This window comes from Hydrogenophaga sp. (assembly GCF_030373225.1).
In the GTDB taxonomy this organism is placed as follows: domain Bacteria; phylum Pseudomonadota; class Gammaproteobacteria; order Burkholderiales; family Burkholderiaceae_C; genus Hydrogenophaga.
Genome location: NZ_JAUCZG010000001.1, coordinates 1 through 223,161 on the forward strand (window position 1 = coordinate 1; position 223,161 = coordinate 223,161).

Genomic DNA, 223,161 nt, shown 5'->3' on the forward strand with positions numbered 1-223,161 from the left:
TTCGGTCGTCACGTCGATGTTGGAGATGCCGGTCGAGTCGGCGGCTGAAGCGGCGGTGTCAACCGCATCGCCAGTGGCTTCCAGCAGACCGGTGTCGGCCACGGCGAAGCCTGCCGAGAATTCGACGGTGGCCGGTGCGGTACCCGCAGCGTTGAGCTGGGATGACAGCAGTTCCACGTCGAAGGTACCGTCTTCGTTGTCCACCAGGAAGGCGGACACGCCGGTGTCGGCGGTCTTGCGGTTGATGGCTTCGATGACCTGGCCCAGACGCGCCGTCTCGGATGAGGCGCCTTCAATGGCACCCAGATCGACCGCGGTACCGCCGCCCACAGTGATGGTCAGAACACCGGCAGCGATGTCTTCGTCGAAGTCCGTGATGTTGGCGGCCGTCACCGTGGCGGTTGCTTCACCATAGATCACGGTGCTGAGGTTGTCGGCGGTGGTGTCGGCCAGCGAGCCGATGGTGATGTTGTCGCCGGCGTTGGCGCCGACCTGGAAGCTCGCGGCGGTGAAGGAGCCGTCGAGCACTTTCTTGCCGTTGAACGAGGTCTGCTTGGAGACGCGGTCGACTTCATCGGACAGCTGCTTCACCTCGGCCTGCAGGGCGTCGCGGTCGTCGCTGCTGTTGGTGGCGTTGGCCGACTGCACGGACAGCTCACGCATGCGCTGCAGCATGTCGCCGACCTTGCCGAGTGCGCCTTCAGCGGTCTGTGCCAGCGAGATGCCGTCGTTGGCGTTGCGCGCTGCCACGCTCAGGCCCTTGACCTGGGCGTTCATGCGCTCGGCAATGGCCAGGCCGGCGGCGTCGTCCTTGGCGCTGTTGACACGCAGGCCCGAAGACAGGCGCTGCATGGAAGTGGCCAGCGAACCCTGCGAGGACATCAGGTTGCGCTGGGCGTTCATCGACATCACGTTTGTGTTGATGGTGGTCATGACTAACTCCTAAAAATGGATGAAAAGCAATCCGGCATTGCTGCCAATCTCGACACCAGCCAGAGGGCTGGCTGCCTGACCGGTGCTGGGCTGAATGCTTCGCTGGCCGGACGACGAACCTTTTTAGAAGTCCGTTGCAATCAATTTCGGAGGACCAGGCGGATTCTTTAGGGCTGCTTGGAATTCGTTTCCAGGGCCAGTTGCTCCCGTCGGCGGCTGTGTCTGCCGGGGGGAGCAGCCTCACGTGCCGGTGGTGAATCCCGTTTGGCACCCGCACAGGCAGGACCGTTTTGAGTACCAAAGACGTAGGCCGTTGGATGACACGCGGGTGGTGCACACATGACACGCGGTACAGCCGTTTGCCGATTCAAGAAATTGTTGCCCTCGACACAATTACACACATCGGGTCAGGAGTTGTAAGCAGGTCGCCAACAACCCAGACCCCACACCGAAGGAACACATCATGGACAGCGAACAACTCCTGGCAGAAATCCGCGAAGCCAACCTCACCTACCTGATGCTGGCTCAAAACCTGATCCGCAAGGACCGCGCCGAAGCGCTGTTCCGCCTCGGCCTGACCGAAGAAGCCGCTGATTTGCTGGGCATGCTGTCCACCGCGCAGCTGCTCAAGATCGCATCGAGCAACATGCTGCTGTGCCGCTTCCGGGTGGACGACGACCTGGTGTGGAACCTGCTGACCAGCCACAACGTGAAGAAGGTGGACAACGCCACCACCACGCAGCTGCATGCCAGCATCCTGATGGCCGGGAAATTTGCTGAATCGATGGCTGCGCACTGATCGATTCAGCGGAACACCCCCGCGCCGCCTTCGGCGTCACCCCCTCAAGGGGGCGGTGCCTGCGGTCTGGCAAAGCCAGTCCCGCGGCACCCCTGGCAAAGACCAGCTTTTCTCACATACCCGGAGTTCACCATGGCCGTCGGCAAAAGCATCCTCAACGAATCCCGCGACATCGAGCGGGCGGTGGCCTTGATCCAGCTGGGTGCGCGCCTGCAGGTGCTGGAGTATGAAACCAGCCTGTCTTACGAGCGCCTGTTGCGCCTGTACAAGGAAGTGGCGGGCAAGAGCCCGTCCAAAGGCCAGTTGCCTTTCTCCACCGACTGGTTTCTGACCTGGCAGCCCAACATCCACGCCTCGCTGTTCCTCAACATCCACGAGTACCTGAGCAAGACCAGCGAGCTCGAAGAGATCGACACGGTGATCAAGGCCTTCCGTCTGTACAACGACCAGATGTCGGCCAGCGCGATCGAGCCCATTCTGTCGGTCACCCGCGCCTGGCGCCTGGTGAAGTTCGTCGACAACGGCATGCTGACCCTGACCAAGTGCACCTGCTGTGGCGGCAACTTCGTGACCGAGCCCTATGAAAACCGCCACTTCGTGTGCGGCCTGTGCCAGCCACCAGCGCGTGCCGGAAAAGGCGCGGCCTCGGGTGGACTCCGCCTGCACTGATCACCGCCGTTTCCAAAACCTGAAATGGACCCCGATGCGGGTCCATTTCGCGTTTATGGACTCCTTCAATCGCACCTAGAGTTGGTCGATAGAAAAGGCATCCCCCCAAAGTCACGCGTCACCCCGGTGCCGCGTCCTCTTTCAGGCCCACACACATGTTCGTCATCATCGGTCTTGTCGTTTCGATGCTTTGCATCTTCGGCGTCTACATCTTCCACGGCGGCAACATCGCGGTGGTGCTCAAGGCGCTGCCGTTCGAGATGACGACCATCCTTGGCGCAGCGCTGGGCGCCTTCATCATCAACAACCAGATGAAGGTGGTGAAGGCGGCCCTCAAGGGGCTGGCGGGCTGCTTCAAGGGCAGCCGTTACACCAAGGCCCGCTACCTCGAACTCATGGCGCTGCAGTACGACATTCTGCAAAAGGCCCGCAAGGAAGGCCTGATGGCGATCGAGCAGGATGTGGAGAACCCGCACGAGTCGGCGGTGTTCAAGAAGTACCCCACCATCGCCGCCGACCACCACGTGGTCGAGTTCATCACCGACTACCTGCGCATGATGGTCTCGGGCAACCTCAACGCGCACGAGATCGAGTCGCTCATGGACAGCGAGATCGAAACCCACCACCAGGAAGCCCATGCCCCGGTGGCCGCGATCGGCCGCCTCGCCGGTGGCCTGCCGGCCTTCGGCATCGTGGCCGCCGTGCTGGGTGTGATCAACACCATGGGTTCGGTGGGCCAGCCGCCCGCCATCCTCGGCGGCATGATCGCCTCGGCCCTGGTGGGCACCTTCCTCGGCATCCTGCTGGCCTACGGCGTGTTCGAGCCACTGGGCGGACTGATGGACCAGAAGGTGGAGGAAAGCAGCAAGGAATTCCAGTGCATCAAGACCACGCTGCTGGCCAGCATGCAGGGCTACGCCCCCGCCACAGCCATCGAGTTCGGCCGCAAGGTTCTGCTGTCTGATGTTCGGCCCACGTTCAACGAACTCGAAGCCCACGTCAAGGGCAAGAAGTGATGCACCCCCCGCGCGCCTTCGGCGCTCCCCCCTGGGAGGGGGGCGGCGGCTTGGGCCGGCGGAGCCGGACCCTCGACGCCCTTGGTCTGGGGCACTTCATGCGCTGCGCTTTAAAAGGAGGCTGACATGGCCGGAGCTGGAAAGAAGCTTCAACCGATCATCATCAAGCGCATCAAGAAGAGTGGCCACTCGGCTCATGGTGGCGCCTGGAAGATCGCCTACGCCGACTTCGTGACGGCCATGATGGCGTTCTTCCTGCTCATGTGGTTGCTCGGATCCACCGCCAAGGGCGAACTCGACGGCATTGCCAGCTATTTCCAGTCACCGGTGAAGGTCTCGCTCATGGGCGGTCCGGGCACCGGCAACAGCAGCAGCATCCTGCCCGGTGGCGGGCGCGACCTGAGCAAGGCGTTCGGTCAGATGGACAGCGGCGACAAGGAGCGTGCCGCCAAGGTGATGGGTGCGCAGATGGCCCAGGAGGCCAAGGCCCGCCAGGAGGCCGCGCGGCTCGATGCGCTGGAAGAGAAGATCGCCGCGATCATCCAGAGCAACCCCAGGCTGGCCGAGTACGGCTCGCAGATCCAGCTGGAAAAAACCACCGATGGCCTGCACATCCAGATCGTCGACCAGCAGAACCGCCCGATGTTCGACACCGGCAGTTCGCTGGTGAAGCCCTACATGAGCGAGATCCTGCGTGAAATCGGCGCCGCACTGAGAGACGTGGACAACCGCATCGCCCTGGCCGGCCACACCGATGCCACGCCCTATGGCAGCGGCGAGCGCGGCTACAGCAACTGGGAACTCTCGGCCGACCGCGCCAATGCCTCGCGGCGTGAACTGATCTCGGGGGGCTTGCCCGACGACAAGCTGCGTCGCGTGGAAGGTCTGGCCTCCAGCCGCTTGTTGCGCCCGGAAACGCCCACCGATCCGATCAACCGGCGCATCAGCATCGTGGTGATGACGCAGGCGGCCGAAGACCGCATGGCGCCCGGCGCGGTTTCTGCAGTCGTGGCCCCGCCGGCCAGCGCACCGCCTGACGAGACCTCCACCGCGCCATCGCTTCAGATTCCCGCTGATGTGACGAAAACAACCCCAGGGAGCGGTGGCTGAGCAGCCGCCGTCTCCACCCCACCTTCCCACCCGCCCTCGGAGGCCTGCATGTCCACCCCGATGAAATTCCTGATCGTTGACGACTTCTCCACCATGCGCCGCATCGTGCGCAACCTGCTGAAAGAAATCGGCCATGCCGATGCCGACGAGGCCGAGGACGGCGCCATCGCCTTGAACAAGCTGCGCAATGGCGCGTTCAACTTCGTGGTGTCCGACATCAACATGCCCAACATGAACGGCTTCGAACTGCTCGCTGAAATCAAGAAGGACGAGAAGCTCAAGCACCTGCCGGTGCTGATGGTCACGGCCGAAGCCCGCAAGGAAGACATCGTGCTGGCTGCCCAGAGCGGCGCGGCTGGCTACATCGTCAAGCCCTTCACCAAGGCGACGCTGGAAGACAAGCTGGCCAACATCTTCAAGAAGCTCGGCATTTGAAAGGACGCTGCCATGACACACGATGAAGCAGCGACACCCGGCCACCCCCAGATGTTCCAGAAACTGGGCTCGATCACGCGCCAGTTGCACGACGCGCTGAAGGAGCTGGGCTACACCGACAAGCTCAAGGGAACGGTCGACCAGCTCCCCGACGCGCAAAGCCGCCTCTCCTACATCGCCCGCCTCACCGGTGAAGCGGCCGAGAAGGTGCTCAACCATGTGGAGCTGGGCAAGACCGAGCAGGGCCTGATCGCCGAGCGCGGCCGCCAGCTGGCCGACACCATCTCGCGCGTGCCGGCGCTGGCCAAGGCCATGCCCGAACTGATGGAATGGACGAACGACATCGTCAAGACCAGCGAGCAGACCGATGCGCGCCTGACCGACATCATGATGGCGCAGGATTTCCACGACCTCACCGGCCAGGTGATCGCCCGCGTGGTGCAGCTCGCAGGAACGATAGAAGAACAACTGCTCAGCCTGTTGCTGCAGTCGGCTCCCTCGGGCCAGCCCGGCCAGGACCAGGCCTACGAACTGGCCGGCCCGGTGGTCGACGCCGAAGGCCGCACCGATGTGGTCAACGACCAGAAGCAGGTGGACGACCTGCTCGCCTCGCTGGGCTTCTAATCCCCAAGCCCGGACCCCGTAGCCACGCAAGCCCACCAAGCCCGCAAGCTTGGGGCGGCTGGGTGCGCTGCGCAGCGAAGTCAAGGGGGAGGCGGCTCCAGCCGCCGGAGGACATTCGCGGAGCAGCGCGCCCAGGCGCCACGAGCCCGAAGAGGCGCATCCGAGAAAAGCACCCGTTCACCGAGCCTTATCGCGCTTTAGTTTTCCCCAGCGGATTCCAGAATCGGATTCACCGATCACGTGAGCCCGCTCCATGGATACCTCCAGTCAAGACAAGAACCTGCCCGCCACCGCGCAACGCCTGAAAAAGGCGCGCACGGACGGCCAGGTGCCGCGTTCCAAGGACCTGTCCAACCTCACGGTGCTGGGCGGCGGCTCGCTGCTCTTGCTCGCGCTCGCCCCCATGGGTTTCGAGAAGCTGCGCACCACGCTGCAAAGCCAGCTGCGTTTCGACAACGTGTCCGTGCGGCAACCCGACCAGATGCTGCAGCGCCTGGTGGACGGCTTCTCGCAGGGCCTCATGCTCTACCTGCCGCTGGGCGTGCTGGTGCTCGCGGTGGCCATCGCCGCCACGGTGGCCGCCGGCAGCTATGCCTTGAGCAGCAAGCCGCTCATGCCCGACCTCGGCCGCCTGAATCCGCTCAAGGGCATCGGCCGCCTGTTCTCCAAACAGCAACTGGCCGACACCGCCAAGCTGTTCGGCATCACGGTCGTGGTGGGCCTGGTGGCCTGGCAGTTCATCGGTGCCCACGCCGAGCTGTTTGCCACGCTGGTGATGCAGCCCCTGGAGTCCGGCATCGGCCAGCTCGCCAGCTGGCTCATGACAGGTGTGGGCCTGCTGCTCGCGGTGGTGACCTTCTTCGCCGTCCTCGACGTGCCCTTGCAGAAATACCTGCATGCCCAGCAACTCAAGATGTCGCTGCAGGAAGTGAAGCAGGAGCACAAGGAAGCCGAGGGCGATCCGCACGTGAAGTCGCAACGCCGCGCGCGCCAGCGCGAAATGGCCCAGCGCAACAGCGTGGGCGCGGTGCCCAGGGCCGACCTGGTGGTGATGAACCCGACCCACTACGCGGTGGCGATCCGCTACGACGATGCCTCCATGAACGCGCCGCGCGTGGTGGCCAAGGGCGCCGACCTGATCGCGCTGAAGATCCGCGACGTGGCCAAGGCACACAACGTGCCGGTGCTGCAGTCGCCCATGCTGGCGCGTGCGCTCTACGCCCACGCCGAGCTCGACGGCGAGGTGCCCTCTGCCCTGTACACCGCCGTGGCCCAGGTGCTGGCCTACGTGTACCAGCTCAAGGCCGCCATGAAAGGCCAGGGCGCCATGCCCGGCGACATGCCCACGCCGCAGGTGCCGCCCGAGCTCGACCCGCACTTCAAGAAATCCGCCACGAAGGACTCCGAATGAACCTGCTCGCGCCCCTGCAGCAATGGCTCAACCGCAACGCGGCCTGGGCCGGCGGTCTGGCCGCTCCGATGCTGGTGATCGCGGTGCTGTCGATGATGGTGTTGCCGCTGCCGCCCTGGCTGCTCGACACCTTCTTCACGCTCAACATCGCGCTCGCCCTGGTGGTGATGATGGTGGCGGCCTACATGAAGCGGCCGCTGGACTTCTCGGTGTTTCCCACCGTGCTGCTGCTCACCACGCTGCTGCGCCTGTCCCTGAACGTGGCCTCCACCCGTGTCGTGCTGCTCGAAGGCCACACCGGGCCGGGTGCGGCCGGTGCGGTGATCGAGGCCTTCGGCCACTTCCTGATCGGCGGCAACTTCGCGGTCGGGTTCGTGGTGTTCGTGATCCTGGTGGTGATCAACTTCATCGTGATCACCAAGGGCTCCGAGCGCATTGCCGAGGTGTCGGCCCGCTTCACGCTGGACGCGATGCCCGGCAAGCAGATGGCGATCGATGCCGACCTCAACGCCGGCCTGATCGACGAGAAACAGGCCAAGAAGCGGCGCCAGGAAGTCGGCGACGAGGCCGAGTTCTTCGGCTCCATGGACGGCGCCTCCAAGTTCGTGCGGGGCGACGCGATCGCCGGCATCCTGATCCTGATCATCAACATCATCGGCGGCTTCGCGGTGGGTCTGATGCAGCACGGCCTGTCGGCCAGCGAAGCGGCCAGCACCTACATCCTGCTGGCGGTGGGCGACGCGCTGGTGGCACAGATTCCCTCGCTGCTGATCTCGGTGGCCGCGGCCATGGTGGTCTCGCGCGTGGGCAAGGACGAAGACCTGGGCGCACAGGTGATGCAGCAGATGTTCATCTCCTCCAAGGTGCTCGGCATCGTGGCGGCGGTCATGTTGCTGCTGGGCGTGATTCCCGGCATGCCGCACACCGTGTTCCTGAGCTTTGCGGCCATCTTCGGCGCCCTGGCCTGGTGGCGCACCCGGGTCGACGCCCGGCCCGTGGCCGAGCCCGAAGCACCCGCCGTGCAGAGCGACGGCGAAGCCACCTGGGACGACCTGCAACCGGTGGACCTGCTCGGCCTGGAGCTGGGCTACCGACTGATCGCCATGGTGGACAAGACGCGCCAGGGCGATCTGCTGACCCGCATCAAGGGCGTGCGCAAGAAGTTCGCGCAGGAGGTCGGCTTTCTGCCGCCGGCGGTGCACGTGCGCGACAACCTGGAACTGCGTCCGAGCGCCTACCGCATCACCCTGCGCGGCGTGGTGGTGGGCGAGGGCGAGGTGTTTCCCGGCATGTTCCTGGCCATCGACCCGGGCGGCCTGGGCACCCCGCTCATCGGCACCCCGACCACCGACCCGGCGTTCGGCCTGCCCGCGCACTGGATCGATGACAAGCAGCGTGAAAACGCGCAGATGGCCGGTTTTACCGTGGTTGATTCCGAGACCGTGCTGGCGACGCATCTTTCACACTTGATGCAAGTCCAGGCAGCCAGGTTGCTCAGCCGGACGGAGACCCAGGACCTGGTTGAACACGTCACCAAGCTGGCCCCCAAACTGATCGAAGAAGTCGTGCCCAAGATGATCTCTGTCGCTTCCTTCCAGAAAGTGCTGCAGCTGCTGCTGGAAGAGTCGGTGCATGTGCGCGACATCCGGACCATCATCGAAGCGATCGCCGAACACGCTGTTGCCACCACCGACCCGCAGGAACTGGCCCGCCGCGTGCGCATGGCGCTGGCACCGGCCATCGTGCAGCAGATCTACGGCCCGGTGAAGGAGCTCGAGGTGATCGCCATCGAGCCCGGTCTGGAGCGCCTGCTGATGCAGGCCCTGAGCGGCGCTGCCAACGGCGCGCTCGACCCCGGCGTGGCCGACATGCTCAGCAAGTCCGCCTCCGACATCGCCAACAAGCAGGAAGAGAAGGGCGTGCCCGCCTGCCTGCTGGTGCCCGACGCCATCCGCACCGCCATGGCCCGCCTGCTGCGCCGCGCCGCACCGCGCCTGCAGGTGCTGGCACACAGCGAAATTCCTGAAACCCACCTGATCCGCATCGGCCCGATTCTTGGAGAACTTGCATCATGAACATCCAGCGCTTTCTTGCTCCCACCTCCCGCGAAGCCATGGCCAAGGCCCGCATGGCCTTTGGCGACAGCGCGGTGATTCTCTCGACCCGCTCCAGCGCCGAGGGCTTCGAGGTGATGGCCGCGGCCGAGGAGAGCCTGGCTTCGCTGGCCGACAACGCCACGCCGGCACCGGTCGCGACGCGGCCGGCACCGGCCCGTGCCAGGCCCGCCGCCACGCACACGCAGGCACAGCCCGAGTCGGTCGAGGGCGACACCGAAGCGCTGGCCATGAGCACGCTGTCGTTCCAGGAATACGTGCGTGAACGCATGCTGCGCAAGCGCCGCGAAATGATGCAGGCGCCCGAGCCCGCCGAGACCACCCCGCCAGCAGCGGCGCAGCCCCGCGCCCCGCTGGCCGCACCGGTGCAGGCCGCTGCGGTTCGCCCCGTGCCCCGCGTGCAGCCCGCGGCCGAGCCGATCGAGGTGCCGGTGCAGCGTTTCAACCAGCCGGCGCACGCCGTGTTCGGCAGCCGCCTGGGCCAGCAGCCCATCCGCACCCGCGACGAGGCCGAGCCGGCCTGGGAAGACTCGCAGCCTTCGGTGCGCTTCGCCAGCAAGGACGACAGCCGCATGGCGGTCGAGCTCTCCGCGCTCAAGGACATGATCGAAGAGCGCTTCAACACGCTGGCCTGGCTCGGTTCGTCCAAGCAGAACCCGATCCAGTCGAACCTGATGCTCAAGATGATCCGCGCCGGCTACTCGCCCGCGATGGCCCGTGCCGTGCTCGACCGTGTCCCGACAGACGCCGGCGCGCCCGAGGCCTTTCGCTGGCTCATGGACGTGATCACGCGCAACCTCAAGGTGAGCGCGCCCTCTGCCGGGCTGTGCGACGAAGGCGGCGTGGTCTCGCTGATCGGCGCCACCGGCGTGGGCAAGACCACCACCGCGGCCAAGCTCGCTGCCCAGTGCGTCAAGCAATACGGTGCTGCGAGCGTGGGCATGATCACGCTCGACACCTACCGCGTCTCGGGCTACGAACAGCTGCGCGCCTACGGCCGCATGCTCGGTGTGGTGGCCCACCTGGCGCACGACCGCGCTGCGCTGAAGGACCTGCTCAACCTGCTCTCGGGCAAGCGCCTGGTGATCATCGACACCGCCGGCCTGGGCCAGCGCGACCAGCGCATCCAGGACATGCTCGATGTGCTGGACATGCCCAAGGTCAAGAAGACGCTGGTGCTCAACGCCGGCTCGCAAGGCGACACGCTCGACGAGACGCTGACCTCGTTCAAGGCCAGCTCGCTGCACGGTGTGGTGCTCTCCAAGGTGGACGAAGCCGTGAAGCTCGGCCCGGCGCTGGACGCACTGATCCGCCACCAGGTGAGCTTGCACGGCGTGGCCAACGGCCAGCGCGTGCCCGAAGACTGGCAGAACCCCGATGCCCAGGCGCTGGTGCGCATGTCCATGGGCACGGCCGGCAAGTCGGCCTTCGACCCGGTCGCCACCGACATGGGCGTCTACTTCGCCCCCACCAGCACCCATGGCGTGAACCTGGGGGCCTCTCATGTTTGAACACGGCTTCGATCAGGCCGCCGGACTGCGCGGCGAGAGCCGCAGCGGTGGTGCCGCCTTGCTGCCCCTGGCCAGCCCGGCGCAACCGTCGCGCGGCCACGAGTGGCTGTACATGCTGGCCGGCTGCCTCGCCAACCAGGGGCGCTGCGTCGTCATCGTGGACGGCACCGCCAACGAGTCCACCGGTTTCCAGCGCGACAGCGGCAACCACCTCGGCCTGCTGCGCGCCTTGCAAGACCCCTCCATCGGGCACCTTGAACACCCCAACGACCTCGCCGACTGGCTGGTGATGCCCGGCGCGCGCGGCCTGCAGGCCCTCCAGGAAACCACCCACGCCGCTGGCGCGCCGGTGGCGCTGGCCCGCCTGCTGGCGCCGTTCGCACCCGGCGTGATCGTGCTGCTGTATGCGCCGGCCTTCGCGCTGGCCGGCCTGCTGCCGGGCTTGAACGCCCGCGCGATGGTGCCGCTGATCGACCAGCCGCAGGCCAGCATCGATGCCTACGGCGCCGTCAAGTTGCTGCACAGCGCGGGCCTGGCGCCCGTGCTGGCACCCCTGGCCGCCGGTGGTGCGCAGGCGCTGCAGCCGCTGGTGACCTCGGTCACCGACTGTGCGTCACGCCACCTCGGCCTGAAGCTGGAGAGCTGGCCTGCGCACACCTGGGGCCACCGTGCCCAGGCCAGCGCCATCACCTCACCGGCCGACGCCGGCCCGCACGGGTACCACGGCCTGGTTCGCGGCACCCCGACGACACCCCTCTGGAGCTGAAGATGTACACCGCCAAAGGCACGCTCAACCGCGACGACCAGCTGCGCAAATACAGCCCGCTGGTGCGGCGGCTCGCCCACCACATGATCGCCAAGCTGCCTCCCAGCGTGGAACTCGACGACCTGATCCAGGTCGGCATGATCGGCCTGACCGAAGCCATCGCGCGCTTCGAGCCCACGCAGGGCGTGCAGTTCGAGACCTTTGCCAGCCAGCGCATCCGTGGCGCCATGATCGACGAGCTGCGCGAGGGCGACTGGATGTCGCGCGGTTCGCGCAAGAGCCAGAAAGACATCGAGCAGGCCGTGAGTCGGCTGCAGCAGAAACTGCAGCGCGTGCCCAAGGAATCCGAGATCGCCGCCGAGCTCGGCATGCCCCTGGCCGACTACCAGCACCTGCTGGCCAAGGTGCGTGGCACGCAGCTGGTGTACCTCGAGGACATCAGCGGCAACGGTGACGATGAAGACGGTTTTCTCGACCGCCACATGGGCGACAGCGAAGCCGATCCTTCGGCCAGGTTGCAGGACCACCGCATGCGCACCGCGCTGGTGGCCGCCATCAACGTGTTGCCCGAGCGCGAGCAGCAGATCATGAGCATGTATTACGAGCACGACATGAACCTGAAGGAAATCGCCGCCGTGCTCGGCGTGACCGAATCGCGCATCTGCCAGCTGCACAGCCAGTCGATTGCGCGGCTGCGCGCAAAACTGCGCGAGCACTGAAGCGGCCGCACGCAGCGGCGCGGCGCTCGGCTGAACCGTGCGCAATACCGCGGGCGCAGTAGCCGTTGGCGCAGGGCAACGGGCACTGGTGAGAGAGCAGGGGTGTGGCTAGCATCGGCGGCGGCTCCGGACAGCGGCTGACACACGGGCACCGCCGTCGGGGACCTCGCTCAGCAACCCTCGACGCCGCCGCACCATGACCGACCACAAACACGCCACGCCCAGCAGCCCCAGCCACGACAGCCTCGATGACGTGATCGAAGGCGCCACCGATGAAGCCACCGAAGACATGCTGGTCGAGGTGGTGAACGCCATCTGGCGTGGATTTGATTCTCCCGCCGACATCGACGCGTTGATCGAACGGCGCGCCACCGACGGTTTCCTGTTCGACATCGACAAGGTCAGTGCCGTGGCCGCAGAAACCTTTTCGGAGAAACGCACCTCCGAAGCCGGCTGGCCGCTGACCACCGACTGCGACCGGCTCGACCGTGTTTTTGCCCGGCTGCATGTGTTGGGCATCTGCGCCCTGCAATGCACCGGCGACAGCCTGCGCGATGGTGTCCGCTGCGTGGGTGAGGCGCTCGATGCCTCGGGGGTGGAGCAAGACCGCTACAAGGGCTTCTGCTTCTTCCACACGCAGGACATCGACCGCGCGCTCGACGACGAAGGCCTGTTCCTGGCCTTTGGCCCCATCGACAGCGACAGCGTCGAAGACGAAGACGAGATCGCCATCGGCCAGACGATCTGCGAGGCGCTGCGCGAGGCCGGGCTTGAGCCCGACTGGAACGGCAGCGGGGCGGTGCGCATCGGCCTGCCCCGGTTCTGCTGGCAGCGGCGCACGCCGGCCTGACAGGCACCCGGCCCCCAACGACAAGGCCCGCCGGGCGTCACTGGACGCCCGGCGGGCCTTGTCTTTGCGCTGGCTGCGCGGGTTCAGGGTGGGGCTGCAGGCCTCACCAGCTGCCGCTGTTGGCCATGTCCACCCAGGGCGGGCTCGGCGGCAGGGGGTCGCCCTTTTGCAGCAGCTCGATCGAGATGTTGTCGGGCGAACGCACGAAGGCCATGTGGCCGTCACGCGGTGGGCGCAGGATGCTCACGCCGTGCGCCTGCAGGCGCTCGCAGGTGGCGTAGATGTCGTCCACGAGGTAGGCGAGGTGGCCGAAGTTGCGGCCGCCGGTGTAGCTCTCCGGGTCCCAGTTGTGGGTGAGTTCGACCTGTGCGCTGTGGTCGCCGGGTGCGGCCAGAAAGGCCAGCGTGAAGCGGCCTTGCGGCACCTCCCGGATGCGCACCACCTCCAGGCCGAGGGCGTCGCGGTAGAACTTCAGGGAGGCTTCGAGATCGGTCACGCGGACCATGGTGTGCAGGTATTTCATGCGTTCATTGGACCCGGGTTGCAATACCTTGTCACGGCCCGGCCTTTCGGTGGCGCAGCAGGTCGTCCACCGTGGGAACCAGAGCCAGCACCGCCAGCAGCAGGGCCAGCGGCACGGTGAATCCGTAGCCCACCTGCTTGAAGCCGTAGGCGCCGGCGACGCCACCGACCGTGAAGGCCGCCAGCAGCCCGCCCAGCACCGCCATGCGCTGCCGGTCGGCGCGCACCTTCAAGGGGTGGTCGCCCTTGCCGTTCCAGTAGACGAGCTTGCCCAGTTCGATGCCCAGGTCGGTCACGATGCCGGTCATGTGGGTGGTGCGGATCACCGCGCTGGAGAGCTTGGTGGCAATGGCGTTCTGCAGTCCCATGATGAAACACAGCAGCACCACGGTGAAGGGAATCAGCAGCCCCTCGAAGGTGGACAGCCGGGCACCCATCAGCCCGAAACACAGGATGAGTGCCGCTTCCAGCAGCAGCGGCAGGGCGTATTCGCTTGAGAGCTGGCGGCGCCTTGCAAAGTTGACCATGATGGCGCAGCACATGGCGCCGAGCAGGAAGGACAGCACGCCCACGGCAGCGTCCACCACCAGGCCGAGCTGGCCCAGCGCCAGGTTGTCTGCCAGCGAGGACACCATGCCGGTGACGTGCGAGGTGTATTGCTTCACCGCCAGGAAGCCGCCGGCGTTGATGGCACCGGCGACGAAGGCCAGCACGAAGCCGAGCTCCCGGTTGGATTCGGCGGTGCGCTGGGTGCCGATCAGGTAGCGGGCGTAGTTGGCGGGCATGGGGCGACGTTACACCCGAGTCGGGTATTGGCTCAGCGAAGCAGCAGGGTGGGCACCCTGGCCGAGCGCAGCAGTTCACTCGTGCGGCTGCCCATGAACAGGCTGCGCAGCGGCGAGTGCGTGTACGCGCCCATCACCAGCATGTCGATGCGCTGCTCGTCGATGTAGCGCGCCACGGCGGTTTCCGGGTCGCCCATCACCTGGGCCGCGGACGTGTCGATGCCGGAGGCCATCAGTGCAGCCTGCGCCACCTGCAGTTGTTTTGAAGCCTCGCCACGGCCCTCCTTGCCGACCATCAGCAGGTGGCAGGGGATGCCTTTGAAGAGCGGGCTGGCGGCCACCATCTCCACACCGTGGCGGGAGGCCGAGCCGCCGTCAAAGGCGATCAGCACCCGGGCTGGCGGTGTGAAGTTGTCGGTCACGGTGAGGATGGGGCGCTCCATGGCGCGCACCACGCGCTCCACGTTGCGGCCGAGGTCGCGCAGCGTGGTGGTGGACGATTCACCACGCCGGCCCATGACCACCAGGCGCACGTCGACCTGCTGCTCGGTGAGCGTTTCCACCAGCGATCCGTGGCGCTGGCGCATGTCGGGCGCGGCCACGCCGCTGGCCTGGGCGCGCAGGCGCAAGCGGTTGAGGAACAAGCGGCCCTGCTCGCGTTCGCGAACCGCCACGCTGGCTTCGTCTTCGGTCAGCTGGTTGAGCAGGTTCTCCTGCGCGTTCACGCCGATGGCACCGCTGTGGTCGGTGACCGGCGCGATGCCTTGCTGGCGGTCGATCACATGCAGCAGCTCCAGCGGTGCGCCCAGGCGCAGCGCGGCCCAGGCGGCGGCGTCGGTCACGTGGTCGGCGTAGGGGGACCGGTCCACGCAGGCAAGCACCTTGTTGTCCAGGCTCATGTTCATGCTGTCCATGTCAGTGACCCGTGAGCATGTCGTCAGCGCCGTCCTTGTCGTGCACACCGAACTTGTCCACCAGCGTCGCGCTGGCCTGGTTCAGGCCCACCACCTCCACCTCGGTGCCTTCGCGGCGGAACTTCAACACCACCTTGTCGAGAGAACTCACGGCCGTGATGTCCCAGAAATGCGCGCGGCTCACGTCGATGCGCACCTTGTCCACCACTTCCTTGTAGTCAAACGAGTTGGTGAAACGGTCGGCCGACGCAAAGAACACCTGACCCAGGATCTGGTAGGTGCGGGTGCGGCCGTCGTCTTCAGCGCGCGACTGCACGCGCAGGATCTGGCCCACCTTGTGTGCAAAGAAGAAGCCCGAGAGCAGCACGCCCACCAGCACACCCTTGGCCAGGTCGTGCGTGGCCACGGTCACGGCGACGGTGGCCAGCATGACGACGCTGGAGCTGCGCGGGTGGTCGCGCAGGCCCTTGAGCGAGGCCCAGTTGAAGGTACCGATGGAGACCATGATCATGACGGCCACCAGCGCGGCCATGGGGATCCGGCCGACCCAGTCGCCGAGGAACACCACCATGAGCAGCAGAAAGATGCCCGCCGACAAGGTGGACAGGCGCCCGCGTCCGCCCGACTTGATGTTGATGATGGACTGACCGATCATGGCGCAGCCCGCCATGCCACCGATGAAGCCACTGGTGATGTTGGCCACGCCCTGGCCCACGCATTCGCGGTTCTTGTCGCTTTTGGTGTCGGTCAGGTCGTCCACGATGGTGGCCGTCATGAGCGATTCGAGCAGGCCCACCACCATGAGCGTGAGCGAGTACGGGAAGATGATCAGCAGCGTTTCCAGGGTGAACGGGATCTGCGGGATCAGGAAGAACGGCAGGCTGTCGGGCAGCTCGCCCATGTCGGACACGGTGCGGACGTCCAGGTTCAGGTAGAGCGCCACGCCGGTCAGCACCACGATGGTCACCAGCGGTGACGGAATGGCTTTGGTGATGTACGGAAAGCCGTAGATGATGACCAGACCCGCAGCGGTCATGGCGTAGACGTGCCAGGTCACGTTGGTGAGCTCGGGCAGTTGCGCCATGAAGATCAGGATCGCCAGTGCATTGACGAAGCCGGTGACCACCGAGCGCGAGACAAAACGCATCAGCACGCCCAGGCGCACCCAGCCCGCGATGATCTGCAGCACGCCGGTGAGCACGGTGGCGGCCAGCAGGTATTGCAGGCCGTGGTCCTTCACCAGCGTGACCATCACCAGCGCCATGGCACCGGTGGCGGCCGAGATCATGCCCGGGCGCCCGCCGGTGAAGGCGATCACCACCGCAATGCAGAACGAGGCGTAGAGCCCCACCTTGGGGTCTACCCCGGCAATGATGGAGAAGGCAATGGCCTCCGGGATGAGGGCCAGTGCGACGACGAGACCGGCGAGCAAGTCGCCGCGGACGTTGGACAACCAGTCCTGCTGGAAAGATTTCATGGGTTCGGTGCTTGTCCTGGAGCCGAGCGGCCCGGGGGCAGCCGGCGCGGCAGAGACGGCGGGGCGATTGGCGGAGGTCGCCGGGAATCGGCCGTCTCGATGACGGGCCGGGAGACGCTGAATTGTAGGCAGTCAGTGTCCGAGCAGGTTGTGCCGCACATGCAGCAGGTGCTCCAGCGTGCCGGCCTTGGCGCGGACGGCGTCGCGGTCGCGCAGGGCGTCCACCAGCTGGCGGTGTTCGCGCTGGTAGGCCAGGCGGCGCTCGGGCGTGACGCTTTTCTTCTTCAGCTGCCCCCAGTCGCCCTGGGCGCGCACCTGTTTCATGAGCTTGAACACGCTGGACACAAAGCTGTTGTGCGCGGCGTCGGCAATGGCTTCGTGCAGTTCAGCGTCCCAGTGCTCGAACGCTTCCAGGCTGGTGGCCTGCTCGGCGCTGGTGCAGCACGACAGCATGCGGGTGAAGTCGGCGGTGGTGGCATTGCGCACCACCAGATCGATGATGGCCGGCTCCAGCGCCAGACGCGCCTCCATCAGCTCGGCCGGGCTGGTGTGCTGAGCAGAGTCCTGCTGCCATGGGCTGGTGGCCTGTTGCGCGACAAAGGTGCCGCTGCCCACGGTCTGCTCGATCAGGCCCTGCTGCTTCAGGTCCGCCAGCGCGCGGCGCACGGTGGTGCGGCTCACGCCGTAACCTTCGGCCAGCTCCCGCTCGGTGGGCAGGCGGTCACCGGCCTTCCAGTGCCCGGCCTGCAGCTGGGTCAGGATGGTTTCGCGCAGGGAGGTCGAGATGCTCATGGTGGCCACCAATATACCAAAGCAGACCAATGAGTGCCGGCCCGGCAGCGGCCCCGGGCATCGGTGAAAACCCGCTGTGGATCGCTCGCTGGCTGGTCTAACATCGGTTCTTTCTGGTACCTATTGGTATTTAATGGTATTTATTCCAAGGAGTGTCTGTGCGCATTGCCACGTTTGTTCATGAAGGTCAGCGCCGGGTCGGGCAGATCGCAGCCGATGGCCAGGGCGTCACGGTCTTTGCGCTGGACCCCGCGCAGGCGGCCCGCGGTGCCTTGCCGCTGATCGAAGCCGCGGCCCGGGGCGATGCCCTGCCGGCGCTGGTGGGTGAGGCGCTGCCCCTGAAGGCGGTGCGGCTGGAGGCACCCTTGCCGATGCCCCGGCGCAACCTGTGGTGCGTGGGGCGCAACTACCACGAGCACGCCAAGGAACTGCAGACCTCGGTGTTCAAGGACAACAACGCCAACCCCGCCACCTGGCCGATCGTGTTCACCAAGGTACCCGAGTGCGTGATCGCCGACGGCGCCGATGTGGTGTTGCCGGGCGCGGCGGTGTCGGAGCAGATCGACTACGAGGCCGAACTGGCCGTGATCATCGGCGTGGGTGGCAAGAACATCGCGCGCGGCGACGCGATGAAGCATGTGTACGGCTACACCATCGTCAACGACGTGACCGCGCGCGACGTGCAGATGCGCCACCAGCAATGGGACATGGGCAAGAGCTTCGACACCTTCTGCCCGATGGGGCCATGGATCGTGACCGCCGACGAGCTCGACGGGCAGCACACGCGGGTGCGTTGCTGGGTCAACGACACGCTGCGCCAGGACGGCCGCACCGAAGACCTGATCTTCGACATTCCCACGCTGATCGAGACCATCTCGCGCGGCATCACGCTCTACCCTGGCGACGTGATCGCCACGGGCACGCCGGCCGGCGTGGGCATGGGCCTCAAGCCCCCCGTGTTCCTGCGCAAGGGCGACGTGGTGCGCATCGAGATCGACGGCATCGGCAGCCTGCAGAACGCCTTCGTCTGAACTTTCACAACAGGAGATCACCCGCATGAACCGACATTTCAAACGCCTCTGCCTGGCCGTCGCGGCCGCCACCGTGGCCAGCACCGCCGCCGTGTCTGCACTGGCGCAAGACGCCTACCCGAGCAAGCCGATCAGCATGGTGGTGCCGTTCCCGCCCGGCGGTGTGGCCGACACCGTGGGTCGCCCGGTGGCCGAGGCCATGGGCAAGCACCTCAACCAGACGGTGGTGGTGGTCAACCGCGCCGGCGCCGGCGGAGGCATCGGCATGGCGCAGGTGGCCAAGGCCGCGCCCGATGGCTACACGATGTTGATGGCCCTGTCCTCGGTGGTGGTGCTGCCCGAGGCCGACAAGATCCTCAACCGCCCTCCGATGTTCGAGTTGAACCAGTTGCTGCCGATCGCCCGCATCACGGCCGACCCGACCGTGCTGGTGGTGCGTGCCGACAGCCCCTGGAAGACCTACGCCGACTTCATCGCCCATGCCAAGGCCAATCCGAGCCGCATTTCTTTCGGTTCGTCGGGCAACTACGGCACCATGCACGTGCCGATGGAGCAGCTGAAGTCGGCCACATCCACCTTCATGCTGCACGTGCCCTACACCGGCGCCGGCCCGGCCCTGCTGGGCCTGCTCAGCGGCCAGATCGATGCCGTGGCCAGCGGTCCGGCCAGCGTGGCGGGCCAGATCAAGGCCGGCAAGATGCGGGCGCTCGCGCACTGGGGCGAAGGCCGCCTGGCCCTGCTGCCCGATGTGCCGAGTTTCAAGGAACTCGGCGTGCCGATCAGCTACTCGCAGTGGTCGGGCATCTTCGTGCCGGCCGGCACCCCGCCCGATGTGGTGAGCAAGCTGCGCGAGGCGGCGCGTGCCGCCACCCGCGACGAACGCACCATCCAGGTCATGACCACCGCCGGCACCTCGTTCCAGTTCCAGGACGCGCCGGAGTTCGACCGCTTCGTCAAGGAAGACGCCGGCACCATGCTCAAGGTGGTTCGACAGATCGGGCGTGTCAACTGATGAAGGCGGTGCGTCGACAGCGCAGCCGTGCTGTTGCCGGTTGTGTTGTCATGCGTGCGACTCGACGGGAGTGAATTCCCTAGGTCGCGAAATTCGTTAGTTCGCTAACAATCGCGCGGAGCAGACAGCCTTCGGTCGCTCGTTTCCGAAGGCCGCCATCAAGAGACACAGGAGACCGGATTTCCAGCTCGCCCGCCGGCCCTTGGCCTGCGGCTCCTTGCGGGAGATCGACATTCATGAGCACCGACTACATTCTCGAAACGCGTGAACTCACCCGGGAGTTCAAGGGTTTTGTCGCGGTTGACAAGGTCAACCTGAAGGTCCGGCGGGGCTCGATCCACGCGTTGATCGGGCCCAACGGTGCCGGCAAGACCACGATGTTCAACCTGTTGACCAAGTTCCTGCCCGTGACCTCGGGCAAGATCTTCTACAAGGGCGAAGACATCACCAGCCACAAGGCGGCCGAGGTGGCGCGCACGGGCATGGTGCGGTCGTTCCAGATCTCGGCGGTGTTTCCGCACCTCACCGTGCTGGAGAACGTGCGCATCGGCCTGCAGCGCAAGCTGGGCACCAGCTTTCATTTCTGGAAGCCCGAGTCCAGCCTGTATGCGCTCAACGACGAAGCCATGGCGCTGCTGGAGCAGGTCGACCTGGGCAGCTTCGCGCAGACGCAGACGGTGGAGCTGCCCTACGGCCGCAAGCGCGCGCTGGAGATCGCCACCACGCTGGCGCTGGACCCCGAACTGATGCTGCTGGACGAACCCACGCAGGGCATGGGCCACGAAGACGTGGGCCGGGTGGTCGAACTGATCCGCAAGGTGGCCGCCAACCGCACCGTGCTCATGGTGGAGCACAACATGAACGTGATCGCCAACCTCTCCGACACCATCACGGTGCTGGCGCGCGGTTCGGTGCTCGCCGAGGGCCCGTACGAAACCGTGTCGAAAGACCCGCGGGTGCTCGAAGCCTATGTCGGCACGGTGGAGGAAACACAATGAGCGCAGCGCCGGGCCGCCCCAAGCCAGCGCGCACCGCCGTGCGCAGCGCGGAGGTTTCTCGATGAGCAAAGTCCTGCTGAAGGTCACCGACCTCCACACCTGGTACGGCGAATCGCACGTGTTGCACGGCATCAACTTCGAGATTCGCGAAGGTGAGCTGGTCACGCTGCTGGGTCGCAACGGTGCGGGCCGCACCACCACCGTCAAGTCCATTCTTGGCCTGGTGGGCAAGCGCACCGGATCGATCCAGATCGACGGCGTGGAAACCATCCAGATGCCGACCAACAAAATCGCGCGCCTGGGCCTGGGCTATTGCCCCGAGGAGCGCGGCATCTTCTCGTCGCTGAGCTGCGAGGAAAACCTGATGCTGCCGCCCAAGGTGGGCGAGGGCGGCATGAGCGTGGATGCGATCTACGAGATGTTTCCCAACCTCAAGGAGCGCCGCCACAGCCAGGGCACGCGGCTCTCGGGCGGTGAACAGCAGATGCTGGCGATGGCGCGCATCCTGCGCTCGGGCGCACGCATCCTGCTGCTCGACGAAATCACCGAGGGCCTCGCGCCGGTGATCGTGCAGACCCTGGGGCGCGTGATCCGTGCGCTCAAGGCCAAGGGGCTGACCATCGTCATGGTCGAACAGAACTTCCGGTTTGCCGCGCCGCTGGCCGACCGCCACTACGTGATCGAGCACGGCCAGATCGTGGCCACGGTCAACAAGAACGAGCTCGAGAGCAAGTCCGACATGCTCAATGAGTATCTGGGCGTCTGACGCCCTTCCACCAAGAGGAGACTTCACCATGAAACGCAAACTGATTTCGACCGCCGTGACCGCCGCCATGGCCACCGTGCTGGCCGGCGGGGCATCGCTCGCCGTTGCCCAGCAGGGCAAGCTCACCGGAGATGCGGTGAAGATCGGTGTGCTCACCGACATGTCGGGCCTGTACGCCGACTACGGCGGCCCCGGTGCCGTGGCCGCTGCCCGCATGGCGGTGGCCGACTTCGGCGGCACCATGTTCGGCAAGCCGATCGAGGTGATCAGCGCCGACCACCAGAACAAGCCCGACATCGCCAAGAACGTGGCCCAGGGCTGGTTCGACCGCGACGGCGTGGACATCTCGGTGGAAAACCTGAACTCCGCCGTGGCGCTGGCCGTGCAGGCGCTCGGCAAGGAAAAGAACAAGATCACCATCACCACCGGCGCCGCTTCGGCCCGCCTGACCAACGCCGACTGCGCGCCCGCCACCGGCATTCACTACCTGATGGACACCATCGCCCTGTCCAACGTGGTGGGCAAGGCCATCGTGAAGGACGGTGGTGACAGCTGGTACTTCCTGACCGCCGACTACGCTTTCGGTCACTCGCTGGAAAAGGACACCAGCGACGTGGTGAAGGCCGCCGGCGGCAAGGTGATGGGCGCCGTGCGCCACCCGCTGTCCACCGGTGACTTCTCGTCCTTCCTGCTGCAGGCGCAAACCTCCGGTGCGAAGGTTGTGGGCCTGGCCAACGCCGGCGGCGACACGGTCAGCAGCATCAAGGCCGCGGCCGAGTTCGGCCTGACCAAGAAGCAGAGCCTGGCCGCGCTGCTGATGCTGATCACCGACGTGCACGCCATCGGCCTGCCCACGGCGCAAGGCCTGTACCTCACCGAAGCCTGGTACTGGGACCTGAGCCCCGAGACCCGCGCCTGGGCCGACAAGTACAGCAAGGTCATGAACGGCCGCAAGCCGAACTCCAACCACGCTTCGGTCTATTCCTCGACCATGCATTACCTCAATGCCGTGAAGGCCGCCGGCACCGACGACACCGCCACCGTGATGGCCAAAATGAAGGCCACGCCGATCAACGACATGTTTGCCAAGGGCGGCGTGATCCGCGAAGACGGCCGCATGGTGCACGACATGTACCTGTTCCAGGTCAAGAAGCCGTCGGAGTCCAAGGGCACATGGGACTACTACAACCTCAAGGGCACCATCAAAGGCACGGACGCCTTCTTGCCGATCGCGCAGAGCCAGTGCCCCGGCGTGAAGAAGTGAACCTGGACTGAGCTGAACTGAGCCGACCGGGCGGGCCGTGATTCACGGCCCGCCCCTTTTCACCGGACTGCAATGACTGAAATATTTGGTGTGCCGACCGCGGCCTTCATGGGGCAACTCATGCTGGGCCTGGTCAACGGCTCGTTTTACGCGATTCTCTCGCTGGGCCTGGCCGTGATCTTCGGCATGCTCAACATCGTCAACTTCGCGCACGGTGCCCTCTACATGGTGGGCGCCTTCTTTGCGTGGATGCTGCTCAATTACGCGGGTGTGAACTACTGGTTCGCCCTGCTGCTCGCCCCCATCGGGGTGGGCGCCATCGGCGCCCTGATCGAGATGACCATGCTGCGCCGCCTGCAGCAGCTCGACCACCTCTACGGCCTGCTGCTCACCTTCGGCCTGGCGCTGGTGTTCGAGGGTGCATTCCGCGAGTTCTACGGTTCGTCCGGCCAACCCTACGAGTTGCCCGAGATCTTCCGCGGCGTGTTCGACCTGGGCTTCATGTACCTGCCCAAGTACCGCGCCTGGGTGGTGTTCGTCTCCATCTTCCTGTGCCTGTTCACCTGGTACGTGATCGAGAAAACCAGGCTGGGCGCCTATCTGCGCGCCGGCACCGAGAACCCCAACATGGTGCGCGCCTTCGGCATCAACGTGCCGCTGATGGTGACACTCACCTATGCCTTCGGCGTGGGCCTGGCGGGTCTGGCCGGGGTGATGGCCGCGCCGATCTACCAGGTGAGTCCGCTGATGGGCTCCAACATCATCATCGTGGTGTTCGCCGTGGTCGTGATCGGCGGCATGGGCTCCATCCTGGGCTCCATCCTCACCGGTCTGGCGCTCGGTCTCATCGAAGGCCTCACCAAGGTGTTCTACGCAGAAATCTCCTCGACCGTGGTCTTCATCATCATGGTCATCGTGCTGATGATCCGTCCGGCAGGTCTGTTCGGCCGGGAGAAATAATGTCCAAAGCCACCCGCAACGTTTATCTGGTGCTGTTCCTGGCACTGCTCGTCGCCCCCTTCGTGGGCTACCCCATCTTCCTCATGAAGGTGCTGTGTTTTGCGCTGTTCGCCTCTGCGTTCAACCTGCTGATCGGTTTCACCGGCCTGCTCTCGTTCGGTCACGCCATGTTCTTCGGCTTCGCGGCCTACGTCGCCGGCCACGCGGCCAAGGTGTGGGGCCTCACGCCCGAGCTGGCGATTCTGGCGGGCACGCTGAGCGCGGCCTTTATCGGCCTGGTCACCGGCTGGCTGGCGGTGCGCCGCCAGGGCATCTACTTCGCCATGGTCACGCTCGCGCTGGCGCAGATGATCTATTTCATCTGTGTGCAGGCGCCGTTCACCTACGCCGAGGACGGCATCCAGAGCATTCCGCGCGGCAGGCTGTTCGGCCTGATCGATCTGGGCAACGACACGGTGATGTACTACTTCGTGGCAGCGATCTTTGTCGCCGCCTTCGCGCTCATCTACCGCATCATCCATTCGCCGTTCGGCCAGGTGCTGAAGTCGGTGCGCGAGAACGAACCCCGGGCGCTCTCGCTGGGCTACAACGTCGACCGCTACAAGCTGGTGGCCTTTGTGCTCTCGGGGACCATCGCCGGTCTTGCCGGTGCCACCAAGTCGATCGCCTTCGGCATCGCCACACTCACCGACGTGGGATGGCAGATGTCGGGCGAGGTGGTGCTGATGACGCTGCTCGGCGGCATGGGCACCATCCTGGGCCCCTCGGTCGGTGCGGCCGTGATCGTCACCATGCAGAACTACCTCTCGGGCCTGGGCTCCATGGTCTCGATCATCATGGGCGTGACCTTCGTGGTCTGCGTGCTGATGTTCCGTCGCGGCATCGTTGGCGAGATCGAGCACCGCTTCGGCGCAAAGAAGGGCTGAGGCCCGCGACGGACGAGAAAAAACCGGCCTTGGCCGGTTTTTTTGCGGGCGAAGGTGGCGCTGCTCAGGCCGAGAGGTAACCCCGACCGGCACCACCCTGCGCGCCGAGCGGGCGGCCATAGGTGGGTTGCTGCGCGTGCTGGGGCAGCAGGCTGGTCACGGCGCGCTGGCTGTGCGCATTGGCGCGCAGCACAGCCTGGCGCAGGCGGGAGAAGCGTTCGGCCGCCGACAACAGGGCCTGTTGCTGTTCGCTGCCCGGCTCACCCAGCGCGATGACGGGCGGGGCTTGCAGCAGCACTTGCTGCATGGCCGCACTGGCCAGCTCCACCGCGGGCGCGTCGCCCCGCAGCAGGGCGGCTTCCAGCGCATCGAGCTCCACCTGCAGCGAGCCGATCCAGGGGTGGCAGTTGGTCGAGGTGGTGCTCATGTGAGGCCCTGTGGGTGGATCGTGGATCAGTTGCGTGTGCCGCCGAGCATCTCGGCCGCGTTGGACAGCATCTTGTCGGCGATCGCTTCGGCGTTGACCTGGAAGGTGCCGCTGGCGATCGCCTGCTTCATGGCTTCGACCTTGCCGGCGTTGAACACCTCGCTGCCCCCCGAGACCGCGCGGGCTTCGGTGGTGGAAGACGACAGCGTCACGGTCACGCCCGCTGCCGGCTTGGCCGTGGCACTGGCGGCCGAGGCCGCTGCGCCCGCTTCGGCCGCCGCCGGCGCGGTGGCCTTCTGGGGGCCACCAGCCACAGAACCAATGTAGGAATCCGGTGATGAATCGACTTTCATGTCACGCTCCAAACCCCGAAGTCGGGGCCTTGTCCTGACTGTATCGGCCCTCGTCTGGAGAACTTTAGCGATTCAGATGTGGCGTTCGTCACGAAAATCCGGCCGTCTGTGCCCCCGGCCCGGTTTCAGAGCGCCAGGTCGACCGTCTGCGCATCGCGCACCACGCCGGTGACCACGCGCCCGCCCGGCAGCTTGACGCGGGCGGTTTCACCCACCATGCCGGCGGTGAGCGCCTGCCCGGTGGCCGAAACGCTGAAGCCGCCGCCGCGCCCGCTGACCCGCACCTGGCTGCCCGGGGCAAAGGCCTGCGGCGCACGCACCATGCTCTCGCGCAGGGCCAGGCCCGGCGTGAGCGCAAAGGCCGCGAGTTGACCCACCCAGCGCTCGGGCAGGGCCAGCACACTGGATCGCTGCTCGGCCCAATCGATTTCGGCCAGATCGGCATCTTCTTGAGTCAGGGTGTCGCCCGCGGCCACGGCGCGCTTGAGCACCCAGGCCGGTCCCCAGGCCTTGACGGTGACCGGCACATAGACGTTCCAGCGTGTGGGACCGTCCACACAGCGCAAACCGATGCGGCTGCGGCCCCACAGCCGGGAGCCCCTGGGCAGGTGGGGCTCGACCCGGTTGCAGGGAGCGAGCCGCAGGCGCGCATCGAGCGAGCCCATCACCACCTCGGCACGCAGCGGCGAGCTGCCGTCCTGCGGCATCGCCTGCGCCACGGCCGGCGTCACGAAGTCGTGAGCCATCTTCTCCAGCGCGGCGCTCTCCCCGGCGTGGGCGTTGCAGACACCCAGCAGCACGGCGAGCAACGCCAGCCGGCGCCGCAGGCGCGCTGTCAGGCAGGAAACAAAGGGGGTGTTCAGCGTTGGCATGGCCTGCACTGTAGGTCGCTGCGCGGCCTGGGAAAGCCGGGAAAAGGCGGCCCAAGGGGGCTTTGTTCCGGCCATTGAAGAAGCTCAAGATTTCCATAATTCGTCCAACGCCCCGGTGTCCGTGCCCTCCGAGGATGGCCCGACCACCGCCCCACAACCCTTGCCCAGAGGTGAACATGCTCGAACAGATGACCGCCCGGCTGGACTTCCATGCCAACGCCCTGCTGCTGCGCTCACAGCGCCAGCAGGTCATTGCGAGCAACATCGCCAACGCCGACACCCCCGGCTACATCGCACGCGACTTCGACTTCGCGGCTGCGCTCAAGAACGTCGCAGGCGGAGCGGCCCGTGCCGATGTCAGCCTGACCAGCGCCGGCCACATGCATCTGGGCACCCAGAGCGCACACAACCCGAAGCTGGCCTACACGGTGCAGACCCAGCCCAGCCAGGACGGCAACTCGGTCGACCTCGACCGGGAGCGCGCCAGCTTCGTGGACAACAGCGTGCGCTACGAGTCGACGCTGCGGTTCATCAATTCCAACGTGAAAACGATGCTCAGCGCCATCACCGGCCAATGACTTGAAGGGAATTTTCCATGTCGATGTTTTCCATCTTCGGTGTCTCGGGCAGTGCGGTCAGTGCGCAGTCGCAGCGTCTCAACGTGGTGGCCAGCAACCTGGCCAATGCAGACGCCGTGGCCGGGCCGGACGGTCAGGCCTACAAGGCGCGCCACATCCAGTTCCAGACCATGCCCATGGGTGGCGCGGGCAACGCCGGTGTGAAGGTGCAGACCATCACCGAGAGCCAGGAGCCCGGTCGGCGGGTGCACAACCCCTCGCACCCCAGCGCCGACGCCGAAGGCTATGTGAACCATTCCAACGTGAACCCGGTGGAGGAGATGGTCAACATGATCTCGGCCTCGCGTTCATACCAGAACAACGTCGAGGTCATGAACACGGCCAAGTCGCTGCTGCTCAAGACGCTGCAGATGGGCCAGTAAAGAAAGCACACACCATGTTCGCCACTCCCATCGACACCTCCGGCCTCGGCACCGCCGTGGGCAGCACCACCGGCACCGCCGCCCGAAACAACATGGACCCGGAGGCGTCGCAAGACCGGTTCCTCAAGCTCCTGGTGGCGCAGCTCAACAACCAGGATCCGATGAATCCGATGGACAACGCGCAGATGACGACCCAGATGGCGCAGATCAACACGGTCAGCGGCATCCAGGAACTCAACGCCACGCTCAAGGGCATGGCCGCGCAGTTCGGCTCCATTCAGTCGCTGCAGGGCACCTCGCTGATCGGGCGCGAAGCGCTGGTCGAAGGCAACACGCTCGGCTTTGACGGCAGCGTGGGCAAGGGCGCGATGCGCCTGGGCGCCAATGCCGGCAGCGTGACGGTCGATGTGATCGGCAGGAACGGGCAGGTGCTCGACACGCTCGACTTCGGCGCCCTGACTGCCGGCCAGCACTCGTTCAACTGGGATGGCACCGGCATCGACCCCACCCAGGTGGCGAGCTTCCGGGTCAATGCCGCCGACGGCGGCCAGCCCGTCACCGCCACCACTTACAGCCGCCAGACCGTGACCTCCGTGGGCTTTTCCAACGGCGCCATGAACCTGCAACTGCAGGACGGCAGCACCCTGGGCTACGACCAGGTCGCCACCTTCCTGTAACCGACCCCCACACCTCCAAGGACAAGACCATGGCATTCCAGCAAGGACTCTCCGGCCTCAACGCCGCCAGCCGCAACCTCGACGTGATCGGCCACAACATCGCCAACTCCAACACCGTGGGCATGAAGAGTTCCCGCGCCGAGTTCGCCGAGATCTACGCCAGTTCGGTCAATGCCTCGGGTGGCACCGCCACCGGCATCGGTGTGGCGGTGGCCGCGGTGGCGCAGAGCTTCACGCAGGGCAACATCAGCGTCACCGGCAACGAGCTCGACGTGGCGATCAACGGCAACGGCTTCTTCGAACTCACCCAGCCCAACGGCTCGGCCGCCTACACGCGTGCCGGCATGTTCAAGCTCGACCGCGAAGGCAATGTCGTCACCAACGACGGCAGCAACCTCATGGGCTACCCGACCGATGCCGACGGCAACCGCCTGAGCTTCGACACCGAGCCGCTCTCCTTGCCCACCGGCGGCCCGATCCCGGCCCAGCAGACCACCGCCATCACCGCCGAGTTCAACCTCGACACCCGCGCCGACGTCTGGAACGCCGTCACGCCGAACACCCCGCTGGCCACCTACGGCACCTCGCTGGTGGCGTTCGACGCGCAGGGCGTGGAAGTGCCGGTGGCCATGGCCTTTCGCAAGACCGCGGCCAACACCTGGACCGTCTACACCAGCGGCGACGGCACCGCGCCCACCACCGCCAGCCCGTCGTTTGCGCTCAACTTCAACGCCGACGGCACGCTCAACCCGGCCTCGATCACACCGGCGCCCACGGTGGCACTCACCTCGGCCAACGGCACGTTCAACGCCACGCTGGACCTGACCGACGTCACGCAGTTCGGCACCTCGTTCGCCGTGACCAACCTCGACCAGGACGGTTACCGCCCGGGCGAGCTCACCAGCCTGAAGATCGACGAGAACGGTGTCGTCACCGGCCGCTACTCCAACGGTGAGTCGCGCGCCGCCGGCCAGATCGCGCTGGTGAACTTCCGCAACGCGCAGGGCCTGGCGCCCGGCAGCAACGGCATCTGGCAGTCCACCTTCGCCTCGGGCGATCCGCTGCGCGGCGAGCCCGGCGCGGGCAACTTCGGCGTGCTGCGCTCCGGTGCGCTGGAAGACTCCAACGTCGACCTCACGGCCGAGCTGGTGAACATGATGACCGCGCAGCGCGCCTACCAGGCCAACGCCCAGACGATCAAGACGCAAGACCAGGTCTTGAGCACGCTGCTGAACATGCGGTGAGGACATGAAACACCCCCGCCGCGCTTCGCGCGACCCCCTCAAGGGGGCGGCACCAGCGGCCCGGCAAAGCCGGTTCCGCGGTGCCCCTGGACGAAGGCCTTTCAGGCGCGGCGATGCCTCTTGTCGAAGCCACCTCGCACGCACCGGCGTCCGCCATTCAAGGAGCTCTTCATGGACCGTCTGATCTACACCGCGATGACCGGCGCCAACGCCGCCCAGCATCGGCAGCAGGTGCTGGCCAACAACCTGGCCAACGTGTCCACGCCGGGTTTTCGCGCCGAGCTCTCGACCTTTCGCGCCGTGCCCATCCGTGGCGACGGTGCCAGCACCCGCGTGTTCGCCCTGGAAGCCACCGCCGGCCATTCCGACACCCCGGGTGCCATCACCTCCACCGGCCGCAACCTCGACGTGGCCGCGCGCGGCAACGCTTACTTTGCGGTGCAGGGGCTCGATGGCACCGAGGCCTACACCCGCGCCGGCGCGCTCGAGGTCAACCCCGACGGCTCGCTGGTCAACAGCCAGGGCCTGCCCATGCTGGGCGATGGTGGTCCGATCGTGGTGCCCGAAGGCGCCCGGGTGGACATTGCCGCCGACGGCACGGTGAGCACCCGCGTGGGCAACCAGCCTTCGCAGCAGGTCGGCAAGCTCAAGATGGTGCTGCCCGACGAAGACAACCGCCTGCAGCGCGGTGAAGACGGCCTGTTCCGCGGCCCGCAGGGCGACCCGCTGCCCGCCAGCGATGTGGCCCGCCTGCAGGACGGCGCGCTCGAGGGTTCCAACGTGAACCCGATGGAAGCCATGGTCGGAATGATCGCCGTGGCCCGCCAGTTCGAGGTGCAGATGCGCATGCTGCAGAACGGCGAAACCAACGACAAGACGGCAGCCCAACTCCTCAGTCTCAATGGCTGATCACTTTCCTTTGCGGAGCACACCATGATCAATTCACTGATGATTTCCAAGACCGGCATGCAGGCGCAACAGACGCAGCTGGACGTGATTTCGAACAACCTGGCCAACGTGTCCACCAACGGCTTCAAACGCGCCACCGCCGTGTTCGAGGACCTGATGTACCAGAACCTGCGCCAGGTGGGTGCCAACACGGCCGAGCAGGCCGAGCTGCCCACCGGGCTGCAGGTGGGCCTGGGGGTGCGCACCGTGGCCACCTCGCGCAACTTCACGCAGGGCAGCCTGCAGCAGTCGGGCAACGCGCTCGACCTGGCCGTCAACGGCGGAGGGTTCTTCCAGGTGCAGATGCCCGATGGCACCACCGGCTACACCCGCGACGGCAGCTTCCAGCTCGATGCACAGGGCCGCATGGTCACCTCCAGCGGCTACCCGCTCACCGCCGGCATCACACTGCCGGCCGAGTCGCAAAGCATCACGGTCTCCAGCGACGGTGTGGTCACCGCCAAGCTGCCGGGCAACCCCGTGCCGCAACAGGTGGGCAACATCGAACTGGCCAACTTCATCAACTCGGCCGGCCTGGAGCCGCTGGGCCAGAACCTGTTTGCCGAAAGCCTGGCCTCGGGCAACCCGATCACCGGAGCGCCGGGCTCGGCCGGTCTGGGCACGGTGATGCAGGGCATGGTGGAAACCTCCAACGTCAACGTGGTGCAGGAGCTGGTGACCATGATCCAGACCCAGCGCGCCTACGAGATGAATTCGAAGGCGATTCAAACCTCCGACCAGATGCTGCAGCGCCTGAGCCAGATGTAAGGCACCCCCGCGTCTCTTCTGGACCAGGCCACTCACGCCACCCCTTCATCCACCAAGGCCCATCATGCGCACTCGCCCTGTTTTCCTGTCTGCATGGCTTTTGCTGGCCGTGCTCGCCAGCGGTTGCGAAACCATGAGTTCCAAGGTGGACCTGGAGCCGGTGCAGCCGGTGCGTTACGCGCAGGCGGTGCCACCCGCCGCGGTCAATGCCGTGCCCAGTGGCAGCCTGTTCCAGGCGGCCAGCTATCGGCCTGCATTCGAAGACCCGCGTGCCCGCCGGCCCGGCGACACGCTCACGGTGCAGATCACCGAGCGGCTGAACGCGAGTCAGACCTCGTCGGCCTCGATCGACCGCAGCGGCGATATCTCGGGCAGCGTCTCGGGCTTTCCCTTCCTCAAGGCGCCGCTGCTCGACAAGCTCACGCTGGGCGCGCAGTCTGAAAACAGCTTCGCCGGCGACGGCAGGAACCTCAACAACAACAACTTCTCGGGCTCGATCACCACGACCGTGCAGGAAGTGCTGCCCAACGGCCACCTGGTGGTGGTGGGCGAGAAGCAGATCGGCGTGAACCAGAACGTGGACGTGCTGCGCTTCTCGGGCACGGTCGACCCCAAGCTGATCCAGCCCGGCAACACCGTGGCCTCGACCCAGATGGCCAACGTGCGCGTGGAGTCGCGCGGGCGCGGTGCGCAGGGTGAAGCGATGGCAATTGGCTGGTTGGCGCGGTTCTTTTTGAGCGTTATCCCCTTTTGACCTCTGCGAACATGAAGCACCCCCGCCGCACTGCGTGCGACCCCCTCAAGGGGGCGGCGCTGGTGGCCCGTCCTGAGCTTGTCGAAGGGCGGTTCCGCGGCGCCCCTGGATGGCTACCTTTTGCTCCGGATCAGTTGGAATCATGAAATGAAAATCGACCGCTTCTTTCGCTGCCTGGTGGTTTTGTGCGGAGTGCTGACACTCTGGCCGGCCGCCGCGCAGTCGATCCGCATCAAGGAGATCGCGGCGGTGCAGGGTGTGCGCAGCAACCAGCTCACCGGCTACGGCCTGGTGGTGGGGCTGGACGGCACGGGCGACCAGACCACGCAGATGCCCTACACCGCGCAGAGCATGAACAACTACCTGCAGCAGCTCGGCCTGTCGCTGCCGCCGGGTGCGAACATGCAGCTGAAGAACGTGGCGGCGGTGCTGGTCACGGCGCAGCTGCCGGCCTTCGCCCAGCCCGGCCAGACCATCGACGTGACGGTGTCTTCCATCGGCAATTCCAAATCGCTGCGCGGCGGCACGCTCATCACCACGCCTCTCAAGGGAGCCGACGGTGAAATCTACGCGCTGGCCCAGGGCAACCTGCTGGTGGGTGGTGCAGGTGCGTCGGCCGGTGGCAGCAAGGTGCAGATCAACCACCTGAGCGCGGGCCGTGTGCCCGGTGGCGCGCAGGTGGAACGTGCGGTGGCCACCCCGTTCGCCCTGGGCGAGACCATCGACCTCGGTTTGAACTCGAGCGACTTCCAGACCGCCAGCCGCGTGACCGACGCGATCAACCGCACCATGGGCGCCGGCGTGGCCAGCGCGATCGACGGCCGCGTGGTGCGCCTGCAGGCGCCCGCCGACCCCGGCGCGCGCGTGAGTTTCCTCGCCCGCGTCGAAGAGATCCGCCTGGACGCTGCCGTGCCGACGGCCCGCGTGATCATCAATTCGCGCACCGGCTCCATCGTGATGAACCAGGCGGTGAGCCTGGGCGCCTGCGCGGTCTCGCACGGCAACCTCTCGGTGAGCATCAGCTCCACCCCGGTGATCAGCCAGCCCAACGCCTTGTCCACCGGCGGCCAGACCGTGGTGACCGAGCAGGCCAACATCCAGATCAGCCAGGACAAGGGCTCGCTGATCACGCTCGACACCGCGCCGCAGCTCGCCGACGTGGTGCGCGCCCTCAATTCACTGGGCGCAACGCCCCAGGACCTGCTGGCCATCCTGCAAGCCATCAAGGCGTCTGGCGCGATGAACGCCGAACTGGAGGTCATATGAACCCCCCCGTCGCTTGCTCACTGCGTGTAGCCGCATCCCCCCTCCAGGGGGCAATACCTGCGCCCCGGCGGAGCCGGTTGCGCGGTATTTCTGAACGCGCGTTTTCGCCCTCCGGGCTGAGCTCCCCTCCGTTCGGGCTGAGCCTGTCGAAGCCCTTGCAAGGTCCAGTCCGGCCATGAACCCGACCCGGTCCCTCTCCAACGCCGGCCTCGCGGCCGACCCGACGGCGCTCAAAGCGCTGCGGTACGGCGCGGGCAAGGATGGCAACGACAAGGCCGCGCTCAAGGAAGCGGCCAAACAGTTCGAATCGCTGTTCATGCGCGAACTCATCAAGAGCATGCGCGAGGCCACGCAGAAGTCGGGGCTGATGGAAGGCGAGGGCGCCGACCTGGGAACCGACCTGCTCGACCAGCAGTTCGCGGTCCAGCTCTCGGGCCTGCCCGGTGGCCTGTCCGAGGCCATCGAGCGCCAGCTCGCCCGCCAGATGCAGACCAGTGCCCCGGACGCGGCCGGTGCGCAGAGCGCACTGCCTTCGGCCGGCGAGATCAGCACCGTGGGCCGCGCCAGCGCCGGCGGGCGCCAGGCGGGGTTTGTCGACCAGCACAGCCAGGCCGCCGCCGTGGTGGCGCGCGAGTCGGGCATTCCGGCCAGTTTCATGATCGGCCAGGCCGGGCACGAGACCGGCTGGGGCAAGAGCGAGATCCGCCACGCCGACGGAACGCCGTCGCACAACCTCTTCGGCATCAAGGCCACTGGCGGCTGGAAGGGCAAGGTCGCCGAAATCACCACCACCGAATACATCAACGGCGAGCCGCGCAAGGTCACCGCGAAGTTCCGCGCCTACGACTCGTACGCCGACTCGTTCCGCGACTACGCCAGCCTGATCGGCAACAGCCCGCGCTACGACAAGGTGATGGACCAGCTCGGCTCGGTGCAGGGCTTTGCCACCGGCCTGCAAAAGGCCGGCTACGCCACCGACCCCCAATACGCCGCCAAGCTCAGCCGCGCGATCAACACCACGCTGAGCCTGCAACGCGCTCAGGGCTGAGGACCTCACCACCATGTCATCGCTCAACATCGGCGCCCGCGCCCTCACCACGAATCTCGCGGCCCTGCAGGTCATCGGCCACAACATCGCCAACGTCAACACGGCGGGCTACTCGCGTCAGAGCGTGCAGCTCACCACCGCCGGTGCGCAGGCTTTCGGGAATGGCTACATCGGCAAGGGTGTGGACATGGCCACGGTGGAGCGTTCGCACAACGCCTATCTCACGCGCGAGGCGCAGCTCACGGCGTCGGTGGCGGCCGCCGACTCGGTTCGCTACTCGCGCCTGCAGGCGCTGGAAAGCGCGTTTCCGCTCGGTGCATCCGGTCTGGGCGCTGCGCTCAACGACACGCTCAATGCCTGGAACGATGTGGCGTCCGCACCCAACAACCTCACCGCACGCGTGGTGGTGATCGCCAAGGGCGAAGAGTTCGCCAGCCGCCTGCGCAACACCGCCGGCCAGCTCGACGCGCTCTCGCGCAGCACACAGCAGCAGGTGCAGGGCACGGTGGATGTGATCAACGGCCTGGCGCAGGACCTGGCCAAGATCAACCAGCGGATCGTCGAGTCTGCCGGTGGCGAGCACACACCCAACGACCTGTTCGACCAGCGCGACCAGATGCTCGGCGAGCTCAGCCAGCACATCCAGACCAGCACGATCTTCGACAAGGACGGCGCGGTGAGCGTGTTCGTGGCCGGCAGCCAGCCGCTGCTGCTGGGCCAGCGTGCCAGCCAGCTCGCCGTCACGCGCGATGCCACCGACAACTCGCGCATCGGTGTGTCGTTCGTGCAGGGCAGTGTGAGCACACCCCTGCCCGACAGCACGCTGGGCGGCGGTGGGCTCTCGGGCCTGATGAATTTTCTCAACACCGATCTGGTGGGTGTGCAGAACCTGCTGGGTCGCATGGCACTGGCCTCGGCCACCTCGGTGAACGACCAGCATCGGCTGGGTATCGACCTGCAGGGCAACCCGGGTCAGGACTTTTTCATTCCGCCCGCCGCCGCGACCGGTCTGCCCGCCCCCACCAACACCGGCAACGCGGTGGTGAGTGCCAGCGTCAGCGACCCGACCGCGCTCATGGCTTCGGACTACGAGCTGCGTTTTTCGGCCGCAGGGGTGAGCGTGGTGCGCCTGTCCGACGGTGACGCGAGCGTCCCGGCACCCGGGACCAGCTTCGTCAAGGATGGCCTGACCTTCAACATCGATGCCGGCGCCGGCGCCGCCGGCGACCGCATCCTGGTCCGGCCGTTCGAGGCTGCCGCACGCAACCTGCAGCTGGCCATCGGTTCGCCCGACCGCCTGGCTGCGGCCAGCCCGGTGCTGGTGACGCCGGCACTGGCCAACTCGGGCGGTCTGAGTGTGGAAAGCCTGTACGCCTCGTCCGGTTCGGCCAGCCTCACCAACCCGGTGAGCCTGACCTTCCAGGCCAACGGCACGTTCGAAGTGTCCGGCGTGATGGACCCCGCCAACCCGCCACCCGACAACCCCGGCCCACCCGCCACCTGGAACTTCGCACCGGGTCAGCCGATCGTGCTCAACGGCTGGAGCCTGACGCTGCGTGGCAGTCCCAGCCCCGGCGACCGCTTCGACATCGCCGCCGCGCCGCCCGGCTCCACCGCGCAGAACGCCGGCAACGCCAGCGCCGTGCTGGCGCTGCACGACCGCCCCACGTTCGAAGGCGTGCCCCTGGCCGATGGGTATGTGAGCCTGTTCTCCGACGTCGGCACGCGTGTGCAGGGCGCGAAGTTCGCCGCCGATTTCTCCGGCCAGATCGCTACCACCGCCGAGACGGCCCGCACCAACGTGTCGGGCGTGAACCTCGACGAAGAAGCCGCGCGCCTGCTGCAGTACCAGCAGGCCTACCAGGCCTCGGCGAAGTTCCTGCAGGTGGCGCAGAGCACGTTCGACAGCCTGCTGGCCACTGTGGGTCGCTGATATGAAACACCCCCTGCGCCGCTGCGCGGCTTCCCCCTCTCTGGCGCCTTCGGCCTGGAAGGGGACGGCATCTTGGGCCGGCGGAGTCGGACCCTCGTTGCCCCTGGACGAAGCCCGGCTCGCGCGCCGTTCGCTGGCAAGCCGAAGCCTGATCGTTTGAGGAAACCCCATGCGAGTCTCCACCGCCAACAGCTACGACAACACCGTGAGCCTGCTCGCGCGCCGACAGGCCGAACTCGCCCAGATGCAGGAAAACCTGGCCACCGGCAAACGCGTGCTCAAACCCAGCGACGACCCGGTCGCCGCCACCTTGTCGGAGACCGCGCAGAACCGCCTCTCGCGCACGCAGTCCGACCTGCGCTCGCTGGAGACCGCGCGCACCAGCCTGCAGCAGGCCGAAAGCGGCCTGGCCGAATCGGGCGAGCTGATCCAGAAGGTGCGCGAGTTGCTGGTGAGCGCGGGCAACGCGACCTTCGGTCCGAGCGAGCGCGAAGACATCGCGCGCCAGCTCGAGGGCTTGCGCGAACAACTCATCGGCGTGGCCAACCTGAAGGACAACGCCGGGCGCACGCTGTTCGGCGGACTCGGTGGCGCGGCCACCCCGTTTGTCGATCTGTACAGCGCCAGCGGCAACGGCGTGCAGTTCGAAGGCCAGCGCGGCCAGGCCGCCGCCGGCAACACCTCGCTGCCGCAGACGCTGGACGGCAACGCGATCTGGATGCGGGTGCCCGAAGGCAACGGCAGCTTCACGCTCAGCCTCGATCCGTCCAACACCGGCGGCGTGAGCACCAGTGTGGGCGAAGTGACCAACCCGGGTGCGCTCACCGGGGCCGACTACCGCATCGACTTCGCCGATGTGGCGGGTGTCATGCAGTACACCGTGACAAACCTCATCACGGCGGCCAGCAACCCGATGCCCGGCCAGACCGGTGTGCCTTACACCTCGGGCATGACGATCGCGTTCGATGGCCAGTCGCTGCAGATGAGCGGTCCACCCGCCGCCGGCGACCGGATCAACCTGGTGCCCGCCGGCAGGACCGACATTTTCAGCGTGGTGCAGGACGCGGTGAGTGCGCTGCGCTACACCGGCGCCAACGACAGCGCCCACCGCACCCAGGAACTGGCCCGCACCATGACCGAGCTCGACGCCGGGCACGACCGCGTGTTGCTCGCCCGTGGCCGGGCCGGTGAGTGGCTCAACCGCGCGGACTCGCTCGACACCTTGCTCGAAGACCGCTCGGTCGACCTCAAGACCGAACAATCGCGGCTGGAAGACCTGGACCTGGTCAAGGGCATTTCGGACTTCCAGACCCAGCAGCTCGGCCTGGAGGCCGCGCTCAAGTCCTACGCCCAGGTGCAGCGCCTGTCGCTGTTCCAGATGATCAATTGACAGGCTGTCCCACATGTTGAGTCACACGGTCCTGGACAGCCTCGCGCTCGGCTACGAGCCGGTGTGGAACCGCGAACGCCAGCTCGCGGCGGTGCGCCTGTGTGTGCACCCCATCCACGCGGCCGCGGTGGACGCCGCCCACCTCATGCAGGCCCTGGGCGACGACTGGCCCGACAGTGCGCCGGTCCTCGTCATCTCCATCGCCTCGCCCCACCTGTTGCAACAGGCGCTGGCCTGCCCGCCGGTGCACAACACCTGGCTGGAAGTGCCCGCTGCGCTGTTCGAAGCGCCCGAGACCCTGGCCGCCCTGTCGGTGGCCAGCCGGCGCGGGCACCGCCTGATCCGCCGCACCGACCTGGCCACCTTGCGTGAGCGCCCGGCGCCCGGCTTCGATGTGCGCAACCTGTTGCAGCTCAGCCCGGCGCAGGCCAGCGAGATCCTGCAGGCCCAGTCCACACCCGGTCTGCACGGGCGCAGCGAGGGCCTGCTGCCCGGGCAGCTGTACCAGGGCGTGCAGACCCGGACCCTGGCGCGCCACCTGCTCGACGACGCCGGTGCCTGGGGCCTGCTCGGCTGGCCCGACGCCGATGTGCTGCTGGCGCACCGCCACCACCCCGTTTCATGCGATCCGCGTGTGATCCGCCAGATCCTGCAGGCCATCAACGACGACTGCTCGCTCGAACGCCTGGAGCGTTTGGTGCGCCAGGACCCGGTGCTGGTCTACCGCATCCTGCTGCTGGTGAACTCGGCCGCGTACGGCGGCCGCCATGAAATCGGCTCGCTGCGCCATGCGCTCATGATGCTGGGCTTTCGCGAACTGGGCCGCTGGCTGTTCGAGCAGGCGCCCGGCAGCGAACCCGACAACGACCTGCAGCCGGTGCGCGCGGCCATGGTCATGCGCTCGCGCCTGGCGCAGCACCTGCTGGCCACGGGCTCCGAGGACAACCTGCGGCTGGAGGTCTACACCACGGCGCTGTTTGCCCAGCTCGACAAACTGCTGCAAGCGCCGCTGGCCGAGCTGCTGCACAAGCTGCCGCTGTCGGGCCGCCTGTTTGATGCGGTGCTGCGCCACGACGGGCCTTACCACCCGCTGCTCGACGTGGCCCGCGCCCAGGGCGAGCCGGGCCAGCTGCACCGCCTGGCCACCGTGTGCGAACGCAACGGCGTGAGCCTCGAAGAAGCCAACCGCGCGCTGATCCGCATGCTGGCCACGAGCCGTGATCACGCGGGCGTGCGTTCGGAACGCATGGTCTGAGGGAGAGGCTTTGGCTCCCTCTCCCGGTGGGAGAGGTCCGGGGTGAGGGCGGCGCGCTACGATCTCGCCCCATGACCACCGCATCCGCTGCCACCTCCCACAACACCCCCCACCACACCAGCGCCCTGGTGCTGTTCTCGGGCGGGCAGGATTCCACCACCTGCCTGGCGCAGGCGCTCGAGCGCTTCCCGCGCGTGGAGACCCTGGGCTTCGACTACGGCCAGCGCCACCATGTGGAACTTCAGGCCCGCCAGGTGGTGCTGCGCGAACTGCGCGAGCGCTTTCCCCACTGGGCCGAACGCCTGGGCGAAGACCACATGCTCGACCTCGCGGTGCTCGGCAAGGTCAGCGACACCTCGCTCACGCGCGACATGGCCTTTCGCATGGAAGCCAGCGGCCTGCCCAACACCTTCGTGCCTGGCCGCAACCTGCTGTTCCTCACGCTCGCTGCGGCGCTGGCCTACCGCCGCGGCATCCAGGTCATCGTCACCGGCGTGTGCGAAACCGATTTTTCAGGCTACCCCGACTGCCGCGACGACACCATGAAGGCGTTGCAGGTCGCGCTGTCGCTCGGCATGGACCACCGCTTCCTGATCGACACACCGCTCATGTGGATCGACAAGGCCGCCACCTGGCGCCTGGCCGAAACCCTGGGCGGCCAGACGCTGGTGGACCTGATCGTGGAACACAGCCACACCTGCTACCTGGGTGACCGCGAGCACCGGCATGCCTGGGGCTACGGGTGTGGCAGCTGCCCGGCTTGCGAGTTGCGCGCGCGGGGCTGGAGGGGATTCCATCCCATGGAGGTGACACCGTGATGCAGATCCGCCTGGACGACCTGCGCGGCCCCGAGGTGCTGGCCCTGCTCGAGGAACACCTGGCGCACATGCGCGCCAGCTCGCCGCCCGGCAGCGTGCACGCGCTCGATCTGGACGCGCTGCGCCAGCCGCACATCCGCTTCTGGGGCGCCTGGCGGGGCAACGAACTGCTCGGTTGCGGCGCGCTCATGGCGCTGGGTGCGGGCGAAGGCGAGATCAAGTCGATGCGCACCGCCGCGCGCCACCAGCGCCAGGGTGTGGCGCGCACCCTGCTCACCCACCTGGTGGACCAGGCCCGGGCCAGCGGCTGGCACACCCTCTGGCTAGAGACCGGTTCGAACGAGCCCTTCGCGCCGGCACGCAAGCTCTACGCGTCGTTCGGTTTCGAGGTGTGCGAGCCGTTCGCCGGCTACACCGAAGACCCGCACAGCACCTTCATGCGCCGGCGGCTCTGAAGGCCGCGCCGGGCGCGTGGCTCAGCTGGCCGCCAGACGCCAGCGCGATCCGCCGGCCTGGCCGTCCACCAGCGTCCACTGCGTCTGGTGAAACGCCGCCACCCCGGGCCGGTGCGCGATGGACACCAGCGCGCCGTTGCTCTCTTTCACCAGCGCCTGCAGCCGCGCATACAGCGTGGCTTCGGCCGCTTCGTCGAGCGCGCTGGTGGCTTCGTCCACGAACAGCCAGCGCGGTTTCTTGAGCAGGGCGCGGGCAATGGCCAGGCGCTGTTGTTCACCGCCCGAGAGCTTCTGGCCCCAGGTGTCGAGTTCATCGAGCCGCTCGGCCAGCGCGGGCAGCAAGGCTTCCCGCAAGGCCTGTTGCAGGTCGGCATCGCTGTAGCGGTCGGCCGGTTCGGGATAGGCCAGGGCGTCGCGCAGCGAGCCCTGCGGGAAGTAGGGGCGCTGCGGCAGGAACATCACCTGCCCGGCAAAACCCGCCGGTGTGCGCAGGCTGCGCTCGGCCCAGGGCCAGATGCCCGCCAGGCCCCGGAACAGGGTCGACTTGCCGCTGCCCGACGGGCCCTTGACCAGCACCGTGTCGCCCGGCGAGACCTGCAGGCCGTGCACCGCCAGCAGCGCCACGCCGCCGGGCAGCGAGAGCCGCAGGTCGTCGATGGCCAGGGCGTCCTGGGTGTTGGTCTGGGCGGCGGTGGCTTCCTGGGGCGCCTGAAGCGCCTGGAAGCTTTCTTCGAAGCTGGTGATGCGGTCGGTGGTGGCGCGCCAGGCGGCCAGGCTGCTGTAGTTGTCGACGAACCATGACAGTGAATCCTGCACGCGGCCGAAGGCGGACGAGATCTGGATCAGTTCACCGAGCTGGATGGCGCCGCTGAAAAACCGCGGCGCTGCCACGACAAAGGGGAACACCACGGCGGCCTGGCCGAAGCCCACGGTGAACCAGGTCAGGCGCTTCTGCGCATTGATGAGCTTGAAGTAGTTGGAGAGCACGTCGGCAAAGCGCAGGCCGAGCTGCTGGCGCTCCACCGGTTCGCCCTTGTCGAGCGCGATCGACTCGCTGTACTCGCGCACCCGCACCAGGTGGTGGCGAAAGTCGGCTTCGTAGCGCTGCTGCTTGAAGTTGAGCGCGATCTGCGGGCGGCCGATGTAGTGGGTGGCAATGCTGCCCAGCAGGCAGTAGAGCACCGCCATCCACACCATGAAGCCGGGAATGGTGTAGTCGCTGCCGTTGACTGAGAAGGCGAAGCTGCCGGAGAGCACCCACAGGATGCCGACAAAACTCACCAGCGTGACCACCGCGTTGAGCAGACCCATGGTCAGGCTCACCGTGTAGCTGGTGAACATGTTCATGTCCTCGGCGATGCGCTGGTCGGGGTTGTCGGGCGGCGCGTCTTCGCCTTGGGCAAAGCGCGTGAGCTCCAGCTGGTAGAAGGCCTTGTTGGCGAGCCAGCGGTCGAGGTAGTGCCCGGTCATCCAGGCGCGCCAGCGCATCTCGAGCAGTTGCGTGAGGTAGAAGCGGTAGACCGCGATGATGATGAACCCGAACGCAAGGTAGGTGAAGCGGCCGAGCTCGCGCCAGAACACGGCGGCGTCCTTGTTCTGCAGCGCGTCGTAGAACACGCGGTTCCACTCGTTGAGCAGCACCAGCATGTAGACCGAGCCGAGGTTGAGCGCCACGATGGCTGCCAGCAACAGGCGGGCCTTCCATTTTTCTTCCGACTGGAAGTAGGGCACGGTCAGGCGGCCCACCTTGCGTGCGAACACGCGAAAGCTCTGGAACTTGTCGCTCAGAGTCATGGTGACCTCGAGGTTGGGAGTCAGGGATTGGAGATGCCGCTGGCGACATGGCCGGCGGGGACATGCAGCGATGCGGACTCGATGTGGCCCGTCTGGTCATCGAAGAAAAAGTCGGGCTCGAATTCGCGCAGGAACTCGCCCTTGGGCAGGCCGCCGAGGAACATGGCTTCGTCGACCTCGATGTTCCAGTTCATCAGCGTGCGGATCGCCCGCTCATGGGCGGGGGCGCTGCGCGCGGTGACCAGCGCGGTGCGCACCCGCATGAGTGGCGTGCCTTCGCTCTGCAGGCGGTGCAGGGCTTCGAGCAGGGGCTTGAACGGGCCGCCCGCCAGCGGTGTGCCGGCCTTGGTCGCCTCGTGTTCCTGAAATGCCGACAGGCCGTGCGACTGGTAGACGCGCTCGGCCTCGTCGGAGAACAGCACGGCGTCACCGTCGAAGGCGATGCGCACCTCGTGCGGGTGCGCATCGCTGGCGTGCACCGAGTGCGGATACACCTGTGCGGCCGGCACGCCGGCATCGAGCGCGGCGCGCACGTCGGCCAGGTGGGTGGAGAGGAAGAGGTTGGCGCGCAGCGGGCGCAGGTAGCGCCATGGCGGCTGGCCGCGCGTGAAGCTGCCGCGCTGGATCGGCAGGCCGTAGTGCTTGGCCGAGCGGAACACACGCATGCCCGAGACCGGGTCGTTGCGCGAGAGGATCACCACCTCCACCCGCTGCGCGTGCGCGTCGTTGAAGGCGAGCAGCTTGTGCACCAGCGAAAACGCCACGCCAGGCAGGGCGGGTGTGTCCAGCCGCTCCAGCTGCAGCTTCATGTAAGCCCGGTCGTCACCGGTTTCAAACAGCCGGTTCTCTTCCTCGAAATCGAACAGGGCACGGGAAGAAATGGCAACGACGAGTTTGCCTTCGAGGGTGACACCCATGTTCAGCTGACCAGTTGATTCAACTGAATGATCGGCATCAGCACCGCCAGCACGATCAGCATCACCACCAGACCCATGCCCACGATCAGCAGCGGCTCCAGGATGGTGGCCATGTGCATGGCGCGGCGCTGCACCTCGGCACCCAGTTGCTCGGCGGCGCGGTCCAGCATGGCGGGCAACTGGCCGGTCTGCTCGCCCAGGCGGGCAAACATCGAGACCAGCGGTGGAAAGCGCTTCTTGCTGGCCAGGGCGGACGCCAGTGGCGCGCCCTCGCGCACCAGCACCAGCGCATCGAGTGCGTCGGCCCGCATGGCCTGGTTGTTGAGCGTTTCGGCGGCGGTCTGCAGCGCCCGCAGGATCGGCACGCCGGCGGCGGCCAGCATGGCCAGCGTGGCGGCAAACCGGGCGGCGTTGAAACCGCGCGCGAGCCGCCCCACCAGCGGCAGACGCAGCCAGGCCGCGTCCATGCGCAGTCGCAGCGCTTCGTTGCGCCGCGCCATCACCAGCGCGCCGCTGCCCAGCACCAGTGCACCCAGCATCAACCAGCCATGGCTGCGCACGACATCGCTCAGGCCGAGCATGATCACCGTGAGCAAGGGCAGGGCGCGTTTGCTGCCGGCGAACACGCTGGCCACTTGCGGCACCACGTAGGACACCAGAAACACCACGATCACGATGGCCACGAGGGTGACGATGGCGGGGTAGAGCGATGCGGCGACCAGCTTGTTCTTCAGGGCTTCGCGCGCTTCCAGGTCGTCCGCCAGCCGCTCCAGCACCGTGCCCAGCAAGCCGCTTTGTTCGCCGGCGGCGATCACCGAGGTGTAGATGGATGAAAACTCGCGCGGGTGCTGCGCCAGCGCCTGGGCGAACGGAGCGCCCGCGTTGACTTCCGAGCGCAGCGAGGCCATGAGGTTGCGCTGCTTGTCGTCTTCAGCCTCCTCGGTCAGCGCCGAGAGCGCGCGCTCCAGCGGCAGCCCGGCGGCCACCAGCCCGGCGATCTGCCGCGTCCAGACCGCCAGCGAGGTGGCGCTGAACACGCGTCCGCCCCAGAGCGTCACATTGAGCCCGCTGCCCTTGACGTTGGTGCCGCCGCCAGTGGCGGGCTCCACCAGCAAGGGCACCAGCGCACGGGCGCGCAACATGCTGCGCGCCGAGCGGGCGGTGTCCGCGTCGATCAGGCCTTTCTGGGTGGCGCCCTGGGCGTCCAGCGCTTCGAAGGTGTAGGCGGGCATGTCAGGTCAAGGTTCTGTCGCCGGGCCGCCCCAAGGCGGAACAGCCCCCGGACCCGGCATTGACCGGGGCCCTTGCCCTTCCTGGGGCAGCGACCCGCGAAGCGGTGAGCGTGGGGGCCTCATCTTCTAGTCGCGAGTGACCGACATGACTTCTTCTGGCGACGTGATCCCCGCTTCGATCAGCCGCTGCCCGTCGGAGCGCATCGACTGCAGGCCTGCCGCCTCCGCGGCCACGAAGATCTTGCTTTCGGCGGCGCGGTTGTGGATCAGTGCACGGATCTTGTCGTCGGCCACCAGCAGCTCATAGATGCCGGTGCGGCCCTTGTAGCCGCTGTGGTTGCAGTGCTCACAGCCCACCGGGTGCCACAGCCCCTTGTCGTCCTGGCGGCGGCAGTGCAGGCAGAGCTTGCGCACCAGGCGCTGCGCCAGCACACCGAGCAGCGAGGAACTCAGCAGGAATGGCTCAACGCCCATGTCGGTCAGGCGGGTCACGGCGCTGGGCGCGTCGTTGGTGTGCAGCGTGGCCAGCACCAGGTGACCGGTGAGCGAGGCCTGGATGGCGATCTGCGCGGTCTCGAAGTCGCGGATCTCGCCGATCATGATCACGTCGGGGTCTTGCCTCAGGATGGCGCGCAAGGCTTTGGCAAACGTGAGGTCGATGCGCGCGTTCACCTGCGTCTGTCCCACGCCCGGCAGCTCGTATTCGATCGGGTCTTCGACCGTCATGATGTTCTGCGTGCTGGCGTCCAGGCGCTGCAGGCCGGCGTACAGCGTGGTGGTCTTGCCCGATCCGGTGGGCCCGGTCACCAGGATGATGCCGTGCGGCTGGCCGATGAGCTTGCGAAAACGCGCCAGCACGTCGCCCTGCATGCCGACCGATTCCAGGCTGAGCTTGCTCTCGCTCTTGTCGAGCAGGCGCAGCACCGCGCGCTCGCCGTGCGCGCTGGGCAGGGTGGAGACGCGCACGTCCACCGCCCGTGTGCCGATGCGCAACGAGATGCGGCCGTCCTGCGGCAGGCGTTTCTCGGAAATGTCGAGCTCGGCCATGATCTTCAGCCGCGAAATGAGGGCGGCGTGCAGCGCTCGGTTGGGCTGCACCACCTCGCGCAGCGTGCCGTCCACGCGAAAGCGCACGCTGGAGGTGCGCTCGAACGGTTCGATGTGGATGTCGCTGGCGCCATCGCGCGCGGCCTGCGTGAGCAGGGCGTTGAGCATGCGGATGATGGGCGCGTCGTCGGCCGTTTCCAGCAGGTCTTCGATGGCTGGCAGCTCCTGCATCATTCGGCTCAGGTCGGCATCGCCCTGCACCTCGCTCACCACGGCGGCCGCGCTCGATTCGCCTTGCGAATAGGCCACGCTGATGCGCTGCTTGAGACTGTCTCCGTCTTCCCAGTGCAGGCCCTGCACCGCATGGCAGCGAAGGATCTCCGACAGGGCCGAGAGGCGGCGGGTCTGGCCGGCGGCGTCGGGGGCGGGCGTGCTGCTGCCGATCAAGGTCTGGGTGGCGCCGTCGTCCTCGATCAGCCAGAGGTGTTCGCGCGCGAAGGCGTAGGGCAGCGGGTACTTCACGGCCCGGGCCTCACTGCGCGGGAGTGGTGGGAGGCAGCGGCACCGCGGGCGGGATCAATGGCGGTGACGACTGGGGATTGGCCAGCGAAGGCGCCTGTGGCGTGAGCGACATCGAACCCGGCGACTGCGGCGCCGGCATGATCGGCGACTCGTTGATGCCGAGCACGCTGCTGGGCCTGGGCTGGGCGTCCTGCTGGACCGAACGCATGAGTTCGTAACGGTCGAGTGCCAGGCTGGTGGTGGCACGGGAATCGCGCACGACCACCGGCCGCAGGAACACCATGAGGTTGGTCTTGCGGCGCGAACGGGTTTCGCTCTTGAAGAGGTTGCCGAACAGGGGCACGTCCCCGAGGCCGGGCACCTTTTCCTGGTTGCCGGAGTATTCGTCCTGCAGCAGGCCGCCGAGCACCACGATGGCGCCGTCGTCGACCAGCACGGTGGACTCGATCGTTCGTTTGTTGGTGATCAGTCCGGAAGTGGAATTGACGGAGGACGCCTGCACACTGCTGACCTCCTGGTAGATGGTCATCTTGATGGTGCCGTTCTCGCTGATCTGCGGCTTCACGCGCAGCGTCAGACCCACGTCCTTGCGTTCGATGGTCTGGAACGGGTTGACCGAGCCCTCGTTGCTGCCGGTGTTGGTGAACTGGCCGGTGACGAAGGGCACGTTCTGGCCGATCACGATCTTGGCTTCTTCGTTGTCCAGCGTCAGCAGGTTGGGCGTGGACAGGATGTTGCCTTCGCCACTTTCCTGCAGGAAGCGCGCGAGGAAACCCAGTACGTAGACGCCATTGGTCTGGCGGGCCAGGCCGAAGTTCAGGCCGGAGGCCGGCGCGCTGTTGCCTTGGGCGAGGTCCACGATGTTGCGCCCGCCGGTGCCGAAATTGGTGCCGAGCAGGCCGATGAGCCGGTCGCCCGAGTTGCCCAGGGCGCCCTGCCACTGGATGCCGAACTCGCTGGCCTTGTCGGCGTTGACCTCGGCGATCAGGCTTTCCACATACACCTGCGCACGGCGCGAGTCGAGCTGGTCGATCACGGCACGAAGTTGGCGGTATTGCGGCTCGGGCGCGGTGATGATGAGCGAGTTGGTGGCCGGGTCGGCCTGGATCTGGCCACCGGTGGACGGCTGTGCACTGGCCGACACCGGGGCGCTGGACGGGTTGCCACCGGCTGCGCCGGCCGGGCGGACCGCTCTGACGGTGCCACCGTTGCTGCCGGAGGCGGCCGATTCACCCGCCATCGCTGCCCGCAGGGTGGCGGCCAGGGAGACGGCGTCCGCGTTTTTCAGATACACGACATGGATGTTGCCGCTGACGTTGGCCGACGAGGGCTGGTCGAGCCGGGCCACGAGGTTGCGCACCAGCGCCAGACGCGCCGGGTTCGCTGCGCGCAACACGAGGCTGTTGCTGCGCGGTTCGGCGATCAGGGTGGTCCTGTAGGAGGCATCGGTCGCGCCGGGGCCGCCCGCCGTCACCGCCGGATCGATCAGGCGCGACACCAGGCCGGCGAGATCGGCCGCCACCGCGTGTTGCAGCGGAATCACTTCCACGTCGGTGGCACCCGCCACGTCCAGCGCGGTGATGATGCGGCCGATGCGTTGCAGGTTGTCGGCGTAGTCGGTGATCACCAGCGAGTTGTTGCCGGGATTCACGTTGATCGTGTTGTTGGGCCCGATCAGGGGGCGCAACACCGGCACGAGGTTGTTGGCCGACTCGTGGTTGAGCCGGAAGATCTGCGTGACGACCTGGTTGGAGGTGGGCAGCGCGTTCACCGAACCCGCGTTGACCACATTGCCCTGCAGCTTGGCGTCGGCCTCGGGCACGATCTTGTAGAGCCCCCCGGTGTCGACGATGGAGAAACCCTGCAGGCGCAGCACGGCGGCAAACTGGTTGAGTGCGGCGGTGGGCGACACCGGGCGTTCGGTGGCCAGGTTCACGGTGCCCTTGACGCGCGGGTCGACCACGACGTTGCGGCCGGTGATGGTGGCCATGGTGCGTGCCACCGACTCGATGTCGGCCGCCACGAAGTTCAGGGTGACGGGCTCGGTTTTCTGGTTCTGTGCATGCACGGGTGCGCCGGCCCACAGGCCGAGCAGCAGCAGCGAGGCCAGTGCAAGTGCGGTCAGTGCCTTGCCGTGGCCTGGCTGCCCGGGGCGCAGGGGCCGGGCGGGGGCGGCGCGGTTGAGGTTCGGGTTCATGGCGCGATCGTAAAGGTAAGTGGGGGGCTGGAACACATCGAGATGTCAACCGATGTTCAGCAGCGAGCGCGGGCCTTGCCGGCGTCCGATGATGTTGAGCAGGTTGTTGAGCGCTGCCTCGCTGTCGGGCGCAGCCTCGGCCACGCCCTGAAAGCGCAGGCGCCCGCCGACCCACTGACCCTGGCCCTGCAGCTGCAGGCGTCCGCGCAGCGTCTGCAGCACCAGGGTGGTGGTGTTGCCGTCGGCCTCGGCCCGCACGTCCATGCGGTAACTGCCCAGTGGGCGCAGCGTCGACAGGCGCGAGGCGAGATCCTGCGCCTCCACCGCCAGCGCGCCCTGCAGGCTGCCGCGCCCGCTGTCCCAGCGCAGGGTCAGGCCGTCGGTCTGCAGGCTGAGCTGGCCTTCCATGCGCAGCGTGTTCCACGGCGTTCCCAGTCCCGTCAGCAGTTCGGCCGGCCATTGGCTGCTGAAGGCCGCCAGCCGAACTTCGCCGCCGCCCAGACTTGGGCGGGCGGTCAGCGCGATCGGCTGCAAGGTGCAGCAGGGTGCATTCAGTTCAAGCGCCAGGGAGGGCACGCCCGAGACCAGCGTGGGCCAGAGCCGCCACCGGACGCCCTGGGGCAGGGTGGTGCGGGTCTGGCTGCCCTGGCCACCGGTGAACATGAGGTCGGCCTGGCCCCGCCAGACCGTGCCGCGCGCGTTGACGAGCTGGAGCTGGTCGGCGGTGGCCGAGGTGATGCCCTGCGCCAGCCAGCGCGCCGGAGCAAACACGAGCAGTGCGCCCAGGAGACCGAGCAGGGCGCCGGCCCAGGCCAGGCGAGAGGGCCAGCGAGCGTTCATGAATCAGCCGCCGGCCAGGCCCGGGCCGGACAGCACCACGGTGCCGTTCCAGCCGCTGCTGGCGGGGTCGCGTGTGAGTTGGGTTTCCAGCGGCAGCAGCCGGGCATTGATGCGCACTTGGGCCAGCCACTGGGCCAGCGCAGCGGGTGGCGTGCCGCGCAGGGTGACGGTGGCCCTGTCGCCCAGCACCGACAGTTGTGCGGTGGTGCCCAGCGATGTGGTGGCCGCTTCGAGTGCGCGCAGGATCTCGTCGCGCCCGGGCGGCTGGGCCGCAGTCTCCGAGCGCAGGGCATTGGCCGTGGCCGCCATGCGCTGCATCTGCCCGAGCTGGGCGTCCAGCCGCGCATGGCGCGCGGGCGCTTCGCGCAACGTGGTCAGGGCAGGCGCAATCGCCACCCACCAGAGCAGGCCCAGGCCGATGGTCCAGAGCGCGATCAACACCGCCTTGCGCTCGCGGGGTGAGAGCCGGTCGAGTGCCGTCGTCAGCGGAGTCGTGAGGCGGGACAGGGATGAGGCCGCCTGGGCGGAGCGTTGAAGGGTGGCCATGGTGCTCAGGGGGCGGGTGGCCCGATGGCCAGTTCGTTGCCGTCGAAACGCGCGCGCCAGCCCGCTCTCTCGAGGGTTTGCTGCAGCGCGCGCAACTGGTCTTCGGTGGCGCGCCAGCCGGCGAAACGGCCGTCACCCGGCGTGTGGTTGACCGAGCCGGGCATGTAGCTCTCCCCACCTGAGGCCTGCGCGATCGCCCCCAGCAGGGTTTCGAGATCGCCCACCGACAAGGCGCCGGCGGCCTGCTGCAGGCGACTGAGCTCGCGCTCCATCTGCACCGGGGCGTCCAGCACCAGGGTGACCTGGGGAAAGGTCTGCTGCAAGGTCTGGCGCACGGCAGCCTGTTTGGCTTGCAGGGCGCTGTTCTCGCTCCACGCGGCGGCGTTGAGGCCGACCAGCTGCACGCCCACCAGGGCTGCCAGGCCCCAACGGGCCGGTCGCCAGGCCGGCGCGCTGCGCCATTGGCGAAAGCTGCGACGCAAGCGCTGGCCGCGGCGGGCGTTGGCAGAGAGGCTGAGGTCGAACTGCGCCAGGTTCCACTCGGATTGCGAGCAGCGCAGCAGCCATTGCGGCTGGGCGACCAGTTCGAAGCGCCGGCCCAGCACCCGCTCGGCCAGGGCGGACACGCCCGGGTCGGCCAGCCAGATGTCGTATTCGGCCTCCATCGGCGCTTCGGGCGAAGGGGGCATGAGGGCGGTGATGGCGGCCACGCTGGCACTGCCGCCGGCGCCGCTGGCGGCCTCCAGCAGCGGCGTGCAGCTCACGCCCAGCACGCTGGAACTGCCCAGCCAGGCCTCACCGGTCTCGCCGTGTGCCCAGTGGATGGTGGAGGGAATGTCGAGCTCGAAACTGCGCGAGGCGCCCGCCGAGGCCACCTGGGCTTCGGACTGCACCAGCGGCCACATCGAGGGCACGATGCGCGTGACCGGTCGGCCGGCACCTTCAAGGATCTGCAGCCAGCTGCGCAACCAGGTCTTGTGGCAGACCGCAACCCACACCGCCTGGCCGGACTTGCCGCCGGGCTCGAGGGCGAAATGCAGCTCGCCCACGTCGGCCAGCAGGCGGTCTTCAAGCAGGCCTTCGAGCGCGGCCCGCAGGCGCGTCGAGGCGACCTTGGGCAGGGCGACGCGGTGCCAGGACACGGTTCGCGGGGGCAGCACCAGCACCACCTCCTCGTCTCGCGGCAGCAAGGACGCGGCGCTCTGGCCGACGTCGTTGATCTGCTGGCCATTGCCCGAAGAAGCCCAGTCGAACAGGGCCGAGGCGGGTGTGGGGGTCGAGACGGAAAAGTCCGCTGGGGTGAGGATCAGCACGTCAGGGTGTGGGGCAGGGCGCGGGGCCCGGGTCGCACCATTCTAGAGAGCCTGTGTGACGGGCAGTCAAAAAGTTGCGGCTCCAGCACGGGCCGTTGTTGGGGCCGCACGTCAACATCGGTCTCATGGCCGGGCAAAGCGCTCGCGCCAGCTCACCCGCACATCGAGGTTGTTGCGCACGACCAGCGAGCGTTCTTCGATGACGGCGTTCTCCAGCCGAAGACGTCCGCGCACCTCGAAATAGCGGCTGCGCGTGCCGTGGGCATCGTCGTTGAGCTTGCCCGCGGTGGCCGGCACCGCCTGGCTCACATCGCCGAGGTTCTTGAACGGATTGCGTTCCCGCGCCGCCACCACCTGGCGCGCCTGCGCCATGTCCAGGCCCGGCAGGCTGGCGTGGATGGCCTGCGGACTGGCGGTGTTGAGGTTCAGGCTGGAGCGTTCGGGCAGCACGGTGACATGGGGCTCCAGCGCGGCCAGGCTCGCGCGGCTGATGCCCAGCCAGCCGAGGTGCGACAGCTTGCGGGGCAGCAGCGCGGTGCGTGAGGGCAGGGGATCGGTCAGACCTTGCTGTGTGGTGTTTCTCAGCTCGTCCACCGCATTGGTGAGTTCCACCACCGGCAGGCCAAGCTGCTCGAAGAGGCGGGTGAAGGCGTTGAGGTCGGCTTCGGAGGTTTCTGCCCTGGCCGTGGCGCCGCCGCCAATGGTTCGCACGAGGTTGGTGAAATTCAGGCGCGACTGCAAGTCGATCATCTCGCCCGAGAGAAAGGCCTCCAGGGTGTCGTCGGTGTTGTTGTTCTTGTCGGCGGCCAGAAAGCTGGACAGCCGCGCTTCCTCCAGCGGCAAAGCCCAGGGTTCACCCAGGTGGTCGGAGTTGCCGCTGGTCTGGTTGCTTCGGGCGTCCTCGCGCAGGATCAGCCGGGCCCAGTCGAGCGCCCCTGTGAGGATCCAGCCCGCCTGCACCCGCTGGCGCTCGGCCTGCTCGACCTCGGTGGAGCGCCATTGTTGCCACAAGGCGGCCGACGCGAGCGTGGCCACCAGGGTCACGGTGAGCATCGCCAGCAGCAGTGCCGCGCCGCGCTGGCTCTTTCCGCGCGCTGCGAGCCGCGCAGCGGTGGAGCGTGGGGGCCCTGTCTCGCCGCCGGGCCGCCCCCAGGCGAGACCGCCCCCTTGGGGGGCAGCGAGCCGCGCAGCGGCGCAGCGTGGGGGCCATTCCTTCATCTCCCGGCCTCCAGGTTGGGGCGCACCCAGTCGCGCAGCAGGGTGCCGCTCAGGCCCTGTCCGCCGGAGACGGTGAGTTGCAGGCGCACGCCGTTGGGCATGCCGCTGGTGGCGGCCCCGCCCGGGTCGGCGACTTCGGTGCCCAGCGAGGACAGGGGGTTGCCCCAGGTTTCTCCCCGGTGATAGAAGATTTGCCACTGGTCGATCGCGATGATGGCCAGTGCGCTGTCCGCGCCCTGGTTGACGGTGTTCACTGGCGCCGGTCCGGCGCCGCGGCCCCAGTCGGCAGCGCGTTGCCAGGCCCGGGCGAGTTCGTCGCGTTGTCGCAGCGGCCCCGACTGCCAGCGCGTCCACTGGCCGCCAGCCGGCGAGGGCTTCATGGCCCAGGCCACCACCCGCACGCCACGGCTGTCCAGGCCCGATTCGCTGCTGTCGCGCCGCGTGAGGCGCATCGTCTGTCCGTTGAAGTCCACCGGCGAGACTTCGCCGGTGTCGAGCACCGCATCCAGATCGGCGATCCATTGGCCCACCGCGGATTGCAGGCGCAGCAGCCCGTCGGAGCGTTCCTGCGTGATGGACTGTGTTCGCGTCATGCCGTCGATGGAGCGCCAGCTCAGCAGGGCCAGCATGGCCATGACGGAAATGGCGACGAGCAGTTCGATCAGCGTGAAGCCGCGGGCCACTCGTGTCGTCCAGCGGCGGCCGCGCGGCGAAGGGTGTGGGCGCATGGGCATGTCAGTAGCGGCCGATCACGGTGGAAAGCGTCAGCAAACGCACCGAATTGCCGTCCACATCGCCTTCCACCACCGCATCGATGCGGCGGAAGTTGGGATTGGGCGTGGGCAGCACCGCCAGGCGCACGCGCAGCTGCCGGCCGGCCTGTTCACAGGCCATGTCGCTGTCGCCCGTGGCGGGCAGCTGCCGCTGCAGGCGCAGACGGGTGAGTTCGTTTTCGGCGCACAGCTGCGCCAGCCATTGGTCGCTCTGGCGCACGGCCGCCCGCGTGAGCGCGCCGGTGGCCTGCAGTCCGGCGGCCAGGGTGATCGCGATCACCGCCAGCGCCACCAGCACCTCGATCAGCGTGAAGCCGCGTGGCGCTTTCACGGTGCGTCGGGCACGACGGCAAAGGCCGAGATGCCGTCGGTGGCCAGGGTCAGGCGCCGGTCGCCTTGCTGCAGCACCACACGCTGCGCGGCAATGAGCGGCTCGGGCCCCAGCACCAGGGTCAAGGCGCCCGGGGGCTGGATCACCTGGGCCAGGGTGTCGGGGCTGATCCAGCTGCGGGGCCCGATCAGGCTGTCGCGCGAGGGCGCACCACTGCGCAGCGGCGGCAGCCCGACAAATTCAAAGCCCTGCGGCAGGCTGCGCCAGATCACCGGCAGGCCGCTGGTGCGCGATTGCGCGCGCGCCGACTCGATCAATGCCGACAGGCGCAAGGCTTCTCGCTCCAGCCGTGTGGAACCATCGTCGCGCAAGGACAAGGTCACCCCGGCCGTGGCCAGCGCCACCAAGGCCACCACCACCATGAGTTCGATCAGGGTGAAGCCCAAGTTGCGTCGCATGGGGTCTGCTCACAGAAGCCGGAGAGCGCAACAGCCCCCTCGGGGGGCAGCGACCCGCACAGCGGTGGAGCGTGGGGGCACTCCCCTCATTGCCAGCTGCCCACGTCGGCGTCTCGGTTTTCGCCGCCGGGCTGTCCGTCGGCACCGAGCGACAGCACATCGACCTCGCCCTTGAGTCCGGGGTTGAGGTACTGGTAGGGGCGGCTCCAGGGGTCGGCCGGCAGCTTGTCGAGATAGGGGCGCCAGTTGGGCGGGATCGGGCCGGTGGTGGGCTTGGCCACCAGGGCGTTGAGCCCTTGTTCGCCGGTGGGGTAGCGCTGGTTGTCGAGGCGGTAGAGCTTGAGCGCCTGCATGAGGTTGTTCACATCGGTCTTGGCCGCGGTCACCCTGGCATCGTCGGCGCGGTCCAGCACGTTGGGCACGATCAGCGCGGCCAGCACGCCGATGATGACCAGCACCACCATCAGTTCGATCAGTGTGAAACCCCGCTGCAGGAGACGCCAGGGCTGGCGGATGCGAGACAGGCTCGCGCGCGGCTGGATGCTGAGGAATGACATTTCGAACTCCCGAACGCTGATGTGATGGCCAGACCTGACAAGCGGATGCACAGGCCGGTTGCCCCACCTTGTGCGCAGGGCGTGGTCGATCATAATCCGGGGCATGAAAAAGGCACCTGCGTTCGGTCACTCCGGTTTCCTGATGGAAAGCCCGGCAGCGCTGCAAAACACCAGCCGGCGCGGGCCGGCATTGGTCGCCGGTGTTTTGTGGCTGGCTGCGGGCCTGAGTGCCGGTTACTGGGTGTTGCAGGCGCTGGGCCGTTCACCCGTCACGCCCCTGCCGGTGGCAACGCCTTCCTTGATCCAGGTCGACTCGCTCGCCGTGGCCCGCGTGCTGGGCGCGCAGCCGCTGGCGGCGTCGTCACCCACGGCGCCGGCAGCCACGGGTACCCAGTACAACCTGCTCGGCGTGGTCGACGCGAGTGCTGCCGGGGGCGCTGCGCTGATTGGTGTCAATGGTCAGCCACCACGTCCCTACCGGGTGGGCGCTTCGCTCGAAGGCGGTCTTGTGCTGCAGGCGGTGTCCAGGCGCTCGGCGCGCCTGGGCGCATCCATGGACGGGCCGGCCACGGTCGAGCTGACCTTGCCCGAGAGCGCGCCCGCGCCGTCCTGACCCCGATCGGCCCGCGCCCATGGCCGTCCGGCTTGTTGCAACCTCTGCGGCAGAGCTCTGCAGCGAGCTGCGGCGTCATCCACCGTTTTCCGACATGTCACCCGCCCACGTGCAGGCCTTCGTGGCGGCGTCGCGCGAGCGGAGTTTCGTCGCGGGCGAGGTGGTGGTGCGGCCGGAAGACGGACCTGTGGCTGAGCTCTATTTCATCCGCAGCGGCGCGATCACCGGCCGCCGGGGCCTGTCCGACCTGGCCGGTGGCGCCTTCCAGTACGAAGCCGGTGAGCTTTTTCCCGTGAGCGCCGTGCTCGCGCGGCGCGCGGTGACGACCCGCTACAGCGCCACCGAAGACAGCACCGTGCTGGCGCTGCCGGCCGACGCCATGCAGAAACTGGCCGAGGCCAGTGCCGTGTTCGGCGACTTTCTCAACCGGCGCATCCTGCGCTTTCTCGAACTCTCGCGCTCGGCCCTGCAGGTGGCCTATGCCTCCCGGACACTGGCCGAACAGTCGCTGGAGACTCCTCTGGCCCAGCTGTGCCGCCAGGCACCCGAAACCTGCCTGGCAGACACCTCTTTGGAGGACGCGCTGACCCGCATGCAGGCGCTGCGCATCGGCTCCATGCTGGTGGTCGATGCAGCGGACGTGCCGGTCGGCATCCTCACCCGCTCCGACATCCTGGCGCGAATCACCTTGCCCCGGTTGCCGCTGTCCACCCCGATCGGCGAGGTGATGGCACACCCGGTGCTGACCCTCACGCACCTGCACACCGCTCAGGACGCCGCGCTGCTCATGTCCAGTCATGGCATTCGCCACGTGCCGGTGACGCGCGACAAGCGCGCGGTGGGCCTGGTGTCGGAGCGCGACCTGTTTGCCCTGCAGCGGCTGAGCCTGAAACAGGTGAGCAGCGGCCTGCGCAACGCGCCCGATGTGCAGGGCTTGCAGGCCGGGTCGCAGGAGATCCGCCGCCTGGCGCGCGCACTGCTCGGTCAGGGCGTGCAGGCCCAGCAACTCACCGCACTGATCAGCCACCTGAACGACGTGTTGACCTCACGGCTGGTCGAGATCACGGCGGAGAAACACGGCCTTGATCTGAATGCCTGCAGCTGGATCGCGCTGGGCTCGGAAGGCCGCAGCGAACAGACCATTGCCACCGACCAGGACAACGCGCTGATCCTGGCGGAGCCTCCCGGCGCCCCGGTGCCCGACAAACAGCGCTGGCTGGCGTTCGCGCGTGAAGTGAACGAGGCGCTCGATGTCTGCGGCTATCCGCTGTGCAAGGGCAACATCATGGCCAGCAACCCGGATTGCTGCCTCACCCTGGGCGAATGGGAACGGCGTTTTGCCGACTGGATCGACCGGGGCACGCCCAAAGACCTGCTCAACGCCAGCATCTATTTCGACTTTCGAAGCCTGGTGGGTCAGGCCACGCTGGCCGATCGGCTGCGTGCGTCCGTCACCCGGCACGCTCAGGGCAACCCGCGGTTCCTGCGGCAGATGGCGCTCAACGGGTTGTCGCAGAGCGCTCCGCTGAACTGGCTCGGCCAGATCGACACCACCGCCATGGATGGACTCGACACGCTCGATCTCAAGCTGCAGGGCACGGCCATCTTCGTGGACGTGGCTCGCCTGTACGCGCTGTCCAAAGGGGTGGTTGCCACCGGCACGCGCGAGCGGTTCGAGGCCGTGGGCCCGCTGCTCGGCGTGCCCGAACCGGAGCACCAGGCCTGGGTGGGGGGCTTCGAATTCCTGCAAATGTTGAGGCTGCGTGCCCAGCTCGACGGCACCGCGGTGGGTGGCAACGCCAACCGGATCGCGGTCAACCACCTCAACGACATCGACCGGCGCATCCTCAAGGAAACCCTGCGGGTGCTGCGCACGCTGCAACAGCGCGTGAAGCTGGACTACGAACGCTGAGGCCCTAGCGCTCCAGCAGGCTTTGCGCGGCCAGCAGCATCGGCCAGGCCAGCAAGGCGCCTGTTCCCTGACCAATGCGCAGACCCATGTCGAGCAGCGGCTGGGACTGCATGTGGATCAACAGCAGGCGGTGGCCGGCGTCTGCGGCGCGGTGGGTGAACACCAGGTAATCGACCACATTCGGGCACAGTCCGCGCGCCACCAGGGCGGCCGCACCCGACACGAAACCATCCACCAGCACCACGCGCGCTCGCTGGCAGCCTGCAGCATGGCGCCGGCCATCATGGCGATTTCATAACCGCCAAGCGCGGCCAGCGCCTCGAAGGGCCCGACCGCGCTGCGGTGTCTGGCCGCTGCCGTCGAGAGTTTCTCGACCCGCTTCACATGCTGCGTGTCGTCCAGACGTGCGCCATCGGCGTCGTCGTGACCGAACGCGTCCACCAGCGGCACGCCGCACAGGCGAGACAGCAGCAGGGCTGCACTCACCGCGTTGGCAACACCGACATCACCGATCGCAATCACGTTGCCCGGCAGATGGCGGACCACGTCCATGCCGGCATGGACCGCCGACACCGCCTGTGCCGTGGACATCGCCGGTACGAGCAGCAGGTTGCGTGTGCCGTAGCCGATCTTGCGCACCAGCAGCGTTCCATGCGGTCTGAGCTCACGGGGCGGCACGATCGGCTTGGCCATGCCGGCATCCACCACGGTGAGTTCGAAACCGTGCAGCGCAGCCAGCGCATTGACGGGTGCCTGACCGCGAAGCAGTTGCATCACCATCTGCTCGGTCATCGTCGGCGCCATCGGCGACATGCCTTCGTCGGCGATGCCGTGATCGGCCGCGAACACCACCAGTTGCGGAGAGTCGAAGGCCAGCAGGTCGAACTCGATCGACATGCCGTTTTGTACGCGGGCGAGTTGCAACACCAGGGTTTCCATCCGGCCCAGGGCGTGCTCGGGCGCACTGCCGGGCGAGAGTCGCTGGCGCAGTGCGAACTCCAGCAGGGTGTCTGTGGTGGCTGTGATGGTGGGCAGCCTGAGCGTCGCCGGCAGCGCGGCCGACCGCCTGGACAGTGGTGAGAAAACGGGGTCTCTGGTCATGGCACTGCGGATCGGGTTCAACTCTGCAGGAACAGACGGTAAACCGGGTTGCTGGTCTCCTCCACGCAGGGGTATCCGAGGGTGGCCAGAAACTTGTCGAAGGCCTTGTGATCCTTGGCCGGCACCTGCAGTCCCACCAGAATGCGACCGTAGTCGGCGCCCTGGTTGCGGTAGTGGAACAGGCTGATGTTCCAGCCGGGACGCATCAGGCTCAGGAACTTGAGCAGCGCGCCCGGCCGCTCCGGAAAAACGAAGCGCAACACGCGCTCGTCCTGTGCCAGGGGTGAATGCCCCCCCACCATGTGGCGGATGTGCTCCTTGGCCAGGTCGTCGTGGGTGAGGTCCAGTGTCTGGAAGCCGTGTTTGATCAGGTTTTTGACAATCTTGGTGGACTCGCCCTTGCCCTGGGTGGTCAGACCCACGAACACGTGGGCCTTGCTGCCGTCGTGAATCCGGTAGTTGAACTCGGTCACGTTGCGCGGGCCACCCGGCAGGTCGCCGATCAGTTCGCAGAAGCGGCGAAAGCTGCCACGTTCCTCGGGAATCGTCACCGCCAGCAGCGCCTCCCGTTCCTCGCCCACTTCGGCACGTTCGGCCACAAAACGCAGGCGGTCAAAGTTCATGTTGGCGCCGCACAGGATGGCCGCATAGGTCTGCCCCCGCGTCTTGTGGGTGGCCACGTACTGTTTGATGGCTGCCACCGACAGCGCGCCGGCTGGCTCGACGATGCTGCGCGTGTCAACGAACACGTCCTTGATGGCCGCACACACCGCGTCCGTGTCCACGCTGATGAACTCGTCCACCAGTTCGCGCGCGATGCGAAAGGTCTCTTCGCCCACCAGCTTGACGGCGGTGCCGTCGGAAAAAAGACCCACGTCGGCCAGCGTGGTGCGTTCGCCTTCGCGCACCGACCGGATCATCGCGTCCGAGTCGTTCATCTGCACGCCGATCACCTTGATCTCGGGCCGCACCGCCTTGATGTAGTTGGCCACGCCCGAGATCAGACCGCCTCCGCCAATGGCCACGAACACGGCATCGAGGTGGTCGGACCCCAGGCTTTGCAACTGGCGCAGGATTTCCATGGCAATGGTTCCCTGACCAGCAATCACGTCCGGATCGTCAAAAGGATGAACGAAAGTGAGCCCCTGCTTTTTCTGCAGTTTCACCGCATGGGTGTAGGCGTCCGAGTAGCTCTCGCCGTGCAACACCACCTCGCCGCCAAAGCCGCGCACCGCGTCGATCTTGACCTGGGGCGTGGTCGTCGGCATGACGATCACCGCCCGGGTGCCCAGCTTGCGCCCGCTCAGCGCCACGCCCTGTGCATGGTTGCCGGCCGAGGCGCAAATCACCCCGTTTTTGAGCTGCTCGGGCGTGAGGTGGGCCATCTTGTTGTAGGCACCACGCAGCTTGAAGCTGAACACCGGTTGCTGGTCTTCGCGCTTGAGCAGCACCGTGTTGTGCAGCCGTTCGCTGAGGTTGCGCGCCGGCTCCAGAGCCGATTCCACAGCCACGTCGTACACACGGGCAGTCAGTATTTTCTTGAGGTAGTCGGCCGGCCCCAGGGTGGTGACGGGTGAAACGGAAGGCTGTGTTTTGGTCGAGGCGGCGCGAGCAGTCATTCAGATGTTCTCCAACCTCATCATATCGGGGCGAAAAAAAGCCCGGACTGGCAGAACCGGTCCGGGCTTGAATCCACCCAGGGAGGGTAGAGGAGACAACCTTGCATACAATGCCGCCAGTATATCCAAGCCATGTTGCGACGCAACATGCGCCGTGGTTTTTTCGTGCTCTTTAGTGCGCCCTCCCCAAGTCACCCATCCTTGTCAACACAGGACGTCCTCCATGGAATGCACCGTCACCTGGACCGGCGCGACCGGCACCCGCTCCCACATGGGTTTTGTGGCCGAAACCGGCAGCGGTCATGTGATCAGCATGGACGGCGCACCCGACCCTGCCAAACCTGAAAACGGCGGTGCCAACATGGCCGCACGCCCGATGGAAACCGTGCTGGCCGGCACCGGTGGTTGCACCGCCTATGACGTGGTGCTCATCCTCAAGCGTGGCCGTCACGATGTGCGCGGTTGCAGTGTGAAGCTCGAAACGGAGCGCGCCGAGTCCGATCCGAAGGTCTTCACCAAAATCCACATGCACTTCACGGTCAGCGGCAAGGCGATCGCGCCGGCTGCGGTGGAGCGGGCCATTGCCATGAGTCACGAGAAATACTGTTCGGCCAGCATCATGCTGGGCAAGACGGCGGCCATCACCACCAGCTTCGAAGTGCTCGAGGCCTGAGCCACGCCAGGTGCTCAGATGCGGTGCGCCACCGTCGTCATGAGCTTGGCTGCGATTCTCATCAGGCCCTTCACGGGTGCAGGCAGCTCAACCGCGCCTGCCGCTTGCGCCTCGCGCGCGTGTCGGGCCTCGTCCTGTTTCATCTGGGCCACGATGGCGCGTGACGCCTGGTCACCCGCCGGCAGGCGCTCCATGTGCTCGGCCAGGTGCGCTTCGACCTGCCTTTCGGTTTCCACCACGAAGCCCAGACTCACTGCAGGTCCCAGGCGCCCTGCGATCAGCCCCAGGCCAAAGGCCCCGGCGTACCACAGCGGATTCAGCAGCGAAGCCCTCGCCCCGAGCTCGTCGAGTCTCGTCTGCGTCCAGGCCAGGTGATCGGTCTCTTCCTTGCAGGCGGCTTCCAGCTGAGTGGCCAGAGGCAGATTCGGCCGGGAAGAGCCACGCGGCCAGCGTGCGCTGAGTGCCTGCGCGGTGTACAACGCCTGCGCACAGACCTCACCCACATGGTTCACGCGCATCAGGGCACCAGACAGGTGCCTGTCCGCGTCACTGAGTTCCTGGTCGTTCGCCCGCTCGGGCAGCGTGGCGCACTCCCGAGAGGCTCGCGGTGGTACGAACAAGGTCCTCAAAGCCGAGTCCGCGGCATTGATCAAGGCGTCGGTGGCGGTGGTCATGATGGAGTCGCTATCAAAAAACAAGGTGTCAATGCTGCCACGTTCGCCGGCGCATCTGTTTGAGATGGCTCAGACAGCAAGACCACGGGTGAGGACATCGCCGCTTGGCTGAGCCCGACAACAGGGGCTGTTCTTCTAAGGGTTAGCACTGAGTGCGTCGCGGTGGTGCAACACAAGCACCACCGCAGGGCAGAAATGCGGCTCTGAACGTGGCGCCCCTCCCGGCTTTCTGATGCAATCCACTCAGCCCCCAAATGGAGGTCGGCTCGGCGGCACAGACCACCAGTCCTTATTCAACCCTTGGAGAACCTTTCCATGAAAAAGACCCTGATCGCATTGGCCGCCGTGGCAGCCACCAGCGCAGCTTTCGCTCAATCGTCGGTGACCCTGTTCGGCAACATCGACATGGGTGTTCGCCAGACCAAGACCGACGGCGTGTCGCTCACCGAACTGACGAACAACCTGATTTCTTCCAGCGCCCTGGGCTTCCGCGGCGTTGAAGATCTCGGCGGTGGCCTGAAGGCCGGTTTTCACCTCGAAGGTGACATCGCTGGCGACGTCGGCACCTCTGCTGGCCTCCAATTCCAGCGCCGCAGCACGGTCAGCCTGATGGGCGGCTTTGGTGAGTTGCGCCTGGGCCGTGACTACGTTCCGACCTTCTGGAACCACACCGTGTTCGATCCGTTCGGCACCAACGGCCTCGGTACCTCGATCAGCATGTTCGGTACCGCCTACGGCGCCGCAACCGGCCCCGCAGGTGTGACTGCTGTTCGTTCGAACAACACCATTGGTTACTTCCTGCCTGCCATGGGCGGCCTGTATGGCCAGTTCCAGTACGGCCTTAAAGAAGTGGCAGCCGGCAACAGCGCCAGCGACACCGCAGGTCTGCGCATTGGTTACAGCGCTGGTCCCTTGAACGTTGCCGTGGCCACCGGCTACGAAGGCACTGCCGCTGTTGGCAACAATCCAAAGCGCAGCAACATCGGCGTTTCGTACGACATGGGCTTTGTCAAGCCAATGTTCCAGTACACCGTCGCTAGCCGCACCGGTGGCAATGACGTGTCCAACCTGCTGGTTGGTCTGACCGCTCCCGTGGGCCCAGGCCTGCTGCGCGCTTCGTATGTGGTGACCGACGTGGACACCGTGGGTGACGGCAAGCAGTTCGCCATTGGTTACACCTACAACCTGAGCAAGCGCACCTCGATCAACGCCAACTTCGCGCGCATCACTGCCGATGCTGGCGTGGTCGCGTTCACCAAGCGCACCGGCTACGAAATCGGCGTGCGCCACACCTTCTAAATCGTCTGCGGACTCCGTCCGCTTCGGTTCAGTCTCAAGAGAGCCACCGCGAAAGCGGTGGCTCTCTTTTTCGTCTTTTCGTCTCAAAAACGTTTCTCAAGGCCCAGATATTGCGTGCTGGATACGCCGGATGCATGTTGTGGGCTTGCAACGAAATGCCCCGAGGTGAACTTTTTTGTGAGGGATTACCCGTGGTTCTTTCGATGCAATGCCTATCATCCATGTTGTTCATTCGTTTGACACATTCTTCCCGCTTCAACCACTCAAAGGAAATCTCATGAAAAAATCGCTAGTTGCTTTGGCCGTTTTGGGTGCATTTGCATCCGCCGCAAGCGCGCAGTCTTCCGTGACCATCTACGGCATCGCCGATGTGTGGGTTGGTAGCCAGAAAGACACCGGCGGCACGGTCGTTACCCAGACGTCGTCAACCGGTGTTGTCGAATCCGGTGGCCTGTCCTCCAGCCGTCTCGGCTTCAAGGGCACGGAAGATCTCGGTGGTGGCCTGTCCGCAGTGTTCGGCCTGGAAGCCGGTCTGACGGTCGACACGGGTACCGCAGGTGGTCTGAGTTTCAATCGCCAGTCCTTTGTTGGTTTCGCAGGTGGCTTCGGTGAAGTGACTGTGGGAAAAATGTGGACCTCCTACGACGACATTGAAGCGGGTGCACACAGCGTCTTCGGCGCCTCGGACTTCGCTCCCGAATACGCTGTGATGCTCAGCGGCCGCGATTACTCCGCCAACCCGAACAACGGTTTCAAGTACACGTCGCCTGACTTCGGCGGCATCAGTGGTTCGGTGTCGTATGCACTGGACGAGACCGTCAACGGCGACGCCGAAGTGCTCGCCTTCCACGTCAAATATGCTGGTGGCCCGATCTATGCAGGCCTGGCATACCAAGACGAAGGCACCACCGCTGGTGTGGCGAACCCAGAGTACATCCGTGCGAACGCTTCGTATGACCTCGGCATGGTTCAACTGCTCGCGACCTATGGCAACAAGAAAGTTGGTGCTGTCAAAACGAACGAGTACGCCGTGGGCGTGAACGTGCCATTGAGCAGTGCTTTGGTGCTGTCTGCCGGCTATGCCACTTCGAAGGACAACACCGCTGGTGGCAGCAACAAGCGTGACGGTTTCGGCCTCGGCGCGACCTATGCCCTGTCCAAGCGCACGACCGTTTACGGTGCCTTCACGTCGGCAGATTGGAAAGATGGCGCTGGCGTCAAGACCAACGACATCAGCATCTGGGGCGTGGGTGTTCGCCACGCCTTCTGAGCTGATTCCTCCTGAGTCTGCTTGACAAAAAGCCACCCGGCCTGCCGGGTGGCTTTTTTCATGGGCCCAAGCTTTCAGCTCATTTGCTCGCTGCAGCGGGCTTTGTGTCTGCGGGCTTCTTCTGGGCAACCGGCTTGTCCATGGGTTTGAAGGCTTGACCGTTCACGTTGAGACCCTCTGACGACAGTTTGGCCGCGCGCTTGTCACCGATGCCGGGTACTCTCCGGATCAAGTCGGTCCAGTCCTTGAACGGTGCGATCTTGCGTTCCTCCAGGATCTTGGTCGATGTGCTCGGACCGATCCCTTTGATGCTGTCAAGATCGGCCACTGTGGCTTTGTTGATGTCCACGGCAGCCAGGCTGATGGCAGCGAAGAATGCCAGCAGGCTGGCCATGATTTTCTTGAACATGATGTCCTCCGTTTGGATGAGGTGGAGCGCGACAGATGCAGGCAGTTGGTGCAAAAGCCTGGCTCCTGTCGCGGAAACCCGATGGCGGGTCCCGGTTCGAAATGTAGATCAAAAATACTAATAAATTTTCATTCATCGATACCGATGAGTCTTTAATGACTGGTTTGCAACATGCCTCAACGCTCCCCGTTCACTGCTGTTGCGGTTCGTGTGCGCCGGTCGCTGCCTTTGATTTGGCTGCCATGGCTGGTGCTCACGCTGGGGCTGGCGGCTTGTTCGACGGGAAGCGTGGTCGTCGAGCCTGACGACCCCGCGCACGGGCACCTCGCCCCCGAGGCTTGGCAGCCAACGGCACAGCGGTTGTTGACCACGCCGCCGAGTGCCTTGGGGTGGCAATCCTTCGCCCTGCCGGGCAAGCGACATGTTCCGTTCGAAACGGTGGTGGTGTTGGATCGAACCGCCTTGCGGGTGAAGGCAGACAACTCGGTGAGCATCCTGCGTCGCCGTTTCGAGCCGACATTGGGCAAGCCTGGGCGCTTTGCCTTTTCGTGGAAAGTGGATGCGCTGCCGGCGGGCGCCGATCTTTCGGCCGCAGACGCCTCGGATTCGCCGGTGGGCGTCGTCCTGGCGTTCGAGGGAGACCGCACGCGCTGGTCTGCCAGGACGCACCGGCTCTCCGAAATGAGCCGCTTGCTCACAGGCGAAGAATTGCCCTTCGCCACCTTGATCTATGTGTGGGGCAGCCATGAATTGCCGGGCACCGTCGTGGTGAATCCGAGAACCGACCGCATCCGCAAACTGGTGCTCGACAGCGGCACGCGGGACATCGGTGTGTGGCGGGACCACGTGCGCGATGTGCAGGCGGACTTTCGCCAGGTTTTTGGCGAAGAGCCCGGGCCCCTGCGTGTGGTGGCGTTGATGACGGACACCGACAACACGCGCAGTGCGCTCACCGCGTGGTACGGCGCACTGAATCTCGAAGTCGCGGCAGCCGTGCCTTGAGGCGACGCAGCGGTTCCGCCGTGATGCGGGTTACTCCCGGATGGCATGCGGGAACGTTTGTTGCATAGTCCAGCATCGTGTTCACTCCCAGGGTTTCTCCATGAATTCCAGCATCCCTTCCATGCACCTTGCCGCCTTGACGGTGGCGCTCTCGTTGGCCGCAGGTGGCCTGCATGCCAAGACCTTCAAATGGACCAGCGCCAGCGACATCCCGACATGGGACATCCACTCGCAGAACAACGCGCTGGCCAACGGCATTCATGCATCGGTGTACGAGTCGCTCGTGTACTACAACAGCAAGACATTCAAGCCCGAGCCGATCCTGGCCACCGCCTGGAAGCAGGTCACGCCGACCCAGTTGCGTCTCAATCTGCGCACCGGCGTGAAGTTTCACGACGGCTCCACGTTCTCGGCAGACGATGCCGTGTTCTCGATCGAGCGCGCGATGTCCAAGACCTCGAACTTCGGCATCTATGCCCAAGGCATCGACAAGGTGGTCAAGGTGGATGCCAACACCATCGACATCTTCACCAAGGACCCGAACCCGGTGCTGTTGAACCAGCTCACCGAGTTGCGCATGATGAGCAAGGCCTGGGCCGAGAAGAACAACTCGACGGCACCCAAAGACATCAAGACACAGGACGAAAACTTTGCGCACCGCAACGCCAACGGCACAGGGCCGTTCGTGCTGAAAGAGTGGCAGCCTGACCAGAAACTGGTGCTCACGCGCAACCCGAACTGGTGGGGCAAGTCCGAAGGCAACGTGACCGAGGTGGTCTACACGCCGGTGAAGGCGGTCGCCACGCGCATGGCCGCTCTGCTCTCGGGCGAGGTGGACCTGGTGCTCGACCCCAGCCCGCAAGACCTGCCGCGCGTGCGCGCCGAGGGCAACCTGAAGGTTGTCGACGGTATCGAAAACCGCACGATCTTCTTTGGCATGGACCAGTTCCGCAACGAGCTGCCAGGCAGCAACATCAAGGGCAAGAACCCTTTGAAGGACCAGCGCGTGCGCAAGGCGCTGTACCAGGCGATCGACATGAACACCATTGCCCGCGTGACCTTGCGCGGTCTGGGTCAGCCCACCGGTGCGCTGGTGGCCCCTCAGGTCAATGGCTGGACGGAAGCGGTGCACAAGCGTCACCCGTTTGATGTGGCCGCCGCGCAAAAGCTGCTGGCCGATGCCGGCTACAAGGACGGCTTCGAAGTGGACTTCGCCTGCCCGAACAACCGCTACATCAATGACGAGCAAATCTGCCAGGCCGTCACGGCCATGTGGGCGCGCATCGGCGTCAAGGCCAAGCTGCGCACCTTGCCGCTGGTGACCTACTTCCCGATGATCCAGCGCTACGAGGCGAGCATTTACATGCTGGGCTGGGGCGTGCCGACCTTCGATGCGCTCTACAGCCTTCAGTCGCTGGTGCGCTCCGTGGGCGCAGGCGGTGATGGCAACTACAACGTGGGGCGTTACAGCAACCCGCAAATGGACGCCCTGGTGGAGCGCACCAAAAAGGAAACCAACCTGAAGCTGCGCACCGAGTTGCTGACCAAGGCCCTGGCCTTGCAGAACGAAGATGTGGCGCACATCCCGCTGCACAACCAGGTCATTCCATGGGCCATGAAGAAGAACATCGACGTGGTGCACCGCGCCGACAACCGGCTGGACTGGCGCCTGATCAAGGTAAACTGATTTCAGCCGATCGGCAGAGGGTCGCGCACAACCGCGTGCGACCCTCTCTTCTTTTTTACCCACGATGTTTGCATTCATTCTTCGGCGTCTGGCGCAAGCTGTGATCGTCATGGTCAGCGTTGCGCTGATCGCGTTCATGTTGTTCCAGTACGTGGGTGACCCGGTCGTGTTCCTGCTGGGGCAAGACGCCACGGCCGAACAGATTCGTGAACTGCGCGCCGACCTCGGGCTGGATCAGCCGTTCTTTGTCCAGTTCTGGCACTTTCTGGCCAACGCGGTGCAGGGCGAATTCGGTCTGAGCTTGCGCCAGGGGGCCAAGGTCTCGCGGCTGATCGGCGAGCGCCTGCCGGCAACCCTGGAGCTCGCAGGCGTGGCCGCGGTGCTGGCGCTGGCGGTGGGCATTCCCATGGGGGTGTACGCCGCACTCAAGCGTGGCACCTTCGTGAGCCAGCTGTTCATGACCGTGTCCCTGCTCGGCGTGTCGCTGCCCACTTTTCTCATCGGCATCTTGCTGATCCTGGTGTTCGCCGTGAACCTGGGCTGGTTCCCCAGCTTCGGTCGGGGCGAGGTGACGCAGATCGGGTGGTGGACCACCGGACTGCTCACGGTCAAGGGCTGGCAACACATCACCTTGCCAGCGATCACACTGGCGATCTTCCAGCTCACGCTGATCATGCGTCTGGTGCGCGCCGAAATGCTGGAGGTGCTGCGCACCGACTACATCAAGTTCGCCCGCGCCCGGGGACTCACTGATCGCGCCGTTCACTTCGGCCACGCCCTGAAAAACACCCTGGTGCCGGTGATGACCATCACGGGACTCCAGCTCGGTGGCCTGATCGCCTTTGCCATCATCACCGAGACCGTGTTCCAGTGGCCAGGCATGGGCTTGCTGTTCATTCAGGCAGTCACCTTTGCCGATATCCCGGTGATGGCCGCCTACCTGTGCCTGATTGCCCTCATCTTTGTGGTGATCAACCTGATCGTGGACCTGCTGTACTTCGCCGTCGATCCACGTCTGCGCGTTGAAAAATCTGGCGGCCATTGATTGCAACCGACATGCTGACTTCCCGCATCAAGGCCCACGGCCGCGCGTTTGCCCACATCGCGGCTTTTCACCCCGAGCTCACCGCTTTGCGGCGAGACCTGCACGCCCACCCCGAAATCGGTTTCGAGGAGCATTACACCGCCCAGCGCGTGGTGGAGTCGCTCAAGGTCTGCGGAGTGGACGAAATCCACACCGGGATCGGCAAGACCGGCGTGGTCGCGGTCATCCATGGTCAACACCGTGCCAGCGGTCGCATGATCGGATTGCGCGCCGACATGGACGCCCTGCCCATGACCGAACACAACGACTTTGCGTGGCGATCCACCAGGCCGGGGATGATGCACGGCTGCGGTCACGACGGACACACCACAATGCTGGTTGGCGCGGCGCGTTATCTGGCCGAGACGCGCCAGTTCGACGGCACGGCGGTGCTGATATTCCAGCCTGGTGAAGAAGGTTTCGCGGGCGCCAAGGCCATGATCGAGGACGGGCTGTTCGACCGATTCCCGGTGCAGTCGGTCTTCGGCATGCACAACTGGCCACAGATGAAGCCCGGCACGGTGGGGGTGAACCCCGGACCCATGATGGCGTCTGCCGACCGCATCACCATCGAGATCACCGGCAAGGGAGGCCACGGAGCGCATCCCTACCAGACGGTGGACCCGGTGCTGGTTTCGGCCCACATCATCACCGCGGTGCAGAGCATCGTTTCGCGCAACGTGCGGGCCATCGACAGTGCCGTCATCAGCATCTGTGCCATGCAGGCCGGCGACATGGGGGCGTTCAGCGTGATGCCGGGCAAGGCCACGCTGGTGGGCACGGTGCGGACCTTCAACCCCGCCGTGCAGAACATGATCGAACAGCGCCTGCAGGAAGTGTGTTCGGGGGTGGCGCTTGGCCTGGGTGCGGCCGCCCACGTGAAATACGAACGCATCTACCCGGCCACCATCAACAGCGCGGAAGAGGCCCGCTTTGCCGCCGACGTGGCGCAAAAGCTGCTGGGCCACGATCACGTCGACCGCAACATGGACCCCAGCATGGGGGCCGAGGATTTCTCTTTCATGTTGCAGGTCAAGCCTGGTGCCTATCTCCGCCTGGGGCAAGGGCTCGAGAGTGGCATGGGTGGCTGCTACCTGCACAACAGCCGTTACGATTTCAACGACGAGGTGTTGCCTCTGGGTGCAGCCTTGCACGCCGGCCTCATCGAGCACGGCATGCCCCTGGCCGAAACGCACGTCAAGCCAACGGCACCGATGGCCAAGTTTTCCAACCACGCAAGGAGCGACGCATGAAGTACCACAAGACATTCACGACGGGCTTGGTGATGGCCGCTGTGCTCGCCATGGGTTCGACCCAAGCCCAGACCATCCGCATCGGCAATCAGGGCGATGCGCTGTCCATGGATCCGCACTCGCTCAACGAATCGTTGCAGCTCAGCGTGACCAACAACGTGTACGAGCCTCTGGTGGGACGCGACCGGAACCTTCGCCTCGTGCCCGCACTGGCCACGAGCTGGAAGCAGACCTCGCCAAGCGTCTGGCGCTTCGAATTGCGCAAGGGTGTGACATTCCATGACGGCGCGCCGTTCACCGCTGACGATGTGCTGTTCAGCTTTGCCCGGGCCTCGGGTGAGGGTTCGGACATGAAGAGCTACACCAACGACGTGAAGGAGATCCGCAAGGTCAACGACTTCGCGGTCGAGATCGAGACCAAGGGGCCGTTTCCCATCCTGCCCGATGTGCTGTCGCTGCTGTTCATCATGAACAAGAAGTGGTCCGAGGAAAACCAGGCCACGCGTCCGGTGGACCGGCGCAAGGGCATCGAGAACGCTGCATCGTTCCGGGCCAATGGCACCGGACCGTTTCGCCTGCGTGAGCGCCAGCCCAACATCAAGACCAGCTTCGTGCGCAACGGCAACTACTGGGGAAAGATCGAAGGCAATGTGATCAACGTGGAATACACGCCCATCGGCAACGATTCCACCCGCGTGGCGGCCTTGCTGTCGGGCCAGGTCGACGTGATCGAGCCGGTGCCGCTGCAGGACGTGGCGCGCATCAACGCCAGCGGCAAGAGCAAGGTGATGCAGGGCCCCGAGCTGCGCACCATCTTCCTCGGCATGGACCAGAAACGCGACGAGCTGCTGTTTTCCAACGTCAAGGGAAAGAACCCCTTCAAGGACAAGCGCGTGCGTCAGGCCTTCTACCAGGCCATCGACATCAACGGCATCCAGCGCACCGTGATGCGCGGCGCATCCAAGCCCACCGCACTGATGGTGGGCCCTGGCATCAATGGTTTCGACGAGTCGATGAACACGCGCCTGCCGTACGACCCCGACGCAGCAAAAAAGCTGCTGGCTGATGCAGGCTACCCCAATGGATTCGAAGTGGCGATGAACTGCCCGAACGACCGTTATGTGAACGACGGGGCGATCTGCCAGGCGGTGGCGGTGAGCCTCGCCCGAGTTGGTGTGAAGATCAACCTGCAGGCCGAGACCAAGGGAACCTATTTCCCCAAGATCCTCAAGCGGGACACCAGCTTCTACATGCTCGGATGGACACCGGGCACCTACGACTCCCACAACGCACTGAACGCCCTGATGCGCTGCGCCGATGACAAAGGCAGCGGCCAGTTCAACCTGGGCTCCTACTGCAACCCCAAGGTGGATGAGCTGACCGTGCAAATCCAGTCTGAAACCGACAAGACCAAGCGCGATGCCTTGATCCGCGAAGCCTTCAAGCTGCACGCCGATGACATCGGCCATCTGCCCCTGCACCAGCAGGCGCTCGCCTGGGGCGTGGCCAGCAATGTGCAGCTGGTCCAGTTCGCCGACAACTCCATGCCGTTTCGCTACATGTCGGTGAAGTAGAAGCCCCCCCTGCGCCGCCTTCGGCGTCTTCCCCCCGGTGGGGGGACGCACGCTGGGGCCGGCGGAGCCGGACCCTCGCGAGCTCTGGTTGGGCGCTCCCTTTCCTCGTCGCATTTCCAAGGACTTTCCGTTGACCTCACTTCTGCACCGCTGGGTCGACAGCGATGTCGGTCACAGCTTTCGCAACTCACCCACCGCCATCGTGGCGGCGGTGATTGCGTTCATCTGCATCTTTTGCGCGGTGTTCGCGCCGTGGGTGGCGCCGCACAACCCCTTCGATCTCGCCACGCTCGAGCTGTCCAACGCCCGCCTGCCGCCGGCATGGAGTCCCGAGGGTTCGCGCAACTTCCTGCTGGGCACCGACGACCAGGGCCGCGACATCCTGTCGGCGCTGATGTATGGCGCACGCATCTCTCTGGCGGTGGGTTTTGCCTCGGTGGTGCTGTCGGTGATCATCGGCGTGTCCTTTGGCCTGGCCGCCGGCTTCCTGGGCGGGTGGGTCGACAGTGTGCTCATGCGCCTGTGCGACGTGATGTTGTCTTTTCCCGCCATCCTGGTGGCCCTGCTGATCGCCGGTGTGGGACGCGCCCTGTTTCCCAACGCGCACGAAGCGCTGGCCTTCGGCGTCCTGATCATTTCGATCACCCTCACCGGCTGGGTGCAGTACGCGCGCACTGTGCGGGGCTCCACGCTGGTGGAGCGCAACAAGGAATACGTGCAGGCCGCCCGCGTGACCGGGGTTGCACCACTGCGCATCATGCGCAGCCATGTGCTCCCCAACGTCATGGGCCCGGTGCTGGTGTTGGCCACCATCCAGGTGGCCACCGCCATCATCACCGAGGCCACGTTGTCCTTTCTGGGTGTGGGCGCACCGCCCACCTCACCGTCGCTGGGCACGCTGATCCGCGTGGGCAACGACTATTTGTTCTCCGGCGAGTGGTGGATCACCATCTTCCCCGGCGCCATGCTGGTGCTGATCGCACTCAGTGTGAACTTGCTCGGCGACTGGCTGCGCGATGCACTCAATCCTCGCCTGCGTTAATCCAAGATGAGCCTTCTTCAAGTCAAAAATCTGGTTGTCGAATTCCCCGGCCGCCGCGGCACGCTGCGCGCGCTCGACGACATTTCCTTCGACATCGCACCGGGCGAAATTCTCGGCGTGGTGGGCGAATCCGGCGCGGGCAAATCGCTCACGGGGGCATCCATCATCGGCCTGCTCGAGCCACCGGGGCGTGTGGCCTCGGGCGAGATCCTGCTGCACGGCCGGCGCATCGACAACCTGCCGCACGAGGAGCTGCGCAAGGTGCGTGGACGAAAGATCGGCGCGATCTTCCAGGACCCGCTGACCTCGCTCAACCCGCTGTATTCCGTGGGTCGCCAGCTGATCGAAACCATCACCACGCACCTGCCCGTCACCCAGGCCGAGGCGCGCAAGCGTGCCATCGACCTGCTCAAGGACACCGGCATCCCGGCCGCCGAACAGCGCATCGACCACTATCCGCACCAGTTCAGCGGCGGCATGCGCCAGCGGGTGGTGATCGCACTGGCGCTGGCCGCCGAGCCTCAGCTCATCGTGGCAGACGAGCCCACCACCGCGCTGGACGTGTCCATCCAGGCGCAGATCATCACTTTGCTCAAGACGATCTGCAAACAGCGCGGAGCAGCGGTGATGCTGATCACCCACGACATGGGCGTGATCGCCGAGACCTGCGACCGTGTGGCGGTGATGTATGCCGGGCGCATCGCCGAGATTGGCCCGGTGCACGAAGTCATCAACCACCCGGCCCATCCCTACACCGCGGGCCTGATGGCCTGCATTCCCGACATGGGCATGGACCGTGAACGGCTGCACCAGATCGACGGTGCGATGCCGCGCCTCAATGCGATTCCGGCGGGCTGCGCCTACAACCCGCGTTGCGAGAAGGTGTTCGACCGTTGCCACGTGGACCGTCCGGACCTGCTGGTGGCTGGCGCCACGCGAGCTGCCTGCTGGCTGCACGCCCAGTCGGGGGTGGCAGCATGAGCGCCGACATGTTCGAGCGGGCCGTGCAGGCCCAGTCGACCCAGTCGGACACCGCCCGCACGCGCGCTGCCGTTTCTGCCGCCACTGCCGAGGCCGCCACCGCCGCGCCGCTCGTGCGCGCCACCGATCTGGCCAAGACCTTCGACGTTTCCGCTCCGTGGCTCAACCGGGTGATCGAGCGACAGCCGCGCCAGTTGCTGCGCGCGGTCGATGGTGTGTCCTTCGACATCCCCCGCGGGCAGACTCTGGCGCTGGTGGGCGAATCGGGCTGCGGCAAGAGCACCGTGGCGCGGCTGCTGGTGGGCTTGTACGAGCCCACGCGCGGGGGCTTCGAATTCGACGGGCAGGACGCGCACGCCGCCTTCAAGACGCCCGAAGGACGCAAGCTGCGCCGGCGCATCCAGATGATCTTTCAGGATCCGTACGCCAGCCTCAACCCGCGCTGGCGGGTGGAGGACATCATTGCCGAGCCGCTGCGCGAGCACGAAATCGTGACCGATCCGGCCGGATTGCGCGACCGGGTGGACGAATTGCTGAAGTCGGTTGGCCTCTCGCCGCTGGACCGTGTGAAGTACCCGCACCAGTTCAGCGGTGGACAGCGACAGCGCATTTCGATTGCGCGCGCCCTGGCCACCCAGCCCGAATTCCTGGTCTGCGACGAGCCCACCAGCGCGCTGGATGTGAGCGTGCAGGCGCAGGTGCTCAACATCATGAAAGACCTGCAGCGGCAGCAGGGTCTGACCTATCTCTTCATCAGCCACAACCTGGCTGTGGTGCGACACGTGAGCGACCAGGTCGGCGTGATGTACCTCGGCCGACTGGTGGAGCTTGCGCCCAAGCACACCCTGTTCGACAGTCCGCGCCACCCTTACACGCGCATGCTGCTGGACGCCATTCCGAAGATGCACGACACCGGGCGCGCCCGCACGCCGGTGTCCGGTGAAGTGCCCAACCCCCTGAACCCGCCCACCGGCTGTGCCTTCAACCCGCGCTGCCCGCACGCCAACGACCGGTGTCGCAACGAGCGCCCGAGCCTGCTGACCCTGGGTGGCATCCGCATCGCCTGCCACGCGGTTGAAGAAGGCCGACTCTGAGTTGAGCCCATCCCCAAATTGGGGGAGTGCCCCGGCGACGCATTTCTCTTAACCTGCGTGGCGGTTGGCGAGCGGTATGCACGGTCCGTGGTGGGCTGGCGCCGAGCGCAACGACAGGAGAACAGCATGAGCAAGCGTCTTTGTTGGTTGGGATCGTTGTGTTTGTGGGTGTCCGCCAGCGCGTGGGCACAAGCCGACGGCAGCAGCAAGCCGGTGCCGAAGGTGGGGGACGTGGCGGTCTACATGGTCAACCAGCGCGCCGACAAGCGCGTGTTCGAAGAGACGGTGACCGTCGCATCGGTTGATCAGACCCAGATCAAGAGCAAGCATGCCCGTCCCGGTCTCAATCCGCCCGAAATCGAGGGCGTTCTCACGGCAGATTGGGCAGTCGCTGTCTCTGGCACGACTGCAACCCGCTTCGATCCGCCGATCGTCGGCGTCAAGTTTCCATTGACGGTGGGCGAGAGCTGGAAATCCGGCTACCTCGCCGAGGGCGTAACCAGCAAGAGCAAGGGCGACCTGGAAGTCAAGGTGGTGGCCCGTGAAAAAGTGAAGACGCCGGCCGGGGAATTCGATGCCTTCAAGATCGAATCGGCCGGCTGGATCACGGGCGTCTCCTGGTCCGGCTCCTTCCGTGTCGCACAGGTGCAGTGGTTTGCCCCGGCCATCGGGCGCTTCGTCAAGTCGGAATACAAGGATTACCGGGGCGGTCAACTCTGGAACGACACCGTCAGTGAACTCAAGTCGTTCACGCCTGCTCCGTGACGCTGCCCGGGAGAATCAGGCGTAGCGTTTGCTGCGCAGGTTGTTCTTCATTTCCTTGAGCAGCGGCTGCAGCTTGGCGCCGCCGATGCGCAGTGCCAGGCAGGTGGCCACGATGTCGATCACCATCAGGTGCATCAGGCGCGAGGTCATGGGGCTGTAGCGGTCGTAGCCCTCAGGGTGGTCGGCCGAGAGGTGAACGTGGCCGGCCTGCGCCAGCGGCGTGCCGCTGGTGGTGATGGTGATCACCGTGGCGCCGTGTTTGCGCGCGATGTCGGCCGCGTCCATGAGGTCGCGGGTGCGGCCGGAGTTGGAGACGATCACCGCACAGTCGCCGGGCCCGAGCAGCGAGGCGCTCATCACCTGCATGTGACCGTCGCTGTAGGCGATGGCATTGATGCCCAGCCGGAAGAACTTGTGCTGGGCATCCTGGGCCACGATGCCGGAGTTGCCTGCGCCGTAGAACTCGATGCGGCCCTTGTGTTTGTAGGTCGCCACCAGCGCGTCCACCGCCCTCTCGATGGCATGGCTCGACGCGTCGTTGCGGTACTTCAGGAATGCAGCCACGGTGTTGTCGATCACCTTGACCAGCACGTCGCTGGTCTTGTCGTCCATGTCCACACTGCGGTGGATGAAGGGCACGCCTTCGCTCACGGTGCCCGCGAGCTTGAGCTTGAAGTCGGACAAACCGTCGTAACCCATGCTGCGGCAAAAGCGAACCACGGTGGGTTTGCTCACGTGTGCGCGTTCGGCCAGTTCGCTCACAGGCAAACCGGCGAAGGTGCGCGGGTCCAGCAGCACGAGCTTGCCCACGCGCTGCTCGGCAGGCGCCAGTGAAGGCAGTGAGGCTTTGATCCGGTCGAGCATGGCGGGCACCTGGTTACATGACAGGGTGAAATTTTATTACCAAGGGTGTTCGATAATCGCACCCATGAACCAGCTCGATGCCCTCAAACAATTCACCACCGTGGTGGCCGACACCGGCGACTTCAAGCAGATCGCGGCGTTTGCCCCGCAAGATGCCACCACCAATCCCTCGCTGATCCTGAAGGCGGTGCAAAAGCCCGAATACGCGCACATGCTCAAGGATGCGGTGACCCGCTACGGCGCCCAGGGGCCGGACGAGGTGGCAAACCGCTTGCTGGTGCGTTTTGGCTGCGAGATCCTCCAGCTGATCCCCGGCCGTGTGTCGACCGAGGTCGATGCCCGCCTGAGCTTCGACACCGAGGCCACGGTCACCCGCGCGCGCCGCATCATCGATCTCTACCAGGGCGAAGGTGTGCATGTCGACCGCGTGCTCATCAAGATCGCCTCGACCTGGGAAGGCATCCAGGCCGCTGCCCGCCTGGAGCGCGACGGCATCCACACCAATCTGACGCTGTTGTTTTCGTTTGCCCAGGCGGTGGCCTGCGGGCAGGCGCAGGTCCAGCTCATTTCCCCGTTCGTGGGACGCATTTACGACTGGTACAGGAAGTCGGCGGGTGCAGCCTGGGACGAGGCTGCGATGGCTGGCGCCAACGATCCGGGTGTGCGCTCGGTGCGCAGCATCTACGAGTTCTACAAGAAGCACGGCATCCAAACCGAGGTGATGGGCGCGAGCTTTCGCAACGTGGGTCAGATCACGGCGCTGGCCGGTTGCGACCTGCTGACCATCAGCCCCGAACTGCTGGCCCAGCTGGCTGCCAGCGAGGCGCCGCTTGCCCGCGCACTGGATGCGCAAGTCGCGAAGGGCATGGACATTCCGTTCGTGACCCACGACGAAGCCGGTTTCCGCTTCGCCCTCAATGAGGATGCGATGGCAACAGAGAAGCTCTCCGAGGGTATTCGTGCATTCGTGGCCGACACGATCAAGCTTGAAGCCCTGATGCGCTGAGCTTGTTTGCTTTGGCCTGGAGCGCGTGGGTGCCCGGGCAGGCCGGACGGCTCATCAGCCGCTTCGCGTCAGCAAATCGCCGTCCGGCCCACCCGGGCACCCACGCTTTGGGCGGGCGAAAGACCGAAAACTGACGACAGAATGAAAAAACCCCACGAGTTGCCTCGCGGGGTTTTTTCTTGGGTTTCCTGTCAGGCTGCAGTGATGCATTCCGACGCAGCATGAGCCGCCAGGCCAAAGCGCAAGGGCGTGGACAGTGGCAGCGCCACGTCAAGCCCTTGCAACGCCGGCATGGCGTCTCAGGCAAGGAGCAATTACATGCCCATGCCGCCCATGTCGCCCATGCCCATTCCGCCACCACCCATGCCGCCGGCAGGTGCGTCGTCCTTCGGGGACTCGGCAACCATGGCTTCCGTGGTCAGCATCAGGCTGGACACCGAAGCGGCGTTCTGCAGCGCGGTGCGGGTCACTTTCGTTGGGTCCAGAATGCCCATTTCGATCATGTCGCCGTAGGTGTCGTTGGCCGCGTTGAAGCCGTAGTTGCCTTTGCCGGCCAGGATGGCGTTGACCACCACCGATGGCTCGCCACCGGCGTTGGCCACGATTTCGCGCAGGGGCGCTTCGATGGCCTTGAGCACCAGCTTGATGCCGGCGTCCTGGTCGGGGTTGTCACCCTTGATGGTGCCTGCGGCCTGACGGGCGCGCAGCAGGGCCACGCCACCACCGGCGACGATGCCTTCTTCCACCGCAGCGCGCGTGGCGTGCAGGGCGTCTTCCACGCGGGCTTTCTTTTCCTTCATCTCGACTTCGGTGGCAGCGCCGACCTTGATCACGGCAACACCGCCGGCCAGCTTGGCCACGCGCTCTTGCAGCTTTTCACGGTCGTAGTCGGAAGTGGCTTCCTCGATCTGCACGCGCACTTGCTTCACGCGGGCTTCGATGTCGGCCGCAGCGCCAGCGCCGTCGATGATGATGGTGTTTTCCTTGCTGACTTCGATGCGCTTGGCCGAACCCAGGTCGGCCAGCGTCACTTTTTCCAGCGTCATGCCGACTTCTTCAGCGATCACTTTGCCGCCGGTCAGGATGGCGATGTCTTCCAGCATGGCCTTGCGGCGGTCGCCGAAGCCAGGAGCCTTCACAGCCACCACTTTCAGGATGCCGCGGATGGTGTTGACCACCAGGGTCGCCAGGGCTTCGCCTTCGACGTCCTCGGCAATGATCAGCAGCGGACGGCCGGCCTTGGCGACTTGCTCCAGCGTGGGCAGCAGGTCACGGATGTTGGAGACCTTCTTGTCGTACAGGAGCACGAAAGGGTTGTCCAGCAGCGCGGCTTGCTTCTCGGGGTTGTTGATGAAGTAGGGCGACAGGTAGCCGCGGTCGAACTGCATGCCCTCGACCACTTCGAGTTCGGAGTCCAGCGACTTGCCGTCTTCCACGGTGATCACGCCTTCTTTGCCCACTTTGTCCATGGCATCGGCAATGATCTTGCCGATGGTCTCGTCGGAGTTGGCCGAAATCGAACCCACCTGGGCGATTTCCTTGGAGGTGGTGGTGGCCTTGGAGGCCTTCTTCAGCTCGGCGGTCAGGGCCGTCACGGCCTTGTCGATGCCGCGCTTCAGGTCCATCGGATTCATGCCGGCGGCCACGTACTTCATGCCTTCGCGCACGATGGCCTGGGCCAGCACGGTCGCGGTGGTGGTGCCGTCACCGGCGTTGTCGGAGGTCTTGGAAGCGACTTCCTTGACCATTTGCGCGCCCATGTTCTGAAGCTTGTCCTTCAGTTCGATTTCCTTGGCCACGGACACACCGTCCTTGGTCACGGTGGGGGCGCCGAACGAGCGCTCGAGCACCACGTTGCGGCCTTTGGGACCCAGGGTGACCTTGACGGCGTTGGCCAGGATGTTCACACCCTCGACCATGCGTGCGCGGGCTTCGCCGCCGAAAATGACGTCTTTTGCTGCCATGTTGATTTCTCCGGAATTCAGTTAAAAGGAATGAAAAGAGAAGATTTACTTCTCAACGACTGCAAACAGGTCGTCTTCTTTCATCACCAGCAGTTCATTGCCGTCGACCTTGACGGTCTGGCCGCTGTACTTGCCGAACAGAACGCGGTCGCCGACCTTGACGTTCATGGCGGCGAGTTCGCCTTTGTCGTTTTTCTTGCCAGGACCGACCGCGAGGATCTCGCCCTGGTCGGGCTTCTCTGCGGCGGCGTCGGGGATGACGATGCCGGAAGCGGTTTTGGTTTCGCTGTCAATGCGCTTGACGATCACGCGATCGCCGAGAGGACGAAGGTTCATTGCATCTCCTGGATATGGAACAGAAAGGAAAAGGTTGAGGCCGACGGTGCCGGCGCAGGGCCGGGCTGGCGCCGTCGATCACTTGGAGCGAAGCTTGTTAGCACTCAACTCCAGCGAGTGCTAATGATAAGGGCGAGCCGGGGTCAATACAAGGTCGGACGGGCATTTTTTCAATCCAGCACTGCGCCGACGGTGCGGCCGCACGTCAAGGTCCGACGTTTCAGGCCGGCTGGGCCGGTGGCGGAAACAGGGCATTGTGCTGTTCGCTCAGGTGCGACTTGTCCCCTTCCAGCACCATCGCCTGCAAGGCGCGCTGCAGGCTGGTCGCCGCCTGCCTGCGGGCGGCGTCTGCCAGGGCACCGCCGCAACCCTCGGCGATGATCGCGAGCAGCTTTTGCATGCGCAGCTGGACTTCGGGAACCGCGGCACCGTCCCGGGCGATCGGGTCGAAGGCCTGGTGGATCAAATCCGCCGGGTCCAGCGGCACCAGTGTCAGCCGGTCGTAGCTGGCTTCGGGCGCCTCACTCTCACTGTCGCTTCTGGCATCGACGAGCACCCGGGTGATGGTGTTCATGGCGGCGATCGCGGTGCCCGGGTCGTTGACAGCGGGCGACAGCGCACGTTGTGCCACCTCGCACAGGACGATCATGCCGAAGCGCGGGTCCTGGTCGAAACTGCGTCCGTTGCCCAACACGAACGCGTTGCGCAGGGCGTCGAGCTCGAGCGGGGCGTCCAGGCCAGGAGCACCGTCGACGATGGCCAGAACGGTCCCGGGGTGGACGAGCTGCCCCGGGCGCACGCGCAGATGCACCTCCACCCCGGATTCGACCGCCCGTTGCTGAAGCGACTGCATGTCGATGTGGCGCACATAGCCAACCTTGCCGGCGTGCACCGCGAGGCCCTGCGGCGGGGTGGTTTGCGCCAGGCGCGCCCCCATGCCTGGTGACCGGCGGTGGGCGCTCATGGCGCGCATCGCCACCTTCTCGAGCTTGGACAGCGTGTTTTCCATGCGCCCCAGCACCGAGAGCGTCTTGACCCATCGAATCAGCGTCACTATCAAATACAGCAGCACGCCCATGGTGCAGATGAACAGGATGAAGCGACCGGTGCTGCCATACAGCCCCAGACCCAGCGCCGTGTTGGCGATGATCGCGTAGATGAAGGCAGAGATGAACGTGGTGATGGCGTTCTGCGTGTCGGCGTCACCGGCCACCAGTTCGATGGCCCGGGGAGAGGCGCCCACGGCGGCAGAAGAGAACGCGGCCACCATGATCGACAAGGAAAAGGTGGCCACCGCGAGCATGCTCGATGCGATCACGCCCAGCAGGCTGTCGAGCGTGCCACGCTCGATATCGGGCAGCAGGCCGGCGGGAATGAGACGGTTGCCCACCGCCGCCAGCAGGGCGATCACCACGGCGACCACGCTGCCGGCGGCAGGCTTGACCCAGAGGCGGTTTTCGGCGGCCTTGAGCCAGATGAGCGTTCGGTACAGCGACATCGTCCTGAGGATAGGTGATTTGTTCACGCGGGCCCGTGTCGGCCGGGTGGCCGGGGTGGCATCGCGTGCAGGTCGGCGCGCCCGGGCGCGACTGTCAGGCTCAGAAGTGGGCCAGGTAGCCGCCATCGACCACCAGCGTCTGTCCGGTGATGTAGCTGGAGGCAGGTGAGGCCAGGAACACCGCCGCTGCGCCGATCTCGTCGGGCCGGCCCCAGCGGCCGAGCGAGGTGCGCTGTTTCAGCCAGGCCTGCGTTGACTCGTCCTCGACCATTCCCGCGTTGGCCTCGGTGGCGAAGAAGCCCGGGGCGATGGCATTGACGTTGATGCCGTGCGGGCCGAGTTCGGCCGCCAGCGCGCGGGTCAGGGCGGCCAGCGCGCCTTTGCTGGTGGTGTAGGCGGCATCGCCGGCGCGGGCAATCGGCCCGGCGATCGAGGTCACGTTGATGATGCGGCCGTGTCCTTGCGCGCGCATGGGCCGCGCGGCTTCGCGGCAGAGGTGCCATGCCGACACCAGATTGGCCTCGAGCAGATCGCGCAGGGCCTGGGCAGGCAGTTCGTCCAGCGGCTGCCGGCGGCGCTGGCCGACGTTGTTGATGAGGATGTCCAGCCGGCCGCTTTCGCCCAGCATGCGCGACACGGCAGCGGTCGCTGCACCTTCGTCGGTCACATCGAACGGCAATGCCTGAGCGTCGCCGGCGGTGGCCTCGGCGGCAGCGCGGACCTGTCCGACAGCATGTCTGAGGCTGTCGGCATCGCGGCCGTTGAGCCAGACCTGGGCGCCGTGCGCGGCAAGCGCGCAGGCCATCGACAGGCCGAGCCCGCGGCTGGCGCCGGTGACCAGCGCCACGCGACCGTGCAGCGAGAAGAGGGTGGAAGAATTCACCCGCGAATTATCGGCGGCGGCGGCGCACCCGCCCGTGAGCGTGGCTCAGACCGTGAGTTCGGCCATCGACGATTCCGGAAACGCCAAGTCGGGGTCGAGTTGCTCCAGCGGCAGGGTGAAGTAGAAAGTGCAGCCTGCACCGGGCGCGGTTTCTGACCAGATGCGACCACCGTGCCGGTCGATGATGCGTTGCGCCAGGGCCAGGCCGGTGCCGGTGCCCTCGAAGTCCATCGAGTGGTGCTGTCGCTGGAACATCACGAACAGGTTGTGCGCCTTCTCCAGGTCGAAGCCGGCCCCGTTGTCGCTGACAAAGAACGTGCGTCCTCCCATGGGGTTGACCTTCCAGCCGACCTTGATGACGGCGTCGTTGCGCTTGGCGGTGTACTTCACCGCGTTGTCGAGCAGGTTGCCCCAGGCCTGTGCCAGCAGCATGGCATCGCCGCGGACCATCGGCAGTTCCGGATCGATCGTCCATTCGATGGAGCGGTCCGGGTGTTCCTGTTTCAGGTGGGCGACGACGCCCTGCAGCAAGGGAGCCAGTGGCACAGGTTGGGAGTCCAGCGCCACGCGACCCAGCCGCGCGTATTCGAGCAGGCCTTCGATCATCAGGCTCATGCGCTTGGCCGCCTTGGCGATCGAGGTCTGGTATTGGCGGGCAAGGTTGTCGGTGGACTCGCCGGTTTGCTCTTGCAGCAGGCTCACGAAGCTGGCGATATGGCGCAGCGGCGCGCGCAAGTCGTGCGAGACCATGTGCGAGAACACGTCCAGATCCTTGTTCGCCGCCACCAGCTGTTGCGTGCGTTCGGCCACGCGCTTCTCCAGCTCGCGGTTGAGGTCGTTCATCACGTCCTCCAGGCTCTTGGCCGCGGTCATGTCGCGCGTGATGCTTGAGAGGCCCTGCAATTCACCGGCTTCGTTGCGCAGCGCGGTGAGCACGGTGTGCGCCCAGAAGCGCGAGCCGTCCTCACGCAGGCGCCAGCCACGTGATTCCCATTGGCCGTGGTCCTTGGCCAGGCGCAGCACCTGGCCCGGGTCGACCTCGTCTTCGCCCGCGTTGTCGCTGCACATGAGCGTCTCGTACGACTGCCCGACGATCTGCGAGCGCTGGTGGCCGTGCAGGCGCTGGGCGCTTTCAGTCCATTCCGTCACCGCGCCGGTGTCGTCCACGAAATAGATGCAGTAGTCCTGGATGGCGTCGACCATCAGGCGGTAGCGCTGCTCGCTGGCGAACAGTTCTTCGGAGCGTTCCCGCACGCGGTCCTCCAGGTCCTGGTTGGCGTGCAGCACGAACTCTTCGGTGCGCCGTCGCTCCGTGATGTCGTGCAGTTCGATGAACAGCCCTTCGACTTCACCGGCCTGCACGTCGGGAATGTAGTGAATGTCGAAATAGTTCTTTGCGCCGTCCGCTCCCATGCGTTCGGCTTCGAAATTCTGTGCCTTGCCGCTGAGCGTGGCCGCCACCCGCGGCATGATCTCGGGCAAGACCTCGGGGCGCACCACGTCGCTCAGGTGCGAGCCCACCATCTCTTCGGGCGCCTTGCCGTAGCGCTGGGCGTGCGCCTGGTTGGCGAAGCGGCAGACCAGGTTCTTGTCGTAGTAGGCCAGGCGGGCTGGAATGCGGTTGGTGATGCTGCGCAGGATGGCGTCTTGCGGTGCGTCGGTGACGTGGCCGGCCGGCACGTTGCCGAGATCGGCCACCATGGTGCTGGTGTGCAGGAACTGACCTTCCGCATCAAAAACGGCGGTGGACGTGAGCCTGGCCTGCAGCAAGTCGCCGTTGGCGCGACGCAGCATGAGTGTGAGCGGCTCCGTGCGCCCGCTGATCAGCAGTTGTTCCACGTGCATGGACGCCGCACTGCGCGACGCGGGCGCGGTCAGATCGGTGAGCTTTCTGAACATCACCACCTCGTTCCGGTCGGTACCCAGCCAGTCGAGCAGGGTCTGGTTGATGTTGACGCAGCGCAGGTTGGCGTCCAGTGCGAGCAGACCGCAAGGCGCGTTGTCGTACAGGGAGCGGGCGGCGTTCAGGGCGGCCAGCAGTTCATCGGCGATGGGGGCCAGCTGCTGCTCAGTGGTCGGTGCAGAGGTGTCCATGGGAGGGCTCCAGGTCGGTTCGGGTCGTGGCAAAACATTGCTCGTACTTCCTTATCGGACGGCAGCGCCAAAAATTCAGCCGTGTTCGACCACCGGACAGGGTGGCGATGCGGTCCGTTCGACGCGAAAAAAAGCCCCGGGGCTGGAGCGCCGGGGCTTTCCGAACATCACCGTAAGTGAAGGCTTACATTCCGGCAGCCTTCTTCAGGGCGGCGGCACGGTCGGTGCGCTCCCAGGTGAACTCGGGCTCTTCGCGGCCGAAGTGGCCGTAGGCAGCGGTCTTGGTGTAGATCGGGCGCAGCAGGTCGAGCATCTGGATGATGCCTTTGGGACGCAGATCAAAGTGTTCATTGACCAGCGCGGCGATCTGCTCGTCGGGAATCACGCCGGTGCCTTCCGTGTAAACCGTCACGTTCATCGGGCGGGCCACGCCGATGGCGTAGGCCACCTGGATCTGGCACTGCTTGGCCAGCCCGGCGGCCACGATGTTCTTGGCCACGTAACGGGCGGCATAGGCCGCTGAGCGGTCAACCTTGGACGGGTCCTTGCCGGAGAACGCGCCACCGCCGTGCGGGCAGGCGCCACCGTAGGTGTCAACGATGATCTTTCGACCCGTCAGACCACAGTCGCCCTGCGGACCGCCAATGACGAATCGGCCGGTGGGGTTGATCAGGTAGCGGGTGTTCTGCAGCCATTCCTTGGGCAGCACGGGCTTGATGATCTCTTCGATGATGGCTTCATTGAACGAGGCCTTCATCTTGGTGGAGGTTTCGCTCTGGTCGGGGCTGTGCTGCGTCGACAGCACCACGGTGTCGATGCTGTGCGGCTTGCCGTCCACATAGCGCATGGTCACCTGGCTCTTGGCATCGGGGCGCAGGAATGGCAGGCGGCCGTCCTTGCGAAGCTGCGCCTGGCGCTCGACCAGCCGGTGCGCGTAGTAGATGGGCGCGGGCATCAGTTCGGGCGTCTCGTCGCAGGCGTAGCCGAACATCAGACCCTGGTCGCCAGCGCCGGTGTTGAGGTGGTCGTCGCTGGCGTGGTCCACGCCCTGGGCAATGTCGTTGCTCTGTTTGTCGTAGGCCACCAGCACCGCGCAGCCCTTGTAGTCGATGCCGTACTCGGTGTTGTCGTAGCCGATGCGCTTCAAGGTGTCGCGCGCGACCTGGATGTAGTCGACGTGCGCGTTGGTCGTGATCTCGCCGGCCAGCACCACCAGTCCGGTGTTGCACAGTGTCTCGGCCGCCACGCGGCTGCGCGGGTCCTGGGTGAAGATCGCGTCGAGGATCGCGTCGGAAATCTGGTCCGCCACCTTGTCGGGGTGGCCTTCAGAGACGGATTCGGAGGTGAAAAGAAAGTCGTTCGCCATGGTTAAACTCCAAGTTGGTTGATCGGCGTTGCCGGTCTGTCAGAGTTCGGCGAACGCTTTAGCGGAATTTATGAATCGCCCCGCAATTAGTTCAGTAACTCGGCGATGGGCGGATTCTAGATCAAGCCCCATGCCCCGCCTGTCTTCCGAACAACTTGTGCCCGGGGTCATCCCCCGACCTCATTGGCTGCGTTGGTCCACTTCCTCTTTCGTGTGCTGAGCCTGTTCCCGCTGCCGGTGCTGCATGCGCTGGGCTGGCTGCTGGGCTGGGTCAGCTTCCTGTTGTCCTCCCGTTACCGCCGCCGCCTCCTCGCCCACGCCAGACTGGCACATTGCCCCACGCGCGTCATCTGGGCGTCGGTGGGCGAGGCGGGCAAGCTGGTGGCCGAACTGCCGAGGTTGTGGCTGGGCCGGCCGGTGCGCGTGGGCTGGGAGGGTGCAGCCCACATCGAGTCAGCGCAGGCGGACGGCGCCGGTGTGTTGTTCCTCACCCCCCACCTGGGCTGCTTCGAGATCACCGCCCAGGCCTATGCGCAGCGCTTCGGTGCCCGCCACCCCATGACGGTGCTGTTTCGCCCGGCGCGCCAGGCCGCGTTGCGCGAACTGGTGGCGGCTGCCCGTCGGCGCCCGGGCCTGCACGCGGCTCCCACCACCCTGGCGGGCGTCAAGCAACTCATCAAGGCGCTGAAGGTGGGCGACGCGGTGGGCCTGTTGCCCGACCAGGTGCCGCCGCAAGGGCAGGGCGTGTGGGCACCCTTTTTCGGACGCGATGCCTACACCATGACGCTGTCTGCGCGGCTGGCACAAGGCGGCAACACACAGGTGCTGCTCAGCTGGGGCGAGCGACTGAGCTGGGGCCGGGGTTATCTGGTGCATGTGAGGCCGTTCGGCCCCCTGGACAGCGACCCGGCCAAGGCTGCCGGCCAGATCAACCAGGCCATGGAGACGCTGGTGCGAGAATGCCCCGCCCAGTACCTCTGGTCGTACGACCGTTACAAGTCCCCGCCGCCTGCCCGCTGATGCCCCAGCTTCCCGCCTCCGAACACCAGTTGCCGCCCGGTGGCATCACCAACCGCCTGGGGCTCGTCTTCATGCGATTGCTCGCGCGCCTGCCCCTTTCATGGGTGCGGGCCCTGGGCTGGCTGCTGGGCCATGTGCTGCACGCGGTGGCGGGGCGCCGCCGGCGCATCGCGCGCACCAACTGGGGCGTGTGCTTTCCTGAGCAAGGCACGACCGAGCGCAACCGCGCCGTGCGCCGCCACTTCGTTTTCTTCGCCCAGGCATGGCTGGACCGCAGCTGGTTGTGGGAGGCCAGCGATGCCACCATCCGCCGCCGGCTGACCCTCACCGGTGACCTTCAGGCGCTGGCCGGCAACGAACCCACGGTGTTGTTCGCGCCGCACTTCGTGGGCATGGATGCCGGCTGGACCGCACTGACCGCCCACCTCGAGCGGCGCTTTTGCGGCATTTATGCCGAGCAGCTCAACGCCGATGTCGACCGCTGGATGTCGCAGGGTCGGCAACGCTTCGGTGAACCGCACATCGTGGCGATGCGCCAGGGACTCAAGCCGCTGGTGGCGGCCTTGCGCCAGGGCCTGCCGTTGTACCTGCTGCCCGACATGGATTACGGCACACGGGATTCGGTCTTCGTTCCGTTTTTCGGGGTGCAGACCGCCACCATCACATCGCTCTCGCGCTTTGCGCGCATGGCCAGGGCGCGTGTGGTGCCGGTGGTCAGCCGTCTCACACCGAGCGGGTACGAAGTGAAAGTGCATTCGCCATGGGTCGACTATCCGAGCGGTGATGTGGAGGCCGACACGGCCATGATGAACACCTGTCTCGAGGAATTCATCCGGATGGCGCCCGAGCAGTACTACTGGGTGCACAAGCGCTTCAAGACACGGCCCGGCGGCGAGCCTTCCTTCTACGCCGGCCTTTGAGCGCCCCCGCTCAGGGTGTGAGAAAGCCTTCGATCAGGGCGGCCACGTGCTGCGGTTGTTCATGCACGATCCAGTGGGTGGCGCCGGGCACCCGTTCGATGCGCAGCTCGGGCACGAACCCGTCCAGTCCGTCCAGCAAGGTCTCGGGCAGGGCCGTGTCACCCAGGCCCCAGACCACCAGCGTGGGCACGTGCACCATGACACGTTCGCGCGGCAGCTGCACGGCTGCGGCGCCCGGGTCGCCCGGAGTGGGTGGTCGCAAGGGGGACGCTGCGTAATAGGCGCAGGGGCCGTGCAGTCCCTGGCGCCAGACCGACCGGTAGCGGTCGCGCGTGGCGTCATCAAGCCAGGCCATCGGACCACTGTCGGCGGCCATGTTGGTGAAGAAGGGCCACAGGCGCGCGAAATCGTTTTCCGCCAGCAAGGCCGGTGCGTCCGGGCGAGCGAGGAAGTTCATGTAGGCGCTCGATGCCTGCTGCGTCGGCGAGTTCGCCAGTTCGCGCTGGAAAGCGGCGGGATGGGGCGCATTGACGATGACGAGCTGGCGAAGCGCGCCTGGCCACTGCGCCGCAACGCTCCAGGCGAGCGCGCCGCCCCAGTCGTGCGCCACCAGACCGGCGAGCTGACCTGGCGTGGGGCTGTTCGACGTGATGGCGTCGATCAGCGCGGACAGGTCCTGCACCAGCGGCTTGGCTCGGTAGGCGGCCACGTCGGTGGGCGCGCTGGACTGCTCGAAGCCGCGCAGATTGGGTGCCACGCAGCGGTAGCCGCCGTGTTCGGGTCGTGCAAAGTGCTCGAGCAGGTGGTCCCAGACAAAGGCGGCTTCTGGAAAGCCGTGCAGGAACAGCAGCACCGGCCGCCCGGGTGTGCCTGCGGCGCGGCAACTCAGGGTGATGCCATGCGGCAGGGTCTGATGGAAGGTTTCGATCATCGGGGCTCTCTCCATGGCCCGCACACGGTCAATCGAGAGCGGGGGGCTCGTCTTCGGGCTGGTCTGCCGGCAGGTTGGCGGGGGCCCTCACAGGTGCGCTGCCATCGTGCGTCCAGCGCCACAACATCAGGGCGACCTCGTCCAGCCCTTTCTTCTTCAAGGCAGAAAAGAGTCTCGCCTCACCACCGCCCGATTGCAGTCGCGCAATCGACAGCGCCTTTTGTGCCTCCGCGTGGTTGAGCTTGTCGGACTTGGTGAGCAGCACGAGGAATTTGAGGCCCGCCTCGACGCGTGGGCGAATCACCTCCAGCAGGATTTCGTCCAGCTCGGTGAGACCCAGTCGCGGGTCGATCAGCAGCACCACACCCTTGAGGTTCTCGCGCGTGAGCAGGTAATTGCCCATCACGCGCTGCCAGCGCAACTTGGCTTCCCGCGGCACCGCCGCATAGCCGTAGCCGGGCAGGTCGGCCAGCACGGCGTCGGTGATGCCCTGCTTGCCGAGCGAAAAGAGGTTGATGCTTTGCGTGCGCCCGGGTGTCTTGGAGGCAAACGCCAGCCGCTTTTGCTGCGTCAGGGTATTGATGCAGGTGGATTTGCCGGCGTTGGAGCGGCCCACGAACGCCACCTCTGGCACCTCCAGCGCGGGCAGGTGCTCGAGTTGGGGGGCGGTGGTGAGAAACCGGGCGGTGTGCAACCAGCCGTGTGCGATCTTGAGATCGGGGGGCAGCGGATCGGCGGGTTTTCCAGCGTAGGGGGTCCGGGCTTGGGGGCTCTGGGCGTCCGCGGACGGAGAAACGGGGGTGTTGGCTGGAGTGTGGTTCTGGGTCATTGAGGGGGTTTCCCGAGACTGCATTGTAAAATCGATTGGCTGTGAGCAGACATCCCGCGAAATTCTTCAACCCGAACACGTCGCATCCGACGCCCGTCCCGTCATGAAATTGCCCGTTTCCCTTCTTTGCGCCGCCGCTGCCGCGGCTTTGTCGTTCAGTGTTCAGGCGCAGGCGGTCAAACCCGACCTGGCCAGGGGCGCTGCGGTGTTTGGTCAGGCCTGCGTGGCCTGTCACGCGGCCGACGGCAACTCCACCACGCCGGTGAACCCCAAGCTGGCCCAGCAACACCCCGAGTACCTGATCAAGCAGTTGCAGGAGTACAAGTCGGGCAAGCGGGACAATGCCATCATGAAGGGCATGGCATCGACCCTGTCGGACGAAGACATGCGCAACATCGGCTTCTGGCTCGCGTCCCAGAGAGCCACGCCGGGTGCAGCCACCGACAAGGAGCTGGTGACCCTCGGTGAACGCATCTACCGCGGTGGCATTCCCGACCGTCAGATTGCAGCGTGTGCCGCCTGCCACAGTCCCAACGGTGCCGGCATTCCAGCCCAGTACCCCCGCCTCTCGGGTCAGCACGCCGAGTACACCGAGACGCAGCTCAGGCACTTTCGCGACGGCACCCGTGCCAACAATGCACAAATGACCGGTGTTGCAGCCAAGATGAACGACCGCGAAATCAAGGCGGTTGCCGACTACATCGCCGGACTGCGTTGAGAAGATCCGGCAGAGCCTTGCCCTTGGCGCGAGGCTGGGATATAAGCCAACGTTAATATTTGCCGGCACAATGCGATAAAGCCACTTGGCGGTGAACCGCCAGCAAAAAAACACATCAGAACAGGGCGCGTTCCGGGATCACCGGAGCCGCCCTTTTTGTTGAACCGTTCTTCCATTCTTTCCATGACCGTTTCCACCCAAGGCCTGCAGCTTCGAACCGGCTCGCGCATCGTCAGCGAGACGGTGGAATTGCTGTCTTCGATGCGGTTCTCGATTTCGCTGCTCACCGTGATCTGCATCGCTTCGGTGATCGGGACGGTCGTCAAGCAACATGAGCCGGTCAACAACTACGTCAACCAGTTCGGCCCTTTCTGGGCCGACGTGTTCGCCAGTGCCAGCTTGTTTTCGGTGTACAGCGCCTGGTGGTTTCTGCTGATCCTGGCCTTTCTGGTGGTGAGCACGAGCCTGTGCATCGCCCGCAACACGCCCAAGATATTCGCTGACTTCAAGGCCTACAAGGAAAACATCCGCGAGCAAAGCCTCAAGGCTTTCCCGCACCGCGCCGAGAGTTCGCTGGGTGAAACGCCCCAGGCCGCGGCCAACCGCATCGGCCAGACCTTGCTGGGTTCGGGCTGGAAGGTCAAGCTGCAGTCGCGTGAGACGCCTCAGGGCCAGGGCTGGATGGTGGCCGCCAAGACCGGTGCCGCCAACAAGGTCGGCTACCTGGCCGCCCACAGTGCCATCGTGCTGGTCTGCATCGGTGGCCTGCTCGACGGCGACCTGATGGTGCGCGCACAGACATGGTTCAACGGCAAGTCGTCCTTCACCGGGGGAGGGCTGATTGCCGATGTGCCGGCGCAGCACCGGCTGTCGGCCAGCAACCCGACCTTCCGGGCCAACTTGCTCGTGACGGAAGGCACCACCGCGAGTACCGCCATCCTGGCGCAGCCCGACGGGGTGTTGCTGCAAGACCTGCCCTTCTCGGTCGAGCTCAAGAAGTTCATCGTGGAGTACTACGACACCGGCATGCCCAAGCTCTTTGCCAGCGACATCGTGATCACCGATTTCGAGACTGGTGAAAAGAAGGAAGCCCGCGTCGAAGTGAATCACCCGGCCAGCCACCGCGGCATCAACATCTACCAGTCGAGCTTTGACGACGGCGGATCGCGGGTGAAGTTGCAGGCCGTTCCGCTGAACCGCCCGACCCGCCCCTTCGAGATCGAGGGCACGATCGGCAGTTCAACTGCGCTGAGCAACGGCGACGACAAGCTGGTGCTTGAATACACCGGCCTGCGCACGATCAACGTCGAGAACTTTGCCGGCGTGAATCCCGCCGCTGGTGTCGATGTGCGCAAGGTCGATCTGCGCAGCTCGATCGAGAGCCGCCTGGGCAGCGGCCACAAGACGGCCACCGAAAAAACCCTGCGCAACGTGGGCCCCAGCATCACCTACAAGCTGCGTGATGCCGCTGGCCAGGCGGTGGAGTACCACAACTACATGCTGCCGATGGACATCGAAGGTGCGCGTGTGTACTTGCTGGGACTGCGCGAAACGCCGTCGGAGCCGTTCCGTTATTTGCGCATCCCGGTGGACGAGAACGACAACATGGACGGCTTCGTGCGCCTGCGCGCCGCGCTCGACGACCCGGAAATGCGCGAGCTCGCCGTGCGCCGCTACGCGGTGTCGGCGGTCGAGGACGGGCGCCCGGAACTCGCCGAGGCGTTGATGGCTTCGGCCACGCGAGCGCTTGGCTTGTTTGCCGGATCTGAACGTGCAACCCAGGTCACGCCGGTGGCAGACGTGAGTGGCGTCGCAACCACCCAGCCGCTGGTGCAGGGAGGCTTGCAGGCGGTGTCGAATTTCCTCGAGGCCAATGTGCCGCAGGCCGAGCGCGAGCGCGCCAGCGAAGTGCTGGTGCGAATCCTCAACGGCACCTTGTTCGAGTTGCTGCAGGTCAGCCGCGAGCGCGCCAACCTCGCGCCGCTGGCGCGCGACGATTCCACCCAGCAGTTCATGACGCAGGCCGTGATCAGCCTGAGCGACACGTTTTTCTATCCCGCGCCCATGACTTTCCAGCTCAAGGACTTCACCCACGTGCAGGCGAGCGTGTTCCAGGTGGCGCGTGCGCCCGGCCAGAACATCGTCTATCTGGGCTGCCTGTTGCTGATCATCGGCGTTTTTGCCATGCTGTACGTGCGCGAGCGCCGACTCTGGGTCTGGCTTTCACCGTCGGGTGAGCAGGCCTCGCAGGCCAGCATGGCCCTGTCGTCCAACCGCAAGACGATGGAAGCAGACCGCGAATTCGAGCTTTTGAAGACCCAACTGTTGAAGGTGCCTGCATGAATACCGCCACCGCGAACCAGACCATCGAACTGAAAAAGGACCGGGGCGGCCAAGGCCTGCAGCCGGGCTACTTTGCGCGCCGCAATGTGTGGGACTGGCTTTTTGCTGCACTGATCGTGGCGGGCACGGCCATTGCATTTGCGCTGTACGGCCCGGCCATGGACTTCTATGAGAAATCCATTCTTGCGGGGACCGCACCGTCCCTGATCTGGCTGGGTTGGTTCTGGCGACCGCTGCGAATGCTGTCGGTCGCTGTGGCGGCATTCGCCTTGCTCGCGATCTGGCTCTACCAGACACCGGCCGGCACGGCAGACCTCGCTCGCGCCGATCAGGTGTTCATGCTGAAGTACTTCATCTCCAGCCAGTCGGCGATTCTGTGGATGAGCTTGTTGTTCTTCATGAGCACGACGTTCTACTGGGTCGGCATGCTCACCCGCGCGGGTGAGACCTTCGAGGTGCTGGGTTCACGCCTGGCCTGGGTGGCGGTGACGCTGGCGCTCATTGGCACCATGGTGCGCTGGTACGAGAGCCATCAGATCGGTCCCGACATCGGCCACATTCCGGTGAGCAACCTGTACGAGGTCTTCGTGTTGTTCTGCTGGATGACGGCAGCTTTCTATCTGTATTACGAAGACGTGTACAAGACCCGCCGCATGGGCGCGTTTGTGATGCTGGTGGTGAGTGCCGCGGTGGGCTTCCTGCTCTGGTACACGATCGTGCGCGAAGCCCATGAAATCCAGCCGCTGGTGCCTGCGCTGCAGAGCTGGTGGATGAAGGTCCATGTGCCCGCGAACTTCATCGGCTACGGCACCTTTGCCATTGCAGCCATGCTGGCCTTCGCCTACCTCATCAAGCAGAGTGCGAACGAGACGCGCTGGTACAAGCTCGCGCCGCTGTGGATCCTGGGTCTGGTGTTGTGCCTGGAGCCCATCGTGTTCCGCCAGTCGGCCGCCGAGAAGGGTGGCAGCTACTGGTTTGTCTACTTCGGCGTTTCGGTGCTCATCGTGGCCACCATCATGTTCGGTCGCAAGCGCATCGCCGAGCGCCTGCCGAGCTTCGAGGTGCTGGACGACGTGATGTACAAGGCCATCGCCGTGGGCTTCGCCTTCTTCACCATCGCCACCGTGCTCGGCGCCCTGTGGGCAGCCGAGGCATGGGGGGGCTACTGGAGCTGGGATCCGAAAGAAACCTGGGCGCTGATCGTCTGGCTGAACTACGCGGCCTGGCTGCACATGCGCCTCATGAAGGGCCTGCGCGGCACGGTGGCGGCGTGGTGGGCGCTGGTGGGTCTGGCGATCACCACCTTCGCGTTCTTGGGCGTGAACATGTTCCTCTCCGGATTGCACAGCTACGGCGAACTCTGAGCCCCAGCGCGGGGTCAAGCGGACGGGTCGGTGCGGCCCGTGCCGGAACTTGCAAGAATGCCGGCTGTCAGACGACTGACCCCAAGTCCCGCGCGGCATCCTCTGCGCGGGGCGTTGCTTCAGCAGGAACGCCCCATGATCATCCGCACCGGCCAAGACGGCTTCAACCACCCCTTCCCTGGCGACATCACACCCCGTGCGGCGTACCAGAACCGCCGGCAGTGGCTGCAGCGCAGCGCATTCACCGCAGCGGCGCTGGGTGGAGTGGCTTCGGTGACCAGCCGGGATGCCCGGGCACAGCCTGCTGGCCCGACACCCAGGCCAGGCAAGCGGCTGCCGCTGCCGGGCAAGGCGTCCAGCGTGGCCGGCGCGACGACGGTGGAGAAGCTGACCTCGTACGACGATGCCAGCACCTACAACAACTACTACGAGTTCAGCACCGACAAGGCCGACCCGGCCGTTTATGCCAAGTCGCTGAAGACACGTCCCTGGACGGTGGCTGTTGAAGGCCTGGTGAACAAACCCGGCACTTTTGACCTCGACACGCTGCTCAAACTCAGCCCGATGGAAGAACGCATCTACAGACTGCGTTGCGTCGAAGGTTGGTCCATGGTGGTGCCCTGGGTCGGCTATTCGATGGCCGAGTTGATCAAGCAGGTACAGCCGCAAGGCAGTGCCAAGTTCGTCGAGTTCGTGACGCTGGCGGACAACAAACAGATGCCGGGGCTGAACTCGAACGTGCTGGAGTGGCCTTACGTGGAAGGCTTGAGGCTTGACGAGGCCATGCATCCCCTCACCTTGTTGACCTTCGGCATGTATGGCGAACTCCTTCCCAACCAGAACGGGGCCCCGGTGCGCCTGGTCGTGCCGTGGAAGTACGGGTTCAAGAGCGGCAAGTCGATCGTGAAGATCCGCTTCACCGAGAAGGAGCCGCGCACGGCATGGAACCGTGCGGCGCCTCAGGAATACGGCTTCTATTCGAACGTCAACCCGCAGGTCTCGCATCCCCGCTGGAGCCAGGCGACCGAGCGCCGTATCGGGGAAGAAGGCGGTTTGTTTGCCAAACGCCGTCAGACGCAGATGTTCAACGGCTATGAGCCACAGGTCGGTCAGTTGTACGCGGGCATGGATCTGCGCAAGTTCTTCTGATGGATTCCATCGCTCGCCGCGCTTCAGGGGTGCCGGCGGGTTCGCGCGTCACCGGCTCGCGCATCAACCGCTGGCTCGCCCACCGGGCTGCCAAGCCGGTTGGCTTTGCTCTGGCCCTGCTTCCCTTCGCCTGGCTGGTCTGGGCGGCGTTGTCCGACCAGCTGGGCGCCAACCCGGCCGAGGCACTGATCCGTTCGCTGGGGGACTGGACCCTTCGCGGGTTGGTGCTGGTCCTGGCCATCACCCCGTTGCGCACCGTGACGGGCTGGGTGGCTCTGGCGCGGCTGCGGCGCATGCTGGGGTTGTTTGTCTTTTTCTACGCCTGCATGCACCTGCTGGCCTACGCATGGTTCGACATGGCCTTCAGCCTGCCGGGCATCGTCGACGATGTGGTCAAGCGACCGTTCATCCTGGTCGGCTTTCTGGGTTGGTTGCTTCTGCTGGCTTTGGCCGCCACGTCGTTCAACCGCGCCATCCGCGCCCTTGGCGCCCGACGGTGGCAGATGCTCCACCGAGCGGTTTACATCGTTGCCGGGCTGGCTGTCCTGCACTTTTACTGGATGCGCAGTGGCAAGAACGACTTTGTCGAGGTGGCGGTCTACGCCGCAGCCCTGGCGGTATTGCTGGGTTGGCGCCTGTGGCGGCGGCTGGCGAAGCCGCGTATCGCCTGACCCCTGGGCTCAGACTGACGGCAGCAGGCTTTCCAGGCGCAACTGGTCTGCAGCCGACTCGCGTGCCCTGATCAGCGTGGCAGTGTCTCCATCCACCAGCACCTCGGCAGCCCGTCCGCGCGTGTTGTAGTTGCTGGCCATGCTCATGCAATAGGCGCCGGCCGACAGCACGGCCAGCAGATCGCCCGATTGCGCGGCCAGAGCCCGGTCACGCCCGAGCCAGTCGCCGCTCTCGCACACCGGGCCGACCACATCCCAGGTCAGCGGTGCGGCGTTGCGGGGAGATACCTCGACGATGCGATGGTAGGCCTGGTACATCGCGGGGCGAGGCAGGTCGTTCATGGCCGCGTCGACGATGAGGAAGTTCTTCTGCTCACCAGGCTTGCAGTACAGCACCTCGGTGAGGCAGACGCCGGCATTGCCCACCAGCGAGCGGCCTGGCTCAATGTAGATCTTGCGCTGGCCATAACCCCGTGCGTCCAGTCGCTTCAACAGTTGATGCCACAGATCGTCTGCTTGGGGAGGCTCATCACCGTGGTAATCGATCCCCAGGCCACCGCCAAAGTCAATGTGCTCGATCCTCACGCCAGCGGCTTCGATGTTCTGCACCAGGTCGAGCATGCGGTCCATGGCATCCAGGTAGGGCCCTGTCTGCGTGATCTGCGAACCGATGTGGCAGTCGATGCCCACGACCCGCAATCCGGCGCAAGCAGCCGCGTGCCGGTAGGTCGCCAACACGTCTTCGTGCGCAATGCCGAACTTGTTGTCCTTGAGTCCCGTGGAGATGTAGGGATGGGTCCGGGCATCCACATTGGGATTGACGCGCACGCTCACCGGCGCGCGCAGGCCCATGCCCCGAGCCACATCGTCGAGCACGTCGAGCTCGGCCCGACTTTCAACGTTGAAGCAGCCGATGCCGACTTCGAGTGCACGTTGCATCTCGCTGCGCGTCTTGCCAACGCCGGAAAAGATCACCTTGCCCGGCTCGACACCGGCTGCCAGCGCGCGCTCGAGTTCACCGCCAGAGACGATGTCCAGCCCGCAACCCGCGCGCACCAGCGTTTGCAGGATGGCCAGGGTGGAGTTCGCCTTCATGGCGTAGCAGATCTGGTGCGAGCGCCCCGCGAGTCCGCGCTGGTAGGCGGCGAGCGCTCCCAGCATGGCAGCGCGGCTGTACACGAACAAGGGTGTTCCGTGCTCCATCGCCAGTTGTTTGAGGGAGACGCCTTCCATCACGAGATCGCCCGCATGGTAAGAGATGAAGGGTGGCAGGTTCATGGGGGGCTGGCCGGGCAGGGATGACATGCTGGAAATGGCGGAATGCGTTGTGACTGGTTGGCCGCTCGGTGATGGCCCGCCTGCAAAGGGGATCAACGCGGGGTCGGGTCGCTCTGTGTTGCCGCGTTCGTCGCAGCGGGGTTCACAACGACCGGGGTTGGCGATGCGGTGGGAAGGTACAGCGGGCCTTTTTGCCCGCACGCCGACAGCATGAAGACGCCCAACGCCATCGCCATGCCCCGAGTGAGTGAATGGCGACGTCCTAGAATGCGTGTCGTTCTCAACATCCACCCATTGTAATGACCGACACCGAGTACCAAGACCTCGCCGAAGGGCTGCTGCGGACCATCGAGCTGGCCTGTGATCGCATCAACGACACCAGCGATGCCGACGTCGACAACCAGCGCGTGGGCGGGATGATCACGATGACGTTTTCCAATGGCAGCCAGATCATTGTCAATCTGCAGAAGCCCCTTCAGGAAGTCTGGCTGGCCGCGCGTGCAGGCGGCTTTCACTATCGGCACGATGGTGTCGCCTGGATGGACACCAAGGGACAAGGGGAATTTTTCGATCAGTTGTCCCGATCTGCCTCCGAACAGTCTGGCCAACAGCTGATCTTCAGTTCCTGAAGAGATCGAGAATGCTTCGCCGGTCGTCCACCTGCGGCTCGGGCACTCCCTGCGAAACACCCGGCTCCATCACGGACGGCACGGCGCCTGGCCAGGGGTCTTGAAGCCCCAGACCATGCACGCCATTGCCTGGGCCAAATTCCTCGAAGTACCACTCGCCGCCCACGTTGATCACGCCCGAGGGAGGGGTGTAGGGAGCCACCGGGACATCCTTGAGCGCCTGTGACATGAAGGAGATCCAGATCGGCAGGCTCAGCCCGCCCCCGGTTTCGCGGCTGCCCAGGTTGCGAGGCGTGTCGTACCCCACCCAGGCTGCTGCCACCAGCGTGGGCTGGTAACCAACGAACCACGCGTCCACCGAATCGTTGGTGGTGCCCGTCTTTCCATAGAGATCGGTTCGTTTCAGCGTGGCTTGTGCGCGCGCAGCCGTGCCAGAGCGGGTGATTTCCTGCAGGAGGCTGTTCATGACGAAGGCGTTGCGGGGCTCGATGACGCGTTCCGCGTCGGTGAGACTGACCTCGGGAGCCTCGTAGATCACCTTGCCCTTGTGGTCGGCAACCCGAGTGATCAGGGTTGGTGCCACGCGATATCCGCCGTTGGCGAACACGCCATAGCCGACCGCCATCTGCAGCGGCGTGACCGAGCCGGCGCCCAGAGCCATGGTGAGGTAGGGCGGATGCTTTTCGGTATCGAAGCCAAAGCGTCCCACCCACTGCTGTGCACTCTGGGTGCCCACCAGTTGCAGCACACGAATGGAGACCATGTTTTTGGACTTGGCCAGCGCCCGGCGAACCGACATCGGGCCTTCGAACTGCCCGTCGTAGTTCTTCGGCTCCCAGGGTTTGCCTCCGGTCGCATCGGCGCTGTAGAAAAGCGGTGCGTCGTTGACCACGGTCATCGGGGTCAGCCCCTTCTCAAGCGCGGCCGAGTAAATGAAGGGCTTGAAGCTCGAGCCTGGCTGGCGCCAGGCCTGCGTCACGTGATTGAACTTGCTCTTCTGGAAATCAAATCCGCCGACCAGCGCGATGACCTTGCCGGTCCGGGGATCCATGGCAACGAAGGCTGATTCAACCTCGGGCAACTGCGTGATGCGCCACGACTTGTTGGCGGTCTGCACCACCCGGATCACGGCACCTGGCCGGATCTTGATGTTGGGGCCCGCCTTGTCGGACAAACCCGACTGAACCGGTTTGAGGCCCTCGCCGGTGATCTCGAAGGGCTCTCCGTCCTGGCGCACGGCCAGCACGCGGCGCGGACCTGCCTCAAGCACCACTGCCGATAGCAGGTCGTCGTTGTCGGGTCGTTCGGCAAGTGCATCGTCGACAGCTTCGTCGAGGGAGGCCTTGTCGGTCGGCAGATCGATGAACAGTTCAGGGCCGCGGTAGAACTGGCGGCGCTCGTACTCCAACACGCCCTGGCGCACCGCCCTGTAGGCAGCTTCCTGCTCTGCACTCTTGAGTGAGGTGGTGACCACCAGCCCCCGCGTGTAGGCCTCTTCACCGTACTGGGACACGATGGATTGGCGAACCATTTCGGCCACGAACTCGGCATGCACCTGCACCGCGTTGCCCACGGGACGCAGCTTGAGTTCCTCCGATTTGGCTTGTCCGGCCTGTTCGGCTGTGATGAAGCCGTTTTCGACCATGCGATCGATGATGTGCAACTGGCGGGCGCGTGCACGCCGCGGGTTTCGGACGGGATTGTAGGCAGAGGGCGCCTGCGGCAGACCGGCCAGCATCGCGGCTTCGGCAATGGTCACATCCTGCAGCGCCTTGCCAAAATAAACCTGAGCCGCCGAGGAAAACCCATAGGCCCGCTGGCCCAGAAAGATCTGGTTCATGTAGATCTCGAGGATCTGCTCCTTCGTGAGCATGTGCTCCAGCTTGAAGGTCAGCAACACTTCGTAGATTTTGCGTGTGTAGCTCTTTTCGGCCGACAGGTAGACGTTGCGTGCGACCTGCATCGTGATGGTCGACGCCCCCTGGCTTTTCGCCTGGCGAAGGTTGGCCAGGGCGGCCCGGATCATCCCTCGATAGTCCACACCGTTGTGCTCAAAGAAACGAGCATCTTCGATGGCAAGAACGGCGTTCTTCATCACCTCGGGAATCTCGTTGATCGTCAGCAGGTTGCGGCGCTCTTCGCCAAACTCGCCAATCAACTGACCGTCGGCGGCCAGGACCCGCAATGGCAGCTTGGGACGGTAGTCGGCCAATCCGGCCACATCAGGGAGATTGGGATAGGCCACCGCCAGCGCGATGCCCACCGCCATCAGCACGCTTACAACACCTGCTGCCGCCAGTCCGGCCACAGCCACCACCAAGCGTCCCACCCAGAACAGTGCCGCGCGGCCCGCAGATACTGGGTTTGCGTTGGGCGAGGAGGAGGTGGAATCTTGGTTGGGCATGCAGTCGATCGGGGCCACGGACACCGATTATAAAAACGGCGCTCGGCGGACAGAACCACCAGCGTCGACATATTGTGAGTTGTTGTGCAGTCCGCTGCGCAGGCGGTCGTGACAAGCTTGGCAACCCGTCTTCCTACGTGTGGTTTTGACAACGTTTCGAATTGTCGCAAAGACAAAATTTCTTTGCTGGACAAAGAGCTTGCTGCTAGCATTCAAGTGAATTCTTAAGTCTGGTGCCCACGGGCGTCATCATATCGGGGGGTCACCTTGATCTCATTGGGGTCGTTATTCAGCCGGGAGCCGGCGCCCATGTTGGGCATTGACGTGAGTTCATCCAGCGTCAAGCTGGTTGAACTCTCCCGCAACCGTTCTGGTGATCTGGTTTTGGAGCGCTGCGCCATGGAGCCGCTGGAACGCGGCTGGATCACCGATGGCAACATCGAGAAATTCGACGAGGTCGCCGAGGCAGTGCGCCGAGTGGTTCGCAAAAGCGGCAGCAAGACCAAAAACGTTGCGCTGGCCTTGCCCGCATCGGCGGTGATCACCAAAAAAATCATCCTCCCCGGGGGCCTGTCCGACAAGGAACTTGAAGCCCAGGTCGAGTCGGAGGCCAATCAGTACATCCCTTTTTCGCTCGACGAAGTGAGTCTGGACTTCTGCGTGATCGGCCCCAGTGCCAACTCCGTCGGCGACGTTGAGGTATTGATAGCCGCTTCGCGCAAGGAAAAAGTGTCGGACCGCCAGGGTCTTGCCGAGGCAGCTGGACTCAAGCCGGTCATCATGGACGTCGAATCCTATGCCTCGCGAATGGCAGCTGGACGGGTGATCGAGACGCTGCCAAACCAAGGCATCGATTCACTGGTGGCCCTGTTCGAGGTGGGTGCGCTTACCACCAGCATGCAGGTGATGCGCAATGACGACGTCCTTTACGAGCGGGATCAGGCCTTCGGCGGAGCCCAACTGACGCAGTTGATCGTTCGCCAATACGGTTTCTCAGCCGACGAGGCCGAAGCCAAGAAGCGGTCCGGGGATCTTCCTGATGATTACCGCTCTGCCGTGCTGGATCCGTTCATTGAAAGCATGGCTCAAGAGGTTGGCCGGGCTTTGCAATTCTTCTTCACCAGCACCCCTTACAACAAGGTCGACCACATTCTGCTGGCCGGAGGCAGCGCAGCGCTGCCCGGGCTGACGGAGGCCGTGACCCACCAGACGTCGTTTGCCTGCATGGTCATCAATCCCTTCGATGCCATGGAGATGGCCTCATCCATCCAGGCCCGCAAGATCTCTCGCGAAGCGCCTTCCTATTTGACCTCCACCGGGCTGGCCTTGAGGAGGTTCTTCCAATGATCTTGATCAACCTGCTGCCGCACCGCGAGGCCGCTCGCAAGCGACAAAAAGACCAGTTCTTCACTCAGCTCGGCCTGTCCGCGTTGTTGGGGGGCGTTGTTTGCGGCGCCGTATTCACTTGGTATCAAGGCCAGATTTCTGCTCAGCAGGATAGAAACGCCTTTCTCCAGGCGGAAATCACCCGTCTCGACGCGGAAATCAAGGACATTGCCGGTTTGCAGAGGGAAATTGCTTCGCTGAGAGCGCGTCAGACCGCCGTGGAAGACCTGCAGGGCGATCGAAACATCCCGGTGCATCTGCTTGATGAACTGGTGGCTCAGTTGCCTGACGGCATCTACCTCCGGTCGATGAAGCAAGAGGGTCAAAGCGTTTTGTTGTTGGGTGTCGCGCAGTCCCAGGAACGTGTGTCCGACCTCTTGCGAAACCTCGCCAACAGCAGTCCCTGGCTCGCCCGACCAGAGTTGATTGAAATCATTTCTGCCAACCTGGTGGTGACGCCACGCGATCCGCGCAGGGTGTACAACTTCTCCATGCGAGTGGCATTGAAACGCCCGGCCGCCCCCGGAGGCGCCCCCACCAGTCCAGCCGGCGCCCCTGCCGCGGTGGGCAAGGTTTGATCAAAAGGCGTACCACCATGGCCAAATCGCCCAGCATCAATGTGGACTTCAAGGGAGTCCAGGAAAAACTCAAGAGCCAGTTCACCGGACTGGATCCCAACGATCCTTCCCAGTGGCCTGGATTGCCACGCAACCTGCTGTTTGTCGCCGTTTGTGTGGCCGTTATCGCCGGGCTGTGGTTTGCCTGGTTGAAAGACTCTGACGAAGAGTTGATCGCCGAAAAGGCGCGCGAGCAACAGCTCCGAGAGGACTACAAGAAAAAGGCAATCCAGGCGGTGAATCTCGACGCGTTGCGCAAGCAGCTGGAGCAGGTGCAGCAGTACGTCACCCAGTTGGAGAAGCAACTGCCCAGCAAGGCGGAGATGGATGCGCTGTTGTCGGACATCAACCAGGCTGGCCTGGGTCGCAGTCTTCAGTTCGAGTTGTTTCGTCCCGGTCAGGTCAGCGTGAAAGAGTACTACGCCGAGCTACCCATTTCAGTCCGGGTGACGGGTTCTTATCACGACATCGGACTGTTTGCCGCTGATATTGCAAACCTGTCCCGAATCGTGACCCTCAACAACCTGACATTGACCCCTGTGGCAAACCGTGAAGGCATTCTGACGATGGACTGCATTGCCAAAACCTTCCGTTACCTGGATCAGGAAGAGATTGCCCTCCAACAGAAGGCACAGGGAGCCAAGAAGTGATGCCGTCTCCCAGTACCAAGCTGTTTCTGGGCATCGTTGCCTTCACCTTGTTGTCGGCCTGCACCTCATCTGGTCAGGACGAACTGCAAGCCTGGATGCAGACCGAGCGCAACAACATCAAGCCCTCTGTCCAGCCCATTCCAGCGCCAACAAAATTCGAACCGCAAGCCTACCTGGGTGAACGCCTGACGCCCCCTTTCAGCAGCGAAAAGCTCACCAGCGTGCTGCGCGGCAGCCAGTCGACTCCCGTGGCCAACGCTGCACTGATCGAGCCGGAGCTCAGCCGGCGCAAACAGCCTCTGGAGGCCTATCCGCTGGACACCATGTCCATGGTGGGCAGCCTGAACCGCGAAGGCCAGTTGGTGGCGCTCGTCAAGGTCGACAACTTGCTGTATCAGGTGAGGCCGGGCAACTACCTGGGGCAGAACTACGGGCGGGTCACGCGAATCTCCGAAACCGAGGTGACCTTGCGCGAGATCGTGCAGGATTCTGGTGGGGAGTGGACCGAGCGTCCCGCAGCGTTGCAGTTACAAGAGGGATCTTCTAAATGAACAAGCCAAACAAGGCAGCCTTGGTGTCATCCGTGCAGTGGGGCTTGCTCAAAGGCGTCGTCGTGGCGTCCATGGCACTCACGACCGTGTGGGCGCAAGCGCAAAATGCCATTCAGTCGCTGACGGGTGGTGTCCAAGGCGGTGTCGAAGTCATTCGCATCAACACAGCGCAGCCGCTTGCCGCGGTTCCCACCGGGTTCACCATCCAGGCGCCCGCGCGCATTGCACTGGACTTTCCTGGTGTGGCCAACGCCATTGGCCGCAGCACGGTCGACATCAATGAAGGCAACTTGAGGTCAGCCAACGTGGTTCAAGCCGGCGACCGCACGCGTGTGGTGATCAACTTGAAGCAGGCTGCGTCATACGAGACGAAGATTGAGGGCAATACGCTTTTGGTGGTGCTGCAGCGCTCCGAAGTGGTCACTGCGGTCACGGCTCCGCCATCCGCATTTGCCGAGAACCGCAACCGCGATGTGACCTCGTTGCGCGACATCGACTTCCGCCGCGGGGTGGGCAATGCAGGTCGCGTGGTCGTGGAGTTGGCCAACAATCAGGTGGGTGTCGACATCCGGCAACAAGGGCAGAACCTGGTGGTTGAGTTTCTGAAGACCTCTCTGCCTGAAGGCCTGCGTCGCCGCCTGGATGTGAGCGACTTCGGCACACCTGTTCAAAGCGTGACCACGTCCCAGACGGGCGACCGTGTCCGCATGGTGGTCGCGCCCACGGGCAACTGGGAACATTCGGCCTACCAAAGCGACAACCAGTTTGTGCTCGAGATTCGCGAACAGAAGATCGACTCCAGCAAGCTGACGCAGGGCCCTGGCTACAACGGCGAAAAGCTCTCTCTCAATTTCCAGAACATCGAGGTCCGCTCACTGTTGCAGGTCATTGCCGACTTCACCAACTTCAACGTGGTGACCTCTGACTCTGTCACCGGTTCGGTCACCCTGCGCCTGAAAGATGTCCCATGGGACCAGGCTCTTGACATCATCCTGCAGGCCAAAGGCCTCGGCATGCGCAAGTCGGGCAATGTGTTGTGGATCGCTCCGAAGGATGAAATCGCTGCGCGGGAGAAGCAGGATCTCGAAGCACGTGCCTCCACCGAGAGCCTGGAGTCCTTGCGCACGCAAGGTTTCCAGATGAACTATGCGAAGGCGGTCGACATTGCCACGCAGCTGACCTCCTCGGGCAGCGGGGGCTCCAGCGGCGGGAGCAATGCCCGCATCCTGTCCGATCGTGGCAGCGTGATTTCCGAACCCCGGACGAACCAGCTGTTCGTCACCGACATTCCGTCCAAGTTGCAGCAGGTTCAGGAGTTGATCGCCAAGCTGGACATTCCAATCCGTCAGGTGATCATCGAGGCCCGCATCGTGGAAGCCGACGACAGCTTTGGCAAGTCGCTGGGCGTGCGTTTGGGTGGGGGCGTGCGAGGGTTTGGCGTCGGTTCGGTCAACGGCAATCAGGTGCAGGGCAATTTCGGCTCAACCTACGGCGCTGTTTCAACCGGTCCAACACAAGCCTCGCAGCCTTTCGTCAGTCTGCCCGCCAATCCCGGCACTGCCCTGGCTGCCTCCTACGCCTTGTCGCTGTTCAGTCCCAACGCCTCTCGGTTCCTGAGTCTAGAAATTTCTGCACTGGAATCCGACGGCAAGGGCCGCATCGTCTCCAGCCCTCGAGTGGTCACGGCCGACCAGGTCAAGGCACTGATCGAACAGGGAACCGAGTTTCCTTACCAGACGGCGACCTCCAGCGGCGCCACTGCCATCGCGTTCCGCAAGGCCAACCTGAAGCTGGAAGTCACGCCGCAGATCACGCCAGAGGGCAACATCATTCTGGACCTCGACATCAACAAGGACAGCCGTGGTGAATCGACGCCCGATGGCATTGCGATCAACACCAAACACGTTCAGACCCAGGTGCTGGTGGAAAACGGCGGAACGGTCGTGATCGGTGGCATCTTCGAGCAAACTGAGCGGGATCAGGTGAACAAGGTGCCCTTGCTGGGTGATCTGCCAGGCGTCGGCAATCTGTTCAAGTCGCGCGAGCGAATCAACAACAAGTCGGAATTGCTCATCTTCATCACGCCGCGTGTGCTGGGTCGATCCGCGATCAATTGAGCGCAACTTCCTGTTTCCTGATCGGCTTGCCCGGCTCTGGCAAGTCGACCGTGGGTCGACAACTCGCGCGACGCGTTTCACTCCCGTTCTTCGACTCCGATCACGTGATCGAACAGCGGCTGGGCTGTTCGATCCGAGAGTTTTTCGAACGTGAGGGCGAGGATCGTTTTCGGGATCTCGAAGCGTCGGTGATAGACGAGTTGACCGCCGGTGCAACCTGTGTGCTGTCGACAGGTGGAGGCTCGGTGCTTCGTGCCGAAAACCGCGACCATCTTCATCGCCGCGGTACGGTTGTCTACCTGCGATCGTCGCCTGAAGAGGTGTTTCGGCGCTTGCGACACGATCGGAACCGGCCGCTGCTTCAGGTCGCCGACCCATTGCAGCGATTGCGGGATCTTTATGCGGTGCGCGATCCGCTGTACCGCCAAACCGCTCACTTTGTGATCGAGACGGGGCGCCCGTCGGTCGCCATGTTGGTGAGCATGATCCTGATGCAGCTGGAACTCGCAGGGATCGTCCCTTCCCGGGGTGAGGTTCCGTCTGCCTCCGGCGCGACCGATCCAGAGCGCTGATTGCCGGAGGCGGTGGCGTTTCAGTCAAGGCATAAACTCGGTGCCCATGACGTCTCAAGCCAACTTGCCCCTGCACCATCGAGTGAGCATAGAACTCGGCGACCGAAGCTACGCGATCGATATTGGATCGGGGCTGCTCGATGCCCTCGCCAGCTACGCCCAGCTTCCGGCCGCCCACAGCGCCATGATCGTGACCAACGAGACGGTGTTTCCTCTTTACGCAGCGCGTCTCCAGCGGGCCATTTCCTCGCGCTACGCCGTCGTTCACACCGTCTGCCTGCCCGACGGCGAGTCCCACAAGTCCTGGGAGTCGCTGAACCTGATCTTCGATGCACTGCTGTCCCATGGTTGTGACCGCAAGACGGTGCTGTTTGCGCTAGGTGGTGGCGTGGTCGGTGACATGACCGGCTTTGCGGCAGCGAGCTACATGCGTGGTGTTCCGTTCGTGCAGGTACCCACCACGCTGCTGGCTCAGGTGGATTCGTCGGTTGGTGGAAAGACGGCCATCAACCACCCGCTGGGCAAGAACATGATCGGGGCCTTCTACCAGCCTCAGAGGGTGGTGTGCGATCTCGACACCCTGAACACCCTGCCCGCGCGCGAACTCAGCGCAGGGTTGGCCGAGGTCATCAAGTACGGCCCGATCGCAGACATGGACTTCCTTGACTGGATCGAAGCGCATATCGACGCCCTCATGGCGAGAGAACCCGGCGCGCTGGCGCACGCTGTCAAGCGCAGCTGCGAAATCAAGTCCTGGGTGGTTGGACAGGACGAACGCGAGTCAGGGCTGCGGGCCATTCTGAATTTCGGTCATACCTTTGGCCACGCCATCGAGGCGGGCATGGGCTACGGTGCCTGGCTGCACGGCGAGGCCGTGGGTTGCGGCATGGTGATGGCGGCGCGGCTCTCCGAGCTGTTGGGCGGGGTCGATGCGGCCTTTGTCGAGCGACTCACGCGTTTGGTGAAGGCCTCGGGGTTGCCCACGGTGGCACCGGTGATCGATGCACAGGACAACCTGGGTCGCTACCTCGCGTTGATGAGTGTGGACAAAAAGTCGGAGGCAGGAGAGATCAAGTTCGTCGTGATCGACCGACCCGGTCATGCGGTGGTGCGAAGCGCCCCCGACGCACTGGTGGCGCAGGTGATTGCCGAGAGCGTGCGGCCCTGATGCAGCCGGGTGTCCAGCGCTCGGTGCAGACTCTGGCAGCGTATGCGAGTGACCCCGCGCGCAGCCGCGGCCGCCGACACCCGGAAAGTGAAGCGCCCACGCGCACGGCCTTTCAGCGGGACCGCGATCGCGTGATCCACTCCACCGCGTTTCGCCGGCTGGTCTACAAAACGCAGGTCTTCCTCAACCACGAGGGTGACCTGTTTCGAACGCGCCTGACGCATTCGCTGGAGGTGGCCCAACTCGGGCGCAGTATCGCGAGGTCGCTGCAGCTCAACGAAGATCTGGTGGAGGCCATTGCGCTGGCGCATGACCTGGGCCACACGCCCTTCGGCCACGCCGGTCAGGACGCCTTGAATGCCTGCATGCAGGCGCTCTCGCCCAGCGTGCACGGGCTGGACGGGGGGGGATTCGAGCACAACCTGCAGAGCTTGCGAGTGGTTGATGAGCTGGAGGAGCGATACCCCGCTTTCGATGGCTTGAACCTGTGTTTCGAAACCCGTGAAGGCATCCTCAAGCATTGCTCTCGCGCCAATGCCGAGCGCCTGGAGCGCCTTGAACCGCATGGGGTGGCCGCGCGCTTCATTCACGGCGGTTCTCCGAGCCTCGAGGCTCAGTTGTGCAACCTGGCCGACGAAATCGCCTACAACGCGCACGACATCGATGACGGCGTTCGCTCCGGTCTGCTCACGCTGGAGCAACTCGACGACGTTCCGCTGTTCCGGCACTACCGCCAGCAGGCAGTGACGACCCATCCCTCGCTTTCGGGCCGGCGCCTGCTGTTCGAGTCCATCCGGTTGATGCTCAGCGATCAGGTTTACGACGTGATCGACCACACCCGGCTGCAGATGGGCCGGCATGCCCTGGTCGATGCCGATGCGCCACGTCGCCTGCCGCCACTGGTGGCGTTCTCGCCGGGCATGCGCGAACGCTCCCAGGTCCTCAAGACCTTTCTCCTGCGCAACCTCTACCGGCATCCGCAGGTGATGGAGACGACCGGCCGGGCACAGCGGGTGGTGAGCGACCTGTTCGAGCGCTACATGACCGCCCCGCAGGAACTCCCCGAAGCCCACGGCCGCAGCTCGCAGCATGCGCGAGCGGTGGCCGATTACATCGCAGGCATGACCGACCGGTTTGCCATCCGCGAACACGAACGCCTGTTCGGGGCGGCGGTCTTTCCCTGAGCGGACTTCGCTCCGGACTGCCATGACCGAGCGCGACCCTTCGGCCTCCCGGCGGACCGCCGTCGTCGTTTTTGCAGTGGGTGTCACCTGCGCCTTGCACATCGGCAAGCTGCCTGTGGCCATCCCTGTGCTGCGCGACGCCCTGTCGCTGACGCTGGTGCAGGCCGGCTTTCTGCTGTCTCTGGTTCAACTGGCCGGCATGACCCTCGGGCTGGCGGTCGGACTCATGGCCGATCGCTTGGGACCGAGGCGGGTGATGTTGACCGGCCTGCTGCTGTTGTCGGCTGGCAGTGCCATGGGGGCGCTGGCGCCCGGCACGCCACTGCTGCTGCTGTCCCGCGTGGTCGAGGGGGTTGGATTCCTGCTCGCTGTCCTGCCTGCGCCGGGCCTGTTGCGACGGCGCGTGCTGCACGCCCCCACGCTGTCCCGCGCCCTGGGCTGGTGGGGAGCCTACATGCCCTTGGGCACGGCACTGGCCCTGTTGATGGGTGGGGCACTCATGGGTCAAGTTGGCTGGCGCGGAGCGTGGGTGGCCTTGTCGGTGTTGTCCCTGTGTTCGGCCGTGCTCCTGGCTCGCAGCGTGGCGCCCGATGCACTGTCGGTGGCAGCGAAGTCGCTGCCAGCCGCCGCCTGGGGCCAGCGCCTCAAAAGAACGCTTGCCGCTCCAGCCCCCTGGTGGGTGGCGCTCGCGTTCTTGCTCTACTCGGGTCAGTGGCTGGCGGTCATCGGGTTTCTGCCGACCATTTACGCGCAAGCCGGTCATGTCGCTGCGGCGGTGGGCGGACTCAGTGCGCTCGCGGCCGGCATCAACATGGCGGGCAACATCGGCGCGGGACGGTTGCTGGCGCGCGGTGTGCGCCCAGGCGTGCTGCTCGCCTGGGGCTTCGGTGCCATGGGTCTCGGTTCGGTGATCGCCTTTGGTGCGTCGGGACACCCGGTTGCACAATACCTCGCCGTGCTGGTGTTCTCGGGCGTGGGCGGCCTGATCCCAGGCACCTTGTTCAGCCTCGCGGTGGTGCTGGCGCCGGGCGAGGACACCGTCTCCACCACTGTCGGCTGGATGCAGCAGTTTTCTGCCCTGGGGCAGTTCACCGGTCCTCCGCTCGTGGCCTGGGTGGCCACGCAGGCCGGAGGGTGGCAGTCCACCTGGTGGGTCACAGGCGCTTCTTCGTTGCTGGGCCTGCTGCTGGCCGGGCGCCTGCAGGCCGTGTGGCGCCGCCGCACCTGAGTCGTGGGTTTTAATCAAGGCCCGTCACCCGAGTGGGGTCTTGTTCCGATCTTGCCGCCCTCGGCTGCACCCTACCTGCAACACCGCCATGGCCCGTTTGCCCCGTCTCACCGTTGCCGGCTACCCTCACCATGTGATCCAGCGCGGCAACAACCGCCAGCCCATCGTGAAAACCGATGCCGATCGCGAAGTGCTGCTCGATCTGGTGGGCGAAAACGCCAGAAAACACCAGGTGGCCATCAATGCCTACGTGCTGATGGACAACCACTTTCACCTGCTTCTCACACCCGAGACCGGGGAGGGCGTTCCCTTGATGATGCAGGCGGTCGGGCGACGCTACGTGCGTTACTTCAATGATCTGCACCAACGCACGGGCACCTTGTGGGAAGGGCGGTACAAGTCCACCCTGATCCAGGCCGACCGTCATTTGCTCGCCTGCATGGCCTACATCGATCTGAACCCCGTGCGCGCCGGCCTGGTCAACGACCCCCGGCAGTACGCCTGGTCAAGCCACCGCCATTTCATCGGGCAAGCCCATGACCGGCGACTGACGCCCCATCCGCTGTACTGGGGTCTGGGCAACACGCCATTTGCCCGGGAAGCTGCCTACACCGAATGGGTGCGTGCAGGCTTGCCCATGGACCAGCAGGACGCCATCACGCAGTCCGCGCTGCGCGGCTGGGCGCTGGGCGATGCCGACTTCTTCGGCGGGCTGCAAAAACAGACGTCCCGCCGCATCACCAAGGCCAGGGCGGGCCGACCTGCCGGCGCTGCACGACGCGAGGATTGAAAGGATCTGCCTGTGAGGGTGGGGGACGGCGATTTGATCCGTCCCTATTTAATGATGTGTGGATGATGCCTTTGATCAATTGGAATCTGACCCCGATTAATCAGGTTGGCATTGTTGTTGCGATGCAATATGCTCCGCAATCGCCATTTGCATCAACGCCCACGAACCGAGAAGGAAGCGCCATGACCACGGCAGCCGAGCAGCAGCACCTCCAGCAACACGGCCTGTACGACCCGGCCAACGAGCACGACGCCTGCGGCGTGGGCTTCGTGGCGCACATCAAGGGCGAGAAGAGCCACGGCATCGTGCAGCAGGGTTTGAAGATCCTTGAAAACCTCGACCACCGGGGTGCCGTCGGCGCCGACAAGCTCATGGGAGACGGCGCGGGGCTGTTGATCCAGCTGCCCGATGCGCTGTACCGCGAGGAGATGGCCGCCCAGGGGGTGACGCTGCCGCCCGCTGGTGAGTACGGCGTGGGCATGATCTTCATGCCCAAGGAGCACGCCAGCCGCCTGGCCTGTGAGCAGGAAATGGAGCGTGCCATTGCCGCCGAAGGCCAGGTGCTGCTGGGCTGGCGCAATGTGCCCGTGAACCTCGACATGCCGATGTCGCCCACCGTGCGCGCCAAGGAGCCGGTGATCCGCCAGGTTTTCATCGGCCGCGGCAACGACGTGATCGTTCAGGACGCCCTGGAGCGCAAGCTGTATGTGATCCGCAAGACGGCCAGTGGAGCGATCCAGCGCCTCAAGCTCACCCACAGCAAAGAGTATTACGTGGTCAGCATGAGCAGCCGCACGGTGGTCTACAAAGGCCTGTTGCTGGCCGACCAGGTGGGCACCTACTTCCGCGACCTGCAGGACGAACGTTGCGTGTCTGCGTTGGGCCTGGTGCACCAGCGCTTTTCCACCAACACCTTTCCAGAGTGGCCACTGGCCCACCCCTACCGCTACGTGGCGCACAACGGAGAGATCAACACCGTCAAGGGCAACTACAACTGGATGAAGGCGCGCGAAGGTGTCATGTCGTCGCCCGTGCTGGGCGCCGACCTGCAGAAGCTCTACCCGATCAGCTTCGCCAGCCAGTCCGACACCGCCACCTTCGACAACTGCCTCGAGTTGCTGACCATGGCCGGCTACCCGCTGGCTCATGCCGTGATGATGATGATCCCCGAGCCCTGGGAGCAGCACACCACCATGGACGAGCGCCGCAAGGCCTTCTACGAATACCACGCGGCAATGATGGAGCCATGGGATGGCCCGGCATCCATCGTGTTCACCGACGGTCGCCAGATCGGCGCCACGCTGGACCGCAACGGCCTGCGTCCTTCGCGCTACTGCATCACCGACGACGACTTCGTGATCATGGGCTCCGAATCGGGTGTGCTGCCCGTGCCCGAAAACAAAATCGTGCGCAAGTGGCGCCTGCAGCCCGGCAAGATGTTCCTGATCGATCTGGAGCAGGGCAGGATGATCGACGACGAGGAACTCAAGGCCAACCTCGCCAACAACAAGCCTTACAAGCAGTGGATCGACAACCTGCGCATCCGCCTCGACGATGTGGACACCCCGGTGGCCGGTGAATCGGCGCTGGAGCAGCGCATCGCTGCCACCGAGCCGCAAACCGGCGGCATGGAGAGCGTCACGCCCGAGTTGCTGGACCGCCAGCAGGCGTTCGGCTACACGCAGGAAGACCTCAAGTTCCTGATGAGCCCGATGGCCGCCAACGGCGAAGAAGGCATCGGCTCCATGGGCAACGACAGCCCGCTGGCCGTGCTCTCCGACAAGAACAAGCCGCTCTACAACTACTTCAAGCAGTTGTTTGCGCAGGTGACCAACCCGCCGATCGATCCGATCCGCGAAGCCATCGTGATGTCGCTGGTGTCCTTCATCGGCCCCAAGCCCAACCTGCTCGACATCAACCAGGTGAACCCGCCGATGCGGCTGGAAGTGAGCCAGCCGGTGCTGGACTTCGCCGACATGGCCAAGCTGCGCGACATTGAATCGGCCACCCAGGGCAAGTTCCGCAGCCACACGCTGGACATCACCTACCCTGCCGCCTGGGGACGTGAGGGTGTCGAAGCCAAGCTGGCTTCGTTGTGTGCCGGCGCGGTGGACGCGATCAAGAGCGGCAAGAACATCCTGATCATCAGTGACCGCGCCATCAGCGCCACGCAGATTGCGATTCCCGCGCTGCTGGCCCTCTCCGCCATCCACCAGCACCTGGTGCGTGAAGGGCTGCGCACCACCGCCGGTCTGGTGGTGGAAACCGGCACGGCGCGCGAAGTGCACCACTTCGCCGTGCTCGCGGGTTACGGCGCCGAAGCCGTGCACCCCTATCTGGCCATGGAGACGCTGACCGCGATCCACAAGGGCCTGCCGGGCGACCTGAGCGCCGACAAGGCGATCTACCATTACGTCAAGGCCATCGGCAAGGGTCTGTCCAAGATCATGTCCAAGATGGGCGTGTCGACCTACATGTCGTACTGCGGTGCCCAGTTGTTCGAGGCCATCGGTCTCAACAGCGCCACCGTCGAGAAGTACTTCACCGGCACGGCCAGCCGGGTCGGCGGCATCGGCGTGTTCGAGATCGCCGAGGAAAGCATCCGCATGCACAAGGCGGCCTTCGGCGACGACCCGGTGCTCGCGACCATGCTGGACGCCGGTGGCGAATACGCCTGGCGCGTCCGTGGCGAAGAGCACATGTGGACGCCTGATGCGATCGCCAAGCTGCAGCACAGCACCCGCTCCAACAACTGGAACACCTACAAGGAATACGCACAGCTGATCAACGATCAGAGCCGTCGCCACATGACGCTGCGCGGCCTGTTCGAGTTCAGGATCGACCCGAGCAAGGCGATTCCGATCGACGAGGTCGAGCCGGCCAAGGAGATCGTCAAGCGCTTCGCCACCGGTGCCATGTCGCTCGGATCCATCTCCACCGAGGCCCACGCCACGCTGGCCGTGGCCATGAACCGCATCGGCGGCAAGAGCAACACCGGCGAAGGTGGCGAGGACGCGCTGCGCTACCGCAACGAGCTCAAGGGCATCCCGATCAAGCAGGGCCAGACCATGTCCGACCTGCTGGGCAAGGACACCTTTGAAGTCGATTACGAACTGCAGGCCGGCGACTCCATGCGCTCGAAGATCAAGCAGGTGGCTTCGGGCCGCTTCGGTGTCACGGCCGAATACCTCAACAGCGCCGACCAGATCCAGATCAAGATGGCGCAGGGCGCCAAGCCCGGCGAAGGCGGGCAACTGCCCGGCGGCAAGGTCAGCGACTACATTGGAAAACTGCGGCACAGCGTGCCTGGCGTGGGTTTGATCAGCCCGCCGCCGCACCACGACATCTACTCCATCGAAGACCTCGCGCAGCTGATCCACGATCTGAAGAACGTGGCTCCTCACTCGAGCATCAGCGTCAAGCTGGTCTCCGAGATCGGCGTGGGCACCATCGCCGCGGGCGTGGCCAAGTGCAAGGCCGACCATGTGGTGATCGCCGGTCACGACGGCGGCACCGGTGCGTCACCCTGGTCGTCCATCAAGCATGCCGGCAGCCCGTGGGAAATCGGTCTGGCCGAAACGCAGCAGACGCTGGTGCTCAACCGCCTGCGCAGCCGCATCCGCGTGCAGGCCGACGGCCAGATGAAGACCGGCCGCGATGTGGCCATCGGCGCGCTGCTCGGTGCCGACGAGTTCGGCTTTGCCACCGCGCCGCTGGTGGTCGAGGGCTGCATCATGATGCGCAAGTGCCACCTCAACACCTGCCCGGTGGGCGTGGCCACGCAAGACCCGGCGCTGCGCAAGAAATTCAGCGGCAAGCCCGAGCACGTGGTGAATTACTTTTTCTTCATCGCTGAAGAAGTTCGCCAGATCATGGCGCAGCTGGGCATCCGCAAGTTCGACGACCTGATCGGACGCGCCGACCTGCTGGACACGAAGCAGGGCATCGAGCACTGGAAAGCACGCGGCCTCGACTTCAGCCGCCTGCTGGCGCTGCCGAACGTGCCGGCAGACGTGCCGCGCCTGCACACGCAGGAGCAGGAACACGGCCTCGACAAGGCGCTGGACAACGTGTTGATCGCCAAGTCGCGCGCGGCACTCGACAAGGGTGAGCGGGTGCAGTTCATCGAAGTGGCACGCAACGTCAACCGCTCGGTGGGCGCCATGCTCTCGGGCGCACTCACCAAGCTGCATCCTGAAGGCCTGCCGGACGACACCATCCGCATTCAGCTTGAAGGCACGGGCGGTCAGTCGTTCGGCGCCTTCCTGGCCAAGGGCATCACCCTGTACCTGATCGGGGACGCCAACGACTACACCGGCAAAGGTTTGTCGGGTGGGCGCGTGGTGGTGCGCCCCAGCATCGACTTCCGCGGTGAAGCCTCGCGCAACATCATCGTGGGCAACACCGTGATGTACGGTGCAACGACCGGTGAAGCCTTCTTCAGTGGCGTGGCGGGTGAGCGCTTCGCGGTGCGCCTGTCAGGGGCCACTGCGGTGGTGGAAGGCACGGGCGACCACGGTTGTGAATACATGACCGGCGGAACAGCGGTCGTGCTGGGCAAGACCGGGCGAAACTTTGCTGCCGGCATGAGCGGCGGCGTGGCCTATGTCTTTGATGAAGACGGCCAGTTTGCCAAGCGCTGCAACACGGCCATGGTCAGTATGGAAAAGGTCTTGTCGGCCGCCGAGCAGGAAGCCACCGTGGACCGCGCTGTCTGGCACCGAGGCCAGAGCGACGAAGCGCAGTTGAAGAAACTGCTGGAAGAGCACAACCGCTGGACCGGCAGCAAGCGCGCCCGCGAACTGCTCGACACCTGGGCGCAGTCGCGCGACAGGTTCGTGAAGGTGTTCCCCAACGAGTACAAGCGCGCACTGGGTGAAATCCACGCCCGCAAGAACGCCGCTGAAGTGACCACCAAGGCCCAGGCCACGGCGAAAAAAGCCACCGCCGCCGCCAAGTAAGCCAACGTTTTCGAAGGACACGCATCATGGGAAAAGTCACCGGCTTCATGGAATACGAGCGCCTGGAAGAGGGCTACAAGCCCGTGCCTGAGCGCCTGAAGCACTACAAGGAATTCGTCATCGGTCTTGATGACCAGCAGGCCAAGGTGCAGGCGGCGCGCTGCATGGACTGCGGCACGCCATTCTGCAACAGCGGTTGCCCGGTCAACAACATCATTCCCGACTTCAACGACCTCGTGTACCAGGGCGACTGGAAGAACGCCATCACGGTTCTGCACAGCACCAACAACTTCCCTGAATTCACCGGGCGCATTTGCCCCGCGCCTTGCGAGGCCGCCTGCACGCTCAATGTGAACGACGACGCGGTGGGCATCAAGTCGATCGAACACGCCATCATCGACCGCGCATGGGCCGAGGGCTGGGTGCAGCCGCAGCCGCCGCGCCACAAGACCGGAAAAAAGGTGGCCGTGGTCGGCTCCGGCCCGGCCGGCATGGCCGCGGCACAGCAGCTCGCGCGCGCCGGCCACGACGTGACGCTGTTCGAGAAGAACGACCGCGTGGGCGGCCTGTTGCGCTACGGCATTCCCGACTTCAAGATGGAAAAGATCCACATCGATCGCCGCGTGGCGCAGATGGAGGCCGAGGGCGTGGTGTTCCGCACCGGTGTGATGGTCGGCACGCTGCCCAAGGACAGCAAGGTCACCAACTGGGCCCGGGAGACGATCACACCCGAGCAACTGCACCAGGCATTCGACGCCGTGCTGCTCACCGGTGGTTCCGAACAGAGCCGGGATCTGCCGGTGCCTGGCCGCGAGCTCGAGGGTGTGCACTTTGCGATGGAGTTCCTGCCACAGCAAAACAAGGTCAATGCCGGCGACAAGCTCAAAGGCCAGTTGCGCGCCGACGGCAAGCACGTGATCGTGATCGGCGGCGGCGACACCGGCTCCGACTGCGTGGGCACGAGCACCCGGCACGGCGCCGTGAGCGTCACCCAGTTCGAAGTCATGCCGCAGCCACCCGAGCATGAAAACAAGCCCCTGGTGTGGCCCTACTGGCCGCTGAAGCTGCGCACCAGCTCCAGCCACGACGAAAGCGCCGAGAAGGGCATCCTGCAGCGCGAGTTCGCCATTTCCACCAAGGCGTTCAAGGGTGAAAAGGGCAAGGTCACCGGCCTGACCACGGTGCATGTCGAAATGAAGGATGGCAAGCTGGTGGAGATTCCAGGCACCGAAAAGGAATACAAGGCCGACCTGGTTCTGCTGGCCATGGGTTTCGTGAACCCGGTGGCGAGCATCCTCGACGCCTTCGGTGTGGACAAGGATGGCCGTGGCAACGCCAAGGCCAGCACCGAGTTCACCGGCGGTTATGCCACCAACGTGCCCAAGGTGTTCGCCGCTGGCGACATGCGCCGTGGCCAGAGCCTGGTGGTGTGGGCGATCCGGGAGGGCCGCCAGGCCGCGCGCTCGGTCGACGAATTCCTGATGGGCTTCTCCGACCTGCCGCGTTGAATCCGGTGCGGCCCGACTGAAGTCGGGTTTACCCCGAATCCCTTATCATTCAAAACCCGGGCACCCACTGCCCGGTTTTTGTTTGATGCCCATCGAAAACCCACCTCCACTGGTCGAATTGCGCAACCTGACCTTCGGTTACGGTGAGCGCGCCATCCTCGACAACGTCACGCTGACCGTGCCCCGCGGCAAGGTCACGGCGCTCATGGGCGCGTCCGGCGGTGGCAAGACCACCGTGTTGCGCCTCATCGGGGGGCAGATCCGCGCCCGCCAGGGCCAGACCCTGTTCGATGGGCAGGACATCACCACCATGCGCGCCGAAGCCCTGTATGGCGCGCGCCGGCGCATGGGCATGCTGTTCCAGTTTGGCGCCCTGTTCACCGACATGAGCGTGTTCGACAACGTGGCCTTCCCGCTGCGCGAACACACCCAGCTGCCGGACGCTCTGGTGCGCGACATCGTGCTGATGAAGCTCAACGCGGTGGGCCTTCGCGGCGCGCGCGATCTCATGCCCAGCGAGCTGTCCGGCGGCATGGCCAGGCGCGTGGCGCTGGCGCGCGCGATTGCGCTCGACCCCGAGCTGGTGATGTACGACGAACCCTTCGCCGGTCTGGATCCGATTTCGCTGGGCACCGCCGCACGCCTGATCCGCCAGCTCAACGACGCCATGGGGCTCACCAGCATCGTGGTCTCGCACGATCTGGACGAAACGTTTCACATCGCCGACCGGGTCATCGTGCTGGCCAACGGCCGGATCGCCGCGCAGGGGACACCGGACGAGGTGCGCCAGAGCGAGGATCCGCTGGTCAAACAGTTCGTCAATGCCTTGCCCGATGGCCCGGTGCGCTTTCATCATCCAGGCCCCAGTCTCGAAGAAGACTTCGGCAACGGCAAGCTGGCCGACCACCAGGAGCACACATGACGGCCGCGTGGCTGGCCCGGCTGGGCCTGACGGTGCGCCGCCAGGTCATCGACATCGGCACCGGCACGCGTCTGATGGCCCGGCTGCTGCTGCTGGTGGGCGCTGCCCTGCGTCGTCCGGTGCTCCTGCGCGACCAGATCCACTTTCTGGGCAACCATTCGCTGGCCATCATCGGGGTCTCCGGCCTGTTCGTCGGTTTCGTGCTGGGTCTGCAGGGCTACTACACGCTGCGCATCTACGGTGCCACCGAAGCCCTGGGACTGCTGGTCACGCTCTCACTGGTGCGTGAGCTGGGGCCGGTGATCACGGCACTGCTGTTTGCCGGGCGAGCCGGCACATCGCTCACGGCCGAAATCGGCCTCATGAAGGCGGGCGAGCAACTCAGTGCCATGGAAATGATGGCGGTCGATCCGGTGCGCCGCGTGCTGGCCCCCCGGTTCTGGGCCGGCGTGATCGTGATGCCCCTGCTCGCTGCCATCTTCAGCGCGGTCGGCGTGATCGGCGGCTGGGTCGTCGGCGTGCTCATGCTCGGTCTGGATGGTGGTGCCTTCTGGAGCCAGATGCAGGCAGGCGTCGACGTCTGGGCCGATGTGGGCAATGGCGTCGTCAAGAGCGTGGTGTTCGGATTTGCCGTCACCTTCATCGCCTTGCTCCAGGGCTACAGTGCGCACCCCACCCCGGAAGGCGTTTCGCGCGCCACCACCCGCACCGTGGTGATGGCGTCGCTGACCGTGCTGGCACTGGACTTCATCCTCACCGCCACGATGTTCAGCATCTGAGAACCCGACAGCCACATCCTCCAGTGGAGACCACCATGCAAACTTCAAAAAACGACATCTGGGTCGGCCTGTTCGTGCTGATCGGGGCGGCCGCGCTCCTGTTCCTCGCCCTGCAGTCGGCCAACCTGCTGAGCCTGAACTTCGAAAAAACCTACCAGGTGGTGGGCCGTTTCGACAATGCCGGCGGCGTCAAGCCCAAGGCCGCCGTGCGCAGTGCCGGCGTGGTGGTGGGACGTGTGGAGTCCATCACCTTTGACGACACGACATTCCAGGCCAACATCACGCTGGCGCTGGAATCCCGCTATGCGTTTCCCAAGGACAGTTCGCTGAAGATCCTCACCACCGGGCTGCTGGGCGAGCAGTACATCGGCATCGAGCCCGGTGGCGCGCTGGAGAACATCACCGACGGCGCGGTGATCACGCAGACCCAGTCGGCGGTGATTCTGGAAAACCTGATCAGCCAGTTCCTGTTCAGCCGGGCGGCTGATGGCGCCGACCCCAAGCCCGCCGAGTAGGCCCGACGGGGCTTTTGGCGCCGCGTCGGGACAAGACGCCGCAACGCGACAAGAATGCTGGGCATTGCGGCAACAACAATTCGGGCGAACTGCCCAGGGGGTTCAACATGACACACCATCTTTCCACGCCAGCCCGGTCACCGACCGTGTTGGTCAGTGCCCTGGCGCTGGCCGTGCTCACCGGCTGTGCAACCGGTCCCGACGCCAACCCGCGTGACCCGCTCGAGCCCTTGAATCGAGGCGTGTACCGTTTCAATGACGCGGTGGACACGGCGGTTCTGAAGCCCGTGGCCACGGCGTACAAGGATGTCACGCCCAGCCCGGTGCAGACCGGCGTGAACAATTTCTTCAGCAACATCGGCGACCTCTGGTCGTCGGCGAATGCGGCGTTCCAGCTGCGGCCACGCGAAGCCACCGAAAACCTGATGCGGTTCAGTGTCAACACCGTGCTTGGCCTGGGAGGTCTGCTCGACATCGCCACCGAAGTCGGCATTCCGCGCACCCGCCTTGATTTCGGACAGACCCTGGGTCGGTGGGGTGCGCCGTCCGGCGCTTACCTGGTGCTGCCGATCTTCGGTCCGTCATCGGTGCGCGACGGCACCGGTTTGCTGGTGGACATGAGCGTGGACCCGGTGTCGGGCCTGAACGACAGGTCGGCCCGCAACTCTCTGACCGCCCTGCGCGTGGTCGACACCCGGGCCGGCCTGCTGCGCGCTTCGTCGGTGCTGGAAGAGGCCGCGCTCGACAAATACAGCTTCACCCGCGATTTTTATCTCAACCGTCGTCAAAGCCAGATCGATGACCTGATCGACAAAGGCATCGGCCTGGGTGACGGCGAGCAGTGAGGCGCCGATACGTCTCGCAACGTCTGCAGTGGAACTGCTTCATGTTTCTGCGGCTCTGATGACTTACGCTGCATCTTCTGCAGCCGGGCCATTGCCCTCAAAAGGAAAACAACCATGATGAAACGCCGCTCCTGGCTCTCTGCCCTCGTGATCACCGCCGCAGCGATGTCCTTGCCCGCCATGGCGCAGGACGAGGCACCCGATGCGCTCGTCAAGCGCATCTCCAGCGACGTGCTGGCGTCGGTGAAGGCAGACCCCGCCATCCAGGCGGGCGACGTGAACCGGATCGTGGCCCTGGTGGACGCCAAGATCCTGCCCAGCGTGAATTTCAACCGCATGACCTCTGCGGCCGTGGGCCGTTTCTGGCGTCAGGCCACCCCCGAGCAGCAAAAGCAGCTCCAGGACGAATTCAAGATACTCCTGGTGCGCACCTATTCCGGTGCACTCGGCGAGGTGAAAGACCAGACCGTGACCTTCAAGCCGATGCGCTCCAAGCCTGAAGACACCGAGGTGATCGTGCGTTCCGAAGTGCGCGGCAAGGGCGACCCGATCCAGCTGGACTACCGCCTGGAGAAGACCGCTGGTGGCTGGAAGATCTACGACATCAACGTGCTCGGCGTCTGGCTGGTAGAAACCTACCGCACCCAGTTTGCGCAGGAAATCAGCGCCAAGGGGATCGACGGGTTGATTGCCTCGCTGGTGCAGCGCAACAAGTCCAACGTGGCCAAAACCAGCTGACCCCGTGACAAGCACCCAGACCATGGCCGCACCCGCGGCGGCGCTGCCGGTCGAGATCACGCTGGCTGAAGCGGGCAAGACCCTTGTGGACCTCAAGCTGGCGCTCGAACTGCAGGCCGGCCCCGTGGTGGTCGTCGATGCCAGCCAGCTTCGCGTGTTCGATTCGTCGGCGGTGGCGGTGCTGCTCGAACTGCGCCGGCTGCTGCGCGCCGATGGCAAAACCCTGCAGGTGACCCACTGGCCGCGCCGTCTGGAGGACCTCATGGGTCTGTACGGCGTGGGCGAGCTGCTCGCGCCCTGAAGGGCGGTCACCTTGCCTTCGGGCCCCGGGCTTGACCTGCCCGCAGTGCGGACACCCTGGCGGGCCTAAAATACGCGGTTGCCCGGCGGCCGACAGATGTCCTGTGTGCCGCCGGCCTCCGTGTTGTCACCCGCGCATGCCCGCAGTTTCCTTCCAAAACGTTTCCAAACTCTATCCGTCTTCGCGCGGCGCCGTGCAGGCACTGCAGTCGGTGTCGTTCGACGTCGAGGCCGGGGAGTTTTTCGGTCTGCTCGGGCCCAACGGCGCGGGCAAGACCACGCTGATCAGCATCCTGGCCGGTCTGGCCCGCGCCACCGAGGGCCGCGTGCTGGTGCACGGCAGCGACGTGCAGACCGATTACCAGGCCGCGCGCCGCCAGTTGGGCGTGGTGCCCCAGGAACTCGTGTTCGACCCTTTTTTCAATGTGCGCGAGGCGCTGCGCATCCAGTCCGGCTATTTCGGCATCCAGCGCAACGATGCATGGATCGACGAACTGCTTGAAGGTCTGGGCCTCACAGACAAGGCCAATGCCAACATGCGCCAGCTCTCGGGCGGCATGAAGCGACGGGTGCTGATTGCTCAGGCCCTGGTTCACAAGCCGCCGGTGATCGTGCTCGACGAACCCACCGCCGGCGTGGACGTGGAGTTGCGCCAGACCCTGTGGCAATTCATCTCCGATCTCAACAAGCGACTGGGCAGCACCGTGCTGCTGACCACCCACTATCTTGAAGAAGCCGAGGCGCTGTGCGGGCGCATCGCCATGCTCAAGCAGGGCAGGGTGGTGGCTCTCGAATCGACGTCTGCGCTGCTGTCGCGCGCGGCATCCAACGTGTTGCGCTTCAAGAGCGACAGAGCGCTGCCGCCCGAGCTGGCCGTGCAGGCACGCATCACCGGTCGCGTGGTGCAGCTGCCGGCCAACGACGCGCTGGCGGTCGAACGCATCCTGACGCGCTTGCGCGAGGCCGGTGTGGTTCCTGAAGACATCGAGATTCGCAAGGCCGATCTCGAAGACGTGTTCCTGGACCTGACCGGGGCTGGAGCACGGCCCGCCACCGGGCCGCTCCAGGCCGGTTCAGCCCCCCCGGCGGGCAGCGCAGCACACCCTGTGACGAGCGTGGGGGCGGGACCGGCATGACGGGCTGGCAGACCCTTTTCTACAAGGAAGTGCTGCGCTTCTGGAAGGTCGGCTTCCAGACCGTGGCCGCGCCGGTGATCACCGCCATCCTCTACCTGATGATCTTTGGTCACGTGCTCGAAGACCGGGTGCAGGTCTACGACTCGGTGAGCTACACCGCCTTTCTGTTGCCCGGCCTGGTCATGATGAGCGTGCTGCAAAACGCCTTTGCCAACAGCTCGTCCTCGTTGGTGCAGAGCAAGATCATGGGCAACCTGGTGTTCCTGCTGCTCACGCCGCTGTCCCACCGCGCCTGGTTCGTGGCCTATGTCGGCTCTTCCATCGTGCGCGGGCTGGCCGTGGGCGCCGGGGTGATGGCGGTCACCTGGTGGTTCGCGCAGCCTTCCCTGGTCGCACCGCTGTGGATACTTGCCTTTGGTTTCATGGGTGCTGCATTGCTCGGCGCGCTCGGGCTGATCGCTGGGCTCTGGGCCGAAAAGTTCGATCAGATGGCGGCATTCCAGAACTTCATCATCGTGCCCATGACCTTCCTCTCGGGCGTGTTCTACTCGATTCACTCCCTGCCCGAGTTCTGGCAGACGGTGAGCCACCTCAACCCGTTCTTCTACATGATCGACGGCTTTCGCTATGGCTTTTTCGGCGTGAGCGACGTCTCGCCCTGGATCAGCCTGGGCCTGGTCGGCGGTGCGTTGACCGTGGTGAGTGCCATCGCGCTGCACCTGCTCAAGACCGGCTACAAAATCCGTCACTGAAACACGACATGACCGCTGAACAACTGCAATCGCTCATCGCCGCCGGCCTGCCGTGCGAACACCTCGAAGTCACCGGTGACGGGCGCCACTGGGCCGCCGTGATCGTCTCGCCGGCGTTTGAAGGGCTGCGCCTGATCAAGCGCCACCAGGCCGTCTACGGCACGCTGGGTGAGCGCATCCAGAGCGACGAGGTGCACGCCTTGTCGATGAAGACCTACACACCCGCCGAGTGGGCGGCCCAACCCTGAACAGATCGCCAGGCATGGACAAACTCCGAATCACCGGCGGCCGGACCCTGCAGGGCGAGGTGACCATCTCGGGCGCCAAGAACGCCGCATTGCCCGAGTTGTGCGCCGCATTGCTCACCGAAGACCCGGTGACGCTGAACAACCTGCCGCGCCTGCGCGACGTGGCCACCATGCGCCAGCTGCTCGACAACATGGGGGTACAGACGCAGACCCACGGCGAGCGGGGCGGCATCACGCTGCAGGCGGCCGACCCGATCCAGGCCGTCGCACCGTACGAGCTGGTCAAGACCATGCGCGCCTCCGTGCTGGTGCTCGGACCGCTGCTGGCGCGCTTCGGCCACGCCCGCGTCTCGCTGCCGGGCGGCTGCGCCATCGGGTCGCGCCCGGTGGACCAGCACATCAAGGGCATGCAGTCGATGGGGGCCGAGATCGTGGTCGAGCACGGCTACATGGTCGCCAGGCTGCCTGCGGGCAAGACGCGCCTGCACGGCGCGCGCATCGCCACCGACATGGTGACCGTCACCGGCACCGAGAATTTCCTGATGGCCGCGGCACTGGCCGAAGGCGAGACGCTGCTGGAGAACGCGGCCCAGGAACCCGAGATCGGCGATCTGGCCCAGATGCTGATCGCCATGGGCGCGAAGATCGAAGGCCATGGCACCAGCCGCATCCACATCCAGGGCGTGGACCGTCTGCACGGCTGCACCCACCAGGTGGTGGCCGACCGCATCGAGACCGGCACGTTTCTGTGCGCGGTGGCCGCGACCGGTGGTGACGTGGTCTTGCGCCATGGCCGGGCCGACCACCTCGATGCGGTGATCGACAAGCTGCACGAGGCCGGCGCCGACATCGAAGCCGGCAAGGACAGCGGTGGCGATTTCATCCGTGTGCGGGCCACGGGCCGCCTGAAGGCCCAGAGCTTTCGCACCACCGAGTACCCGGGCTTCCCCACCGACATGCAGGCGCAGTTCATGGTGCTCAACTGCATCGCCGAAGGCACGAGCAAGGTGACCGAGACCATCTTTGAAAACCGGTTCATGCATGTCAACGAGCTGGTGCGCCTGGGCGCACGCATCCAGACCGATGGCAAGGTCGCCGTGGTGGAGGGCATCCAGCGGCTGTCGGGCGCCACCGTCATGGCCACCGACCTGCGGGCTTCGGCCAGCCTGGTGATCGCCGGCCTGGTGGCCGACGGTGAAACCGTCGTCGACCGGATCTACCACCTCGACCGGGGCTACGACCAGATGGAAGAAAAACTGCGCGGCATCGGCGCCGACATCGAGAGGGTGAAATGAAACTGCCCCCACGTTCATTCCGTTCACTGCCTCCCAAGGGGGCGCGCGCCTCCCTCGGGGCCGCCCGGCGGGAGTCGCCATGATCACCCTCGCCCTGTCCAAAGGCCGCATCTTCGACGAGACCTTGCCGCTGCTCAAGGCCGCGGGCATCGAGGTGCTCGAAGACCCCGAGAAGTCGCGCAAGCTGATCCTTGCCACCAGCAACCCGCAGGTACGGGTGGTGCTGGTGCGCGCCAGCGACGTGCCGACCTACGTGGAGCACGGTGGCGCCGACCTGGGCGTGACCGGCAAGGACACCTTGATCGAACACGGTGGCCAGGGCCTGTACCAGCCGCTCGATCTCAACATCTCACGCTGCCGCGTCAGCGTGGCCGTGCGCGCGGATTTCGATTACGCATCGGCGGTGCGCCAGGGCTCTCGCCTGAAGGTGGCCACCAAGTACACGCAGATCGCCCGTGAATTCTTTGCCGGCAAGGGCGTGCACGTGGACCTGATCAAGCTCTACGGAAGCATGGAGCTCGCCCCGCTCACCGGTCTGGCCGACGCCATCGTCGACCTGGTGTCCACCGGCAACACGCTCAAGGCCAACCATCTGGTCGAAGTCGAACGCATCATGGACATCAGCGCGCGCCTGGTGGTCAACCAGGCCTCGCTCAAGCTCAAGCAGGCGGCCATCCGCCCGATCATCAATGCCTTCGCCCAGGCTATCGAACAAAGCTCCCGCGCATGACCTTCAACGCCCGTCCCGCCCGCCTGTCCACCTCCGCTGCAGACTTCGAGGCGCAGTTTGCCGCCCGGCTGCACTGGTCGGCCGAGACCGATGGTGCGATCGAAGAGCGGGTGTCCGGCATCCTGCAGGACGTGAAATCGCGTGGCGATGCGGCGGTGCTGGAATACACAGCCCGTTTTGATGGCCTTGATGTGTCGAACCTTGACCAACTGGAGCTCACCCAGGCCGAGCTCCTGGCCGCCTTCGACGGTTTGCCCGATGCGCAGCGCAACGCCCTGCAAGCCGCGGCCCGACGGGTGCGCAGTTATCACGAAGCACAGAAAAAGGCCGGTGGCGAGAGCTGGAGCTACCGGGACGAAGACGGCACGCTGCTGGGCCAGAAGGTCACGCCGCTGGACCGTGTGGGCATCTACGTGCCCGGCGGCAAGGCCGCGTATCCGTCGAGCGTGTTGATGAATGCGATTCCCGCCCATGTGGCCGGTGTGGCCGAAATCATCATGGTGGTGCCCACGCCCCGCGGCGAGAAGAACCCGCTGGTGCTGGCAGCTGCGCATGTGGCCGGCGTCACCCGGGCCTTCACCATCGGCGGCGCGCAGGCTGTGGCCGCACTCGCCTACGGCACGGCCACCGTGCCCAAGGTCGACAAGATCACCGGGCCGGGCAACGCCTACGTGGCCAGTGCCAAGAAGCGCGTGTTCGGCATCGTGGGCATCGACATGATCGCGGGTCCGAGCGAGATCCTGGTGCTGGCCGATGGCAGCACGCCGGCCGAGTGGGTGGCGATGGACCTGTTCAGCCAGGCCGAGCACGACGAACTGGCGCAGAGCATCCTGCTGTGCCCCGATGCCGCCTACATCGAGGCGGTGCAGGCCGCCATCGACCGCCTGCTGCCGACCCTGCCGCGTGCAGCCATCATCGCCCGGAGCCTCAACTTCCGCGGGGCCCTGATCCACACACGCAGCATGGAAGAGGCCTGCGCCATCAGCAACCGCATCGCGCCCGAGCACCTCGAAGTGTCGAGCAGCGAGCCGCACCGCTGGGAGCCGCTGCTCAAACATGCCGGCGCCATTTTCCTGGGGGCTTACACCAGCGAAAGCCTGGGTGACTACTGCGCCGGACCCAACCACGTGCTGCCCACCAGCGGCACGGCACGCTTCAGCTCGCCGCTGGGCGTGTACGACTTCCAGAAGCGCAGCAGCCTGATCGAGGTGAGCCAGGCCGGCGCACAGAGTCTGGGCCTCATTGCCGCCGAGATGGCTTACGGCGAAGGCCTTCAAGCCCATGCCCGAGCCGCCGAGATGCGCCTGGACAAGGTGCCACCGATGCGAGGTGCCCTTTGAGCGCCGCGCCGGGTCGCCCCAAGCCGGCTCGCACCGCAGCGCGCAGCACGGAGGTTTTCCGATGAGCGTGAATCCACTGGGCGTGATCCGCCAGGACGTGCAGTCCATGCATGCCTACGCGGTGCAGGACGCTGCCGGCATGGTCAAACTCGACGCGATGGAAAACCCGTTCGCATTGCCGCCCGGGTTGCAGGCTGCGCTCGGTACCCGCCTGGGCGCCGTGGCGGTGAACCGCTACCCTGGCCCGCGCATCGACGATCTGAAGGTCGCGCTGGCCCGCTACGTGGACCTGCCCGCCGGCTGCAGCCTGATGCTCGGCAATGGTTCGGACGAACTGATTTCGCTGCTGACCCTGGCCTGCGACCTGCCGGGTGCGACCGTGCTGGCGCCGTTGCCGGGTTTTGTGATGTATGCCATGAGCGCGCAGCTGCAGGGTTTGAAGTTTGTGGGTGTGCCGCTCACGACCGACTTCGAACTCGATGAGACCGCCATGCTGGCTGCGATGCGTGAGCACAAGCCCGCCATCACCTACATCGCCTATCCCAACAACCCCACGGCCAACCTGTGGAGTGCCGACACCATTCGCCGCCTGATCGCCGAGGCGGGCAGTTTCGGCGGCCTGGTGGTGATGGACGAGGCCTACCAGCCGTTCTCCAGCAGCAGCTGGATCGACGAGATCCGTTCGGATCCGTTGGCCAATGCCAATGTGCTGCTCATGCGCACGCTCTCCAAGTTCGGCCTGGCCGGCGTGCGCCTGGGCTACATGCTCGGGCCACAGGCACTGGTGCAGGAAATCGACAAGCTGCGCCCGCCCTACAACGTGAGCGTGCTCAATGCCGAGTGCGCGCTGTTCGCGCTCGAGCATGCCGAAGTGTTCGCGCAGCAGGCGTTGCAGATCTGCGAGCAGCGTGCGGTCTTGCTCGAGGCCTTGCACCGGATACCGGGCTTTCAAGCCTTCCCCAGCCAGGCCAACATGGTGCTGGTGCGTGTGCCTGATGCGCAACGTTGTTTTGACAAGCTCAAGGCCCAGGGCATTCTGGTGAAGAATGTTTCTAGAATGCACCCACTGCTGACTCACTGTCTGCGGCTGACGGTGGGCACACCGTCGGAGAATGCCCTGCTGATCCGCGCCCTTCAGACCCCTCCATGACCTCCACGCCTTCCGCATCCGCCCCCGCAGGACCCTTTGACCGCGTCGCGTTCGTGCAACGCAACACCTCGGAAACGCAGATCGGCGTGCGTGTGAACCTCGACGGCACCGGTGCCGCCACCCTGGTCACCGGCATCGGCTTTTTTGACCACATGCTCGACCAGATTGCCCGCCATGGCTTGATCGACCTCGAGATCAACGCCGTGGGCGACCTGCACATCGACGGCCACCACACGGTGGAAGACGTGGGCATCACGCTCGGCCAGGCCTTTGCGCAGGCGGTGGGCGACAAAAAGGGCATTCGCCGCTACGGGCACGCTTATGTTCCCCTCGATGAAGCGCTCTCGCGCGTCGTCATCGACTTCTCCGGCCGTCCGGGCCTGCACATGCGCGTGCCGTTCAAAAGCGGCATGGTCGGCGGCTTCGACACCCAGCTCGCATTTGAATTCTTCCAGGGCTTCGTCAACCACGCGGGTGTCACCCTGCACATCGACAACCTGCACGGCGAGAACGCCCACCATCAGGCCGAAACCGTGTTCAAGGCATTTGCGCGCGCCCTGCGCATGGCGCTGGAGCGCGATCCGCGCATGGGCGACGTGATTCCCTCGACCAAAGGTTCGTTGTAACCCTTCCCCGGCCATGAAACGCAAGACAGTCGCCGTGGTGGACTACGGCAGCGGCAACCTGCGCTCCGTGTCGCAAGCCGTGCAGCATGTGGCGCGCAGCGAAGACGTCGAGGTGCTGGTCACCTCGCGCGCGCAAGACGTGCTGGACGCCGACCGTGTGGTGCTGCCCGGTCAAGGCCACATGGCCGACTGCATGAACGAGCTCGCCGCCTCCGGCCTGAAAGACGCCGTGTTGCACGCCGCCGCCAACAAACCGCTGTTCGGTGTCTGTGTGGGCATGCAGATGCTGCTCGACCGCAGCGAAGAAGGGCCGACCGACGGCCTGGGCCTGATCCCTGGCGAGGTGGTGCGGTTTCGGCTTGAAGGCCGACTGCAGGCCGATGGCAGCCGTTTCAAGGTGCCCCAGATGGGCTGGAATCCGGTGTTCCACGACCTCGGCCGCCCGGTGCACCCGCTGTGGGCCGGTATCAGGGATGGCTCCTATTTTTATTTCGTGCACAGCTTTTATGCTCGGCCTGCACAGGCCTCGCACTGCGTGGGCGAAGCCGACTATGGAGGCCGCTTCGCTGCTGCGATCGCCCGGGACAACATCTTTGCCACCCAGTTTCACCCCGAAAAAAGCGCCGACCAGGGGCTGGCGCTTTACCGCAACTTCCTCTCCTGGAACCCCTAGGCCTTTCCTCAAACCATCATGCTGCTGATTCCTGCCATTGATCTGAAAGACGGCCAGTGTGTTCGCCTCAAACAGGGCGACATGGACCAATCCACCGTGTTCGGCGAGGACCCGGCGGCCATCGCGCGCAGCTGGGTCGACAAGGGCGCGCGCCGCGTGCACCTGGTGGACCTGAACGGGGCCTTCGCCGGCAAGCCGAAGAACGAGCAGGCGATTCGGGCCATCCTCAAAGAAGTGGGCTCCGAGGTGGATGTGCAGCTTGGCGGCGGGATCCGGGACCTCGACACCATCGAACGCTACCTCGACGCTGGTCTGCGATACGTGATCATCGGCACGGCTGCGGTGAAGAACCCTGGTTTCCTGCAGGATGCCTGCACGGCCTTCGGCGGCCACATCATCGTTGGTCTGGACGCCAAGGACGGCAAGGTGGCCACCGACGGCTGGAGCAAGCTCACCGGCCACGAGGTGGTGGATCTGGCCAAGAAGTTCGAGGACTACGGCGTCGAGGGGGTGATCTACACCGACATCGGGCGCGACGGCATGCTCTCGGGCATCAACATCGAAGCCACGGTCAAGCTGGCACAGGCCCTCTCGATCCCGGTCATCGCATCGGGAGGACTGTCCAATCTCGAAGACATTCGCGCGCTCTGCGCGGTCGAAGATGAAGGCGTGGAGGGCGTGATCTGCGGGCGTTCCATCTACAGCGGAGACCTTGATTTCGAGGCCGCGCAGCTGTTGGCCGATGACCTCAATGGCTAGCAGGGTCCGCAGCCAGGCGGCTCACACCCTGACTTCACCGCTCCTCGAAAGAGCGCAGCCTGGCGCTGCGGCCTGACATGCTCGCCAAACGCATCATTCCCTGTCTCGACGTGACCGGCGGTCGCGTCGTCAAGGGTGTCAACTTCGTCGAGTTGCGCGACGCCGGGGATCCGGTGGAGATCGCAGCCCGTTACAACGAGCAGGGAGCCGATGAACTCACCTTCCTCGACATCACGGCCACTTCCGACGGCCGCGACCTGATCCTGCACATCATCGAGGCGGTCGCTTCCCAGGTCTTCATCCCGCTGACGGTCGGTGGCGGGGTGCGCACGGTCGAGGACGTGCGCCGTTTGCTCAATGCAGGCGCCGACAAGACCAGCTTCAACTCGGCCGCCATCGCCCATCCGCAGGTGATCCGCGACGCGTCGGCCAAATACGGTTCGCAGTGCATTGTGGTGGCCATCGACGCCAAGCGACGCCATGGTGAAGACCTCGCCTTGCGGGGAGAGGGCTGGGACGTCTACAGCCATGGCGGTCGCAAGAACACCGGCCTGGATGCCGTGAGCTGGGCCCGGCAGATGGCCGAACACGGCGCTGGCGAGATCCTGCTCACCAGCATGGACCGCGACGGCACCAAGTCCGGTTTTGACCTGGCCCTGACCCGCGCCGTGGCCGATGCGGTGGATGTGCCGGTGATCGCCTCCGGCGGGGTGGGCACGCTCGACCACCTGGCCGATGGCGTGCAGCAAGGGGGTGCCGACGCCGTGCTGGCGGCCAGCATCTTCCACTACGGAGAGTTCACCGTGGCCCAGGCCAAGGCACGCATGGCCGAGCGCGGGATTCCGGTACGGCTCTGAGTGGACGGCCTCAGCCGCGATCGCTGCGAGGCTGGAACTGCCGCTCCAGGCGGTCTTCCAGTTCGCCCAGGCTGGCACTCAGGCCGTTGCCGTTCTGCTCGATCACTTCGGTCATGGCGAGCTGAAGGCGGTCCACCTTCAGGTGCAGCTTTTCAGCCAGGTCGATTTCCCGCGCGGCGGTCGCCTGCATCTCGGCCTGCAGATAGGTTCGCAGCTCGGTGAAGCGCGAAGACTCGGCCTTGTCGGCGAGGTTGCGTTGCTCGGTGGCTTCGCGGGTGACGCGGCGCACCTCCATCATGTGCGTGGTCTGCTGGTAGACCAGCGCGGCGAGAAACACGATCAGCACCACGGCGAGCATGGCAAGCAGCACCAATCCCAGCGGAGCCTGCACTTCGGTGAAGCCGAAATTCAAGGCGGTGGGTTGCAGGATCTGTGCGAAGTTGAGCGCCACGAAGCCTGCGACCAACAGGATGAAAAGAATGAGAAGCAGTGTGCGGATTTTCATGGTGGTTCCTGTGCGCGGGGCCGCGCAGTGGCAAGCTTCTGGGTGGTGTCGGTCTTGTCAGAACCGGCTTCATCGTAGCGGCTTTGTTGCCTGCGTCCCTGGACCGTGCAAATGCCCATGGTAGATTCCTCGAATGAACTGGTTGGACGATGTGAAATGGGACGCGCAGGGCCTCGTGCCCGTGATCGCGCAAGAGCAGGTCACGGGCGACGTGCTCATGTTGGCCTGGATGAACCGCGAGGCGTTGCAGAAGACCGCCGAGCTGGGCCGCGCCGTGTATTTCAGCCGCTCGCGCAACCGCTTGTGGTTCAAGGGCGAAGAGTCGGGCCATGTCCAGACGGTGCACGACATGCGCCTGGACTGCGACAACGACGTGGTGCTGCTCAAGGTCACACAGCTCGGGCACGAGCCCGGCATTGCGTGTCACACCGGGCGGCACAGCTGCTTCCACCAGCGTCTGGACAAGGACCAGTGGCAATCCGTCGAACCCGTGCTCAAAGACCCTGAATCGATCTACAAGTGAGCCAGCGATGAACCCCACCGACGACCTCACGCGCCTGGCCGCCGTGATCGAAAGCCGCAAGCCTGCCAACGGGGGCGATCCTGAGAAGAGTTATGTGGCCCGGCTGCTCCACAAAGGGCCCGACAGCTTCCTCAAGAAAATCGGCGAAGAAGCCACCGAGGCCGTGATGGCCGCCAAGGATCTGGACCACGGCGGCGATCCGCAGAAGCTGGTGAACGAAACCGCAGACCTCTGGTTCCATTGCATGATCGCACTGGCGCATTACAACCTCGGCCCTGCTGATGTGGTGAGCGAACTGGTGCGGCGCGAGGGCTTGAGCGGCCTGGAAGAGAAAGCCATGCGCAAGGTGCTGGCGCGCGAGGCAGCCCCCGGACCCGAAGACCACTGAAAGGACACCGCCATGAGCGAGATCACCGACGTCGAGCCGATCGACAGCGAGCGGGCCCAGTCTCTCAAGAGCGTGGGCTGGTTCAGTTACATCCTTCACCTCATCGTGGCCGTGGGTGCCGTGCTGCCCGCCACCCAGCCGGGCGTGGCCCTGCTGATCGTGGCGCTGGTCATCGATCTGGTGAAAAAAGGCGATGCCGACGGGACCTGGCAGGCCAGCCATTTCGCCTGGCGCATTCGCACCGTGATCTGGGCCGCCGTGCTGTATCTGGTGACCCTTCCCCTGTGGCTGCTGTTCTTCATCCCGGGCTGGATCGCCTGGGGGCTCATTTCCATCTGGTTCCTCTACCGCATTGTCAAGGGCATGGTTCGAATGAACGCCAGCCTCGCCATGCCGGACTGAATGCTTCAATGCCATGACAGCACACGACCCCAACTGCCTCTTCTGCAAGATCATCGCGGGAAAGATTCCGTCCCGAAAAGTCTACGAGGACGAGGACCTTTTTGCTTTTCACGACATCCACCCTTGGGCACCCGTCCATTTTTTGCTGGTGCCCAAACAGCACCTTGCTTCAATGGCCCAACTGGAGCCTGAGCACGAGCGACTCATGGGGCGCATGATGGTGCTCGCACCCCGGCTGGCCCTGGAGCAGGGCTGCAACCCATATCCCGAAGGGGGGTTTCGCATGGTGTGCAACACCGGTACCGAGGGCGGGCAGGAGGTTCAGCACCTCCATGTGCATGTCATGGGCGGCCCGCGACCCTGGTTGCGCGGCTGACGGCAGTCCACGTGGCTGCAGGCTTGCCGGCCCGTTGCGCGCGATTGACCGCGCAAGGGGCTTGAACTCCTGTCCGGGCTTAGAATCCCACCCACAGCGCACTGCGCCATTCCTCAATATCTGGAGTAAACCATGGGTTCGTTTTCTATCTGGCACTGGCTCATCGTGCTGCTCATCGTGGTGATGGTCTTCGGCACGAAGAAACTCAAAAACATCGGCTCCGACCTTGGCGGCGCAGTCAAGGGCTTCAAGGACGGCATCAAGGAAGGGGGCCAAAACCCCGCCGATGCCAATGGTGCGGCCCCGGGCCAGGTGACCCAGGAAACCCGTGCTGACAAGAATGCCATCGACGTCGAAGCCAAGCAGAAAAGCTGAATTCCTCCATTGGCGCTGCGGTGACCACCATCGCTGCCCGAGCGCCCGCCCCCAGGCTCGGACCGAGCCAGAACCCGCCCGCAGGATGGCCAATACATGATTGATCTGGGCATTTCCAAACTCGCCCTCATCGGGGCGGTGGCGCTGATCGTCATCGGTCCCGAGAAACTCCCGCGTGTCGCACGCACGGTGGGTGCCTTGCTGGGGAAGGCGCAGCGCTATGTGGCCGATGTCAAATCCGAGGTGAGTCGCTCCATGGAGCTCGAAGAGCTCAAGAAGATGAAGGACTCGGTGACCAGCGCGGCCCGTGACGTCGAACAGTCGGTGCAAAGCAGCGCGACCGACTTTGAGAAGTCCTGGTCTGAAGCCACCGCCGGACTCGACGGCAGCAGCGGCTCGTACGGATCCAGCGACACCCTGGGCTCGTTCGAGCCCCCGGTCTACAAGCACCCGAAAAAGAACTGGCGGCTCAAGCAGAAAGCCATGCCCCAGTGGTTCAAGGCCCGCACCGGTGTGCGCACCCGCACCCAATCCGGTGCGGCCCGCGTGGCCCGATTCCGGCCTCGCTCCTCTTCCGCTCCCCGCTGATGTCAGACACCGAAAAAACCACCGACGAACTCGCCGGTTCAGAACAACCGTTTGTGCAGCACCTCATGGAGCTGCGCAACAGGCTGCTCTATGGCGTGATCGGCCTGGCGATCTGCATGGGCCTGCTGGCATTCTGGCCTGGCCCGAGCGGGTTGATCGACCTGATCGCGGTGCCCATCCGTGCCCACATGCCCCCGGACGCCAAGCTGATTGCGGTGGGCGTTTTCTCGCCGTTCTTTGTGCCGATCAAGGTGCTGGCCATGGCGGCGCTGCTGCTGTCGCTGCCCTGGTGGATGTACCAGGTGTGGGCTTTCGTGGCACCCGGGCTGTACAGCCACGAAAAGCGTTTCGCCATTCCGCTGATCGTGCTGGGCAGCTTGCTGGCGTATGTGGGCATTGGTTTCGTGCAGTTCTTCGTGCTGGACAAGATGTTCGGCTTCATTCAGCAGTTCACGCCCGCCAGCGTGGCTGCCACACCCGACATCGCGTCCTATGTCGAAGCCATCCTCTCGCTGTACCTGGCCTTCGGACTGGCCTTCCAGGTGCCCATCGTGGTGGTCCTGCTGGTGAAGATGAACATGGTCACGGTGCAAAAGCTCAAGGAATTCCGCGGCTACTTCATCGTGGTGGCCTTTGTGATTGCAGCGGTGGTCACGCCACCGGACGTGATTTCCCAGCTGGCACTCGCGGTGCCCATGTGCATCCTGTATGAAATCGGAATCTGGGGTTCTCAGTGGTTCGTCAAGGCCTCCGCGCCCACGGAAGCCGAGGCCGCCGAGAAAGAGTCGGCGTCCTGATCTGGTTCAGCGCGCGGTTGCCTGGCGTGCGACGTTGCGGCGCCCGGGGGTGACCTGAATCTGCAATTTGCCATCGCGACGGGTGACGTCCAGCGGCGATGCCGTGCCTGGCTGGAGCGCGGCCACTGCCGAGAGCAATTGAGGCACGCTGGCCACAGGCATTCCGGCCACTGCCGTGATGACGTCACCCGGGCGAATGCCGGCCTGAGCGGCAGGACCGTTTTGCAGCACGCCCGTGATCACCACACCCGCTCCCGGCTCGAGCCCGAAGCTCTCTGCCAGTTCGGGCGTGAGGTCCTGCGGCTCGACGCCGATCCAGCCGCGCGTGACCTGGCCGTCTCGAACGATGGCGTCCAGCACGTTGCGCGCGGTCGAAGTGGGAATGGCGAATCCGATGCCCATCGAGCCGCCCGAGCGCGAGTAGATGGCCGTGTTGATGCCCATCAGGTGCCCGTTGATATCAACCAACGCACCGCCCGAATTGCCGGGGTTGATGGCGGCGTCGGTCTGAATGAAGTTTTCGAAGGTGTTGATGCCCAGTTGCGTGCGGCCGAGTGCGCTGACGATCCCGCTGGTGACGGTTTGTCCCACGCCAAACGGATTGCCGATGGCCAGCACCTGATCACCGATCTCGAGTGCGTCCGAGTTTCCCAGCGTGATCACAGGCAGGCCGGCGAGCTCGATCTTCAGGATGGCCAGATCGGTTTCAGGGTCGGTGCCGATCACCTTGGCCGCGCTCTTGCGCCCGTCATTGAGGATCACCTCGATTTCATCCGCTTCTTCAATCACGTGGTTGTTCGTGAGAACGTAGCCCGCGGGACTCACGATCACACCGGAGCCCAGGCCGGTTTGCGGCTGGCTCTGGGCCTGGTCGCCGAAAAAGAAGCGAAACCAGGGGTCTGCGCTCTGGGCGCCGCTGACCGCAGCCTTGCTGGTGTTGATGCTCACCACCGCAGGAGAGGCGGCGCGCGCGGCGCTGCGAAAGCTGGCCGCACTCTCCACCATGGTGGGCGCTGCGCCCGGTGAGACAGCTTCCAGCACCGGCACCACTGATGCCACGGAGGCCGAGCGACCGAGCCACTGTGGCTGTAGGGTCGCCACCACGAACAGGGCAGCCACCAGCACGGTGACGGTTTGGGCGAACAGGAGCCAGAGTCGTTTCATGGGGGGCTGGGTAGGGGTTGGGCTCGGCGCTGCACGGAACAAGGCGTCGGCTGAGGCATGCATTCTCCCGCAAATGGGTTCGGGCAGGCGGTGTTCAAGCCCGTGGTGCGCTCCTCGCCCGGGCGCAAAACGGGCCAGATGTCAGAATGGGCCACTCCTGCTGCGCTCCGCGACCAAGCTCACCCCATGCCCAACGACCTCACCTTGACGCCTGCAGTGTCGCGCGAGTCCCTCACGCAGGCACTCGACCAGTTGCTCCAGCCCGCCCGGTTCAAGGACCACGGTCCCAACGGCCTGCAGGTCGAAGGGCGTGCGGGCGTGCGCAAGCTGGTCAGCGGTGTGACGGCGAGCCGCGCATTGATCGACGCGGCGATTGCCGAGGGGGCCGACGCCCTGCTGGTCCACCACGGCCTGTTCTGGCGCGGGCAGGATGGCCGTGTCACGGGCTGGATGAAGCAGCGCCTGAGCCGTCTGCTGGCCCATGACATCAATCTGCTCGCCTACCACCTGCCGCTGGATGCGCATGCCGAGCTGGGCAACAATGCCCAGCTTGCATGCCGCCTGGGGGTGACCGTCTATACCGATGAGCGTGGGCGTTTCGGTGAGCAGGCCCTCGGTTTCATGGGGAGCCGGCCCTCAGCGTCGGCCGCCGAACTGGCCGAACACGTGGCGGCGCAACTGGGTCGGAGCGTCACGCTGGTGGCCGATCCCGATCGACCAGTGCAGCATGTGGCGATGTGCACCGGTGGTGCCCAGGGCTATTTCGAGGCCGCCATTGCAGCCGGCGCAGACGTTTTCATCACCGGCGAGATTTCAGAGCCGCAGGCCCACTATGCGCGCGAATGTGGAGTGGCCTACATCGCCTGCGGTCACCACGCGTCCGAGCGCTACGGGGTTGCTGCCGTGGGCGCGCATGTGGCGGCTCAACTCGGTCTCGAGCATGTGTTCATCGACATCGACAACCCGGCCTGAACGCCGATGAGTCATTCCCCTCACACCGGAAGCCGGAGCCAACCGATCGCGCTGACGATGGGTGACCCTGCCGGCATTGGCCCGGAGATCATCGCCAGAGCCCTCTGTGAGCGGCCCGGATTGCGAACGCAGATCGTGGTGGTGGGTGATGCATCCACGCTGGCATCGGCTGCGCGCCTGGTGACAACGGGGGCTCTTCCGTTGACCGTGGCAGAGATTGACGACATCGAGGATCTGGCAGCCGTTCCGTCGGGGTGCATGGCTGTGGTGCAGGCCTGTCGCCTGGCCGCGCCGGTGGAGATCGGGCGCATCAGCCCGCAGGCCGGACGTGCCGCTGCTGACTGCATCGAATGGGCAGCGCAGGCCGCTTTGCAGGGGCGGGCGCGCGCCGTGGTGACTGCGCCGATCCACAAGGAGGCCCTGGCCGCGGCGGGCGTGGCCCACCCCGGGCACACCGAGATGTTGCAGTCGCTCAGCGCCGCCCACCTCGGCGTGCCCGTGTCTGCCCTGCCAGTGCGCATGATGCTCAGTTGCCCCGGTCTCAGCACGGTGCTGGTGAGCATTCACCTGTCGTTGCGCAAGGCGCTGGATGCCGTGACCCTCGAGCAGGTGTTGCAGACGGTCCGGATCACGCAAGCGCATTGCCGACGAACCGGCACGGCACGCCCACGCATCGCAGTGGCCGGCCTGAACCCCCATGCCGGGGAGGGCGGGCTGTTCGGGTGGGAAGACCGGGACATCATTGCTCCGGCCGTGGCAGACGCCAGGCGGGAAGGCATCGAAGCCAGTGGCCCTCATGCGCCGGACACCGTTTTCATGCGGGCCCGGCAAGGTGAATTTGATGTGGTTGTCGCGATGTACCACGACCAAGGCCTGATCCCCGTCAAGCTGTTGGGACTCGACGAGGGCGTGAACACCACATTGGGACTTCCCTTTGTGCGCACCAGCCCCGATCACGGGACCGCGTTTGACATTGCCGGCACGGGACGCGCCAGCGCCAGCAGCCTGCTGGCAGCGATCGACGCGGCCCTGGCAGCGGGCCCTACTTCTTGAGGCTGTCGCGGATCTCGCGCAACAGCATCACGTCTTCGGGCGTCACCACCGGGGCGGGCGCCTCTGGCGGGGCCTCGCGCTTGAGGCGGTTGATCTGTTTCACCATGATGAAGATGATGAAGGCCAGGATGGTGAAATTGATGGCCACGGTGATGAAGTTGCCGTACGCCAGCGTGGGCACGCCCGCCGCCTTGAGGGCGGCCAGCGTGGGGGCGGTACCTTCGGGAACCTTGCCCAGGGCCAGATAGAGATTGGTGAAGTCCAGATTGCCGAAGATCGAGCCCACCAGCGGCATGATCACGTCTTCCACCATGGACGAGACGATCTTGCCGAAAGCGCCTCCGATGATCACGCCCACGGCGAGATCGATCACATTGCCCTTGACGGCAAATTCCTTGAATTCCTTCATCACGCTCATCTTGTTCTCCGTTCAGGATGGTTGGCTGGACTGCCCGTTGCAACCGCGCAGGAACGAGCGGGAGGATTCTCACACAGCGTTGCGGGGTTTCCTGAACGGGCCGCGACAAGGCGCATCGTTCACCCAAAGGCAATGTCCTCAATAGCCCAGTCCAGCACCCAGGCAAGCACAGGCAGGTGCAAGTGCTCCAGTACAATGCCGGGTTGACCCTGATGCACCTTCCTGAAGTCTCGTAGAAAGAGTTCCATGAGTGAAGCTACCGCCCAAGCGCCTGCCAACAGCAGCCGCCGTACCTGGCTGATCACCTCTTGCGCCATGGGTGGCGTGGGGGCAGCCGCCGTCTCCGTGCCATTCGTGAGCACGTTTCAGCCATCCGAGCGTGCCAAGGCCGCAGGCGCGGCGGTCGAAGTCGATGTCTCGGGCATCCTGCCGGGCGAAAAGATTGTTGTGGAATGGCGGGGCAAGCCCGTGTGGATCATGCGTCGCACGCCAGAGCAGCTGGCCGAGCTTGAAAAGCTCGCCGGTGAGCTGGCCGACCCCGAGTCCACCCGCACTGCGGTTCCCACGCCCGAGTACGCAAGGAATCACCACCGCTCGATCAAGCCCGAGATTCTGGTGACGGTGGGCATCTGCACCCACCTGGGCTGCTCGCCTGGCGACAGGCTCACACCGGGCCCGCAGCCCTCGTTGCCCGACAACTGGCAAGGCGGTTTCCTGTGTGCCTGCCATGGCTCCACGTTTGATCTCGCCGGTCGCGTGTTCAAGAACAAACCGGCGCCGGACAACCTGGAGGTGCCCCCGCACTTCTACATGTCAGACACCATGTTGTTGGTCGGCGAAGACAAGCAGGCCTGAGCCGAAGCGGTTCCAAGCGACATCAGACAACGCCAAACAGAGGCAACCCATGGCTGAATTCAAAGAAGTTTCCCCCAATGCCCCGATCGGCGAGAAGACGCTGAACTGGATCGACAACCGGTTTCCGCTTTCGAAGCTCTACAACGAGCACCTCGCCGAGTACTACGCGCCCAAGAACTTCAACTTCTGGTATTTCTTCGGTTCCCTCGCGCTGCTCGTGCTCGTGATCCAGATCGTCACCGGTATTTTTCTGGTGATGCATTACAAGCCTGATGCGGCGCTGGCGTTCGCGTCGGTCGAATACATCATGCGTGATGTCCCCTGGGGCTGGTTGATCCGCTACATGCACTCCACCGGCGCCTCTGCGTTCTTCGTGGTCGTGTATCTCCACATGTTTCGCGGCCTGATCTACGGCAGCTACCGCAAGCCACGCGAGCTGGTCTGGGTGTTCGGTTGCGCGATTTTCCTGTGCCTGATGGCCGAAGCTTTCATGGGCTACCTGCTCCCATGGGGCCAGATGTCCTACTGGGGTGCCCAGGTGATCGTGAACCTGTTCGCCGCCATTCCCTTTGTCGGCCCCGACCTCGCACTGCTCATTCGCGGCGACTTCGTTGTGGGCGATGCCACTCTCAACCGCTTCTTCAGCTTCCACGTGATTGCCGTGCCGCTGGTCCTGCTGGGTCTGGTGGTGGCACACATCATTGCCTTGCACGAGGTGGGCTCCAACAACCCGGACGGTGTGGAGATCAAGGCGAAGAAAGATGCCCGGGGCATCCCGCTCGATGGCATTCCTTTCCATCCGTACTACACGGTGCACGACGTGCTGGGCGTGTCGGTTTTCCTGATGATCTTCTCCGCGATCATCTTCTTTGCGCCCGAATTCGGTGGCTACTTCCTCGAGTACAACAACTTCATCCCCGCCGACCCACTGGTCACGCCGCTGCACATTGCGCCGGTCTGGTACTTCACGCCGTTCTACTCGATGCTGCGCGCCATCACCAGCGAAATGATGTACGCCCTGGTGGCCATCGCCGTGATCGCTGCGGTGCTCGGCGCAATCAAGGCCAAGGGCTCCGCCGCCTTCAAGGGTGGAATCGTGATCGGTGCGCTGGTCCTGGTGGCCCTGATGTTGTCCATCGACGCCAAGTTCTGGGGCGTGGTGGCCATGGGCGGCGCCGTGATCATCCTGTTCTTCCTCCCATGGCTTGACCACAGCCCGGTGAAGTCCATCCGCTACCGGCCGACGTGGAACAAGTGGCTGTACGGCGTGTTCGTCATCAATTTCCTGATCCTGGGCTACCTCGGTGTGCTGCCGCCATCACCCATCGGCGAGCGCGTTTCGCAGGTCGGCACCTTGTTCTATTTCGGGTTCTTCCTGCTGATGCCCTGGTGGAGCCGTCTGGGTGAGTTCAAGCCTGTGCCCGACCGCGTCACTTTCCAGCCTCACTGAACACGACGAGCCAATTCTGAGAGTCAAGCAAATGAAAAAAATCCTCTTGGGCCTCGCACTGGCAATCGGTATGTCAGGCGCCGCCATGGCCGCTGGTGGCTCCATTCCCCTGGACAAGGCGCCACAGCGCACCAATGACATGGCTGCCCTGCAAAACGGCGCCAAACTGTTTGTCAATTACTGCCTGGGCTGCCACTCGGCTGCCTTCATGCGTTACAACCGCCTGCGCGACATCGGGCTGAACGACAAGCAGATCGCCGAAAACCTGACCTTCGCCACCGACAAGATCGGTGACACGATGAAGGCGGCGATCGACCCCAAGCAGGCCAAGCAGTGGTTCGGCGTGAACCCCCCCGACCTCACGCTGATTGCACGCTCACGCTCAAGCCGCGAGGGCACTGGCGCCGATTACGTCTACACCTTGCTGCGCACCTACTACCGCGACGACACCAAGCCAACGGGCTGGAACAACCTCGCGTTTCCCAACATCGGCATGCCCAATCCTCTGTGGGAGCTGCAGGGCGAGCAAAAGCCGGTCTATGAAAAGGTCATGAGCCACGGCCACGAGGTGGACCGCCTCAAGGGCTGGGCAGCTGTCAAACCCGGCACGCTCAGCGCGGCCGAATACGACAACAACGTGGGCGATCTGGTGGCGTATCTGCAATGGATGGCCGAGCCTGCCCAGAACAGCCGGGTCCGCATCGGCGTGTGGGTGATGTTGTTCCTGGCCGCGTTCACCGTGGTGGCGTGGCGATTGAACGCCGCCTTCTGGAAAGACATCAAGTAATCTCATCCCAACAGGCTGGCGGCCCTGTCCGCTGGCCTGACCGTTCCGCAGTGGTTTGCAGTGTCCGTATGGCACGAATGCAAGCCACTGTTTTTTGCTTTAAGGAGACACCTTCATGATGGTCTTGTACTCGGGTACCACTTGCCCGTATTCCCACCGTTGCCGCTTTGTTCTTTTCGAGAAGGGCATGGACTTCGAGATCAGGGATGTCGACCTCTACAACAAGCCGGAAGACATCAGCGTCATGAACCCGTACGGCCAGGTTCCCATCCTGGTTGAACGCGACCTGATCCTGTACGAGTCGAACATCATCAACGAGTACATCGACGAGCGCTTTCCCCACCCGCAATTGATGCCGGGTGATCCAGTGGACCGTGCCCGGGTTCGCCTGTTCCTGTTGAACTTCGAAAAGGAGCTATTCACCCACGTCTCGATGTTGGAGTCGCGCAGCACCAAGGGCAATGAGAAGGCGCTGGAAAAGGCACGGGCACACATCCGCGACCGCCTGACCCAACTGGCCCCGGTGTTCCTGAAGAACAAGTTCATGCTGGGCGACAACTTTTCCATGCTGGACGTGGCCATCGCCCCGCTGCTGTGGCGCCTCGACTTCTACGGGATCGAACTCAGCAAGAATGCAGCGCCCTTGCTCAAGTACGCCGAGCGTATTTTTTCGCGCCCAGCCTACATCGAGGCGTTGACCCCATCCGAGAAAGTGATGCGCAAGTGAGCGCAAGCCCGCGCCCAACGGCCGGGTTCCACCGTGCCTTGACGATGGCCCATGAGTCCTGCTGACACGGACATCCCTTCCACCCGCCCGTACCTCATTCGTGCCCTGCACGAATGGTGTTCAGACAACGGTTTTTCTCCCTACATTGCGGTGCAGGTGGACGCTTCCGTTCAGGTGCCGATGGAGTTCGTGAAAAATGGCGAGATCGTGCTCAACGTCGGCGTCGACGCCACGAGCTCGTTGAGGCTGGGCAACGACTTCATCGAGTTCAAGGCGCGTTTCGGCGGCGTGGCGCGCGAAATCGTCGTTCCCATCAGCCATGTGGTGGCCATCTACGCACGCGAAAACGGCCAGGGAATGGCGTTTCCGGCACCGGCACCGGCGACCCTGTCGGCGGTCAAACCGTCGGTCCTCGTGTCGGACGCGCCGCCATCGGGCGACGGCGTCGAAGCCACTGCGGATACAGCCTCGAGGAGCCCGCTGCGCTCGGTCACAAGTGAGCAAGGTCAGGAAGAGGGAGATGTCCCCCCGGAGCCTCCAGCCGATGGCCCCGGCCGCTCACCGGGCCGGCCGCAGCTCAAGCGCGTCAAGTAAACTTCGAAGCCCCCGGCCGCTTTAGCTCAGTTGGTAGAGCAATCGCCTTGTAAGCGATAGGTCGTCTGTTCGAGTCAGACAAGCGGCACCAAGACACCATTCCCCGCCACTCGCCCCCTTGGCGGGAGGCGTTCATCGCGCCGGGGTTTGGACTTTGATGCGGATTGCGTTAACCTGCGCACCGTTTTGGGTCAACACCCGTTGGATGGCCGGCAGCATCTGGCGGAGTTTGGTGGAGGCGGCGGCGCTGCCCACCAGAAGGCACCACTCCTGTTCCTGCAAAGGCCCGGCAACCACCTGCTGACGCATGGCGGGCGGGATCAGGTGGCGCACCTGATCCAGGAAGTTCTGGGACTCGCGAATGCGCTCCCGCAACAAGGCCAGCGATGGCGCGGCGCCCACAGCCTGTTCGAGGCTGAAGAGCGTGCGAGGTCGTTGATCGGTGGCCATGTGAATCGAATCGAAGGGCCCTGGCGGCTCACCGCAAGGAAAGGTTTCAGAGTGCACATCATTATCACGGACGCCTGGCTGGCCAAAAGCCGGGCCCTTCACCTCAGTGGCTTCAAGCTGGTGGGTGCGGGCATGTTGGCTGCCGTGGTGTTGATGCTGGCCTCCATGGCCACCTACCATTGGGTTTTCCTCGAAGGGGTCCGCCAGGGATGGCCTGGCTTTGCGTCGGTCGGCCGGTTGGTGCATCCCGTTGACACCGACTCCAAAGACGCCTACGTGCGTGCCAATCTGGACGCCATGGCCCGCAAGCTGGGCGAAATGCAGGCACGCATGGTCCAGATCGACTCCCTCGGTGAGCGCGTGGCCGGCCTGGCGGGCTTGAATCCGGCAGAGTTCAAGAATGCACCGGGGTCGGGCGGTTCTTTGGTGGCCAGCCGGAACATCACCATGCAGGAACTGATGCAGGCCCTTGACTCGGTGGAAGTGTCCAGCGGATCCAGGGTCGACTGGCTCACGGTGGTGGAGTCGCGACTGTTCGATCAGAAGATCAGTCAAACACTAATTCCCACCGAAAAGCCGGTGGTTGGGGTGCGGGTCGGATCTCCGTTTGGTTTTCGCATCGATCCCATCACGGGTGTCTCGGCGCTGCACACGGGGCTCGATTTCCCGGCCGATGTCGGCACGCCGATACTCGCAGCGGCGGGCGGGGTGGTCGTGGTGCAGGAGTACCACGCTGCCTACGGCAACATGGTCGAGATCGACCACGGCAACGCGTTGATCACTCGCTACGCCCACGCTTCCCAGACCTTCGTTAAGAAGGGCGACATCGTCAAGCGGGGCCAGAGAATAGCCAGCGTGGGGTCTACCGGGCGTTCGACCGGTCCCCACCTGCACTTCGAGGTCTGGGTGGCGGGTGTGCCTCAGAACCCGCAGCGTTTTCTCGAGGCGGGAGAAAAAATCGCCGCTTCCAAGCCCCCCGTGCAGGGTCCCCGCAAGCCCTGATCGCACTGAAGCTGCGGCGGGTAAAATCGCTGCTTTGCTGTTGAAAGTCCGGTGTTTGCCTGCACCTTTGCGGCGCCGGGCCCACGCCTTCCGGGCTCGCAAGAGCTCCCCTCCTTTCCTTTGCCTGCCCTGCACCTTGCGGGTGGCTGGCGCAGTCCTGTATCTATGGCCACAAACTTCCTCACCAAACTCTTTGGTAGCCGCAACGACCGCTTGCTCAAGACCTACCGCAAAACGGTGGAGCGCATCAACGGTCTTGAGGCGCAGTTTGAAAAGCTCAGCGATGACGAACTTCGTGGCAAGACCGAAGCCTTCAAGCAACGAATAGTGCAAGGCGAGACCCTTGATGCGCTCTTGCCTGAAGCCTTTGCGGTTGTGCGCGAAGGCAGCAAGCGCGTCATGAAGATGCGCCATTTCGACGTTCAGCTGGTGGGAGGCCTTGCGCTGCACCACGGCAAGGTGGCGGAAATGCGCACCGGTGAGGGCAAAACCCTGACCGCGACCTTGCCGGTCTATCTGAACGCGCTCACGGGCAAGGGCGTGCATGTGGTCACGGTCAACGACTACCTGGCCAGTCGTGATGCCCAGTGGATGGGGCGTCTCTACAACTTTCTGGGCCTGACGGTGGGCATCAATCTGCCCCAGGCTCCGCGGGATGAGAAGCAGGCGGCTTACCGATCCGACATCACCTACGGCACGAACAACGAATACGGCTTCGACTACCTGCGCGACAACATGGTCTACGAAGCGGCTGATCGCGTGCAGCGCGGCCTGAACTTCGCCATCGTCGACGAGGTGGACTCGATCCTCATTGACGAAGCGCGCACCCCGCTGATCATCAGCGGGCAGGCCGAGGACCAGACGCAGACCTACATGGCCATCAAGCAGCTGGTTCCGCATCTGGTGCGCCAGGAAGGCGAGGCCGACGTGCGCACGGGTGAGGGCGTGATCAAGCCGGGTGACTTCACGGTGGACGAAAAGTCCCACGCGATTCACATGACCGAGCAGGGGCACGAACACGCCGAGCAACTGCTGAGCCAGGCCGGCTTGTTGCCCGAGGGCGCGTCGCTTTACGACCCGGCCAATATCGCGTTGCTGCACAACCTGGTGACCTCGCTCAAGGCCCACCATCTCTACCACCGCGACCAGCACTATGTGAACCAGAACGGCGAAATCGTGATCGTCGACGAGTTCACGGGCCGTTTGATGACGGGTCGGCGATGGAGCGATGGCCTGCACCAGGCAGTGGAGGCCAAGGAAGGTGTGGCGATCCAGCCCGAGAACCAGACGCTGGCCTCCATCACGTTCCAGAACTATTTCCGCCTCTACGCCAAGCTGGCCGGCATGACTGGAACGGCGGACACCGAGGCGTATGAATTCCAGGAGATCTACAGCCTGGAGACGGTGGTGATTCCACCGAACCGAGTGAGCAAGCGCGTCGATCAGCTCGACCGCGTCTACAAGACGACGAACGAAAAGTACGTCGCTGCCATCCAGGACATCCGCGAATGTCACGAACGGGGTCAGCCGGTGCTGGTGGGCACCTCGTCGATCGAAAACTCGGAAATCATCGCTGAGTTGCTGGTCAAGGAGGGATTGCCCCACGAGGTGCTGAACGCCAAGCAGCATGCGCGCGAAGCCGACATCATCATCCAGGCGGGTCGTCCGGGCGGCATCACCATCGCCACCAACATGGCCGGGCGCGGCACCGACATCGTGCTGGGCGGCAACCTCGAGAAGATGGTTGACGCGGTTCAGAACGATGAATCACTGGACGATGCCACCAAGGCGGCACGCATTGAATCCCTGCGCCAGAACTGGCAGGCCGACCACGACAAGGTCAAGGCGTTGGGCGGTTTGCGCATCATCGCCACCGAGCGCCACGAGTCGCGCCGCATCGACAACCAGTTGCGCGGCCGCTCCGGCCGCCAGGGCGACCCGGGCTCGTCGCGCTTCTATCTGAGCCTGGACGATTCGCTGATGCGCATTTTCGCTGGCGACCGGGTGCGCGCCATCATGGACCGTCTGAAGATGCCTGAGGGCGAGGCCATCGAGGCGGGCATCGTCACGCGCAGCATCGAAAGCGCACAGCGCAAGGTCGAGGCCCGAAATTTCGACATTCGCAAGCAACTGCTTGAATACGACGATGTGTCCAACGATCAACGCAAGGTGATCTACCAGCAACGCAACGACATTCTCGATGCCGAATCGCTGCGGGCGCAAATCGACTCGCTGCGCGATGGCTGTTTTGCCGATCTGGTGCACCAGTACGTGCCCGAGGGCAGCGTCGAGGAGCAGTGGGACCTGCCCACGCTGGAGCGGGTGCTCAGGGAGGAATGGGCGGTCGATGTGCCGGTGACGACCTGGGTGTCCGACGCCGAGTCGATCGATGCCGAGGAGGTTGCAGAACGTGTCGTGGCAGCGGCCCGGGTGGCGTTCGAGAGCAAGGTGCAGATCGTGGGTGAAGAGAACTTCACCCAGTTCGAGCGCATCGTGCTGTTGCAGACCATCGATGGGCAGTGGCGCGACCACCTTTCGGCATTGGACTACCTGCGCCAAGGCATTCACTTGCGAGGCTATGCGCAAAAGCAGCCCAAGCAGGAATACAAGCGCGAGGCTTTCGTGCTGTTCGGTCAACTGCTGGACACCGTCAAGAACGATGTCACGCGGCTCTTGATGAATGTGCGCGTGCAGTCGGCTGAGCAGATGGCGCAGGCCGCGGAGCAGCTGGAGGAGCGGGCCGAGCAGTTCGCCAACGTGACCTATACCGCTCCCACCGAGTCTGGCGAAGTGGAGACGGTCGGTCCGACCAGCGCAACGTCGCGTCCTGCGGGCGATGTGCCCAGGGCCGGCCGCAACGATCCCTGCCCCTGTGGCAGCGGAAAGAAGTACAAGCACTGCCACGGCAAGCTCGACTGAGGCGCGGGACCCCGGTGTCCCCAGCCTCCTGCAAGACTGGCCTCATCCTGAATTCACGGAGTTCAAATGCCCGTTCAACTCGACACGCCTTTGGCGGTGGACCTGCTCCCCATTGCGGGTGTGCGCATTGGGGTGGCCCAGGCCGGCATTCGAAAGGCCAATCGCAAGGACCTCACGCTCTTTTTGCTGGACGAGGGCTGCGCGGTCGGCGCGGTGTTCACGCAGAACCGCTACGCCGCGGCGCCGGTGCAGGTGTGCCGTGAGCACCTTGCCGCAGGAAAGGGCATTCGCGCGCTGGTGATCAACACCGGCAACGCGAACGCGGGAACCGGAGAGCCCGGCCTGTCGAACGCCCGCCAGACCTGCACGGCCCTGGCCCTGGCGCTGGGCGTGCGGCACGAGCAGGTGATGCCCTTTTCGACGGGCGTGATCATGGAGCCTCTGCCGCTCGACCGCCTGCTGGCAGGTTTGCCAGCGGCCCTCGCCGATGCGGCACAAGCGCAAGACGACAGTGGTGTGCAATGGCTCTCGGCGGCCCAGGGCATCATGACCACCGACACCTTGCCGAAGGCGTTCAGCCAGCGCATGACGATCGACGGCCGCGCCGTGAACGCCACCGGCATCGCCAAGGGCGCCGGCATGATCCGACCCAACATGGCGACCATGCTCGGCTTCCTCGCCACCGATGCCGCGGTGGCACCGGGCCTCATGGACGCGCTGGCCCGCCGCCTGGCCGACGCCTCATTCAACCGGGTCACGGTGGACGGCGACACCAGCACCAACGATTCCTTTGTGGTGGTGGCCACCGGCAAGGCCGGCCATGCGCCCATCAGCGACCTCGACAGCCCGGCCGGCGTTGCCCTTCTGGAGGGTTTGACCAAGGTGGCCCGCCACCTCGCCCACGCCATCGTTCGGGACGGCGAAGGCGCCACCAAATTCATCACCGTGCAGGTCGAAGGCGGGCGCACCAAGGCCGAATGCCTGCAGGCCGCCTACGCCGTGGCGCACTCGCCCCTGGTCAAGACGGCCTTCTTCGCCAGCGATCCGAACCTTGGTCGCATCCTGGCCGCTGTGGGCTACGCGGGCATCCACGACCTCGACGTGAGCGGCATCGAACTGCATCTGGGCGATGTGCACGTGGTGACCCAGGGCGGCCGCCACCCCGGCTACCTCGAGGAAGACGGTCAGCGCGTGATGAAGCAGGCAGAAATCCTGGTGCGCATCGGTCTGGGTCGTGGCGACGCCACGGAAACGGTCTGGACCTGTGATTTCAGCCACGACTACGTCACCATCAACGCCGATTACAGATCCTGATTTCAGTGCCATGAACGAACACATCGAGCGCCTGCTGGAGCGCGCAGAACAGTTGATGGCCCGCATCGAATCGGTGCTGCCGCAGCCCATGCAGGCGCCCGACTGGTCCGCATCAGTGGCCTGGCGCTATCGCAAGCGCTCAAGTGGTCACGGCTCGCTGGAGCCGGTGCGCCAGGTGGGTCCCATGCGCCTGGCCGACCTGCAGGAAATCGACGGACAGAAGGCGAAGATCCAGCGCAACACGCTGCAGTTCGTCAACGGACGGCCCGCCAACAACGTCCTGCTCACGGGAGCGCGGGGCACCGGCAAGTCCTCCCTGATCCGGGCCTGTCTCAATGAATACGCTTCCCGGGGCCTGCGCCTGATCGAGGTCGACAAGGCCGATCTCGTGGATTTGCCCGACATCGTGGATGTGGTGGTGGGTCGCCCCGAGCGCTTCATCGTTTTCTGCGATGACCTCAGTTTTGAAGACGGAGAGCCGGGCTACAAGGCTCTGAAGTCCATCCTCGATGGCTCGGTGTCGGCGGCCAGTCCCAACGTGTTGATTTACGCCACCAGCAACCGGCGTCACTTGTTGCCCGAGTACATGAAGGAAAACCTCAGCTACACCCACACCGCCGATGGAGAGGTTCATCCGGGCGAGGTGGTGGAGGAAAAGATCTCGTTGTCCGAGCGTTTCGGTCTGTGGGTGAGCTTCTATCCGTTCAGTCAGGACGAGTACCTCACCATCGTGGCGCAGTGGTTGTCATCCTTTGGAGTTTCTCCGGAAGACATCGCGGCCGCGAAACCGCAGGCGCTGGTGTGGGCGCTGGAGCGCGGTTCTCGCAGCGGGCGGGTGGCCTATCAGTTTGCCCGCGACTACGCAGGCACCCACGCTTGCGGGACATGAGCGGGCCGACACTCGTCGTGGATGCCGAGCCGGGTGTCGTGCGTCCGGTGGACCGGGGAGTGATTGATGTGGCCGTTGGCGTGTTGATCGCTCCCGATGGCCGATTCCTGCTCACCTCGCGTCCATCTGGCAAGGTGTACGCAGGTTATTGGGAGTTTCCGGGCGGCAAGTTCGAGCCCGGCGAGTCGGTCGAGCAGGCGCTTCGTCGCGAGTTGCAGGAGGAGATCGGCGTGACCATCGGACGGGTCCACTCCTGGCGCGACAGTCTGGTGGACTATCCGCACGCCCTGGTTCGCCTGCATTTCTGCAAGGTCTTTGAATGGGCGGGCGAACTTCAGATGCGTGAAGGCCAGCAGTTCAGCTGGGAGCAACTGCCGGTGCGTTGCACACCGGTCTTGCCCGGTACGGTTCCGGTACTGGAGTGGCTTCGGTCGGAGCAGGGTGCACCAACCGTTTGACGCTGCGCCGGATGGTCAGGAGGCGCCGAAGTCCGGATCGTTCTGACTGTCCTGCTCGGGCAACTTGAAGCTCTCCGAAGCCCAGGCGCCGAAATCCATGTTCTTGCACCGCTCGCAGCAAAAAGGGCGGTAGGCGTTGCTGGGCGCATAGATGCTCGGCCCGCCACAACCCGGGCAGCGCACCGTCTTCAATGGGCTGGTGGAGGCGTTCGTGGACATGGACGGTCTCGCCGTTCGTTCAGGCGCAGAGTGTCAACTCGAACGCAGCATCGTCTTGTGCGGGGTGCAATCGATCGTCATTGCCCTGACGCATCATTCGAACCGACAACATCAGCCGGTTGCCACTGATTTCCGGGATCAGCCCGGTGCCCGGGTCGATGCGCAGGCGAAGCAACTGGAATGTGCGACCCTGGGGCAGGGTTTGCTGAAACTGGCCACCGGGAGCGACCACCTTTTGAGGGGAACCCGAATCCCGCAACATCTTGAGCAGCAACACCACCGACTCGGCCAGGGGTGCCAGTGGCACCGACCACCGCTGCAGGTCGGCCTGCCGTTGCGCAGCGCTGTGATGCTGCCAGTTGTAATAGGCAGGCAGATCGAATTCACAGGTGCCTGCGGGAATGCCGATCCGGCTGCGGATGCTCATCAGCCAGTCGTTCTCGGTCAATGACTGGCCCGTTTTGCCAATCAGGCCGCTGAGTTGCGAGAAACAATCCTCCAGTTGACCGATCGCTTCATTGAGCGCCTGCTCGGAGATCATGGGATTGCCGCGGTAGGACGCCAGTTGCTGCTTGTGCCGCTCGATGTCCTTGAGCACATCCGACTTCATGTCGGCTCTGGACGCCACTTCGATGATTTCGAAGATGGTCTGAATGGCGAAATGGTGATCCAGCGGGTGTTGGCGCGGCACCAGTTCGACCATGCGCCGGAACAATTGCTCAAGTCGCAGGTAAGTGCGGATGCGTTCGTTGAATGGATATTCGTACAGGATCACAGCAGCGTGGGTTCGCAGGGCGGGTCAGCGGGTGGGCGTTCATCATAGCCCGAAGCGTTTCGCCATCACGCTGGCCAGATGTTGCAGGATGTCCAGATCATCCGTGTCGTTGAACACCACACAGTCCGCAGCTGCCAAACGTTGCTCGCGTGAGCTCTGGTTGCGCATGACCGCTTCGATCATGTCGGTATCCCAGCCATTGCGCTGCTGGACCCTGCGAACCTGGGTTGCAGGCATGCAGTCGACCACCAGCACCCGGTCAAGCTGCCACCGCCAGTGCCGCGACTCCACAAGAAGTGGAACATCGAAAATCAGCACGCTCGAAGACGCTTGCGCAGCGAGGCGTCGGATCTCTGATGCGACCAAGGGGTGAACGATGTCCTCCAGCATCTTGCGCGCCTGGGGCTGTGCAAAGACATGCTCGCGCATGCGCGCTCTGTCGAGGGCACCGTCGGCAGAGATGAACACCTGCCCGAATGTGGCTGCGATGGCCGGCATGGCGGCACCGCCAGAGGCGGTGCAGGCCCGTGCAACGGCATCCGCATCGATCAGGTCCGCGCCGTGCTCCCCGAGCATGCGTGCCAATGTGCTTTTTCCGCTGCCGATGCCTCCGGTGAGTCCCAGCCGAAGCACTTGCGACGTTGGGGCCCGGGTGTTCACAAGCCCACAGCGGCCAGAATGGCCGCCGGGCCGAAAATCATGGCGGTCAGTCCGGCCAGCGCGAGGAAGGGTCCGAACGGGACATAACCGCCCTCGCGCAGTTCACCCCTGAGTTTGATACCGATGCCGATCACCGCTCCAATGACGGAAGCCATGAGGATGATGGGGACCAGGGCCTGCCAACCGAACCAGGCACCGAACGCGGCAAAGAGCTTGAAGTCTCCGTAGCCCATGCCTTCCTTTCCGGTTGTCAGCTTGAAACCCCAATACACCAGCCACAGCGACAGGTAGCCGCCCACGGCACCCCACAAGGCGTTTGTCAGGGTAGCGTCGGTCGCACCCAATCCGGCGGCGCAAAGGCCTGCCCACAACAACGGCAGCGTGATGTCGTCGGGCAGCAGGGTGGTATCCCAGTCGATACAGGCCAGCGCCAACACCGAGGCCGAGAAACCGCACCAGGCGAGTGCTTCCCAGCCGACCCCCGAACGCCATCCGCACCAGGCAAACAGCGCGGCACACGTCAGTTCCACCGCCGGGTAACGCAGGCTGATCGGCGCAGAACATTGACTGCACTTTCCGCGCAAGGCGAGGTAACTGAAAACGGGAATGTTCTCGAACCAGCGGATCTGGTGACCGCAATGGGGGCAGCGGGACCGTGGAACCATGAGGTTGAAGGTCTCGACGGCCTGCTTGGCAGGGGTGTCACCCGCATGCTGATCGGTATGGATGTCCGCACACTCGGCTGCCCAGTGCAGTTCCATCATCTTCGGCAGGCGGTGAATCACCACGTTGAGGAAACTGCCCACCAGCAAACCGAGAAGCCCAAGCAGCGCCGCCTCGGGCGCACCCGCACCCAGCATCAAACCACCTGACCCAGCTTGAAAATGGGGAGGTACATCGACACGACAATGCCCCCGATGACCGTGCCGAGCACCACGATGATGATGGGCTCCATGAGGCTGGAGATGCCGGCCACCATGTCGTCGACCTCCGCTTCGTAAAAGTCTGCGGCCTTTCCGAGCATGTGGTCAATAGAGCCGGACTCCTCGCCGATCGCGCACATCTGCAACACCATCGACGGGAAGATGTTGGCATTGGTCATCGCGTTGGTCAGGCTGGTTCCAGTGGACACTTCCTGCTGGATCCGTTCAGTGGCGATCGCATAAACCGAGTTGCCCGAAGCCCCACCCACCGAGTCGAGTGCCTCGACCAGCGGCACGCCTGCTGCGAACATGGTGGAAAGTGTCCTCGTCCAGCGAGCGATGACCGACTTCTCGATGAGAATGCCAAAAATCGGCAGCTTCAACAGGATCCGGTCCATGAAGCGCTGCACTTTTTCGTTGCGGCGCCATGCCTGCATGAAAAAGTAGAAGCCACCACCGAGACCCCCGAAGATCAGCCACCAATACTCGATGAAAAATTCACTCAACCCGATGACGAACAGGGTGGGGGCAGGAAGGTCCGCCCCGAACGAAGAGAACACCTCCTTGAACGAGGGGATCACGAAAATCATGATGACGGCCACCACCACGAAGGCCACGATCACCACCGCGATGGGGTACATCAGCGCCGACTTGATCTTTGACTTGAGCGCCTCGGTTTTCTCCATGTAGACCGCGAGGCGGTCCAGCAACTCTTCCAGGATACCGGCCGCTTCACCCGCCTCGATGAGGTTGCAGTAAAGGCTGTCAAAGTACAGCGGATTCTTTCGGAAGGCAGCGCTCAGTGAGGTTCCGGTCTCGACATCGGTGCGGATGTCGTTGAGCAGTTTGGTCACGCTCGGATTCGGATTGCCGCGGCCGACAATGTCAAATGCCTGCAGCAACGGAACGCCGGCCTTCATCATGGTGGCCAGTTGGCGGGTGAAAATCGCGATGTCCTTGGGCCTGATGCGCTTGCCCGAACTCATGCGGCGCTTTTTCACCTTGCTCGGGATGATGCCCTGTCGGCGCAGCGCTGCCAGCACCTGGTTCTCTCCCACGGCGCGGGTTTCTCCCCGAACTGTCTTGCCGTTGCGATCCTTGCCTTCCCACTCGAAAACGACGTCTTTGATGCTCTTGGTTGCAGCGGTTGCCATGGTGTCCTCTCGGGCGTGTGTCTGGCTCAGCGTCACTCGTTGGTGACGCTGAGCACCTCTTCCAGCGAAGTCATGCCCAGCTTCACCTTGAGAAGGCCGGACTCGCGCAGCGTGCGGACGCCTTCCTTGCCGGCCTGCTGGGCAATGTCCAGCGCGCTGCCACCGCGCAGGATGATTCGTTGAATTTCTTCGGTGATCGGCATCACCTGGTAGATGCCGACGCGACCCTTGTAGCCGTTGTTGCAGGCTGAACAGCCTACCGGTCGGTAGGGGGTCCATGTGCCGTCAAGGTCCTCTGCCTTGAAGCCTGCGTCGACCAGCGCTTTGCGTGGCACATCCAAAGGGGCCTTGCAGACGCCACACAGGCGTCGGGCGAGTCGCTGTGCGGTGATCAGGATCACGCTGGAAGCGATGTTGAACGTGGGAATGCCCATGTTCATCATCCGGGTCAGCGTGGTCGGCGCATCGTTGGTGTGCAAGGTCGACAGCACCATGTGGCCGGTTTGGGCCGCCTTGATGGAAATGTCGGCCGTTTCCAGATCGCGGATCTCGCCGACCATGATCACGTCTGGATCCTGGCGCAAGAATGCCTTCAGGGCAGCCGCAAAGGTCAGCCCGGCCTTCTCGTTCACGTTGACCTGGTTCACTCCTGGCAGGTTGATCTCGGACGGATCCTCAGCAGTGGAGATGTTGATGCCGGGCTTGTTCAGGATGTTCAGGCAGGTGTAGAGCGACACCGTCTTGCCCGAACCTGTCGGACCGGTCACAAGCACCATCCCGTAGGGCCGCCCGATGGCCGCCATCAACCGTTCCTTTTCTTCCGGTTCGTAGCCGAGTGCGTCAATACCCACCTTTGCACTGCTGGGATCAAGAATACGGATGACGATCTTTTCGCCGAAAAGGGTGGGCAATGTGCTCACCCGGAAATCGATCACTCGATCCGGACCAATCTTGAGCTTCATCCTGCCATCCTGTGGCACCCGCTTTTCGGAGATGTCCATGCGGGAAATCACCTTGATGCGCGAAGCCAGCTTGTCCTTGATGGCGACCGGTGGGGACGCGATCTCCCTGAGTTCGCCATCCACCCGGAATCGAACCCGGTAGTTGTGCTCATACGGTTCAAAATGCAGGTCGGAGGCGCGCATGTTGAATGCGTCGATCAGCATCTTGTGGAGAAACTTGACGACAGGTGCGTCATCGACCTCCGACGCCTTGTCGTTCGCGTCGGTGACCACGGTCTCTGTGGCCATTTCGTCGAATTCGAAGTCTCCGCCGATGATGTTGTCCATCGTTTCGGCGACGCTGGTGGTCTGCGCGTCCACCAGTTTGCTGAGCTTGTCGTACTCGGCAATGACCCAGTCCACTCCCATTTGTGTGGCGAACTTGATCTTTTCGGCGGCCTGTTGGTCTGCCGGATCCGCGGTTGCCACCATCAGACGGTTGTTGCGCTTGCTCAGAACAACGATGCGGTAGTCCGAGCAGATTTTTGCATCAAGCAAGCCGCTGGGAAGGCGCTGCACATCGATGGCATCAAGGTCCAGCAAGGGCGCCGAGAACGCCGCCGACATGGTGTGGGCGAGATCGGCCGCGGACACCGCACCAGAACCCGTGAGTTCGGCGATGAAACTGGAACGACCGCTCTGAGCCTTGCGATACAACTCCTCGGCGGCTTTTTGCCCCAGCTTTCCGGCCGACACCAATGCCCGGCCCAGGCCGGGCAGGGCCATGGACGGACTTTCCTGAGTGACAGATTCGACAGACGCCATAAGCCCGTAATCTATCGTAAATCAACGACTTGCCCCTCACTATTGAGGCAAGTTGTGCTGAATATGCGGATTCACGCCACTCGGCGTTGTATCAAGGTTGCGTCGTCTTCGTCGGTCGTATCCAGGCACCCGTTCATCGGGCAAAAATCTCACCGGACTTGAGAAGACAGCCTGGTCGGGGTGAGAGGATTCGAACCTCCGGCCTCTACGTCCCGAACGTAGCGCTCTACCTGGCTAAGCTACACCCCGACTGACCCGCTGGGCCCAAAAAACGGCGCACCAGCGCCCGGAAAGTCAGGTGCGGCGCCCCAACAAATCCGCCGCCAATTGTAGCAAAGCAGCGCTGTAGTCATTGTCGGGGAGCTGCCTGGCTGCGTCGATTGCACGCTGTGCTTCAGCGTCCGCGCTTGCCCTCGCCTCTTTCAGCGCACCGGTGTCGAGAATGATTGTCCGGATGTCTTCAAGGTGTGCGACATCACCTTGTTCGATGGCCTGCTTGATCAGGTGCCTTTGCGCTTCAGAGCCCTTTCGCAAAGCGCAAATGATGGGCAGTGTCACTTTTCCCTCCCGAAGGTCATCGCCCAGATTTTTCCCCAGTTCCTCGGGGCTGCCTTCGTAGTCCAGCACATCGTCGATCACCTGAAAGGCAGTGCCGAGCGCCTGTCCGTAGCTGGCACAAAGCGCCTCGGTCGGTCCGTCTGCGAGGGCGAGGATGGCTGCAAGTCGGGCACTGGCTTCGAACAGCTTGGCGGTCTTGGATCGAATCACCCGAAGGTAGGCCGCCTCGTCAATGGAGGCGTCGTACATGTTCATGAGTTGCTGCACCTCACCCTCGGCGATCACGTTGGTGGCATCCGACAGCACCTGCATGACGCGCATGTCGCTGACATCGACCATCATCTGGAACGCTCTCGAATAAAGGAAATCGCCCACAAGAACGCTCGCAGCATTGCCGAAGCGCTCATTGGCCGTTTCACGCCCGCGACGAAGCGTGGACTCGTCCACCACATCATCATGAAGCAGGGTGGCGGTGTGGATGAACTCAACGACAGCCGCCAGAGTGTGCCGGTGAGGGCTTTGACTGCCGATTGATCCGCTCAACATCAGCAGCAGGGCAGGGCGCAATCGTTTCCCGCCGGCCGAGATGATGTACTGGGCAATTTCCCTGACCAGCGGCACCTCCGTGGTCAGCCGCTCATGGATCACCTGGTCAACGCGGAGCATGTCCGGTTGGATCAATGCGAGGGGGTTGCCAGGTTTGGAGAATGGGATCGTCAAGGTTCGGGCCGGGAGAGGGGTGGTGGTGGATGCCTGGCTCAAGGCATTATAGAAACCACGCAACTGCCTTCGATGAGCTGCGGGGCGCCCGGATCATGGAGGCCCACCGGCAGGCGTTCTCTTGTGATCCGGCGCTTCGCATGCTAGACTCGCCGGCTCAGTGAAATTGGATTCACTGGGTTTCCATTCGTGGAATTTTTACAAGAGGTTCATATGTACGCGGTCATAAAAACCGGTGGCAAACAGTATCGTGTTGCTGCTGGTGAAAAAATTAAAGTAGAACAGATTGCTGCGGATGTGGGCCAAGAGATCGTGTTTGACCAGGTTTTGGCTGTCGGCAACGGCACCGAGATCAAGGTTGGCACTCCCTTGGTTACCGGCGCAACGGTCACGGTCACGGTGTTGGCCCATGGCAGGCATGACAAAGTGCACATCTTCAAGATGCGCCGTCGCAAGCACTACCAGAAGCGCCAGGGTCACCGTCAAAATTTCACCGAACTGCAGATCTCCTCGATCGCAGGCTGAGGAGTAAGTCAACATGGCACAGAAAAAAGGCGGCGGCTCAACGCGAAACGGTCGCGATTCCAAGCCCAAGATGCTTGGCGTGAAGGCTTTCGGCGGCGAACTGGTCAGCGCAGGCTCGATCATCGTGCGCCAACGTGGCACCAAGTTCCACCCCGGCATCAACGTTGGCCTGGGCAAGGACCACACCATTTTTGCAACGGTGGATGGCCACGTGTCGTTCGCTGTGAAGGGCGAACTCAACCGCCAGACCGTCAGTATCACCCCCGTTTGACGGGGGTCTGCACAGGCCTTGCCGGGCGAGATGGTCCAGGCGAAGTCTGTTCAGTGCAGACGCGTTCTACGCAGAAGGCCCGCCCAAGCGGGCTTTTTGTTTTGGATTTCTTGTGGGGATGCGTCCCTGGAAAGCATGTCATGAAATTTGTGGATGAAGCCACCATCGATGTCGCTGCGGGCGATGGCGGCAACGGCTGCGCATCTTTCCGGCATGAGAAGTACAAGGAGTTCGGCGGGCCGGATGGTGGCGATGGCGGGCGAGGCGGGCATGTTTACGCCGTTGCGGATGCGAGCCTGAACACCCTGGTGGACTTCCGTTTCACGCGCCGCTTTGAAGCCGAGCGCGGCGAACATGGCAAGGGATCGGACATGTTCGGTGTGAAGGGTGGTGACATCGTGCTGAAAATGCCGGTGGGCACGATCATCGCGGACGCTGAAACGGGTGAGGTGCTGCACGAGTTGTTGCAGCCTGGTGAACAGGTGACCATCGCCAAAGGCGGCGACGGTGGCTTCGGCAACATGCATTACAAAAGCTCGACGAACCGAGCGCCGCGGCAGAAAACGCCGGGCTGGGCTGGCGAAAAGCGTACCTTGAAGCTGGAGCTCAAGGTGCTGGCCGATGTGGGCCTGCTCGGGATGCCGAATGCCGGCAAGTCAACCCTGATTTCAGCCATATCGAACGCGCGCCCCAAGATCGCCGACTACCCTTTCACGACGCTTCATCCCAACCTGGGCGTCGTGAGGGTCGCTCCGGAAAAAAGCTTCGTTGTCGCCGACGTGCCCGGGTTGATTGAAGGCGCGTCCGAAGGTGCAGGACTCGGTCACCAGTTCTTGCGCCATCTGCAGCGCACCCGGCTGCTGCTCCACATGGTGGATGCAGCGCCGTTCGATGAGGCAGTCGATCCTGTGGTTCAAGCGAAGGCCATCATCGCCGAGCTCAAGAAGTACGACCTGGCACTTTTTGAAAAGCCGAGATGGCTGGTGCTCAACAAACTGGACATGGTGCCGCTGGACGAACGCGAGGCCAGGGTCAAGGACATCGTGAAACGCTTGAAATACAAAGGGCCGGTGTTCGAAATATCAGCCCTCACGCGAGAGGGTTGCGAGTTTCTGGTGCAGAAGATCTACGAACACATCGCCAAGGTTCACCAGGCCACGTTGGCACCGGTGGATATCGATCCACGCTTCGACACGCCCTTGCCCAATTGACAGCCCACTTCAAATGCTGCCGCCAATGCTCCTCGCAGACAACAATGGTTCGACGCCGCTGAACGCCAGCGGCCTTGTGAAGGAGGCACGCCGCATCGTGGTCAAGGTCGGCTCCTCGCTGGTGACCAACGAGGGCCGAGGGCTTGATGAGGAGGCCATCGGCCAGTGGAGCCAGCAGTTGGCTGCGTTGGTGCAGGAAGGTCGCGAACTCATCATGGTCAGCAGCGGAGCTGTGGCTGAGGGCATGAAACGCCTGGGCTGGACAGTCCGACCCAAAGAAATCAACGAGCTGCAGGCCGCCGCTGCCGTCGGGCAAATGGGTCTGGTGCAGATGTACGAATCCAAGTTGCGCGAATGCGGCGTGGGCAGTGCGCAGGTGCTGCTCACACACGCCGATCTGGCCGACCGGGAACGGTATCTCAACGCACGTTCAACCTTGCTGACCTTGTTGCAGCTGGGCGTGGTACCCGTGATCAACGAAAACGATACCGTCGTCAATGACGAGATCAAGTTTGGCGACAACGACACCTTGGGTGCTCTGGTGGCCAATCTGGTGGAGGCCGACGTGCTTGTGATCCTCACGGATCAGAAGGGTCTGTACACGGCCGATCCCCGGCGCGACCCTGCGGCAAAGTTTGTTCACCAGGCGCGTGCCGGCGACCCACGACTGGAGTCCATGGCGGGCGGCGCCGGCAGCGGCATCGGCAAGGGCGGCATGATCACCAAGATCCTCGCAGCCAAGCGGGCCGCCGGGTCTGGAGCCTCGACGGTGATCGCCTGGGGACGCGAACCGAAGGTGTTGCTTCGTCTGTGCGAGGGTGAAGCGATCGGCACCTGTCTGATCGCCCACACGCCGAAGCACCAGGCCCGCAAACGCTGGATGTCGGATCATTTGCAGTTGCGCGGATCCGTGGTCGTGGACGACGGCGCCGTGGGCAAGATCGTGGGTGAGGGCAAGAGCCTGCTGCCGATCGGGATGACCGGCGTGGACGGTGACTTCTCAAGGGGAGACGTGATTGCGGTGCGCGACGGCCGAGGAGTCGAGGTGGCCCGGGGTCTGGCGAACTATGCAAGCTCGGAAGCCCGTCTGCTGTGCCGCAAGTCGTCCACCGATTTCGAGCGCTTGCTCGGCTATGCGGCCGAGCCCGAAATGATCCACCGCGACAACCTCGTGCTGGCGCGAAGCTGAAGGCACCAGAGCGAGGGTCGGTCAGCGGTCGTGGGCTCGATCGGTCTTCAAGGTCGCGAGGATTTTCTGGGGGCTGCCCGTGATCGTGCGACCCTCACACACACCCTGGCGGGCCAGCATCATGGCTGGACGCGTTGGACCGCTGAAGGACAAGCTCTGCCACGCAGCATTGTTGCTGATGATCCATGAGCGTTTGTCGTTCAGGTGGGCATAGGTCTTGGTTTCGCCGGACGCGCAGCGGATACCCTGAAAAAACACATTCATGGCCCCGCTGGAACTGCGTGCGACCATCACATAGCGAACCACACCGTCCTCGCCCACCTTCAAGCTGCCCGGATCAATGCCGTACCGCAGGGTGGACTGGTTCGTCACATCGAACGACTGCAGCGTATCGGTACTGAACGCATCTGGTGGAGCGATGGCGGATTCGGTCCAGGTTTTGTCTTCATAGGATGTTGGCTGGGCATGGACCAGGGCAGGAATCGCACAAACGATGGCAGCCGAGCAGACCACCCTCAGGCACGTTGTGCCGAAATCAAAAACAAGGTTCATTTGAAGGGGAGGTTCGCGAAGCGCCCGTCGTTTTGCGGATCAGGGTCGAAGCTGGCGCCAGGTGGCAATTCCAGCCCCATGGGAGCGCACAGCGGGTGGGCCGGCTCGTCACCCTCATCCTGGCGGAGTCGGGAGCCTCCACGCAAAAAACGGTTGCGATGGTCGGTTCTGGGCAGGTAGCGCGACAGCTCGGTGAGGGCCATCTCGTAGACACCACGCTTGAATTCGACCACCACGTCCAAGGGCACCCAATAGTCGTGCCAACGCCATGCGTCGAACTCCGGATGGCTTGTGGCGCGCAGGTTCAGATTCCAGTCTTGTGCCACCAGGCGCAACAGATACCAGATCTGTTTCTGGCCTTTGTAGTGTCCGCGGGCGTCCCGACGGATGAAGCGGTCCGGCACCTCATAGCGCAACCAGTCGCGTGTGCGGGCGACGATGTTCACGTGCTCGGGCATCAGGCCCACTTCTTCGTGCAACTCGCGGTACATCGCCTGCTCGGGTGTCTCGCCTCTGTCGATGCCACCTTGCGGAAACTGCCAGGAGTGTGAGCGTATGCGTTTGCCCCAGAACACCTGGTTTCGCTGGTTGAGCAGAATGATGCCGACATTGGGCCTGAAGCCTTCTCTGTCAAGCATAATCAACCCCAAATTTTTAAACTGTCTTCATTATGCATCGCGCCATGCGAGTTGCGAAGTGATCACACACCTGTTGCAGCGTTGAGCGCTGCGGGACGTCCCAGAATCTGGCTCACCCGGGTCGGTTTGTCTCGCATATCGGCTCGCAACCCCTCCCTTCTTGAACCCAACCAGCTGCCTGCGGGCGGCGCTGAGCCCATGAAAGCCTCCCAGTTCTTCATCTCCACGCAAAAGGAAGCACCGGCCGATGCCGAAGTGGTGAGCCACCAGCTCATGACGCGTGCCGGCATGATCAAGAAGCTTGGCGCCGGGATCTACAGCTACATGCCCATGGGCCTGCGCGTGATTCACAAGGTGGAGGCCATCGTTCGTGAGGAGATGAACCGCGCTGGAGCGGTGGAGCTGACCATGCCGGTGGTTCAGCCGGCCGAGTTGTGGCAGGAAACCGGCCGCTTCGAAAAGATGGGTCCCGAGCTGTTGCGCATCAAGGACCGGCACGACCGCGACTTCGTGGTCCAGCCCACCAGCGAGGAGGTCGTGACCGACATTGCTCGCCAGGAGTTGCGCAGCTACAAACAGCTGCCGAAGAATTTCTACCAGATCCAGACCAAGTTCCGCGATGAGCGCCGTCCCCGTTTCGGCCTGATGCGCGGGCGCGAGTTCATCATGAAGGATGCTTACAGCTTTGATCGAAGTGGTGCCGCAGCCCAGATCAGTTACCAGACCATGGCCGCTGCCTACCGTCGGATTTTCGATCGCTTCGGTCTTCGCTACCGGGCGGTCGCGGCCGACAGCGGTGCCATCGGCGGCGACCTGAGTGAGGAGTTCCAGGTGATTGCCGCCACGGGCGAAGACGCCATCGTTTATTGCCCGAACAGCGACTACGCAGCGAACATGGAGAAGGCCGAGGCCATGGCACCTGCCGCGGCTCGTCCGGCGGCAAGCAACGCCATGGTCAGAACGCCGACGCCGGGCAAGAGCACCTGCGCCGACGTGGCCGCCCTGCTGGGTGTGCCTCTGGCCACCACGGTGAAGTCGCTGGTGCTGGCCACCGACACGCTTGACGCCGAGGGTGCCATGGCGAAAAGTCAGCTCTGGCTGTTGTTGCTGCGAGGCGATCACGACATGAACGAGGTCAAGGTGAACAAGGTGCCGGGCCTGGACGCCGGGTTCCGGTTTGCCAGCGTGCCCGAAATCGAGGAGCACTTCGGTTGCCGGCCGGGCTACCTGGGCCCGATCGGCTTGCTCAAGCCCGTGAAGCTGGTGGTGGATCGCGAAGTGGCGGTGATGGGCGACTGGATCTGCGGTGCCAACGAGGCGGACTTCCACATGACCGGGGTGAACTGGGGCCGCGACCTGCCGGAGCCCGATGCCGTGGCCGATCTGCGCAATGTGGTGGAGGGCGATGCGTCCCCCGATGGCCAGGGCGTGCTGGCCATCGAGCGAGGCATCGAGGTGGGCCACGTGTTCTACCTGGGCACCAAGTACAGCCGTGCGATGAATGCCACTTTTCTGGGTGAAGACGGCAAGCCTGCCCACTTCGAAATGGGCTGCTACGGCATCGGCATCACCCGGCTGCCTGCGGCGGCCATCGAACAAAACCACGACGAGCGCGGGATCATCTGGCCCGACGCACTGGCGCCATTCACGGTGGTGGTCTGTCCCATCGGCATGGACCGAAGCCCCGAGGTGAAACTGGCCGCCGAGCAGCTGCACGCAGACCTCGTGGCTGCGGGAATCGATGTGATCCTCGATGACCGTGGCGAGCGCCCGGGCGCCATGTTCGCCGACTGGGAGTTGATCGGGGTGCCACACCGCGTGACCATCGGTGACCGGGGTCTGAAGTCCGGTCAGGTGGAGTACCAGCACCGACGCGATGCTGCGGCCACCCAGGTGGCCCTGGCCGATGTGCTTGCCTTGCTGAAGGGCAAGCTCGGCGCATGAAGACGCTGGCCTGGACGCGCCGGGATTGCCTGTTGGGGGCGGCGTCGCTGGGCCTGTGCTCGGTGTCTCCATGGGCACGGGCCGGCGGCCAGCTCGAGGAGCCGCTGGCCGATTCGGTGCGGGGTGCCTTGAGCGCCGCCATCGCCAACAGCGCACCTCCCGTGCCTGAATTTGCCGACACGGAAAAGCGCCTGGCCTACCTGCGCTGGCTTGGCGCCAGCAGTGGCCGGTTGCAGAGGCGAAAGACCGAGCCCCAGACCCGCATCGAATTCCTGCAAACCGTCTGGTACGAGTCGCGCCGCGCAGGTCTCGACACCACTTTGGTGCTGGGTTTGATCCAGGTGGAGAGCGCATTCCGCAAATACGCCATCTCTCGCGTGGGGGCGCGGGGTTACATGCAGATCATGCCGTTCTGGTCACGCCTGATCGGTGACGGCGATCCCAGCCGACTCTTCAACATGCAGACCAACCTGCGCTTTGGCTGCGTGATCCTGCGCCACTACCTCGACCGCGAACGCGGCGACACCTTCATGGCGCTGGGGCGGTACAACGGCAGTCGCGGTCGGGCCGAGTATCCGAATGCGGTGTACGCAGCGGCGAAAAACTGGGCCCACCCCGACGCCTGAATGCGCTCCCGGTCCGACTGTGACCGCCTATTGCAGAAATCCGATGCGTGTCTTGCCCGCGCCAGCCTTGGGCAGGTCGTCCGGTTCCACGCGGTAGCGGTTGTCCAGCCGCGCGTTGCCAAAGGCCATGACCAGGGCCCGGCGCATTTCGCGCGGTGCCATCGCCGCCAGCTGGTCCAGCACGTCGTCGGAAGGCTCAGGGTCGAAGCGTTGCCCCCAGTCGTGCTCACCCAGGATGCCGCGGTAGAGGTGGGCTGCGATCTTGCGCGCGGCTTGGGGCGTGGGTGGCGCAATCTCGAACACGTTCATTCGGTTGAGGATCGGTTCCGGGATGTGGCGCTCGTCGTTGGCGGTGGTGACCCAGATCACCTGGCTGGCATCGATCGGCACTTCGGCGAACTCGTCCACGAAGTTCTGGGCCGTGTCGTGCTCAAGCAGGCTGTAGAGCGCGCCGAGCGGGTCGTACTGGGCGTCGGCGCTGGCCTTGTCGATCTCGTCCACCACGATCACCGGGTTGGCGTACTGGCCATCGACCAGCGCCTCGAACACCTTGCCGGGCTTGGCGCCCTTCCACTGCGACGATGAGCCCGACAGCAGCCAGCCTGCCGTCATGGAACTCATGGGCACCAGACTCATGCTGGTGCCCAGCAACTCGGCCAGCTGTCTGGCAAAGTGGGTCTTGCCCACACCGGGCGGGCCGAGCAGCAGGATGGGCGTGACCTCCAGGCTGTCGCGGCTGTCCTGGCTCAGGGCCACGTGGCGTTTCACGTCGTCCAGCACGTCCCCGAAATTGGGCAGCAGGTCATAGAGCGGAGCCATGTCGGGCACGCCGGAGGGTTTGACCGCGAAGCGCTGTGGACCGCGTTCCAGCATGCGTTGCCAGGTGTTTCGCAAGCCCTCGTATTCGCGCTCGTTGCCGCTGGCCTGCAGCTTGGCCAGCTTGCGCTCGACCTCGTCGGCGCTGAACACGCTGCGCATCTGGGCGATGGGCAGTCCGAGGGTGGGTGAAGCGACCAGGCTGCGTGAGCTCATGCGGTTCTCCTTGAAGGTTCGGTGGCGAATTCATTCAAGCACAACTTGTGCCCGGCATGAAGACCGAAAAGCCCCGCGAAAACACCGTTGACCGCCGTTTCGCCTTGGTTGCGTGCGAAACCGCGCGGATTTCAAGCGCCAGAAACGACAAAGCCACCCGAAGGTGGCTGCCTGCCGGGTCGACGGGACTCAGGCCTGGCCGGTGATGACCTGCTGCAGCTCACCCGACTGGTACATCTCCATCATGATGTCGGAGCCGCCGACGAACTCACCCTTGACGTAGAGCTGGGGAATCGTGGGCCAGTTGCTGTATTCCTTGATGCCATGGCGCACTTCCTCGTCTTCCAGCACGTTCACGGTCTTGAGGGTCTTGGTCTCGACGCCGCAGGCCTTGAGGATCTGGATCGCGCGGCCGGAGAAGCCGCACATGGGAAAGCTCGCGTTCCCCTTCATGAACAGCACGATGTCGTTGGATTTGACCAGTTGGTCGATTCGGGTTTGGGCGTCGCTCATGGCTGAAAGGTCCTTCTGCGAATGGGTCTGACGTGACCCGGGAACGGCCTGCATTATCGCTGTTGTGGCCATTGGCCGCCGCTGCACCTTTCGATGGCCGCAAGGTCCGTGCGGCTGCTCACCGGCGCGAAGCCGGTGCTCTCAAGCAGCTCCCTGACCGCTGCAGCCTGGTCAAACCCGTGCTCGATCAGCAACCAGCCACCAGGCAGCAAGGCCTGCGGTGCGCCGGCCACGATCCTGCGGATGTCGTCCAGACCGTCGGCACCGGCTGTCAGTGCGGTCAAGGGCTCGTGTGTCAGGGCGGCGAGGTGCGGATCGCCCTCGGCGACATAGGGCGGGTTGCTGACGATCAGATGGAAGCGCTGCCCGGGCACGGCGTCCAGCCACGATCCGGCGTGAAACCGCACGGGCAGTCCCAGACGCCAGGCATTGCCGCGGGCGACCGACAAGGCGTCTTCGCTGGCGTCGGTGGCACTCACCGTTGCCTGCGGCCGCTGCGAGGCGATGGCCAGCGCGATCGCGCCGCTGCCGGTGCCCAGGTCCAGCACGTGGGCAGCGCCTGACGGTTCGTCCAGCAGGTCCAGCGCCCAGTCCACCAGGGTCTCGGTATCCGGGCGGGGCACCAGCACGCGCGGGTCCACTTGAAGTTGCAAGCCGAAGAATTCCTGATGGCCGCACAGGTAAGCCATGGGTTCGCCACGCTGTCGCCGCTGCACCAGCGTGTCCAGGCGCGCCTGCGCATCGGCTTGCAGCGCATCACTGTCGTGCGCCCTGAGCCAGGCACGGTCGTGGGGACTGCGTTGCAGGGCAAGCAGCAGGAGCATCTGCGCGTCCAGGCGGTCCAGGCCCGCGGCGGTGGCCTGTCCAAGCGCGTCCTTCAGCGTCACGCGGCCGGCCCCGGGGTGTTCATGCGCCGCTCTCCAGCTCGGCCATCAGCTCGGCACCACGCGCCACCTGCAGCGCGTGGATCACCTCGTCCAGATCGCCCTCCATCACCTGCAGCACCTTGTACAGCGTGAGGTTGATGCGGTGGTCGGTCAGGCGGCCTTGCGGGAAGTTGTAGGTGCGGATGCGGTCGCTGCGGTCGCCACTGCCGATCAGACCTTTTCGGGTGGCGGCTTCCTTCGCGGCTCGCTCGCTGCGGTCCTTTTCCTGCAGCCGTGCAGTGAGCACCTGCAGTGCCTTGGCCTTGTTGCTGTGCTGGCTGCGGCCGTCCTGGCATTCGGCGGTGATGCCGGTGGGCAGATGGGTCACGCGCACCGCCGAGTCGGTCTTGTTGATGTGCTGGCCCCCGGCGCCGCTGGCGCGGTAGGTGTCGATGCGCAGCTCGCTCGGGTTGAGCTTCACCGCTTCGGTCTCGTCGGGCTCGGGCATCACGGCCACGGTGGCTGCACTGGTGTGGATGCGGCCCTGCGTTTCGGTCGCCGGCACGCGCTGCACGCGGTGTCCGCCCGACTCGAAGCGAAGCCGGCCATAGGCACCAGGGCCGGCGATGCGCAGCACCACCTCCTTGTAGCCGCCGAGCTCGCCGGGCGACTCGCTCACCGACTCGACCTGCCAGCCCTGGCGCTCGGCGTACCGGGTGTAGAGGCGGGCCAGATCGCCGGCGAACAGCGCCGATTCGTCGCCACCCGTGCCGGCACGGATCTCCACGAAGGCATTGCGCTCGTCATCGGGGTCCCTGGGCAGCAACAACTGTTGAAGCTCCGTGTCGAGCCGGGCCAGGTCTGCCTGCGCGGTGTCGATCTCTTCCTGCGCCATCTCGGCCATGTCGGCGTCGCCGAGCATCTCGCTGGCCGAGGCCAGATCGGCCTCGCGTTGCAGGAAACGGTTGAACACCTCCACCACGACAGACGCCTCGGCGTGTTCGCGACTGAGCGTCTTGAAGCGCTCCATGTTGTCCACCACGTCCGGCGCAGAGAGCAGGGCGTCGAGCTCGTGCAGGCGGGCGCGCTGGCGCAGCAAGGAGTCGCGGACGAAGGGTTTCATGGGTGGAAGGGGGTTGGTGTCGGCGGGTCGGCCACGCGGCGGCATCGCACCGCAGATGGCAGCGCCGGCCCAAGCCGCTAGGCTTACGGGTCGCGCGGCGAATCCGGCGATTTCGCCGAGGATTCGCGCAGGAAAAGGCGGGAGACGGTCTGGGCGGTGGCGGCCCGTGCGGCCTGGTCGCCGCTGTGCAGTTCGGCCAGTGTGCCGTGCAGCATCTTCTGGGTCAGGCCTCTGGACAGGGCTTCCAGCACGGCTTCCACCGGTTCACCCTTGGCCAGCATGCGGCGGGCACGGTGCATTTCTGCCGCGCGCCAGGCGTCTGCCTGGGCATTGATCTGCTGGATCAGGGGCACCACACCGTTGGCGGGGTTGCGCTGATCCATCCAGTTCATGAAACTGGCCACGCCCGCGTCGATGATCACTTCGGCCTGAGCCACAGCGGCCTGGCGGTTCTCTTTTCCGGTCTGCACCACCGTGGCCAGGTCGTCCACCGTGTACAGGTACACGTCGGTCAGCGCCTTCACTTCGAACTCGATGTCGCGCGGCACGGCCAGGTCGACCATGAACATGGGGCGGTAGCGGCGCTTCTTGAGTGCCCGCTCGACCGCACCCAGACCGATGATGGGCAGCGTGCTGGCGGTGCAGCTGATGACGGCGTCGAATTCGTGCAGGCGGTCAGGCACGTCCGCAAGACGGATCACCTGGGCGCCGAAGCGGTTGGCCAGCTTTTCGCCGCGCTCCAGCGTGCGGTTGGCAATGGCCATGCTTTTGGGGGTTTTCGCAGCGAAGTGGGTGGCGGCGAGTTCGATCATCTCGCCGGCACCGACGAACAACACCCGGATGTCCTTCAGGTCCTCAAACAGCTGGGACGCCAGGCGCACCGCCGCGGCGGTCATGCTGATTGAGTGGGCGCCGATCTCGGTGGAGCTGCGCACTTCCTTGGCCACGGCAAACGAGCGCTGGAACAGCTGGTGCAAAGTGCTGCCCAGTGCGCCGGCGTCGTTGGCCGCACGCACCGCGTCTTTCATCTGCCCCAGGATCTGCGCTTCGCCCAGCACCATGCTGTCGAGGCCGCTGGCCACGCGAAACGCATGGCGGGCCGCCTGGTCGTCGCGCAGCACGTAGGCGTGGTCGCGCAGCACGTTCGTGCTGACGCCGCCGGTCAGCGCCAGCCAGTCCAGCGTCGGGTCCACCGCGGACGCATCGCCCGCGCCATAGAGCTCGGTGCGGTTGCAGGTGGACAGCAAGGTGGCTTCGGGCTGGCGCACCAGACTCTGGCGGTAGCCGTGCAGGGTGGGCTGGATCTGATCAAGCGCAAACGCAAAACGGCCCCGCAGATCGAGCGGAGCCGTGTGATGGTTGATGCCGAGGGTCCAGACAGACATGCGCGGATTATAAAATTGATCGCTTATGCATGTCACTGTCAACTTCCGATGACACTTGTGTCCGTACTCTCCCACCTTGCGGGGTTTCTGGCGCCCGCGCTTGGCGTGGGTGCGCTGTTGTGGGCAGCACTGCGCCTGCGCCGCAAACAGAGGCCGGGGTATGGCACCGCCCTGCAGCTGTCGATGCTGTGGATCGCCGGCATCGTGGTGTTGCTGGTGGGACTGGTTTACTTTGGCCGCGACGGCAAGATCGCCACCTACGGAGCCTTGGTGCTGGCCCAGGGCACGGTGGCCTGGTGGTTGCGCGGGCGCTGATTCAGGGTCCGGGCGCGAACAGGTCCACCCGGTCGGTGATGATGCCGTCCAGCCCGAGGTGCAGCAGGCGCTGGACAGCCCAGTCGTCGTTGACCGTGTAGGCCAGTGTGCGAAGGCCGTTGGCCCGCGCGGTGGCCACCAGGCCTGCATCCCACAGCGCGTGGTTGCAGACCACGGCAGCGCACTCCAGCGAGCGCGCCATTTCCATCCAGCCGTTCCACAGGGTGTCGAGCAGCAGGCCGCGTGGCAGTTCGGGCGCGGTGGCCATGGCCGCCTGCAAGGCTTCCGGCCGGAACGAGGTGAGCAGGGGACGCTGGTTCGGGTGGGAGCGCCAGAGGCGCTGGGCAGCCGCTGCCACGGTCCGTCCGGTCTGGGCTTCCAGGCCAGGGGTGGGCTTGATCTCGATGTTGAGCCAGCAGGCGTTTGCCTGGCAGTAGCGGGACACGCCCTCCAGGGTGGCCAGGGGCTCGCCGGCGAAGCCGCGCGAATGCCATCGACCGGCATCCAGCTGGCTCAAGGCGCTCCAGGCATGGTCTCCGCCCACGCCATGACCGCTGCTGGTGCGATCCAGCGTGTCGTCGTGCAGCAGGAACACCACCCCGTCGGCGCTGAGCTTGGCGTCGCACTCGAACATGCGGTAGCCGTGCGAGGCGCCGACGCGAAAAGCGGCCAGCGTGTTTTCAGGAGCCAGCTTGCCGGCGCCACGGTGGGCGATCCACCGGGGATAGGGCCATGGCAACCCGGGCCCCGTGCGCCCGACCCCGGAAGGCCCCGGCGGTGTGGAGCTTGCAGCGCCGCTCATGCCCGGCGGCCTGTGTCGGCATCGAACCAGTGCAGGCGATCCAGCCTGGGCTGGGCGTGGATGGTGCTGCCCACCACCGGTGCACCCTGGTCTTCGTGGGTGCGGATGATGAGCTTCTCATCACCCAGGCGGGCATGCACCAGGCGCTCGGCGCCGAGCAGTTCCACGGTCTCCACCAGCAACGGCCAGCCTTCAGGGCCGATGTCCAGATGCTCGGGTCGCACGCCCAGGATCTGCCCTGGTCTGCCGCCCGGCGCGGTCTTGAGCAGGTTCATGGGTGGCGAGCCGATGAAGCTGGCAACAAAGGTGGTGGCGGGGCGGGAATAGACCTCTTCGGGTGTGCCGAACTGCTCCATGTTGCCGGCGTTCATCACGATCATGCGTTCGGCCAGGGTCATGGCCTCGACCTGGTCGTGTGTGACGAACAGCGAGGTGATGCCGAGCTCGCGGTGCAGCTTCTGGATCTCCAGCCTCGTCTGGGCGCGCAGCTTGGCGTCGAGGTTGGACAGCGGCTCGTCGAACAGGAACACCTGCGGCTGGCGCACGATGGCGCGGCCCATGGCCACGCGCTGGCGTTGGCCGCCGGAGAGCTCGCGCGGCTTGCGTGCCAGCAGGTGACCGAGTTCCAGGATGCCGGCGGCCTTGTCCACGCGTTGCTTGATCTCGTCGATCGGCACCTTCTTGATCTTCAGACCGTAGGCCATGTTGTCGAACACGGTCATGTGGGGGTAGAGCGCGTAGTTCTGGAAGACCATCGCGATGTCGCGCTCGGCCGGCTCCAGCGTGTTGACGACCCGCGGGCCGATGGCGATTTCGCCGCCACTGATGTCCTCGAGACCGGCCACCATGCGCAGCAGGGTGGACTTGCCGCAACCCGAAGGACCGACGATCACGATGAACTCGCCATCGGCGATCTCGGCGTTGACGCTGTGGATGACTTGCAGTTCGGTCTTGCCGGTGCGGTAGCGCTTGACGACATTGCGCAAGGAAATGGAGGCCATGGAGTTCTCTGTTGTTGTTCGATGAAACGGGGCTTACTTTTCAGTGTCCACCAGACCTTTGACAAACCAGCGCTGCATGAGCATGACGACCAGCGCCGGGGGCAGCATGGCCAGGATGGCGGTGGCCATCACAACGTTCCACTCGGTGTAGGAATCGCCCGAGATCAGCCGCTTGATGCCCATCACCACCGGGTACATGGATTCGTCGGTCGTCACCAGCAGGGGCCACAGGTACTGGTTCCAGCCGTAGATGAACTGGATCACGAACAGCGCGGCGATCGAGGTGCTGGACAGCGGCAACAGCACGTCCTTGAAGAAGCGCATCGGGCCTGCACCGTCCATGCGCGCTGCCTCCACCAGTTCGTCGGGCACGGTCAGGAAAAACTGCCGGAACAAAAAGGTGGCCGTGGCCGAGGCAATCAGCGGAACGGTGAGGCCGGCGTAGGTGTTGAGCATGCCCAGATTGGCCACCACCTCGTAGGTGGGCCCGATCCGCACCTCGACGGGCAGCATCAGGGTGACGAAGATCATCCAGAACACGAGGTTTCGCAGCGGAAAGCGGAAGTAGACGATGGCGAACGCCGAGAGCAGCGAGATCGCGATCTTGCCGATGGTGATGATCAGCGCACTCACCAGGCTGACCCACATCATCGGCGCTGCCGCGGCGATTCGGCTGCCGGCCTCGGTTTCACCGCCGAACAGGGCCGTGCGGTAGGTCTGCAGCATGTTGGTGCCGGGCACCAGCGACATGGGAAAGGACTGGGCGATCTGCTCGGAGGTCTGGGTGGAGGCCACCAGCGTGAGGTAGAGCGGAAAACCGACGATGAACACGCCGATGATCAGCACGACGTGGGACAGGACCGTGAGGCCGGGGCGTTTTTCGATCATGGGGAGCCTGACAGCAGAGGGGAGGACATCAGTACTGCACTTTCTTTTCGACGAAGCGGAACTGGATCACCGTGAGCGTGATGACCACCACCATGAGCACGACCGACTGCGCAGCCGAGCCGCCCATGTCGAGTGCCTTGAAACCGTCGTAATAGACCTTGTAGACCAGGATGGCGGTGTCCTTGCCCGGACCGCCCTGTGTGGTCGCGTCCACGATGCCGAAGGTGTCGAAGAAGGCGTAGACGATGTTGATCACCAGCAGGAAGAAGGTGGTGGGCGAAAGCAGCGGGAAGACGATGGACCAGAAGCGGCGCCACGGGCCCGCACCGTCGATGGCGGCCGCTTCGATCAACGATTTGGGGATGGACTGCAGACCGGCGAGGAAAAACAGGAAGTTGTACGAAATCTGCTTCCAGACGGCCGCGGCCACGATCAGGGTCATGGCGTGGTCGGCGTCGAGCAGGTGGTTCCATTCGATGCCCACGGCCCGAAGGTAAAAAGCCACCACACCCATGGGCGAGGCGAACATGAACAACCACAGCACGCCGGCCACCACGGGAGCCACCGCGTAGGGCCAGATGAGCAGGGTCTTGTAGACCGCCGAACCCTTGAGCACGCGGTCGGCAAACACCGCCAGCAGCAGCGCGATCGACAGGCCGACGACGGCCACCAGGATGGAGAACACCGCAGTGGTCTTGAACGAGGCCAGGTAGGTGGCGTCGTCCCACAGGCGCTGGAAATTCTCCAGGCCGACGAATTCGGTCGACAGGCCAAAAGGGTCCTGCGTGAGCAGGCTCTGGTAGAGCGCTTGTGCGGCAGGCCAGAAAAAGAACACCAGCACGACCGCCATCTGTGGGGCGATCAAGGCCCAGGGCAGCCAGGCAGACTTGAACCGAACGCGTTTTTCCATGGGGTGTCAGTTCATCAAAAGGGACAGAGTATTCAACGAAAAACCCGCCCCGGCCGGAAGCTTCGGCAACGGGGCGGGCGGGGCACGGGCAGTCGCCCGGGCGGACGGATCAGGACTTGTTGGCTTTCTGGAAGCGCTCCAGTTGCTCGTTGCCGCGCTTCACGGCCGAGTCCAGCGCTTCCTTGGCCGACTTCTTGCCAGCCCAGACCTGCTCCAGCTCCTCGTCGTTGATGGTGCGGATCTGCACGAAGTTGCCCAGGCGAATGCCGCGCGACTTGTCCGTGGTCTTGCGGATCATCTGCGTCACCGACACGTCGGTGCCCGGGTTCTGCTTGTAGAAGCCGCTGTTGTCGGTCAATTTGAACGACTCCAGCGTCACCGGCAGGTAGCCGGTGCGCTGGTGACTCTTGGCGGCTTCGGCCGGCTTGGACAGGTGGGCAAAGAACTGGGCCACGCCCTTGTACTCGTCCGCCTTCTTGCCCGACATCACCCACAGGCTCGCGCCACCGATCACCGTGTTCTGCGGTGCACCGGCCACGTCGGGGTAGTAAGGCAGGGTGCCGATGCCGCTGGCGAACTTGCTGTTGCGCTTGATGTTGCCGTAAAGCGCCGAGGAGCCGGTCGTCATGGCGCACTCGCCGGAAACAAAGGTGGCGTCGGCCGCATTGCCGCGGCCCTTGTAGACAAACAGGCCGGTTTTGGCCATGTTGGCGAGGTTCTCGATGTGACGCACGTGCAGCGGCGTGTTGAAGTTCAGGCGGGCGTTGATGCCGCGCATGCCGTTGCCCAGGGTGGCGAACTCGGTGTTGTGCCAGGCCGAGAAGCTCTCGAGCTGCGTCCAGCTCACCCAGCTGGTGGTGAACGGGCACTTGTGGCCAGCGGCCTTGAGCTTGCCGGCGGCCAGGGCCACTTCAGGCCAGGTCTTGGGCGGGTTCTCGGGGTCCATGCCGGCGGCCTTGAACGCGTCCTTGTTGTAATGGAAGACCGGAGTGGAACTGTTGAACGGGAAGCTCAACATCTGGCCGTTGGGGGCCGTGTAGTAACCCGCCACTGCCGGCACATAGGCGCCCGGATCGAACGCCACGCCGGCGTCCTGCATGACCTTGCCCACCGGCACGATCGCACCCTTGCTGGCCATCATGGTGGCGGTGCCGACCTCGAAGACCTGCAGGATGTGGGGGGCATTGCCCGAGCGGAAGGCCGCGATGGCCGCCGTCATGGATTCGTCGTAGCTGCCCTTGAAGGTCGGCACGATCTTGTATTGCGTCTGGCTGGCGTTGTAGTCCTTGGCCAGGTCATTGACCCACTCCCCGAGCGCGCCGCCCATGGAATGCCACCACTGGATCTCGGTCTGGGCGTGGGCAGGGCCGCTGAGAAGGGAGGCGAGGGCCAACGCGCCGGCGAGGGGAAGAAAGCGTTTCTGCATGGTTGCTCCTGAATATCGGACGATCGGAACGCCGTAGGGTAGGTGTCTTTTGTGACGAAACGATTGCAACGGCGTTTCCCGTGCGTGACAACAGGGGTTTCCATAGGAGGGGTGGGTGTATGGGACCCTGCGTTACCATCTCGGGCTCCCCACTGTCACGTTGGCGTCTGCCACACCCATGAACGCTCCCACACCGCTCTCGCTCTTCGCTGTGGCCTCCGACGAAGCACCGCGCCTGCGAGAGATTCCCTACAACTACACCTCCTTTTCCGATCGCGAAATCGTTCAGCGCTTGCTGGGCGAGCGGGCGTGGGCCTTGTTGAACGAGTTGCGTGGCGAGCGGCGCACGGGGCGTTCGGCCCGCATGTTGTACGAAGTGCTGGGCGACATCTGGGTGGTGCAGCGCAACCCCTACCTGCAGGACGACCTGCTGGACACCCCCAAGCGCCGCAAACAGCTCGTGGACGCCCTGCACCACCGCCTGGCCGAGGTGCAGAAGCGCCGCACGCCGCAAGACGACGCCCCTCGCGATCGGCTGGTGGCCGAACTGCTGGAGGCCGCCAAAGGCGCTGTCGATGCCTTTTCGCGTTCGTTCGACGACATGGCTTCGCTGCGCCAGCGCGCCACCCGGGCCCTGCGCAAGCTCACCGCGCACGACAACATCAAGTTCGACGGCCTCTCGCGCGTGTCGCACGTCACCGACGCGACCGACTGGCGCGTGGAATACCCGTTCGTGGTGCTCACGCCCGACACCGAAACCGAAATGGCCCGGCTGGTCAAGGGCTGCTTCGAACTCGGTCTCACCATCATTCCGCGCGGCGGCGGTACCGGCTACACCGGGGGCGCCATTCCGCTGACCTGGAAGAGCGCGGTGATCAACACCGAAAAGCTCGAAGCCATGACCGAGGTGGAATGGGTGACGGCGCCCGGCCACGACCAACCCCTGCCCACCATCTGGACCGAAGCCGGCGTGGTGACGCAACGCGTGGCCGACGCGGCCGAGCGGGCGGGCCATGTGTTTGCGGTGGACCCCACGTCGGCCGAGGCCTCCTGCATCGGCGGCAACATCGCCATGAACGCGGGCGGCAAGAAGGCGGTGCTCTGGGGCACGGCCCTGGACAACCTGCTGAGCTGGCGCATGGTCACGCCCCAGGCGCAGTGGCTCGAAGTCACCCGGCTCGACCACAACCTGGGCAAGATCCACGACGCCGAGGTGGCCAGCTTCGAGCTGAAGACGTTCGAGGCCGACGGCAAGACACCGGTTCGCACCGAGCAGCTCGTCATTCCCGGCAAGACGTTCCGCAAGGAAGGTCTGGGCAAGGACGTGACCGACAAGTTCCTGAGCGGCCTGCCCGGCATCCAGAAGGAAGGCTGCGACGGCCTGATCACCAGCGCGCGCTGGGTGGTGCATCGCATGCCGGAGCACGTGCGCACCGTCTGCCTCGAGTTTTTCGGCAACCCGCGCGACTGCGTGCCGTCGATCGTTGAAATCAAGGATTTCATGTTCGGCGAGATGAAGCGCCCGGGTGGCGCGATCCTGGCCGGCCTGGAGCATCTGGACGACCGGTACCTCAAGGCCGTGGGCTACGCGACCAAGAGCAAGCGCGGCACGCTGCCCAAGATGGTGCTGGTGGGTGACATCGTGGGTGATGACGCCGACGCCGTGGCGCGCGCCACCAGCGAAGTCATTCGGCTGGCCAACTCGCGCAGCGGTGAGGGCTTTGTGGCCATCAGCGCCGAGGCACGCAAGAAATTCTGGCTCGACCGCAAGCGAACCGCGGCCATCAGCAAACACACCAACGCCTTCAAGATCAACGAAGACGTGGTGATTCCGCTGCCGCGCATGGGCGAGTACACCGAGGGCATCGAGCGCATCAACATCGAGCTCTCGCTGCGCAACAAGATCCAGCTCGCTGACGCGCTGGAAGCCTTCTTCGCCAAAGGCCAGTTGCCGCTGGGCAAGACCGACGACGCGAACGACATCCCCAGCGCCGAACTGCTCGAGGACCGCGTGCAGCAGGCCCTGGTGCTGGTGCGCGAGGTGCGCGCCCTGTGGGCTGGCTGGTTGCGCGACGTCGATGGCCTGTTCCCGCAACTGCAGGACCACCGGCTGCGCGCCAGCTGGAAGACCCAGCTGCGCGCCCCGCTGCAGCAGATCTTCACCGGCGCGGCTTTCGGCGCGGTGCTGGGCGAGTGCAACGCGATCCACAAGCGCGTGCTCAAGGGCCGGGTCTGGGCTGCGCTGCACATGCACGCCGGTGACGGCAATGTGCACACCAACCTGCCGGTCAACAGCGACGACTACGCGATGCTCCAGACCGCGCACGAGGCGGTGGCCCGCATCATGGTGCTGGCGCGCAGCCTGGGAGGCGTGATCTCGGGTGAACACGGCATCGGCATCACCAAGCTGGAGTTCCTCACCGATGAGGAACTGCGCCCTTTCGCCGAGTACAAGGAGCGTGTTGATCCCGAGGGTCGCTTCAACAAGGGCAAGTTGTTGCGCCAGGGTCCGGCAGGCGACGCCAGCCTGCGCAGCGCCGATCTGTCGCACGCCTACACGCCGAGTTTCGGCCTGATGGGACACGAGTCCCTGATCATGCAGCAGAGCGACATCGGTGCCATTGCCGATTCGGTCAAGGACTGCCTGCGCTGCGGCAAGTGCAAACCGGTCTGCGCCACCCACGTGCCGCGTGCCAACCTGCTCTACAGCCCGCGCAACAAGATTCTGGCCACCTCGCTGCTGGTGGAGGCCTTCCTGTACGAAGAGCAGACGCGTCGCGGCATCAGCATCAAGCACTGGGAAGAGTTCGAAGACGTGGCGGACCACTGCACGGTCTGCCACAAATGCCTGAGCCCCTGCCCGGTGAAGATCGACTTTGGCGACGTGACCATGAACATGCGCAACCTGTTGCGCAAGATGGGCCAGAAGAGCTTCCGACCGGGCAATGCCGTGGCCATGTTCTTCCTGAACGCCACCAACCCCGAAACCATCAAGTTCATGCGGGGGGCCATGGTCGGCGTGGGCTTCAAGGCACAGCGCCTGGCCAACGACCTCTTCAAGCGCCTGGCCCGCAAACAGACCGGTGCGCCGCCCGCCACACTGGGACCGGCTCCCATCAAGGAGCAGGTGATCCACTTCATCAACAAGAAAATGCCCGGGGGCCTGCCCAAGAAGACCGCGCGCGCCTTGCTGGACATTGAAGACAAGGACTACGTGCCCATCATCCGCAATCCGGTGGGCACCACGGCCGAGACCGAGGCGGTGTTCTATTTCCCTGGCTGCGGCTCCGAGCGTCTGTTCAGTCAGGTGGGCCTGGCCACGCAAGCCATGCTGTGGCACGCCGGCGTGCAGACCGTGTTGCCGCCGGGCTACCTGTGCTGCGGTTACCCGCAGCGCGGCAGTGGCCAGTTCGACAAGGCCGAGAAGATCATCACCGACAACCGCGTGCTCTTCCATCGCGTGGCCAACACGCTGAATTACCTCGACATCAAGACCGTGGTGGTGAGCTGCGGCACCTGTTACGACCAGCTCCAGGGCTACGAATTCGACAAGATATTCCCGGGCTGCCGCATCATCGACATCCACGAATACCTGCTTGAAAAGGGCATCACGCTGCCGGCCGGGCAGGGTGGCTATCTCTACCACGACCCCTGCCACAGCCCCATGAAGCTGCAGGAGCCGATGAAGACGGTGAAGGCGCTGGTGGGCGAGAACGTGCTGGAGAGCAAACGCTGCTGCGGTGAGTCCGGCACCCTGGGCGTGACCCGGCCCGACATCTCCACCCAGATCCGCTTTCGCAAGGAAGAGGAGCTGCTCAAGGGCGAAGCGGCACTGCGAGCCGCCGGCACCGTGGCCGCCCAGGCCAACGTGAAGATCCTCACCTCGTGCCCGAGTTGCCTGCAGGGCCTCACGCGGTATGGCGACGACCTCAACAACGGCTTGCTTGAAGCCGACTACATCGTGGTCGAGATGGCACGCCAGATTCTGGGCGAGGACTGGCTGCCCACCTACGTGGCCAAGGCCAACGAGGGCGGCATCGAACGCGTGCTGGTCTGACCCACAACCCAACCAGAGACCCTTTCCATGGCCGGACTCGACAAAAACACCCCATCGCCGCAATCGATCACGCTGCACCAGCAGTCGCGCCTGCTCGAGATCGGCTTTTCCGACGGTCAGGAATTCAAGATTCCTTTCGAGCTGATGCGCGTTTATTCGCCCTCGGCTGAAGTGCAGGGGCATGGCCCGGGGCAGGAGGTCCTGCAAACCGGAAAGCGCGACGTGGGCATCGTCGCGCTGGAGCCCGTGGGCAACTACGCGGTACAGCCCACATTTTCCGACGGCCACAGCTCGGGCATCTTTTCGTGGGACCTGCTGTATTTCCTGGGCTCCAGGCAAGTCGACCTGTGGGCCGACTACACCGCGCGGCTGGCCGCTGCAGGCATCGAGCGCGACGCGCCGATGCCCGAAAAGGGCGGACACGCCTGCGGCAGCCACTGAGGACGTCCGCCATGGCAGACACCCATTTCGGATTCAAGACGGTCGACGAGCAGGAAAAGGCTTCCCGCGTGCGCGGCGTGTTCGACTCGGTCGCACCCAGCTACGACGTGATGAACGACCTGATGTCGGGCGGCCTGCACCGGCTCTGGAAGCGCTACACGATCGGTGTGGCGAATCCGCAACCCGGTCAGCGCGTGCTCGACATCGCCGGCGGCACGGGCGATCTGTCCCTGGCGTTTGCAAAAAAGGTCGGCCCCGCCGGGCGCGTGTTTCACACCGACATCAACGAAGCGATGCTGCGGGAAGGCCGCACCCGCCTGCTCGACAGGGGCGTGGTGCTTCCCACTTTGGTGTGCGACGCCGAAAAGCTGCCGTTCGCCAATGACTCGTTCGATCTCGTGTCGGTGGCCTTCGGCCTGCGCAACATGACGAACAAGGAACTTGCCCTCGCCGAGATGCATCGCACGCTCAAGCCAGGCGGCAAGCTGCTGGTGCTGGAGTTTTCCCGGGTGGCCAAGCCCCTTGAAAAGGCTTATGACTGGTATTCGTTCAACATCCTGCCCAAGCTGGGGAAGTGGGTGGCCAGGGATGAGGACAGCTACCGCTACCTCGCCGAATCCATCCGCATGCATCCGGACCAGGAAAGCCTGCGGCAGATGATGCGCCAGGCAGGCTTCGGCCATGTGGATGTGCACAACCTCAGCGCCGGTGTGGTGGCGCTGCATGTGGGCATCAAGTGCTGACCGCGGTGTTGGTTATTGATCGGGATTGAAGGAGACAGGGGCATGAACAAGTTGTGGTCGGTGATGCTGGTCTGCGCGATGGCGCTGGGCTCGCAGGATGTCTGGGCCAAGCGCCTGGGCGGCGGTTTCTCGTTGGGCAAGCAGTCGGGCAACGTGACGCAGCAGCGCAGCACCACGCCGCCTGCACAGGCCACGCCGGCGCCCACGCAGAACGCCGCGGCCCGTCCGGCCACCTCCACGGCGAGTCCGGCCGCGGCGGCAGCGCCCAAGCGCCCATGGGGCGCCATGGTCGGCGGCCTGGCCGCAGGCCTGGGCCTGGCCTGGCTGGCATCGGCGCTCGGCTTCGGCGAGGCTTTTGCCCAGTTCCTTCTGTTTGCCTTGCTGGCGGTGGTGGTCATGGCTGTGATCGGCATGGTCATGCGCCGGCGCGCTGCGGGCAATGCTGCCGCCGGCCTGGCCTACCAGGGCGCCGGTGGCCCGGCCACGCAGTCGGGCAACTCCCAGTTCGACCCGGCCACGCCGCGCGGCTATTCGCCGCAGAACGTTGGCAACGACGCCTCGGCCCGACCCTGGGAGCGCAGTGGACCGGCCTCGCTCGACTCGCTTCAGCCAGCGGCTGCGGGTGGTTCACTGATCGGTTCGGCCCTGGGTGGCCGTCAGACCTGGGGCGTGCCGGACGGCTTCGACGCCGAAGGTTTCCTCAAGGCATCCAAGGCGAACTTCGTGAGCCTGCAGGACGCCTGGGACCGCTCCGACATCCCCAGCCTGCGCGCCATGATGACCGACGGCATGCTCGATCAGATCCGCAGCCAGCTTGCCGAGCGCGAGGCCACCAGTGGGAACAGCGTGAACAAGACCGAAGTCGTCATGCTCGATGCCCAACTGCTCGGCATCGAGGAACTGGACGACGAGTACATGGCCAGTGTCGAGTTTTCCGGAATGATCCGGGAAGACGCCTCGTCCGGTCCCAATCCGTTCCGCGAAGTCTGGAACATCACACGGTCCAGGAGTGGCTCGGGCGGCTGGCTGGTGGCGGGCGTGCAGGCCCTTCAGTAATCGCCGCGCGCCTGACAAGGCCCCGGCGCGACGCGGGCCTTGGTCGAAGGCATCGGTCGCTGCGTTTTATCCGTCAAAATCGGGTGGTCATGAAAAATGAACCACCCGATTCTTCGTCCGGGGCCAGTGCTCCCGGCACCCCGCCCCAGAACTTTCTGCAGTCCTTGCTGGGCTCGATCCGCCCACCCGACTGGGTGGTGGACGAATTGCAGAACCGCCTGGTGCTGTTCGTCAACCACGTCCTGATGCAGGAGCCCGCCGCACAAGACCGCCTGCGTCGCCAGAAGGGCAAGCCGGTGCGCATCCAGTGGAGCGACTTTCACCTCACGCTGGCGCCCAGCGCGGCAGGGCTGCTTGAGCGATGCGCGCCCGGCGCGAAGCCCGAACTGAGCGTCACGCTCACCCAGACCTCACCACTGGAGTTGGCGCAAAGCGTGCTGACCGGGCAGAAGCCGGGCGTGGACATCCAGGGTGATGTGCAACTGGCGGCCGAGGTGGCCTGGCTGGTGGACAACGTGCGTTGGGACGTCGAGGAAGACCTCTCCCGGGTGGTGGGAGACGCCACCGCCCACACCCTGGCGCGTTTTGCGCGCTCGGCCTCGCAAGCCGTCAAATCGTTTGCGGCCCGCATGCCAGCTGGCTTTCCGCCACGGCCGCCCTTTGTTCCCGCGCGCGCGTCCGACGCCGAGGTGCCACCGCGCGACGGTGGACCGAGCGCATGACGCGCCTCTTTCGCGGCGCCTTCATCGTCTGGGTGGTGTTGCGCTACGGGCTGGACGAGCTGGTGCTCTCCAGTTTCCGGGGTCGCGGCATCCGCCTGCTCACCCGCATCGTTTCGATTGGTCGCAACCTCGATGCCCCGCGCGGCCAACGCCTTCGTGAGGCCCTGGAGCGCCTGGGCCCGATCTTCGTCAAGTTCGGCCAGGTGCTCTCGACCCGCCGCGATCTGCTGCCACCCGACATTGCCGACGAACTCGCGCACCTGCAGGACCGTGTGCCGCCGTTCCCCAGCGAAGTGGCGGTGGCCAGCATCGAGCGCGCCTTCGGCAAGCCCCTGTCGGACGTGTTCAGCCACTTCGAGCAGGTGCCTGTGGCCAGCGCATCGATTGCCCAGGTGCACTTCGCCACCCTGCGCGCGGGCCGTCACGGCGGGCGGGAGGTGGCGGTGAAGGTTCTGCGTCCCAACATGGGCGCCGTGATCGACAAGGACCTCAGCCTCATGCGCATGATGGCCGGCTGGGTCGAGCGGCTGTCGGCCGATGGCAAACGCCTCAAGCCACGCGAGGTGGTGGGGGAGTTCGACAAGTACCTTCACGACGAACTCGACCTGTTGCGCGAGGCTTCGAACGCAGCGCAGCTGCGCCGCAACATGCAGGGCCTCGATCTGGTGTTGATCCCCGAGATGCTCTGGGACTACTGCCATACCGAAGTGATGGTGATGGAGCGCATGTACGGCCTGCCGATCAACCGGGTGGAAGAACTGCGCAAGCGCGGCGTGGACATACCCAAGCTCGCGCGCGACGGGGTGACGCTGTTCTTCACCCAGGTCTTTCGCGACGGCTTCTTTCACGCCGACATGCACCCGGGCAACATCCAGGTGAGCACGGCGCCGGCCACTTTCGGACGCTACATTTCGCTCGATTTCGGCATCGTCGGCACACTCACCGAGTTCGACAAGGAATACCTGGCGCAGAATTTCACCGCCTTTTTCCGCCGCGACTACAAGCGCGTGGCCGAGTTGCACATCGAGTCGGGCTGGGTGCCGTCCGGCACCCGCGTGGACGAACTCGAATCCGCCATTCGTGCGGTCTGTGAGCCCTATTTCGACCGCCCCTTGAAGGAGATCTCGCTCGGCCTCGTGCTGATGCGGCTGTTCCAGACCTCGCGCCGGTTCCAGGTGGAGATCCAGCCCCAGCTCGTGCTGTTGCAGAAGACCCTGTTGAACATCGAAGGGCTTGGTCGTGACCTCGACCCCGAACTCGACCTGTGGAACACCGCCAAGCCTTTCCTCGAGAAGTGGATGGTCGAACAGGTCGGGCCGCAGAAGCTGTTGCAGCAGCTCAAGGCCGAGGCGCCCCAATACGCCAAGCTGCTGCCGGCACTGCCGCGCCTGCTCAACGACTACCTGCAGCACAAGCCACACGAGCTTCGGCGCGAACTCGACAGCTTGCTGGCCGAACAGCGACGCACCAATCGCCTGCTGCAGGCCATCGTGTACGCCGGTGTGGGCTTCCTGCTGGGCCTGATCGCGATGCAGGTGCTGCTGCGCGTGCGACTCTGGTGACCGGCGCCGGCTGATGCCGGCCCTGGGGGCGACGCAGGGGAGGGTGCTTGGGGAGCCCTCAATTTATAATGGCCGGTTTTGTTCGACTTCCCGTGACAGAACGCGGTGCGCCCGAAGGACGAGTGCCCCCGCCAGACGTCTCCCCCCTCTTCATCAGGTTCACGCCATGCCCATCTATGCCTACAAGTGCGAGTCCTGCGGTCATGCCAAGGACGTGCTGCAGAAAATGTCCGACGATCCGCTCACGGTGTGTCCGTCCTGCGGCCAGCCGGGTTTCAGGAAGCAACTGACGGCAGCCGGTTTCCAGCTCAAGGGCTCGGGCTGGTACGTCACCGATTTCCGCGAAGGCAGCAAGCCGGCTGCCACGCCCGCTGCCGACGGAGCACCGGCGGCTGCGCCCGCCAAGCCGGCCGGTGAAGCCGCCGCACCAGCGCCCGCCGCAGCTCCCGCACCGGCGGCTGCACCTGCGCCATCCACCCCGACCACCCCGTCGGGCTCCTGAGCCGCGCCGCATGCCGTCCTTGCGCAAATGGTTGTTGTCGGGCCTGCTCGTGCTGGTGCCCCTGATCATCACGCTCTGGGTGCTGGACTGGGTGGTCAGCACGCTCGACCAGACCCTGGGCATCCTGCCCAACGGCTGGCACCCCGACCAGATCCTTGGCGTTCACGTGCCGGGACTGGGTGTGGTGTTCGCGCTGGTGGTGGTGCTCTCCATCGGTGCCCTGGCGTCCAACATCATCGGCAACAAGCTGGTGAGCTGGTGGCACGCCCTGCTGCACCGCATTCCTGTGGTGCGCTCGATCTACTCGGGTGTGAAGCAGGTGTCCGACACGCTGTTTTCCGAGAAAGGCAACGCGTTTCGCAAGGCGCTGCTGATCGAGTGGCCGCACGAAGGCATGTGGACCATCGGCTTCCTCACGGGTTCACCCACTGGCGACGTGCTGCGCCAGTTGCAGGCCCAGCCCGGGCGCTCCGGCGAGCTCGACGAGTTTCACAGCGTGTATGTGCCCACCACACCCAATCCCACCGGGGGCTACTTCGTGATGGTGCGCAAAAGCGCCTGCGTCGAGCTGCAGATGAGCGTGGATGAAGCCCTGACCTACATCGTTTCCATGGGCGTGATCGTGCCGAATGGCCCCAAAAACCAGCATCTCCAGGCGGCGGCCAGCGGCGCCTCCCCAAAGACCCCTTGATGTTTCCCCGCGGGCCCGGCCCGCGAACCTGTTGAAAGAAGAATCGAAATGGCGATGCGTACCCACTACTGCGGTCAGGTGACCGAGACCCAACTGGGCGAGACCGTGAAACTGTGCGGCTGGGTCAACCGCCGCCGCGACCACGGTGGTGTGATCTTCATCGACCTGCGCGACCGCGAGGGTTATGTGCAGGTGGTTTGCGACCCCGACCGCGCCGAGATGTTCAGCACCGCTGAAGATGTGCGCAACGAATTCTGCGTGCAGGTCACCGGCCTGGTGCGCGCCCGACCGGCCGGCACCACCAACGACAAGCTCAAGAGCGGACAGATCGAGGTCCTGTGCCACGAGTTGACGGTGCTCAACCCCTCGGTCACGCCCCCGTTCCAGCTCGACGACGAGAACCTGAGCGAGACGACCCGCCTCACGCACCGCGTGCTCGACCTGCGACGCCCCTACATGCAGAACAACCTGATGCTGCGCTACCGCGTGGCGATGGAGGTGCGCAAGTTCCTGGATGCCAACGGTTTCATCGACATTGAAACGCCCATGCTCACCAAGAGCACGCCCGAGGGCGCGCGCGACTATCTGGTGCCCAGCCGCGTGCACGACGGACACTTCTTTGCGTTGCCGCAGTCGCCCCAGCTGTTCAAGCAATTGCTCATGGTGGCCGGCTTTGACCGCTACTACCAGATCACCAAGTGCTTCCGCGACGAAGACCTGCGCGCCGATCGCCAGCCCGAGTTCACGCAGATCGACATCGAGACCTCGTTCCTGACGGAGGAAGACATTCGCGACATGTTCCAGGGCATGATCAAGACGGTGTTCCAGAACACCCTGGGCGTGGACCTCGGCGAGTTCCCGGTGATGGCCTACAGCGAAGCCATGCACCGCTTCGGCTCGGACAAGCCCGACCTGCGCGTGATGCTCGAATTCACCGAGCTCACCGACGTGATGGGTGACGTGGACTTCAAGGTGTTTTCGGCCCCTGCCACCATGAAAGGTGGCCGTGTGGTGGCGCTGTGCGTGCGCGGCGGTGCCGACATGAGCCGCAGCGAGATCGATGCCTACACCGAGTTCGTCAAGATCTACGGCGCCAAGGGCCTGGCCTGGATCAAGGTCAACGATGCCGCCAAGGGACGCGACGGCCTGCAGAGCCCGATCGTGAAGAACCTGCACGACAAGGCCGTGGACGACATCCTCTCGCGCACCCAGGCGAAAAACGGCGACATCATCTTCTTTGGCGCCGACAAGGCCAAGGTGGTCAACGACGCGATCGGCGCGCTGCGCCTGAAGATCGGCCACAGCGAACTGGGCAGGAAAAACGGCCTGTTCGAGAGCCGCTGGGCCCCGATGTGGGTGGTCGACTTTCCGATGTTCGAGCATGACGAGGAAGCGGATCGCTGGACCGCTGTGCACCATCCGTTCACGGCGCCGAAAGACGGCCATGAAGACTGGATGGTCACGGCACCCGAAAAGTGCATCGCCAAGGGCTACGACATGGTGCTCAACGGCTGGGAAATCGGTGGTGGTTCGGTGCGTATCCACACCGCAGCGGTGCAGCAAAAAGTGTTCGATGCCCTCAAGATCACGCCCGAAGAGGCGCAGGTCAAGTTCGGTTTCCTGCTGGACGCGCTGCAGTACGGTGCACCGCCCCACGGAGGTCTGGCCTTCGGCCTGGACCGCATCGTCACCTTGATGACCGGTGCCGAGTCGATCCGTGACGTGATCGCTTTCCCCAAGACCCAGCGCGCCCAGTGCCTGCTGACCCAGGCGCCCAGCCTGGTGGACGAAAAGCAGTTGCGCGAGTTGCACATCCGCCTGCGCAACACCGAGCTGTCCAAACCGGCCTGAGACATCGCCTGCGGGCATTCGGAAGAGGGCAGCGCAAGCTGCCCTTTTTCGTGGGGGTGTCCCGCGGTTCCGCACCTGCCGGGTGCGGTAAGCCGGACCATGTCCCTCGCGGCGCAGGGGTTTGTTAGGATGGCCTTTTGAAAGGAGTTCGACCATGAGCAAGAGCACCCAAGACACCCTGGCCAACAAGGAGAAGCTGGTGGCCGACCTGCAGCGCGTCATCGCCGACGCCGAAGAGTTGATGGTGGCCACGGCCCACCAGACCGAAGGCAAGGTGGTGGAGCTGAGGGAGCGCATCAACGAAAACCTGCGCCTGGCCCGTCACAAACTTCACGACGCCGAAGATGCGATCAAGGAAAAAACCCGCGAAATGGCCCGCGCCACCGACGACTATGTGCACGACCACCCCTGGCGCGCGGTCGGCACGGCGGCCGGCATCGGTTTGCTGGTTGGCCTGCTGATCAGCCGGCGTTGAACGGGCGCGGCATGTCTGTGCCACCCACCCGCCTGGGAACCTCCCTCAAGGGGTTGACCGCCACAGTGCTCGAGCTGCTCCAGCTGCGCCTGGAGTTGCTCAGCGTGGAAGCGCAGGAGGAAGTCCTTCGCGTCGCGGGCCTGCTGGTCTACGGCGCGGTGGCCGTCGCTTTCCTGAGCCTGGGCCTGGGCTTTCTGGCCATGCTGATCACCGTGGCCTTGTGGGACACCCACCGTCTGTTGCCGCTGGCCGTGTTCGCCGGGGTGTTCCTCGTCCTTGGCGTGGTGGCGGGCTGGCTGGCGAGCGAACGCCTGCGCAGCGGCACCCGCTTGTTTTCTGCCACGGTCGAAGAGCTCCGGCAGGACCGTGAGGGCTTGCGCCCATGAGCGCAGGCGAACCCGGCCGGGCCGAACAACTGGCCCGCAGGCGCGAGCTGCTGGTCCTGCGGTCCGCACGCTTGCGCCAGCAGGTGCGCGGGCAACTGCGGGTGGTGCAGCCCGCCCTGCTGTGGGCCGATCGGCTGCAGGACGCCTGGTACTGGTTGCGCGCCAACCCGCTGGCGGTGGCCGCCGGCGTGCTGGCCCTGGCCGCGTGGCGCCCGCGCCGGTCGCTGGGGCTGGCCTTGCGGTTCTGGTCGGCGTGGAAGTTGTTTCAGCGCGCACGCTCGGTGGGCAGTGCGGCATCCCGGCTGCTCTGATTCCTGCAGTCATGGCGCCGAAGATTCCGCAGTCGGTGCTGGTCGTGATCCACACGCCGGCGCTGGACGTGTTGCTGATCGAGCGAGCCGATGCACCCGGCTTCTGGCAATCGGTGACCGGCTCCAAGGACACCCTCGACGAGACCTACGAATTCGCGGCAGCCCGTGAAGTGGCCGAGGAAACCGGGCTCGACGTGCGAGCGCCTGGACATGCACTCACCGACTGGGCGCTGGAGAATGTTTACGAAATCTATCCGCAGTGGCGTCACCGTTACGCACCTGCGGTGACGCACAACACCGAGCACGTGTTTGGCCTGTGCATTCCACGTCCCGTGCCGGTGCAGCTGAGCCCCCGCGAGCACCGCGATCAGGTGTGGTTGCCATGGGCCGAGGCCGCCGAACGCTGCTTTTCGCCCTCGAACGCCGAGGCCATTTCCTGGCTGCCGAGATTGGCCGCGAAGGTCTTCTGATCCCGTGTTCCCCCGGGCAGGGTTGGTGGCATGATTTGCCCATGAGCATTCTTCGCGTCGCCACTTACAACATCCACAAAGGCGTACAGGGCCTGGGCCCCGGCAGGCGGTTGGAGATCCACAACCTGGCACACGCGGTCGAGCAGTTCGACGCCGACATCGTCTGCCTGCAGGAGGTGCGCCAGCACAACCGCCAGCTTGAAAAGCACTTCACCCGCTGGCCCGACCTCGATCAGGCCAGCTACCTGACTCCCGACGGATACGAGGCCGTGTACCGCACCAATGCCACCACGCGCCACGGCGAGCATGGCAACGCATTGCTGTCCCGTTGGCCGGTGATCGGCAGCCAGCATTCCGACGTGTCGGACCACCGGTTCGAGCAGCGCGGACTGTTGCATGTGCAGGTATTGATCGATGGCATCGAGGTGCATGTGGTGGTGGTGCACCTCGGTCTGATCCACGCGAGCCGCACGCGCCAGGTACAGCGCCTGGGCGAGTACATCGCCACCGGCGTGCCGGAAACCGCACCGCTCATCGTGGCCGGCGATTTCAACGACTGGGGGGCGCAGCTGCTGCGGCCGATGGCCGCGCTCGACCTGTGCACCTTCGAAGGCATCCGGTTGCCCACCTACCCGTCTCGCCTGCCGTTGCTGCACCTCGACCGCATCTTTGTGCGCGGGCTGCGGCCGGTGTCGGCCCAGGTGCCCCACGGGCGCGCGTGGTCTCGCATGTCCGACCACCTGCCGCTGATCGCCGAGCTGGAGCTGTGAGCGCCGAAGGCACGTCGTTGCGCCGCCCGCGTGCCGTGCAGGGTGCGCTGCGAGGGGGCCACCAGTTGCTGCTGCTGCAGGGTGGAGCCGAGTTCTTCCCTGCGCTGGTGGACGCGATGGACGCCGCACGCCGCGTGGTGCATCTGGAAACCTACATTTTCGAGTTCGCCGGTTCGGCGCTGAGCGTGGCCGAAGCGCTGGAGCGCGCCGCACGCCGCGGCGTGGTGGTGCGCCTGGTGATCGACGGCGTGGGCACACCGGCGTTGCCGCGAGCCTGGCAGGAAAGGTTCGACGCCGCAGGCGTGAGGTGGCACATCTACGCTCCGCTCGGCCGTTTCGGCCTGCTGCTGCCCAGCCGCTGGCGGCGCCTGCACCGCAAGCTGTGCGTGGTGGACGGCACGGTGGGCTTTTGTGGTGGCATCAACATCATCGACGACCAGGACGATGTGTCGCTCGGCAGGCTGGATGCGCCGCGGCTGGACTTTTCCTTGCGCGTGGCCGGCCCGCTGGTGCGCAACATGACAGAGACCATGGAGCAGCTCTGGTGGCGACTTCAGGCGGCAAGCAACGCGCGCCGGCGCGAGTTCAAGGCCGCTTGGGAGGCCTTGCGCGAATCACAGCCGGTGGGCGATTTCTCGCGCCTGCTGAAAAAGATCGACCCCGCCGGTGCCGGCACGCAGGCTTCGGGCATCGACAGCACGCTGGGTGACACCGGTGCTGCACCGCTGGGCGTGGACAGCGCGCGCGCCACACTGCTGCTGCGCGACAACGTGAGCCACCGCCACGACATCGAGCGTGCCTACCTCAAGGCCATCGGCGCAGCGCGGCGCGAGATCATGATCGCCAACGCCTACTTCATCCCCGGGCGCAAGCTGCGCCGCGCGCTCCTGCTGGCGGCGGCACGGGGTGTGCGTGTGCGTCTTTTGTCGCAGGGCAGGTACGAGAATTTTTTCCAGTACCGCGCCGCGCGTCCGGTGTATCAGCTGCTGGTCAACGCCGGCATCGAGATCCACGAGTACGCGCCCAGTGCATTGCACGCCAAGGTGGCGGTGGTCGACGAGCGTTGGGCCACGGTGGGGTCGACCAACCTCGATCCCCTGTCGCTGCTGCTGGCGCGCGAAGCCAACGTGATGACCACCGACCGGCGTTTTGCCCGTCTGCTGCGAGGCCACCTTGATGACCTGGTTCTGAGCTCGGGCCAGATGCTCGATGTGCAGGCCCTGAGCAGCCGGCACTGGACGCAGCGTGTGCTCGATCGCGTTGCCTTCGGCATCATGCGCGCGACGCTCTTCGTCACCGGTCACCGATATTGATGACTGCCCCCACGCTCCACCGCTGCGCGGGTCGCTGCCCCCCGAGGGGGCTGATCCGCCTTGGGGCGGCCCGGCGGCGGATCCGTTGCCCCCACGCTTCCCCGCCGCGCGTGGTCCGCTGCCCCCCGAGGGGGCTGATCCGCCTTGGGGCGGCCCGGCGGCGGATCCCTGCATGAACGACGACCTGATCGTCCAGCGCCCGCAGGGCCTGTACTGCCCGCCTGGCGACTTCTACATCGACCCCTGGCGCAAGGTCGAGCGCGCGGTGATCACCCACGCTCACGCCGACCACGCGCGTCCCGGTCATGCGCACTACCTGGCCACGGCGGTGTCCGAAGGCCTGCTGCGCTCGCGCCTGGGGCAGGGCATCACCCTGCAAGGGCTGGCCTACGGCGAGGCGGTGGAACACCAGGGTGTGCGCATCTCGCTGCACCCCGCCGGCCACGTGCTGGGCTCTGCCCAGGTGCGGGTGGAGCACGCCGGGCGCGTGTGGGTGGCCAGTGGCGACTACCGCACCACACCGGCCGGCGCCACGCCCGACCGCACCTGCTCGCCCTTCGAGCCGGTGCGTTGCGACGTGTTCATCACCGAATCGACCTTCGGCCTGCCGATCTACCGCTGGCGGGCGGATGGCGAGCTGTTCGGCCAGATCAACCAGTGGTGGTCCGACAACGCCGAGGCCGGGCGCGCGAGCGTGCTCGTTTGCTACAGCCTGGGCAAGGCGCAACGCATCCTCGGCGGGATCGACGCGACCATGGGCCCCATCGTCTGCCACGGGGCGGTGGAGCCGCTCAACCGTGCTTACCGCGCTGCCGGCGTGACCTTGCCCGAGACCTTGATGGTGGGCGACCTGACCGACAAGGCCAGCTTGCAGCGCGCCCTGGTGCTCTGCCCGGGCAGCGCGCTGGGCACACCGTGGATCAAGCGCTTCGGCGACTTTTCCGATGCGTTCGCCAGCGGCTGGATGCAGGTGCGCGGCCAGCGCCGGCGCGGTGGCCACGACCGGGGCTTCGTGCTCAGCGACCACGCCGACTGGCCCGGGCTGCTGGGCGCCATCGGTGCGAGCGGCGCCGAACGTGTGATCGTCACCCACGGCAGCATTCCGGTGCTGGTGCGTTACCTGCAGGAGCAAGGCCTGCAGGCCGAGGGTTTCGACACCGAATACGGCGATGAGCTCGAGAACCGCACCGAGCAGGTCGCGCTGCCCACGCCCGAGGCTGCGCCATGAAGCGTTTCGCCGAGCTGTTCGCCGAACTCGATGCGACCACGGCCACCAGCGCCAAGGTCACGGGGCTGCAGCGTTACCTGAGCACGGTGGACGACGCCGACGCCGCGTGGGCCGTTTACTTCCTGTCGGGCGGAAAACCGCGCCAGCTGATCAGGACCGCGCAGTTGCGCGCCTTGGCCGAGGAGGCGTCCGGCCTGCCCGCGTGGCTGTTTGAGGCGAGCTACCAGGCCGTGGGCGACCTGGCCGAAACCATCGCGCTGGTGCTGCCGGCGCCCGCGAGCGCCGAGGGCCTGGCCGTCAGCCTGAGCGAGTGGATGGAGCAGCGCCTGCTGCCCTTGCGCGGACAGGGCGACGACGTGGTGGCCGCGGCCCTGCGTGCCTGGTGGCGCGAGCTTGACGCCACCGGGCGCTTTCTGCTGGTCAAGCTGGTGGGCGGCGGTTTTCGCGTGGGTGTGAGCAAGCTGCTGGTGCAGCGCGCCATCGGCCAACACGCGGGCATCGATGCCAAGCAGGTGGCCGCGCGCATGATGGGCTTCACCGACGGCAAGCGCCTGCCGACGGCGGCGCAGTACCGTGCCATGCTGGCGCCGACCGAGGCTCCCGGCTGTGGGCATGCCGGGCGCGAGCCCAGCCAGCCCTATCCGTTTTTCCTCGCCAGCCCGCTGGGCATGGAAGCCGGCGAGGACCTGCTGGACATGGAAGTCGCCAGCACCGGCATCGCGCAGGTCATGCAGGCGCGGCTGGGTGAAGCCGGCGACTGGCTGGCCGAGTGGAAGTTCGACGGCATTCGTGGCCAGATCGTCAAGCGCGCTGGCCAGGTGTGGGTGTGGTCGCGCGGCGAGGAACTCATGAGCGAGCGCTTCCCCGAACTGCAGGCCCTGGCCCAGCGCTGGCCCGACGGAACGGTGGTGGATGGCGAGATCCTGGTCTGGCTGGATGACGCGAGCACCAGCGCCTTGCCCGGCAGCGACCGGCCCGGACGGCCCGCGCCGTTTGCCCTGTTGCAGCAGCGCATCGGCCGCAAGACGCTCAACGCCAAGGTGCTCGCCGCTGCACCGGTGAGCTTCATGGCTTACGACCTGCTGGAGCTCGATGGCCAGGACTGTCGTGAACGGCCACAAACGCAGCGTCGGGCCGGCCTGCAGACGCTGGCCGCCACCGTGAACGCAGCGGCAGGCCCCCGCCTGTGGTTGTCACCCTGCCTCGAAAGCGACAACTGGTCCGGGCTCGCGGCACAACGGTCGAAGGCGCGCGGGCTCGGTGTGGAGGGCCTCATGCTCAAGCACCGCAGCAGCACCTACGGCACCGGTCGTCAGAAGCGCTGGGCCGGCCCGGGCGCGCCCGCAGACGGCGCCGTGCTGGCCTGGTGGAAATGGAAGATCGATCCGCTGACCATCGACGGTGTGCTGATCTACGCCCAGGCGGGACACGGTCGTCGGGCCTCGGTCTACACCGACTACACCTTTGCCGTCTGGAGCCGGGTGCCAGCGAGCGCCGGGGAAGCCCAGGCCGTGGTGGACGCCATCACGCGCCGGGAACCCGCAGTGCCCGGGGCCCTGCAACTGGTGGCTTTCACCAAGGCCTACTCGGGCCTGACCGACGCCGAGTTCAAGTCGGTCGACGCAGTGATCCGCCAGCACACGCTGGAGAAGTTTGGCCCGGTTCGCAGCGTGCGTCCCACGCTGGTGTTTGAGCTCGCCTTCGAAGGCATTGCGCGCAGCACCCGCCACAAGAGCGGCGTCGCACTGCGCTTTCCGCGCATGCAGCGCATCCGTCACGACAAACCGCTGCATGAGGCGAGCACGTTGCAGGATCTGGAGCACCTGCTTGCGAAAACCCCAGCGAAAATCGGTCAAGACGGTTGAGACTTGCCGGTGCGAAGTCGGGTGATAGCATCCGCCCATGCTGTTGAAGACCGACACCCCCATGACCCCAGACGTCCCCGACGAAGACCACGGCACGCCCGTTTCCGTCAAGATCCGTGAGCGCGTGAAGGCCGCACGCCAGCGCTTCCACTCGAATGACAACATTGCCGAGTTCATCCAGCCCGGTGAACTCGACCTGTTGCTTGACGAGGTGGCCGAGAAGATGAAGGGTGTGCTCGACAGCATGGTGATCGACCTTGAGAACGACCACAACACCGGCGATACCGCGCGCCGTGTGGCCAAGATGTACATCAAGGAGGTGTTCAACGGCCGGTATGTCAAGGGCCCCAGCATCACCGAATTTCCGAACGCCGAGCACCTCAACGAGCTCATGATCGTCGGCCCGATCACGGTGCGCAGCGCCTGCAGCCACCACTTCTGCCCGGTGATCGGCCGCATCTGGATCGGCGTGATGCCCAATGAACATACCAACGTGATCGGCCTGTCCAAATACGCACGACTGGCCGAATGGATCATGGGCCGCCCGCAAATCCAGGAAGAGGCCGTGGTGCAACTCGCCGACCTGATCCAGGAAAAGACCCAGCCCGACGGCCTGGCCCTCGTGATGGAAGCCAGCCACTACTGCATGGCCTGGCGTGGCGTGAAGGACATGGACAGCAAGATGATCAATTCGGTCATGCGCGGCGTGTTCCTGAAGGACCCGAACCTGCGGCGCGAATTCCTCTCGCTGATCCCTCGCTGAACATCCGTCGCTGAACACCGCTCACCCAGAAGAACACCATGCTCGTCCGCCTTCTCTACGTCAGCCGCGCTGTCGAAAAAGACTCTCCCCGCGTCATCGAGTCCATTCTCGAATCCTCGCGTTCCCACAACATGGGCAACGGCATCACCGGCGTGCTGTGCTATGGCGGCGGCGTGTTCCTGCAAGCCATTGAAGGCGGCCGCAGCGCGGTCAACTCCCTCTACAACCACATCGTGGCCGACAAGCGCCACACGGGTGTGGAACTGCTGCATTACGAAGAGATCACCGAACGCCGCTTCGGTGGCTGGACCATGGGCCAGGTCAACCTGTCCAAGCTCAACACCTCGATCGTGCTGAAGTACTCGGAGAGGCCGGAGTTCGACCCCTACGCCGTCTCGGGCAAGGTCTCTCTGGCCCTGCTTGAAGAGCTCATGGCCACTGCGAGCATCATCGGCCGGGCCTGAGCGGGACGTGCTGCCCGCGCTCCTCGGCTGCGATTTCACCAGCGCACCCTCGCGCCGCAAGCCCATCGTGCTGGCCGTGGGCCGCACCGACCGCCAGCGCGTCGTTCTGGGTGGCATGGAGCGCTTCGAATCGCTCGACAGTTGGGCGGCCCGCCTGTCGGATCCGGCACCGTGGGTCGGCGCCTTCGACCTGCCGTTCGGCTTGCCGCGTGAACTGGTCACCACCCTGGAATGGCCCACCGACTGGACGGCCTGCATGGCGCATTACGCCGGTCTCAGCCGCGAGGCCATTCGCGAGGCCTTCGCCGGTTTCTGCCATGCGCGCCCGGTGGGTGGCAAGTTCGCCCACCGCGCCACCGACGGACCGGCGGGCTCCAGCCCCAGCATGAAGTGGGTCAACCCGCCGGTGGCTTTCATGCTGCACGCCGGGGTGCCGCGCCTCGTCGCTGCGGGCGTCACCCTGCCGGGCCTGCTGGCGGGCGATGGTTCACGCATCGGCGTGGAGGCTTATCCCGGTCTGCTCGCGCGCAGTGTGATCGGCACCACGTCCTACAAAAGCGACGACAAGGCGAGACAGACGCCCGATCGGCTGATCGCGCGCAAGACCCTGATCAATGCGTTGGAAAATGGTCAGGCCCCGCTGTTGCTCAGCTGCGGTTTGCGACTCAAGCTCACGCACGCTCAGCGCGACGCATTGGCAGACGACGCCAGTGGCGACAGCCTGGACGCCGTGCTGTGTCTGCTGCAGGCCGCGTGGGCGCTGTCCCGGCACGAGGCGGGTCACCCGCAGTGGGGTCTGCCGGTGTTCGATCCGCTGGAAGGCTGGATCGTGACCGCCTGAGCAAGACCGCTCCCTACAATCAACCCGACTTTTCGTCACCCCCTCCACGCCATGAACACCACCCCGACCGAACTCCCCACGCTGCCTGAACTGCCCTCCGGGTTGCGCTTTGCTTTTGTCGAAGCGTCGTGGCATGCCGACATCGTGCATCAGGCCCGCGATGCCTTCTGTGAAGAAATGGCGCGGGGTGGTTTCCCGGCCGATGCCATCGACGTGTTCGATGTGCCCGGCGCCTTCGAGATCCCGTTGCATGCGCAGCGCCTGGCGCGTTCCGGCCGCTACGCTGCCGTGGTGGGCAGCGCGCTGGTGGTGGACGGAGGCGTCTACCGTCATGACTTCGTGGTGCAGACGGTGGTGCAGGCGCTCATGAACGTGCAGCTCGACACCGGCGTGCCGGTGATTTCTGCGGTGCAGGCACCGCACCATTTCCACCAGCATGTGGAGCACCGCCGTTACTTCATGCGCCACTTCGCGGTACAAGGCACCGAGGCGGCGCAGGCCTGCCTGAAAACAGTGGCCGGGCTGCGGCGGCTGGACAGCTTGTTGCCGTCCTGACGCCGCGCCCATCCTCATCGCGCCGCCAGGGCCGGTGGCAAGCCCAGGTCGTTTCCGCCGCGAAGTACCGCGATGCGGACCGAGCCGCGCCCAATTGATGCATCATGGCTGCCCGCGCTGCGTCGAGGCCGCCCCTGGTTCGTCGACGGAAGCGTGTCCTCACTGAACGGAACAACCATGAACACCGCCAAACTGGTCGGCATCCTCCTCATTGCCGCAGGCGCCATCGGCCTCGTGTACGGCAGTTTCAGCTACACCAAGGAAACCGAGGCCGTGAAGCTTGGCCCGCTGGAGCTGACCGTGAAAGAAAAGGAAACCGTCAATGTGCCGGTGTGGGCCGGGGTCGGTGCCATCGTCATCGGCGGCCTCTTGCTGGTCATGGGTGGCAAGAAAGGCTGATCGCTGCAGCGCCGCTGCCCTCGCCGATGTCGCGCAAGCCTGTTGTCGCCCCGACCCGCTTCGATCCGTCCCCCGCACCGCAACCCGACGCAGCGGGGTGGATGGCTTCGCGGCACTGGACACCCTTCGAATTCCAGCGTGATGTCTGGTCCGCCATTGACGCCGGCCAGAGTGGCTTGCTGCACGCCACCACCGGATCGGGCAAGACCTACGCGGTCTGGCTCGGTCTGATCGGGACGCTCGGCCGGACCTTGCCTCGCGAGAAGCCGCCGCTGTCGGTGCTGTGGATCACGCCGATGCGCGCGCTTGCCGCCGACAGCGCTGCGGCGCTGCGTGCTCCCCTGGCCGACCTGGCACCGGGCTGGACGCTCGGCCTGCGCACCGGCGACACCCCCAGCGCCGAGCGCGCCCGGCAGGACCGGCGCTGGCCCACCGTGCTCGTCACCACGCCCGAGTCGCTCTCGCTGCTGCTCGCACGCACCCGTGCGCACGACGAGCTGGCGGGTGTGCGCGCGGTGGTGGTGGACGAATGGCACGAACTCATCGGCAGCAAACGTGGCGTGCAGGTGCAGCTGGCGCTGGCGCGACTGCGGCGCTGGCAACCCGCCCTGCTGGTCTGGGGCATGAGTGCGACCCTGGGCAACCTCGATGAAGCCATGCGGGTGCTCTGTGGGCCGGCCAAGGCGCGACTGGTGCGCGGGCGCCTCGACAAGGCCCTGTCCATCGACACATTGATACCGGACGAACCCGGCCGCTACTCGTGGGCCGGCCACCTGGGCAAGCGCATGCAGGAGCCGGTGGTTCGCGAGCTGGAGACCGCCAGCACCGCACTGGTGTTCACCAACACGCGCAGCCAGGCCGAGATCTGGTACCAGCTGCTGCTGGCCCTGCGCCCCGATTGGGCGGGACAGGTGGCCCTGCACCATGGCAGCCTGGACAAGGCGGTGCGCGAATGGGTGGAGCAGGGGCTGAAGTCGGGCCAGCTCAAGGCGGTGGTCGCCACCTCGTCGCTGGATCTCGGGGTCGATTTCCTGCCGGTCGAGCGTGTGCTGCAGATCGGCTCGGCGAAGGGGGTGGCGCGCCTGCTTCAGCGCGCCGGGCGCAGCGGGCACGCGCCGGGCCACCCCAGTCGCATCACGCTGGTGCCCACCAACACGCTCGAACTGGTGGAGGCCGCGGCCGTGCGCGAAGCGGCGCTGGCCGGGCGGGTGGAAAGCCGGCACAGCCCCGAGCAACCGCTGGACGTGCTGGTCCAGCATCTGGTCACCGTGGCGCTCGGGGGCGGGTTCGAGCCGGACGCCCTGTTCAACGAGGTGCGCTGCGCGTTCGCCTACCGTGCGCTGTCGCGCGAGGCCTTCGACTGGGTGCTGGCGTTCTGCGAGCGCGGCGGCGAGAGTCTGAACGCCTATCCCGACTACCACCGCATCCAGCCCGACGCCTCCGGTGTTTACCGGGTGCCCGACACCCCGCAGGGACGCGCCACCGCGCGTCGCCACCGCCTGGGCGTGGGCACCATCGTGAGCGACGCTGCGCTGCAGGTGAAGTTCATGAACGGCGGGCGCATCGGCTCGATCGAGGAGGGCTTCATCGCGCGTCTGCGCAAGGGCGACTGTTTCGTGTTCGCCGGTCGATTGCTCGAATTCATCCGTGTGCACGAGATGACCGCCTGGGTCAGAAAGGCCGAAAAGGCCAAAGGCGCCGTGCCATCGTGGCAGGGCAGCAGCATGCCCCTGTCTTCCGAGCTGGGCGAGGCGGTATTGGCACAGCTGGCCCTGGCCGCCGACGGTCGCTTCGAATCGCCCGAGATGCAGGCGGCCAGACCCATGCTCGACACGCAGGCCAGGGTCTCGCGCCTGCCGCGGGCGGGAGAACTGTTGCTCGAGCGCATGCAGTCGCGTGAGGGTCACCACCTGTATCTCTATCCCTTCGCCGGACGCCACGTCCACCTCGGGCTGGCCAGCCTGCTGGCCTGGCGACTGGCACGCGACTCTCCCAACACCTTCAGCCTTTCCGTGAACGATTACGGACTGGAGCTGCTGAGCAGCGAGCCGGCCGACCTCGCACGCCTGCTGGACCGGTCGTTGTTCACCACCGACGATCTGCTGGCGCACGTGATGGACTCGCTCAATGCCGGCGAAATGGCCCAGCGTCGTTTTCGCGAAATCGCCCGCATCGCCGGGCTGGTGTTCAGCGGTTATCCCGGCGCGCCCAACAGCCTCAGACAGCTGCAGGCCTCCAGCGGTTTGTTCTTCGAGGTCTTTCGCAAGTACGACCCGGGCAACCTGCTGCTCGGTCAGGCCGAGCGCGAGGTGCTGTCGCAGGAACTCGACATCGGCCGCTTGCGCACCGCCCTGCAAGACATGGCCACCCACAAGCTGCACTGCGTGGCGCTGGAGCGTCCGAGCCCGATGAGCCTGCCGCTCATGGTGGAACGGTTGCGCGAACGGCTGAGCACCGAACAGCTCTCGGCCCGGCTGGACCGGCTGCTGCGCGACATCGACAGGGCCAAGGCATGAGGAAGGCCTGGTGGTTCTGCTTCATGGCGGCGCTGCTGGCACTCGGTGCCGGCGCGCAAGCTGCGGCTCGCCAGGACGAGGTCTACAGCGCGCGCGTCAGCCGCGTGTTCGACGGCGACACCGTCTGGGTGAAGCCGCTGGCCGGCGGCAAGTACCGCAAGCTGCGTCTGGACGGCATCGATGCGCCCGAAATCTGCCAGCCAGGCGGCGAGGACTCGCGCGATGTGCTGGCGCGGCGATTGCTGAACCAGGTGGTCGAGGTGCGCGTGCGTGCGCAGGACGATCATGGACGCGGTCTGGCCCGCCTGCAGCACGAGGGCGAGGATGTGGCGGCCTGGCTGGTGGCGTCGGGACAGGCCTGGTCGTACCGGTGGCGGCGCAGCCCCGGCCCGTTCGCGGCCGAGGAAAAGCGGGCGCGCGAGCTGGGTCTGGGCTTGTTCAGGCATTCGTCCCCCGAGTTGCCGCGCGACTTTCGCAAGCGCCACGGACCGTGCCCCATGCCGCCTCGTGGCTAGTTCGGATGCGGGCTGCCGCACACCGCGCACTGCGGGTTTTGCGGCAAGGTGATTTCGTTGAAGGCGAGGTCGCGGCCGTCGAGCATGAGCAGCTTGCCGGTGAGGCGCGAGCCCAGGCCGGTGAGCAGTTTCAACGCTTCTGCCGCCTGCATGGTGCCCACGATGCCCACCAGCGGCGCAAACACACCCATGGTGGCGCAGCGCGTTTCTTCCAGATCTGCCGATTCGGGAAACACGCAGGCGTAGCAGGGATTGCCTGGGGTGCGGGCATCGAACACGCTGAGTTGTCCGTCCATGCGGATGGCGGCGCCCGAGACCAGCGGCTTGTGGTGCTTCACGCAGGCCCGGTTGATGGCGTGGCGCGTGGCGAAGTTGTCGGTGCAATCGAGCACCACGTCGGCCTGGGCGACCAGCTCGTCCAGCAGGGTCTGGTCGGCCCGCTGCACGACGGGCGTGACCCGCACGTCGGGGTTGATGGCAGCGATCGCCTCGACGATGGACTCGGCCTTGGGGCGTCCCACCCGGGCGAGGTTGTGGGCAATCTGGCGCTGCAGGTTGGTCTCGTCCACCACATCGTGGTCGACCACGGTGATGCGCCCCACGCCGGCGCTGCCGAGGTACAGCGCCACTGGTGAGCCCAGGCCACCGGCGCCGATGATGAGCGCGTGCGAAGCCAGCAAGGCCTCCTGGCCCTCGACGCCGACTTCATTGAGCAGGATGTGGCGCGAATAGCGCAGGAGCTGTGCGTCGTCCAAAAGCATCACAGCGGGCTGTTGGCCCGCTGTGTCCTCAGTTTTCTTTTTTCTCTTCGGTGCGCACCGACTGGCTCTTGCTGACCATCACCGGACGGCCCTTGAGCTGGTTGATGGCCTGCATGAGCTGGAAGTCCTTCTCGGTACCGAATTCCGGCACCAGGCGCTGACCAGGGTTCTTGCGGGCTTCCTCTTCCAGCCGCTTGCGTGCCACCTCGCGCTCCTCGCTGCGCGCCTGCTCGGCCGCGCGTGCCGCGTCGGTCATCGGCGTTGCGGCGGCCTTGGGGTCCTTGCCGTTGGTCAGGCTGTTCTGCAGGTCGGCTTCGCGGGTGCGCAGCGCGGCAAACACGTTGCCTTCCAGGGTCTCGTCCACCAGCACATCGGGCACGATGCCCTTGCCCTGGATGGAGGTGCCCAGCGGCGTGTAGTAGCGCGCGGTGGTCAGCTTCAGGCCGGTGTCCGGACCGAGCGGGCGCACGGTCTGGACCGAGCCCTTCCCGAAGGTCTGGCTGCCCAGGATGGTGGCGCGTTTGTGGTCCTGCAAGGCGCCGGCCACGATCTCGCTGGCCGAGGCCGACCCCTCGTTGACGATCACCACCAGCGGCACCCGCTTGAGGGCGCCCCGGGTGTTCTCGGTCAGGCGCTTGATGGGGTCGTTGCCGCCCCGGCGCAGGTAGTGCTGGGGAATCGCCTTGTAGACGAACTTGCTGTCTTCCAGTTGCCCGTTGGTGGACACCACGGTGACGTTCTCGGGCAGGAAAGCGGCCGACAAGGCCACGGCCGCATCCAGCAGGCCACCCGGGTCGTTGCGCAGGTCCAGCACCAGGCCCTTGAGGTTCGGCTCGGCCTTGTACAGGTCTTCCACCTTGCGGGCGAAATCCTCGATCGTGCGCTCCTGGAACTGCGACACGCGCACCCAGGCATACCCTGGCTCGACCACGCGCGACTTCACGCTCTGGGTCTTGATTTCCTCGCGGGTGATGGTCACCGGAAAGGTTCGGTCTTCATCCCTGCGGAAGATGGTCAGCAGCACCTTGGTCCTGGGCTCGCCACGCATGAGCTTGACCGCCTCGTTGATCGTCAGGCCCTTGACGTTGGTGTCGTCGATCTTGGTGATGAGGTCGTTGGTCTTGAGTCCGGCGCGGAAAGCCGGCGAATCCTCGATCGGCGAAACCACCTTGACCAGGCCGTCTTCCATCGTGATCTCGATGCCCACCCCCACGAACCGCCCGCTGGTGCCTTCGCGGAATTCCTTGAACGACTTCTTGTCGAAGTACTGGGAGTGGGGATCGAGACTGGCGACCATGCCGGTGATGGCCTCGTTGATCAGTTTCTTCTCGTCCACCGGTTCCACGTAGTCGGTCTTGACCATGCCGAAGACGGCAGCGAGCTGTTGCAGTTCCTCCAGCGGCAATGGCGCCAGTGTTCCCCGGGCCACCGCCTGCAATTGCACCGTGGTGAGCGCACCCGCGACCGCACCTATGGCCACCCAGCCTGCAATTTTCAGCTTGTGACTCACCTGTTTTGCCATTGAAATACCCCACTGTTGACGCCCGTGCCGGGCCGCTCGACCCGATCGCGGATCAATATACACCTATGAGCATGGACAGCCGGTTCGGTTCCCCAATGCCCGGCCGGGTGCCCGGCCTGCTCCGATTGCCGGCTTTCAGGCCTTGCCCTGGGAGGCCACGGCGGCCGCGGCCCGGGCCGCGGCCTCGGGGTCGCCGAGGTAGTAGCTCCTGATCGGCTGGAGCCCGGCGTCCAGCTCATAGACCAGCGGAATGCCGTTGGGGATGTTGAGGTTGACGATGTCGGTTTCCGAAATGCCGTCCAGGTACTTGACCAGCGCCCGGATGCTGTTGCCGTGGGCCGCCACCACCACGCGCTTGCCGGACTTGATGGCGGGTGCCATGGCCTCGTTCCAGAACGGCAGCACACGGGCCACCGTGTCTTTCAGGCATTCGGTGAGCGGGATCTCTTCCGGCTTGAGGCGGTCGTACCGCCGGTCGCCGCGCTCGCTGCGCGGGTCCCCGGCTTCCAGCGCGGGCGGCGGTGTGTCGTAGCTGCGGCGCCAGACCAGCACCTGGTCGTCGCCGTATTTCCTGGCCGTGTCGGCCTTGTTGAGCCCCTGCAGGGCGCCGTAATGCCGTTCGTTCAGCCGCCAGCTGTGCACCACCGGCAGCCAGGTCCGGTCCATCTCGTCGAGCACGTGCCACAGGGTGCGCGTGGCGCGCTTGAGCACGCTGGTGTAGGCCAGGTCGAAGTCGTAACCCTCGGCCTTCAGCAGCCGGCCCGCAGCCAGGGCCTGGTTCAGCCCGGTGGGGGTCAGGTCGACGTCGGTCCAGCCGGTGAAGCGGTTTTCCAGGTTCCAGGTGGATTCGCCATGGCGAATCAGGACGAGTTTGTACATGGGCGGGCGGGTGGCGTTGAGGGGCGGGACGGATAAAAACAGGTCTGCGGTGCACCTGTTGCGGCAAAGGGCAACCCGCCATTCTAAAATCCCGGGCTTACTCGAAAGGTGCACCCGTGAGTTTCTTCATCGATAATTGGATTTTGTTGGCTGTGGCATTCACCTCGGGCGCCATGCTGCTGTGGCCGACGGTGTCTGCCGGATCGCGTACCGGCACGCTCAACACGGCGCAAGCCGTGCAACTCATGAACCGCGACAAGGCGGTGGTGGTGGATGTGAGCGAGCCGGCAGAGTTTGCGGCCGGCCACGTGATCGGCGCCAAAAACGTGCCGCTGGCCGACCTTGAGGCCAAGCTGACCGGCGCGGTCAAGAACAAGGCCACGCCGCTGATCCTGGTGTGTGCCACTGGCGCGCGTGCCAACCGGGCCGTGGCCACGGCCAAAAAGCTCGGGTACGAGAACGCCCAATCCCTGACCGGCGGCATGGGCGCCTGGCGCGCCGCCAGCCTGCCTGTGCAAAAAGCCTGATCATTCCTCCCTGACATTTGTATCGACGGAGAAGTTTTCATGGCCAAAGTCAAGATGTTCACCAGCGCCTGCTGCCCCTATTGCAGTTCTGCCAAGGCCCTGCTGCAGAGCCATGGCGTGGCCGACCTCGAGGAGGTGTTTGTCGACGGGCAGCCGGAGTTGCGCGCCCAGATGAAGGCCATCACCGGTCGCACCAGCGTGCCGCAGATCTTCATCGGCGAGCAACACGTCGGAGGCTGTGACGACCTCCATGCCCTCGACGGACGCGGCGGTCTGGTGCCCATGCTGCAAGCCTGAGTCATCGGGTCGCCGTGCCGGGCTGACATAATTCGGCCAGTGCCCGCCGCGGGAACGCTCCCCCGGCGGGTTTCTTTTTTCAACGCATTTCCCGAGACAACACCATGGCAGAAAACCAGGAACCCACCTTCCAGATCCAGCGCGTCTACCTCAAGGAAGCGTCACTCGAGCAGCCCAATTCGCCTGCGATCCTGCTCGAGCAGGAGCAGCCCACGGTGGACATCCAGCTCGGTGTGGAAGCCAGCCCGGCGGCCGACGGCGTGTTCGAAGTCTGCGTGACCGCCACCGTGACCACCAAGATCAAGGACAAGACCGTGTTCCTGGTCGAAGCCAAACAGGCCGGCATCTTTGAAATCCGCAACCTGCCGCAAGAGCAGATGGGCCCGATCATGGGCATCGCCTGCCCGCAGATCGTGTACCCGTACCTGCGCAGCAACGTGGCCGACATCATCCAGCGCGGCGGTTTCCCTCCGGTGCATCTGGCCGAGATCAACTTCCAGGCCATGTACGAGCAGCAGCAGGCCCAGGCCGCCGACGACGCGCCACGCATCGTCACTCAGTAAGGCCTTGCCCGGCACCGGCCCGATGAACATCGTCGTGCTCGGAGCGGGCGCCTGGGGCACTGCGCTGGCCATCAGCGCGGCCAGCCAGGCGCATGCAGACCGACGGGTCACCCTGTGGGCACGCGATGCGCAGCAAGCCGCCGACCTGCAACAACATCGCGAGAACCGCCGCTACCTGAGCGGGGTGGTGGTCCCGCAGGCCGTGCAGATCGCCACCGGCCCATTGCACGGCGGCTCTGCCCCGCTGGCCGGCGCCGATCTTGTGATCGTCGCCACACCGATGGCGGGACTGCGCGCCATGTTGACGCTGCTGGCCGGCCAGCGCGTGCCTGTCGCGTGGCTGTGCAAAGGGTTTGAAGCACCCACGACGCAGGCAACCGGCTTGCTGGGCCATGAGGTATGTGCCCAGGTGGCACCCGACCTGCCGGCCGGCGTGCTGAGCGGCCCGAGCTTCGCGCTGGAGGTGGCCCACGGTCAGCCCACCGCCCTGGTGGCGGCGAGCGAACACGCCCAGGTGCGCGACACGCTGGTGACCGCGTTTCACAGCGCCACGCTGCGTGTGTACGCCAACGACGACATCGTGGGCGTGGAAGTGGGCGGTGCGGTGAAGAACGTGCTGGCCATTGCCACCGGCCTGTGCGATGGCCTGGGTCTGGGCATGAACGCACGCGCGGCGCTCATCACCCGCGGCCTGGCCGAGATGACCCGACTGGGGCTCGCGCTGGGCGCCCGTGCCGAAACCTTCATGGGGCTTTCTGGCCTGGGCGATCTGGTGCTCACCGCCACCGGTGACCTGTCGCGCAACCGCAAGGTGGGCCAGCTGCTCGCGCAAGGCATGAACCTGCAGCAGGCGGTGGATTCGCTCGGCCATGTGGCCGAGGGTGTCTACAGCGCCCGCACGGTGGCTCAGCGTGCGCGCTCTCTCGGTGTGGAAATGCCCATCACCGATGCGGTGGTGGCCTTGCTCGAAGGCAGGCTGGTGCCCGTCGACGCTGTGGCCGCCCTCATGGGCCGCGATCCCAAGCAGGAAACGCGGTAGTTGTCGACACGAACCCGGGCCTCACCGGCGCTCGGGTTTTCCGTTCAGACATGCCGTGGACCGGGCTGCGCCAGGCCTCAGGCATGGATCCCTGGAAGGGTCGCGCGCAGCGCAGCGCGGGTGTCCCGCTAGATCTCGAAGTTGTCGATGAGCCGGGTTTTGCCGAGCCGCGCGGCGCCGAGCACCACGAGTGGATCACCCGCTTGCGGCGCCTGCAGGTCGGCGCGGCGGCGCACGGTCAGGTAGTCGGGTTGCCAGCCGCGAGCGGCGAGGTCTTTCATGGCGCGTTCTTCCAGTGCCGGCAACTGGCGCACCAGGCCGTCGGCCGCTGCCAGTGCGTCACGGCCCAGCGCGCGCAGGGCGAGTGAGAGATGAACCGCTTCGGCCCGCTCGGCCTCGTTCAGGTAACCGTTGCGCGAACTCAGGGCGAGCCCGTCGGGGGCACGCCGGGTGTCGCCGCTGACGATGCTGATGGGCAAGGCGAACTGCTTCACCATGCGCCGGATCACCATCTGCTGCTGGTAGTCCTTCTGCCCGAAAACGGCAAATCGTTCTCCCCTGGCTTCGGACAACACGCTCTGGAACAGCTTCATCACCACGGTGCACACACCGGTGAAAAAGCCGGGACGGAAATGCCCCTCGAGGATGTCGGCCAGTTCGGTGGGCGGCTGTACCTTGAAGCCCTGTGGTTCGGGGTACATCTCCTTTTCAGACGGTGCAAACACCACGTCGCAACCCGCGGCGGCGAGCTTGTCGCAATCGGCCTGCAGCGTGCGCGGGTAGGTGTCGAAGTCTTCGTGCGGCGCGAACTGCAGCCGGTTGACGAAGATGCTGGCCACCGTGACGTCGCCGAGCGGTCTGGCGGTGCGCACCAGATCCAGATGGCCCGCGTGCAGATTGCCCATGGTGGGCACCAGGGCGGGGTTGTTGAAAGGGCGCAGAGTGCTTCGAAGTTCTTCGATGGTGTGGACGACTTTCATGCTCACCACGCGTGCAGTGCGTCGTCTGGAAAGCTGCCATTCTTGACCGCAGCCACGTAGGCGGCCATGGCGTCTCGCACGCTGCCGGCGCCCTCCATGAAGTTGCGCACGAACTTCGGGTTCTTGCCCAGGTTCACGCCCAGCATGTCGTGCATCACCAGCACCTGGCCGGCGGTGTCCTTGCCGGCGCCGATGCCGATGGTGTGGCAGGTCGGGAGTTGGCGCGTGATCTCTGCCGACAGGGCCGCAGGCACCATCTCCAGCACGACCATGCTGGCGCCAGCGTCCTGCAGTTCAAGCGCGTGGCGCTTGAGCACGAGGGCCGCCGCGTCGCCTCGGCCCTGCACCCGGTAGCCGCCCAGGGCGTGCACCGTTTGCGGTGTCAGGCCGAGGTGGGCGCACACCGGGATGCCGCGCTCGACCAGGAAGCGCACCGTCTCTGCCGTCCAGCCGCCGCCTTCGAGCTTGACCATGTGCGCACCGGCGTGCACCAGCTGTGCCGCGCTGCGCATGGCCTGCTCTTTGGATTCGTGATAGCTGCCAAACGGCAGGTCGCCCAGCAGCCATGCCGTGGCCTGCACGCGGCGCAGACCGCGCGCCACGCTCTCGACGTGGTAAGCCATGGTCTCCAGCGTCACGCCGGCCGTGCTGGCCAGGCCCTGGCAGACCATGCCCAGCGAATCGCCCACCAGAATGCACTCCACACCGGCGGCATCGGCCACAGCGGCGAAGGTCGCGTCGTAGGCGGTGAGCATGGTGATCTTTTCGCCGCGCTCGCGCATCTCGTTGAGGCGCGGCAGGCTCACGGGTTTGCGCTGGGGCAGGGGAGAGGCCGTGGGCAGTGTGCCGTAGGGTGTTGCCATGGGCGCGGAAGGGGTGGAGGTGCTCATGCGTGGGGCCCGCGTGATTCAGGGGTGGGTGAGAATGCGGGACTATAGACCATCCCGGTATGCTTGCGGCCCATGAAACACCTCTCTGAATTCACCCTCGAAGACCTGCAGGAACTGGCCCGCGGCGATGTGGCGCGGGCGCTGGCAGAAGACGTGGGCGATGGCGACCTGACCGCTGCGCTGGTGGACGCGGCCAAGCCCGCGAGGGCGCGCATCGTGGCTCGCGAGTCGGCGGTGATCTGCGGCACGCCATGGGTTGAAGCCTCGGTGCTCGCGCTCGATTCGCAGGCCCGTCTGAACTGGCATGTGGGCGAGGGCCAGCGGTGTGCGGCCGATCAGACCGTGCTGACCATCGAAGGCCGTGCCCGAGCGTTGCTCACCGCCGAGCGCACGGCGCTCAACTTCCTGCAATTGCTCTCGGCCGTGGCCACCAGGACGGCGGTTTTCGTCGAGGCAGTGGCCGGCACACGCGCACAGATCGTGGACACGCGCAAGACCTTGCCCGGTCTGCGACTGGCGCAGAAGTACGCTGTGAAGACCGGTGGCGGCGTGAACCACCGCATCGGCCTGTACGACGCGGTGCTGATCAAGGAAAACCACATCGCTGCGGCCGGCGGCGTGGCGCAGGTGCTGCAGCGCGTGCGCGACACGGTCCCCCAGGCGCGTTTCATCGAGATCGAGGTGGAGACCCTGGCCCAGCTTGACGAGGCCCTGGCCTGCGGCGCCACCATGGTCCTGCTCGACAACATGGACATCCCCACCTTGCAGGAAGCGGTGCGGCGCAACGCAGGGCGCGCGGTGCTCGAGATCTCGGGGGGCGTGAACCTGCAGACCGTGCGCGCACTCGCCGAGACCGGCGTGGACCGCATCTCCATCGGCGCACTGACCAAGGATGTCAAGGCGATCGATTTCTCCATGCGATTCGAGGCGCTCTGAGGCCTCGACAAGGACAACCATGAACACCGAAGCCAAGGTCATCGACGTCGAATACGAACAACCCGCCTGTCCCACGCAACACGCCTGGGCCCGCGTGCCGGTCGAGCCCGGGCCCAGGCAGCGCGCCGAACTCAAGGAACGGATCCGCCGCCTGCTGAAAGAGCGCAATGCGGTGATGGTCTCGCACTACTACGTGCACCCCGACCTGCAGGACCTCGCCATCGAGACCGGCGGCATCGTGAGCGATTCGCTGGAAATGGCGCGCTTCGGGCGCGACCACGCGGCGCAGACCCTGATCGTCTCGGGTGTTCGCTTCATGGGCGAAACCGCCAAGATCCTGAGCCCCGAGAAGACCGTGCTCATGCCCGATCTCGACGCGAACTGCTCGCTCGACCTGGGCTGCCCGATCGAGCAATTCAGCGCGTTTTGTGATGCCCACCCGGACCGCACGGTGGTGGTGTACGCCAACACCAGCGCGGCCGTGAAGGCGCGCTCCGACTGGCTGGTCACGTCCAGCTGCGCGCTGGACATCGTTCGCGCGCTCAAGGACAAGGGCCACAAGATCCTGTGGGCGCCCGACAAGCACCTGGGCGGCTACATCCAGCGTGAGACCGGCGCCGACATGGTGATGTGGGGGGGCGCCTGCATCGTGCACGACGAGTTCAAGGCTTCCGAGTTGCAGGCGCTGATGAAGGAGCACCCGCAAGCCAGGGTGCTGGTGCACCCGGAGAGCCCGGCCGACGTGATCGCGCTGGCCGACTCGGTGGGTTCGACCTCGGGCATCCTCAAGGCCGCGCGCGAGATGGACGCGCCCGAGTTCATCGTGGCCACAGACAACGGCATGATGCACATGCTGCGCCAGCAGAACCCCGGCAAGGTGTTCATCGAGGCGCCCACCGCCGGCAACAGCGCCACCTGCAAGAGCTGCGCGCACTGCCCCTGGATGGCCATGAACGGGCTGGCCGGTGTCGCTCAGATCCTGGAAAAAGGCCTCAACGAGATCCACGTCGACCCGGCATTGATTCCACGAGCCCGCCTGCCGATTGATCGCATGCTGGCGTTCACCGGCGCGCAGCGCCTGGGCAACGACCCGGGCGCGCTGGTGCCCGACATCGGCGCTGCGTGATTTGATGCCCTCCTGGCTTGAGATTCTGGCTAACCTCAGCTATCTCGCTTCGGTGGCACTGGCGGCTCGCAACCGAGCAGCGACATGGCCAGTCGGAATTCTGGGGTGTGGCCTGTTTGCCGTCCTGTTTTTCCAGAACCAGCTCTATGCAGATGTCACACTGCAGGGCTTCTTTGTTTTTACCAGTGTGGTGGGATGGTGGCACTGGCACCGTGGCGCATCCCCTGAGGCAGCGCGTATTCAGGTCACGCCACACCGCAAGCTGCTGGCCTATGCGGTTATCGCCATCTGCGTGGCGTTCGCCTATGCGTTCGTGCTGCACACATTGACCGATGCTTTTGCTCCCTGGATTGACTCTCTTGTACTGACTCTCAGCGTCGTTGCGCAGTTGTTGCTGATGCGCCGTCGGATCGAGACGTGGTGGTTCTGGCTTGCAGTGAACACGCTTGCCGTGCCGCTGTTCGCTTGGCGTGGTCTTCAGCTGACTGCGGTGATCTATACATTGTTCTGGTTCAACGCGCTTTACGGCTGGTGGCACTGGAGGCGGGTTTTGCAGCGGGAGGATGCGTGATGGAACAAGACGTTGCGCTGGGGCTGTTCGTGGGCAAGTTTTCACCGCTGCACCGGGGCCATGCATGGTGCATCGATCAGGCGAAGTTGCGGTGTCAGCGTCTGATAGTGTTGAGCTGGTCTCGCCCGGAATTGCCTGGCTGTGAAGCGCCCAAGCGCCGCCGTTGGCTTGCTGCCAATTGCTTTGGCGTGGAGGCCCACGTGCTGGACGCCGAAGAGGTTGTTGGATTGCGGGGCGGCGGGTGCGCTATTCCGGCTTTGCCGACCAATGCGGACCCTGACCATTTGCAGCGGGCGTTTGTGGCCGATTGGTGCCGCTACATGGGTTTTTCGGTGGATGCGGTTTTTACGAGCGAAGACTACGGCGAAGGCTTTGCCGAGCACCTTGGCCGCGCATTGGGGCGCCCTGTGAGGCACATCCCGCTGGATCATGCGCGTCGTGCCATGCCTGTGTCGGCCTCCGCCATACGATGTGATATTCATGGGCAGCGAGCATGGCTGGCGGGCGGTGTTTATGCCGACTTTGTCGAACGGATAGCACTTATCGGCGGCGAGTCGACTGGCAAAAGCAGTCTTGCTCAAGCCCTGGCTGACACGCTGGAAACGCAGGTCGTTCCCGAGTATGGTCGCGAGCTGTGGCTTGATCGCGGCGGCGTCCTCCAAGCCGCAGACATGCTTGACATCGCGCGTAGGCAAATCGAAGAAGAACGCGCTGCATCGCGCGATGCAAATCGGTACTTGGTGTGTGACACAACACCCTTGGTCACTTTGTTTTATGCACTGGATCTTTTCGGTGCTGCCGATCCTGAGTTGCACGGCCACGCCCAGCGGGAGTACCACCACTGTTTCCTGTGTGCCGACGATTTCAAGTTTGTGCAGGACGGCACTCGAAGGGATGCTGCATTTCGGTCTCGTCAGAACGATTGGTATCGAGGGCAGTTGCGCGCGTACGGCGTTCCGTTCAGTGAACTGTTCGGGTCGATTCCGGAACGCGTTGGGCAAGTGCTCTCGCACTTGCGATGTGATCGGCCTTAGCGGGCCGGCGGTACGAGGATGGTCGGCCTGGCCACCGGCAACATGTCCGGATAGTCGCGGCTGAAGTGCAGGCCGCGGCTCTCGTGCCGCAGCATGGCCGACATCACGATCAGGTCGGCCACCTGGACCAGGTTGCGCAGCTCCAGCAGGTCGCGTGTGACGTGGAACTGCGAATAGAACTCGTGGATCTCGGTCTGCAGCAGCGAGATGCGGTGGGCCGCGCGCTCCAGGCGCTTGTTGGTGCGCACGATGCCCACGTAGTCCCACATGAAGCGGCGAAGCTCGTCCCAGTTGTGCGAGATCACCACCTGCTCGTCGGCGTCGGTCACGCGGCTGTCGTCCCACAGCGGCATGGCCGGGGTGTCTGCCACCGTGGCCGAGCGGATGGCGTTGACCGCGCCTTGCGCGAACACCATGCATTCCACGAGCGAATTGCTGGCCAGCCGGTTCGCGCCGTGCAGGCCGGTGCAGGTGGCCTCGCCCACCGCATACAGGCCGGCGATGTCGGTGCGCCCGCCCAGGTCGGTGACCAGCCCGCCGCAGGTGTAGTGAGCGGCCGGCACCACCGGAATGGGTGAAGTCGTGATGTCGATGCCCAGCTCGGCGCAGCGCGCCAGGATGTTGGGAAAGTGCTCGTGCAGAAACTCGGGGCTCTGGTGCGAGATGTCGAGGTACACGCAGTCCAGGCCGTGCTTTTTCATCTCGAAGTCGATGGCCCGGGCCACCACGTCGCGCGGCGCCAGTTCGGCACGCGGGTCGTGATCGGGCATGAAGCGGTGGCTGCCCAGGTGCGGCGGCAGCTTGAGCAGGCCGCCTTCGCCGCGCACGGCTTCGGTGATCAGGTAGCTCTTGGCATGCGGGTGGTACAGACAGGTCGGGTGGAACTGGATGAACTCCATGTTGCCCACCTGGCAGCCCGCGCGCCAGCCCGCGGCAATGCCGTCGCCGGTGGCGGTGTCGGGGTTGGTGGTGTAGAGGTAGACCTTGCCCGCACCGCCCGTGGCCAGCACGGTGTGCGTGGCGCTGAAGGTGACCACCTCGTCGCGCACGGTGTCCAGCACGTAGGCGCCGAAGCAGCGTTCGGCCACGCTGTGGGTGGTGCTGTGGCCCGGCAGCTTGCGGTCGGTGATCAGGTCCACCAGCATGTGGTGTTCGAACACCGTGATGCCGGGTGTCTTGCGCACCCGTTCGATCAGCGTGGCCTGCACCGCGGCACCGGTGGCATCGGCCGCGTGCACGATGCGCCGGTGGCTGTGGCCGCCTTCGCGCGTGAGGTGCAGCTCGCCGGCTTCGAGCGAAAAAGGCACGCCCAGCTCCTGCAGCCAGGCGATGGCGGCCGGCGCGTGTTCCACCGTGAACTGCGTGGCTTCCAGGTCACACAGGCCGGCGCCAGCCACCAGGGTGTCTTCCACGTGCGAAGCGACACTGTCGCCTTCGGCCAGCACGGCGGCAATGCCGCCCTGCGCCCAGTTGCTCGACCCGTCGATCAGGGCCCGTTTGGTCACCACGGCCACGCGGTGCGTCGTGGACAGGTGCAGCGCTGCGGTCAGCCCGGCCAGGCCACTGCCGATGATGAGGACGTCGAAGCGGTGGAGGTCGGTCATTTTGAAAGATGAGTTGAGCCGCCGGGCCGCTCCCAAGGCAGCTCAGCCCCCTTGGGGGGCAGCGACCCGCGAAGCGGTGGAGCGTGGGGGCTCATGTTGATGTGTAGGCCAGTCGGACATAGATGGGTGCGAAGGCCTCGGCCTGGGTCAGCTCGATGAGCGTCTCCTTGGCCAGTTCGAGCATGGCGATGAAAGTCACGACCAGCACGGGCGAGCCTTTTTCCGGGTCGAACAGTTCGCCGAACTCGACGAACTTCCGGCCTTGCAGGCGACGCAGCACGATGCTCATGTGTTCGCGCACCGACAGCTCCTCGCGGCTGATCTTGTGGTGCTGCACGAGCCGGGCGCGTTTGAGGATGTCGCGCCAGGCGCTTTGCAGGTCGATGGGGTTCACGTCGGGGAAGCGCGGTGCCAGCGCCTGCTCCACATGAACCTGCGCGCGCAGGAAGTCGCGGCCGTATTGCGGTGCTTCGGTCAGGCGCTGGGCCGCCAGCTTCATCTGTTCGTATTCGAGCAGGCGGCGCACCAGCTCGGCGCGCGGGTCTTCGGCCTCTTCACCGTCGGCTGTCTTTTTGGGCGGCAGCAGCATGCGCGACTTGATCTCGATCAGCATGGCCGCCATCAGCAGGTACTCGGCCGCCAGCTCCAGGTTGCTGGCGCGGATCTCGTCCACATAGGTCAGGTACTGGCGCGTCACCGCCGCCATGGGGATGTCGAGGATGTTGAAGTTCTGCTTGCGGATCAGGTAGAGCAGCAGGTCCAGCGGGCCTTCGAAGGCTTCCAGAAAGATCTGCAGCGCGTCCGGCGGGATGTAGAGGTCGCGCGGCATGGCGAACAGCGGTTCGCCGTAGAGCCGCGCCAGCGCCACGTGGTCCACCACGGTGGGCAGCACCGCGTCGAGGCCCTGGGGTGCCTCGTCGAGTGTGTGGACCTCGTTGCCCATGTCGCTGTCGGGGAAGCGTCGCCGGATCAGCTGTGGTCCGAACCGGTCTGGTAGACGTACGACTGCTGGGGCACGCGCGCGGTTTCGGCTTCCGCCTGGAAACCGCGGTCGATCGCCTTGTCCCACAGAAGCGAGCGGCCCTGGCGCTGCGACTGCTCCAGGCCCGGCTTGTCGGCCTTGAGTTGTTCGATGAACAACGTGGCGTCGGACTTGTAGTCGGGGCGGCGGAAGAAGGACATGGTGTTCGGAGCCTGGTGCGGGGGAAAGGCGCGATTTTACCGGTCGGCGCCGCGGCCCGGGCGGCCCGGGGTCACTCGCAGGTGCCCAGCCGCGCCGCGAAGCCCGAACGCTCGATCAGCGAGCGCGGTTGCGGGTGCAACCCCACCATGCCGAGCTGCCCCCCGCGCTTGTGCACCGCCTTGTGCAGCTGTTCCAGCGCGTCCAGGCCGGTGGTGTCGAGCGAAATCATGTGGCTGGCGTCCAGCATCACGTTGACGGGTGTGGGCGAGCGTTCGACCTCGGTCACGATGGGGTCGATCTTGGCCACGGCGCCGAAAAAGAGCGAACCATAGAGCTTGTAGGTCGCCTGCTGTTCGGTGCGCGCCACCGGCTCGGCGCGGAAGATTTCGCTCTGGCGCCGCACGAACAGCACCACCGCGAGCACCAGCCCGAGTTCGACCGCCACCGTCAGGTCGAAGACGATGGTGACGAAGAAGGTGGACAGCAGCATCAGCCGGTAGTGGTTGCTGAAGTGTTTGAGCCGCGCGAACTCGCGCCACTCGCCCATGTTCCAGGCAACGAACAGCAGCACGCCGGCCAGCACCGACAGGGGGATGTGGAAGGCCAGTGGTGCTGCCAGGAGCACCACCGCGGCCAGCGTGAGGGCGTGCACCATGCCCGCCACCGGCGAGGCGGCGCCCGAGCGGATGTTGGTCACCGTGCGCGCGATGGTGCCGGTGGCTGGCATGCCGCCGAAGAAGGGCACCACGGCGTTGGCGATGCCCTGGGCCATGAGTTCCTGGTTGGGGTCGTGCTTGGGCGCGTCTCCGAGCTGGTCGGCCACGCGCGCGCACAGCAGCGACTCGATGGCGCCCAGCAGCGCGATGGTCAGGGTGGGGGTGACCAGCAACCGCACCGTTTCCCACGAAAAATCGGGCAGGTCGAACACCGGCAGGCCTTGCGGAATGCCGCCGAAGCGCGTGCCCACGGTCTCCACCGGCAGGCTGAGCGCCCAGGCCAGCAGCGACAGCGTGACGAGTGCGATCACCGGGCCGGGAATGCGCGAGGTGGCCCTGAGTGCGCTGACCGTCTCGATGGATTCGAGCTGGCGGCGGAACTGTGAATCGACTGCCCACAGCCGGGGCCAGACCACCAGGCCCAGCACGCACAGGGCACCGAGCCCGAGCGCGAACGGATTGAGGCTGTGGATGTGGCTGCCGATGGCGCCGATCTGGCCGAAGAAGTTGGCCGGCATCTTCTCGATGTCCAGCCCCAGCAGGTCACGCACCTGCGACAGGGCGATCAGCACCGCGATGCCGTTGGTGAAACCGATCACCACCGTCACCGGCACATAGCGCACCAGCGTGCCCAGACGGAACAGCCCCAGCAGGAACAGCAGCACGCCGGCGCTGGCGGTGGAGATCAGCAGGTTGGCCACGCCGTAGCGTTCGACGATGCCGTAGACGATGACGATGAAGGCGCCCGCCGGGCCGCCGATCTGCATGGAGGTGCCGCCCAGGGCCGAGATCAGGAAGCCCGCGATGATCGCCGTCCACAGCCCGGCCTCGGGCTGCAGTCCACTGGCAATCGCAAAGGCCATGGCCAGCGGCAGCGCCACGATGCCGACCGTTGCGCCGGCCCCCACGTCGCGCGCCAGCTTGTCCCGGTTGTAACCCTTGATGTCCTGAAGCAGTCGCGGACGAAACGGAGCGAGTGGCGGCAGTCCTTGAAACATGGGGCATGTTACCTTTGGCAACGGTTCGCGAAGCTGACAGCGCAAGCCTCGAAGAGTGCGGGTTTACACTGAATTTCCACTGTTTCAAAGAGGCCTTCGCATGCACGCCTGGACCGATGTCATCCGCAAGACCTTGTTGTGCGGCGCGCTCGCCATGGGGCTGGCGCTGGCTGGCTGCGACGTGAAGAACATCAGCGAACTCGAAGAGGGCGTGTCCACCGAGGCCGACGTGCGCGAGCGTTTCGGCGCACCCGAGGCGGTCTGGGACGGTGCCGACGGTTCGCAGATCTACGAGTACAACCGCCAGCCCGCCGGCCATGTGAACTACATGATCACCATCGGCCCGGACGGCCGCATGTCTGCGCTGCGCCAGGTGCTCACCGAGCGCAACTTTGCGCGGGTGTTGCCCGGCATGGCCATGGAAGAGGTTCGCCGCATGCTGGGCAAGCCCATGAAGATCACCACCTACGACCTCACGCGCGAGACCCACCACGACTGGCGCTACATGGACGGTGTCAACCAGAGCGATTCGAAGGTGTTCACGGTGGTGTTCGACACCGACCTGCGGGTGATCCGGACGATGTCGATGCCCGATCCGGACCTGGACAGGACCCGCTGACGACGCCCTGCTGGACCCGAACGGGGGTGGGCTCAGCCCGAACGTCGGGCGATCACCTCACCCGCATGCCCGGCTTTGCCCCAGGCCAGGGGTTCAGGATGTGGATGCCGGGCTCGGCGGTCTCGTCGGCATGGCTGGCCGCCAGCACCATGCCTTCGCTCACGCCGAACTTCATCTTGCGTGGGGCCAGGTTGGCCACCATCACCGTGAGCTTGCCCACCAGGTCTTCGGGCGCGTAGGCGCTGGCGATGCCGCTGAACACATTGCGCATGCGGCCTTCACCCACGTCCAGCGTGAGGCGCAGCAACTTGGTCGAGCCTTCCACCGCTTCACAGTTGACGATCTGCGCGATGCGCAGGTCGATCTTGCTGAAGTCGTCGATGGTGATGGTGTCGGCGATGGGTTCGCCGCCGGGCACGGTCAGTTCGGCGGCCGCAGCGGGCGGTGGTTCGAACAGGGCGTCGAGCTGCTTGACGTCCACGCGCTGCATCAGGTGCTGGTAGGCGTTGATCCTGTGGCCGGCGCCCAGCAGGTTGGAGGCGTCGCTGAACTGCAGTGGCTGCACTTGCAGGAAGGCTTCCACGCTGGCGGCCAGCGCGGGCAGCACCGGCTTGAGGTAGAGCGTGAGCAGGCGGAAGGATTCGATGCAGGCGGTGCACACGTCGTGCAGGCGAGCGTCCATGCCTTCCTTTTTGGCCAGTTCCCAGGGCTTGTTCTGGTCCACATACGCGTTCACCCGGTCGGCCAGCAGCATCACCTCGCGCAGCGCCTTGCCGTATTCGCGCTCGGCGTACAGCGCGGTGATCGTGGGCGCTGCGGTCTGCAGGTGGTCGATCAGGTTGTCGCCATCGGCGGAGACTTCGCCAAGTTGTCCGTCGAAGCGTTTGGCAATGAAGCCGGCCGCGCGCGAGGCGATGTTGATGTACTTGCCGATCAGGTCGCTGTTGACGCGGGCCATGAAGTCGTCGGCGTTGAAGTCCACGTCTTCGTTGCGGCTGCCGAGCTTGGCGGCCAGGTAGTAGCGCAGCCATTCCGGGTTCATGCCCAGGCTGAGGTACTTGAGCGGGTCCAGGCCGGTGCCGCGGCTCTTGCTCATCTTCTCGCCGTTGTTGATGGTGAGGAAGCCGTGCACGAAGACCGCATTGGGCGTCTTGCGGCCACTGAAATGCAGCATCGCCGGCCAGAACAGCGTGTGGAAGGTGATGATGTCCTTGCCGATGAAGTGAAACTGTTCGGTGGCGGGGTCGGCCATGAAGGCGTCGAACGAGCGTGGCTCGCCCAGGGCTCGCGGACCGCCCTTGTCGAACCAGTTCTTGAGCGAGGCGAGGTAACCCACGGGGGCGTCGAGCCACACATAGAAGTATTTGCCCGGCGCGTCCGGAATCTCGATGCCGAAATAGGGCGCATCGCGGCTGATGTCCCAGTCACCCATCTTCGGCTTGCCGTCGGCGCCGGGCTCGATCCATTCGCTGATCTTGTTGAGCACCTCGGGCTGCACCGCCCCGCTCTGGGTCCACTGGTCGAGGAAGGCCAGGCAGCGCGGATCGGACAGCTTGAAGAAGAAGTGCTCCGACTGCTTGAGCACCGGCTGGGCGCCCGAGAGGGCCGAGTAGGGACTGATCAGCTCAGTGGGGCTGTAGACCTTGCCGCAAACCTCGCAGTTGTCGCCGTACTGGTCCCTGGCGTGGCAGTTCGGGCACTCGCCCTTGATGAAACGGTCGGGCAGGAACATGTTCTTCTCGGGGTCGAAGAACTGCTCGATGGTGCGCGTCTCGATGAGGTCGTTGGCCTTGAGGTCGCGGTAGATCTGCTGCGCGAGCTCGTGGTTTTCGGGCGCATCGGTGCTGTGCCAGTTGTCGAAGGCGATGTGGAAGCCGTCGAGATACGGCTTGCGGCCGGCGGCGATGTCGGCCACGAACTGCTGCGGCGTCTTGCCCGCCTTGTCGGCCGCGATCATGATCGGCGCCCCGTGCGCGTCGTCGGCACAGACGAAGTGCACCTGGTTGCCCTGCATGCGCTGGAACCGCACCCAGATGTCGGCCTGGATGTATTCCATGATGTGGCCGATGTGGAAATGGCCGTTGGCGTAGGGCAGGGCGGTGGTGACGAACAGGCGTCGCTGGCTCATGGGGTGGCTTTCTTCGGGGGAACCCGCAATTTTAGGGTGTCGGCCCGGCGATGTCCTCATGGCGATTGTGTGAATGACCCTGATGGCGTGGGGCGTTAGACTTCAGCCCGGTCGCGAGACCCCCTACCCCCACCCCCTCTGGAGCGAGTTCCCCATGTCCGTTGATTCCCAGGCGCTGCTGAGCGCGCTGCAAGCCGTCATCGATCCGAACACCGGACGCGACTTCGTCACCAGCAAGACGCTGAAGAACCTTCAAACCGTGGACGGGGACGTGTCCTTCGACGTCGAGCTGGGGTACCCGGCCAAAAGCCAGATGCCGGGGTTTCGCAAGTCGCTGATCGCAGCGGCCAAGTCCGTTGCCGGCGTGGACAACGTGTCGGTGAACATGACGATGAAGATCACCGCCCACGCGGTGCAGCGCGGCGTGCAGGTCATGCCCAATGTGAAGAACATCATTGCCGTGGCCTCGGGCAAGGGCGGCGTGGGCAAGAGCACCACTGCGGTCAACCTGGCGCTGGCGCTCTCGGCCGAGGGTGCCAAGGTCGGCATCCTGGACGCCGACATCTACGGCCCCAGCCAGCCCATGATGATGGGCGTGGAAGGCCGGCCCGAGAGCGCGGACGGCCAGACCATGGAGCCGCTGGAGAACTACGGCGTGCAGGTGATCTCGATCGGTTTCCTGATCGACCGCGACGAGGCCATGATCTGGCGCGGACCGATGGCCACGCAGGCGCTGGAACAGCTGCTGCGCCAGACCAACTGGAAAGACCTCGATTATTTGATCGTCGACATGCCTCCGGGCACCGGCGACATCCAGCTCACCCTGAGCCAGCGCGTGCCGCTCACCGGCGCGGTGATCGTCACCACGCCGCAGGACATTGCGCTGCTCGATGCGCGCAAGGGCATCAAGATGTTCGAGAAGGTGGGCGTGCCCATCCTGGGCATCGTGGAGAACATGGCGGTGCACGTGTGCGAGAAGTGCGGCCATGTGGAACACATCTTCGGTGCCGACGGTGGCAAGAACATGGCGGCCGAATACGGCATGGACTACCTGGGCGCGTTGCCGCTGAACATGAGCATCCGTGTGCAGGCCGACAGCGGCATGCCCAGCGTGGTGGCCGACCCTGACGGCGAGATCGCCGGCCTGTACAAATCGGTCGCGCGCCAGCTCGCCATCAAGATCGCGGCCAAGGCCAAGGACTTCTCGAACAAGTTTCCGAGCATCAAGATTTCCAAGGAAACCTGAGGCGGGCAGAAGATACCGCCAACGCGGTATGGCGAGGCCTTGGGGTTTGGGATGTCATGCCCTCCACCCCAAGGAGACCCGCATGAGCATTGCGCACTACCAGATCCGCCGCATGTCCCGGCAGGACTTGAAAAGGACCCTCGGCTGGGCCGGCCGCGAAGGATGGAATCCCGGTCTGCACGACCTCGACCTGTTTCACCACATCGATCCGCAAGGGTTTTTCCTGGGCTGGATCGGCGACCGTCCGGTCGCCTCGATTTCCTGCGTCCGCTACAGCGACCGCCACGCCTTTCTGGGGTTCTACATCGTGGACCCGGCCCTGCGCGGCCATGGCCTGGGCATGACCGTGTGGGAGACAGCGCTCGAACATGCCCGGGGCTGCGTGGTGGGCCTCGACGGTGTGGTGGCGCAGCAGGACAACTACCGGCGTTCGGGATTCGAGCTGGCCTGGAACAACCAGCGCTACCGGTGCGCTGGCCGCGGCACGGGTCCGTGCCTGCTTCACCCCCGCATCGTGCCGCTGTCCACACTGCCGTTCGATGTGCTCGCGGCCTACGACCGGGCGTTTCATCCGGTGCCCCGCGACGGCTTCCTCCAGGCATGGATCCAGCAGCCGCAAAGCCTGGCGCTGGCCTGGTTCGAAGAGGGCGAACTGCGGGGTTATGGCGTGATGCGCGCCTGCGTCGACGGGCACAAGCTCGCACCGCTGTGCGCCGACACACCGGCGATTGCGGATGCGCTGATGGGAGCCTTGTGCGCGGGCGTGCCGCCGCACGAATCGGTCTGGCTCGATGTGCCCCAGGCCCATCCGCAGGTGGTGGCCTGGGCCCGGGGGCAGCGCATGGAAGCGGGCTTTCCCACCGCCCGCATGTACCGCGGCCCGGCGCCCCGGCTCGATGTGGCGCGCCTGTACGCGCTGACGGCGCTGGAAGTGGGCTGAGGCCTCAGCGCTGCGGTGCTTCGCGTTCGCGCAGGCGAAAACGCTGGATCTTGCCGGTGGCCGTCTTGGGCAGTTCGGGCAGGAACTCGATGAAGCGCGGGTATTTGTAGGGCGCGAGCTTCTCCTTCACAAAGGCCTGCAGTTCGGCTTCCGTGGCCTGCGCACCCGACTTGAGCACGACGAAGGCCTTGGTCTTGGTCAGGCCGTCCGCATCGATCTTGCCGATCACCGCGGCCTCGAGCACGGCGCTGTGTTGCACCAGCGTGGCTTCGACCTCGAACGGACTGACGTAGATGCCGCTGACCTTGAGCATGTCGTCGTTGCGGCCGGCGTAGGTGCAGTAGCCCTCGGCATCGCGCGTGTACTTGTCGCCGGCCTTGGTCCAGCTGCCCTGGAAGGTGTCGCGCGTCTTGGCGCGGTTGTTCCAGTACATCAGGGCCGCGCTCGGGCCGCGGATGTAGAGGTCGCCGATCTCGCCGTCGGGCACGGGCAGACCGTCTTCCCCGCGCAGCTCGATGTCGTAGCCTGGCACCGGTTTGCCGGTGGTGCCGTAGCGAACGTCGCCCGGGCGGTTGGACAGGAACACGTGCAGCATTTCGGTGGAGCCGATGCCGTCGATGATCTCCACCCCGAAGTGCCGGGTCCAGCGCTGCCCGATGTCTTGCGGCAGTGCCTCGCCGGCCGACGAGCACAGTCGCAGCGCCACATCGTTCTTCTTGGGCAGGTCGGGGCTGGCCAGCATGCCGCCATAGCCGGTGGGGGCGCCGTAAAACACGGTGGGCTTGAGTTCGATGAAGCGTTTGAAGCAGGCCTGCGGCGTGGGCCGCTCGGCCATCAGCAACACGCTGGCCCCCACGCTCAGTGGAAAGCTCAGTGCATTGCCCAGGCCGTAGGCGAAGAACAGTTTGGCGGCGGAAAAAACCACGTCGTCCTCGCGCAGGCCGAGCACGCCCTTGCCATACAACTCGGCCGTCCAGTACAGGTTGGCCTGGGTGTGGACCGTTCCCTTGGGGTCACCGGTGGAGCCGCTGGAATAGAGCCAGAACGCCGGCTCGTCGCCGTGTGTGTCGGCGGCTGACCCGGCTTGACCGGCGGCCACGAAGGCCGCGAAGTCGTGGTGGCCGGCGGGCAGGGGCTCACTGGCGCGCGAGACGACCAGGTGCCTGACCTCTGTGGCCTGAACGGTCAGGGCGGTGTGCAGAGTGGGCAGCAACGCGGCCGAGACGATGGCCGCTTGCGCGCGGCTGTTGGCCAGCATGTAGGCGTAGTCCGAGGCCGTGAGCAGCGTGTTCACCGCCACCGGCACCACGCCGGCGTGCAGCGCGCCCAGAAAGGCCACCACCCAGTCGCTGCTGTCGTGCATGAGCAGCAGCACCCGCTCTTCGCGCCGCAGGCCCAGCGCCGTGAGCGCACCGGCGAAGCGCTGCACCTGGCCGGCCAGTTCGCCATAGCTCATCGTGCCCAGGTCATCGATCAGAGCGGTCTTGTCCGGGCGGACGCGGTTGAGGGCGAGCAGGTGGCGCGCGAAATTGAAGCGTTCGGGTGGTGGCGCGACGGCGGTGGTCATGGGGTTGTCTCCTGCTGTGTGCGTGAAAATTTATCCGTTCGGGCTGAGCCTGTCCAAGCCCTTGCCCGAGTTTGGCTGGTGAAGGCTTCGACAGGCCCGGCCCGAACGGAGCGTGGGTGTTTTCAGAACGTCAGAGCGCAGGCAGATGCCGCGAGCACGTCCAGCGCGGCGCTGCTGGCCTGCACGGCGCTGCGGCGGTGGTAGAAGCCCAGCGCGCGCAGGCCGCCGAGTTCTTCACCGCCACCGGCGCGGCCGGGGCCGCCGTGCAGCGACATGGGCATGACGTTGCCGTGACCGCTGTGGCTGGCCGCCACGTCGGGCGAAACGGCGTGCACCCGGCCGTGGGCCGAACCGAGTTCGAGCGCGGCGGCAGCGATGAAGGCCGGGTCGGCGCTGTAGACCGAGCAGACCAGCGAACCTTCTCCCCGGCGGATCAACTCGTGGGCCTGATCGATGCTGTCGTACGCCATGAGTGTGGCCACCGGGCCGAACACTTCCACCTCGTGCAGCAGCCGGGCCTTCGTGGGCTCGCGCGAGCCCAGCAGCACGGGTGCCACGCAGGCCGCCACCGAGGCATCGGCGTCCACCAGTGCGGTGCTGTTGCCGTCGAACAGCAGTTCGGCCTCGGTTCGAAGTGTTGCAATGCCTTCGAGCACGCCGGCTTTCTGCTCCTGGCTCACCAGCGATCCCATGCGCACCGCTTCATGGCGCGGATTGCCCACCGGGATGTTGGCGAGCCGGGCGCCGATCGCCTGGGCGGCCGCGTCGTACAGAGCGCGCGGCACGAACACACGGCGGATCGCGGTGCACTTCTGGCCGGCCTTCACCGTCATTTCGCGCACCACCTCGCCCACCAGCAGGCCGAAGGCTTCACTCTGCGGAGTGGCGGCCGGGTCGAGCAGCGCGCTGTTGAGGCTGTCGGCCTCGATGTTGCAACGCACCGAACGCGCTGCCACGGCGGGGTGGCTGCGGATGATGCGCGCGGTCTCGGCCGAGCCGGTGAACGACACCACATCGAAGGGCTGCAGCTGGTCCATCAGGCCGGCGGACGAGCCGCAGACCACCGACAGCGCGCCGGGTGGCAGGATGCCCGCGTCGATCACATCCTTGACCATGCGCTGCGTGAGCCAGGCGGTGGCGGTGGCGGGTTTCACGATCACCGGCACGCCGGAGAGCAACGCCGGCGCAGCCTTCTCCCACAAGCCCCAGCCCGGAAAATTGAAGGCGTTGATGAACAGCGCCACGCCGCGCGTGGGGCTCAGGATGTGCTGGGTCTGGAACACCGGGTCCTTGCCCATGCGGATGCGCTCGCCGTCAAGCAAGGCGTGGGCATTGCCCAGGGTCTCGCCCAGCTTCGCGTAGTGGCCCAGCGTGAAGATGCCACCGTCGATGTCCACCGCCGAGTCCCGGGTGGTGGTGCCGCAGTTGGCGGTGGCGATCTCGAAGTACGCATCACGGTTGGCCTGCAGCACCTTCACGATCGCGCCCAGCAGGCCGGCGCGCTCGCCGTAGCTCAGGGCACGCAGGGCCGGGCCGCCCTGATCGCGGGCAAAGGCAAAGCCGGCAGCGAGGTCGAGCCCGTCGCTGCTGACGCGTGCCAGTTCGGTGCCCAGCACCGGGTCGAACAAGGGCGTGCCCGGGCCGCTGCCGGTTTGCCATTGGCCACTCAGGTGGTTGGGGAGCAGGGGCGTGGTGGTCATGGTGGGTGAATTCGGTTGAGCGAGCCGCCGGGGCTGGTCGCGGGTGGAGAATGGCGCTATAAATGCACTATCTTGCGTGCGTGGAGATGTGCATTAAAGTGCATGTCGAGACGCTTGGCAAGCCCCTGCCGGGTTTTGCAACAGCCCGGTGAACCCGTTTGAAAGGTCAGGCACCCCATGGACGATGCCGATGCCGGCGTGGTGAGCACCGCCCGTCCGGTGGACTCCGCTGCACTGGACGAAGCGAGCCGCAACCCCTTTCTGGTGGCGCTCGGCGAACGCGTGCGTACCCTGCGCTCGCGCCGCGGCATGACGCGCAAGGCGGTGGCCGTGGCGGCCGATGTCTCCGAGCGGCACCTGGCCAACCTCGAGTACGGCACGGGCAACGCGTCCATCCTGGTGCTGCTGCAGGTGTCGCAGGCGCTGCACTGCTCGCTCGCCGAGTTGCTGGGCGATGTGAGCACAAGCTCACCCGAATGGCTGCTGATCCGCGAATTGCTCGAAGGGCGCGGTGAGGCCGATCTGCGGCGCGTTCGGGTGGCCATCGGCGGGCTGCTCGGGGGGGGTGCCGTGCCTGGCGGCGACCCCGGGCGCAACGCGCGCATCGCCTTGATCGGCCTGCGCGGCGCGGGCAAGTCCACCCTGGGCCAGCGGCTCGCCGACGACCTCGGTTTTGCGTTCATCGAACTCAGCCGCGAGATCGAGAAATTCGCCGGCTGCAGCATCAACGAAATCCACTCGCTCTATGGCACGCCCGCGTACCGGCGCTACGAGCGCCGGGCGCTGGAAGAGGCGATCCAGATCTATCCGGAGGTGGTGATCGCCGCGCCCGGCGGGCTGGTATCGGACGCAGCCAACTTCAACCTGCTGCTGTCGCACTGCACCACCGTGTGGCTGCAGGCCGATCCGGCCGACCACATGGGTCGCGTGGCGGCGCAGGGCGACATGCGCCCGATGGCGGCCAGTCGCGAGGCGATGGAAGACCTCAAGCGCATTCTGGCCGGGCGTTCGGCCTTCTATTCCAAGGCCGACATGAGCTTCAACACCAGTGCCTACAGCCTGGATGACGCCTTCCAGGCATTGCGCACCCAGGTGCGCGAGCGCCTGGCCCTGGTTACAAAACATGCATGAAAGTGCATTGACCGTTTTGGCTTTGTGAATTATTATTCACGTCATCGGGCTCCCGCTGGCAGTTGAATGCCGGTTTGTCGGGCCCCTCTGCAGCCCCGAGGAGACACACCCATGAACGACACCGCCCTGGCCACCGCACCCGTAGCAACCGCCACCCAGACCACGGCCACCGCCACGCCCACCACGGTCGACTACCGCACCGAGCCGGGACAGTACCGCCACTGGAAGCTGTCGTTCGACGGCGCCGTGGCCACGCTGGCGATCGACATCGACGAGAACGCCGGTATCCGCCCTGGCTACAAACTCAAGCTCAACAGCTACGACCTGGGTGTGGACATCGAACTGCACGACGCCCTGAACCGCGTGCGTTTCGAGCACCCCGAGGTGCGCACCGTGGTCGTCACCAGCGCCAGGGACCGGGTGTTCTGCTCCGGCGCCAACATCTTCATGCTGGGCGTCTCCAGCCATGCCTGGAAGGTGAACTTCTGCAAGTTCACCAACGAGACGCGCAACGGCATCGAAGACTCCTCGAAGCACAGCGGCCTGAAGTTCGTGGCTGCCCTCAACGGCGCCTGCGCCGGCGGCGGCTATGAACTGGCCCTGGCCTGCGACGAGATCGTGCTGGTGGACGACCGCTCTTCCGCCGTGTCGCTGCCCGAGGTGCCCCTGCTCGGCGTGTTGCCCGGCACCGGTGGCCTGACCCGCGTGACCGACAAGCGCCATGTGCGCCACGACCTGGCCGACATCTTCTGCACCACCAGCGAAGGCGTGCGTGGCAAGAAGGCGGTCGACTGGCGGCTGGTGGATTCGATCGCCAAACCCCAGCAGTTCGCGGCCCACGTGAGCGAACGTGCGGCCGCCCTGGCCGCTCAGAGTGATCGCCCCGCCGCCGGCAAGGGTGTGGCCTTGCCGCGCATCGCCCGCACCGACAGCGCCGACGGCCTGGGCTATGCCCATGTGACGGTGGGCATCGACCGCGCCCGGCGCAGCGCCACCCTCACCCTGAAAGCGCCCACCGGCGCGCAGCCGCAAGACATCGCCGCCATCGAAGCCGCGGGTGCTGCCTGGTGGCCCCTGCAGATGGCGCGTGAACTCGATGACGCCATCCTCTGCCTGCGCACCAACGAACTCGACATCGGCACCTGGCTGCTCAAGACCGAGGGTGATCCCGCCGCCGTGCTGGCCAGCGACGCCCTGATGCTCGCCAACCAGGAGCACTGGCTGGTGCGCGAGACCATCGGCCTGATGCGGCGCACCTTCGCACGGCTCGATGTGTCCTCGCGCAGCCTGTTCGCCCTCATCGAGCCCGGTTCGTGTTTTGCGGGCTGCTTCGCCGAGCTGGCGTTCTGCGCCGACCGCGCCTACATGCTGGCCCTGCCCGACGACGCCGACAAGGCCCCGCGGCTGCAGCTCGACGGCTTCAACTTCGGCCTGCTGCCCATGGTCAACGACCAGTCGCGCCTGCAGCGTCGTTTCTACGAAGAGGCCGGCCCGATGGCTGCCGCGCAGGCCGCGATCGGCCAGGCGCTGGATGCCGATGCCGCGCTGGCCCTGGGCCTGATCACCGCCGCGCCCGACGACATCGACTGGGACGACGAGGTGCGCATGGCGCTGGAGGAGCGTGCCTCCATGTCGCCCGACGCGCTCACCGGCCTGGAAGCCAACCTGCGTTTCGCGCAGAAGGAAAACATGGCCACGCGCATCTTCGGCCGACTGACCGCCTGGCAGAACTGGATCTTCATCCGCCCCAACGCGGTTGGCGAAAAAGGTGCGCTCAAGGTCTATGGCAAGGGCGACAAGGCGGCTTTTGATTTCAACCGGGTCTGATGCCCAGACCGTTCGGGCTGAGCCTGTCGAAGCCCTTCCCAACCACGATCGCGTGAGCCCTTCCACAAGCCAAGCGCGAACGGCGAAACGAATCACAACCAGGAGCACAGCATGTCCACCGTCAACTACAGCGACAAGATCCCCAACAACGTCAACCTGAGCGAAGACCGCACGCTGCAGCGCGCGCTGGAGCAGTGGCAGCCCAATTACCTCAAGTGGTGGGACGACATGGGCCCCGACGGCTCGCAGAACTTCGACGTGTACCTGCGCACCGCGGTCAGCGTGGACCCGCAGGGCTGGGCGCAGTTCGGTCACGTGAAGATGCCCGACTACCGCTGGGGCATCTTCCTGAACCCCGCCGAACAGGACCGCAAGATCCACTTCGGTGACCACAAGGGCGAGGCCGCCTGGCAGGACGTGCCTGGCGAATACCGCGCCAACCTGCGCCGCATCATCGTGACGCAGGGCGACACCGAGCCGGCATCGGTCGAGCAGCAGCGCCACCTGGGGCTGACTGCGCCCAGCCAGTACGACCTGCGCAACCTGTTCCAGGTGAACGTGGAAGAGGGCCGCCATCTCTGGGCCATGGTGTACCTGCTGCACAAGTACTTCGGCAAGGACGGCCGTGAAGAAGGGGAAGCCCTGCTCGAGCGCAACAGCGGCAACGCCGACAATCCGCGCATCCTGGAGGCCTTCAACGAAGAGACGCCCGACTGGCTGAGCTTCTTCATGTTCACCTACTTCACCGACCGCGACGGCAAGTTCCAGCTGTGTGCACTGGCCGAAAGCAGCTTCGACCCGCTGGCCCGC

The 223,161-nt window shown here is 65.1% G+C and carries 221 protein-coding genes, 2 tRNA genes and 1 pseudogene (1 of these 224 only partly in view); 150 read left to right on the forward strand and 74 right to left on the reverse strand.

The genetic code is table 11. The features are described 5' to 3' along the window. Positions 1–933 (reverse strand): flagellin hook IN motif-containing protein (locus QUV35_RS00005; RefSeq protein ID WP_300870059.1); only part of this gene is annotated, 933 nt, incomplete at its 3' end. Between the two features lie 463 nt (positions 934–1,396). On the opposite strand from QUV35_RS00005, the gene flhD reads away from it, so the two are divergent. From flhD to QUV35_RS00065, 12 genes are all read left to right on the forward strand, one after another. Beyond that, entirely contained in the window at positions 1,397–1,732 is a 336-nt protein-coding gene (gene flhD / locus QUV35_RS00010) for a flagellar transcriptional regulator FlhD (RefSeq protein WP_056268595.1), read from the forward strand. A gap of 132 nt (positions 1,733–1,864) precedes the next feature. After that, a complete protein-coding gene (gene flhC / locus QUV35_RS00015; protein WP_300870060.1) occupies positions 1,865–2,401 on the forward strand; it encodes a flagellar transcriptional regulator FlhC in 537 nt (178 codons plus the stop codon). A gap of 155 nt (positions 2,402–2,556) precedes the next feature. Further along, the gene (gene motA / locus QUV35_RS00020) at positions 2,557–3,417 is read left to right on the forward strand and encodes a flagellar motor stator protein MotA (RefSeq protein ID WP_300870061.1); all 861 of its coding nucleotides are present in this window, start codon (positions 2,557–2,559) and stop codon (positions 3,415–3,417) included. A gap of 126 nt (positions 3,418–3,543) precedes the next feature. Further along, entirely contained in the window at positions 3,544–4,527 is a 984-nt protein-coding gene (gene motB, locus QUV35_RS00025) for a flagellar motor protein MotB (RefSeq protein ID WP_300870062.1), read from the forward strand. Positions 4,528–4,575: 48 nt separating this feature from the next. Then, a complete protein-coding gene (gene cheY / locus QUV35_RS00030; protein WP_300870063.1) occupies positions 4,576–4,962 on the forward strand; it encodes a chemotaxis response regulator CheY in 387 nt (128 codons plus the stop codon). 12 nt (positions 4,963–4,974) lie between these two features. Further along, complete coding sequence (locus QUV35_RS00035) at positions 4,975–5,586, forward strand: protein phosphatase CheZ (RefSeq protein WP_300870064.1); 612 nt, start codon at positions 4,975–4,977, stop codon at positions 5,584–5,586. A 253-nt stretch (positions 5,587–5,839) separates the two neighbouring features. Next, positions 5,840–6,997, forward strand: a complete 1,158-nt coding sequence (locus tag QUV35_RS00040; RefSeq protein WP_300870065.1) for an EscU/YscU/HrcU family type III secretion system export apparatus switch protein — start codon at positions 5,840–5,842, stop codon at positions 6,995–6,997. Next, positions 6,994–9,072: a flagellar biosynthesis protein FlhA gene (flhA, locus tag QUV35_RS00045; RefSeq protein WP_300870066.1), complete on the forward strand. Its 2,079-nt coding sequence runs from the start codon at positions 6,994–6,996 to the stop codon at positions 9,070–9,072. The genes QUV35_RS00040 and flhA overlap by 4 nt, the downstream gene beginning before the upstream one ends. Continuing rightward, positions 9,069–10,622: a flagellar biosynthesis protein FlhF gene (flhF, locus tag QUV35_RS00050; protein WP_300870067.1), complete on the forward strand. Its 1,554-nt coding sequence runs from the start codon at positions 9,069–9,071 to the stop codon at positions 10,620–10,622. The genes flhA and flhF overlap by 4 nt, the downstream gene beginning before the upstream one ends. After that, the gene (locus QUV35_RS00055) at positions 10,615–11,388 is read left to right on the forward strand and encodes a hypothetical protein (RefSeq protein ID WP_300870068.1); all 774 of its coding nucleotides are present in this window, start codon (positions 10,615–10,617) and stop codon (positions 11,386–11,388) included. Before flhF ends, QUV35_RS00055 begins: the two co-directional genes overlap by 8 nt. A 2-nt stretch (positions 11,389–11,390) precedes the next feature. Further along, on the forward strand, positions 11,391–12,107 hold the full coding sequence (locus QUV35_RS00060) for an RNA polymerase sigma factor FliA (RefSeq protein WP_300870069.1): 717 nt from the start codon (positions 11,391–11,393) through the stop codon (positions 12,105–12,107). 196 nt (positions 12,108–12,303) lie between these two features. After that, the gene (locus QUV35_RS00065; RefSeq protein WP_300870070.1) at positions 12,304–12,957 is read left to right on the forward strand and encodes a hypothetical protein; all 654 of its coding nucleotides are present in this window, start codon (positions 12,304–12,306) and stop codon (positions 12,955–12,957) included. A 103-nt stretch (positions 12,958–13,060) separates the two neighbouring features. Here the strand turns inward: QUV35_RS00065 and QUV35_RS00070 are convergent, their stop codons facing one another. The 5 genes from QUV35_RS00070 to QUV35_RS00090 all read right to left on the reverse strand — a co-directional run bounded on the left by QUV35_RS00070 (position 13,061) and on the right by QUV35_RS00090 (position 17,447). Beyond that, positions 13,061–13,480 (reverse strand): VOC family protein, encoded by a 420-nt coding sequence (locus QUV35_RS00070; protein WP_300870071.1) that lies wholly within the window; start codon positions 13,478–13,480, stop codon positions 13,061–13,063. A gap of 31 nt (positions 13,481–13,511) precedes the next feature. Continuing rightward, the gene (locus QUV35_RS00075) at positions 13,512–14,264 is read right to left on the reverse strand and encodes a YoaK family protein (RefSeq protein ID WP_300870072.1); all 753 of its coding nucleotides are present in this window, start codon (positions 14,262–14,264) and stop codon (positions 13,512–13,514) included. A gap of 32 nt (positions 14,265–14,296) precedes the next feature. Continuing rightward, positions 14,297–15,178: a universal stress protein gene (locus tag QUV35_RS00080; protein ID WP_300870073.1), complete on the reverse strand. Its 882-nt coding sequence runs from the start codon at positions 15,176–15,178 to the stop codon at positions 14,297–14,299. A 1-nt stretch (position 15,179) separates the two neighbouring features. Beyond that, complete coding sequence (locus QUV35_RS00085; RefSeq protein WP_300870074.1) at positions 15,180–16,655, reverse strand: SulP family inorganic anion transporter; 1,476 nt, start codon at positions 16,653–16,655, stop codon at positions 15,180–15,182. A gap of 132 nt (positions 16,656–16,787) precedes the next feature. Beyond that, entirely contained in the window at positions 16,788–17,447 is a 660-nt protein-coding gene (locus QUV35_RS00090; RefSeq protein WP_300870075.1) for a FadR/GntR family transcriptional regulator, read from the reverse strand. A gap of 158 nt (positions 17,448–17,605) precedes the next feature. On the opposite strand from QUV35_RS00090, the gene QUV35_RS00095 reads away from it, so the two are divergent. The 7 genes from QUV35_RS00095 to QUV35_RS00125 all read left to right on the forward strand — a co-directional run bounded on the left by QUV35_RS00095 (position 17,606) and on the right by QUV35_RS00125 (position 24,404). Further along, positions 17,606–18,478 carry a fumarylacetoacetate hydrolase family protein gene (locus QUV35_RS00095; protein WP_300870076.1) on the forward strand — a complete coding sequence of 291 codons (873 nt, stop codon included), beginning with the start codon at positions 17,606–17,608 and terminating at the stop codon, positions 18,476–18,478. 25 nt (positions 18,479–18,503) lie between these two features. Next, positions 18,504–19,490 (forward strand): tripartite tricarboxylate transporter substrate binding protein, encoded by a 987-nt coding sequence (locus QUV35_RS00100; RefSeq protein WP_300870077.1) that lies wholly within the window; start codon positions 18,504–18,506, stop codon positions 19,488–19,490. 236 nt (positions 19,491–19,726) lie between these two features. Then, positions 19,727–20,488, forward strand: coding sequence for an ABC transporter ATP-binding protein (locus QUV35_RS00105; RefSeq protein WP_300870078.1), 762 nt, complete (start codon positions 19,727–19,729; stop codon positions 20,486–20,488). Between the two features lie 61 nt (positions 20,489–20,549). After that, positions 20,550–21,254, forward strand: a complete 705-nt coding sequence (locus QUV35_RS00110) for an ABC transporter ATP-binding protein (protein ID WP_300870079.1) — start codon at positions 20,550–20,552, stop codon at positions 21,252–21,254. 28 nt (positions 21,255–21,282) lie between these two features. Next, entirely contained in the window at positions 21,283–22,518 is a 1,236-nt protein-coding gene (locus QUV35_RS00115) for an ABC transporter substrate-binding protein (RefSeq protein WP_300870080.1), read from the forward strand. A 72-nt stretch (positions 22,519–22,590) separates the two neighbouring features. Beyond that, entirely contained in the window at positions 22,591–23,478 is an 888-nt protein-coding gene (locus QUV35_RS00120; protein ID WP_300870081.1) for a branched-chain amino acid ABC transporter permease, read from the forward strand. After that, positions 23,478–24,404: a branched-chain amino acid ABC transporter permease gene (locus tag QUV35_RS00125; protein WP_300870082.1), complete on the forward strand. Its 927-nt coding sequence runs from the start codon at positions 23,478–23,480 to the stop codon at positions 24,402–24,404. Before QUV35_RS00120 ends, QUV35_RS00125 begins: the two co-directional genes overlap by 1 nt. A gap of 64 nt (positions 24,405–24,468) precedes the next feature. Here QUV35_RS00125 and QUV35_RS00130 read toward each other — a convergent pair whose 3' ends face one another. The 3 genes from QUV35_RS00130 to flgA all read right to left on the reverse strand — a co-directional run bounded on the left by QUV35_RS00130 (position 24,469) and on the right by flgA (position 26,056). After that, complete coding sequence (locus tag QUV35_RS00130) at positions 24,469–24,831, reverse strand: hypothetical protein (RefSeq protein WP_300870083.1); 363 nt, start codon at positions 24,829–24,831, stop codon at positions 24,469–24,471. A 26-nt stretch (positions 24,832–24,857) separates the two neighbouring features. Further along, positions 24,858–25,184 (reverse strand): flagellar biosynthesis anti-sigma factor FlgM, encoded by a 327-nt coding sequence (gene flgM / locus QUV35_RS00135; RefSeq protein WP_300870084.1) that lies wholly within the window; start codon positions 25,182–25,184, stop codon positions 24,858–24,860. A gap of 125 nt (positions 25,185–25,309) precedes the next feature. Beyond that, positions 25,310–26,056, reverse strand: a complete 747-nt coding sequence (gene flgA, locus QUV35_RS00140) for a flagellar basal body P-ring formation chaperone FlgA (protein ID WP_300870085.1) — start codon at positions 26,054–26,056, stop codon at positions 25,310–25,312. Positions 26,057–26,232: 176 nt separating this feature from the next. Between flgA and flgB the strand changes: the two genes are divergently transcribed. The 14 genes from flgB (at position 26,233) to QUV35_RS00210 (ending at position 39,612) form a co-directional block, all read left to right on the forward strand. Then, positions 26,233–26,634, forward strand: coding sequence for a flagellar basal body rod protein FlgB (gene flgB, locus QUV35_RS00145; protein WP_300870086.1), 402 nt, complete (start codon positions 26,233–26,235; stop codon positions 26,632–26,634). A gap of 17 nt (positions 26,635–26,651) precedes the next feature. Continuing rightward, positions 26,652–27,056: a flagellar basal body rod protein FlgC gene (gene flgC, locus QUV35_RS00150; RefSeq protein WP_300870087.1), complete on the forward strand. Its 405-nt coding sequence runs from the start codon at positions 26,652–26,654 to the stop codon at positions 27,054–27,056. 14 nt (positions 27,057–27,070) lie between these two features. Next, positions 27,071–27,733, forward strand: a complete 663-nt coding sequence (locus QUV35_RS00155) for a flagellar hook capping FlgD N-terminal domain-containing protein (RefSeq protein WP_300870088.1) — start codon at positions 27,071–27,073, stop codon at positions 27,731–27,733. Positions 27,734–27,762: 29 nt separating this feature from the next. Next, a complete protein-coding gene (gene flgE / locus QUV35_RS00160) occupies positions 27,763–28,977 on the forward strand; it encodes a flagellar hook protein FlgE (RefSeq protein WP_300870089.1) in 1,215 nt (404 codons plus the stop codon). A 171-nt stretch (positions 28,978–29,148) separates the two neighbouring features. Beyond that, positions 29,149–29,886 carry a flagellar basal-body rod protein FlgF gene (gene flgF, locus QUV35_RS00165; RefSeq protein WP_300870090.1) on the forward strand — a complete coding sequence of 246 codons (738 nt, stop codon included), beginning with the start codon at positions 29,149–29,151 and terminating at the stop codon, positions 29,884–29,886. Positions 29,887–29,910: 24 nt separating this feature from the next. Then, entirely contained in the window at positions 29,911–30,693 is a 783-nt protein-coding gene (flgG, locus tag QUV35_RS00170; protein ID WP_300870091.1) for a flagellar basal-body rod protein FlgG, read from the forward strand. 64 nt (positions 30,694–30,757) lie between these two features. Then, complete coding sequence (locus QUV35_RS00175) at positions 30,758–31,447, forward strand: flagellar basal body L-ring protein FlgH (protein WP_300870092.1); 690 nt, start codon at positions 30,758–30,760, stop codon at positions 31,445–31,447. 147 nt (positions 31,448–31,594) lie between these two features. Next, positions 31,595–32,713 carry a flagellar basal body P-ring protein FlgI gene (locus QUV35_RS00180; RefSeq protein ID WP_300870093.1) on the forward strand — a complete coding sequence of 373 codons (1,119 nt, stop codon included), beginning with the start codon at positions 31,595–31,597 and terminating at the stop codon, positions 32,711–32,713. A 175-nt stretch (positions 32,714–32,888) separates the two neighbouring features. Beyond that, the gene (flgJ, locus tag QUV35_RS00185; protein WP_300870094.1) at positions 32,889–33,761 is read left to right on the forward strand and encodes a flagellar assembly peptidoglycan hydrolase FlgJ; all 873 of its coding nucleotides are present in this window, start codon (positions 32,889–32,891) and stop codon (positions 33,759–33,761) included. Between the two features lie 13 nt (positions 33,762–33,774). Beyond that, positions 33,775–35,694 (forward strand): flagellar hook-associated protein FlgK, encoded by a 1,920-nt coding sequence (flgK, locus tag QUV35_RS00190; protein WP_300870095.1) that lies wholly within the window; start codon positions 33,775–33,777, stop codon positions 35,692–35,694. A gap of 169 nt (positions 35,695–35,863) precedes the next feature. Further along, positions 35,864–37,084: a flagellar hook-associated protein FlgL gene (gene flgL, locus QUV35_RS00195; protein WP_300870096.1), complete on the forward strand. Its 1,221-nt coding sequence runs from the start codon at positions 35,864–35,866 to the stop codon at positions 37,082–37,084. 13 nt (positions 37,085–37,097) lie between these two features. Then, positions 37,098–38,339, forward strand: a complete 1,242-nt coding sequence (locus QUV35_RS00200) for an HDOD domain-containing protein (RefSeq protein ID WP_300870097.1) — start codon at positions 37,098–37,100, stop codon at positions 38,337–38,339. Positions 38,340–38,410: 71 nt separating this feature from the next. Beyond that, positions 38,411–39,157 (forward strand): 7-cyano-7-deazaguanine synthase QueC, encoded by a 747-nt coding sequence (gene queC / locus QUV35_RS00205; RefSeq protein WP_300870098.1) that lies wholly within the window; start codon positions 38,411–38,413, stop codon positions 39,155–39,157. Then, positions 39,157–39,612, forward strand: coding sequence for a GNAT family N-acetyltransferase (locus QUV35_RS00210; RefSeq protein ID WP_300870306.1), 456 nt, complete (start codon positions 39,157–39,159; stop codon positions 39,610–39,612). The genes queC and QUV35_RS00210 overlap by 1 nt, the downstream gene beginning before the upstream one ends. 21 nt (positions 39,613–39,633) lie before the next feature. On the opposite strand, the gene QUV35_RS00215 is transcribed toward QUV35_RS00210, so the two are convergent. The 13 genes from QUV35_RS00215 to gspG form a co-directional block, all read right to left on the reverse strand. Continuing rightward, entirely contained in the window at positions 39,634–41,406 is a 1,773-nt protein-coding gene (locus QUV35_RS00215; RefSeq protein ID WP_300870099.1) for an ABC transporter ATP-binding protein/permease, read from the reverse strand. Between the two features lie 20 nt (positions 41,407–41,426). After that, entirely contained in the window at positions 41,427–42,323 is an 897-nt protein-coding gene (locus tag QUV35_RS00220) for a 5'-nucleotidase (RefSeq protein WP_300870100.1), read from the reverse strand. Positions 42,324–42,325: 2 nt separating this feature from the next. Further along, positions 42,326–43,555, reverse strand: coding sequence for a type II secretion system inner membrane protein GspF (gspF, locus tag QUV35_RS00225; protein WP_300870101.1), 1,230 nt, complete (start codon positions 43,553–43,555; stop codon positions 42,326–42,328). A gap of 126 nt (positions 43,556–43,681) precedes the next feature. Beyond that, positions 43,682–45,124 carry a type II secretion system ATPase GspE gene (gene gspE / locus QUV35_RS00230; RefSeq protein WP_300870102.1) on the reverse strand — a complete coding sequence of 481 codons (1,443 nt, stop codon included), beginning with the start codon at positions 45,122–45,124 and terminating at the stop codon, positions 43,682–43,684. Positions 45,125–45,134: 10 nt separating this feature from the next. Next, positions 45,135–47,321 carry a type II secretion system secretin GspD gene (gene gspD / locus QUV35_RS00235; protein WP_300870103.1) on the reverse strand — a complete coding sequence of 729 codons (2,187 nt, stop codon included), beginning with the start codon at positions 47,319–47,321 and terminating at the stop codon, positions 45,135–45,137. A gap of 45 nt (positions 47,322–47,366) precedes the next feature. Further along, on the reverse strand, positions 47,367–48,161 hold the full coding sequence (gene gspN / locus QUV35_RS00240; RefSeq protein ID WP_300870104.1) for a type II secretion system protein N: 795 nt from the start codon (positions 48,159–48,161) through the stop codon (positions 47,367–47,369). Between the two features lie 3 nt (positions 48,162–48,164). After that, the gene (gene gspM, locus QUV35_RS00245; RefSeq protein WP_300870105.1) at positions 48,165–48,707 is read right to left on the reverse strand and encodes a type II secretion system protein GspM; all 543 of its coding nucleotides are present in this window, start codon (positions 48,705–48,707) and stop codon (positions 48,165–48,167) included. A gap of 5 nt (positions 48,708–48,712) precedes the next feature. Beyond that, positions 48,713–50,020, reverse strand: coding sequence for a type II secretion system protein GspL (gene gspL, locus QUV35_RS00250; protein WP_300870106.1), 1,308 nt, complete (start codon positions 50,018–50,020; stop codon positions 48,713–48,715). A 123-nt stretch (positions 50,021–50,143) separates the two neighbouring features. Further along, positions 50,144–51,238, reverse strand: coding sequence for a type II secretion system minor pseudopilin GspK (gene gspK / locus QUV35_RS00255; protein ID WP_300870107.1), 1,095 nt, complete (start codon positions 51,236–51,238; stop codon positions 50,144–50,146). After that, positions 51,235–51,966 carry a type II secretion system protein J gene (locus QUV35_RS00260; protein ID WP_300870108.1) on the reverse strand — a complete coding sequence of 244 codons (732 nt, stop codon included), beginning with the start codon at positions 51,964–51,966 and terminating at the stop codon, positions 51,235–51,237. The genes gspK and QUV35_RS00260 overlap by 4 nt, the downstream gene beginning before the upstream one ends. A gap of 7 nt (positions 51,967–51,973) precedes the next feature. Then, the gene (gene gspI, locus QUV35_RS00265; protein WP_300870109.1) at positions 51,974–52,342 is read right to left on the reverse strand and encodes a type II secretion system minor pseudopilin GspI; all 369 of its coding nucleotides are present in this window, start codon (positions 52,340–52,342) and stop codon (positions 51,974–51,976) included. Then, entirely contained in the window at positions 52,339–52,800 is a 462-nt protein-coding gene (locus tag QUV35_RS00270; RefSeq protein WP_300870110.1) for a prepilin-type N-terminal cleavage/methylation domain-containing protein, read from the reverse strand. The genes gspI and QUV35_RS00270 overlap by 4 nt, the downstream gene beginning before the upstream one ends. Before the next feature lie 86 nt (positions 52,801–52,886). Beyond that, on the reverse strand, positions 52,887–53,357 hold the full coding sequence (gspG, locus tag QUV35_RS00275; protein WP_300870111.1) for a type II secretion system major pseudopilin GspG: 471 nt from the start codon (positions 53,355–53,357) through the stop codon (positions 52,887–52,889). 103 nt (positions 53,358–53,460) lie between these two features. Here gspG and QUV35_RS00280 point away from each other — a divergent pair, with 103 nt between their 5' ends. Both QUV35_RS00280 and QUV35_RS00285 read left to right on the forward strand, forming a co-directional pair. Continuing rightward, positions 53,461–53,970: a type II secretion system protein N gene (locus QUV35_RS00280; protein WP_300870112.1), complete on the forward strand. Its 510-nt coding sequence runs from the start codon at positions 53,461–53,463 to the stop codon at positions 53,968–53,970. 94 nt (positions 53,971–54,064) lie between these two features. Next, positions 54,065–55,882, forward strand: a complete 1,818-nt coding sequence (locus QUV35_RS00285) for a DUF294 nucleotidyltransferase-like domain-containing protein (protein ID WP_300870113.1) — start codon at positions 54,065–54,067, stop codon at positions 55,880–55,882. Between the two features lie 4 nt (positions 55,883–55,886). Here QUV35_RS00285 and QUV35_RS00295 read toward each other — a convergent pair. Beyond that, positions 55,887–56,983, reverse strand: a pseudogene (locus tag QUV35_RS00295) (nicotinate-nucleotide--dimethylbenzimidazole phosphoribosyltransferase). A 17-nt stretch (positions 56,984–57,000) separates the two neighbouring features. Continuing rightward, the gene (gene ilvA / locus QUV35_RS00300) at positions 57,001–58,602 is read right to left on the reverse strand and encodes a threonine ammonia-lyase, biosynthetic (RefSeq protein WP_300870116.1); all 1,602 of its coding nucleotides are present in this window, start codon (positions 58,600–58,602) and stop codon (positions 57,001–57,003) included. Positions 58,603–58,825: 223 nt separating this feature from the next. On the opposite strand from ilvA, the gene QUV35_RS00305 reads away from it, so the two are divergent. After that, positions 58,826–59,275, forward strand: coding sequence for an OsmC family protein (locus QUV35_RS00305; protein ID WP_300870117.1), 450 nt, complete (start codon positions 58,826–58,828; stop codon positions 59,273–59,275). A 14-nt stretch (positions 59,276–59,289) separates the two neighbouring features. Here the strand turns inward: QUV35_RS00305 and coq7 are convergent, their stop codons facing one another. Further along, positions 59,290–59,949 (reverse strand): 2-polyprenyl-3-methyl-6-methoxy-1,4-benzoquinone monooxygenase, encoded by a 660-nt coding sequence (coq7, locus tag QUV35_RS00310; protein WP_300870118.1) that lies wholly within the window; start codon positions 59,947–59,949, stop codon positions 59,290–59,292. A 315-nt stretch (positions 59,950–60,264) separates the two neighbouring features. On the opposite strand from coq7, the gene QUV35_RS00315 reads away from it, so the two are divergent. Both QUV35_RS00315 and QUV35_RS00320 read left to right on the forward strand, forming a co-directional pair. Then, a complete protein-coding gene (locus QUV35_RS00315; RefSeq protein ID WP_300870119.1) occupies positions 60,265–61,248 on the forward strand; it encodes a porin in 984 nt (327 codons plus the stop codon). Between the two features lie 277 nt (positions 61,249–61,525). Beyond that, positions 61,526–62,518: a porin gene (locus tag QUV35_RS00320; protein WP_300870120.1), complete on the forward strand. Its 993-nt coding sequence runs from the start codon at positions 61,526–61,528 to the stop codon at positions 62,516–62,518. Positions 62,519–62,597: 79 nt separating this feature from the next. Here the strand turns inward: QUV35_RS00320 and QUV35_RS00325 are convergent, their stop codons facing one another. After that, positions 62,598–62,927 carry a helix-hairpin-helix domain-containing protein gene (locus tag QUV35_RS00325; protein ID WP_300870121.1) on the reverse strand — a complete coding sequence of 110 codons (330 nt, stop codon included), beginning with the start codon at positions 62,925–62,927 and terminating at the stop codon, positions 62,598–62,600. A gap of 210 nt (positions 62,928–63,137) precedes the next feature. Here QUV35_RS00325 and QUV35_RS00330 point away from each other — a divergent pair, with 210 nt between their 5' ends. From QUV35_RS00330 to QUV35_RS00370, 9 genes are all read left to right on the forward strand, one after another. Further along, entirely contained in the window at positions 63,138–63,929 is a 792-nt protein-coding gene (locus QUV35_RS00330) for a DUF3047 domain-containing protein (RefSeq protein ID WP_300870122.1), read from the forward strand. Between the two features lie 121 nt (positions 63,930–64,050). After that, on the forward strand, positions 64,051–65,616 hold the full coding sequence (locus QUV35_RS00335) for an ABC transporter substrate-binding protein (RefSeq protein WP_300870308.1): 1,566 nt from the start codon (positions 64,051–64,053) through the stop codon (positions 65,614–65,616). Positions 65,617–65,680: 64 nt separating this feature from the next. After that, positions 65,681–66,661, forward strand: a complete 981-nt coding sequence (locus QUV35_RS00340) for an ABC transporter permease (RefSeq protein WP_300870123.1) — start codon at positions 65,681–65,683, stop codon at positions 66,659–66,661. A gap of 11 nt (positions 66,662–66,672) precedes the next feature. Next, a complete protein-coding gene (locus QUV35_RS00345; protein ID WP_300870124.1) occupies positions 66,673–67,953 on the forward strand; it encodes a M20 aminoacylase family protein in 1,281 nt (426 codons plus the stop codon). Positions 67,954–67,985: 32 nt separating this feature from the next. Next, entirely contained in the window at positions 67,986–69,527 is a 1,542-nt protein-coding gene (locus QUV35_RS00350; protein ID WP_300870309.1) for an ABC transporter substrate-binding protein, read from the forward strand. Between the two features lie 130 nt (positions 69,528–69,657). Next, positions 69,658–70,569, forward strand: a complete 912-nt coding sequence (locus QUV35_RS00355) for an ABC transporter permease (RefSeq protein WP_300870125.1) — start codon at positions 69,658–69,660, stop codon at positions 70,567–70,569. A 6-nt stretch (positions 70,570–70,575) separates the two neighbouring features. Continuing rightward, positions 70,576–71,550, forward strand: a complete 975-nt coding sequence (locus QUV35_RS00360) for an ABC transporter ATP-binding protein (protein ID WP_300870126.1) — start codon at positions 70,576–70,578, stop codon at positions 71,548–71,550. Continuing rightward, positions 71,547–72,644 carry an oligopeptide/dipeptide ABC transporter ATP-binding protein gene (locus QUV35_RS00365; protein ID WP_300870127.1) on the forward strand — a complete coding sequence of 366 codons (1,098 nt, stop codon included), beginning with the start codon at positions 71,547–71,549 and terminating at the stop codon, positions 72,642–72,644. Before QUV35_RS00360 ends, QUV35_RS00365 begins: the two co-directional genes overlap by 4 nt. Before the next feature lie 126 nt (positions 72,645–72,770). Then, the gene (locus QUV35_RS00370; RefSeq protein ID WP_300870128.1) at positions 72,771–73,409 is read left to right on the forward strand and encodes a hypothetical protein; all 639 of its coding nucleotides are present in this window, start codon (positions 72,771–72,773) and stop codon (positions 73,407–73,409) included. Between the two features lie 15 nt (positions 73,410–73,424). Here QUV35_RS00370 and QUV35_RS00375 read toward each other — a convergent pair whose 3' ends face one another. Next, positions 73,425–74,273 carry an SIS domain-containing protein gene (locus QUV35_RS00375; RefSeq protein WP_300870129.1) on the reverse strand — a complete coding sequence of 283 codons (849 nt, stop codon included), beginning with the start codon at positions 74,271–74,273 and terminating at the stop codon, positions 73,425–73,427. A gap of 64 nt (positions 74,274–74,337) precedes the next feature. Here QUV35_RS00375 and tal point away from each other — a divergent pair, with 64 nt between their 5' ends. After that, positions 74,338–75,279, forward strand: a complete 942-nt coding sequence (tal, locus tag QUV35_RS00380; RefSeq protein WP_300870130.1) for a transaldolase — start codon at positions 74,338–74,340, stop codon at positions 75,277–75,279. Between the two features lie 314 nt (positions 75,280–75,593). Here the strand turns inward: tal and groL are convergent, their stop codons facing one another. From groL to metK, 6 genes are all read right to left on the reverse strand, one after another. Continuing rightward, a complete protein-coding gene (gene groL, locus QUV35_RS00385) occupies positions 75,594–77,243 on the reverse strand; it encodes a chaperonin GroEL (protein ID WP_300870131.1) in 1,650 nt (549 codons plus the stop codon). A 45-nt stretch (positions 77,244–77,288) separates the two neighbouring features. Continuing rightward, positions 77,289–77,579 (reverse strand): co-chaperone GroES, encoded by a 291-nt coding sequence (gene groES, locus QUV35_RS00390; protein WP_056268329.1) that lies wholly within the window; start codon positions 77,577–77,579, stop codon positions 77,289–77,291. Between the two features lie 220 nt (positions 77,580–77,799). After that, complete coding sequence (locus QUV35_RS00395; protein WP_300870133.1) at positions 77,800–79,077, reverse strand: DUF2254 family protein; 1,278 nt, start codon at positions 79,075–79,077, stop codon at positions 77,800–77,802. A 100-nt stretch (positions 79,078–79,177) separates the two neighbouring features. Continuing rightward, the gene (locus QUV35_RS00400; protein ID WP_300870134.1) at positions 79,178–79,960 is read right to left on the reverse strand and encodes an SDR family oxidoreductase; all 783 of its coding nucleotides are present in this window, start codon (positions 79,958–79,960) and stop codon (positions 79,178–79,180) included. 45 nt (positions 79,961–80,005) lie between these two features. Further along, positions 80,006–82,054, reverse strand: coding sequence for a PAS domain S-box protein (locus QUV35_RS00405; protein ID WP_300870135.1), 2,049 nt, complete (start codon positions 82,052–82,054; stop codon positions 80,006–80,008). A gap of 184 nt (positions 82,055–82,238) precedes the next feature. Next, entirely contained in the window at positions 82,239–83,420 is a 1,182-nt protein-coding gene (gene metK / locus QUV35_RS00410) for a methionine adenosyltransferase (RefSeq protein ID WP_300870136.1), read from the reverse strand. Between the two features lie 120 nt (positions 83,421–83,540). Here metK and QUV35_RS00415 point away from each other — a divergent pair, with 120 nt between their 5' ends. Together QUV35_RS00415 and QUV35_RS00420 are read left to right on the forward strand one after the other, a co-directional pair. Continuing rightward, the gene (locus QUV35_RS00415; protein WP_300870311.1) at positions 83,541–84,440 is read left to right on the forward strand and encodes a lysophospholipid acyltransferase family protein; all 900 of its coding nucleotides are present in this window, start codon (positions 83,541–83,543) and stop codon (positions 84,438–84,440) included. After that, positions 84,440–85,360: a lipid A biosynthesis acyltransferase gene (locus QUV35_RS00420; RefSeq protein WP_300870137.1), complete on the forward strand. Its 921-nt coding sequence runs from the start codon at positions 84,440–84,442 to the stop codon at positions 85,358–85,360. Before QUV35_RS00415 ends, QUV35_RS00420 begins: the two co-directional genes overlap by 1 nt. 10 nt (positions 85,361–85,370) lie before the next feature. On the opposite strand, the gene QUV35_RS00425 is transcribed toward QUV35_RS00420, so the two are convergent. Both QUV35_RS00425 and yihA read right to left on the reverse strand, forming a co-directional pair. After that, positions 85,371–86,291, reverse strand: coding sequence for an alpha/beta fold hydrolase (locus QUV35_RS00425; RefSeq protein ID WP_300870138.1), 921 nt, complete (start codon positions 86,289–86,291; stop codon positions 85,371–85,373). A 28-nt stretch (positions 86,292–86,319) separates the two neighbouring features. After that, complete coding sequence (gene yihA / locus QUV35_RS00430; protein ID WP_300870139.1) at positions 86,320–87,120, reverse strand: ribosome biogenesis GTP-binding protein YihA/YsxC; 801 nt, start codon at positions 87,118–87,120, stop codon at positions 86,320–86,322. A 103-nt stretch (positions 87,121–87,223) separates the two neighbouring features. On the opposite strand from yihA, the gene QUV35_RS00435 reads away from it, so the two are divergent. The 5 genes from QUV35_RS00435 (at position 87,224) to QUV35_RS00455 (ending at position 93,365) form a co-directional block, all read left to right on the forward strand. Then, entirely contained in the window at positions 87,224–87,838 is a 615-nt protein-coding gene (locus QUV35_RS00435; RefSeq protein WP_300870140.1) for a c-type cytochrome, read from the forward strand. A gap of 183 nt (positions 87,839–88,021) precedes the next feature. Beyond that, the gene (locus QUV35_RS00440) at positions 88,022–90,181 is read left to right on the forward strand and encodes a cytochrome c biogenesis protein ResB (protein ID WP_300870141.1); all 2,160 of its coding nucleotides are present in this window, start codon (positions 88,022–88,024) and stop codon (positions 90,179–90,181) included. Beyond that, complete coding sequence (gene ccsB / locus QUV35_RS00445) at positions 90,178–91,545, forward strand: c-type cytochrome biogenesis protein CcsB (RefSeq protein WP_300870142.1); 1,368 nt, start codon at positions 90,178–90,180, stop codon at positions 91,543–91,545. The genes QUV35_RS00440 and ccsB overlap by 4 nt, the downstream gene beginning before the upstream one ends. A 135-nt stretch (positions 91,546–91,680) precedes the next feature. Further along, positions 91,681–92,694: a protein-methionine-sulfoxide reductase catalytic subunit MsrP gene (msrP, locus tag QUV35_RS00450; RefSeq protein WP_300870143.1), complete on the forward strand. Its 1,014-nt coding sequence runs from the start codon at positions 91,681–91,683 to the stop codon at positions 92,692–92,694. Further along, a complete protein-coding gene (locus QUV35_RS00455; RefSeq protein WP_300870144.1) occupies positions 92,694–93,365 on the forward strand; it encodes a sulfite oxidase heme-binding subunit YedZ in 672 nt (223 codons plus the stop codon). Before msrP ends, QUV35_RS00455 begins: the two co-directional genes overlap by 1 nt. Positions 93,366–93,374: 9 nt before the next feature. Here QUV35_RS00455 and lysA read toward each other — a convergent pair whose 3' ends face one another. Both lysA and QUV35_RS18865 read right to left on the reverse strand, forming a co-directional pair. Continuing rightward, complete coding sequence (lysA, locus tag QUV35_RS00460) at positions 93,375–94,643, reverse strand: diaminopimelate decarboxylase (RefSeq protein ID WP_300870145.1); 1,269 nt, start codon at positions 94,641–94,643, stop codon at positions 93,375–93,377. A gap of 92 nt (positions 94,644–94,735) precedes the next feature. Then, positions 94,736–94,930 carry a lipoprotein gene (locus QUV35_RS18865; RefSeq protein ID WP_366945383.1) on the reverse strand — a complete coding sequence of 65 codons (195 nt, stop codon included), beginning with the start codon at positions 94,928–94,930 and terminating at the stop codon, positions 94,736–94,738. A gap of 12 nt (positions 94,931–94,942) precedes the next feature. Between QUV35_RS18865 and cyaY the strand changes: the two genes are divergently transcribed. Then, entirely contained in the window at positions 94,943–95,272 is a 330-nt protein-coding gene (gene cyaY / locus QUV35_RS00465) for an iron donor protein CyaY (RefSeq protein ID WP_300870146.1), read from the forward strand. On the opposite strand, the gene QUV35_RS00470 is transcribed toward cyaY, so the two are convergent. Next, positions 95,262–97,676 carry a penicillin-binding protein 1A gene (locus QUV35_RS00470; protein ID WP_300870147.1) on the reverse strand — a complete coding sequence of 805 codons (2,415 nt, stop codon included), beginning with the start codon at positions 97,674–97,676 and terminating at the stop codon, positions 95,262–95,264. The two genes, cyaY and QUV35_RS00470, sit on opposite strands and share 11 nt — an antisense overlap. Positions 97,677–97,943: 267 nt before the next feature. On the opposite strand from QUV35_RS00470, the gene QUV35_RS00475 reads away from it, so the two are divergent. The 29 genes from QUV35_RS00475 (at position 97,944) to hisF (ending at position 128,073) form a co-directional block, all read left to right on the forward strand. Further along, positions 97,944–99,023, forward strand: coding sequence for a pilus assembly protein PilM (locus QUV35_RS00475; RefSeq protein WP_300870148.1), 1,080 nt, complete (start codon positions 97,944–97,946; stop codon positions 99,021–99,023). Beyond that, the gene (locus QUV35_RS00480; protein ID WP_300870150.1) at positions 99,020–99,640 is read left to right on the forward strand and encodes a PilN domain-containing protein; all 621 of its coding nucleotides are present in this window, start codon (positions 99,020–99,022) and stop codon (positions 99,638–99,640) included. The genes QUV35_RS00475 and QUV35_RS00480 overlap by 4 nt, the downstream gene beginning before the upstream one ends. 17 nt (positions 99,641–99,657) lie before the next feature. Then, positions 99,658–100,329 carry a type 4a pilus biogenesis protein PilO gene (locus tag QUV35_RS00485; protein ID WP_300870151.1) on the forward strand — a complete coding sequence of 224 codons (672 nt, stop codon included), beginning with the start codon at positions 99,658–99,660 and terminating at the stop codon, positions 100,327–100,329. Beyond that, positions 100,329–100,880: a pilus assembly protein PilP gene (locus tag QUV35_RS00490; protein ID WP_300870152.1), complete on the forward strand. Its 552-nt coding sequence runs from the start codon at positions 100,329–100,331 to the stop codon at positions 100,878–100,880. The genes QUV35_RS00485 and QUV35_RS00490 overlap by 1 nt, the downstream gene beginning before the upstream one ends. Positions 100,881–100,951: 71 nt before the next feature. Further along, complete coding sequence (locus tag QUV35_RS00495) at positions 100,952–102,997, forward strand: type IV pilus secretin PilQ (RefSeq protein WP_300870312.1); 2,046 nt, start codon at positions 100,952–100,954, stop codon at positions 102,995–102,997. Then, positions 102,994–103,569, forward strand: a complete 576-nt coding sequence (locus QUV35_RS00500) for a shikimate kinase (RefSeq protein WP_300870153.1) — start codon at positions 102,994–102,996, stop codon at positions 103,567–103,569. Before QUV35_RS00495 ends, QUV35_RS00500 begins: the two co-directional genes overlap by 4 nt. A 46-nt stretch (positions 103,570–103,615) precedes the next feature. Next, positions 103,616–104,737: a 3-dehydroquinate synthase gene (gene aroB / locus QUV35_RS00505; RefSeq protein ID WP_300870154.1), complete on the forward strand. Its 1,122-nt coding sequence runs from the start codon at positions 103,616–103,618 to the stop codon at positions 104,735–104,737. Beyond that, positions 104,737–105,921: a deoxyguanosinetriphosphate triphosphohydrolase gene (locus QUV35_RS00510; RefSeq protein WP_300870155.1), complete on the forward strand. Its 1,185-nt coding sequence runs from the start codon at positions 104,737–104,739 to the stop codon at positions 105,919–105,921. The genes aroB and QUV35_RS00510 overlap by 1 nt, the downstream gene beginning before the upstream one ends. Positions 105,922–105,943: 22 nt before the next feature. Further along, positions 105,944–107,149, forward strand: a complete 1,206-nt coding sequence (locus QUV35_RS00515; RefSeq protein ID WP_300870157.1) for an MFS transporter — start codon at positions 105,944–105,946, stop codon at positions 107,147–107,149. Positions 107,150–107,237: 88 nt separating this feature from the next. After that, positions 107,238–107,939, forward strand: coding sequence for a transposase (locus tag QUV35_RS00520; protein ID WP_300870158.1), 702 nt, complete (start codon positions 107,238–107,240; stop codon positions 107,937–107,939). 182 nt (positions 107,940–108,121) lie between these two features. Then, positions 108,122–112,900: a glutamate synthase-related protein gene (locus tag QUV35_RS00525; protein ID WP_300870159.1), complete on the forward strand. Its 4,779-nt coding sequence runs from the start codon at positions 108,122–108,124 to the stop codon at positions 112,898–112,900. 26 nt (positions 112,901–112,926) lie between these two features. After that, entirely contained in the window at positions 112,927–114,408 is a 1,482-nt protein-coding gene (locus tag QUV35_RS00530; RefSeq protein WP_300870160.1) for a glutamate synthase subunit beta, read from the forward strand. An 85-nt stretch (positions 114,409–114,493) separates the two neighbouring features. Then, positions 114,494–115,330: an ABC transporter ATP-binding protein gene (locus tag QUV35_RS00535; RefSeq protein ID WP_300870161.1), complete on the forward strand. Its 837-nt coding sequence runs from the start codon at positions 114,494–114,496 to the stop codon at positions 115,328–115,330. Beyond that, a complete protein-coding gene (gene mlaE / locus QUV35_RS00540; protein ID WP_300870162.1) occupies positions 115,327–116,109 on the forward strand; it encodes a lipid asymmetry maintenance ABC transporter permease subunit MlaE in 783 nt (260 codons plus the stop codon). The genes QUV35_RS00535 and mlaE overlap by 4 nt, the downstream gene beginning before the upstream one ends. A 35-nt stretch (positions 116,110–116,144) precedes the next feature. After that, entirely contained in the window at positions 116,145–116,624 is a 480-nt protein-coding gene (gene mlaD, locus QUV35_RS00545) for an outer membrane lipid asymmetry maintenance protein MlaD (protein ID WP_300870163.1), read from the forward strand. A gap of 107 nt (positions 116,625–116,731) precedes the next feature. Beyond that, on the forward strand, positions 116,732–117,469 hold the full coding sequence (locus tag QUV35_RS00550; RefSeq protein ID WP_300870164.1) for a VacJ family lipoprotein: 738 nt from the start codon (positions 116,732–116,734) through the stop codon (positions 117,467–117,469). Positions 117,470–117,586: 117 nt separating this feature from the next. Beyond that, complete coding sequence (locus QUV35_RS00555) at positions 117,587–118,207, forward strand: phospholipid-binding protein MlaC (RefSeq protein ID WP_300870313.1); 621 nt, start codon at positions 117,587–117,589, stop codon at positions 118,205–118,207. 4 nt (positions 118,208–118,211) lie between these two features. Next, positions 118,212–118,508, forward strand: coding sequence for an STAS domain-containing protein (locus tag QUV35_RS00560; RefSeq protein WP_300870165.1), 297 nt, complete (start codon positions 118,212–118,214; stop codon positions 118,506–118,508). Between the two features lie 136 nt (positions 118,509–118,644). Further along, the gene (locus QUV35_RS00565) at positions 118,645–119,643 is read left to right on the forward strand and encodes an ABC transporter ATP-binding protein (protein ID WP_300870166.1); all 999 of its coding nucleotides are present in this window, start codon (positions 118,645–118,647) and stop codon (positions 119,641–119,643) included. Further along, a complete protein-coding gene (locus QUV35_RS00570; protein WP_300870167.1) occupies positions 119,640–120,395 on the forward strand; it encodes an ABC transporter permease in 756 nt (251 codons plus the stop codon). Before QUV35_RS00565 ends, QUV35_RS00570 begins: the two co-directional genes overlap by 4 nt. 8 nt (positions 120,396–120,403) lie before the next feature. Further along, positions 120,404–120,643: a BolA family protein gene (locus QUV35_RS00575; protein ID WP_300870168.1), complete on the forward strand. Its 240-nt coding sequence runs from the start codon at positions 120,404–120,406 to the stop codon at positions 120,641–120,643. 14 nt (positions 120,644–120,657) lie between these two features. Further along, a complete protein-coding gene (murA, locus tag QUV35_RS00580; RefSeq protein ID WP_300870170.1) occupies positions 120,658–121,938 on the forward strand; it encodes a UDP-N-acetylglucosamine 1-carboxyvinyltransferase in 1,281 nt (426 codons plus the stop codon). 79 nt (positions 121,939–122,017) lie between these two features. Beyond that, complete coding sequence (gene hisG, locus QUV35_RS00585) at positions 122,018–122,668, forward strand: ATP phosphoribosyltransferase (RefSeq protein WP_300870171.1); 651 nt, start codon at positions 122,018–122,020, stop codon at positions 122,666–122,668. Beyond that, positions 122,665–124,008 carry a histidinol dehydrogenase gene (gene hisD / locus QUV35_RS00590; RefSeq protein WP_300870172.1) on the forward strand — a complete coding sequence of 448 codons (1,344 nt, stop codon included), beginning with the start codon at positions 122,665–122,667 and terminating at the stop codon, positions 124,006–124,008. The genes hisG and hisD overlap by 4 nt, the downstream gene beginning before the upstream one ends. Positions 124,009–124,069: 61 nt before the next feature. After that, on the forward strand, positions 124,070–125,158 hold the full coding sequence (gene hisC, locus QUV35_RS00595; RefSeq protein WP_300870173.1) for a histidinol-phosphate transaminase: 1,089 nt from the start codon (positions 124,070–124,072) through the stop codon (positions 125,156–125,158). After that, on the forward strand, positions 125,155–125,784 hold the full coding sequence (gene hisB / locus QUV35_RS00600) for an imidazoleglycerol-phosphate dehydratase HisB (RefSeq protein WP_300870174.1): 630 nt from the start codon (positions 125,155–125,157) through the stop codon (positions 125,782–125,784). Before hisC ends, hisB begins: the two co-directional genes overlap by 4 nt. A gap of 13 nt (positions 125,785–125,797) precedes the next feature. Further along, positions 125,798–126,457: an imidazole glycerol phosphate synthase subunit HisH gene (gene hisH / locus QUV35_RS00605; RefSeq protein ID WP_300870175.1), complete on the forward strand. Its 660-nt coding sequence runs from the start codon at positions 125,798–125,800 to the stop codon at positions 126,455–126,457. An 18-nt stretch (positions 126,458–126,475) separates the two neighbouring features. Further along, on the forward strand, positions 126,476–127,216 hold the full coding sequence (gene hisA, locus QUV35_RS00610) for a 1-(5-phosphoribosyl)-5-[(5-phosphoribosylamino)methylideneamino]imidazole-4-carboxamide isomerase (protein WP_300870176.1): 741 nt from the start codon (positions 126,476–126,478) through the stop codon (positions 127,214–127,216). A 77-nt stretch (positions 127,217–127,293) separates the two neighbouring features. After that, entirely contained in the window at positions 127,294–128,073 is a 780-nt protein-coding gene (hisF, locus tag QUV35_RS00615; protein ID WP_300870177.1) for an imidazole glycerol phosphate synthase subunit HisF, read from the forward strand. A 10-nt stretch (positions 128,074–128,083) separates the two neighbouring features. Here hisF and QUV35_RS00620 read toward each other — a convergent pair whose 3' ends face one another. Then, on the reverse strand, positions 128,084–128,578 hold the full coding sequence (locus QUV35_RS00620) for a LapA family protein (RefSeq protein ID WP_300870179.1): 495 nt from the start codon (positions 128,576–128,578) through the stop codon (positions 128,084–128,086). Positions 128,579–128,702: 124 nt separating this feature from the next. Between QUV35_RS00620 and hisI the strand changes: the two genes are divergently transcribed. The 7 genes from hisI (at position 128,703) to tatC (ending at position 132,027) form a co-directional block, all read left to right on the forward strand. Further along, on the forward strand, positions 128,703–129,101 hold the full coding sequence (hisI, locus tag QUV35_RS00625) for a phosphoribosyl-AMP cyclohydrolase (protein WP_300870314.1): 399 nt from the start codon (positions 128,703–128,705) through the stop codon (positions 129,099–129,101). A gap of 7 nt (positions 129,102–129,108) precedes the next feature. After that, on the forward strand, positions 129,109–129,489 hold the full coding sequence (locus QUV35_RS00630) for a phosphoribosyl-ATP diphosphatase (protein ID WP_300870180.1): 381 nt from the start codon (positions 129,109–129,111) through the stop codon (positions 129,487–129,489). 12 nt (positions 129,490–129,501) lie between these two features. Continuing rightward, positions 129,502–129,891, forward strand: a complete 390-nt coding sequence (locus QUV35_RS00635; RefSeq protein WP_300870181.1) for a hypothetical protein — start codon at positions 129,502–129,504, stop codon at positions 129,889–129,891. Positions 129,892–129,904: 13 nt separating this feature from the next. Continuing rightward, positions 129,905–130,267, forward strand: a complete 363-nt coding sequence (locus tag QUV35_RS00640; protein WP_300870182.1) for a histidine triad nucleotide-binding protein — start codon at positions 129,905–129,907, stop codon at positions 130,265–130,267. A 132-nt stretch (positions 130,268–130,399) separates the two neighbouring features. Beyond that, positions 130,400–130,642 (forward strand): Sec-independent protein translocase subunit TatA, encoded by a 243-nt coding sequence (tatA, locus tag QUV35_RS00645; RefSeq protein ID WP_300870183.1) that lies wholly within the window; start codon positions 130,400–130,402, stop codon positions 130,640–130,642. Positions 130,643–130,738: 96 nt separating this feature from the next. Next, positions 130,739–131,230, forward strand: a complete 492-nt coding sequence (tatB, locus tag QUV35_RS00650) for a Sec-independent protein translocase protein TatB (RefSeq protein WP_300870184.1) — start codon at positions 130,739–130,741, stop codon at positions 131,228–131,230. Continuing rightward, entirely contained in the window at positions 131,230–132,027 is a 798-nt protein-coding gene (gene tatC, locus QUV35_RS00655) for a twin-arginine translocase subunit TatC (RefSeq protein ID WP_300870185.1), read from the forward strand. The genes tatB and tatC overlap by 1 nt, the downstream gene beginning before the upstream one ends. Positions 132,028–132,033: 6 nt before the next feature. On the opposite strand, the gene QUV35_RS00660 is transcribed toward tatC, so the two are convergent. Further along, a complete protein-coding gene (locus QUV35_RS00660) occupies positions 132,034–133,191 on the reverse strand; it encodes a Do family serine endopeptidase (protein WP_300870186.1) in 1,158 nt (385 codons plus the stop codon). Positions 133,192–133,377: 186 nt separating this feature from the next. On the opposite strand from QUV35_RS00660, the gene QUV35_RS00665 reads away from it, so the two are divergent. Both QUV35_RS00665 and pdxA read left to right on the forward strand, forming a co-directional pair. Next, positions 133,378–134,163 carry a Nif3-like dinuclear metal center hexameric protein gene (locus QUV35_RS00665; protein WP_300870187.1) on the forward strand — a complete coding sequence of 262 codons (786 nt, stop codon included), beginning with the start codon at positions 133,378–133,380 and terminating at the stop codon, positions 134,161–134,163. Between the two features lie 6 nt (positions 134,164–134,169). Beyond that, the gene (gene pdxA, locus QUV35_RS00670) at positions 134,170–135,216 is read left to right on the forward strand and encodes a 4-hydroxythreonine-4-phosphate dehydrogenase PdxA (protein ID WP_300870188.1); all 1,047 of its coding nucleotides are present in this window, start codon (positions 134,170–134,172) and stop codon (positions 135,214–135,216) included. Here the strand turns inward: pdxA and mscL are convergent. Further along, complete coding sequence (gene mscL / locus QUV35_RS00675) at positions 135,206–135,634, reverse strand: large conductance mechanosensitive channel protein MscL (RefSeq protein ID WP_300870189.1); 429 nt, start codon at positions 135,632–135,634, stop codon at positions 135,206–135,208. The two genes, pdxA and mscL, sit on opposite strands and share 11 nt — an antisense overlap. A 246-nt stretch (positions 135,635–135,880) precedes the next feature. On the opposite strand from mscL, the gene petA reads away from it, so the two are divergent. The 6 genes from petA (at position 135,881) to QUV35_RS00705 (ending at position 140,138) form a co-directional block, all read left to right on the forward strand. After that, positions 135,881–136,489 (forward strand): ubiquinol-cytochrome c reductase iron-sulfur subunit, encoded by a 609-nt coding sequence (gene petA, locus QUV35_RS00680; RefSeq protein WP_300870190.1) that lies wholly within the window; start codon positions 135,881–135,883, stop codon positions 136,487–136,489. Between the two features lie 49 nt (positions 136,490–136,538). Further along, complete coding sequence (locus QUV35_RS00685) at positions 136,539–137,939, forward strand: cytochrome bc complex cytochrome b subunit (protein WP_300870191.1); 1,401 nt, start codon at positions 136,539–136,541, stop codon at positions 137,937–137,939. Between the two features lie 31 nt (positions 137,940–137,970). Continuing rightward, positions 137,971–138,726 carry a cytochrome c1 gene (locus tag QUV35_RS00690; protein ID WP_300870192.1) on the forward strand — a complete coding sequence of 252 codons (756 nt, stop codon included), beginning with the start codon at positions 137,971–137,973 and terminating at the stop codon, positions 138,724–138,726. 115 nt (positions 138,727–138,841) lie between these two features. Beyond that, complete coding sequence (locus QUV35_RS00695; protein WP_159607845.1) at positions 138,842–139,453, forward strand: glutathione S-transferase N-terminal domain-containing protein; 612 nt, start codon at positions 138,842–138,844, stop codon at positions 139,451–139,453. Between the two features lie 51 nt (positions 139,454–139,504). After that, on the forward strand, positions 139,505–140,047 hold the full coding sequence (locus tag QUV35_RS00700) for a ClpXP protease specificity-enhancing factor (protein WP_300870194.1): 543 nt from the start codon (positions 139,505–139,507) through the stop codon (positions 140,045–140,047). Between the two features lie 15 nt (positions 140,048–140,062). Then, positions 140,063–140,138: transfer RNA gene (locus QUV35_RS00705), tRNA-Thr, on the forward strand. Between the two features lie 41 nt (positions 140,139–140,179). Here the strand turns inward: QUV35_RS00705 and QUV35_RS00710 are convergent. Continuing rightward, positions 140,180–140,497 carry a DciA family protein gene (locus tag QUV35_RS00710; protein WP_300870196.1) on the reverse strand — a complete coding sequence of 106 codons (318 nt, stop codon included), beginning with the start codon at positions 140,495–140,497 and terminating at the stop codon, positions 140,180–140,182. A 51-nt stretch (positions 140,498–140,548) separates the two neighbouring features. On the opposite strand from QUV35_RS00710, the gene QUV35_RS00715 reads away from it, so the two are divergent. The 5 genes from QUV35_RS00715 to QUV35_RS00735 all read left to right on the forward strand — a co-directional run bounded on the left by QUV35_RS00715 (position 140,549) and on the right by QUV35_RS00735 (position 147,079). Continuing rightward, positions 140,549–141,499 (forward strand): M23 family metallopeptidase, encoded by a 951-nt coding sequence (locus tag QUV35_RS00715; RefSeq protein ID WP_300870197.1) that lies wholly within the window; start codon positions 140,549–140,551, stop codon positions 141,497–141,499. A gap of 165 nt (positions 141,500–141,664) precedes the next feature. Beyond that, positions 141,665–144,418, forward strand: coding sequence for a preprotein translocase subunit SecA (gene secA, locus QUV35_RS00720; protein ID WP_300870198.1), 2,754 nt, complete (start codon positions 141,665–141,667; stop codon positions 144,416–144,418). A 66-nt stretch (positions 144,419–144,484) separates the two neighbouring features. Continuing rightward, a complete protein-coding gene (gene argJ / locus QUV35_RS00725; RefSeq protein WP_300870199.1) occupies positions 144,485–145,732 on the forward strand; it encodes a bifunctional glutamate N-acetyltransferase/amino-acid acetyltransferase ArgJ in 1,248 nt (415 codons plus the stop codon). A 10-nt stretch (positions 145,733–145,742) separates the two neighbouring features. Further along, on the forward strand, positions 145,743–146,621 hold the full coding sequence (locus QUV35_RS00730; protein WP_300870200.1) for an ATP-binding protein: 879 nt from the start codon (positions 145,743–145,745) through the stop codon (positions 146,619–146,621). Then, entirely contained in the window at positions 146,618–147,079 is a 462-nt protein-coding gene (locus QUV35_RS00735; RefSeq protein ID WP_300870201.1) for an NUDIX domain-containing protein, read from the forward strand. Before QUV35_RS00730 ends, QUV35_RS00735 begins: the two co-directional genes overlap by 4 nt. Before the next feature lie 15 nt (positions 147,080–147,094). On the opposite strand, the gene QUV35_RS00740 is transcribed toward QUV35_RS00735, so the two are convergent. The 8 genes from QUV35_RS00740 to QUV35_RS00775 form a co-directional block, all read right to left on the reverse strand. Continuing rightward, positions 147,095–147,298 carry a DNA gyrase inhibitor YacG gene (locus QUV35_RS00740; RefSeq protein WP_300870202.1) on the reverse strand — a complete coding sequence of 68 codons (204 nt, stop codon included), beginning with the start codon at positions 147,296–147,298 and terminating at the stop codon, positions 147,095–147,097. Between the two features lie 19 nt (positions 147,299–147,317). Further along, positions 147,318–148,073 (reverse strand): cell division protein ZapD, encoded by a 756-nt coding sequence (gene zapD, locus QUV35_RS00745; protein WP_300870203.1) that lies wholly within the window; start codon positions 148,071–148,073, stop codon positions 147,318–147,320. Positions 148,074–148,115: 42 nt separating this feature from the next. Beyond that, entirely contained in the window at positions 148,116–148,733 is a 618-nt protein-coding gene (gene coaE / locus QUV35_RS00750) for a dephospho-CoA kinase (protein ID WP_300870204.1), read from the reverse strand. Beyond that, positions 148,730–149,593 (reverse strand): A24 family peptidase, encoded by an 864-nt coding sequence (locus QUV35_RS00755; RefSeq protein ID WP_300870205.1) that lies wholly within the window; start codon positions 149,591–149,593, stop codon positions 148,730–148,732. Before QUV35_RS00755 ends, coaE begins: the two co-directional genes overlap by 4 nt. Next, a complete protein-coding gene (locus QUV35_RS00760; RefSeq protein ID WP_300870206.1) occupies positions 149,593–150,810 on the reverse strand; it encodes a type II secretion system F family protein in 1,218 nt (405 codons plus the stop codon). The genes QUV35_RS00755 and QUV35_RS00760 overlap by 1 nt, the downstream gene beginning before the upstream one ends. A gap of 32 nt (positions 150,811–150,842) precedes the next feature. Beyond that, the gene (gene pilB, locus QUV35_RS00765) at positions 150,843–152,576 is read right to left on the reverse strand and encodes a type IV-A pilus assembly ATPase PilB (protein ID WP_300870207.1); all 1,734 of its coding nucleotides are present in this window, start codon (positions 152,574–152,576) and stop codon (positions 150,843–150,845) included. A gap of 172 nt (positions 152,577–152,748) precedes the next feature. Further along, positions 152,749–152,825, reverse strand: a tRNA-Pro gene (locus tag QUV35_RS00770). 45 nt (positions 152,826–152,870) lie between these two features. After that, positions 152,871–153,800 (reverse strand): polyprenyl synthetase family protein, encoded by a 930-nt coding sequence (locus QUV35_RS00775; protein ID WP_300870315.1) that lies wholly within the window; start codon positions 153,798–153,800, stop codon positions 152,871–152,873. Positions 153,801–154,067: 267 nt separating this feature from the next. On the opposite strand from QUV35_RS00775, the gene rplU reads away from it, so the two are divergent. The 4 genes from rplU (at position 154,068) to proB (ending at position 157,050) form a co-directional block, all read left to right on the forward strand. Then, positions 154,068–154,379, forward strand: a complete 312-nt coding sequence (gene rplU, locus QUV35_RS00780) for a 50S ribosomal protein L21 (protein ID WP_300870208.1) — start codon at positions 154,068–154,070, stop codon at positions 154,377–154,379. Between the two features lie 13 nt (positions 154,380–154,392). Next, a complete protein-coding gene (gene rpmA / locus QUV35_RS00785; RefSeq protein ID WP_300870209.1) occupies positions 154,393–154,650 on the forward strand; it encodes a 50S ribosomal protein L27 in 258 nt (85 codons plus the stop codon). 140 nt (positions 154,651–154,790) lie between these two features. Continuing rightward, a complete protein-coding gene (cgtA, locus tag QUV35_RS00790; protein ID WP_300870210.1) occupies positions 154,791–155,861 on the forward strand; it encodes an Obg family GTPase CgtA in 1,071 nt (356 codons plus the stop codon). A 25-nt stretch (positions 155,862–155,886) separates the two neighbouring features. Continuing rightward, complete coding sequence (gene proB, locus QUV35_RS00795) at positions 155,887–157,050, forward strand: glutamate 5-kinase (protein ID WP_300870211.1); 1,164 nt, start codon at positions 155,887–155,889, stop codon at positions 157,048–157,050. Positions 157,051–157,071: 21 nt separating this feature from the next. Here the strand turns inward: proB and QUV35_RS00800 are convergent, their stop codons facing one another. Together QUV35_RS00800 and QUV35_RS00805 are read right to left on the reverse strand one after the other, a co-directional pair. Continuing rightward, positions 157,072–157,602, reverse strand: coding sequence for a CNP1-like family protein (locus QUV35_RS00800; protein WP_300870212.1), 531 nt, complete (start codon positions 157,600–157,602; stop codon positions 157,072–157,074). Continuing rightward, complete coding sequence (locus QUV35_RS00805; RefSeq protein WP_300870213.1) at positions 157,599–158,240, reverse strand: RNA pyrophosphohydrolase; 642 nt, start codon at positions 158,238–158,240, stop codon at positions 157,599–157,601. The genes QUV35_RS00800 and QUV35_RS00805 overlap by 4 nt, the downstream gene beginning before the upstream one ends. Before the next feature lie 198 nt (positions 158,241–158,438). Here QUV35_RS00805 and QUV35_RS00810 point away from each other — a divergent pair, with 198 nt between their 5' ends. Together QUV35_RS00810 and QUV35_RS00815 are read left to right on the forward strand one after the other, a co-directional pair. Further along, a complete protein-coding gene (locus QUV35_RS00810; protein ID WP_300870214.1) occupies positions 158,439–160,184 on the forward strand; it encodes a proline--tRNA ligase in 1,746 nt (581 codons plus the stop codon). Next, entirely contained in the window at positions 160,181–160,810 is a 630-nt protein-coding gene (locus QUV35_RS00815; RefSeq protein ID WP_300870215.1) for a lytic transglycosylase domain-containing protein, read from the forward strand. Before QUV35_RS00810 ends, QUV35_RS00815 begins: the two co-directional genes overlap by 4 nt. A gap of 27 nt (positions 160,811–160,837) precedes the next feature. Here the strand turns inward: QUV35_RS00815 and QUV35_RS00820 are convergent, their stop codons facing one another. From QUV35_RS00820 to hemA, 5 genes are all read right to left on the reverse strand, one after another. Continuing rightward, positions 160,838–161,842: an AAA family ATPase gene (locus tag QUV35_RS00820; protein WP_300870216.1), complete on the reverse strand. Its 1,005-nt coding sequence runs from the start codon at positions 161,840–161,842 to the stop codon at positions 160,838–160,840. A gap of 189 nt (positions 161,843–162,031) precedes the next feature. Further along, positions 162,032–162,355 carry a Grx4 family monothiol glutaredoxin gene (grxD, locus tag QUV35_RS00825; RefSeq protein ID WP_300870217.1) on the reverse strand — a complete coding sequence of 108 codons (324 nt, stop codon included), beginning with the start codon at positions 162,353–162,355 and terminating at the stop codon, positions 162,032–162,034. Between the two features lie 53 nt (positions 162,356–162,408). After that, positions 162,409–163,242 carry a peptide chain release factor N(5)-glutamine methyltransferase gene (prmC, locus tag QUV35_RS00830; protein WP_300870218.1) on the reverse strand — a complete coding sequence of 278 codons (834 nt, stop codon included), beginning with the start codon at positions 163,240–163,242 and terminating at the stop codon, positions 162,409–162,411. Between the two features lie 19 nt (positions 163,243–163,261). Beyond that, the gene (gene prfA, locus QUV35_RS00835; RefSeq protein ID WP_300870219.1) at positions 163,262–164,344 is read right to left on the reverse strand and encodes a peptide chain release factor 1; all 1,083 of its coding nucleotides are present in this window, start codon (positions 164,342–164,344) and stop codon (positions 163,262–163,264) included. Between the two features lie 83 nt (positions 164,345–164,427). Then, a complete protein-coding gene (gene hemA / locus QUV35_RS00840) occupies positions 164,428–165,729 on the reverse strand; it encodes a glutamyl-tRNA reductase (RefSeq protein WP_300870220.1) in 1,302 nt (433 codons plus the stop codon). Between the two features lie 48 nt (positions 165,730–165,777). Here hemA and QUV35_RS00845 point away from each other — a divergent pair, with 48 nt between their 5' ends. Beyond that, the gene (locus QUV35_RS00845) at positions 165,778–166,044 is read left to right on the forward strand and encodes a hypothetical protein (protein ID WP_300870221.1); all 267 of its coding nucleotides are present in this window, start codon (positions 165,778–165,780) and stop codon (positions 166,042–166,044) included. A 1-nt stretch (position 166,045) separates the two neighbouring features. Here QUV35_RS00845 and ugpQ read toward each other — a convergent pair whose 3' ends face one another. The 5 genes from ugpQ to ugpB form a co-directional block, all read right to left on the reverse strand. Continuing rightward, complete coding sequence (ugpQ, locus tag QUV35_RS00850; protein ID WP_300870222.1) at positions 166,046–166,846, reverse strand: glycerophosphodiester phosphodiesterase; 801 nt, start codon at positions 166,844–166,846, stop codon at positions 166,046–166,048. Then, positions 166,843–167,847 carry a sn-glycerol-3-phosphate ABC transporter ATP-binding protein UgpC gene (gene ugpC, locus QUV35_RS00855; RefSeq protein ID WP_300870223.1) on the reverse strand — a complete coding sequence of 335 codons (1,005 nt, stop codon included), beginning with the start codon at positions 167,845–167,847 and terminating at the stop codon, positions 166,843–166,845. The genes ugpQ and ugpC overlap by 4 nt, the downstream gene beginning before the upstream one ends. A gap of 33 nt (positions 167,848–167,880) precedes the next feature. Next, positions 167,881–168,735 (reverse strand): sn-glycerol-3-phosphate ABC transporter permease UgpE, encoded by an 855-nt coding sequence (gene ugpE, locus QUV35_RS00860; protein ID WP_300870224.1) that lies wholly within the window; start codon positions 168,733–168,735, stop codon positions 167,881–167,883. A 28-nt stretch (positions 168,736–168,763) separates the two neighbouring features. Next, complete coding sequence (ugpA, locus tag QUV35_RS00865) at positions 168,764–169,645, reverse strand: sn-glycerol-3-phosphate ABC transporter permease UgpA (protein WP_300870225.1); 882 nt, start codon at positions 169,643–169,645, stop codon at positions 168,764–168,766. 109 nt (positions 169,646–169,754) lie between these two features. Further along, the gene (gene ugpB, locus QUV35_RS00870; protein ID WP_300870227.1) at positions 169,755–171,071 is read right to left on the reverse strand and encodes a sn-glycerol-3-phosphate ABC transporter substrate-binding protein UgpB; all 1,317 of its coding nucleotides are present in this window, start codon (positions 171,069–171,071) and stop codon (positions 169,755–169,757) included. Between the two features lie 178 nt (positions 171,072–171,249). Here ugpB and QUV35_RS00875 point away from each other — a divergent pair, with 178 nt between their 5' ends. The 24 genes from QUV35_RS00875 to QUV35_RS00990 all read left to right on the forward strand — a co-directional run bounded on the left by QUV35_RS00875 (position 171,250) and on the right by QUV35_RS00990 (position 195,567). Continuing rightward, entirely contained in the window at positions 171,250–175,128 is a 3,879-nt protein-coding gene (locus QUV35_RS00875) for an FAD/FMN-binding oxidoreductase (protein WP_300870228.1), read from the forward strand. Positions 175,129–175,155: 27 nt separating this feature from the next. Further along, the gene (locus QUV35_RS00880) at positions 175,156–175,569 is read left to right on the forward strand and encodes a DUF971 domain-containing protein (RefSeq protein WP_300870229.1); all 414 of its coding nucleotides are present in this window, start codon (positions 175,156–175,158) and stop codon (positions 175,567–175,569) included. 11 nt (positions 175,570–175,580) lie between these two features. After that, a complete protein-coding gene (gene ubiE / locus QUV35_RS00885) occupies positions 175,581–176,312 on the forward strand; it encodes a bifunctional demethylmenaquinone methyltransferase/2-methoxy-6-polyprenyl-1,4-benzoquinol methylase UbiE (protein WP_300870230.1) in 732 nt (243 codons plus the stop codon). Between the two features lie 42 nt (positions 176,313–176,354). Beyond that, positions 176,355–177,368 carry a TIM44-like domain-containing protein gene (locus QUV35_RS00890; protein ID WP_300870231.1) on the forward strand — a complete coding sequence of 338 codons (1,014 nt, stop codon included), beginning with the start codon at positions 176,355–176,357 and terminating at the stop codon, positions 177,366–177,368. 89 nt (positions 177,369–177,457) lie between these two features. Continuing rightward, positions 177,458–178,090: a hypothetical protein gene (locus QUV35_RS00895; protein WP_300870232.1), complete on the forward strand. Its 633-nt coding sequence runs from the start codon at positions 177,458–177,460 to the stop codon at positions 178,088–178,090. Further along, positions 178,087–179,652: a ubiquinone biosynthesis regulatory protein kinase UbiB gene (gene ubiB / locus QUV35_RS00900; protein WP_300870233.1), complete on the forward strand. Its 1,566-nt coding sequence runs from the start codon at positions 178,087–178,089 to the stop codon at positions 179,650–179,652. The genes QUV35_RS00895 and ubiB overlap by 4 nt, the downstream gene beginning before the upstream one ends. 166 nt (positions 179,653–179,818) lie before the next feature. After that, the gene (locus QUV35_RS00905) at positions 179,819–180,154 is read left to right on the forward strand and encodes an FmdB family zinc ribbon protein (protein ID WP_300870234.1); all 336 of its coding nucleotides are present in this window, start codon (positions 179,819–179,821) and stop codon (positions 180,152–180,154) included. A gap of 10 nt (positions 180,155–180,164) precedes the next feature. Beyond that, a complete protein-coding gene (locus tag QUV35_RS00910; protein ID WP_300870235.1) occupies positions 180,165–180,845 on the forward strand; it encodes a DUF502 domain-containing protein in 681 nt (226 codons plus the stop codon). Between the two features lie 48 nt (positions 180,846–180,893). After that, positions 180,894–182,696, forward strand: a complete 1,803-nt coding sequence (aspS, locus tag QUV35_RS00915; protein WP_300870236.1) for an aspartate--tRNA ligase — start codon at positions 180,894–180,896, stop codon at positions 182,694–182,696. Between the two features lie 154 nt (positions 182,697–182,850). Further along, positions 182,851–183,171, forward strand: a complete 321-nt coding sequence (locus QUV35_RS00920; RefSeq protein ID WP_300870237.1) for a YqjD family protein — start codon at positions 182,851–182,853, stop codon at positions 183,169–183,171. Positions 183,172–183,182: 11 nt separating this feature from the next. Continuing rightward, positions 183,183–183,557 (forward strand): phage holin family protein, encoded by a 375-nt coding sequence (locus QUV35_RS00925; protein WP_300870238.1) that lies wholly within the window; start codon positions 183,183–183,185, stop codon positions 183,555–183,557. Beyond that, positions 183,554–183,868, forward strand: coding sequence for a YqjK family protein (locus QUV35_RS00930; protein ID WP_300870239.1), 315 nt, complete (start codon positions 183,554–183,556; stop codon positions 183,866–183,868). The genes QUV35_RS00925 and QUV35_RS00930 overlap by 4 nt, the downstream gene beginning before the upstream one ends. 11 nt (positions 183,869–183,879) lie before the next feature. Further along, positions 183,880–184,338, forward strand: coding sequence for a dihydroneopterin triphosphate diphosphatase (gene nudB, locus QUV35_RS00935; RefSeq protein WP_300870240.1), 459 nt, complete (start codon positions 183,880–183,882; stop codon positions 184,336–184,338). A gap of 41 nt (positions 184,339–184,379) precedes the next feature. Continuing rightward, positions 184,380–185,108 carry an endonuclease/exonuclease/phosphatase family protein gene (locus QUV35_RS00940; protein WP_300870241.1) on the forward strand — a complete coding sequence of 243 codons (729 nt, stop codon included), beginning with the start codon at positions 184,380–184,382 and terminating at the stop codon, positions 185,106–185,108. Continuing rightward, a complete protein-coding gene (clsB, locus tag QUV35_RS00945) occupies positions 185,105–186,421 on the forward strand; it encodes a cardiolipin synthase ClsB (RefSeq protein ID WP_300870242.1) in 1,317 nt (438 codons plus the stop codon). Before QUV35_RS00940 ends, clsB begins: the two co-directional genes overlap by 4 nt. Before the next feature lie 172 nt (positions 186,422–186,593). After that, a complete protein-coding gene (locus QUV35_RS00950) occupies positions 186,594–187,649 on the forward strand; it encodes a ligase-associated DNA damage response exonuclease (protein ID WP_300870243.1) in 1,056 nt (351 codons plus the stop codon). After that, the gene (locus tag QUV35_RS00955) at positions 187,646–189,514 is read left to right on the forward strand and encodes an ATP-dependent DNA ligase (RefSeq protein ID WP_300870244.1); all 1,869 of its coding nucleotides are present in this window, start codon (positions 187,646–187,648) and stop codon (positions 189,512–189,514) included. The genes QUV35_RS00950 and QUV35_RS00955 overlap by 4 nt, the downstream gene beginning before the upstream one ends. 37 nt (positions 189,515–189,551) lie before the next feature. Further along, positions 189,552–190,277, forward strand: coding sequence for a GTP cyclohydrolase I (gene folE / locus QUV35_RS00960; RefSeq protein WP_300870245.1), 726 nt, complete (start codon positions 189,552–189,554; stop codon positions 190,275–190,277). Between the two features lie 38 nt (positions 190,278–190,315). Then, a complete protein-coding gene (locus QUV35_RS00965) occupies positions 190,316–190,741 on the forward strand; it encodes a BLUF domain-containing protein (RefSeq protein ID WP_300870246.1) in 426 nt (141 codons plus the stop codon). Between the two features lie 7 nt (positions 190,742–190,748). Continuing rightward, positions 190,749–191,582 (forward strand): DUF429 domain-containing protein, encoded by an 834-nt coding sequence (locus QUV35_RS00970; RefSeq protein WP_300870247.1) that lies wholly within the window; start codon positions 190,749–190,751, stop codon positions 191,580–191,582. Positions 191,583–191,633: 51 nt separating this feature from the next. Next, positions 191,634–192,137, forward strand: coding sequence for a 6,7-dimethyl-8-ribityllumazine synthase (locus QUV35_RS00975; RefSeq protein ID WP_300870248.1), 504 nt, complete (start codon positions 191,634–191,636; stop codon positions 192,135–192,137). A gap of 177 nt (positions 192,138–192,314) precedes the next feature. Then, positions 192,315–192,536, forward strand: a complete 222-nt coding sequence (locus tag QUV35_RS00980) for a hypothetical protein (protein WP_300870249.1) — start codon at positions 192,315–192,317, stop codon at positions 192,534–192,536. A gap of 101 nt (positions 192,537–192,637) precedes the next feature. After that, positions 192,638–195,052 (forward strand): ligase-associated DNA damage response DEXH box helicase, encoded by a 2,415-nt coding sequence (locus QUV35_RS00985; RefSeq protein ID WP_300870250.1) that lies wholly within the window; start codon positions 192,638–192,640, stop codon positions 195,050–195,052. Beyond that, positions 195,049–195,567 (forward strand): thermonuclease family protein, encoded by a 519-nt coding sequence (locus QUV35_RS00990; protein WP_300870251.1) that lies wholly within the window; start codon positions 195,049–195,051, stop codon positions 195,565–195,567. Before QUV35_RS00985 ends, QUV35_RS00990 begins: the two co-directional genes overlap by 4 nt. Here QUV35_RS00990 and QUV35_RS00995 read toward each other — a convergent pair. From QUV35_RS00995 to gpmA, 3 genes are all read right to left on the reverse strand, one after another. Next, entirely contained in the window at positions 195,564–196,322 is a 759-nt protein-coding gene (locus QUV35_RS00995; RefSeq protein ID WP_300870316.1) for a HesA/MoeB/ThiF family protein, read from the reverse strand. The genes QUV35_RS00990 and QUV35_RS00995 overlap by 4 nt on opposite strands. A gap of 34 nt (positions 196,323–196,356) precedes the next feature. Next, positions 196,357–197,838: a S41 family peptidase gene (locus QUV35_RS01000; RefSeq protein WP_300870252.1), complete on the reverse strand. Its 1,482-nt coding sequence runs from the start codon at positions 197,836–197,838 to the stop codon at positions 196,357–196,359. Between the two features lie 147 nt (positions 197,839–197,985). Beyond that, positions 197,986–198,729 carry a 2,3-diphosphoglycerate-dependent phosphoglycerate mutase gene (gene gpmA / locus QUV35_RS01005; RefSeq protein WP_300870253.1) on the reverse strand — a complete coding sequence of 248 codons (744 nt, stop codon included), beginning with the start codon at positions 198,727–198,729 and terminating at the stop codon, positions 197,986–197,988. A gap of 116 nt (positions 198,730–198,845) precedes the next feature. Here gpmA and QUV35_RS01010 point away from each other — a divergent pair, with 116 nt between their 5' ends. The 4 genes from QUV35_RS01010 (at position 198,846) to QUV35_RS01025 (ending at position 201,155) form a co-directional block, all read left to right on the forward strand. Continuing rightward, positions 198,846–199,256, forward strand: a complete 411-nt coding sequence (locus tag QUV35_RS01010; protein ID WP_300870254.1) for a rhodanese-like domain-containing protein — start codon at positions 198,846–198,848, stop codon at positions 199,254–199,256. Positions 199,257–199,295: 39 nt separating this feature from the next. Next, the gene (gene grxC, locus QUV35_RS01015; RefSeq protein WP_300870255.1) at positions 199,296–199,553 is read left to right on the forward strand and encodes a glutaredoxin 3; all 258 of its coding nucleotides are present in this window, start codon (positions 199,296–199,298) and stop codon (positions 199,551–199,553) included. A gap of 104 nt (positions 199,554–199,657) precedes the next feature. Beyond that, entirely contained in the window at positions 199,658–200,116 is a 459-nt protein-coding gene (gene secB / locus QUV35_RS01020; protein WP_300870256.1) for a protein-export chaperone SecB, read from the forward strand. Between the two features lie 22 nt (positions 200,117–200,138). After that, positions 200,139–201,155 (forward strand): NAD(P)H-dependent glycerol-3-phosphate dehydrogenase, encoded by a 1,017-nt coding sequence (locus QUV35_RS01025; RefSeq protein ID WP_300870257.1) that lies wholly within the window; start codon positions 200,139–200,141, stop codon positions 201,153–201,155. Positions 201,156–201,283: 128 nt separating this feature from the next. On the opposite strand, the gene panC is transcribed toward QUV35_RS01025, so the two are convergent. After that, positions 201,284–202,135 (reverse strand): pantoate--beta-alanine ligase, encoded by an 852-nt coding sequence (panC, locus tag QUV35_RS01030; protein ID WP_300870258.1) that lies wholly within the window; start codon positions 202,133–202,135, stop codon positions 201,284–201,286. A 2-nt stretch (positions 202,136–202,137) separates the two neighbouring features. Then, complete coding sequence (panB, locus tag QUV35_RS01035) at positions 202,138–203,025, reverse strand: 3-methyl-2-oxobutanoate hydroxymethyltransferase (RefSeq protein WP_300870259.1); 888 nt, start codon at positions 203,023–203,025, stop codon at positions 202,138–202,140. A gap of 72 nt (positions 203,026–203,097) precedes the next feature. On the opposite strand from panB, the gene nadC reads away from it, so the two are divergent. From nadC to QUV35_RS01055, 4 genes are read left to right on the forward strand one after another with little or no spacing between them, the layout of a single operon-like run. Then, on the forward strand, positions 203,098–203,961 hold the full coding sequence (nadC, locus tag QUV35_RS01040; RefSeq protein ID WP_300870260.1) for a carboxylating nicotinate-nucleotide diphosphorylase: 864 nt from the start codon (positions 203,098–203,100) through the stop codon (positions 203,959–203,961). Between the two features lie 19 nt (positions 203,962–203,980). Further along, positions 203,981–205,087, forward strand: a complete 1,107-nt coding sequence (gene nadA / locus QUV35_RS01045) for a quinolinate synthase NadA (RefSeq protein WP_300870261.1) — start codon at positions 203,981–203,983, stop codon at positions 205,085–205,087. A 4-nt stretch (positions 205,088–205,091) separates the two neighbouring features. Next, on the forward strand, positions 205,092–205,658 hold the full coding sequence (gene pnuC, locus QUV35_RS01050; protein WP_300870262.1) for a nicotinamide riboside transporter PnuC: 567 nt from the start codon (positions 205,092–205,094) through the stop codon (positions 205,656–205,658). Further along, positions 205,658–206,692, forward strand: a complete 1,035-nt coding sequence (locus tag QUV35_RS01055) for an AAA family ATPase (RefSeq protein WP_300870263.1) — start codon at positions 205,658–205,660, stop codon at positions 206,690–206,692. Before pnuC ends, QUV35_RS01055 begins: the two co-directional genes overlap by 1 nt. Here QUV35_RS01055 and nadB read toward each other — a convergent pair. The 4 genes from nadB to QUV35_RS01075 all read right to left on the reverse strand — a co-directional run bounded on the left by nadB (position 206,689) and on the right by QUV35_RS01075 (position 211,193). Then, positions 206,689–208,296 carry an L-aspartate oxidase gene (gene nadB, locus QUV35_RS01060; protein WP_300870264.1) on the reverse strand — a complete coding sequence of 536 codons (1,608 nt, stop codon included), beginning with the start codon at positions 208,294–208,296 and terminating at the stop codon, positions 206,689–206,691. The genes QUV35_RS01055 and nadB overlap by 4 nt on opposite strands. Positions 208,297–208,387: 91 nt before the next feature. After that, complete coding sequence (locus QUV35_RS01065; protein ID WP_300870265.1) at positions 208,388–209,239, reverse strand: ScpA family protein; 852 nt, start codon at positions 209,237–209,239, stop codon at positions 208,388–208,390. Positions 209,240–209,265: 26 nt separating this feature from the next. After that, entirely contained in the window at positions 209,266–209,478 is a 213-nt protein-coding gene (locus QUV35_RS01070) for a DUF3460 family protein (RefSeq protein WP_300870266.1), read from the reverse strand. Between the two features lie 71 nt (positions 209,479–209,549). Beyond that, positions 209,550–211,193, reverse strand: a complete 1,644-nt coding sequence (locus QUV35_RS01075) for a SulP family inorganic anion transporter (RefSeq protein WP_300870267.1) — start codon at positions 211,191–211,193, stop codon at positions 209,550–209,552. 100 nt (positions 211,194–211,293) lie between these two features. Between QUV35_RS01075 and QUV35_RS01080 the strand changes: the two genes are divergently transcribed. After that, the gene (locus tag QUV35_RS01080) at positions 211,294–211,812 is read left to right on the forward strand and encodes an outer membrane protein assembly factor BamE (protein WP_300870269.1); all 519 of its coding nucleotides are present in this window, start codon (positions 211,294–211,296) and stop codon (positions 211,810–211,812) included. Positions 211,813–211,864: 52 nt separating this feature from the next. On the opposite strand, the gene metG is transcribed toward QUV35_RS01080, so the two are convergent. Beyond that, positions 211,865–213,940 (reverse strand): methionine--tRNA ligase, encoded by a 2,076-nt coding sequence (metG, locus tag QUV35_RS01085; RefSeq protein WP_300870270.1) that lies wholly within the window; start codon positions 213,938–213,940, stop codon positions 211,865–211,867. A gap of 154 nt (positions 213,941–214,094) precedes the next feature. Between metG and apbC the strand changes: the two genes are divergently transcribed. Next, positions 214,095–215,186: an iron-sulfur cluster carrier protein ApbC gene (apbC, locus tag QUV35_RS01090; RefSeq protein WP_300870271.1), complete on the forward strand. Its 1,092-nt coding sequence runs from the start codon at positions 214,095–214,097 to the stop codon at positions 215,184–215,186. A gap of 82 nt (positions 215,187–215,268) precedes the next feature. After that, complete coding sequence (locus QUV35_RS01095; protein WP_300870272.1) at positions 215,269–216,126, forward strand: GNAT family N-acetyltransferase; 858 nt, start codon at positions 215,269–215,271, stop codon at positions 216,124–216,126. A 4-nt stretch (positions 216,127–216,130) separates the two neighbouring features. Here the strand turns inward: QUV35_RS01095 and QUV35_RS01100 are convergent, their stop codons facing one another. Both QUV35_RS01100 and QUV35_RS01105 read right to left on the reverse strand, forming a co-directional pair. After that, positions 216,131–217,693: a benzoate-CoA ligase family protein gene (locus QUV35_RS01100; protein ID WP_300870273.1), complete on the reverse strand. Its 1,563-nt coding sequence runs from the start codon at positions 217,691–217,693 to the stop codon at positions 216,131–216,133. Positions 217,694–217,815: 122 nt separating this feature from the next. Next, complete coding sequence (locus QUV35_RS01105; RefSeq protein WP_300870274.1) at positions 217,816–219,393, reverse strand: 3,4-dehydroadipyl-CoA semialdehyde dehydrogenase; 1,578 nt, start codon at positions 219,391–219,393, stop codon at positions 217,816–217,818. A gap of 177 nt (positions 219,394–219,570) precedes the next feature. On the opposite strand from QUV35_RS01105, the gene QUV35_RS01110 reads away from it, so the two are divergent. The 3 genes from QUV35_RS01110 to boxB form a co-directional block, all read left to right on the forward strand. After that, positions 219,571–220,524 carry a helix-turn-helix transcriptional regulator gene (locus tag QUV35_RS01110; RefSeq protein WP_300870275.1) on the forward strand — a complete coding sequence of 318 codons (954 nt, stop codon included), beginning with the start codon at positions 219,571–219,573 and terminating at the stop codon, positions 220,522–220,524. A 111-nt stretch (positions 220,525–220,635) separates the two neighbouring features. After that, positions 220,636–222,351: a 2,3-epoxybenzoyl-CoA dihydrolase gene (gene boxC, locus QUV35_RS01115; RefSeq protein ID WP_300870276.1), complete on the forward strand. Its 1,716-nt coding sequence runs from the start codon at positions 220,636–220,638 to the stop codon at positions 222,349–222,351. A gap of 111 nt (positions 222,352–222,462) precedes the next feature. After that, positions 222,463–223,161, forward strand: the beginning of a protein-coding gene (gene boxB, locus QUV35_RS01120) for a benzoyl-CoA 2,3-epoxidase subunit BoxB (protein WP_300870277.1). Its footprint extends 729 nt past the window's final position; 699 of the gene's 1,428 nt are visible here — the first part of the coding sequence; its start codon is at positions 222,463–222,465; its stop codon lies beyond the right edge, outside the window.

What these genes read in the sequence shown, in the direction of transcription:
- flhD (WP_056268595.1), top strand. Translation starts at nt 1,397, where the DNA reads ATGGACAGCGAACAACTCCTGGCAGAAATCCGCGAAGCCAACCTCACC.
- flhC (WP_300870060.1), top strand. Translation starts at nt 1,865, where the DNA reads ATGGCCGTCGGCAAAAGCATCCTCAACGAATCCCGCGACATCGAGCGG.
- motA (WP_300870061.1), top strand. Translation starts at nt 2,557, where the DNA reads ATGTTCGTCATCATCGGTCTTGTCGTTTCGATGCTTTGCATCTTCGGC.
- motB (WP_300870062.1), top strand. Translation starts at nt 3,544, where the DNA reads ATGGCCGGAGCTGGAAAGAAGCTTCAACCGATCATCATCAAGCGCATC.
- cheY (WP_300870063.1), top strand. Translation starts at nt 4,576, where the DNA reads ATGTCCACCCCGATGAAATTCCTGATCGTTGACGACTTCTCCACCATG.
- QUV35_RS00035 (WP_300870064.1), top strand. Translation starts at nt 4,975, where the DNA reads ATGACACACGATGAAGCAGCGACACCCGGCCACCCCCAGATGTTCCAG.
- QUV35_RS00040 (WP_300870065.1), top strand. Translation starts at nt 5,840, where the DNA reads ATGGATACCTCCAGTCAAGACAAGAACCTGCCCGCCACCGCGCAACGC.
- flhA (WP_300870066.1), top strand. Translation starts at nt 6,994, where the DNA reads ATGAACCTGCTCGCGCCCCTGCAGCAATGGCTCAACCGCAACGCGGCC.
- flhF (WP_300870067.1), top strand. Translation starts at nt 9,069, where the DNA reads ATGAACATCCAGCGCTTTCTTGCTCCCACCTCCCGCGAAGCCATGGCC.
- QUV35_RS00055 (WP_300870068.1), top strand. Translation starts at nt 10,615, where the DNA reads ATGTTTGAACACGGCTTCGATCAGGCCGCCGGACTGCGCGGCGAGAGC.
- QUV35_RS00060 (WP_300870069.1), top strand. Translation starts at nt 11,391, where the DNA reads ATGTACACCGCCAAAGGCACGCTCAACCGCGACGACCAGCTGCGCAAA.
- QUV35_RS00065 (WP_300870070.1), top strand. Translation starts at nt 12,304, where the DNA reads ATGACCGACCACAAACACGCCACGCCCAGCAGCCCCAGCCACGACAGC.
- QUV35_RS00070 (WP_300870071.1), bottom strand. Translation starts at nt 13,480, where the DNA reads ATGAAATACCTGCACACCATGGTCCGCGTGACCGATCTCGAAGCCTCC.
- QUV35_RS00075 (WP_300870072.1), bottom strand. Translation starts at nt 14,264, where the DNA reads ATGCCCGCCAACTACGCCCGCTACCTGATCGGCACCCAGCGCACCGCC.
- QUV35_RS00080 (WP_300870073.1), bottom strand. Translation starts at nt 15,178, where the DNA reads ATGGACAGCATGAACATGAGCCTGGACAACAAGGTGCTTGCCTGCGTG.
- QUV35_RS00085 (WP_300870074.1), bottom strand. Translation starts at nt 16,655, where the DNA reads ATGAAATCTTTCCAGCAGGACTGGTTGTCCAACGTCCGCGGCGACTTG.
- QUV35_RS00090 (WP_300870075.1), bottom strand. Translation starts at nt 17,447, where the DNA reads ATGAGCATCTCGACCTCCCTGCGCGAAACCATCCTGACCCAGCTGCAG.
- QUV35_RS00100 (WP_300870077.1), top strand. Translation starts at nt 18,504, where the DNA reads ATGAACCGACATTTCAAACGCCTCTGCCTGGCCGTCGCGGCCGCCACC.
- QUV35_RS00105 (WP_300870078.1), top strand. Translation starts at nt 19,727, where the DNA reads ATGAGCACCGACTACATTCTCGAAACGCGTGAACTCACCCGGGAGTTC.
- QUV35_RS00110 (WP_300870079.1), top strand. Translation starts at nt 20,550, where the DNA reads ATGAGCAAAGTCCTGCTGAAGGTCACCGACCTCCACACCTGGTACGGC.
- QUV35_RS00115 (WP_300870080.1), top strand. Translation starts at nt 21,283, where the DNA reads ATGAAACGCAAACTGATTTCGACCGCCGTGACCGCCGCCATGGCCACC.
- QUV35_RS00120 (WP_300870081.1), top strand. Translation starts at nt 22,591, where the DNA reads ATGACTGAAATATTTGGTGTGCCGACCGCGGCCTTCATGGGGCAACTC.
- QUV35_RS00125 (WP_300870082.1), top strand. Translation starts at nt 23,478, where the DNA reads ATGTCCAAAGCCACCCGCAACGTTTATCTGGTGCTGTTCCTGGCACTG.
- QUV35_RS00130 (WP_300870083.1), bottom strand. Translation starts at nt 24,831, where the DNA reads ATGAGCACCACCTCGACCAACTGCCACCCCTGGATCGGCTCGCTGCAG.
- flgM (WP_300870084.1), bottom strand. Translation starts at nt 25,184, where the DNA reads ATGAAAGTCGATTCATCACCGGATTCCTACATTGGTTCTGTGGCTGGT.
- flgA (WP_300870085.1), bottom strand. Translation starts at nt 26,056, where the DNA reads ATGCCAACGCTGAACACCCCCTTTGTTTCCTGCCTGACAGCGCGCCTG.
- flgB (WP_300870086.1), top strand. Translation starts at nt 26,233, where the DNA reads ATGCTCGAACAGATGACCGCCCGGCTGGACTTCCATGCCAACGCCCTG.
- flgC (WP_300870087.1), top strand. Translation starts at nt 26,652, where the DNA reads ATGTCGATGTTTTCCATCTTCGGTGTCTCGGGCAGTGCGGTCAGTGCG.
- QUV35_RS00155 (WP_300870088.1), top strand. Translation starts at nt 27,071, where the DNA reads ATGTTCGCCACTCCCATCGACACCTCCGGCCTCGGCACCGCCGTGGGC.
- flgE (WP_300870089.1), top strand. Translation starts at nt 27,763, where the DNA reads ATGGCATTCCAGCAAGGACTCTCCGGCCTCAACGCCGCCAGCCGCAAC.
- flgF (WP_300870090.1), top strand. Translation starts at nt 29,149, where the DNA reads ATGGACCGTCTGATCTACACCGCGATGACCGGCGCCAACGCCGCCCAG.
- flgG (WP_300870091.1), top strand. Translation starts at nt 29,911, where the DNA reads ATGATCAATTCACTGATGATTTCCAAGACCGGCATGCAGGCGCAACAG.
- QUV35_RS00175 (WP_300870092.1), top strand. Translation starts at nt 30,758, where the DNA reads ATGCGCACTCGCCCTGTTTTCCTGTCTGCATGGCTTTTGCTGGCCGTG.
- QUV35_RS00180 (WP_300870093.1), top strand. Translation starts at nt 31,595, where the DNA reads ATGAAAATCGACCGCTTCTTTCGCTGCCTGGTGGTTTTGTGCGGAGTG.
- flgJ (WP_300870094.1), top strand. Translation starts at nt 32,889, where the DNA reads ATGAACCCGACCCGGTCCCTCTCCAACGCCGGCCTCGCGGCCGACCCG.
- flgK (WP_300870095.1), top strand. Translation starts at nt 33,775, where the DNA reads ATGTCATCGCTCAACATCGGCGCCCGCGCCCTCACCACGAATCTCGCG.
- flgL (WP_300870096.1), top strand. Translation starts at nt 35,864, where the DNA reads ATGCGAGTCTCCACCGCCAACAGCTACGACAACACCGTGAGCCTGCTC.
- QUV35_RS00200 (WP_300870097.1), top strand. Translation starts at nt 37,098, where the DNA reads ATGTTGAGTCACACGGTCCTGGACAGCCTCGCGCTCGGCTACGAGCCG.
- queC (WP_300870098.1), top strand. Translation starts at nt 38,411, where the DNA reads ATGACCACCGCATCCGCTGCCACCTCCCACAACACCCCCCACCACACC.
- QUV35_RS00210 (WP_300870306.1), top strand. Translation starts at nt 39,157, where the DNA reads ATGCAGATCCGCCTGGACGACCTGCGCGGCCCCGAGGTGCTGGCCCTG.
- QUV35_RS00215 (WP_300870099.1), bottom strand. Translation starts at nt 41,406, where the DNA reads ATGACTCTGAGCGACAAGTTCCAGAGCTTTCGCGTGTTCGCACGCAAG.
- QUV35_RS00220 (WP_300870100.1), bottom strand. Translation starts at nt 42,323, where the DNA reads ATGGGTGTCACCCTCGAAGGCAAACTCGTCGTTGCCATTTCTTCCCGT.
- gspF (WP_300870101.1), bottom strand. Translation starts at nt 43,555, where the DNA reads ATGCCCGCCTACACCTTCGAAGCGCTGGACGCCCAGGGCGCCACCCAG.
- gspD (WP_300870103.1), bottom strand. Translation starts at nt 47,321, where the DNA reads ATGAACCCGAACCTCAACCGCGCCGCCCCCGCCCGGCCCCTGCGCCCC.
- gspN (WP_300870104.1), bottom strand. Translation starts at nt 48,161, where the DNA reads ATGAACGCTCGCTGGCCCTCTCGCCTGGCCTGGGCCGGCGCCCTGCTC.
- gspM (WP_300870105.1), bottom strand. Translation starts at nt 48,707, where the DNA reads ATGGCCACCCTTCAACGCTCCGCCCAGGCGGCCTCATCCCTGTCCCGC.
- gspK (WP_300870107.1), bottom strand. Translation starts at nt 51,238, where the DNA reads ATGAAGGAATGGCCCCCACGCTGCGCCGCTGCGCGGCTCGCTGCCCCC.
- QUV35_RS00260 (WP_300870108.1), bottom strand. Translation starts at nt 51,966, where the DNA reads ATGCGCCCACACCCTTCGCCGCGCGGCCGCCGCTGGACGACACGAGTG.
- QUV35_RS00270 (WP_300870110.1), bottom strand. Translation starts at nt 52,800, where the DNA reads ATGCGACGCAACTTGGGCTTCACCCTGATCGAACTCATGGTGGTGGTG.
- gspG (WP_300870111.1), bottom strand. Translation starts at nt 53,357, where the DNA reads ATGTCATTCCTCAGCATCCAGCCGCGCGCGAGCCTGTCTCGCATCCGC.
- QUV35_RS00280 (WP_300870112.1), top strand. Translation starts at nt 53,461, where the DNA reads ATGAAAAAGGCACCTGCGTTCGGTCACTCCGGTTTCCTGATGGAAAGC.
- QUV35_RS00285 (WP_300870113.1), top strand. Translation starts at nt 54,065, where the DNA reads ATGTCACCCGCCCACGTGCAGGCCTTCGTGGCGGCGTCGCGCGAGCGG.
- ilvA (WP_300870116.1), bottom strand. Translation starts at nt 58,602, where the DNA reads ATGACTGCTCGCGCCGCCTCGACCAAAACACAGCCTTCCGTTTCACCC.
- QUV35_RS00305 (WP_300870117.1), top strand. Translation starts at nt 58,826, where the DNA reads ATGGAATGCACCGTCACCTGGACCGGCGCGACCGGCACCCGCTCCCAC.
- coq7 (WP_300870118.1), bottom strand. Translation starts at nt 59,949, where the DNA reads ATGACCACCGCCACCGACGCCTTGATCAATGCCGCGGACTCGGCTTTG.
- QUV35_RS00315 (WP_300870119.1), top strand. Translation starts at nt 60,265, where the DNA reads ATGAAAAAGACCCTGATCGCATTGGCCGCCGTGGCAGCCACCAGCGCA.
- QUV35_RS00320 (WP_300870120.1), top strand. Translation starts at nt 61,526, where the DNA reads ATGAAAAAATCGCTAGTTGCTTTGGCCGTTTTGGGTGCATTTGCATCC.
- QUV35_RS00325 (WP_300870121.1), bottom strand. Translation starts at nt 62,927, where the DNA reads ATGTTCAAGAAAATCATGGCCAGCCTGCTGGCATTCTTCGCTGCCATC.
- QUV35_RS00335 (WP_300870308.1), top strand. Translation starts at nt 64,051, where the DNA reads ATGCACCTTGCCGCCTTGACGGTGGCGCTCTCGTTGGCCGCAGGTGGC.
- QUV35_RS00340 (WP_300870123.1), top strand. Translation starts at nt 65,681, where the DNA reads ATGTTTGCATTCATTCTTCGGCGTCTGGCGCAAGCTGTGATCGTCATG.
- QUV35_RS00345 (WP_300870124.1), top strand. Translation starts at nt 66,673, where the DNA reads ATGCTGACTTCCCGCATCAAGGCCCACGGCCGCGCGTTTGCCCACATC.
- QUV35_RS00350 (WP_300870309.1), top strand. Translation starts at nt 67,986, where the DNA reads ATGGCCGCTGTGCTCGCCATGGGTTCGACCCAAGCCCAGACCATCCGC.
- QUV35_RS00360 (WP_300870126.1), top strand. Translation starts at nt 70,576, where the DNA reads ATGAGCCTTCTTCAAGTCAAAAATCTGGTTGTCGAATTCCCCGGCCGC.
- QUV35_RS00365 (WP_300870127.1), top strand. Translation starts at nt 71,547, where the DNA reads ATGAGCGCCGACATGTTCGAGCGGGCCGTGCAGGCCCAGTCGACCCAG.
- QUV35_RS00370 (WP_300870128.1), top strand. Translation starts at nt 72,771, where the DNA reads ATGAGCAAGCGTCTTTGTTGGTTGGGATCGTTGTGTTTGTGGGTGTCC.
- QUV35_RS00375 (WP_300870129.1), bottom strand. Translation starts at nt 74,273, where the DNA reads ATGCTCGACCGGATCAAAGCCTCACTGCCTTCACTGGCGCCTGCCGAG.
- tal (WP_300870130.1), top strand. Translation starts at nt 74,338, where the DNA reads ATGAACCAGCTCGATGCCCTCAAACAATTCACCACCGTGGTGGCCGAC.
- groL (WP_300870131.1), bottom strand. Translation starts at nt 77,243, where the DNA reads ATGGCAGCAAAAGACGTCATTTTCGGCGGCGAAGCCCGCGCACGCATG.
- groES (WP_056268329.1), bottom strand. Translation starts at nt 77,579, where the DNA reads ATGAACCTTCGTCCTCTCGGCGATCGCGTGATCGTCAAGCGCATTGAC.
- QUV35_RS00395 (WP_300870133.1), bottom strand. Translation starts at nt 79,077, where the DNA reads ATGTCGCTGTACCGAACGCTCATCTGGCTCAAGGCCGCCGAAAACCGC.
- QUV35_RS00405 (WP_300870135.1), bottom strand. Translation starts at nt 82,054, where the DNA reads ATGGACACCTCTGCACCGACCACTGAGCAGCAGCTGGCCCCCATCGCC.
- metK (WP_300870136.1), bottom strand. Translation starts at nt 83,420, where the DNA reads ATGGCGAACGACTTTCTTTTCACCTCCGAATCCGTCTCTGAAGGCCAC.
- QUV35_RS00420 (WP_300870137.1), top strand. Translation starts at nt 84,440, where the DNA reads ATGCCCCAGCTTCCCGCCTCCGAACACCAGTTGCCGCCCGGTGGCATC.
- QUV35_RS00425 (WP_300870138.1), bottom strand. Translation starts at nt 86,291, where the DNA reads ATGATCGAAACCTTCCATCAGACCCTGCCGCATGGCATCACCCTGAGT.
- yihA (WP_300870139.1), bottom strand. Translation starts at nt 87,120, where the DNA reads ATGACCCAGAACCACACTCCAGCCAACACCCCCGTTTCTCCGTCCGCG.
- QUV35_RS00435 (WP_300870140.1), top strand. Translation starts at nt 87,224, where the DNA reads ATGAAATTGCCCGTTTCCCTTCTTTGCGCCGCCGCTGCCGCGGCTTTG.
- QUV35_RS00440 (WP_300870141.1), top strand. Translation starts at nt 88,022, where the DNA reads ATGACCGTTTCCACCCAAGGCCTGCAGCTTCGAACCGGCTCGCGCATC.
- ccsB (WP_300870142.1), top strand. Translation starts at nt 90,178, where the DNA reads ATGAATACCGCCACCGCGAACCAGACCATCGAACTGAAAAAGGACCGG.
- msrP (WP_300870143.1), top strand. Translation starts at nt 91,681, where the DNA reads ATGATCATCCGCACCGGCCAAGACGGCTTCAACCACCCCTTCCCTGGC.
- QUV35_RS00455 (WP_300870144.1), top strand. Translation starts at nt 92,694, where the DNA reads ATGGATTCCATCGCTCGCCGCGCTTCAGGGGTGCCGGCGGGTTCGCGC.
- lysA (WP_300870145.1), bottom strand. Translation starts at nt 94,643, where the DNA reads ATGAACCTGCCACCCTTCATCTCTTACCATGCGGGCGATCTCGTGATG.
- QUV35_RS18865 (WP_366945383.1), bottom strand. Translation starts at nt 94,930, where the DNA reads ATGTTGAGAACGACACGCATTCTAGGACGTCGCCATTCACTCACTCGG.
- cyaY (WP_300870146.1), top strand. Translation starts at nt 94,943, where the DNA reads ATGACCGACACCGAGTACCAAGACCTCGCCGAAGGGCTGCTGCGGACC.
- QUV35_RS00470 (WP_300870147.1), bottom strand. Translation starts at nt 97,676, where the DNA reads ATGCCCAACCAAGATTCCACCTCCTCCTCGCCCAACGCAAACCCAGTA.
- QUV35_RS00480 (WP_300870150.1), top strand. Translation starts at nt 99,020, where the DNA reads ATGATCTTGATCAACCTGCTGCCGCACCGCGAGGCCGCTCGCAAGCGA.
- QUV35_RS00485 (WP_300870151.1), top strand. Translation starts at nt 99,658, where the DNA reads ATGGCCAAATCGCCCAGCATCAATGTGGACTTCAAGGGAGTCCAGGAA.
- QUV35_RS00490 (WP_300870152.1), top strand. Translation starts at nt 100,329, where the DNA reads ATGCCGTCTCCCAGTACCAAGCTGTTTCTGGGCATCGTTGCCTTCACC.
- QUV35_RS00495 (WP_300870312.1), top strand. Translation starts at nt 100,952, where the DNA reads ATGGCACTCACGACCGTGTGGGCGCAAGCGCAAAATGCCATTCAGTCG.
- aroB (WP_300870154.1), top strand. Translation starts at nt 103,616, where the DNA reads ATGACGTCTCAAGCCAACTTGCCCCTGCACCATCGAGTGAGCATAGAA.
- QUV35_RS00510 (WP_300870155.1), top strand. Translation starts at nt 104,737, where the DNA reads ATGCAGCCGGGTGTCCAGCGCTCGGTGCAGACTCTGGCAGCGTATGCG.
- QUV35_RS00515 (WP_300870157.1), top strand. Translation starts at nt 105,944, where the DNA reads ATGACCGAGCGCGACCCTTCGGCCTCCCGGCGGACCGCCGTCGTCGTT.
- QUV35_RS00520 (WP_300870158.1), top strand. Translation starts at nt 107,238, where the DNA reads ATGGCCCGTTTGCCCCGTCTCACCGTTGCCGGCTACCCTCACCATGTG.
- QUV35_RS00525 (WP_300870159.1), top strand. Translation starts at nt 108,122, where the DNA reads ATGACCACGGCAGCCGAGCAGCAGCACCTCCAGCAACACGGCCTGTAC.
- QUV35_RS00530 (WP_300870160.1), top strand. Translation starts at nt 112,927, where the DNA reads ATGGGAAAAGTCACCGGCTTCATGGAATACGAGCGCCTGGAAGAGGGC.
- QUV35_RS00535 (WP_300870161.1), top strand. Translation starts at nt 114,494, where the DNA reads ATGCCCATCGAAAACCCACCTCCACTGGTCGAATTGCGCAACCTGACC.
- mlaE (WP_300870162.1), top strand. Translation starts at nt 115,327, where the DNA reads ATGACGGCCGCGTGGCTGGCCCGGCTGGGCCTGACGGTGCGCCGCCAG.
- mlaD (WP_300870163.1), top strand. Translation starts at nt 116,145, where the DNA reads ATGCAAACTTCAAAAAACGACATCTGGGTCGGCCTGTTCGTGCTGATC.
- QUV35_RS00550 (WP_300870164.1), top strand. Translation starts at nt 116,732, where the DNA reads ATGACACACCATCTTTCCACGCCAGCCCGGTCACCGACCGTGTTGGTC.
- QUV35_RS00555 (WP_300870313.1), top strand. Translation starts at nt 117,587, where the DNA reads ATGAAACGCCGCTCCTGGCTCTCTGCCCTCGTGATCACCGCCGCAGCG.
- QUV35_RS00565 (WP_300870166.1), top strand. Translation starts at nt 118,645, where the DNA reads ATGCCCGCAGTTTCCTTCCAAAACGTTTCCAAACTCTATCCGTCTTCG.
- QUV35_RS00570 (WP_300870167.1), top strand. Translation starts at nt 119,640, where the DNA reads ATGACGGGCTGGCAGACCCTTTTCTACAAGGAAGTGCTGCGCTTCTGG.
- QUV35_RS00575 (WP_300870168.1), top strand. Translation starts at nt 120,404, where the DNA reads ATGACCGCTGAACAACTGCAATCGCTCATCGCCGCCGGCCTGCCGTGC.
- murA (WP_300870170.1), top strand. Translation starts at nt 120,658, where the DNA reads ATGGACAAACTCCGAATCACCGGCGGCCGGACCCTGCAGGGCGAGGTG.
- hisG (WP_300870171.1), top strand. Translation starts at nt 122,018, where the DNA reads ATGATCACCCTCGCCCTGTCCAAAGGCCGCATCTTCGACGAGACCTTG.
- hisD (WP_300870172.1), top strand. Translation starts at nt 122,665, where the DNA reads ATGACCTTCAACGCCCGTCCCGCCCGCCTGTCCACCTCCGCTGCAGAC.
- hisC (WP_300870173.1), top strand. Translation starts at nt 124,070, where the DNA reads ATGAGCGTGAATCCACTGGGCGTGATCCGCCAGGACGTGCAGTCCATG.
- hisB (WP_300870174.1), top strand. Translation starts at nt 125,155, where the DNA reads ATGACCTCCACGCCTTCCGCATCCGCCCCCGCAGGACCCTTTGACCGC.
- hisH (WP_300870175.1), top strand. Translation starts at nt 125,798, where the DNA reads ATGAAACGCAAGACAGTCGCCGTGGTGGACTACGGCAGCGGCAACCTG.
- hisA (WP_300870176.1), top strand. Translation starts at nt 126,476, where the DNA reads ATGCTGCTGATTCCTGCCATTGATCTGAAAGACGGCCAGTGTGTTCGC.
- hisF (WP_300870177.1), top strand. Translation starts at nt 127,294, where the DNA reads ATGCTCGCCAAACGCATCATTCCCTGTCTCGACGTGACCGGCGGTCGC.
- QUV35_RS00620 (WP_300870179.1), bottom strand. Translation starts at nt 128,578, where the DNA reads ATGAAAATCCGCACACTGCTTCTCATTCTTTTCATCCTGTTGGTCGCA.
- QUV35_RS00630 (WP_300870180.1), top strand. Translation starts at nt 129,109, where the DNA reads ATGAACCCCACCGACGACCTCACGCGCCTGGCCGCCGTGATCGAAAGC.
- QUV35_RS00635 (WP_300870181.1), top strand. Translation starts at nt 129,502, where the DNA reads ATGAGCGAGATCACCGACGTCGAGCCGATCGACAGCGAGCGGGCCCAG.
- QUV35_RS00640 (WP_300870182.1), top strand. Translation starts at nt 129,905, where the DNA reads ATGACAGCACACGACCCCAACTGCCTCTTCTGCAAGATCATCGCGGGA.
- tatA (WP_300870183.1), top strand. Translation starts at nt 130,400, where the DNA reads ATGGGTTCGTTTTCTATCTGGCACTGGCTCATCGTGCTGCTCATCGTG.
- tatB (WP_300870184.1), top strand. Translation starts at nt 130,739, where the DNA reads ATGATTGATCTGGGCATTTCCAAACTCGCCCTCATCGGGGCGGTGGCG.
- tatC (WP_300870185.1), top strand. Translation starts at nt 131,230, where the DNA reads ATGTCAGACACCGAAAAAACCACCGACGAACTCGCCGGTTCAGAACAA.
- QUV35_RS00660 (WP_300870186.1), bottom strand. Translation starts at nt 133,191, where the DNA reads ATGAAACGACTCTGGCTCCTGTTCGCCCAAACCGTCACCGTGCTGGTG.
- QUV35_RS00665 (WP_300870187.1), top strand. Translation starts at nt 133,378, where the DNA reads ATGCCCAACGACCTCACCTTGACGCCTGCAGTGTCGCGCGAGTCCCTC.
- pdxA (WP_300870188.1), top strand. Translation starts at nt 134,170, where the DNA reads ATGAGTCATTCCCCTCACACCGGAAGCCGGAGCCAACCGATCGCGCTG.
- mscL (WP_300870189.1), bottom strand. Translation starts at nt 135,634, where the DNA reads ATGAGCGTGATGAAGGAATTCAAGGAATTTGCCGTCAAGGGCAATGTG.
- petA (WP_300870190.1), top strand. Translation starts at nt 135,881, where the DNA reads ATGAGTGAAGCTACCGCCCAAGCGCCTGCCAACAGCAGCCGCCGTACC.
- QUV35_RS00685 (WP_300870191.1), top strand. Translation starts at nt 136,539, where the DNA reads ATGGCTGAATTCAAAGAAGTTTCCCCCAATGCCCCGATCGGCGAGAAG.
- QUV35_RS00690 (WP_300870192.1), top strand. Translation starts at nt 137,971, where the DNA reads ATGAAAAAAATCCTCTTGGGCCTCGCACTGGCAATCGGTATGTCAGGC.
- QUV35_RS00695 (WP_159607845.1), top strand. Translation starts at nt 138,842, where the DNA reads ATGATGGTCTTGTACTCGGGTACCACTTGCCCGTATTCCCACCGTTGC.
- QUV35_RS00700 (WP_300870194.1), top strand. Translation starts at nt 139,505, where the DNA reads ATGAGTCCTGCTGACACGGACATCCCTTCCACCCGCCCGTACCTCATT.
- QUV35_RS00710 (WP_300870196.1), bottom strand. Translation starts at nt 140,497, where the DNA reads ATGGCCACCGATCAACGACCTCGCACGCTCTTCAGCCTCGAACAGGCT.
- secA (WP_300870198.1), top strand. Translation starts at nt 141,665, where the DNA reads ATGGCCACAAACTTCCTCACCAAACTCTTTGGTAGCCGCAACGACCGC.
- argJ (WP_300870199.1), top strand. Translation starts at nt 144,485, where the DNA reads ATGCCCGTTCAACTCGACACGCCTTTGGCGGTGGACCTGCTCCCCATT.
- QUV35_RS00730 (WP_300870200.1), top strand. Translation starts at nt 145,743, where the DNA reads ATGAACGAACACATCGAGCGCCTGCTGGAGCGCGCAGAACAGTTGATG.
- QUV35_RS00735 (WP_300870201.1), top strand. Translation starts at nt 146,618, where the DNA reads ATGAGCGGGCCGACACTCGTCGTGGATGCCGAGCCGGGTGTCGTGCGT.
- QUV35_RS00740 (WP_300870202.1), bottom strand. Translation starts at nt 147,298, where the DNA reads ATGTCCACGAACGCCTCCACCAGCCCATTGAAGACGGTGCGCTGCCCG.
- QUV35_RS00755 (WP_300870205.1), bottom strand. Translation starts at nt 149,593, where the DNA reads ATGCTGGGTGCGGGTGCGCCCGAGGCGGCGCTGCTTGGGCTTCTCGGT.
- QUV35_RS00760 (WP_300870206.1), bottom strand. Translation starts at nt 150,810, where the DNA reads ATGGCAACCGCTGCAACCAAGAGCATCAAAGACGTCGTTTTCGAGTGG.
- pilB (WP_300870207.1), bottom strand. Translation starts at nt 152,576, where the DNA reads ATGGCGTCTGTCGAATCTGTCACTCAGGAAAGTCCGTCCATGGCCCTG.
- QUV35_RS00775 (WP_300870315.1), bottom strand. Translation starts at nt 153,800, where the DNA reads ATGCTCCGCGTTGACCAGGTGATCCATGAGCGGCTGACCACGGAGGTG.
- rplU (WP_300870208.1), top strand. Translation starts at nt 154,068, where the DNA reads ATGTACGCGGTCATAAAAACCGGTGGCAAACAGTATCGTGTTGCTGCT.
- rpmA (WP_300870209.1), top strand. Translation starts at nt 154,393, where the DNA reads ATGGCACAGAAAAAAGGCGGCGGCTCAACGCGAAACGGTCGCGATTCC.
- cgtA (WP_300870210.1), top strand. Translation starts at nt 154,791, where the DNA reads ATGAAATTTGTGGATGAAGCCACCATCGATGTCGCTGCGGGCGATGGC.
- proB (WP_300870211.1), top strand. Translation starts at nt 155,887, where the DNA reads ATGCTCCTCGCAGACAACAATGGTTCGACGCCGCTGAACGCCAGCGGC.
- QUV35_RS00800 (WP_300870212.1), bottom strand. Translation starts at nt 157,602, where the DNA reads ATGAACCTTGTTTTTGATTTCGGCACAACGTGCCTGAGGGTGGTCTGC.
- QUV35_RS00805 (WP_300870213.1), bottom strand. Translation starts at nt 158,240, where the DNA reads ATGCTTGACAGAGAAGGCTTCAGGCCCAATGTCGGCATCATTCTGCTC.
- QUV35_RS00810 (WP_300870214.1), top strand. Translation starts at nt 158,439, where the DNA reads ATGAAAGCCTCCCAGTTCTTCATCTCCACGCAAAAGGAAGCACCGGCC.
- QUV35_RS00815 (WP_300870215.1), top strand. Translation starts at nt 160,181, where the DNA reads ATGAAGACGCTGGCCTGGACGCGCCGGGATTGCCTGTTGGGGGCGGCG.
- QUV35_RS00820 (WP_300870216.1), bottom strand. Translation starts at nt 161,842, where the DNA reads ATGAGCTCACGCAGCCTGGTCGCTTCACCCACCCTCGGACTGCCCATC.
- grxD (WP_300870217.1), bottom strand. Translation starts at nt 162,355, where the DNA reads ATGAGCGACGCCCAAACCCGAATCGACCAACTGGTCAAATCCAACGAC.
- prfA (WP_300870219.1), bottom strand. Translation starts at nt 164,344, where the DNA reads ATGAAACCCTTCGTCCGCGACTCCTTGCTGCGCCAGCGCGCCCGCCTG.
- hemA (WP_300870220.1), bottom strand. Translation starts at nt 165,729, where the DNA reads ATGTCTGTCTGGACCCTCGGCATCAACCATCACACGGCTCCGCTCGAT.
- QUV35_RS00845 (WP_300870221.1), top strand. Translation starts at nt 165,778, where the DNA reads ATGACACTTGTGTCCGTACTCTCCCACCTTGCGGGGTTTCTGGCGCCC.
- ugpQ (WP_300870222.1), bottom strand. Translation starts at nt 166,846, where the DNA reads ATGAGCGGCGCTGCAAGCTCCACACCGCCGGGGCCTTCCGGGGTCGGG.
- ugpC (WP_300870223.1), bottom strand. Translation starts at nt 167,847, where the DNA reads ATGGCCTCCATTTCCTTGCGCAATGTCGTCAAGCGCTACCGCACCGGC.
- ugpE (WP_300870224.1), bottom strand. Translation starts at nt 168,735, where the DNA reads ATGATCGAAAAACGCCCCGGCCTCACGGTCCTGTCCCACGTCGTGCTG.
- ugpA (WP_300870225.1), bottom strand. Translation starts at nt 169,645, where the DNA reads ATGGAAAAACGCGTTCGGTTCAAGTCTGCCTGGCTGCCCTGGGCCTTG.
- ugpB (WP_300870227.1), bottom strand. Translation starts at nt 171,071, where the DNA reads ATGCAGAAACGCTTTCTTCCCCTCGCCGGCGCGTTGGCCCTCGCCTCC.
- QUV35_RS00875 (WP_300870228.1), top strand. Translation starts at nt 171,250, where the DNA reads ATGAACGCTCCCACACCGCTCTCGCTCTTCGCTGTGGCCTCCGACGAA.
- QUV35_RS00880 (WP_300870229.1), top strand. Translation starts at nt 175,156, where the DNA reads ATGGCCGGACTCGACAAAAACACCCCATCGCCGCAATCGATCACGCTG.
- ubiE (WP_300870230.1), top strand. Translation starts at nt 175,581, where the DNA reads ATGGCAGACACCCATTTCGGATTCAAGACGGTCGACGAGCAGGAAAAG.
- QUV35_RS00890 (WP_300870231.1), top strand. Translation starts at nt 176,355, where the DNA reads ATGAACAAGTTGTGGTCGGTGATGCTGGTCTGCGCGATGGCGCTGGGC.
- QUV35_RS00895 (WP_300870232.1), top strand. Translation starts at nt 177,458, where the DNA reads ATGAAAAATGAACCACCCGATTCTTCGTCCGGGGCCAGTGCTCCCGGC.
- ubiB (WP_300870233.1), top strand. Translation starts at nt 178,087, where the DNA reads ATGACGCGCCTCTTTCGCGGCGCCTTCATCGTCTGGGTGGTGTTGCGC.
- QUV35_RS00905 (WP_300870234.1), top strand. Translation starts at nt 179,819, where the DNA reads ATGCCCATCTATGCCTACAAGTGCGAGTCCTGCGGTCATGCCAAGGAC.
- QUV35_RS00910 (WP_300870235.1), top strand. Translation starts at nt 180,165, where the DNA reads ATGCCGTCCTTGCGCAAATGGTTGTTGTCGGGCCTGCTCGTGCTGGTG.
- aspS (WP_300870236.1), top strand. Translation starts at nt 180,894, where the DNA reads ATGGCGATGCGTACCCACTACTGCGGTCAGGTGACCGAGACCCAACTG.
- QUV35_RS00920 (WP_300870237.1), top strand. Translation starts at nt 182,851, where the DNA reads ATGAGCAAGAGCACCCAAGACACCCTGGCCAACAAGGAGAAGCTGGTG.
- QUV35_RS00925 (WP_300870238.1), top strand. Translation starts at nt 183,183, where the DNA reads ATGTCTGTGCCACCCACCCGCCTGGGAACCTCCCTCAAGGGGTTGACC.
- QUV35_RS00930 (WP_300870239.1), top strand. Translation starts at nt 183,554, where the DNA reads ATGAGCGCAGGCGAACCCGGCCGGGCCGAACAACTGGCCCGCAGGCGC.
- nudB (WP_300870240.1), top strand. Translation starts at nt 183,880, where the DNA reads ATGGCGCCGAAGATTCCGCAGTCGGTGCTGGTCGTGATCCACACGCCG.
- QUV35_RS00940 (WP_300870241.1), top strand. Translation starts at nt 184,380, where the DNA reads ATGAGCATTCTTCGCGTCGCCACTTACAACATCCACAAAGGCGTACAG.
- QUV35_RS00950 (WP_300870243.1), top strand. Translation starts at nt 186,594, where the DNA reads ATGAACGACGACCTGATCGTCCAGCGCCCGCAGGGCCTGTACTGCCCG.
- QUV35_RS00955 (WP_300870244.1), top strand. Translation starts at nt 187,646, where the DNA reads ATGAAGCGTTTCGCCGAGCTGTTCGCCGAACTCGATGCGACCACGGCC.
- folE (WP_300870245.1), top strand. Translation starts at nt 189,552, where the DNA reads ATGCTGTTGAAGACCGACACCCCCATGACCCCAGACGTCCCCGACGAA.
- QUV35_RS00965 (WP_300870246.1), top strand. Translation starts at nt 190,316, where the DNA reads ATGCTCGTCCGCCTTCTCTACGTCAGCCGCGCTGTCGAAAAAGACTCT.
- QUV35_RS00975 (WP_300870248.1), top strand. Translation starts at nt 191,634, where the DNA reads ATGAACACCACCCCGACCGAACTCCCCACGCTGCCTGAACTGCCCTCC.
- QUV35_RS00980 (WP_300870249.1), top strand. Translation starts at nt 192,315, where the DNA reads ATGAACACCGCCAAACTGGTCGGCATCCTCCTCATTGCCGCAGGCGCC.
- QUV35_RS00985 (WP_300870250.1), top strand. Translation starts at nt 192,638, where the DNA reads ATGGCTTCGCGGCACTGGACACCCTTCGAATTCCAGCGTGATGTCTGG.
- QUV35_RS00990 (WP_300870251.1), top strand. Translation starts at nt 195,049, where the DNA reads ATGAGGAAGGCCTGGTGGTTCTGCTTCATGGCGGCGCTGCTGGCACTC.
- gpmA (WP_300870253.1), bottom strand. Translation starts at nt 198,729, where the DNA reads ATGTACAAACTCGTCCTGATTCGCCATGGCGAATCCACCTGGAACCTG.
- grxC (WP_300870255.1), top strand. Translation starts at nt 199,296, where the DNA reads ATGGCCAAAGTCAAGATGTTCACCAGCGCCTGCTGCCCCTATTGCAGT.
- secB (WP_300870256.1), top strand. Translation starts at nt 199,658, where the DNA reads ATGGCAGAAAACCAGGAACCCACCTTCCAGATCCAGCGCGTCTACCTC.
- QUV35_RS01025 (WP_300870257.1), top strand. Translation starts at nt 200,139, where the DNA reads ATGAACATCGTCGTGCTCGGAGCGGGCGCCTGGGGCACTGCGCTGGCC.
- panC (WP_300870258.1), bottom strand. Translation starts at nt 202,135, where the DNA reads ATGAAAGTCGTCCACACCATCGAAGAACTTCGAAGCACTCTGCGCCCT.
- panB (WP_300870259.1), bottom strand. Translation starts at nt 203,025, where the DNA reads ATGAGCACCTCCACCCCTTCCGCGCCCATGGCAACACCCTACGGCACA.
- nadC (WP_300870260.1), top strand. Translation starts at nt 203,098, where the DNA reads ATGAAACACCTCTCTGAATTCACCCTCGAAGACCTGCAGGAACTGGCC.
- nadA (WP_300870261.1), top strand. Translation starts at nt 203,981, where the DNA reads ATGAACACCGAAGCCAAGGTCATCGACGTCGAATACGAACAACCCGCC.
- pnuC (WP_300870262.1), top strand. Translation starts at nt 205,092, where the DNA reads ATGCCCTCCTGGCTTGAGATTCTGGCTAACCTCAGCTATCTCGCTTCG.
- QUV35_RS01055 (WP_300870263.1), top strand. Translation starts at nt 205,658, where the DNA reads ATGGAACAAGACGTTGCGCTGGGGCTGTTCGTGGGCAAGTTTTCACCG.
- nadB (WP_300870264.1), bottom strand. Translation starts at nt 208,296, where the DNA reads ATGACCGACCTCCACCGCTTCGACGTCCTCATCATCGGCAGTGGCCTG.
- QUV35_RS01065 (WP_300870265.1), bottom strand. Translation starts at nt 209,239, where the DNA reads ATGGGCAACGAGGTCCACACACTCGACGAGGCACCCCAGGGCCTCGAC.
- QUV35_RS01070 (WP_300870266.1), bottom strand. Translation starts at nt 209,478, where the DNA reads ATGTCCTTCTTCCGCCGCCCCGACTACAAGTCCGACGCCACGTTGTTC.
- QUV35_RS01075 (WP_300870267.1), bottom strand. Translation starts at nt 211,193, where the DNA reads ATGTTTCAAGGACTGCCGCCACTCGCTCCGTTTCGTCCGCGACTGCTT.
- QUV35_RS01080 (WP_300870269.1), top strand. Translation starts at nt 211,294, where the DNA reads ATGCACGCCTGGACCGATGTCATCCGCAAGACCTTGTTGTGCGGCGCG.
- metG (WP_300870270.1), bottom strand. Translation starts at nt 213,940, where the DNA reads ATGAGCCAGCGACGCCTGTTCGTCACCACCGCCCTGCCCTACGCCAAC.
- apbC (WP_300870271.1), top strand. Translation starts at nt 214,095, where the DNA reads ATGTCCGTTGATTCCCAGGCGCTGCTGAGCGCGCTGCAAGCCGTCATC.
- QUV35_RS01095 (WP_300870272.1), top strand. Translation starts at nt 215,269, where the DNA reads ATGAGCATTGCGCACTACCAGATCCGCCGCATGTCCCGGCAGGACTTG.
- QUV35_RS01100 (WP_300870273.1), bottom strand. Translation starts at nt 217,693, where the DNA reads ATGACCACCGCCGTCGCGCCACCACCCGAACGCTTCAATTTCGCGCGC.
- QUV35_RS01105 (WP_300870274.1), bottom strand. Translation starts at nt 219,393, where the DNA reads ATGACCACCACGCCCCTGCTCCCCAACCACCTGAGTGGCCAATGGCAA.
- QUV35_RS01110 (WP_300870275.1), top strand. Translation starts at nt 219,571, where the DNA reads ATGGACGATGCCGATGCCGGCGTGGTGAGCACCGCCCGTCCGGTGGAC.
- boxC (WP_300870276.1), top strand. Translation starts at nt 220,636, where the DNA reads ATGAACGACACCGCCCTGGCCACCGCACCCGTAGCAACCGCCACCCAG.